This window comes from Pseudomonas syringae group sp. J248-6, assembly GCF_032586995.1.
In the GTDB taxonomy this organism is placed as follows: Bacteria; Pseudomonadota; Gammaproteobacteria; order Pseudomonadales; family Pseudomonadaceae; genus Aquipseudomonas; species Aquipseudomonas amygdali.
The window spans coordinates 1-188,147 of the sequence record NZ_JAWHOP010000012.1; the positions used below are offsets into that span (position 1 = coordinate 1).

Annotated in this window: 160 protein-coding genes, 2 tRNA genes, 6 pseudogenes and 1 riboswitch; of the genes and pseudogenes, 87 read left to right on the top strand and 81 right to left on the bottom strand. The window is 59.0% G+C overall.

The features are described from left to right. From RYC17_RS16345 to RYC17_RS16375, 7 genes are all read right to left on the bottom strand, one after another. Nucleotides 1-2,537 (bottom strand): filamentous hemagglutinin N-terminal domain-containing protein (locus tag RYC17_RS16345; protein WP_316903759.1); only part of this gene is annotated, 2,537 nt, incomplete at its 3' end. A 39-nt stretch (nucleotides 2,538-2,576) separates the two neighbouring features. After that, nucleotides 2,577-4,286 carry a ShlB/FhaC/HecB family hemolysin secretion/activation protein gene (locus RYC17_RS16350; RefSeq protein ID WP_316903761.1) on the bottom strand — a complete coding sequence of 570 codons (1,710 nt, stop codon included), beginning with the start codon at nucleotides 4,284-4,286 and terminating at the stop codon, nucleotides 2,577-2,579. Between the two features lie 698 nt (nucleotides 4,287-4,984). Beyond that, a complete protein-coding gene (locus tag RYC17_RS16355; RefSeq protein WP_316903763.1) occupies nucleotides 4,985-6,226 on the bottom strand; it encodes a M20/M25/M40 family metallo-hydrolase in 1,242 nt (413 codons plus the stop codon). A 73-nt stretch (nucleotides 6,227-6,299) separates the two neighbouring features. Beyond that, nucleotides 6,300-9,353: an efflux RND transporter permease subunit gene (locus RYC17_RS16360; RefSeq protein ID WP_316903764.1), complete on the bottom strand. Its 3,054-nt coding sequence runs from the start codon at nucleotides 9,351-9,353 to the stop codon at nucleotides 6,300-6,302. Then, entirely contained in the window at nucleotides 9,350-10,417 is a 1,068-nt protein-coding gene (locus tag RYC17_RS16365) for an efflux RND transporter periplasmic adaptor subunit (RefSeq protein ID WP_316903766.1), read from the bottom strand. The genes RYC17_RS16360 and RYC17_RS16365 overlap by 4 nt, the downstream gene beginning before the upstream one ends. 82 nt (nucleotides 10,418-10,499) lie before the next feature. Further along, nucleotides 10,500-11,351, bottom strand: coding sequence for a MipA/OmpV family protein (locus RYC17_RS16370; RefSeq protein WP_316903768.1), 852 nt, complete (start codon nucleotides 11,349-11,351; stop codon nucleotides 10,500-10,502). Nucleotides 11,352-11,370: 19 nt separating this feature from the next. Beyond that, nucleotides 11,371-12,843 carry an efflux transporter outer membrane subunit gene (locus RYC17_RS16375; RefSeq protein WP_316903770.1) on the bottom strand — a complete coding sequence of 491 codons (1,473 nt, stop codon included), beginning with the start codon at nucleotides 12,841-12,843 and terminating at the stop codon, nucleotides 11,371-11,373. Between the two features lie 98 nt (nucleotides 12,844-12,941). Here RYC17_RS16375 and RYC17_RS16380 point away from each other — a divergent pair, with 98 nt between their 5' ends. Together RYC17_RS16380 and RYC17_RS16385 are read left to right on the top strand one after the other, a co-directional pair. Further along, nucleotides 12,942-13,631, top strand: coding sequence for a response regulator (locus tag RYC17_RS16380; RefSeq protein ID WP_005780163.1), 690 nt, complete (start codon nucleotides 12,942-12,944; stop codon nucleotides 13,629-13,631). A gap of 5 nt (nucleotides 13,632-13,636) precedes the next feature. Further along, nucleotides 13,637-14,812, top strand: a complete 1,176-nt coding sequence (locus RYC17_RS16385; protein WP_316903772.1) for a sensor histidine kinase — start codon at nucleotides 13,637-13,639, stop codon at nucleotides 14,810-14,812. Between the two features lie 23 nt (nucleotides 14,813-14,835). Here RYC17_RS16385 and RYC17_RS16390 read toward each other — a convergent pair whose 3' ends face one another. Continuing rightward, the gene (locus tag RYC17_RS16390) at nucleotides 14,836-16,323 is read right to left on the bottom strand and encodes a SulP family inorganic anion transporter (RefSeq protein ID WP_058401863.1); all 1,488 of its coding nucleotides are present in this window, start codon (nucleotides 16,321-16,323) and stop codon (nucleotides 14,836-14,838) included. A gap of 427 nt (nucleotides 16,324-16,750) precedes the next feature. Here RYC17_RS16390 and mapR point away from each other — a divergent pair, with 427 nt between their 5' ends. From mapR to RYC17_RS16415, 5 genes and pseudogenes are all read left to right on the top strand, one after another. Continuing rightward, entirely contained in the window at nucleotides 16,751-18,160 is a 1,410-nt protein-coding gene (mapR, locus tag RYC17_RS16395; RefSeq protein ID WP_316903774.1) for a GntR family transcriptional regulator MpaR, read from the top strand. 541 nt (nucleotides 18,161-18,701) lie between these two features. Beyond that, nucleotides 18,702-19,697 carry an aldo/keto reductase gene (locus RYC17_RS16400; protein WP_316903776.1) on the top strand — a complete coding sequence of 332 codons (996 nt, stop codon included), beginning with the start codon at nucleotides 18,702-18,704 and terminating at the stop codon, nucleotides 19,695-19,697. A 65-nt stretch (nucleotides 19,698-19,762) separates the two neighbouring features. Further along, nucleotides 19,763-20,242 carry a cupin domain-containing protein gene (locus tag RYC17_RS16405; RefSeq protein ID WP_003372002.1) on the top strand — a complete coding sequence of 160 codons (480 nt, stop codon included), beginning with the start codon at nucleotides 19,763-19,765 and terminating at the stop codon, nucleotides 20,240-20,242. 125 nt (nucleotides 20,243-20,367) lie between these two features. Then, complete coding sequence (locus RYC17_RS16410) at nucleotides 20,368-21,030, top strand: carboxymuconolactone decarboxylase family protein (protein WP_316903779.1); 663 nt, start codon at nucleotides 20,368-20,370, stop codon at nucleotides 21,028-21,030. Nucleotides 21,031-21,032: 2 nt separating this feature from the next. Beyond that, nucleotides 21,033-21,719, top strand: a pseudogene (locus RYC17_RS16415) (alpha/beta hydrolase); the annotation flags it as partial. Nucleotides 21,720-21,856: 137 nt separating this feature from the next. Here RYC17_RS16415 and RYC17_RS16420 read toward each other — a convergent pair. From RYC17_RS16420 to RYC17_RS16430, 3 genes are read right to left on the bottom strand one after another with little or no spacing between them, the layout of a single operon-like run. Then, on the bottom strand, nucleotides 21,857-22,174 hold the full coding sequence (locus tag RYC17_RS16420; protein ID WP_316903781.1) for a YciI family protein: 318 nt from the start codon (nucleotides 22,172-22,174) through the stop codon (nucleotides 21,857-21,859). A 26-nt stretch (nucleotides 22,175-22,200) separates the two neighbouring features. After that, nucleotides 22,201-22,833, bottom strand: a complete 633-nt coding sequence (locus RYC17_RS16425) for an FMN-dependent NADH-azoreductase (RefSeq protein WP_003371994.1) — start codon at nucleotides 22,831-22,833, stop codon at nucleotides 22,201-22,203. A 55-nt stretch (nucleotides 22,834-22,888) separates the two neighbouring features. Further along, the gene (locus RYC17_RS16430) at nucleotides 22,889-23,734 is read right to left on the bottom strand and encodes an alpha/beta hydrolase (protein ID WP_122265413.1); all 846 of its coding nucleotides are present in this window, start codon (nucleotides 23,732-23,734) and stop codon (nucleotides 22,889-22,891) included. A gap of 122 nt (nucleotides 23,735-23,856) precedes the next feature. Between RYC17_RS16430 and RYC17_RS16435 the strand changes: the two genes are divergently transcribed. Continuing rightward, entirely contained in the window at nucleotides 23,857-24,897 is a 1,041-nt protein-coding gene (locus tag RYC17_RS16435) for a GlxA family transcriptional regulator (RefSeq protein ID WP_003435886.1), read from the top strand. Nucleotides 24,898-25,064: 167 nt separating this feature from the next. Here RYC17_RS16435 and RYC17_RS16440 read toward each other — a convergent pair. Then, nucleotides 25,065-25,140 (bottom strand) — tRNA-Asn (locus RYC17_RS16440). A gap of 512 nt (nucleotides 25,141-25,652) precedes the next feature. Here RYC17_RS16440 and RYC17_RS26975 point away from each other — a divergent pair. Together RYC17_RS26975 and RYC17_RS26980 are read left to right on the top strand one after the other, a co-directional pair. Beyond that, nucleotides 25,653-26,522 (top strand): annotated as a pseudogene (locus tag RYC17_RS26975) (cache and HAMP domain-containing protein); the annotation flags it as partial. Nucleotides 26,523-26,807: 285 nt separating this feature from the next. Next, nucleotides 26,808-27,383: pseudogene (locus tag RYC17_RS26980) on the top strand (methyl-accepting chemotaxis protein); the annotation flags it as partial. A gap of 40 nt (nucleotides 27,384-27,423) precedes the next feature. On the opposite strand, the gene RYC17_RS16450 reads toward RYC17_RS26980, so the two are convergent. Genes RYC17_RS16450 through RYC17_RS16470 form a run of 5 tightly spaced genes read right to left on the bottom strand, consistent with a single transcriptional unit; the run spans nucleotide 27,424 to nucleotide 33,967 of the window. Next, nucleotides 27,424-28,266, bottom strand: a complete 843-nt coding sequence (locus RYC17_RS16450; protein ID WP_316903783.1) for an energy transducer TonB — start codon at nucleotides 28,264-28,266, stop codon at nucleotides 27,424-27,426. Beyond that, nucleotides 28,263-28,709: a protein TolR gene (tolR, locus tag RYC17_RS16455; protein WP_057407804.1), complete on the bottom strand. Its 447-nt coding sequence runs from the start codon at nucleotides 28,707-28,709 to the stop codon at nucleotides 28,263-28,265. The genes RYC17_RS16450 and tolR overlap by 4 nt, the downstream gene beginning before the upstream one ends. Before the next feature lie 9 nt (nucleotides 28,710-28,718). Beyond that, a complete protein-coding gene (gene tolQ / locus RYC17_RS16460; protein ID WP_122258106.1) occupies nucleotides 28,719-29,429 on the bottom strand; it encodes a protein TolQ in 711 nt (236 codons plus the stop codon). A gap of 55 nt (nucleotides 29,430-29,484) precedes the next feature. After that, nucleotides 29,485-31,413, bottom strand: a complete 1,929-nt coding sequence (locus RYC17_RS16465; RefSeq protein WP_122281973.1) for a phytase — start codon at nucleotides 31,411-31,413, stop codon at nucleotides 29,485-29,487. A gap of 37 nt (nucleotides 31,414-31,450) precedes the next feature. Beyond that, on the bottom strand, nucleotides 31,451-33,967 hold the full coding sequence (locus tag RYC17_RS16470) for a TonB-dependent receptor (RefSeq protein ID WP_316903786.1): 2,517 nt from the start codon (nucleotides 33,965-33,967) through the stop codon (nucleotides 31,451-31,453). Between the two features lie 775 nt (nucleotides 33,968-34,742). On the opposite strand from RYC17_RS16470, the gene RYC17_RS16475 reads away from it, so the two are divergent. Together RYC17_RS16475 and RYC17_RS16480 are read left to right on the top strand one after the other, a co-directional pair. Continuing rightward, nucleotides 34,743-35,657 (top strand): GGDEF domain-containing protein, encoded by a 915-nt coding sequence (locus tag RYC17_RS16475; protein WP_054072615.1) that lies wholly within the window; start codon nucleotides 34,743-34,745, stop codon nucleotides 35,655-35,657. Between the two features lie 9 nt (nucleotides 35,658-35,666). Beyond that, nucleotides 35,667-36,704 (top strand): AraC family transcriptional regulator, encoded by a 1,038-nt coding sequence (locus tag RYC17_RS16480; RefSeq protein WP_122258108.1) that lies wholly within the window; start codon nucleotides 35,667-35,669, stop codon nucleotides 36,702-36,704. A gap of 7 nt (nucleotides 36,705-36,711) precedes the next feature. On the opposite strand, the gene RYC17_RS16485 is transcribed toward RYC17_RS16480, so the two are convergent. From RYC17_RS16485 to RYC17_RS16495, 3 genes are read right to left on the bottom strand one after another with little or no spacing between them, the layout of a single operon-like run. Next, nucleotides 36,712-37,386 carry a response regulator transcription factor gene (locus tag RYC17_RS16485; RefSeq protein WP_004665622.1) on the bottom strand — a complete coding sequence of 225 codons (675 nt, stop codon included), beginning with the start codon at nucleotides 37,384-37,386 and terminating at the stop codon, nucleotides 36,712-36,714. 19 nt (nucleotides 37,387-37,405) lie between these two features. After that, entirely contained in the window at nucleotides 37,406-38,275 is an 870-nt protein-coding gene (locus tag RYC17_RS16490) for a phosphatase PAP2 family protein (protein ID WP_193601385.1), read from the bottom strand. Further along, entirely contained in the window at nucleotides 38,275-38,970 is a 696-nt protein-coding gene (locus RYC17_RS16495; protein WP_316903789.1) for a histidine phosphatase family protein, read from the bottom strand. The genes RYC17_RS16490 and RYC17_RS16495 overlap by 1 nt, the downstream gene beginning before the upstream one ends. A gap of 520 nt (nucleotides 38,971-39,490) precedes the next feature. Here RYC17_RS16495 and RYC17_RS16500 point away from each other — a divergent pair. From RYC17_RS16500 to RYC17_RS16530, 7 genes are all read left to right on the top strand, one after another. Continuing rightward, on the top strand, nucleotides 39,491-40,645 hold the full coding sequence (locus RYC17_RS16500; protein ID WP_316903791.1) for a mandelate racemase family protein: 1,155 nt from the start codon (nucleotides 39,491-39,493) through the stop codon (nucleotides 40,643-40,645). 86 nt (nucleotides 40,646-40,731) lie between these two features. Further along, nucleotides 40,732-42,354, top strand: a complete 1,623-nt coding sequence (locus tag RYC17_RS16505) for an ABC transporter substrate-binding protein (protein WP_316903793.1) — start codon at nucleotides 40,732-40,734, stop codon at nucleotides 42,352-42,354. Nucleotides 42,355-42,394: 40 nt separating this feature from the next. Beyond that, nucleotides 42,395-43,432 carry an ABC transporter permease gene (locus tag RYC17_RS16510; RefSeq protein ID WP_058409261.1) on the top strand — a complete coding sequence of 346 codons (1,038 nt, stop codon included), beginning with the start codon at nucleotides 42,395-42,397 and terminating at the stop codon, nucleotides 43,430-43,432. Continuing rightward, entirely contained in the window at nucleotides 43,432-44,337 is a 906-nt protein-coding gene (locus tag RYC17_RS16515) for an ABC transporter permease (RefSeq protein ID WP_016981374.1), read from the top strand. Before RYC17_RS16510 ends, RYC17_RS16515 begins: the two co-directional genes overlap by 1 nt. Before the next feature lie 49 nt (nucleotides 44,338-44,386). Then, nucleotides 44,387-45,226, top strand: coding sequence for an ABC transporter ATP-binding protein (locus RYC17_RS16520; RefSeq protein WP_029240939.1), 840 nt, complete (start codon nucleotides 44,387-44,389; stop codon nucleotides 45,224-45,226). Between the two features lie 10 nt (nucleotides 45,227-45,236). Continuing rightward, nucleotides 45,237-46,001: an ABC transporter ATP-binding protein gene (locus RYC17_RS16525; RefSeq protein WP_005731967.1), complete on the top strand. Its 765-nt coding sequence runs from the start codon at nucleotides 45,237-45,239 to the stop codon at nucleotides 45,999-46,001. 135 nt (nucleotides 46,002-46,136) lie between these two features. Further along, the gene (locus RYC17_RS16530; RefSeq protein WP_057411655.1) at nucleotides 46,137-46,859 is read left to right on the top strand and encodes an oligogalacturonate-specific porin KdgM family protein; all 723 of its coding nucleotides are present in this window, start codon (nucleotides 46,137-46,139) and stop codon (nucleotides 46,857-46,859) included. 998 nt (nucleotides 46,860-47,857) lie between these two features. Here RYC17_RS16530 and RYC17_RS16535 read toward each other — a convergent pair. After that, nucleotides 47,858-48,592, bottom strand: a complete 735-nt coding sequence (locus RYC17_RS16535) for a FadR/GntR family transcriptional regulator (RefSeq protein WP_005755744.1) — start codon at nucleotides 48,590-48,592, stop codon at nucleotides 47,858-47,860. A 108-nt stretch (nucleotides 48,593-48,700) separates the two neighbouring features. On the opposite strand from RYC17_RS16535, the gene RYC17_RS16540 reads away from it, so the two are divergent. From RYC17_RS16540 to RYC17_RS16560, 5 genes are all read left to right on the top strand, one after another. After that, nucleotides 48,701-49,417 carry a FadR/GntR family transcriptional regulator gene (locus tag RYC17_RS16540; RefSeq protein ID WP_005731963.1) on the top strand — a complete coding sequence of 239 codons (717 nt, stop codon included), beginning with the start codon at nucleotides 48,701-48,703 and terminating at the stop codon, nucleotides 49,415-49,417. Between the two features lie 18 nt (nucleotides 49,418-49,435). Beyond that, nucleotides 49,436-49,636: riboswitch (cobalamin riboswitch) on the top strand. 129 nt (nucleotides 49,637-49,765) lie between these two features. Then, nucleotides 49,766-50,779, top strand: a complete 1,014-nt coding sequence (locus RYC17_RS16545; RefSeq protein WP_005731962.1) for an ABC transporter substrate-binding protein — start codon at nucleotides 49,766-49,768, stop codon at nucleotides 50,777-50,779. Then, nucleotides 50,776-51,798, top strand: coding sequence for a FecCD family ABC transporter permease (locus RYC17_RS16550; protein ID WP_016981376.1), 1,023 nt, complete (start codon nucleotides 50,776-50,778; stop codon nucleotides 51,796-51,798). The genes RYC17_RS16545 and RYC17_RS16550 overlap by 4 nt, the downstream gene beginning before the upstream one ends. Continuing rightward, a complete protein-coding gene (locus tag RYC17_RS16555; RefSeq protein WP_122258117.1) occupies nucleotides 51,795-52,586 on the top strand; it encodes an ABC transporter ATP-binding protein in 792 nt (263 codons plus the stop codon). The genes RYC17_RS16550 and RYC17_RS16555 overlap by 4 nt, the downstream gene beginning before the upstream one ends. Nucleotides 52,587-52,692: 106 nt before the next feature. After that, on the top strand, nucleotides 52,693-54,699 hold the full coding sequence (locus RYC17_RS16560; protein WP_316903796.1) for a U32 family peptidase: 2,007 nt from the start codon (nucleotides 52,693-52,695) through the stop codon (nucleotides 54,697-54,699). A 57-nt stretch (nucleotides 54,700-54,756) separates the two neighbouring features. Here RYC17_RS16560 and RYC17_RS16565 read toward each other — a convergent pair whose 3' ends face one another. Beyond that, nucleotides 54,757-55,251, bottom strand: coding sequence for a GNAT family N-acetyltransferase (locus RYC17_RS16565; protein WP_316888967.1), 495 nt, complete (start codon nucleotides 55,249-55,251; stop codon nucleotides 54,757-54,759). Between the two features lie 597 nt (nucleotides 55,252-55,848). Here RYC17_RS16565 and nirB point away from each other — a divergent pair. Then, on the top strand, nucleotides 55,849-58,410 hold the full coding sequence (gene nirB, locus RYC17_RS16570) for a nitrite reductase large subunit NirB (protein ID WP_122258980.1): 2,562 nt from the start codon (nucleotides 55,849-55,851) through the stop codon (nucleotides 58,408-58,410). Further along, nucleotides 58,410-58,796: a nitrite reductase small subunit NirD gene (gene nirD / locus RYC17_RS16575; protein ID WP_002553915.1), complete on the top strand. Its 387-nt coding sequence runs from the start codon at nucleotides 58,410-58,412 to the stop codon at nucleotides 58,794-58,796. The genes nirB and nirD overlap by 1 nt, the downstream gene beginning before the upstream one ends. Nucleotides 58,797-58,864: 68 nt before the next feature. On the opposite strand, the gene RYC17_RS16580 is transcribed toward nirD, so the two are convergent. Beyond that, the gene (locus RYC17_RS16580) at nucleotides 58,865-59,863 is read right to left on the bottom strand and encodes an alpha/beta fold hydrolase (RefSeq protein WP_122281980.1); all 999 of its coding nucleotides are present in this window, start codon (nucleotides 59,861-59,863) and stop codon (nucleotides 58,865-58,867) included. 254 nt (nucleotides 59,864-60,117) lie between these two features. Here RYC17_RS16580 and RYC17_RS16585 point away from each other — a divergent pair, with 254 nt between their 5' ends. Further along, the gene (locus tag RYC17_RS16585) at nucleotides 60,118-61,047 is read left to right on the top strand and encodes a LysR family transcriptional regulator (RefSeq protein WP_002553917.1); all 930 of its coding nucleotides are present in this window, start codon (nucleotides 60,118-60,120) and stop codon (nucleotides 61,045-61,047) included. Here RYC17_RS16585 and pstB read toward each other — a convergent pair whose 3' ends face one another. The 4 genes from pstB to pstS form a co-directional block, all read right to left on the bottom strand. Beyond that, a complete protein-coding gene (gene pstB / locus RYC17_RS16590; protein ID WP_002553918.1) occupies nucleotides 61,048-61,827 on the bottom strand; it encodes a phosphate ABC transporter ATP-binding protein PstB in 780 nt (259 codons plus the stop codon). It lies immediately after the preceding gene. Further along, entirely contained in the window at nucleotides 61,827-62,711 is an 885-nt protein-coding gene (gene pstA / locus RYC17_RS16595) for a phosphate ABC transporter permease PstA (protein ID WP_002553919.1), read from the bottom strand. The genes pstB and pstA overlap by 1 nt, the downstream gene beginning before the upstream one ends. After that, nucleotides 62,708-63,703, bottom strand: coding sequence for a phosphate ABC transporter permease subunit PstC (pstC, locus tag RYC17_RS16600; protein WP_003371940.1), 996 nt, complete (start codon nucleotides 63,701-63,703; stop codon nucleotides 62,708-62,710). Before pstC ends, pstA begins: the two co-directional genes overlap by 4 nt. 81 nt (nucleotides 63,704-63,784) lie before the next feature. Beyond that, nucleotides 63,785-64,804 (bottom strand): phosphate ABC transporter substrate-binding protein PstS, encoded by a 1,020-nt coding sequence (gene pstS, locus RYC17_RS16605; RefSeq protein ID WP_002553921.1) that lies wholly within the window; start codon nucleotides 64,802-64,804, stop codon nucleotides 63,785-63,787. Nucleotides 64,805-65,334: 530 nt separating this feature from the next. Between pstS and RYC17_RS16610 the strand changes: the two genes are divergently transcribed. Beyond that, on the top strand, nucleotides 65,335-65,619 hold the full coding sequence (locus RYC17_RS16610) for a hypothetical protein (protein ID WP_058407768.1): 285 nt from the start codon (nucleotides 65,335-65,337) through the stop codon (nucleotides 65,617-65,619). A gap of 98 nt (nucleotides 65,620-65,717) precedes the next feature. After that, nucleotides 65,718-66,020 (top strand): hypothetical protein, encoded by a 303-nt coding sequence (locus RYC17_RS16615; protein ID WP_316888971.1) that lies wholly within the window; start codon nucleotides 65,718-65,720, stop codon nucleotides 66,018-66,020. Here RYC17_RS16615 and RYC17_RS16620 read toward each other — a convergent pair. Beyond that, entirely contained in the window at nucleotides 65,996-67,699 is a 1,704-nt protein-coding gene (locus RYC17_RS16620) for a VRR-NUC domain-containing protein (RefSeq protein ID WP_058400442.1), read from the bottom strand. The genes RYC17_RS16615 and RYC17_RS16620 overlap by 25 nt on opposite strands. A 169-nt stretch (nucleotides 67,700-67,868) precedes the next feature. On the opposite strand from RYC17_RS16620, the gene RYC17_RS16625 reads away from it, so the two are divergent. Further along, the gene (locus RYC17_RS16625; protein WP_058400441.1) at nucleotides 67,869-68,384 is read left to right on the top strand and encodes a nucleoside 2-deoxyribosyltransferase; all 516 of its coding nucleotides are present in this window, start codon (nucleotides 67,869-67,871) and stop codon (nucleotides 68,382-68,384) included. A 14-nt stretch (nucleotides 68,385-68,398) separates the two neighbouring features. On the opposite strand, the gene RYC17_RS16630 is transcribed toward RYC17_RS16625, so the two are convergent. Continuing rightward, nucleotides 68,399-69,301 carry a LysR family transcriptional regulator gene (locus tag RYC17_RS16630; protein ID WP_058400440.1) on the bottom strand — a complete coding sequence of 301 codons (903 nt, stop codon included), beginning with the start codon at nucleotides 69,299-69,301 and terminating at the stop codon, nucleotides 68,399-68,401. Between the two features lie 106 nt (nucleotides 69,302-69,407). Here RYC17_RS16630 and RYC17_RS16635 point away from each other — a divergent pair, with 106 nt between their 5' ends. Further along, complete coding sequence (locus tag RYC17_RS16635) at nucleotides 69,408-70,496, top strand: AbrB family transcriptional regulator (RefSeq protein WP_058407772.1); 1,089 nt, start codon at nucleotides 69,408-69,410, stop codon at nucleotides 70,494-70,496. 23 nt (nucleotides 70,497-70,519) lie between these two features. On the opposite strand, the gene RYC17_RS16640 is transcribed toward RYC17_RS16635, so the two are convergent. The 5 genes and pseudogenes from RYC17_RS16640 to RYC17_RS16655 form a co-directional block, all read right to left on the bottom strand. After that, a complete protein-coding gene (locus RYC17_RS16640; protein ID WP_316903799.1) occupies nucleotides 70,520-71,764 on the bottom strand; it encodes an AGE family epimerase/isomerase in 1,245 nt (414 codons plus the stop codon). Between the two features lie 125 nt (nucleotides 71,765-71,889). Further along, entirely contained in the window at nucleotides 71,890-72,756 is an 867-nt protein-coding gene (locus RYC17_RS26985; protein ID WP_371321916.1) for a methyl-accepting chemotaxis protein, read from the bottom strand. Next, a pseudogene (locus RYC17_RS26990) lies at nucleotides 72,745-73,515 on the bottom strand (MCP four helix bundle domain-containing protein); the annotation flags it as partial. The pseudogene RYC17_RS26990 and the gene RYC17_RS26985, both read right to left, overlap by 12 nt. Nucleotides 73,516-73,696: 181 nt before the next feature. Then, complete coding sequence (locus tag RYC17_RS16650) at nucleotides 73,697-74,836, bottom strand: glycerate kinase (protein WP_316888979.1); 1,140 nt, start codon at nucleotides 74,834-74,836, stop codon at nucleotides 73,697-73,699. Nucleotides 74,837-74,947: 111 nt separating this feature from the next. Beyond that, the gene (locus tag RYC17_RS16655; RefSeq protein ID WP_316903800.1) at nucleotides 74,948-76,039 is read right to left on the bottom strand and encodes a sugar diacid recognition domain-containing protein; all 1,092 of its coding nucleotides are present in this window, start codon (nucleotides 76,037-76,039) and stop codon (nucleotides 74,948-74,950) included. Nucleotides 76,040-76,267: 228 nt separating this feature from the next. Here RYC17_RS16655 and RYC17_RS16660 point away from each other — a divergent pair, with 228 nt between their 5' ends. Then, nucleotides 76,268-77,359 carry an alpha/beta hydrolase gene (locus RYC17_RS16660; RefSeq protein WP_316903842.1) on the top strand — a complete coding sequence of 364 codons (1,092 nt, stop codon included), beginning with the start codon at nucleotides 76,268-76,270 and terminating at the stop codon, nucleotides 77,357-77,359. A gap of 13 nt (nucleotides 77,360-77,372) precedes the next feature. Here the strand turns inward: RYC17_RS16660 and RYC17_RS16665 are convergent, their stop codons facing one another. Then, on the bottom strand, nucleotides 77,373-78,086 hold the full coding sequence (locus RYC17_RS16665) for a FadR/GntR family transcriptional regulator (RefSeq protein ID WP_002553932.1): 714 nt from the start codon (nucleotides 78,084-78,086) through the stop codon (nucleotides 77,373-77,375). A 468-nt stretch (nucleotides 78,087-78,554) separates the two neighbouring features. Between RYC17_RS16665 and RYC17_RS16670 the strand changes: the two genes are divergently transcribed. The 5 genes from RYC17_RS16670 (at nucleotide 78,555) to RYC17_RS16690 (ending at nucleotide 84,635) form a co-directional block, all read left to right on the top strand. Beyond that, nucleotides 78,555-79,880, top strand: coding sequence for an MFS transporter (locus RYC17_RS16670; protein WP_054078645.1), 1,326 nt, complete (start codon nucleotides 78,555-78,557; stop codon nucleotides 79,878-79,880). 52 nt (nucleotides 79,881-79,932) lie between these two features. Continuing rightward, the gene (gudD, locus tag RYC17_RS16675; RefSeq protein WP_057402720.1) at nucleotides 79,933-81,285 is read left to right on the top strand and encodes a glucarate dehydratase; all 1,353 of its coding nucleotides are present in this window, start codon (nucleotides 79,933-79,935) and stop codon (nucleotides 81,283-81,285) included. 147 nt (nucleotides 81,286-81,432) lie between these two features. Then, a complete protein-coding gene (locus RYC17_RS16680; protein WP_004665647.1) occupies nucleotides 81,433-82,086 on the top strand; it encodes a DUF1345 domain-containing protein in 654 nt (217 codons plus the stop codon). A 40-nt stretch (nucleotides 82,087-82,126) separates the two neighbouring features. After that, complete coding sequence (locus RYC17_RS16685) at nucleotides 82,127-83,083, top strand: D-2-hydroxyacid dehydrogenase family protein (RefSeq protein ID WP_058400434.1); 957 nt, start codon at nucleotides 82,127-82,129, stop codon at nucleotides 83,081-83,083. Between the two features lie 301 nt (nucleotides 83,084-83,384). Then, complete coding sequence (locus RYC17_RS16690; RefSeq protein ID WP_316903803.1) at nucleotides 83,385-84,635, top strand: cellulase family glycosylhydrolase; 1,251 nt, start codon at nucleotides 83,385-83,387, stop codon at nucleotides 84,633-84,635. Nucleotides 84,636-84,738: 103 nt separating this feature from the next. Here the strand turns inward: RYC17_RS16690 and RYC17_RS16695 are convergent, their stop codons facing one another. Then, nucleotides 84,739-86,865, bottom strand: a complete 2,127-nt coding sequence (locus tag RYC17_RS16695) for a TonB-dependent siderophore receptor (protein WP_058400432.1) — start codon at nucleotides 86,863-86,865, stop codon at nucleotides 84,739-84,741. A gap of 192 nt (nucleotides 86,866-87,057) precedes the next feature. Between RYC17_RS16695 and pncA the strand changes: the two genes are divergently transcribed. The 7 genes and pseudogenes from pncA to RYC17_RS16730 all read left to right on the top strand — a co-directional run bounded on the left by pncA (nucleotide 87,058) and on the right by RYC17_RS16730 (nucleotide 96,623). Next, complete coding sequence (pncA, locus tag RYC17_RS16700) at nucleotides 87,058-87,702, top strand: bifunctional nicotinamidase/pyrazinamidase (protein WP_058407781.1); 645 nt, start codon at nucleotides 87,058-87,060, stop codon at nucleotides 87,700-87,702. A 140-nt stretch (nucleotides 87,703-87,842) separates the two neighbouring features. Next, complete coding sequence (locus RYC17_RS16705) at nucleotides 87,843-88,781, top strand: formate/nitrite transporter family protein (protein ID WP_122258970.1); 939 nt, start codon at nucleotides 87,843-87,845, stop codon at nucleotides 88,779-88,781. 86 nt (nucleotides 88,782-88,867) lie between these two features. Then, the gene (locus RYC17_RS16710; RefSeq protein WP_004661386.1) at nucleotides 88,868-89,551 is read left to right on the top strand and encodes a response regulator transcription factor; all 684 of its coding nucleotides are present in this window, start codon (nucleotides 88,868-88,870) and stop codon (nucleotides 89,549-89,551) included. Next, the gene (locus RYC17_RS16715; protein WP_058400429.1) at nucleotides 89,529-90,926 is read left to right on the top strand and encodes a sensor histidine kinase; all 1,398 of its coding nucleotides are present in this window, start codon (nucleotides 89,529-89,531) and stop codon (nucleotides 90,924-90,926) included. The genes RYC17_RS16710 and RYC17_RS16715 overlap by 23 nt, the downstream gene beginning before the upstream one ends. Before the next feature lie 432 nt (nucleotides 90,927-91,358). Further along, nucleotides 91,359-92,284: pseudogene (locus tag RYC17_RS16720) on the top strand (alpha/beta fold hydrolase). A gap of 98 nt (nucleotides 92,285-92,382) precedes the next feature. After that, nucleotides 92,383-93,588 carry an efflux RND transporter periplasmic adaptor subunit gene (locus RYC17_RS16725; protein WP_080394755.1) on the top strand — a complete coding sequence of 402 codons (1,206 nt, stop codon included), beginning with the start codon at nucleotides 92,383-92,385 and terminating at the stop codon, nucleotides 93,586-93,588. Beyond that, nucleotides 93,585-96,623: an efflux RND transporter permease subunit gene (locus tag RYC17_RS16730; RefSeq protein WP_058407783.1), complete on the top strand. Its 3,039-nt coding sequence runs from the start codon at nucleotides 93,585-93,587 to the stop codon at nucleotides 96,621-96,623. Before RYC17_RS16725 ends, RYC17_RS16730 begins: the two co-directional genes overlap by 4 nt. Nucleotides 96,624-96,627: 4 nt before the next feature. Here the strand turns inward: RYC17_RS16730 and RYC17_RS16735 are convergent, their stop codons facing one another. From RYC17_RS16735 to RYC17_RS16755, 5 genes are all read right to left on the bottom strand, one after another. Continuing rightward, complete coding sequence (locus RYC17_RS16735; protein ID WP_058407784.1) at nucleotides 96,628-97,470, bottom strand: amidohydrolase family protein; 843 nt, start codon at nucleotides 97,468-97,470, stop codon at nucleotides 96,628-96,630. 52 nt (nucleotides 97,471-97,522) lie between these two features. Further along, on the bottom strand, nucleotides 97,523-98,809 hold the full coding sequence (locus RYC17_RS16740; RefSeq protein WP_058400425.1) for an MFS transporter: 1,287 nt from the start codon (nucleotides 98,807-98,809) through the stop codon (nucleotides 97,523-97,525). 50 nt (nucleotides 98,810-98,859) lie between these two features. Continuing rightward, complete coding sequence (locus RYC17_RS16745; RefSeq protein WP_058400424.1) at nucleotides 98,860-99,591, bottom strand: GntR family transcriptional regulator; 732 nt, start codon at nucleotides 99,589-99,591, stop codon at nucleotides 98,860-98,862. A 142-nt stretch (nucleotides 99,592-99,733) separates the two neighbouring features. Continuing rightward, nucleotides 99,734-100,384 carry a hypothetical protein gene (locus tag RYC17_RS16750; RefSeq protein ID WP_058407785.1) on the bottom strand — a complete coding sequence of 217 codons (651 nt, stop codon included), beginning with the start codon at nucleotides 100,382-100,384 and terminating at the stop codon, nucleotides 99,734-99,736. Continuing rightward, nucleotides 100,371-101,729, bottom strand: coding sequence for an AAA family ATPase (locus RYC17_RS16755; protein WP_058407786.1), 1,359 nt, complete (start codon nucleotides 101,727-101,729; stop codon nucleotides 100,371-100,373). Before RYC17_RS16755 ends, RYC17_RS16750 begins: the two co-directional genes overlap by 14 nt. Nucleotides 101,730-101,976: 247 nt before the next feature. Here RYC17_RS16755 and RYC17_RS16760 point away from each other — a divergent pair, with 247 nt between their 5' ends. Both RYC17_RS16760 and RYC17_RS16765 read left to right on the top strand, forming a co-directional pair. Next, a complete protein-coding gene (locus RYC17_RS16760; RefSeq protein WP_316903807.1) occupies nucleotides 101,977-103,173 on the top strand; it encodes an MFS transporter in 1,197 nt (398 codons plus the stop codon). A 227-nt stretch (nucleotides 103,174-103,400) separates the two neighbouring features. Further along, entirely contained in the window at nucleotides 103,401-104,147 is a 747-nt protein-coding gene (locus tag RYC17_RS16765) for a hypothetical protein (RefSeq protein WP_003435958.1), read from the top strand. A gap of 44 nt (nucleotides 104,148-104,191) precedes the next feature. Here RYC17_RS16765 and RYC17_RS16770 read toward each other — a convergent pair whose 3' ends face one another. From RYC17_RS16770 to RYC17_RS16830, 13 genes are all read right to left on the bottom strand, one after another. After that, complete coding sequence (locus RYC17_RS16770) at nucleotides 104,192-104,914, bottom strand: alpha/beta hydrolase (RefSeq protein ID WP_316903809.1); 723 nt, start codon at nucleotides 104,912-104,914, stop codon at nucleotides 104,192-104,194. 74 nt (nucleotides 104,915-104,988) lie between these two features. Continuing rightward, nucleotides 104,989-107,316 carry a type II secretion system secretin GspD gene (gene gspD, locus RYC17_RS16775; protein ID WP_058407789.1) on the bottom strand — a complete coding sequence of 776 codons (2,328 nt, stop codon included), beginning with the start codon at nucleotides 107,314-107,316 and terminating at the stop codon, nucleotides 104,989-104,991. Then, nucleotides 107,316-107,846, bottom strand: a complete 531-nt coding sequence (locus tag RYC17_RS16780) for a type II secretion system protein N (protein WP_057402616.1) — start codon at nucleotides 107,844-107,846, stop codon at nucleotides 107,316-107,318. The genes gspD and RYC17_RS16780 overlap by 1 nt, the downstream gene beginning before the upstream one ends. Continuing rightward, nucleotides 107,843-108,454, bottom strand: coding sequence for a type II secretion system protein GspM (gene gspM / locus RYC17_RS16785; RefSeq protein WP_002553957.1), 612 nt, complete (start codon nucleotides 108,452-108,454; stop codon nucleotides 107,843-107,845). Before gspM ends, RYC17_RS16780 begins: the two co-directional genes overlap by 4 nt. Beyond that, nucleotides 108,429-109,526 (bottom strand): type II secretion system protein GspL, encoded by a 1,098-nt coding sequence (locus tag RYC17_RS16790; protein WP_058407790.1) that lies wholly within the window; start codon nucleotides 109,524-109,526, stop codon nucleotides 108,429-108,431. Before RYC17_RS16790 ends, gspM begins: the two co-directional genes overlap by 26 nt. Then, nucleotides 109,523-110,257, bottom strand: a complete 735-nt coding sequence (locus tag RYC17_RS16795; protein ID WP_058400418.1) for a general secretion pathway protein GspK — start codon at nucleotides 110,255-110,257, stop codon at nucleotides 109,523-109,525. The genes RYC17_RS16790 and RYC17_RS16795 overlap by 4 nt, the downstream gene beginning before the upstream one ends. Beyond that, on the bottom strand, nucleotides 110,254-110,886 hold the full coding sequence (locus tag RYC17_RS16800) for a prepilin-type N-terminal cleavage/methylation domain-containing protein (protein ID WP_002553960.1): 633 nt from the start codon (nucleotides 110,884-110,886) through the stop codon (nucleotides 110,254-110,256). The genes RYC17_RS16795 and RYC17_RS16800 overlap by 4 nt, the downstream gene beginning before the upstream one ends. Next, complete coding sequence (locus RYC17_RS16805; RefSeq protein WP_002553961.1) at nucleotides 110,883-111,254, bottom strand: type II secretion system protein; 372 nt, start codon at nucleotides 111,252-111,254, stop codon at nucleotides 110,883-110,885. Before RYC17_RS16805 ends, RYC17_RS16800 begins: the two co-directional genes overlap by 4 nt. Continuing rightward, the gene (locus RYC17_RS16810) at nucleotides 111,254-111,688 is read right to left on the bottom strand and encodes a prepilin-type N-terminal cleavage/methylation domain-containing protein (protein WP_002553962.1); all 435 of its coding nucleotides are present in this window, start codon (nucleotides 111,686-111,688) and stop codon (nucleotides 111,254-111,256) included. Before RYC17_RS16810 ends, RYC17_RS16805 begins: the two co-directional genes overlap by 1 nt. An 8-nt stretch (nucleotides 111,689-111,696) precedes the next feature. Continuing rightward, complete coding sequence (gene gspG, locus RYC17_RS16815; protein WP_002553963.1) at nucleotides 111,697-112,128, bottom strand: type II secretion system major pseudopilin GspG; 432 nt, start codon at nucleotides 112,126-112,128, stop codon at nucleotides 111,697-111,699. A 25-nt stretch (nucleotides 112,129-112,153) separates the two neighbouring features. Then, on the bottom strand, nucleotides 112,154-113,356 hold the full coding sequence (gene gspF / locus RYC17_RS16820) for a type II secretion system inner membrane protein GspF (RefSeq protein WP_058400417.1): 1,203 nt from the start codon (nucleotides 113,354-113,356) through the stop codon (nucleotides 112,154-112,156). Further along, entirely contained in the window at nucleotides 113,353-115,077 is a 1,725-nt protein-coding gene (gene gspE, locus RYC17_RS16825) for a type II secretion system ATPase GspE (RefSeq protein WP_316903812.1), read from the bottom strand. Before gspE ends, gspF begins: the two co-directional genes overlap by 4 nt. An 83-nt stretch (nucleotides 115,078-115,160) precedes the next feature. Beyond that, nucleotides 115,161-115,388, bottom strand: a complete 228-nt coding sequence (locus RYC17_RS16830; protein WP_058400416.1) for a hypothetical protein — start codon at nucleotides 115,386-115,388, stop codon at nucleotides 115,161-115,163. A gap of 497 nt (nucleotides 115,389-115,885) precedes the next feature. Here RYC17_RS16830 and RYC17_RS16835 point away from each other — a divergent pair, with 497 nt between their 5' ends. Next, nucleotides 115,886-118,627: a beta-glucosidase gene (locus tag RYC17_RS16835; protein ID WP_042931063.1), complete on the top strand. Its 2,742-nt coding sequence runs from the start codon at nucleotides 115,886-115,888 to the stop codon at nucleotides 118,625-118,627. 38 nt (nucleotides 118,628-118,665) lie between these two features. Here RYC17_RS16835 and RYC17_RS16840 read toward each other — a convergent pair whose 3' ends face one another. The 3 genes from RYC17_RS16840 to RYC17_RS16850 form a co-directional block, all read right to left on the bottom strand. Beyond that, the gene (locus RYC17_RS16840; protein ID WP_058407792.1) at nucleotides 118,666-119,310 is read right to left on the bottom strand and encodes a TetR/AcrR family transcriptional regulator; all 645 of its coding nucleotides are present in this window, start codon (nucleotides 119,308-119,310) and stop codon (nucleotides 118,666-118,668) included. Between the two features lie 84 nt (nucleotides 119,311-119,394). Beyond that, nucleotides 119,395-120,555, bottom strand: coding sequence for an MFS transporter (locus RYC17_RS16845; RefSeq protein ID WP_316903815.1), 1,161 nt, complete (start codon nucleotides 120,553-120,555; stop codon nucleotides 119,395-119,397). 5 nt (nucleotides 120,556-120,560) lie between these two features. Beyond that, nucleotides 120,561-121,100, bottom strand: a complete 540-nt coding sequence (locus RYC17_RS16850) for a GNAT family N-acetyltransferase (protein ID WP_122280619.1) — start codon at nucleotides 121,098-121,100, stop codon at nucleotides 120,561-120,563. A gap of 103 nt (nucleotides 121,101-121,203) precedes the next feature. Here RYC17_RS16850 and RYC17_RS16855 point away from each other — a divergent pair, with 103 nt between their 5' ends. The 3 genes from RYC17_RS16855 to solA all read left to right on the top strand — a co-directional run bounded on the left by RYC17_RS16855 (nucleotide 121,204) and on the right by solA (nucleotide 125,563). After that, nucleotides 121,204-122,100, top strand: a complete 897-nt coding sequence (locus RYC17_RS16855; protein WP_316903818.1) for a LysR family transcriptional regulator — start codon at nucleotides 121,204-121,206, stop codon at nucleotides 122,098-122,100. Between the two features lie 271 nt (nucleotides 122,101-122,371). Further along, nucleotides 122,372-123,955, top strand: coding sequence for an aldehyde dehydrogenase (NADP(+)) (locus RYC17_RS16860; protein WP_044317693.1), 1,584 nt, complete (start codon nucleotides 122,372-122,374; stop codon nucleotides 123,953-123,955). Between the two features lie 432 nt (nucleotides 123,956-124,387). Continuing rightward, nucleotides 124,388-125,563 (top strand): N-methyl-L-tryptophan oxidase, encoded by a 1,176-nt coding sequence (solA, locus tag RYC17_RS16865; protein WP_316903821.1) that lies wholly within the window; start codon nucleotides 124,388-124,390, stop codon nucleotides 125,561-125,563. Nucleotides 125,564-125,573: 10 nt separating this feature from the next. On the opposite strand, the gene RYC17_RS16870 is transcribed toward solA, so the two are convergent. From RYC17_RS16870 to RYC17_RS16895, 6 genes are all read right to left on the bottom strand, one after another. After that, complete coding sequence (locus tag RYC17_RS16870; RefSeq protein ID WP_316903822.1) at nucleotides 125,574-126,923, bottom strand: TolC family outer membrane protein; 1,350 nt, start codon at nucleotides 126,921-126,923, stop codon at nucleotides 125,574-125,576. Nucleotide 126,924: 1 nt separating this feature from the next. Beyond that, nucleotides 126,925-128,262 carry an HlyD family type I secretion periplasmic adaptor subunit gene (locus tag RYC17_RS16875; protein WP_122258956.1) on the bottom strand — a complete coding sequence of 446 codons (1,338 nt, stop codon included), beginning with the start codon at nucleotides 128,260-128,262 and terminating at the stop codon, nucleotides 126,925-126,927. Next, the gene (locus RYC17_RS16880; RefSeq protein WP_316903824.1) at nucleotides 128,259-130,055 is read right to left on the bottom strand and encodes a type I secretion system permease/ATPase; all 1,797 of its coding nucleotides are present in this window, start codon (nucleotides 130,053-130,055) and stop codon (nucleotides 128,259-128,261) included. Before RYC17_RS16880 ends, RYC17_RS16875 begins: the two co-directional genes overlap by 4 nt. Before the next feature lie 81 nt (nucleotides 130,056-130,136). Then, nucleotides 130,137-130,520: a protease inhibitor Inh/omp19 family protein gene (locus tag RYC17_RS16885; RefSeq protein WP_058407798.1), complete on the bottom strand. Its 384-nt coding sequence runs from the start codon at nucleotides 130,518-130,520 to the stop codon at nucleotides 130,137-130,139. A 56-nt stretch (nucleotides 130,521-130,576) separates the two neighbouring features. Continuing rightward, nucleotides 130,577-132,007, bottom strand: coding sequence for a serralysin family metalloprotease (locus RYC17_RS16890; RefSeq protein ID WP_058400408.1), 1,431 nt, complete (start codon nucleotides 132,005-132,007; stop codon nucleotides 130,577-130,579). Nucleotides 132,008-132,490: 483 nt separating this feature from the next. Continuing rightward, nucleotides 132,491-133,162: a Bax inhibitor-1/YccA family protein gene (locus RYC17_RS16895; protein WP_002553978.1), complete on the bottom strand. Its 672-nt coding sequence runs from the start codon at nucleotides 133,160-133,162 to the stop codon at nucleotides 132,491-132,493. A 122-nt stretch (nucleotides 133,163-133,284) separates the two neighbouring features. On the opposite strand from RYC17_RS16895, the gene RYC17_RS16900 reads away from it, so the two are divergent. Further along, a tRNA-Ser gene (locus RYC17_RS16900) sits at nucleotides 133,285-133,372 on the top strand. Between the two features lie 143 nt (nucleotides 133,373-133,515). Then, complete coding sequence (locus RYC17_RS16905; protein WP_004665681.1) at nucleotides 133,516-134,424, top strand: LysR family transcriptional regulator; 909 nt, start codon at nucleotides 133,516-133,518, stop codon at nucleotides 134,422-134,424. Here RYC17_RS16905 and RYC17_RS16910 read toward each other — a convergent pair. Beyond that, a complete protein-coding gene (locus RYC17_RS16910) occupies nucleotides 134,410-135,189 on the bottom strand; it encodes a substrate-binding domain-containing protein (protein ID WP_004665682.1) in 780 nt (259 codons plus the stop codon). The two genes, RYC17_RS16905 and RYC17_RS16910, sit on opposite strands and share 15 nt — an antisense overlap. Before the next feature lie 14 nt (nucleotides 135,190-135,203). Next, a complete protein-coding gene (locus RYC17_RS16915) occupies nucleotides 135,204-136,505 on the bottom strand; it encodes an MFS transporter (protein ID WP_044345597.1) in 1,302 nt (433 codons plus the stop codon). A 234-nt stretch (nucleotides 136,506-136,739) separates the two neighbouring features. Between RYC17_RS16915 and tusD the strand changes: the two genes are divergently transcribed. The 6 genes from tusD (at nucleotide 136,740) to RYC17_RS16945 (ending at nucleotide 140,232) form a co-directional block, all read left to right on the top strand. Beyond that, nucleotides 136,740-137,132: a sulfurtransferase complex subunit TusD gene (gene tusD, locus RYC17_RS16920; protein ID WP_002553985.1), complete on the top strand. Its 393-nt coding sequence runs from the start codon at nucleotides 136,740-136,742 to the stop codon at nucleotides 137,130-137,132. A 1-nt stretch (nucleotide 137,133) separates the two neighbouring features. Next, a complete protein-coding gene (gene tusC, locus RYC17_RS16925) occupies nucleotides 137,134-137,496 on the top strand; it encodes a sulfurtransferase complex subunit TusC (protein WP_058400405.1) in 363 nt (120 codons plus the stop codon). Beyond that, complete coding sequence (gene tusB, locus RYC17_RS16930) at nucleotides 137,496-137,795, top strand: sulfurtransferase complex subunit TusB (protein WP_122280617.1); 300 nt, start codon at nucleotides 137,496-137,498, stop codon at nucleotides 137,793-137,795. The genes tusC and tusB overlap by 1 nt, the downstream gene beginning before the upstream one ends. Beyond that, on the top strand, nucleotides 137,792-138,127 hold the full coding sequence (locus RYC17_RS16935) for a TusE/DsrC/DsvC family sulfur relay protein (RefSeq protein ID WP_054072424.1): 336 nt from the start codon (nucleotides 137,792-137,794) through the stop codon (nucleotides 138,125-138,127). The genes tusB and RYC17_RS16935 overlap by 4 nt, the downstream gene beginning before the upstream one ends. Beyond that, a complete protein-coding gene (locus RYC17_RS16940) occupies nucleotides 138,124-139,125 on the top strand; it encodes a glycosyl transferase family protein (RefSeq protein WP_122280616.1) in 1,002 nt (333 codons plus the stop codon). The genes RYC17_RS16935 and RYC17_RS16940 overlap by 4 nt, the downstream gene beginning before the upstream one ends. A gap of 108 nt (nucleotides 139,126-139,233) precedes the next feature. Beyond that, nucleotides 139,234-140,232, top strand: coding sequence for a glutathione S-transferase family protein (locus tag RYC17_RS16945; RefSeq protein WP_122280615.1), 999 nt, complete (start codon nucleotides 139,234-139,236; stop codon nucleotides 140,230-140,232). A 51-nt stretch (nucleotides 140,233-140,283) separates the two neighbouring features. Here RYC17_RS16945 and cysG read toward each other — a convergent pair whose 3' ends face one another. From cysG to ftsK, 6 genes are all read right to left on the bottom strand, one after another. Beyond that, nucleotides 140,284-141,678 (bottom strand): siroheme synthase CysG, encoded by a 1,395-nt coding sequence (gene cysG, locus RYC17_RS16950; protein WP_122280614.1) that lies wholly within the window; start codon nucleotides 141,676-141,678, stop codon nucleotides 140,284-140,286. Next, a complete protein-coding gene (serS, locus tag RYC17_RS16955) occupies nucleotides 141,679-142,959 on the bottom strand; it encodes a serine--tRNA ligase (RefSeq protein WP_122280613.1) in 1,281 nt (426 codons plus the stop codon). A gap of 16 nt (nucleotides 142,960-142,975) precedes the next feature. Continuing rightward, the gene (gene crcB, locus RYC17_RS16960; protein WP_003405077.1) at nucleotides 142,976-143,350 is read right to left on the bottom strand and encodes a fluoride efflux transporter CrcB; all 375 of its coding nucleotides are present in this window, start codon (nucleotides 143,348-143,350) and stop codon (nucleotides 142,976-142,978) included. Then, nucleotides 143,350-144,672 (bottom strand): replication-associated recombination protein A, encoded by a 1,323-nt coding sequence (locus RYC17_RS16965; RefSeq protein WP_058400399.1) that lies wholly within the window; start codon nucleotides 144,670-144,672, stop codon nucleotides 143,350-143,352. Before RYC17_RS16965 ends, crcB begins: the two co-directional genes overlap by 1 nt. Nucleotides 144,673-144,690: 18 nt before the next feature. Beyond that, nucleotides 144,691-145,314, bottom strand: a complete 624-nt coding sequence (gene lolA / locus RYC17_RS16970; RefSeq protein WP_002553995.1) for an outer membrane lipoprotein chaperone LolA — start codon at nucleotides 145,312-145,314, stop codon at nucleotides 144,691-144,693. A 76-nt stretch (nucleotides 145,315-145,390) separates the two neighbouring features. Next, nucleotides 145,391-147,796 carry a DNA translocase FtsK gene (gene ftsK / locus RYC17_RS16975; protein ID WP_002553996.1) on the bottom strand — a complete coding sequence of 802 codons (2,406 nt, stop codon included), beginning with the start codon at nucleotides 147,794-147,796 and terminating at the stop codon, nucleotides 145,391-145,393. A gap of 236 nt (nucleotides 147,797-148,032) precedes the next feature. Here ftsK and RYC17_RS16980 point away from each other — a divergent pair, with 236 nt between their 5' ends. From RYC17_RS16980 to infA, 4 genes are all read left to right on the top strand, one after another. Further along, nucleotides 148,033-148,260 carry a hypothetical protein gene (locus tag RYC17_RS16980; RefSeq protein ID WP_058400398.1) on the top strand — a complete coding sequence of 76 codons (228 nt, stop codon included), beginning with the start codon at nucleotides 148,033-148,035 and terminating at the stop codon, nucleotides 148,258-148,260. 4 nt (nucleotides 148,261-148,264) lie between these two features. Continuing rightward, a complete protein-coding gene (gene aat / locus RYC17_RS16985; RefSeq protein ID WP_058400397.1) occupies nucleotides 148,265-148,954 on the top strand; it encodes a leucyl/phenylalanyl-tRNA--protein transferase in 690 nt (229 codons plus the stop codon). Nucleotides 148,955-149,002: 48 nt separating this feature from the next. Further along, nucleotides 149,003-149,710: an arginyltransferase gene (locus RYC17_RS16990; protein WP_058400396.1), complete on the top strand. Its 708-nt coding sequence runs from the start codon at nucleotides 149,003-149,005 to the stop codon at nucleotides 149,708-149,710. A 101-nt stretch (nucleotides 149,711-149,811) separates the two neighbouring features. Continuing rightward, nucleotides 149,812-150,030: a translation initiation factor IF-1 gene (gene infA, locus RYC17_RS16995; RefSeq protein ID WP_002553999.1), complete on the top strand. Its 219-nt coding sequence runs from the start codon at nucleotides 149,812-149,814 to the stop codon at nucleotides 150,028-150,030. Between the two features lie 116 nt (nucleotides 150,031-150,146). Here the strand turns inward: infA and clpA are convergent, their stop codons facing one another. Both clpA and clpS read right to left on the bottom strand, forming a co-directional pair. Then, the gene (gene clpA, locus RYC17_RS17000) at nucleotides 150,147-152,420 is read right to left on the bottom strand and encodes an ATP-dependent Clp protease ATP-binding subunit ClpA (protein ID WP_004665689.1); all 2,274 of its coding nucleotides are present in this window, start codon (nucleotides 152,418-152,420) and stop codon (nucleotides 150,147-150,149) included. A 30-nt stretch (nucleotides 152,421-152,450) separates the two neighbouring features. Further along, nucleotides 152,451-152,813, bottom strand: coding sequence for an ATP-dependent Clp protease adapter ClpS (gene clpS, locus RYC17_RS17005; protein ID WP_002554001.1), 363 nt, complete (start codon nucleotides 152,811-152,813; stop codon nucleotides 152,451-152,453). Between the two features lie 219 nt (nucleotides 152,814-153,032). Here clpS and cspD point away from each other — a divergent pair, with 219 nt between their 5' ends. The 23 genes from cspD (at nucleotide 153,033) to nuoN (ending at nucleotide 179,631) form a co-directional block, all read left to right on the top strand. Next, nucleotides 153,033-153,311, top strand: coding sequence for a cold shock domain-containing protein CspD (gene cspD / locus RYC17_RS17010; protein ID WP_080394759.1), 279 nt, complete (start codon nucleotides 153,033-153,035; stop codon nucleotides 153,309-153,311). A 596-nt stretch (nucleotides 153,312-153,907) separates the two neighbouring features. Next, a complete protein-coding gene (locus RYC17_RS17015; protein ID WP_122258951.1) occupies nucleotides 153,908-156,139 on the top strand; it encodes an NADP-dependent isocitrate dehydrogenase in 2,232 nt (743 codons plus the stop codon). Nucleotides 156,140-156,281: 142 nt separating this feature from the next. Continuing rightward, complete coding sequence (locus RYC17_RS17020) at nucleotides 156,282-156,728, top strand: NUDIX hydrolase (RefSeq protein ID WP_002554004.1); 447 nt, start codon at nucleotides 156,282-156,284, stop codon at nucleotides 156,726-156,728. A 60-nt stretch (nucleotides 156,729-156,788) separates the two neighbouring features. Beyond that, nucleotides 156,789-157,919, top strand: coding sequence for a tRNA 2-thiouridine(34) synthase MnmA (mnmA, locus tag RYC17_RS17025; protein ID WP_017701972.1), 1,131 nt, complete (start codon nucleotides 156,789-156,791; stop codon nucleotides 157,917-157,919). After that, nucleotides 157,919-158,539, top strand: coding sequence for a high frequency lysogenization protein HflD (gene hflD / locus RYC17_RS17030; RefSeq protein WP_002554006.1), 621 nt, complete (start codon nucleotides 157,919-157,921; stop codon nucleotides 158,537-158,539). Before mnmA ends, hflD begins: the two co-directional genes overlap by 1 nt. 131 nt (nucleotides 158,540-158,670) lie before the next feature. Continuing rightward, nucleotides 158,671-160,041 carry an adenylosuccinate lyase gene (gene purB / locus RYC17_RS17035; RefSeq protein WP_316903834.1) on the top strand — a complete coding sequence of 457 codons (1,371 nt, stop codon included), beginning with the start codon at nucleotides 158,671-158,673 and terminating at the stop codon, nucleotides 160,039-160,041. Between the two features lie 60 nt (nucleotides 160,042-160,101). After that, the gene (locus RYC17_RS17040; protein ID WP_002554007.1) at nucleotides 160,102-161,268 is read left to right on the top strand and encodes a cupin domain-containing protein; all 1,167 of its coding nucleotides are present in this window, start codon (nucleotides 160,102-160,104) and stop codon (nucleotides 161,266-161,268) included. Beyond that, nucleotides 161,261-161,692 (top strand): GNAT family N-acetyltransferase, encoded by a 432-nt coding sequence (locus tag RYC17_RS17045; protein WP_122258949.1) that lies wholly within the window; start codon nucleotides 161,261-161,263, stop codon nucleotides 161,690-161,692. The genes RYC17_RS17040 and RYC17_RS17045 overlap by 8 nt, the downstream gene beginning before the upstream one ends. A gap of 177 nt (nucleotides 161,693-161,869) precedes the next feature. After that, nucleotides 161,870-162,613: a secretin N-terminal domain-containing protein gene (locus tag RYC17_RS17050; RefSeq protein WP_122258948.1), complete on the top strand. Its 744-nt coding sequence runs from the start codon at nucleotides 161,870-161,872 to the stop codon at nucleotides 162,611-162,613. Between the two features lie 277 nt (nucleotides 162,614-162,890). Then, a complete protein-coding gene (gene aceA / locus RYC17_RS17055) occupies nucleotides 162,891-164,216 on the top strand; it encodes an isocitrate lyase (RefSeq protein WP_005731868.1) in 1,326 nt (441 codons plus the stop codon). A 463-nt stretch (nucleotides 164,217-164,679) separates the two neighbouring features. Continuing rightward, the gene (locus RYC17_RS17060) at nucleotides 164,680-165,093 is read left to right on the top strand and encodes an NADH-quinone oxidoreductase subunit A (RefSeq protein WP_002554011.1); all 414 of its coding nucleotides are present in this window, start codon (nucleotides 164,680-164,682) and stop codon (nucleotides 165,091-165,093) included. A 10-nt stretch (nucleotides 165,094-165,103) separates the two neighbouring features. Next, nucleotides 165,104-165,778, top strand: coding sequence for a NuoB/complex I 20 kDa subunit family protein (locus RYC17_RS17065; protein WP_002554012.1), 675 nt, complete (start codon nucleotides 165,104-165,106; stop codon nucleotides 165,776-165,778). A 74-nt stretch (nucleotides 165,779-165,852) separates the two neighbouring features. Beyond that, nucleotides 165,853-167,634 carry an NADH-quinone oxidoreductase subunit C/D gene (nuoC, locus tag RYC17_RS17070; RefSeq protein ID WP_002554013.1) on the top strand — a complete coding sequence of 594 codons (1,782 nt, stop codon included), beginning with the start codon at nucleotides 165,853-165,855 and terminating at the stop codon, nucleotides 167,632-167,634. A 2-nt stretch (nucleotides 167,635-167,636) separates the two neighbouring features. Beyond that, complete coding sequence (gene nuoE, locus RYC17_RS17075) at nucleotides 167,637-168,134, top strand: NADH-quinone oxidoreductase subunit NuoE (protein WP_002554014.1); 498 nt, start codon at nucleotides 167,637-167,639, stop codon at nucleotides 168,132-168,134. Then, complete coding sequence (gene nuoF / locus RYC17_RS17080) at nucleotides 168,131-169,489, top strand: NADH-quinone oxidoreductase subunit NuoF (RefSeq protein ID WP_122258946.1); 1,359 nt, start codon at nucleotides 168,131-168,133, stop codon at nucleotides 169,487-169,489. The genes nuoE and nuoF overlap by 4 nt, the downstream gene beginning before the upstream one ends. Nucleotides 169,490-169,625: 136 nt before the next feature. Then, the gene (gene nuoG, locus RYC17_RS17085; protein ID WP_316903837.1) at nucleotides 169,626-172,343 is read left to right on the top strand and encodes an NADH-quinone oxidoreductase subunit NuoG; all 2,718 of its coding nucleotides are present in this window, start codon (nucleotides 169,626-169,628) and stop codon (nucleotides 172,341-172,343) included. Next, nucleotides 172,340-173,347, top strand: coding sequence for an NADH-quinone oxidoreductase subunit NuoH (gene nuoH, locus RYC17_RS17090; protein WP_003371726.1), 1,008 nt, complete (start codon nucleotides 172,340-172,342; stop codon nucleotides 173,345-173,347). The genes nuoG and nuoH overlap by 4 nt, the downstream gene beginning before the upstream one ends. A gap of 11 nt (nucleotides 173,348-173,358) precedes the next feature. Next, on the top strand, nucleotides 173,359-173,907 hold the full coding sequence (gene nuoI / locus RYC17_RS17095; protein WP_002554018.1) for an NADH-quinone oxidoreductase subunit NuoI: 549 nt from the start codon (nucleotides 173,359-173,361) through the stop codon (nucleotides 173,905-173,907). 10 nt (nucleotides 173,908-173,917) lie between these two features. Further along, the gene (gene nuoJ, locus RYC17_RS17100) at nucleotides 173,918-174,427 is read left to right on the top strand and encodes an NADH-quinone oxidoreductase subunit J (protein WP_122258944.1); all 510 of its coding nucleotides are present in this window, start codon (nucleotides 173,918-173,920) and stop codon (nucleotides 174,425-174,427) included. After that, on the top strand, nucleotides 174,424-174,732 hold the full coding sequence (gene nuoK, locus RYC17_RS17105) for an NADH-quinone oxidoreductase subunit NuoK (protein ID WP_002554020.1): 309 nt from the start codon (nucleotides 174,424-174,426) through the stop codon (nucleotides 174,730-174,732). Before nuoJ ends, nuoK begins: the two co-directional genes overlap by 4 nt. Further along, a complete protein-coding gene (nuoL, locus tag RYC17_RS17110; protein WP_122258943.1) occupies nucleotides 174,729-176,582 on the top strand; it encodes an NADH-quinone oxidoreductase subunit L in 1,854 nt (617 codons plus the stop codon). The genes nuoK and nuoL overlap by 4 nt, the downstream gene beginning before the upstream one ends. A gap of 39 nt (nucleotides 176,583-176,621) precedes the next feature. Continuing rightward, nucleotides 176,622-178,154: an NADH-quinone oxidoreductase subunit M gene (nuoM, locus tag RYC17_RS17115; protein WP_316903838.1), complete on the top strand. Its 1,533-nt coding sequence runs from the start codon at nucleotides 176,622-176,624 to the stop codon at nucleotides 178,152-178,154. Between the two features lie 7 nt (nucleotides 178,155-178,161). After that, nucleotides 178,162-179,631, top strand: a complete 1,470-nt coding sequence (gene nuoN / locus RYC17_RS17120) for an NADH-quinone oxidoreductase subunit NuoN (protein WP_002554023.1) — start codon at nucleotides 178,162-178,164, stop codon at nucleotides 179,629-179,631. A gap of 67 nt (nucleotides 179,632-179,698) precedes the next feature. On the opposite strand, the gene RYC17_RS17125 is transcribed toward nuoN, so the two are convergent. Continuing rightward, nucleotides 179,699-180,655 carry an AraC family transcriptional regulator gene (locus RYC17_RS17125; RefSeq protein ID WP_316903840.1) on the bottom strand — a complete coding sequence of 319 codons (957 nt, stop codon included), beginning with the start codon at nucleotides 180,653-180,655 and terminating at the stop codon, nucleotides 179,699-179,701. Nucleotides 180,656-180,771: 116 nt separating this feature from the next. Between RYC17_RS17125 and RYC17_RS17130 the strand changes: the two genes are divergently transcribed. Then, on the top strand, nucleotides 180,772-181,695 hold the full coding sequence (locus tag RYC17_RS17130) for an alpha/beta fold hydrolase (protein WP_057401720.1): 924 nt from the start codon (nucleotides 180,772-180,774) through the stop codon (nucleotides 181,693-181,695). Between the two features lie 103 nt (nucleotides 181,696-181,798). Here the strand turns inward: RYC17_RS17130 and RYC17_RS17135 are convergent, their stop codons facing one another. The 7 genes and pseudogenes from RYC17_RS17135 to RYC17_RS17160 all read right to left on the bottom strand — a co-directional run bounded on the left by RYC17_RS17135 (nucleotide 181,799) and on the right by RYC17_RS17160 (nucleotide 187,418). Further along, nucleotides 181,799-182,863 carry an AI-2E family transporter gene (locus tag RYC17_RS17135; RefSeq protein WP_004659453.1) on the bottom strand — a complete coding sequence of 355 codons (1,065 nt, stop codon included), beginning with the start codon at nucleotides 182,861-182,863 and terminating at the stop codon, nucleotides 181,799-181,801. Between the two features lie 149 nt (nucleotides 182,864-183,012). Further along, nucleotides 183,013-183,855, bottom strand: coding sequence for a methyl-accepting chemotaxis protein (locus RYC17_RS26995; protein WP_371217824.1), 843 nt, complete (start codon nucleotides 183,853-183,855; stop codon nucleotides 183,013-183,015). Between the two features lie 15 nt (nucleotides 183,856-183,870). Beyond that, nucleotides 183,871-184,692 (bottom strand): annotated as a pseudogene (locus RYC17_RS27000) (cache domain-containing protein); the annotation flags it as partial. Between the two features lie 125 nt (nucleotides 184,693-184,817). Then, on the bottom strand, nucleotides 184,818-186,137 hold the full coding sequence (locus RYC17_RS17145; RefSeq protein ID WP_058400388.1) for a sensor histidine kinase: 1,320 nt from the start codon (nucleotides 186,135-186,137) through the stop codon (nucleotides 184,818-184,820). Continuing rightward, nucleotides 186,134-186,802: a response regulator transcription factor gene (locus RYC17_RS17150; RefSeq protein ID WP_004659446.1), complete on the bottom strand. Its 669-nt coding sequence runs from the start codon at nucleotides 186,800-186,802 to the stop codon at nucleotides 186,134-186,136. The genes RYC17_RS17145 and RYC17_RS17150 overlap by 4 nt, the downstream gene beginning before the upstream one ends. Then, nucleotides 186,802-187,110, bottom strand: coding sequence for a PepSY domain-containing protein (locus RYC17_RS17155; RefSeq protein WP_002554027.1), 309 nt, complete (start codon nucleotides 187,108-187,110; stop codon nucleotides 186,802-186,804). The genes RYC17_RS17150 and RYC17_RS17155 overlap by 1 nt, the downstream gene beginning before the upstream one ends. Then, nucleotides 187,110-187,418, bottom strand: a complete 309-nt coding sequence (locus RYC17_RS17160; RefSeq protein WP_058400387.1) for a PepSY domain-containing protein — start codon at nucleotides 187,416-187,418, stop codon at nucleotides 187,110-187,112. Before RYC17_RS17160 ends, RYC17_RS17155 begins: the two co-directional genes overlap by 1 nt. 214 nt (nucleotides 187,419-187,632) lie before the next feature. Between RYC17_RS17160 and queD the strand changes: the two genes are divergently transcribed. After that, nucleotides 187,633-187,989 (top strand): 6-carboxytetrahydropterin synthase QueD, encoded by a 357-nt coding sequence (queD, locus tag RYC17_RS17165; RefSeq protein WP_003317991.1) that lies wholly within the window; start codon nucleotides 187,633-187,635, stop codon nucleotides 187,987-187,989. Nucleotides 187,990-188,147 lie beyond the last annotated feature (158 nt).

A 188,147-nucleotide genomic window follows, 5' to 3' on the forward strand; every position in this document is an offset into this window, starting at 1 on the left:
ACGGTTGCGGTCAGCTCTCCAAGGCTGGAGAGCTCCGCGTTGCGGTTGTCCAGCGTCGCGGCACTCAGCTCGACACCAGTGGCGGAAATCAGGCCGCGCAGGTTGGTCAGCAGCTGGTCGACACGCACGATCAAGGCTTTGTCGCTGATCACCGAACCTTCGGTGTTATCCAGCGTGGTCGCGGCCAGCGTGAAGCCATTGGCACTGGAGATTTCACCGCTCTGGTTGTTGACCACGCTCAGGTTTTTCAGCAGTAACTGGCCCGGCGCGTTGATCAGGCCGCCTTGGTTGGTCAGCAGGCCGTTGCTCAGGTCCAGGCTGACATCACCGTTGCCGTACAACCGGCCATCGTTGGTCTGATTCAGGCCGGTGACCACAGCGGTGAGCGCCATGGCGCTGGCAATGCGACCGGCATCGCTGTTGTTGACCAGCCCGGCATTCAGCTGGAGTGCGCCGGTACTGGTCAGGCGACCGTCCTGATGGTTATCGAAGGTACCGGTGGTGAGTGCCAGACCATTACCGGCAATACGCCCGCTCTGGCTGTTATCGAGACTGGCGCTGGTCAGCGTCAGGGTTGAATCGCTTAGGATCTGCCCGCCGCGGTTGACCACCGCACCGCTCGTGCTGACTGACGCCGTGCTGGCACTGGTCACGCTGCCGGTGTTATTGCTCAGGGACGCCGCACGCATATCCAGGGTGCCGTCGCTGCGCAGTGTGCCTTGGTCATTGTTCAACGCGCCGCTAACGGCCAGGTTCAGACTGTTTTTGCCGTAAACGCTGCCGGTGCCGATATTGGTCAGTTGCCCCAGGTTCAGCTGTACGCCCTGCTGCCCTGCCACCGAGCCGTTCTGGTTGTTCAGGTGGTCAGAGGTCAGTTGCAGCGCGCCGTTGGCCAGCAGACGGCCTTTTTCGCGGTTGTCGAACTGGCTGACGGTCGAGGTCAGGCTGCCGAGACTGGAGATTTCCGCGCTGCGGTTGTCCACGCTTGCCGCGTTGAGTAGCAGATCGCCATTGGCGCTGATAAGCCCCAGCTGGTTGAGCAACGGCCCGGAAATACGAGCGGACAAAGCGCTGCTGCTGAACAGCTTGCCTTGCTGGCTGTTGTCCAGCGAAGCGGCGGTGATGATCATCGTGCCATTGCTGCTGATCAGCCCGCTCTGGCTGTTGAGCACCTGAGACGCGTTGATATCGACAGTGCCGCCCTGGCTCAGAATTCGGCCTGACTGACGATTGTCGATGGCTGTGGCCACGATGCGTGTGCTCGACTGCCCGTTCAGTGTGGCACCCTGGTTGTTCAGGGTCTGGGTAATGGTGGCCTGCAAGGCGCGACTGGCGGTGATGCTGCCGCTGTTGGTCAACCCGTTGGCAGACAGCGTTACATCACCCGAACCATTGCGGCTGTTGTCGGCATTGACGCCCGCCTCGATCACCGCCGAGTTGTTGAGTTGTCCGCCTGCGGAAAGGCTCAGCGCATCGCGTGCGGCAACGTTCTGCCGGGTAGTGAGATCGCCCGCGGTACTCATGGTCAATGACGACCCCGCATAGACCGGGCCGTTGACTTCGGCACTGCTGGCCCTGGCCGTGACAGCGCCGCTTGCCGCGGTCTGCATCATGCTCAAATGGCCGTTGGCATCAATCTGGATATCGCCGCCACTGGCCGCCAGATCGCCAGCCAGCCTGACGCCCACACCCGCCTCGGTGCCCACCAGACGGATCGCGCCGGCATACATACCGCCCAGCGCCGAGCTGTCGACGGCCAGTTCCGGTTTGGCACTGCCGTCGTCAGGCAGGGCCGTGGGATTGAGGGTCTGCGCATCGACATCGTTACGACCGGCAATGATGTTGAGGCGCTTGGCGTGCAGCTCGGCATTGATCTTCGCGCTGCGGGTGATGATGTCGAACTGGTCGACGTTGTCTGCGTTCAGCCCCACACCGTCGATGGATATGCTGCCGCCCTGCACATTGAAACGCTGCAACTGCCCGTTGGCATCCAGCACCGGTTTACCGGTGGTCAGCGTGACCTGCGGGGTATTGATGAAACCGCAGCCGTTGCAACTGATGCCATACGGGTTGGCGACAATGACCCGCGCCGCCTGCCCGGCCACTTCCGTGTAGCCCCTGAGCTGGCTGGCGTTGGCCCCAACCACTTCGTTAAGAATGGTGGTAGCGGCCGTGCCGCGCAGGTTGGAGTTGCCAACGATAATTCCGCCCAGTTGAGTGCTCTGGGTCTGGTTCGTCGAGTTGTTGAGGATGACGCCCTGACTGTCGACGTTGTACTGCTGGAACTGGTTGTGCGACAGGCCGGTGGCATTGGGCGTGGCAATGTTGACGATGGGCACGCCATTACCGGCTTGGCTCAGGCTGGTATTCGGCCCACTGACCACGATGCCTTCGGCCTGAACCAGCAGCGGCTGCCAGAACAGGGCATTGGCCAGAATCAGCGCGAGGCCGCGTTTGGGCATTCCCCAAAAGGACTGGCGCTCGATCAGCAAGGCAGAAGGCTGGCGAGCAAGCAGAGCCAGTTGGTGAACGTCCATGTAAATGACCTCGGAACAGGTAGGTTGAATACGGTGTGGTTAGAGGAAAAAGTCCATACGGAAATAGATCGGCGCTTCGCGCTCGATCACATCGGGACGTTCCAGGGAATGAGCGAACGTCACTGAGGCAGCAACGTGCTGACCTCGGGTAAACAGCTCGAACGAGTTGCTCGACAAGCGACCATGCTGGTCGCCGTTGTAACGGTCGTTGCGGATCACGCCCTGGTCGTAACCGGCAGCAGCGCCATATTCGGCGAACACCGGGCGCAGCCAGTCCAGCGTGACCGGGCGGGTCAGGCGTACTTCATTGCGCCAGTAGCCACCGCTGTCGCCAGACAGAAACTCATCCTTGTAACCGCGCACCGACGACGACCCGCCCAGGCTGGTACGTTGCGAGCTGAACAACACATCTTCGCTGCGCTGCCCGGTGGCCAGGCTGGTGAAGCTCAGGTTCTCGCCCCACAGCTGAAAAGGGTGCAGGTAGCTAAGGGTGCCGGTGTATTTGCGATAACGCGCATCGGCCTGGCCCGGGCCAGGATCATGGCTACCCTGCGCATCCAGCGCGCCGATGCCCTGCTGCATGCCCAGGTCGATGTTGATGAACGCCGAACCGACCCGCCGACCGTGGTTGATGCCGAACTGCGCCTCGGTGATGCGGTTGCTGCTGAGCGCCAGTTTGCTGTCTTCTACATAATTGTTGGTGCGCAGGTAGGACAAACCGGCATTGAGCGAGGTCTTGCTCAGCGCGTCGCGGTACACGACCCGCTCGGCCTTGAACTGGTGGTTCTGGCTGTCGCCGTCCTGCTTGAAGTTGATGTTCGAGGCCTGGGCCACCGAGCGGTATTCGCTGGTGTTGTACAGATAGCTGAATGTCCACCAGCCCCAGGGCAAACTGTAGGCAAGCGAGGCATTGCGCGAGGCTTTCTGCCGGTCGCTGATCGCGTCGTGGCCGCCGCGCAGGCTGAACTGATCGGCCAGCCCCAGCGGATTGTCCCATTCAAGCCCGGCGTTCCATTGTTGCTCACCGGTGCTGCGTTGCCCCTCGTTGGTACGCGACAGGTTGGCTCGCCACGGTTTTTGCGGAGTGTTCTTGACCACCACATCGCTGCCGCCGACGACCTGGCCGGGGGTCAGTTCCATCTGCGCCTGGTTGGACGGCAGACGGTTGAGCTGATCGACCATCTGCTCGATTTCGCGCAGGTTGACCATCTCGCCCTCCTTGCCGGGAAAGGTCATGGCCAGCTCACGCGCCGACAGACCGCTGGCAGCATCGCCACGCAGATGCTCCAGCTTGCCTTCAATGACCAGCACTTGCAGGTCGCCTGTAGACAGGTCCTGTTGCGGCAGATAGGCGCGAGTCGTCACCAGGCCTTTTTCAAGGTAATGATCGGTGATGACTTTCAGCAACTCGTTGAGCTGGGCGACGCCAAGGCAATTGCCTTGATACGGCGCGATCAGCTCATCACGCTCGGCGGGCGACAGTGAATCAGCGCCCTTGAGCTCTATACGCTGAATGGTGAAGCAGCGGGTGTCAGCAGGCGCGCCTGGTACCGCGGGTGCAGCTTGTTTGCCCGGCAGGTCCTTGAGGTCTTCAAGACGACGGCGTTGCTCTTCGAGCAAGCGGTCCTGACGATCACGAATGAGGTCTTGTTCGCCTGGCAAACTGGTGGGAGGGCTGGCTGCAAGCAAGGGGAACGGCGCAATGGCGAGCATGAGCAGCAGGGCCACTCTGGGAGCATGAGGGTACACGGTGCGTCCTTGCAGTAGCATATTGATATCAAAAGGTGGGCAATATTAGAACGCCATCATCATGACGTCAAATATTTGTATCGACCCTGTATCCGATTTGTTGAACTTTTTTGAAGTTGATTTTGACAGTACCGACCTCTAGCCCACGTCAAAGGATCGTGTGCTTAGTCTTGACAGGGGACAGCCTATCTTTTCGACATGGTATTAAGGTCATAATTAAATATATACAGAAATACCAACCGGCCAGCGCGCGAAAACCGGCTCGCGCCAAGGCCGCGGACGCACTGATAAAATGGCCATGGTTTAAAGCAAATAGGTGAAAGCACGCTGACCCTCCAAGGCTCTGGAGCCGCAACGACAGCTTTTCTGTATCGCTAAGGTGTAAATAAAGAGGCTGCAGGTTATCGGTCAAATCCTGCAATGTGACGCATGAGTAAACACGGGGATGGGTCATGACAACTAGTTGTCGGCAAATACCCGACAATGAACCGCTATTCCAGCCGCCTCCCGTTGTATGCACTATCGGGGGCGCTGCAGTCTTGTATCTGTTTAAAAACGCGTTATGGACTCTAAAGCCTCCCGTGCCTTGCGCTCCTCGTTATACACAATCTAACTGCTTATTGTTCCAATGCGGAGCGCGAGGAACGAGAAGCGTGCGGAAAACACTTCTCATTACCTTGCGCGGGAGGCTTTTCGAATCACGGTTGCCCGGACAACTTCATGATCATCCGCGACAGCAGATAGATCCGTGGCGCCACACTGCCCACCTCGGCGTACTCTTCAGGCGTATGGATGTTGCCACCGACGATGCCGAAACCATCCAGCGTCGGCGTTCCTACGCTGGCAGACAAACTTGAGTCAGCCGCCCCGCCGCTGCCCTCGATGGTCAGGGTGCGCCCCAGTTCACCGTAGATGCCCTGTGCCATCGCGACCAAAGCATCGGACTGCGGGGTCTGCGGCATTGGCGGCAAGCCACGGACCAGACTGGTCTTGACCTCGGTGTCAGGCACCAGTTTGTTGGCCGACACCCTGACCAGGTCCTGCTCGACGCGGTCGAACTCTTCCGGCACGGCGGCACGCACATCGGCCTTGGCGCTGGCCTGATCAGGAATCACGTTGGTGCGGTCACCCGCCTTGAGCACGGTGAAGTTGACAGTGGTTTTCTTCTCCTCATCGCCCAGTTTGCCGAGTTGCAGGATCTGATGCGCAACCTCGGTGGCAGCGTTACGCCCCAGTTCCGGCGCAACGCCCGCGTGCGAGGCTTTGCCCTTGACTTCGACCAGTGCCGTCGCAGACCCCTTGCGCCACACCACCAGACCATCGGCAGGACGACCCGGCTCCAGGTTGAGCGTCACGTCATGCTCTTTCGCTGTTTTCTTGATCAGCTCGGTAGCGACGCCTGAACCGGTTTCTTCGCTGGCGTCGAGCAACACCGTGATCTGCGCGTAGTCGGTGAATTTCAGGTTGTGCAGAACCTTCAATGCGTAGATGGCCGCCACAATGCCGCCCTTGTCATCCATCACACCAGGGCCATAGGCACGACCATCCTTGATATGAAACGGACGCTCGGCCGCAGAGCCTTCCTTGAACACGGTGTCCATGTGTGCCATCAGCAGAATCTTCGCCTTGCCGGTGCCTTTCAGGGTAGCGACTACATGATTGCTGGCCTCGGGCGTATTCGGAACGAGCTCGATAGTGGCACCGAGCTTTTTCAGTTCCTCAATCGCGATGTCACTGACTTTGGTCAGGCCCGGTACATACCCGGAGCCTGAATCGATGTTCACCAGACGCTCCAGCAGCTGCAAGGCTTCGTCCTTGTATTGCTCGGCATCGGCCTGAATCGCCTTGTGCGGTTCGGCCATGGCCGCTGGTGCCAGAGCTGTCAACGCAAGTGCCAGGGCGAGATGAGCGGCCAGTGGCGAGCGGGAGAATGAGCGCATGTTGTTCCGTCCTTGTGTTCATTTCGTCGAGGTTTTCAGGACCATACCTTACACAAGCACCGGCCGTCATGAGTCAACTCGCGGTACGCCAGCGTTCGAACGTGTCAAACAGCAGCCCATACAGAATCGGGATCAAGCCCAGCGTCACCAGTGTGCCCAACGCCAGCCCGCCCATGATAGTGATTGCCATACCCTCCCAGAGCGGGCCGGCAAAAAGCATCAGTGGGACCAAGCCGATGATGCAGGTCAGTTTGGTCATCACGATCGGCCGCAAACGCTTGATCGCTGCGTTGACCACCGCCTCACGAACCGACAGCCCGTGCCCGCGCTCAACCTCGATGCGTTCGAGCAATAGCACCGCGTTGTTGACAATAATCCCGGCCAGCGACAGCAGCCCGAACGTCGCCATGAAGCCGAACGGGTATCCGGTGAGCACCAGCGCCAACGACACGCCGATGAGCACAAAGGGCACACTGGAGATGACGATCAGCAGCTTGCGAAACGAATTGAACTGCCACACGAACAACAACAGCATCGCCACCAGCGCGTGCGGCATGTATTGCAGAAGTGCCTGATTGGCTTCGGCCGAGTCCTCAATTTCACCACCCAGTTCGATGCGATACCCCGCTGGCATGTTGAGCGTCGCAATCTGTGGTGCCAGATGCTCAATGATCGAGGTGGCGGTCAACGACGGGTTGTGTCCGACCACAGTAATCGCACGCTCCAGGTTGCGGCGCTGAATGGTCGATGCCTCGGCCTGGGGCTCGACCGTCGCGATGGCGGACAACATCAGCGGCGCCGCCCCGGAAGCCGGGTAAATCAACGTACTGTCCAGATCATTGGCAGGCGTAATCGATGTGCCCTGCTCACGAGCCACAATCGCCACAGCCGTTTCACCATCCTGCAACGATGACACAGACAGCCCGGTGTTCCTCAGTTGCAGAGCTTGCGCGATGTCCTGAGTGGAAACACCGGCATGCAGCGCCTTGTACTGATCGACGACTACGTCATAACGCAGCAGCCGGGTACGCCAGTCATCATGTACGTCCAGGGTTCCGGGCAACGCCGACAAGGCTTGCTCGATTTTGCGGGCAATATTTCGCAGCACTTTTTCGTCAGGGCCAATGACCCGGTAGACCGCAATCCCGGCTTCGGTGGTGCCCATGGAAAACCGCTTGGGCTGCGCTTCGACTTCGGGGTGCTGAGTCAGGATGAAATGTCGGGTTCGCTCAATGACTGCATCGAGGTTGGCACCGTCACGCACGCTGACCGTGAAGTAGGCAATATTCGGCGCAGGCAGAGGCGGATTGAGACCCAGAACAATTCTCGGCCCGCCATTGGCGACATAGCCGATGCTGTGTTTGACGTCCTGATCGCTGCTCAGCCACTGACTGATATCGCGCACGGCCTGAGACGTGGCACGCGAGCTGCTGCCGGGCTCCAGCACCAGCGGAATCTGGAACTGCATGCGGTCGGACTTGGGCAGAAAGTCGTAGGGCACCTGGGTCAGCACAACGACCGCAACCGTCAGCAATCCCAGCATGCTGGTGATGAAGATCAAGGAGTGATTCAGCAGACTCTCGATGACTTTTCGATAGCCTCGATAGAACACCGATGCATACTCATCGGCGTTGTCAGTCGCACCTGAGACTGCCGGTGCCTTGGCGAAGTAAAAGCATAACAGGGGCGTCACGGTGATGCTGAGCAGCCACGAGCTGATCAGCGTGGTGGCGAGCACAATCGCCAGCGAACGCAGGTATTCGTTAGTGCTGGTCTGCCCCAGAAAGAACGGCGAAAACGCCAGCACAATGACCAGTGACGAAGTCAGCAAGGGGATCATCAACGTACGCCCGGCTTCCTCACAGGCCCGCCGTCGGTCCTCCCCGGCGTGCAGACGCCGCTCGATGTCCTCGGCGATGACAATGCCATTGTCCACCAGCAGCCCGAGGGCCAGGATGATCGCGGCAATCGACACCGTCTGCAGTTCTATCCCCAGCGAGCGCATGGCCAGCAATGTACTCAGGATGGTCAGGGGCACAATCACCCCGACCACCAGGCCGGTACGCCAGCCCAGAAACAGCATGACCACACACATCACGATAACGACCGTTTCGGCCATGACGTGATACATCTTGTTCATTTCGTGCTGAACCACGCTGGACTGAAACGTCACGATGTGCAGGGTAAAACCCGCTGGAAGTTGTTGTTCCAGCTCACCGAGCTTTTTGCGCAGAGCGGCACCGAACGTCTGGACATTGAGCCCGGGCTGCATCGAAACGGCCAGCACCACAGCATCCTGCCCTTGATAGATCGCTTCGGTTTCCGGCGGGTCGACAGGGCTCACCGATATTCGGGTCAGGTCATGCAACGCTACCATCTGCCCGCCGGGCAACTGCACGGGAAACTGACGAAGCTGATCCAGCGACAGCACCTCGCCGCTGACCGAGAGCGTGGTGCTCTGTTGCCCGATGACCGGGTTGCCTCCCGGCGCGATCAGGTTGCGGTTTTGCAATTGCTGGAGCAACTGCTGCGGCGAAAGTCCGGCTGCCGCCAGTGTCTGGTGATCGAAGTCGAGGTAGATTCGCTCGTCCTGCAGGCCATACAGCTCGACCTGATCGACACCCTTGAGCTCATAAAGCTGATTGCGCAGGCGTTTTATCGGCGCGCGCATCTCGCTCATGGTAAAACCCGGCGCCGTCAACGCAACGGAAGCCACTGCCACGCGACCGAAATCATCGTCCACAAAGGGCCCTTGGGTGCCGGCCGGGAAAACGCCGTTCGTTTCGCTTACCTTCGCCCGGAGTCGTTGCCACAGCAGCCCCAGGTCCTTGATGGAGTCATACGCCGTGACTTGCACAATCACCCGGCCTGGCTGGACCGTGGTGACAATGTTCTTGATCTCGGCCAGTTCACGGATCCGCTCTTCGAGTGGCCTGGCAAGCAGCTCTTCCGTCCGTTCGGTGGAGAGCCCGGCCAGGGACACGCTGACCAGTGCGTCGCGAACCGTCACCGAAGGTTCTTCCTGCGACGGAAACCCCAAAAAGGTCGCGACACCGGCGAGCAAAATCAGGAAGGCCGCAAACAGGGTCAGGCGGCTCGCGCTCATTGCGCGGTAGGTAAGACTCATTGCGTGCCCCCGGTCAAACGTGTGCCAGGCTGAAACAGAGTGACGGTCTCGCCGTCCTGCAGGAAAGCAGCGCCGGCAGTGACCACTCGCTCCCCGACAGCCAGGCCGCTGGCGATCAACGCCCGGCCATCTTTAACCGTACCCAGCGAAACAGAGCGGATGGCGACTGTTCCGCCTGGCTGGTAAACAAAGACCTCGGCGGCGTTGCTGCCGGTGCCCATCCACAACGCCTGGACCGGGACCGACAAGGGCTGTGTGCCGGTATCGGGATGCATCTGCACCAGCAGCGTGACGCCGCTGGGCAATCTACTGGCAGGCCGCAACACACGAAACACAGCCGTTCTGACCAGCCCGTCATCGGCACGGGGTGAGATGCCTTCAAGTGCCAGATCAAACCCTGAAGTGCCGTCTGCCGCGCTTGAGGCTCTGGCCAGGTCACCAGGTTTGAGCGTTTCGGCAAGCGCCAGCGGAACAGCAGCCACCACCTCCTGCCCGGCAGCGGATTCGATGTCCAGCACCACTTGCCCGACGGGCAACACGATGCGCGGCTGTGCATGCCGTGCGACTACTCGCCCGGCAAAGGGTGCGATCAAACGGGTGCGGTCCAGCTCGCGATGGGCCAGAGCCTGTTCGGCCTGGGCCCGGACCTGCTCGGCCTTGGCCTGTTCACTGGATGCCAGGGCTGACTCAACCACACTCTGGGCGACACTGCCTGCCGCGAGCAGACGCTTCTGACGCTGATAATTAAGCTCACGTTCAACCGCCTGCGCTCTGGCCAGGCGCAAGCTGGCCTGCGCCTCTTGCAGACGCAACTGCGCAGGCTGTCGGTCAATGCTGGCGAGCACCTGATCCTTTTCAACGGTATCGCCAATGTCGACCCGCAGTTCTGTCAGGGTGCCTGCCGATTCAAACGCCAGACTGGCGCGCTCCTGCTGCCGAACGGTGCCGATAAAGCGCACCGTGGTTCCCTCTCCTGCCCGTGCAGCTTCAACCTTGACGGCACGGATGGCCGAGACGCTGGCCGTATGCTTATCGCTGCACCCACTGACCATCAGGGCGATCATTACGATACTGCAAGCGTGTAAAACACATCGCTGTAGATCAGGAAACCCATCGGGATGTAATCGCATGGCAGGCTTCACCCCTTTAGAAGGCGTAGTTCAAGGCAATCAAACCGCTGCCTTCGGCATCGGTCTCGACCAGCGGGCTGCCACGGGTCTGATCGGTGTAGTGAGTCACCCCGACGCTTGCAACGGTTGACCAGTGGGCATCAAAGGTGTGCTGCCAGGCGAGCGCAGCCGAGTACGCGTAAATCCCGCTGTCTGCCGTGAACCTGGAAAAGCCGGTGCGCTGGCTCTGGATCGGGCTCACACCAAAGTAGGTCTGGTTGTAACGGCCGTCACCGGCATGCGCATCGATATCCAGCGTCACCGTATCGGTCTGGCTGTGGTAGGCGATGCCCTCAAAACCCAAGCGGTAACGATTGCCACGCTTTTCACCGGCCACACGCAGTTCGGCCTCGGCACTGGCCGACAACCACGGTGTGAGCTGTTGAGAGATCATGAAGTCGCCAACCGTTGCACCCTTGACGGTGCCCATCCCTATGAGCTCATTGGAACCAGGGCGGTTTGTACTGTTTTTCTCGGTACGGCCGAAATCGTAGTTGAGCGCTGCGCTGGCCCCGAACCCGGAATCCGACTGCCATTGCAGCCCCACTCCCCGCGCGGTATCCGCAAAAAAGATGCCGCGCTGGACGGTGAGCATCGGCAACACCTGACTGCGGTATTCATCGGCCCCCATGTAGCGCGGCAGCACGGCCATACTGAGGCCGAAATTGACGTTGAACCTGTCGCCGAGAATGGACTGGCTTTGCGTGGACGCGCTGTCCTGAGCAAAGGCCTGACCGACCAGTGTCATGGCCACTGAGGCGATCAACACGCCTAGCGCAGGCTTGAGCAGTGCAGGACGAACATGAGGACGAACGATTTCAGGACTCATGGTAATACTCCGGTTTCATTCAGGATTGAGGTGGGGTTGTCGGTTCTGCGCCGCGAAGCACTCGAAACAGGTCGATTCGGTTTTGCTGCAGCTCATCGAGTGACTTGCGACCGGCTGCATCGGCTTCGGCGATACGGATGGTGGAGCCCAGCAATGCCGTGCGTTCGGCAGCACCGGCATTGAGCTCGAAAGACAGGCGGCGCACTTTTTCCTGCACCAGCGCGACGCGCTCGATCTCGTTGCGAACATGGCCCAGGGCCTGCTGACGACGGGTCAGCACACCGGCCATTTCACGGAAGGCGTTCTGAACGGCTTTTTCATACTCGGCGACCGCGATCTGCTGGCGCACATGCGCCAGATCCAGGTTGGCCTGATTACGCCCGCCGTCGAACAACGGCAGGTTCAGTTGCGGTGAGAACAGCCAGGTACCGCTGCCATTGCTGAACAGCTTGCGCAGACTGTCGCTTTGCAGGCCTACGCTGGTACTGAGTTTTATGGACGGAAAGAATGCAGCACGGGCGGCTCCGATATTGGCGTTGCTGGCCTTGAGTGCTTCTTCGCGCTGACGAATATCAAAACGCTCAAGCAGACGCTGAGACGGCAGATTCGACAGCCAGGCCGGTGTCTCGACCAGCGCGGCGGTCAGCGCTGGCGTTTCCGGCGTGGTGGCTGGCAATACTGCCGAGTAGCCGGTGAGCAGCAGCAAAGCCTGGGAAGCGTTCGCGTGATCGCTTAGCGCATCCTGTACCTGCTGCTGTGCAGTCAAGGTTTCAAGGCGCTTCGCCATCAGATCGTCGAGTGAAATGGCACCCTGGCGCTGCTGCTCTTCGGCCGCCTTTACCAGCATCAGCCGGGCGTCATGAACGGTCTGCGCATCCTGCTGCACGGCGGCGGCAAGACGCTCGGCCAGCCAGGCGCGAGCCACTTCGGCAACCAGCGCACTGCGCGCCGCCTGCTGGCCATACGTGCTGGCCAGATAATCATGCCGCGCGGCCTCGGACAGGCTGCGCACGCGCCCAAAAAAATCCAGCTCAAAGTCCGAGACGCCCACCGATGCTATGGAAATGTCCTGACCATAACGCTCATCGGCAGCCGCATTATCGAAGTGCTGGCGGTTACGCTGGACGCCTGCGGCAATTGTCGGAAAACGATCGGCACGGGTTATGCCGCGCATCGCCCTGGCTTCGTCCACCCTCAGCAGCGCCACGCGAAAATCGCGATTGAACGTCAGGGCTGATTGCAACAGAGCCCGCAATTCACCCTTTGGCGACAGCTCGGCAGCCAGCGCTTCTTCGTCCGCAGTCAGCGCGATGGCAATGGACGCATCACCGGCCGGGACGACAGCAGACAACTGGTTTGCAGGAACCGGCAAGGCCGGGCGCTGATACTCGGGAATCAACGAGCAACCGGAAAAAACCAGGCTCAGCAGCATAGCCAGGCAACAGCATCCGAGGTTGCGGATACGCTTGGACAGCGGTGTACTCATCAGCATAGGATCTGTCCGCGACAGTGGGCTCTGGACGCAATCCTGAACGTCGACTTTCAATAAACCGTTCGTGAATTATCAAGATTTGATCAAGAGGCATTCTTGTGTCAGGAAAACGCATTCTGATCGTCGAAGACGATGCCGACAGCGCCAGCATTCTCGAGGCTTATCTGCGTCGTGACGGGTTCAGCGTAGGGCTGGCCGAAAACGGGCAGCGCGGTATCGATATGCATCGCCAGTGGAAACCCGACCTGATTCTGCTGGACGTCATGCTGCCGCTGGTCAGTGGTACGGACGTGCTGTCGGCGGTGCGCCGTTGCAGCGACACACCGGTGATCATGGTCACGGCCATGGGCGACGAACCGGAAAAGCTCGGTGCATTGCGCTACGGGGCTGACGATTACGTGGTCAAGCCCTACAACCCCAAGGAAGTAGTGGCCCGTGTGCACGCGGTGCTGCGCCGCTCCCAGCAGAACGCCAGTAACGACCGCCATTTGCGTTACCAGAACCTGCTGGTGGACCTGGATGCAGTCACCGCCATCATTGAAGGACACGACGGCACAGACACACTGCTCGACCTGACACCCACCGAGTTCAAGATCCTTTCGACCTTGCTGAAAACACCCTCCAAAGCCTTCACCCGCGAAGAATTGCTGGAAATCTGCCTGCCCGACAGCGAGGCGCTGGCCAGGGTTGTCGATGCGCACGTGCACAATCTGCGTCGCAAACTCGAAATTCACGGCGTGGATAATGTGCTGGTGACTGTCCGCTCTGTCGGCTATCGATTCAGGTGAGCCTCATGCGACGTTTCCTCAGACACCGGCAGAAACCTTTATGGCACTGGGTCGGCATGCGCATGAGCATGCTGGCCGTCGGCGCAGTCATCGTGATCGCGTTCTGCATGTGGCTGCACGTCACGGTGTCTGACTGGCTCACATTGCAGGCAATGCCAGTCGATGTGCGCACGGAGTTCGTGAGGTTGCAGGCCGAACCTGCCATGGACATGGTCAAGCTTCGCGAGCTGTTCTTTGAGTATTACCCGATCGAAAACCTGCTGCCGGGCATCGCCAACAAGGAGTGGTGGGTATTGGCAGCGCTGGTGATGATGGCCATCCCGATCATCATCTTTTTCGGCTTTCTGTTCTCCCGCCCGCTTTCCAGCCAGTTCTCTTCGATTGCCAAGGGCGCGCGTCAGGTCGCCCAGGGCGACTTCAAGACGCGCCTGCCCATGAGCGACAAAGACCCGGACGAGCTACAGGCGCTGGTCAGCGATTTCAACACCATGACTACCCAACTGGGCCGTTACGAACTGGAGGTCAGCGAGTCCAGCGCGATGATCGCCCATGAACTGCGCACGCCACTGAACGCGGCCATGGGGCGCATTCAGGGCATGATCGATGAAGTGTTCCCGCGCGATCTGGCACAACTGGAAATGGTCCACCGCCAGCTCAACCAGTTGAACAAACTGGTGAGCGATCTGCACCTTCTCTCACTGGCCAGCGCTGGCCAGTTGACTCTGGACAAGACGGTATTTTCCCTTGAGAAACTGGTGGCCGAACGCCTGAGCTGGTTTGCCGCACAGCTCGATGAAGCGGGCGTTGTCGTGACGATCGACATCCCCCAACGACTGACCGTCACCGCCGACCGTGACCGGATCGGCCAGGTGGTCAATATTCTCGTCGATAATGCGCTGCGCTACTCGGCGATGGGCGGTGAACTGCTGATTGTCGGCAGGGCCAGCGCACGGAGCATGGAACTGACCGTCTCGGACCGCGGGCCCGGCTTCGGCTCGGAAAACCTCGAGCAGGTGTTCGACCGTTTCTGGCGCGCCGAACGTTCGCGGGCGCGCTATTCGGGAGGAAGCGGCCTTGGCCTGTCCATCGCCCGGGCTATTTGCCTCGAGCATGACGGCACTATCGGGGTGCGCAACAGGCCTGGCGGCGGGTCGGTGATCCGCCTGGAAATCCCGGCCTGACCCTGCTGACCCGGACCTGCGGATCAATGCCCCATCAACGAATCGATAGCGTCCGGTTTGTCGTGCACGCCAAAGCGGTCCACCAGCGTGGCCGTCGCCCGGTTCATGCCGACAACGTCCACGCTGATACCCGCCCTCCTCAACTTGAGCACCACCTTGTCCAGCGCGGCAACCGCAGTGATGTCCCAGAAATGCGCCTCGCGCAGATCAATGGCGAGTGTTTCGACGTTTTCGCGCAGGTCGAAGGACGCCATGAAGCGCTCGGCAGAAGCGAAGAACACCTGACCGGTCACGTAATAAGTGCGGTGGCTATGCTCGGGGTCACGTTGCGAAGTGACGTCGAGATAACGGGCGATCTTGCTGGCAAAGAACATCGCGGCCAGCAGAGAACCCACCAGCACGCCGTAGGCGAGATTATGGGTGGCGACCACCACGATGACCGTCACGACCATCACAATATTGGTCGAGAGCGGGTACTGTTTAAGGTTGCGGATCGACTCCCAACTGAACGTACTGATCGACACCATGATCATCACCGCCACCAGTGCTGCCATCGGAATACGCGCCAGCCAGTCGCCCAGAAACAGCATCATGATCAACAGCAGCAAGCCCGCGCTGAGGGTCGAGAGTCGCGTTCTGCCCCCCGACTTCACGTTGATCATTGATTGGCCGATCATCGCGCAACCGGCCATGCCGCCGATCAGACCACTGGCGATATTGGCAATGCCCTGCCCTTTGCACTCACGATTCCTGTCGCTGGCGGTATCGGTCAGATCATCGACAATGGTTGCGGTCATCATCGACTCAAGCAGGCCCACCACCGCCAACGCCGCGGAATACGGCAGGATGATCCACAGCGTGTCGAGATTCAGTGCAACGTCCGGCCACATGAACACCGGCAGGCTGTCAGGCATTGCGCCCATGTCACCGACTGTTCGTACATCAAGGCCCATGTAAATGGACATTGCCGTAAGCAGCAGAATGCACACCAGCGGCGACGGCAGCAGTTTGCCCAGCAATGGCAGGCGCGGGAACAGATAGATAATCGCCAGGCCCGCCGCCGTCATCGCATAGACCGGCCAGGTCGCATGGGTCAGTTCTGGCAGTTGGGCCATAAAAATCAGAATCGCCAGCGCGTTCACAAAGCCGGTCACGACTGATCGTGAAACAAAGCGCATCAGTTCTCCGAGGCGCAAATACCCCGCAACAATCTGCAGCACGCCGCACAGTAAGGTGGCGGCCAGCAAATACTGAAGCCCGTGCTCTTTGACCAGATTCACCATCAGCAATGCCATCGCACCTGTAGCCGCAGAAATCATCGCCGGGCGCCCGCCCACGAACGCGATGACCACGCAGATACAGAACGACGCGTAAAGCCCGACTTTCGGGTCTACCCCGGTGATGATGGAGAACGCGATGGCCTCTGGAATCAGGGCCAATGCAACGACAAGCCCGGCCAATACATCGGCACGAACGTTGGAAAACCACGTAGCTTTGATTTTTTCGAGCATGGAAATACCTGTGACAGACGCAGCAAGACGCACGGCAGCGATTGCCGGACGAGCAGGAGCATCGGTTTTCGATTAAGTAGTCAGGGTGGGAGTGGCGGCGACCAAAAAACGGGCGCAGCAACGGGCGACTGCAGCAAGAAGGCAGTCAAGTGTTGCGAGGGGGGCGTAGCGCTAAGGCGGCGTAGGCAGCCAGTTGGAACGGGACACGTCTATTTCCTTCGATGGGTCGTAAGGCGCTGGCATCATAGACCTATCCGTTTGAGTGATTCAAGCGCAAGTCATCTCCCCGAACGACCTGAGTGACGGATGACGCAACACCCTGAAACACGTGAACAAGCCATCTGATTCTGTTTTTTACAGTTGTTGTGTCTCTGTTCGTTATGACCGGTTTCGCTCATGATGCAGCCTTGTTCATTCGATGCCGCTTATGAAACGTTACGAAAAATTCGCCGCCGACATCTCGGAAATGATTCGCAGCGGCGTCCTGCCCGCCGGGGAAAAAGTCCCGTCCATACGCGTCGCGAGTCGCACCTGGTCCGTCAGCCCGGCGACGGTCTTCAAGGCCTATTACCTGCTGGAAGACAAGGGACTGATTCAGGCCCGCGCACGCTCCGGGTATTACGTGCGCGAGCATGCCGCCAATGCACTGACCGAACCTGAACTGATCAGACACGCCAGCGAAGGCACCGAACTGGGTGTCAGCGACCTGATCTTTTCAGTGCTCGGCTCGCTCAAGGACCCGGACACCGTGCCATTTGGCTCGGCGTTTCCCAGCCCGCACCTGTATCCGTTGGCGAGCCTGGCAAAGTCGATGGCTTCAGCTGTGCGTGCGCTGACGCCTGCGGGCATCGTCAGCGACATGACCACCGGAAACCCCGAGCTGCGCCGACAGATCGCCCTGCGCTACATGATCAGCGGCGTGCGCTTGCCCGCTGACGAACTGGTCATCACCAATGGCGCCATGGAAGCCCTGAACCTGTGCCTGCAGTGCGTCACCGAGCCCGGCGACCTGGTCGCCATCGAAGCTCCGGCGTTCTATGCCTGCCTTCAAGTGCTGGAGCGTCTGAAGCTGAAAGCCGTCGAAATCCCCGTGCATCCGCGTGACGGGGTGGACCTCGATTCGCTGCAGGACAGCCTGACACGCCTGCCGATCAAAGCCTGCTGGTTCATGAGCAGCTTCCAGAATCCGCTGGGCGCGAGCATGACCCAGGCGAAAAAACTCAGGCTCTACAACCTGCTGGAACGGCAGCAGATCCCGCTGATCGAGGACGATGTGTACGCCGAACTGTATTACGGCGCCAATGCACCCCATCCGGTCAAAAGCCTGGATCGCAGCGGGCTGGTGATGCACTGCAGCTCGTTTTCCAAGACCCTGGCTCCCGGCTACCGTGTCGGCTGGGTGGCAGGCGGACGTTATACCGAACAGATCAATCGGCTGAAACTGATGACCACCATTTCACCCTCTGTCCCCGCCCAGGCAGCGATTGCCGACTACCTCAAACATGGCGGCTACGATCGCCACCTGCGCAAATTGCGCGACACCCTCGAACTGCAACAAGGCGCGATGCTGGCTGCTGCCGCTCGTTATTTCCCGGCAGCGACACGCGTCACACGCCCCGCTGGCGGGTACTTTCTGTGGTTCGAATTCCCCGAGCAAGTGGACTCGCTGCAGGTGTTCCAGATGGCCCTGGCCCAAGGTATCAGCCTGGCACCCGGCCCGATCTTCTCGGCCTCGCAGCGCTTCAAGAACTGCGCACGCCTGAACTACGGCACGCCCTGGGATGAACGCAGCGAGCAGGCCATGGCGATGCTTGGACGAATCATCGCGTCGTTCTGAAGTGTTTACGTTCGGCCCACGTACAACTGATCCGTATTTTTAAGCTGTTTCTGAATCTGTACCAGAATCTGCCTGCGCAGGATAATGGCCACGCATTAAAACGCGCAGGACAACCGTCATAGACCGGAACCTGCGACTCGTTACAGACAGATCGATCAGCAGGAGACGCTCATGGGCAAGCTCGGACTTTCATTGATAGGTTTTTTGTTGCTGGCGATAGCGGTGGGTTTGCTGGGGACTATTTCGCCGTATTGAGCATTGATTATCGCCGTGATACTCATCGCTCACGGTTATACACACGTCCTGATGACTATCGCGCCCATGCTGCGCATTGGCGCGATAGTCTGCTCCAGACTCGTTCAGCAGCCGATTAATTAGTTTTCCTCATATGCCCTTGCCGATTTACCCGTCTAGTATCTCAGCCTCCCCTCGCATAACTTCCTTTCGACCGATGTTGCTGCAGTGCAATCGTCACTGAGAACAGCCCATCCATGTTTTTTCGCCCGCGAGCTGTGCTGGTTCGCTCCACGGGAGGCACACGATGCAAAAACGCAATTTAGGCAACAGTTCTCTTCAGGTATCGGCGCTGGGGCTTGGCTGTATGAGCATGACCTCGGCCTATGGCCCGGCCGCCGACCGGCAGGCCATGATCAGCCTGATCCGCAGCGCGCACGAGCGTGGGGTCAACTTCTTTGATACCGCGGAAGCCTACGGCCCGTTCAGCAACGAAGAGCTACTGGGCGAAGCCTTGCAGCCGATTCGTGATCACGTGGTCGTCGCCACCAAATTCGGCTTCGATATCGACCTGATCAGCGGTGCCAGAGGCGCGGGCACGAACAGTCGCCCTGAGCATATTCGCGCCGTCGCCGAAGCGGCGTTGAAGCGTCTGCGCACTGACCGCATTGATCTTTTCTACCAGCACCGCGTCGACCCCGCCGTCCCCATCGAAGATGTCGCAGGCACCGTCAAAGACCTGATTGCCGAGGGCAAGGTCAAGCATTTTGGCCTGTCCGAGGCGAGTATCGATACCGTTCGCCGCGCCCATGCGGTGCAGCCGGTGACAGCTGTGCAGAGCGAATACTCGCTGTTCTGGCGTGGTCCCGAGCAGGACCTTCTGCCTGGGCTTGAAGCACTAGGGATCGGTTTCGTGCCATTCAGCCCACTGGGTTCGGGGTTCCTGACCGGAAAGATCGACGAGCACACGCAGTTCGATGCCTCGGACTTTCGCAGCGTCGTACCGCGCTTTTCCCAGGACGCACGCAAGGCCAACATGGCGCTGGTCGACGTCGTCAAGGCGGTTGCCCAGCGCAAGAACGCTACGCCTGCGCAAGTGGCGCTGGCCTGGCTGTTGGCCCAAAAGCCCTGGATCGTCCCGATACCCGGCACTACGAAACAACACCGTCTTGATGAAAACCTCGGGGCCGTCGAACTGGAACTGACTGCGGAGGACCTGCACATGATTCACGAGCAGACAGACCGCATCGCTCTGCTCGGTGATCGCCTGCCCGAAGCGGCGCTGAAGATGACCGGTCTGTGACCGCACATTGATCAAGGCTGCTGCCAATGCGCAGCAGCGTCCCTTCCCTGTCAGGAACTATTCCGATGAAAACCCTGATTGCCCTGCCTGTTGTCTTCTCGTTGGTCACCGGAGTGGCGCATGCCGAGCAGTCCGCGGACATCCGCATTACCCGTGGAGGCACGCAGCCTTCCATTCAAGGCAGCGCCGAAAACTTTACCGGCGCAGTGCGTGTTGACAGCCTTTTCAAGGCAGACAGTCCAGCCCGCATTGGCGGTGGCACCGTGACCTTCGAACCTGGCGCACGCACCGCCTGGCACACCCATCCGCTCGGGCAAACGCTCATCGTGGTTGCCGGTGTCGGCTATGTGCAAAAAGAAAGTGGGCCTCGTCAGGAAATACGTCCCGGGGACGTCGTCTGGATCCCACCGTCGGTACGCCACTGGCACGGAGCGACGGCCACCAACGGCATCACGCATATCGCGCTGGCAGAAGCTTTGGAAGGTAAAGCTGTTACATGGGCCGAAAAGGTCTCCGACGCAGAATACGAGGGCATGCGCCAATGACACCGTCGCTTTTCGGCTCAGTACTTCATCGCAGAGCCCGCCCACTGGCTGCTTTACTGGCAGCGTGCCTCGGGTTGGGAAATGTAACGGCCGCTGTCGCTCAGGAGCGTGCGACAGCGCCCGCCATGACAAAAACGACGCCACCGGCTGGCACGCTGTCTGGCAAGCAGCAAGCCATTCCATTGATCGCCGCGTTCATGGCGACCAGCGATATGCCAAAGCTTGACTCGGCGCTGAATCAGGGGCTCGACGCGGGCCTAACCATCAGTGAGGCCAAGGAGATTCTGGTTCAGCTCTACGCCTATGCCGGGTTTCCACGCAGCCTCAATGCGTTGGGCGAACTGATGAAAACGGTTGAGGCACGCAAACAGCGCGGTATTCAGGACGCAACCGGAAACGAACCCGGCCGGGCGATCCCCACAGGCGAGGCGTTGCGTGAGGCAGGAGTAGCCAATCAGACACGCATTTCCGGCGGCACCGTCAAAGGGCCTTTATTCGACTTCGCCCCTGTCATCAATCAGTTCCTGCAAACCCATCTGTTCGGCGACATCTTCGAGCGCGACAACCTCGACTGGCAAAGCCGCGAGCTGGCCACCGTCGGCGCCCTGGCAGCAACGCCGGGTGCCGAGCCGCAGTTGCGTTCCCATATGCTGGCAAGCATGAGGGTGGGTTTAAGCGCTGCACAGTTGCGCGAAGTGACCAACATACTTGCCGAACAGGCAGATGGAACCATCGCCAGACGCGCACGCGAGGCGCTGACACAAGCACTCGAAACGTCAAAGGACTGATCATGAACATGGCAAGAAACCTTCTGGCGCTTGCTATGGCGGGCATGCTGGCAGCCTGTGCGGTGAGTTCCAGCGAACCGGGCAATAACAGCGCGCCGCTGACGATCCAGAAACAAGGCAGCTTTACCGCCGGTGGCGAGATGATCACTGCACCGGGCACGTTCAACCCGCGCAAACCCATGCAGCCCGATGGCCAGACTTACCACGGGGACCATGCCTATGTGTTTTATCAAGTGCCGGTCAACGCACGAAAACTGCCAATCGTCATGTGGCACGGCGCAGGTCAGTTCTCCAGGACCTGGGAAACTACCGCTGATGGCCGTGAGGGTTTTCAGAATATATTTCTGCGGCGCCGGTTCGGCGTCTACCTGATCGATCAGCCGCGCCGCGGCGACGCCGGTCGCAGCATGGTCGAGGCAACACTCAAACCCACACCGGACGAGCAACTCTGGTTCAACCAGTTTCGCATCGGCCTGTGGCCCGAGTACTTCAATGGCGTGCAGGTTGCTCGTGATCCCGGCACACGCGAGCAGTTTTTCAGGGCCATGACGCCAAACACCGGGCCATTCGATATGAACGTCATCTCTGACGGGGTATCGGCAATATTCGACAAGATCGGCCCCGGCATTCTGTTCACTCACTCCCAGGCGGGCGGCCCGGGCTGGCTGACGGTCATCAAGAACGAAAAACCCGCCATAAAGGCGGGTTTTTTCTTGTTCAATGGCATTGCCTGGCAGCGTTGAAATACTGTCTGGCTCCACGAGCTGGACTTGAATAGAAGTATAGGCACCCAAAAATCACAAACGCTTATGCGAAAAACAACGCGCTAAACACGGTCTATGTACTTGGCTCCGCAGGCCCAATGGGCTGCGAAATCGGCAGAGCGCACTGCAGGATTACAACTCAGGATATCGAAAGTCGCCAACCGGTGAACATCGAACGGATCTTCGGCGACCATTCGTTGAATGTCCGCGATGTGTTCACCGTGCGCAAGGATGAAGCCCCCGTTCCCATCGGCGAGAGGGCCGGCAAACAGTACAGTTCCGGACTGTATATAGTTGACCAGCCACGCTTTGTGGGCGTCCAGATGAGCGTTGACTTCCTCAGCAGGACGAAGGTAAGTAAGTTTGATAGCAAATAGCATAAAATCAAGCCTCCAGACTGGGTGAGTTATTGAGCAGGGACTGACAACCCTGCAATGACAGCGGACATTGCAGCGGTTGCTTTTTCAACGCCCTGATCTCGTACTGGTTGGCCTCTGGAAACGCCCTCAGCGCGGATGAAGTGGACATCGCTAATTCCCAGAAAACCAAAAAATGCCCTGAGATAGCTTTCCTGGAAGTCCATTTTTTGCAGTGGTCCGTCCGCGTAGAATCCCCCACGAGCCGAGACCACGATGACGCGTTTGCCGCCGGACAAACCTACAGGGCCATGTTCTGTGTATTTAAAAGTTCGTCCGACCTGAGCGATCCTGTCCAGCCAGGCCTTTAGCTGGCTCGATACGCTGAAATTGTACATAGGAGCACCGATAACCAGCACATCGCTCGCCAGGAACTCCATAACCAGGATTTCTGACAGTTGATGCTCCTGCAGAATGGCCTCCGGAAAATCATTGATCCCGGTTTGCCGGAACCCTGCTGCAATAGGACCCGTGAGATGCTTCAACTCATCATCGACCAGGTCTCGGTACTTCACATGAGCCTCGCGGTGGCTGCCTTGAATGTGTGCAACAAGGGTCGAGGAAAGTGCACGGGTTATGGAGTTGCTGCCCATTATGCTTGAGTCAATATGCAGTATTTTCATGCTTGAGGCCCTTGAGATAAGTAATGGTTGTTGTCAAAAAAGCCGTGAACACTTTTCATCGTCCGGCTTCTCTGGCGGCGTGATCAATGAACTTGGCTACCGTATCGGGATGAGAAACTAGTGACAGATGGCTGGATCGAATTGATAAGGTCTGCGCTCCAATCTGTTTCGCGATAGCCCGCTGTACCGACGGTAAAAGCGCCTTGTCATCCGTTGTTTGCAAGTACCAGCTTGGCTTGTCGTGCCACGCCGCGTGCTGGATCTTCTCCGCGAAACAGGCTGCTGCGATAGGCTGTTGGACTGATGCAAGCAACTGCGCTTTTTTCATCGGCAAGTCCGCCGCCATGACGAGATGAAACTGCGCGGGATCGTCCAGCCAAAGCCAACCCTCCTCATCGGGTGTCAGGCCAGTCATAGGTGCATTCAGTCGCTGCAGGAGGCCCGCTGCTGATTCACCGCTGTCGGGCACCAGAGCGGAGAGATAGACCAGGCCCTTCACATTGGAGGCGTTACCGGCCTGTGTTATCACGGTGCCAGCCCATGAGTGCCCTACCAGGAGCACGTCGCCTTTTTGTCGGCGAAGCACGCGCTGCGTTGCCAAAACGTCATCTTGCAATGAGGTCATCGGGTTCTGCACTGCGGTGACGTAATAGCCCATGGCGGTCAGTTGCTTAATCACCGACGACCAGTTCGAGCCATCGGCAAATGCGCCATGTACCAGCACGATGTTGCGCACAGTGCCGTTAGGCAACGCAGCCATGGCCGGGCCACTGGAGAACAACAGCGATAAACCCAAGGCCAGGCCAAGCCGGCTCAGCCAGCTCAGCCAGCTCAGCCAGCTCAGTTGACTGGGACGTTTCTCTTCTTGACGCATGGAGTTCGTGTGGAGCGGCAGTTTCATGTCGGAGCGCCGTTGCAAATGACTGTGCACAGCTTAAGCAGGCCCAACTGGAACTGTTAGATAACAAATAGGCCACACTTCATGCAAAACTCGCCAACTTGATTGCCAAAGCAGGATTTGCCATGCGCATTGCGATTGTTGCTGTGGAAGGTAGCTTGATGTCCGCCATCACTGGGCTGGCTGATTTGTTCTGGATGACCAATCAGGCGCTGAAATCACCACCGCCCGGGTTGGCTTCGGAAATGAGGGCCAAGATCGATGTTGAATTTGAGACGATCATCGTCAGTTCGGATGGCAAGGCGCTGCGCGATCCTCAGGGCAGACTGATTCCCGTTGATGCAGACTTTTACACCGCGGGGTCTTTTGATGCAGTCCTCGTTACCGGCATGGCCTTGGGCCCGGATAAATTGCCGCCCACGTCCGACTCCCTCAAACGCGCGGCGGATTGGCTCAAAGTGAACCACCAACAAGGCGTACTGGTCTGTGGGGCGTGCGCGGGTACGTTTGTTCTGGGAGAGGCTGGGCTGCTCGACAACAGACGTTGCACCACTACCTGGTGGCTGCATCACGCTTTCAAAAAACGATTTCCAAAGGCTCAGCCCGTGTGGGGCGCTGCGGTGGAGCAGCAAGACGGCATCATTACCACTGGAGGGCCGTTGTCCTGGATTGATCTAGCCCTCTACGTGATCAGGTGCCTGGCCGGTGCCGATGTCGCCAGGTTGACCGCAGATATTTCTGTGACCGACAGCTTGCCACTGCCTCAACTGGTTTATGCACCCCGCGGTTTTATAAATAGTGCTGATCCGCTGCTTCTGGAAACCGAGCAAATCATTCGCCATGCCAGACCCGGGCTGACGGCTGAAGAGCTCGCCAAAATGTTGAATCTGAGCGAGCGGACAATGCATCGACGATTCAAGAAATTAACCAATGAGTCGCCTAAAGAGCTCATTACCCGAGTGAGGATAGAAACGGCTTGCGTCCTCCTCCAGACACCGGGAGCCAGCATTAAACAAGTGGCACTCAAGTGCGGCTACAACGAGGATACCTCGTTCCGACGGGCTTTCATTCAACTTACCGGGATGACGCCTGCGGATTACAAGCGCAGGTCTAAAGCGCAGTCCTCCGATGCGAGCGGATCAACGACGCGTTCGGTGCAGACGTAAGATTCATTTCTGGTACTGGAGGCGATTTAAAAACTACTCAAGGTGTTTTCTCAGCCAAGTCCATGAATTGTCGCGTTGCCAGCGCTCGGCGCCAAAACGAAAAAACCCGCCAGAAGGCGGGTTTTCGGTGTTTCAAAGATTTTTAAAGTCTTCTCTGAAACCTTGTCTGGCTCCACGACCTGGACTCGAACCAGGGACCCAGTGATTAACAGTCACTTGCTCTACCAACTGAGCTATCGCGGAATGAGCGCTATGTTACTGATTAGGAAAAGGAAGTCAAGCGAGGGGCTGAAAAATTTTCTGCGTGCGGCTTACGCGATATCGGTTGTTCCTGATGCACCCACGGGAGAGTACCTCTAGCGCCTTACGCGACACGGGACGCAGCTGATCGTACTGAAGTTGGCACTTCTGTCACATCAAGAAACATCTATCCCGGTCGACATCTGAGTCAGGTAATTCCTTTCCTACGGATCAGGTATAACAAAAAAATGGCCTCGCTCAAGACAGTACAAGCTCGCTACACCGCAACCTTCGTAGGATTCATGGCGCTGGTCATTGTTCTGACGGTTTATGGCATCGGTCAGTTCGTGTCCCCCAGGCTTACCGCCAACGATGAAAACATGCTGACCGCAAAGGCGGCAGACATCAGCAATGAGATCAAGACCGAGTTGGCCCGCGTACAGGCGCAGGCGCGGGTGATCACCGAGCTGGTGCCGCAGCTGTCCAGTGACGATATCGACCGCCTGCTGCCGTTCATGGTCAACCAGTACGGCGAAGCCAAGGTATTCGGCGGCGGGATCTGGCCTTTGCCGAACGTGCGCACGCCCGGTCGTGCCAAGCACAGCACCTTTTACCATCGCGATGCGTCGGGCAAGTTGATCGTCAACACCCATTGGAACTCGCCTGAGTCGCTCAACTATTTCGAACAGGGCTGGCACAAAGGCGGCTTGAACTCCCCTGCTGGCCAATGCGCCTGGGCGCCCGCCTATCAGGATGCCGCCAGCCCGGAACCGCGCACCAACTGCGCCATGGCCATTACCAAAGACGGACAGCCTTGGGGCGTGTCGACCATCGACGTGACGCTGGGCTTCTTCAACAAGCTGGTTGAAGCCAAAGAGCAGGAAGTCCATGGCCGGATCATGATCATCGAGGCCGATGGCAAGATTCTGTCCAACGTACCGGGCAGCAGCGACAAGATCGTGCTGCGCAATGTCTCCGAACTGGCGGCGCAATCACCGTTCATCAATGGCATCAAGTCGGCACTCGCCGTCAAAGGTACTGGCACCTCGCGTCTGACCTACCAGAACAGCGATGGCGAAGAATCAACGCTGTTTCTGATGCCGGTTGCTGGAACGCCTTGGCTGCTGGCCGTTTCGCAAAACACCGACCTGCTGAAAAGCCAGAGCGAAACCGTCCTCAAGACCCTGGCCTGGCTGCAGATCCCGATGGTTCTGGTGCTGCTGGTGCTGATGATCGTTGCGTTGCGCACGCTGATGAACCGTCTGGGCGTGCTCAAAACCAACATCGACACGCTGTCGGCCGGTGACGCCGATCTCACCCGGCGCATTGCCGTCAAAGGGCACGATGAAGTGGATCAAGTGGGTGAGTCGGTCAACAACTTCATTGCCTACCTGCAACGCATGATGCTCGACGTCAGCAGTTCCACCAGCGAGATTGCCAGCGGTATCGAACAACTTCGCAGTCAGGCGGGCGTTACCAATGCCATTCTGATCCGTCACGCCAACGAAACCGATCAGGCCGTTACTGCGATCACCGAGATGTCCTCCACCGCGGACGAAGTGGCCCGCAGCGCGGCGCAGACCGCAAGCTTCACGCAGTCGGCCAACGAGAACGCGCAGGTATCGAAAACCGTTGTTGCAGACGCTTCTGACAGCGTGAATGCACTGATCAGCGAGGTCGATTCGGCCACCAGCAAAGTGCAGTCGATGGAGCAGGACGCCAAGCGCATCAACGCGGTGCTGGCGGTGATTGGCGAAATCGCCGGGCAGACCAACCTGCTTGCGCTTAACGCCGCCATTGAAGCCGCGCGCGCCGGCGAACAGGGTCGTGGCTTCGCGGTCGTGGCCGATGAAGTGCGCGCCCTCGCCGCTCGCACCCAGGCCAGCACGTCGGAGATCAACGAAATGCTCGGCAGCCTGCAACAAGGCGTCAGCGCCGCAGTAGCCGCGATGGAAAAAACCCGTCAGAGCTGCCAGACCACGGCGGGCAAAACCACTGCCGTAACAAGCGGCCTGGATGACATGACTCGCTCGGTTCTGCAGATCAACGACCTGAGCACGCAAATCGCCACAGCGGCCGAGGAGCAAAGCGCGGTGTCCGAGGAAATCAGCCGTAACATCATTGCCGTTCGCCACATCGTCGAAGAACTGGTCGAAGGCGGCTCCAGCAACGAACGCAGCACCGCTGCCCTTTCCGAGTCCAACACTCGCCTGATTGCGCTGGTACGGCGCTTCAAGGTCAGTTAAAACCTCTGCGGGCCTGCCGCAGCATGCGTCAGGCCGCTGTCTATTTGATCCGGTAGTGGAAGGTATTCTTCACCCCGGACACGCTCACCGCCCTGCCCTCGACAACCCGTGGCTGATAACGAAAAGTTTGCGCTGCGGCCAGTGACGGACGGATAAACAGTGGATGGCACGCACCCTGCACTTGCGGGTTGACCACCGTGCCTTGCGGCGACACGTCGTAGACAACCGTGCAATCACCCTCGATGCCTTTTTCCAGCGCCCGTTCGGGATAGTCTGGAGCCTCCTTGCTGAGTGGCTGATACTGGCTGCTGTCAGCGGCGGCCTGCTGTTGTGCTGATTGCTGCGCCTGGCGGGCGCGCTCGGCAGACTGACGCGCCTGTTCGGCCTGACGTTGTTGCTCAACCTGCTGACGTTGCTGTTCGGCCAGACGCTGCTGTTCCTGGCGCTTTTGCTGCTCGGCTTCGTGCAGGCGCTGAGCACTCTGTTGCTGTTCGCGCACGCGCTTTTGCTCGTCAACGCGCTTGCGTGCCAACGCCGCCTGTTCGACCTGGCGCTGCGGCTCTGCCTGCGGTTTTGCAGCTTCCACCGGCTGGGTGATCGGCAGCGAGGCCGGTGCAGGTGGCGGCAGCTGAACAGGCTCGACAACCGGCGCAGCGGCGACTGGAACCTGCTTAGGCGCTGGCGGCAAAATCACTAATTGCGTGGTCAGGGTTCTGGTCTGTGCAGGCGTTGCTTCGTGCGGGCTCCAGCCGAACATAAGCCCGCCCAGCAGCGCGCCATGCAATGCCAGCGCGATGGCAGCGGCCAGGCCATTGCTGCGCAGCCAGGGCCCATTCACCCATTCGCGGCGCGGCATGTGGTAATCGAGGGCCAGGGTGTTCATTGCGGGGCCTCGGTCACCAAGCCCAACTGCGTTACACCACTGCGTTGCAGCGCCGCCATGGCGGCGACTACCCGGCCATAATCAGCCTTGTCATCAGCACGGATGAACACTTGCGTGTCCTTGCGCTCGGCAACCAGTCGGGCAATGCGCTCCTGCATGTCTTCAAGGCTCGCGGCCTGATCGGTCTGCGCCTGAGTATCGACCGTGTCGCCCAGGTTCCAGTAGTAGCCGCCCTGCGCCTTGACGGACAGGGTCACGATACGTTGCCGGGTATCGCTGGCGAGTGCTTCGCTGGCGACTTTGGGTAACTCGATTTTCACGCCTTGGGTCAGCATCGGTGCCGTGACCATGAAAATTACCAGCAGCACCAGCATCACGTCGATATAGGGCACGACATTCATTTCGGCTTTCGGGCCATGTTTGCGTTGCGGTTTGACCAGCATGACAAGTCCTCAGGCCGCAGCGGCCATGTTGCGGGTCAGGCCTTGCAAGGTGCGGTTCAGGCGCACCTGCAGTTCATTGCCGAAGCTGTAGTAGCGGGCCGTGAGCGTCTGGCCACGCGCGGCAAAGCGGTTGTAGGCGATAACGGCAGGAATGGCGGCGAACAGGCCGATGGCCGTGGCAATCAAGGCTTCGGCAATACCCGGCGCGACCGTCGACAGTGTGGCCTGCTGCACTTGAGACAGGCCGATGAAGGAATTCATGATCCCCCAGACCGTGCCGAACAGGCCGATATAGGGGCTGACCGAACCGACCGTGGCGAGAAACTGCAGGCCTTTTTCCAGTTGCAGCTCCTGCTCGCTGATCGCGACCTGCAATGCGCGTTCGACGCCTGACAGCACCACGTCAGGCTCGATGCCGGGACGTGGCTTGAGTTGCACGTACTCGGCATAACCGGCGTTGAAGACGCGCTCGATACCGTCAGCGCCCTCTTGAGCCGAACGGCTCTCGGCGTACAGCGGTGACAGCTCTGCCTCACCGCGAAAGCGCTGCTGAAACGCATCCAGTGTCCGCTCGTAATGGCCCAGCGCAAGACTGCGCTGAATGATCAGGTACCAGCTGACCAGCGAAGCGAGCAACAAAATCAGCATCACGGCCTTGACCAGCAGGCTGGCATCGCTGATCAGGCCCAAGATGGTCATGTGTTCGAGGGTGGCGTGCATCGTGGTAGTCCTCTGTAATGGAACGAATGATTAGCACCGCTTGATGACAAACGACTTACGGCAGCTTCAAGGTTTTCATCACCTCGGCCCACGGCACGAACTTGAAGTTCTGCGCCTGCTCGGGCATGCGTTTGCGCCCGTCCTGAACCACCAGCATGCCTTTGCTCCAGGGTCCGCCGAGGTTCATGGAGGTCACTTCGATGCCGTCGGTTTCCGAGGTACCGTCAATCCCCGCGTTCGCGTTGAGACCGACCCGAAAAGCGCCGCGCAGTGCGTAAGGCGGCTCGGCGTCGACCACCACGTAACTGTCGTTACCCTGACTGGAGATCACCAGATAGTCATGGTTGTCACTCTGATACAGCGCCAACCCCTCGACATCGGCATGCACCGCCTCGCCCACCTTGATCACACTGGAAAGCGTCGCAGGCTGATCGGCGCGCGCATCGACTTCCCAGACGCCAACGTCCTCTTCACCGAGAAACAAGCGCTGACGCTGGTCATCGGCCACGCAGCCTTCCGGCTGGGTGTCGACCTTGAAGCGGCGTACCAGCTCGCCTTTCGCCTTGCCATCGGACGCGCTGAGCCGATACTGGAGAAAGCTGCCGTCTTTACCGTTGGCGAAGGCGTACAGCTCGCCACTGGCAGGTTTGAACAGGCAGACGCCATAGATTTCCGCCAATGGCGTGGGGATCTCTCCCGCTTCACGAATGACGCCGCTGGCCCGGTCGATGCTGAACAGGCTCAGGCTGTTGTGATCCCGGTTACTGGCCACCGCCAGATCGACGCTTTTCTTGCCGAGCATGAAGCCTGGGCGTATGTCGACGTTGTTCAGGCGGCCTACCGGCAACTCCTGCAACTGCTTGCCACTCAGGTCATAAGCCAGCAGGCCCTGTTTTTTGTTGGTGCCCAGCACGCGGCTGAGCGCCGGATTTTTCGGGTGGACCCAAATGGCCGGGTCGTCGGCGGCATCACCCTGACGCCCGACCGGCTGGCTCTGACTCGCCGCCATGACAGTCGGCAACGGCTTGGCGACAGTCACCGGTTTGGGCGACCAGTTCAGTTCACCCTGATACAGGCGCTCGCCGTCATTGTCGTTAAGCAACACCTGCAAGCTGTTCTTGCCCTCACGCACAGAAAGCCCTTCCGGCTTTTTCAGGCTCATCAGCGACAGATCGGCCACCGGCGTCCAGTTCTCCAGCGATTCCTGCTGCTGATAGAGATGCAATGCCTTGCCTTTCGGGTCCAGCGCCAGCAAACCGCCCGGAACAATGGCCATTGCCCCCGCCGCCTGTTTCAACTCGCCAAACGGTTCGCGCAGGGCCACAGGCTGACGCGCGACGTCGGCCTCGGGGTGCGCCGGGTAGGCCCACCAACCAATGTTTTGTTCATTGACGAACAACTTGTGCGCAGCGTCGTCAACCTGACAAAACTCGGCTTTGGGTGGTAGCGGCAGGTTACGCACCAGGCGTGGCGCGTCGTTCAGTTGGTTATCTGCGCCAATCAGCCATTGTTCGCCCTTGCCCTCTTCGCCCACCAGAAACACAAACAGGTTGCTGGCGTCATCGCGGTAAAGGCACAGACCGGCCACTGAATAATCGCGTGCAGGCAGATAAACCGGCTTTGACCAGTGTGCTCCGGTCGGATCGAGCTGGGTCAGCATGGCCTGCTGGCGGGCATTATCCAGCGTTGCAATGAGCACACTCGAGCCTGTAGTACGGCTGTCGAGCCCTTGGAACGACCCCGGCATTTTCGCCAGCTCGCGGCCCTGCTCATCCAGCAGCAACAGCCCGGCCTTGACGCTCGCGGCCAGACGGCGGGTGCCGTCACTGCCCGGCAGAAAGGTTGCGGATTGAGCCTTGAACGATGCATTTTCGGCCCAGCGTGTCAGGTTCAGGTCCAGCGGCGGCGACGCGTGCGCAGCCCCGGCCGCAAGGCAAAGCAATAGCGCCAGGCACGCTGGCTTGGGTGATAACGAAATGATCATGAACGGTTGAATCCTTTGAATGAGCGCGTCAGGTCGATCAGAAGTGAGTGAAGGTCAGGCCGACTTTGTAGGTCGGGCCGTATTCTTCGTACTGGCCGTTGTAGGCTCGATGACCGCTGTAGACGAAATACGGCTGATCGGTGAGGTTCTGCGCCTCGAAGCTGACCTTGAGGTTCTTGGTCAGTGAATAGCGGGCGCTGAAATCGACGAAAGTCTGCGCATCCACGTACTGGTCGTGGTCCTTGTCGCCGATCGACGCCAACTCGTAGAGATAGGCCGATTTGTAGTTGGCGGACAGACGCAGACTCAGCTTGTCGTTCTCCCAGCCGAGCATGACGTTACCGACGGTTTTCGACTGGCTGGGCAAGTCGATGTCGCGCTTGCGGTTGGTGCCGGTGCTCTGGTCGAAACCGTTGATGCTCGCGTCGGAACGGCTCAACGTGGCGTTGGCGCCCAGCAGCAGACCGTTCCATGGCGATGGCAGCCAGTCGAGCTTTTGCGAATAGGCCAGTTCCAGGCCATAGAGCTTGGCCTTGTCGCCGTTGGCGTAGGTGTTGGCTTCGGAGAAGTTCGCCCACTGCCCGGTGCCCGCCAGGTCGGTGTTGTAGACGAAATTCTGGATGTCCTTGTAGAACACGAACGCCGACACCGTCCCCGCTCGGCCCATGAAGTGTTCGATGCCCAGGTCAAGGTTGCTCGACTCCAGCGGCTTCAGATTCGGGTTACCGAAAGAGGCTTCGCCATCGTCGATCACAAAGCCCGGCGCCAGTTGCCCGAACGTCGGGCGCACCACGGTTTTGGTCCAGGCGGCGCGCAACTGGGTGCTCTTGTCGATCTGATAACGGGCATGCAGACCTGGTAACCAGTGGTGATAGCGGCGGTTGGTGGTACTGGACTCGAACGCGCCATCGCGCACACCGGTGCCCTTGGCGTCCATTTCCGTGCCTTCGTAACGCAGGCCGGCGATGAAGCGCCACTTATCGACATCCAGGGTATTCATGAAATAACCGGCATTGATGTCTTCGTTGATCTTGAAGTCATTGGCGCGGCTTTCAGCCTCATCGTAGGCGTTATCAGCGTTCAGGCCGCCGATCAGGCCCTTGATCGCAGTGGGACTGATGCCGCTGCCGAAATTGCCCAGTCGATAGTCGATGGTGCCTTTCTGAAACTGTGTCAGGTTGAGTTGCTGGTCGCTGATACCCTGGTCATCGAAATCTTCGTATTTCCAGACTTCCAGATCGTTGCTTTTGTCGCGTCGGCTGACCTTGCCGCCAAACTTGAACTGCGAGGCATAGCCCTTGAAGTCGTAATCGCGGGCCAGGTCGAGGCGCACGTTCTTCTCGGTGTCTTTGGTGTACTGCTTTTCCCGGTCGACCTTGTCCAGGGTAAAGTTCGAATTGTCGTAAAACGAGGGATCGACGATGGGCCTTGGCTTGTCGCGGTCGTAGAAACCGGTGTCGGCAAAATCATCGTTGCCCACGAATGTGGCCCCGGCAATATGGCTAGGGCTGTCTTCACTGGACTCGCTGTAACCGGCCTGGCCGCTGAGCGTCCACAGGCCGACCATACGTTCGCCACCAAACACGTAGGACTGGATTTCTTGGGTTTCGGTGCGCGCCTTGAGCTTGCGCGTGCCTTCGGCATCGCCGGTCTGCCCTGCGCTCTGGGCATTGGCAAATTCGAAACCGTTGGTGGTGCGCACCTCATCATCCTTGAAACGGCTGTACAGGGTGCGCAGGTAGTATTTGCTGAGGTCATCGGGTTTGTAATCGAAGTTAAGACCACCCCCGGTGCGCTCGCGGCTGATGTCGTAGTCGCGTTGTTCAAACGATTGCAGTCGCGAGCCGTCCCAGTCTCCGCCGGTCTCGACGTTGTCGGAGCCGAAATCACGCTTCTGCCAGCTCAGTGCTGCCGCCACACCGAAGTTGTCGATGCCGTCGCCAAGGCTGAAACGATTGCTCGCCGCGCCGGAAAACTTGGGGCTGGTCTGGTGGGTGTTCTTGTCGTAGCTGGCTTCGCTGCTGCCGGTGTAGAACAGCCCTTTGTGGTCGAAGGCAGAGAGGCTTTCGACATCGACTGTACCGCCCAGCGAGTTGGCGTCCATGTCCGGGGTCAGGGTTTTGATCACTGACAGTGACTGCACCAGTTCGGCAGGCAGCACATCCAGCGCTACGGCGCGTCGGCCACTTTCCGGGGCGGGCACCAGCGTGCCGTTGATGGTCACGCTGTTGAGGTCGGGCGCCAATCCCCGAACAGTGACAAAGCGCCCCTCGCCCTGATCGCGCTCGACGCTGACGCCCGGCATGCGTTGCACTGCTTCGGCGACGTTCTGGTCCGGTAACTGTGCAACGCCGTCGGCATGCACCACGCTCTTGATACTGTCGGAGCTGCGTTGCTCCTTGAGCGCGTTGTCGATACTCGCCGCCTGCCCGACCACTTGCACATGCTCGGTGGTATCGGCTTCGGCCGCCTGCAAACGTTCGCTGGCAATGGCAAATGCCAGCGCGCTGAGTGTGAAGCCGACCAGTTGAGCCCTGCTGCGACGCCTGTGCATGTTAAGTCCTCCCCCATAATCCCGACAGGCCAGGCAAATGACCCGGCAACTGGAGGCGCAAGCTAGAGTCGCGCAGTGACGGTTCTGTGACAGGTAACGGGCGCAGGGGCTGAAAGCACGGGGTTTTAGGGCGACTGGGCAAGTAAATGAGCTGATTTGACTTTCAGGCGGGGCTGGGCGGAATCAAAAGCCGATGTGCATATGACTCTCGTTCCAACGCTCCGCGTTGGAATGCACTTCGTGACGCTCTGCGTCACACAGCGGTTCTGCGACATCAGGTGGATTGAGGTTCGACTCAGGTCACCTTTTCGCCCCTCGGCGAGTTACTTTGACGGGCCAAAGTAACCAAACCCCCTCGCTCCTGTTTCCGGCCCGACTTCGTCGGGTTCCTTCGCCCTGTCACTGATCCGGGGGTCGCCGCAACGTGCCATCCATGGCCCGGTGCGGCTAGCCTGGCGTCCTGCCAGGCTACCCCCGGATCAGCGCCAGGACTCAGCCGTCACTTACGTCGCAATCTGCGTCGCCAGTGCCACCGTGATCGACCTCCTGCAGACGCTGCATGCCATTGTGCTGCTCCGGAGACTTGTGACGCAAAGCGTCACGAACCGCATGCATTCGGCAGGCGAACCAGCCGGGGTGGCGGTCAGGCGCGTAGAAAAAACCTGCAACACACGTGAGCTGATTCGACCTTTCGCGGTCCGCGTTACCCGTCACCGAAGTGTCATGTACATCTGTTCTGCTGGCCGATAACCAGCAGCTCGGGAGCCGTCTTTTCATGTTCAGGATCATCCAACCCCATCGCTGGAAACTCGCTGCGCTGATGGTCGCCTCCAATCTGGGCCTGTTGGCCTTTCTGGCATTTGGCAACGTCAAGCAGGTCAGCGAATGGCAATGGCTCGACATCGTCGGCGAAGGCGGCTCTGCGCTGCTGTCGCTGGTCTGGCTGTTTCTGGTGTTCAAGAGCCGGCCGGCCGGTCGGGTCACCAATTACCTGTCGACGGGCCTGAGCTGTGTGTTCTTCTCGTGGTGGATCGACGCGCTGGACGAGTTCATTCGCCTGCCCAGCCAGATCCATTGGGGACACTGGCTGGAATCCGGACCGATGCCAATCGGCCTGATCCTGCTGACCCTCGGTATCTACCACTGGCATCGCGAGCAACTGGCGATCAGTGCGCAGATGGAAAAGCGCGAGCGTGGCTTTCGTGAGCATCGGCTGTACGACAAGCTCACCCCGCTGGGCAGTGCCGACTATTTGAAACGCCAACTGGTCGTCAGCCTGGAACAGAGCCTCTGCCAGCAGCAACCGTTGTCGCTGCTGGTAGTGGACGTGGATGACTTCAGCGCGATCAATAACGCATTCGGGCATGCCGAGGGCGATGAGGTTTTATCCGCGCTCAGCCATCTGCTGGTACTCAACCTGCGCCGCCAGGACCTGCTCTGCCGTCTGGCGGGCGACCGCTTTGTGGTGTTGTTGCCCAATACCGGAGAGAGTCAGGCGAAACTGCTGGCGCTGGAGCTGCAGCAGGCGGTTGCCAGCCTGGCGCACAAGACCCGGCAACAGGGTGAACGCATTCAACTGTCGGCCAGCGTGGCGGTGGTCATGGCCCTCAATGAAACGCCGGACAACCTGCTGCGTCGCCTCAACCTGTCGCTGGCCCGCGCCCGACGTCCCCTGACCCGTACTGCCTGAGCGACTGCCGTGACCCTCAAAAGTGACTGGTACGAAGCCGACAGCCGCTTCATCCCCGGCCATTACCAGCCGGCTACGCTGATTGATCTGGCCTTGTCGCGCGGGATCGACAGCCATCGCCTGCTCAAAGGAACCGGCCTGTTCTACGAAGACATCGTTGCGGGCAAGACGCGGCTCAGTGCGCAGCAATTCTTCGTTCTGATCGGTAACGCACAGCGCCAGATGGAGGCCGACGACACCAGTTTTCTGTTCGGCCAGCGACTGTTTCCCGGCCATTACGGCGCTGCAAGCCATGCGCTGCGTCATGCGCAAAACCTGCATCAGGCGCTGGAAATCCTCATCCACCAGCATGCGCTGCTCAGCCCGTTGCTGACGCCGCGCCTGGAGCTGGACGAGCATTTTGCCTACCTTTACTGGCTGGACAGTTGCGGCGCGGGCGAACAGCAACGCTTCCTGCTGGAGGCCGGTATGACTGCACTGGTGGCGATGAGTCAGCTGCTCAGCGGGGAACGCCTGCCGTGGGAGTGCAGTTTCTGTCACGAGGAACCGCGCTACATCGAACAATACTGGGTGCATCTGGGCGAGAACACGGCATTTGGCCGCCCGCTGGACATGATGCGCCTGCCCCGGCATTACCTCACCCGCGCATGGCCAGGCGCATCGCCCATCGCCGTGCAGGTCGCACAACAGGAGGCCGCCGGACAACTCGCTGCACTGGGTATGCCATTCAGCCTGCTGGACCGGTTACACCAGCACCTGCGTGACAACGTGCGCCAGGCTACCAGCCTGGAACAGGTTGCACATGCCTTCGCCATGAGCCCGGCTACGCTGAAGCGCAAGTTACACAAACACGGCACCAGTTTTCAGGCCCAGCACGACCTGGCGCGCAAGCATGTCGCGCTGTACCTGTATCAGATCAAGGGGCTGAGCAACGAGGCTGTGGCGGACTACCTGAACTTCAACGATCCGGCCAACTTCCGCCGCTCGTTCAAACGCTGGACCGGCAGTACACCGACCTTGATCCAGCGCCTGTTCAATTTCGACTGAACAGGCTTCAGCGCTGGACACACAACTTGTAACCCAGGCCATGAGCGGTATGCAGCAACGGCGTCTCGTGGTCGCCATCCAGCACCCGCCTGAGGATATGAATGTTGCTGCGCAGGCTACTGCTGTTCGGGGCATCACGCCCCCAAAGCACCTCTTCCAGCTCGGATCGCTTCACGATATGGGGACTTTTGCGCATCAGCAATTCCAACAGTTTCATGTTGGTCGGGTTGAGCTTCAAAGGCACACCGTTGCGGGTTATCTCAAGGGTATCCAGATCGAAGTGCAGGTCAGCGACCACCATTACCCGGTTATCCTTGCGCTGGCGTCGGCCCACCACCGCTTCGACCCGGGCGAGCACCTCGGACATCGCGAACGGCTTGGTGATGTAATCATCGGCACCCACCTTGAAGCCGGTAAGACGGTCATCCAGCTCATCCCGCGCACTGAGCATTACAATGGCGACTTCCGACTTCGAATACTGGCGCAGACTGCGGCAGATCTGATTGCCGTCAATGCCCGGCAACATGATGTCGAGAATGATCGCGTCGAAGCGCTTCGACGCCGCCAGGTGCAGCCCGCTCAGGCCGTCCAGCGCACCTTCTACCGCGTGCCCCCTGAGTTCGAAGAATTCCAGCAGGTTATCGTGAATGTCACGGTGGTCTTCAATAACCAGAATGTTCATTGCAGCGCCTTCTTGTTTTCTACCCGGCCGAGCGGGACCCTGTTGCCATTGAATCGGCAGGTTGAGTAAAAAATTCATCACGCCGACCGGAAACTGCGGCGTTACGAATTGGCTGTTGCAACCTGGATCGTCCATAAAAGCACAGTGCGACCAGCAGCGTGCTCAGCCACACCACGATACCCGCCCAGAACGTGTGCGACATAAAGTGCCAGCCTTGCAGCACCCGCGTAGTGCCGTAGATCATGCCGAGCACGAGAATGCCTGCCAGCAGGATCCTGGAATGCTGCCAGCAATAGCGCCGAGCCACGAAGTACAAGGCCAGCAGACTGAATGCGCTTGACGCATGACCGCCTGGCCAGCAACGCCCGGCACCGGCTTCATGCAGAAAATTGAAGTTTCGGAACCACTCGATGTGCGCCTCGCTGCCACCGTACAAGGTGGTTTCAACGGGGCAGTACACACTGGTGTGGCTTTTCAGGTAATGGATCATGCCGGTGCTTAGCGCAAAGGCAACGATCACGAAAAAAAAGTCCAACCGATGCCTGCGCGTAAAGCGCAGAAGCGCCTCTGTCCGGGAACCCGACAGGCGCCTCATGAAGCGCGAACCGGCCTTTTTTTCCAGTAAAGGCCAGATAAACGACAGCATTGCACCAATGATCGCCAACTCTCCGGTCCAGTCCGGGATGATTCGCGTCCACTTGTGCGTGATGGTCTCGAACAGGTGCATCTGCCCGATGGGAAATACGCCGGCTGCCGAATCAAAAAACAGGTCACTCAACTGTCGGTCAATACTGGTCAGGTCGAATGTCACGAAGACCAGTAGAGCGAAAAACACGGGCACACCCAGATTGACGGCGTAAAACCGCAGCCTGGGGCTGGAAGATGTCATCAATTGAATTGCTCGCTGTTGAGGTTTGCCCATTGCCCGGAAGTCAGCGAGCCGAGAATTTTCGGCCGGTGGGTACCATCCATCTGCACGAAAAATGCCTGAGCGTACTCACTTGAACGCTCGCCGCCGATCACGCCGATCTTGCGTTCGAACTGGTCGATACAGCCGCTATGCGTCACCAGCACCAGATTTTCGCCACTGACCTTGTGGTCTTCCACGACCTTCATGAAACCGCCGTCGCAGTCGTTGATCCAGTCCTGAGCGGCCACGGAATGGCCTGCCAGAAGTTGTGCAGTCTGTTGAGTGCGGGTCTTGGGGCTGGCGATCATGCGCACATGGTCCATGCCCATTTTCTGCAAACCGGCGCCCACGGCCAGTGCCGCATCCCGCCCGTTGGAGGTAATGCCGTCAGCATCGCTCATGCAAGGGTTGCTAGAGCGGTCGCAGCGTTCGGCGTGCCGAACCATCACCACCACATCACCTTGCCGCCAATGCTCGCGAAGACCGGAAACCTTCAGGTTGCTGCCAATGCCCAGATCCACCACATGCACGCTTGAGAACGCCGTATAAAACCAGGCGCAGATAGCCAGCAATACGACAGTCACCGTTATCGAGAAGATGTGCTGATGCACTTTGCGGCGCTGCTGAATGCCCGAATCGGCGAGCACATTCTTGTTTATTGTCGTGTCAGCCAAGTGACCACTCCTGCCATGAACCTATGTGTGGTGTTGACTCGGGAGGTACCCGATGTCTTCACCGCTCCCGTGCAGGCAAGATAGGTTCAGCATCGTGCTGACGCAGTGAAGAGGATGTGAAAAACATGTTGTGGCCCAGCGCCATGTTTTTTTACGAAAGCCCTGAAAACGGGGCTTTGCGGCTTTTCTGACTTGAACATGAAGATAATTTAAGCGTTTTGCGGAAAATTCAGCGCGCCGCCCTGCCCTGCACGGGGCGTTCCTGGCGCGACGGCAGGTTGCGTGCAGCACTTAATGCTATTCAGAGGCCAAAGGTATAACGACTTAAACGCTGTCATCCCGCGCAAATACCTCACGCCATTCATCGCGGCTCGCTCATAACCGCCTATAACGCCCATCAATACAGGAAATAGTCGTCATACGACTATTGACATCGTCCTACAAGGCTGCAAATAATCGCCCCAACGTTGTATGACGACATACTAATAACCTGATAACAACAATATCCATGAAGGTCCTCATGAAAATCACCTCGGTCAGTGTCGACGTTTTTTCCTTCCCTTCACGCCGCGCTGTAGACAGCGCAGGTCATGCCCATCCAGGCGAAGAAAAACCGGTCAGAATGGCCATGCTGCGTATCGCCTGCGACGAGGGCAGCGAAGGATTTTCCTTTGGCCCGCCCGAACTGATCCGCCCGCACATCATCGAGTCATTCGTGAAAAAGGTGCTGATCGGCCAGAACCCGATGAATCGTGAAAAAATCTGGCAGGAACTGGCCCACTGGCAACGCGGCAGCGCCAGCCAGTTCACCGACCGCGCGCTGGCACTGGTAGAGCAGGCGCTGTGGGACCTTGCCGGACGCGCCTTGAAACTGCCCGTGCACAAACTGTTGGGCGGCTATCGTGACAAGGTACTGGCCTACGGCTCGACCATGTGCGGTGACGACTTGCCCGGCGGCCTGTCCACCCCGGACGAATACGGTCAGTTTGCCGAAAAGCTGGTAAAGCGCGGCTACAAAGGCATCAAACTGCACACCTGGATGCCGCCGATCTCGTTCGCCCCCGACCCGCGCATGGATGTGCAAGCCTGCGCTGCGGTGCGGGAAGCGGTCGGCCCGGACATTGCTCTGATGCTCGACGGGTATCACTGGTACAGCCGCACCGACGCGCTATACATCGGGCGTGAACTGCAAAAGCTCGACTTCGCCTGGTTCGAAGAGCCGATGATGGAAGACTCTGCCGAATCCTATGCCTGGCTGGCGGCCAACCTGGACATTCCGGTGCTTGGCCCGGAAAGCATTGCCGGCAAGTACCACAGCCGCGCCAGCTGGGTAACCAACAAGGCCTGCGACATCCTCCGCGCTGGCGTGGCTGGCGTCGGCGGCATCTGGCCGTGCCTGAAAGTCGCGCATCTGGCCGAGTCGTTCGGCATGGACTGCGAAGTGCATGGCAACGGCGCTGCCAACCTCGCCGTGGTCGGCGCTATCAGCAACTGCCGCTGGTACGAACGCGGCCTGCTGCATCCGTTTCTTGAATACGACGATGTACCGGCCTACCTCAATACGCTGGTCGACCCAATGGACAGCGACGGTTTCGTGCACCTTTCCGGGCAGCCCGGACTGGGCGAAGACATCAACTTCAGCTATATCGAGACACACACCGAACAGCGTTACTGACTGGCAGCATTGCGAAGGGCACGCCGAGCGCCCTTCGCTCGACATCTCGACACAGCGTCTTATAAATATAAAAAAGGACTGCCCCCATGAAGCTCTGGCTCAAGCGCCTGCCCTGGCTGCTATGCCTCGCCCTGACGGCGACACTCGTGCACACCCCGCCCGCCCTGGCGCGCGGTGAAACACCGGTCGATCAACTGGTGGTCGGCATGAGCATGATCAACCTGCTGTCCCTGGACCCGGCAGGTGCCACCGGCCTTGAGGTGTCCGAGGTCAACGCCAATGTCTATGACATGCTGCTGGAACAGGACGCTGCCCGCCCCGACCAGTTGATTCCGGCACTGGCCGAGCGCTGGGAAATCAGCCCCGACCGCATGCGCCTGACCTTCCATCTCCGCCCGGGTGTGACGTTTCACTCCGGCAACCCGCTTACTGCCCAGGACGTTGCCTGGTCGCTGCAACGTGTGGTCACACTCAACAAGGCCTTGGCTTCCACCTGGAAAGCCTACGGTTACACCGCTGACAACGTCAGCAAACTGATGCGCGCCGAAGGACCATCGACCTTCGTGCTTGACCTGCCCAAAGCCACCGACCCCATGCTGGTGCTCAACACGCTGGCAACCTCGCCCAGCGCCTTCGTCATCGATAGGCTGACCGCGTTGCAGCATGCCAGGGGTGATGATCTGGGCGCCGCATGGCTGACCACCAACACAGCGGGCTCCGGCGCATTCAAGCTGGACATCTGGCGTGCCAACGACGTGATTCTGATGAGCCGCTTCGAGCAATACTGGCGCGGCCCGGCCAGACTGCGTCGGGTGATCATGCGCAACATGACCGAATCCCAGGCGCTGCGCCTGATGGTGGAGCGCGGAGACCTGGACGTGGCGCGCGGCATGGCGGCCACCGACATCAAGGCACTGACCCGCTCGAAAGACGTCAATGTGCAGACCATCCCGCGCGGCACCCTGTACTACGTCGCACTGAGCATGGAGCAGCCACTGTTTCAGGATATCCGGGTGCGCCAGGCGATTCGTGCGCTGATCGACTATCAAGGCATCAACTCCGTGGTCATGCCGCATTACGGAGTTATCAACCAGCGCCCGCTGCAACTGGGGCTGGCGGCCAGACTGGATGACCCGGGCTATGCGCTCAACGTCGCCGAGGCCAAGCGCCTGCTGGCCGAAGCCGGGCACCCGAATGGCTTCAAGATCACCATTCGCTCACTGACCGACTCGCCCTTCATCAACATCGCCACCAGCCTGCAATCGACCCTCGCCCAGGCAGGCATTCAGGCGTCGATCATTACCGGCACCGGTAACCAGATCTACGGCGCAATGCGCGACCGGCGCTTCGACATTCTGGTCGGGCGTGGCGGTGGCGGTGCCGAGCGCCATCCGCACTCCAGCCTGCGAGCGCTCATTTACAACCCGGACAACCGCGAAGAAGCCAGGTTGAGCAACTTTCAGGGCTGGCGCACCTCGTTCTACAACGCCGAGATCAACCAGTTGATCGAGCAGGCCGAACGCGAGCGTGACGCCAGCCGGCAACTGGCCGACTACCAGCGCATCCAGACCCTGTATGACCAGAAAGCCGGGCCGATCATGCCGATTTCGCAGATGACCGATGAAGTGGTCATTCACGCTGACGTCCGGGATTACCTGGGTCACAGCGCCGCGACCACGCGCCTGCGTGACGTCTACAAGCAACGCTGAACCCATGCGTTCAATCGCTCAAGCCAAGGCAGGAATAACCATGTCGAGTGCATCGATTTCAATTTGGAGCAGTCGGGTTGCCCACGGCACCCGTCGCAGCGGATCAGTGGCGGCGACCCTGTTCGGCCTGCTGTTGCTCACTTTCTTCATTGGCCGGGTCATGCCGCTGGACCCGGTGCTGGCCATCGTCGGCCCCGACGCAGATGCGGCCGCCTACGCTCAGGCGTATCAGGAACTGGGCCTGGACAAACCGCTGACCACCCAGTTCGTCATGTACCTCAGTGACCTGTTACATGGTGATCTGGGCAAAGCCCTGCTGACCGGCCACCCGGTGATAGACGATATCGTGCGGGTTTTCCCGGCCACGCTGGAGCTGGCCACCCTGGCAATCCTGTTCGGCGTGTTGCTGGGTTTGCCATTGGGGGTGTATGCAGCCACGCATCAGGGCCGCAGCGGCGACCATATTGCCCGGGTCATCACCCTGTTTGGCTATTCCACGCCGATCTTCTGGCTGGGCATGATGGCTTTTCTGGTGTTCTACGCCTGGCTGGGCTGGGCCGGAGGGGTCGGACGCATTGGCCTGGCTTATGACGGCCTGATCGAAACCCGCACCGGCCTGTTGCTGATCGATACCGCACTGTCCGGCGACTGGGAAGCCTTTCGCAGCGCACTGCGCCACATCCTCCTGCCTGCGGTAATCCTCAGTTTCAATTCGGTGGCGTATATCAGCCGCATGACCCGCAGCTTCATGCTCGAACAGCTTTCGCAGGAATACATCATCACCGCCCGGGTCAAGGGCCTGTCGCAGCGACGCATCGTCTGGGGCCACGCGTTCCGCAACATTCGCGTGCAACTGCTGACTATCGTCGCCCTCGCCTACGGCGGCCTGCTGGAGGGCGCGGTGCTCATAGAAACCGTGTTCGCCTGGCCCGGTTTTGGCCAGTACCTGACCAGCAGCCTGCTGCTGGGCGACATGAATGCCGTGATGGCCTGCGTTCTGCTGATCGGGTTGATCTTCGTGATCCTCAATCAGATCAGTGACGCCCTTTATAAAGTCTTCGACCCGAGAACCCGCTGATGACGACTTCCATTGCAAGCAGCGCCACGCCCATGGTTCAGGCGCCAACCTCCAGCCTCGCGGCACTGGCCGCCAGCAGTGCGCGCCTGATGCGTTTTCTGTTGCGCAACCCGATGACGCTGGCAGGGCTGATCGTCATCGGCACGCTGATGATCGTCGCGCTGTTCGCGCCGTGGATCGCCACTCACGACCCGCTGGCTCAGGACCTGTCGGCCGCGCTGCGCATGCCCGGTGCACAGAACTGGTTCGGCACCGATGAATATGGCCGCGACGTGTTCAGCCGACTCGTCTACGGCTCGCGCATCACGCTGTACATCGTGATGCTGGTGACGGTGATCGTCGGCCCGATCGGCCTGCTGATCGGCACTGTGTCCGGCTATTTCGGCGGCTGGGTCGACAGCCTGTTCATGCGCATCACCGACATCTTCATCTCGTTCCCCAGTCTGGTGCTGGCACTGGCCTTCATCGCCGCCCTGGGCCCTGGCCTGGAACACGCAGTGATCGCCATCGCCCTGACTGCGTGGCCACCGATCGCCCGCCTGGCGCGGGCCGAAACCCTGTCGTTGCGCAACGCCGATTTCGTTGTCGCGGTGAAGCTGCAAGGTGCCTCGGCAGTGCGGGTGATCGGCCGTCACATCATTCCGATGTGCCTGTCTTCGGTGATCATCCGCCTGACCATGAACATGGCCAGCATCATTCTTACCGCCGCCGCACTGGGCTTTCTCGGCCTCGGCGCACAGGCGCCGCTGCCGGAATGGGGCGCGATGATCTCCAGCGGCCGTCGTTACATGCTGGAAAGCTGGTGGCTGGTGGCCGCACCCGGCGCAACCATCATGCTGGTCAGTCTGGCGTTCAACCTGTTGGGCGATGGATTGCGCGATGTACTTGATCCACGCAGCGAATGACACGCATCGAACAATAATAAAAGGGGCTAACACCATGTCACACACAGCCATGCCACAGATAAAGCTTGCAGTAGAAGATTTACGCGTCGAGTTCAGTCATGCGGGCAAGGTCACGGCAGCCGTTCGCGACGTGTCATTCAGCCTTGGCCGGGAAAAGCTGGCGATTGTTGGCGAATCGGGATCGGGCAAGTCCACGGTCGGTCGCAGCCTGCTGCGTCTGCATCCGGCAACGGCCAGGGTCACGGCGAAAACCCTGCGTTTCGGCGATATCGATTTACTTGAATGCAGCGAAAAACAGATGCAAAGCATTCGCGGGCGGCGCATGTCGATGATCATGCAGGACCCGAAATACTCGCTGAACCCGGTGATCAAGGTAGGCGAACAGATCGCCGAGGCCTATCTGGCGCATCACAGGGTTTCGAAAAAGGAAGCCCGCGAACGCACGCTGGACATGCTCGCCAAGGTGCACATCCGCGAACCGGCGCGAGTCTACGAACTGTATCCCCATGAAGTTTCGGGCGGTATGGGCCAGCGGATCATGATCGCGATGATGGTGATCACCGACCCGCAAGTGATCATCGCCGACGAGCCGACTTCCGCACTGGATGTGTCGGTGCGCCGTCAGGTGCTCAACGTGCTGGAAGAGCTGGTCAGCGAGCGCGATCTGGGCCTGATCTTTATCAGCCACGACCTGAATATGGTCCGTCACTTCTGCGACCGGGTGCTGGTGATGTACGCCGGTCGGGTCGTGGAATCGCTGAACGCCAGCGAGCTGGATCAGGCGCGTCATCCCTACACGCAAGGCCTGTTGGCCGCCCTGCCCAGCCTGGATCACCCGCGTGCCAGCCTGCCGGTTCTGCAACGCGATCCCCTTTGGCTCACTCACTGAGAATGCTCCCATGGCAATGATCACAGTCGATTCACTGAACCTGAGCTTCGGCACTGGCCCAGCGCTGAATCAGGTGCTGCGTGACGTCAACCTGCAGGTCGAGCAAGGCCAGTCGTTCGGCCTGGTCGGCGAGTCCGGCTCGGGCAAGACCACCGTGCTGCGCTGCCTGGCAGGACAATATCATCACTGGAGCGGCGCACTGAGCGTGGCCGGCCAGACCGTACAGCGCAAGCTCGATGCCAGTCACTACCGCACCGTGCAGATGGTCTTTCAGGACCCCTATGCCTCACTGCATCCGCGCCACACCATCGACGCGGCACTCAAGGAGCCATTGAGCATCCACCGGATCGGTGACCGCGACCGTCGCGTCTGTGAAGTGCTGAACAAGGTCGGTCTCAACGAAAGCTTTCGTTTCCGTTACCCGCATCAGCTGTCCGGCGGCCAGCGCCAGCGGGTCGCTATTGCAAGAGCGCTGATTCTCGAACCACGTGTGCTGCTGCTCGACGAACCCACCTCGGCACTGGATGTTTCGGTGCAGGCCGAAATTCTCAACCTGCTGGCCGACTTGCGTCATCAGCAAGGCCTGACCTACCTCATGGTGACCCACGACCTCGGTGTAGTGGCGCACTTGTGTGACCGGGTCGCGGTCATGCAGCAAGGCCAGGTGCTGGAAACCCTCGACAGCAGCCAGTTGATCAACAACCAGGCTCGGCACGAGTATTCGCGACTGCTGATTCAGGCCAGCCGCGACATGGACCTGCGCCCGACGGGATGAGCCGCCGCCGGGCTCACGACCGCTGAACCCGTAACCCTGCTGACACTGTGATTCCCGGCCCTCTCGGCCAAGGGATCCGGCTGCCTGCGATTTGCCTCAACACACCCAAAACAGCCATCAAACAAGAATAAAAAAATGAAAAAATCACTCGCACTGATCTCTCTGACTGCTCTGTTCCCCGGCGCCTGGGCGCATGCCGACAGCGCGTACATCAACTACCGTCACCAATATGCAGAAAGCACGCGCATGCATGCCGACCGGGTCAAATTCGGCAGCCGGCTGGACAGCGGCTGGGGCTTCGAAGGTGAACTCAAATACAAGACCGCAGGCGACCGCCAGGACGTAGCGTTCGACAACACCGTCGGCAACGGCCACGAATTGACGGTCAGCTATCAATACCGGCTCGACGACAAATGGCTGCTGACGCCTTCGTTTGCACTGGAAAGCATCGAGAAATCGACGGCCTATAAAATGGGCCTGAAGCTGGGTTACAAAGTAAACGATCAGTTGAGCGTGTCAGGCCGCTATCGCTACGACTCGATCAAGCTGGACAGGGACAAGGTCAACCACGAAATGCCTGACAACCAGATGGACGATCAGTCGATCAATCGTTACGACGTCTGGGTCAACTACGCCAGCAAAGGCCCGTGGGCGTACGAGTATCAGTTCACCTACTTCGATGCCGACTACATTCGCTATGACAACGGCAAGACCGACTACGAACAGAACGCGGCCTTCAAATACAAATGGGACAAGCACTGGGTGCCGTTCTTTGAAGTCGGCGACATCAAGGTCGATTCCGAAGATGACAAGCGCCAACTGAGATTGCGCGTGGGCGTGCAGTACAACTTCCTGTAGCGCATCCCAATGGAGCACACCATCGTGCGACGCTCCGCGTCGCATGCATTGTCTGGCTTCTGATTATCGTGCCGACGCTCCGCGTCGCATGCCGTTCTGGACGCTCTGCGTCCTCTTTAGAGCATGCGGTGCGGCGCAGATTTGTGACGCGGAGCGTCACCCAAGGCATTCCTACGCTGGAGCGTAAGGAACGAGAGGTGTCTGGCAGAAACTCCGCAGATTATCGTGCCGACGCTCCGCGTCGACATGCAGCTCTGGACGCTCTGCGTCCTCTTTCGAGCATGCGGTGCGGCGCAGATTTGTGCCGCGGAGCGTCACCCAAGGCATCCCCACGCTGGAGCGTGAGGAACGATCGGTGTCTGGCAGAAACTCCGCAGATTATCGTGCGACGCTCCGCGTCGCATGCCGTTCTGGACGCTCTGCGTCCTCTTTAGAGCATGCGGTGCGGCGCAGATTTGTGCCGCGCAGCGTCACCCAAGGCATCCCCACGCTGGAGCGTGAGGAACGATAGGTGTCTGGCAGAAACTCCGCGGATTATCGTGCGACGCTCCGCGTCGCATGCCGTTCTGGACGCTCTGCGTCCTCTTTCGAGCATGTGCCGCGGCGCAGATTTGTGACGCGGAGCGTCACCCAAGGCATTCCTTCACTGGAGCGTAAGGAACGAGAATCTCACTATCGTGCGACGCTCCGCGTCGCATGCCGTTCTGGACGCTCTGCGTCCTCTTTCGAGCATGCGGTGCGACGCAGATTTGTGACGCGGAGCGTCACCCAAGGCATTCCTACGCTGGAGCGTAAGGAACGAGAGGTGTCTGGCAGAAACTCCGCAGATTATCGTGCGACGCTCCGCGTCGCATGCCGTTCTGGACGCTCTGCGTCCTCTTTAGAGCATGCGGTGCGGCGCAGATTTGTGCCGCAGAGCGTCACTCAAGGCATCACCACACTGGAGCATGAGGAACGATAGGTGTCTGGCAGAAACTCCGCGTCCGGTCCTGAATCGCTCAGTCGCTGTACAGCGCCTGAGTGCGACGCAGGCGCATGCGGCTGCCGTTGAGGTGCAGGTACATCGCCGAGCGCGCTGCGTCGACGTTGCCTTCGGCGATGGCGTTGTAGATTTGCCGGTGTTCGGTGTTGATTCCGGCCAGGTAGGCGTTGCGATCGCTCTGCCCTGTGTAGGCCGAGTTCATCCGCGTGCGGGGAATCAGCTTGGTGCCCAGATGTTTCATGATATCGATCAGGTACGCATTGCCTGACGCCTTGGCGATCTTGAGGTGAAATTGAAAATCGGCATTGATAGTGGTTCCGGATTTCTGCGGACCTTCGAGCAGCGCATCGAACGCCCGCTTGAGCTCAAGCAACGCCTCAGGGCTGCGTCGTTGCGCAGCCAGCCCTGCTGCCTCGACTTCCAGGCTCAAGCGAAACTCCAGCAGGTTCAGCACATCGGACAAGGTGGCGATGGTCGCAGGCCCTACCGAAAAACCTTCAGGCGGTGGCATGTCGAGAACAAAGGTGCCGACGCCATGCCGGGTTTCCACCAGCCCGGCGGCCTGCATCCGCGACAGCGCATCGCGCACCACCGTGCGGCTGACACCCTCGGCTTCCATGATGTGTATCTCGGAAGGCAGTTTCTCGCCGCGCACCAGCACACCGTCACGCATGCGCTGGGCGAAGCGGTCGACCAGGGTTTCTGCCAGGCGTCGATGGTTCTTTTGCGAGGAAAGCGCGTTGTCCGACATTGCAGCCTCAGTTCTGTCCGATACGCGAGTATAGGCTGCGATCCCCACACAAAACACGCCTTGAGTACGGTTATACTCAGCCACCCGACACGGACCCGATCACCCGCCATGGAACAACCTTCCACATCAAAAGGCCGTCGCTCCAGCCTGACTCAGCAACTGGTCGCCGAGTTTTCGCGCAGAATTCGCGAAGGCGAGATCCAGAGCGGTGAAAAGCTTCCTACCGAACAGGTGATCATCCGTGAAACGGGGGTCAGCCGCACCGTGGTTCGTGAAGCGATGTCGCGTCTGCAAGCCGAAGGTCTGGTCGAAACCCGGCATGGCATCGGCACCTTCGTGGTCGATGCCGCGCAGCCAGGGAATTTCCAGCAGGTTGAACCGCCAATCGGTACACCCGGAGACGCGGTATCCATCATCGAGCTGCGCCTGAGCATCGAGCCGGAATCTGCCGCGCTGGCGGCTCAACGCCGCACGCCCGAGCAACTGGATGCCATCCGTCAGGCACTCGATGAACTGCATCGCTGCGCGCGCCTGGGACACGACACCATGAAGGCCGACTTCGAGTTTCACCGGCAGATATCACTGTGCACCGCCAACAGCTTCTTTACCGACGTGATGAGCCAGCTCGGCAGCAGCATCCTGCCCCGCACCCGCAGCGGCTTCGGCAATATCACGTCGTTGCACGCAGAGGACGACCCAGGCATCCAGCAACGCGAACAGGAGACCATCTTCGACGCCATTGTCCATCAGGATCGGGATGCCGCCCGAGCCGCGATGCGCCTGCATCTGATCAACAGTCTGCTGCGCCTGCGCGCAAAGGATTAGCCACTAAAACGCTTATCGTTTACCATGCCGCCCGTCGGTTTCCGAGAGGAACTAACAGGGAATTCGCACGCTTTGTCTGCACAAGGCCAAAACGAAACTGCCCCCGCAACTGTAGGCATCGAGCCTGCTCCATGACTGCCACTGGATTCAGCTCCGGGAAGGCCGGAGCCCGGCGATGACATGCCAGTCAGGAGACCTGCCGACCTGCTTCAACCCACTAACCGGCGGGGTGTCCGGGAAGGACATCCGCACGCGGCGGCATTTTCCGTCGTGCCCGGTCATTTGCCGGGGATGTGTTTCCTGATGTGCATTGCGCCTTGGCACCTGCTCCAACGGAGACCGCATTTCATGTCGCTGCCCCGCCTTGCCGTACTTGCCGCCAGCCTGACGCTGTCCACCCTGACCCTCGCCGCCCCCACTCAGTATCCGCTGACGCTTGAAAACTGTGGTTCGACCCTGACGTTCGCGCATGCACCGACCAAGGCAGTGACCATTGGTCAGGCCGGCACTGAAATGCTCTACGAACTGGGCCTGGGCGACCGGCTGGTGGGCACGTCGCTGTGGTTCAACAACGTTTTGCCACGCTTCAAGGCGCAGAACGATAAGGTAGAACGTCTGGCCGACAACGACCCAAGCTTTGAAGCGGTGATTGGCAAACGTCCGGAACTGGTGGCGGTGCAGCTGGAGTGGATGGTCGGCAAACAGGGCGTGGTCGGCACACGCGAGCAGTTCCATGACCTGAAAATACCCACTTACATTCTGCCGTCCGATTGCGAAGGCAAAGATAATCTGGTCGGTGCCGACGGCACACGCCTGGAGCCGTTCCGCATCGAGACCATCTACAAGAGCATCGAGCAACTGGCGCAGATTTTCGATGTACAGGACCGCGGTGACACGCTGGTTGCCGACCTCAAGGCCCGCTTGAGCGCCGCGATTGCCAACGTCAAACAGAACAAGGCGAACGACGTCTCGGCGCTGTTCTGGTTTTCCAGTTCCGATCTCGCCAGCGACCCGTTCGTGGCAGGCCGCAAAGGCATCCCGGACTTCATGCTCAACAGCCTGGGCATGCGCAATATCGTCAAGTCCGACGAAGAATGGCCGACAGTGGGCTGGGAGACCATTGCCAAGGCCAATCCAAGCATTCTGGTGATTGCACGCATGGATCGCCGCCGCTTCCCGGCCGACGACTACCTGAAAAAGATCGAATTCCTCAAGAGCGACCCGGTGACGCGCAACATGGACGCAGTCAAGCATGACCGAATCGTGATCATCGACGCCGAAGGCATGCAGGCTGGTCTGCGCCTGTTTACCGGGTTCGAGGAACTGGCTGACGCCGCCAACCGTTTCAACGCTGCACAATGAGATTACAGGTAGCGCTGGGCCATGTGCTCTGGGTCTCGGCAGTGCTGGTGCTGGCGATCATGGTCGGCGCAGCAATTGGCGAAACCTCGATCAGCCTGAAGGTGGTTTTTCAGGTGCTGGCCAACAAACTCTGGGCTGCCGGCTATGTGCTCGACCCTATCGACGAAGGCATTGTCTGGAACTACCGGCTGACCCGCGCGATTGTCGCGGCAGCCTGCGGGGCCGGGCTGGCGATCTGTGGCGTGGTGTTGCAATCCTTGTTGCGCAACCCGCTGGCAGACCCGTATCTGCTGGGAATTTCCGCCGGGGCCTCGACCGGCGCGGTGCTGGTCGCCATTCTGGGCTTTGGTGCGGGGGCTATTTCGATGTCGGCAGGCGCTTTTGCCGGGGCCGTGGCGGCGTTTTCGCTGGTCGCCCTGCTGGCGCATTCGTCGCGAGGCACCACAGCAGCCGGACAGATAATTCTGGCCGGGATCGCCGGTTCACAGCTGTTCAATGCCCTGACCTCGTTTCTGATCACCAAATCCGCCAGCTCCGAACAGGCACGCGGCATCATGTTCTGGCTGCTGGGCAACCTCAGCGGCGTACGCTGGCACTCGGTATGGCTGGCAGTGCCGACGGTGCTGGTCGGTCTGCTGGTGTGCCTCTGGCACCGGCGAGCGCTGGACGCGTTCACCTTCGGCAGCGACTCGGCGGCGTCACTGGGGATTGCCGTGCGGCGCGTGCAGATCATCCTGATCGCGACCGCAGCCCTGGTCACCGCAGTGATGGTGTCAATCGTCGGCTCCATCGGTTTTGTCGGGCTGGTGATCCCGCACGCGGTGCGTATGCTGGTCGGTGTGCGCCATGCACGGCTGGTGCCGTTGAGTGCATTGAGCGGCGCACTGTTCCTGATCGCTGCCGACATCCTCTCGCGCACACTGATCAAGGGTCAGGCGCTGCCGATTGGCGTCATTACCGCGCTGATCGGCGCACCGGTCTTCGCTTTGATTCTTATCCGGGGCAATAGCACGCGATGAACGCCTTTCCTCATCTGGCCAACGCACCGGTGCTGGGCTGCACGGGGCTGGGTTATTCGGTGCGTGGCACTGCGCTGCTGCGCGACGTCGACTTGAGCATCGCAGCCGGCGAGACACTGGCCGTGGTCGGCCCTAACGGTTCAGGAAAATCCACCCTGCTGAAACTATTGGCCGGTATTCAGAAACCGGTCTGCGGTACGGTCAGACTGGGCGGGCAACCACTTGAGACAATGAGCCGCAGAGACGTAGCGCGCCTGCTGGCGGTGGTCGAACAACAAGCGGAAACCAGCGATGCCGTGACGGTTCTGGATGCCGTCGAGCTGGGCCGCACGCCCTGGCTGTCGGCACTCGAGCCGTGGAGTACCAACGATGACGCAATCGTTCGCCAGGCGTTGCAGGATGTGGACATGCTGCATATGCAGAAACGTGCCTGGCACACCCTGTCCGGTGGCGAGCGGCAGCGCGTGCACATCGCCAGGGCGCTGGCGCAACGACCCAGGATCCTTCTGCTGGACGAACCGACCAATCACCTGGATATCCAGCACCAACTGACCATTCTCGGTCTGGTCAGGGCTTTGCCGGTAACCACTGTGATAGCCCTGCACGATCTGAATCAGGCGCTGGATTGCGACCGCGTGGCGGTCATGGAGAAAGGCCGGCTGGTCGCACTGGGTGCGCCGGTCGAGGTGCTGACCCCGGAACGCCTGCTGAGCACCTTCGGCGTCGTGGCGCACTGGCTGACCGACCCTTTCGACGGCGCGAAAATCCTGCGTTTGCGCTCACACTGAAGAATCGCCGATGGTCAGCCGGTCGCCTGACGCACGCTTCAACAGGTGCGCCGCGCGGCCTGTAGCACTACAATGCGCGCTTTGCCCGCCGCAGGATCCCGTTGCCATGTCGTTACCCAAGCACCACCTGGAATTGCTCAGCCCTGCACGGGATGTAACCATTGCCCGTGAAGCCATCCTGCATGGCGCCGATGCGGTGTACATCGGCGGGCCGAGCTTTGGTGCGCGACACAACGCCTGCAACGAGGTCAGCGACATTGCCGAGCTGGTCAAATTCGCCCATCGCTATCACGCGCGGATCTTCACCACGATCAACACCATCCTGCATGACGACGAACTGGAACCAGCCCGCAAGCTGATTCACCAGCTCTACGACGCAGGCGTAGACGCCTTGATCGTGCAGGACCTCGGGGTGATGGAGATGGACATTCCGCCCATCGAGCTGCATGCCAGCACCCAGACCGACATCCGCACCCTGGGCCGGGCGAAGTTTCTCGATCAGGCCGGTTTCTCGCAACTGGTGCTGGCCCGCGAGCTGAACCTGCAGGAAATTCGTGACATCGCCCGTGAAACCGATGCTGCTATCGAGTTTTTCATTCATGGCGCGCTGTGCGTGGCGTTCTCCGGGCAGTGCAATATTTCCCATGCGCAAAACGGCCGCAGCGCCAACCGCGGCGATTGCTCGCAGGCTTGCCGTCTGCCCTACACGCTCAAGGATGATCAGGGCCGCGTCGTCGCCTTCGAAAAGCATCTGTTGTCGATGAAAGACAACAACCAGAGCGCCAACCTGCGCGATCTGGTGGACGCAGGCGTGCGCTCGTTCAAGATCGAAGGTCGCTACAAGGACGCAGGCTACGTCAAAAATATCACCGCTTATTACCGCCAGCGTCTGGACGAGATTCTCGAAGAGCGTCCGGACCTCGCACGCGCTTCCAGCGGCCGTACCGCGCACTTCTTCGTGCCAGACCCGGAAAAGACCTTTCATCGCGGCAGCACCGATTATTTCGTCAGTGACCGCAAGATCGACATCGGTGCGTTCGATACGCCGACGTTTACCGGTCTGGCAGTCGGCACCGTCGAAAAACTCGGCAAGCGTGACCTGATCGCCGTGACCCATGAGCCGCTGTCCAACGGTGACGGTCTCAACGTGCAGATCAAGCGTGAAGTGGTGGGCTTCCGTGCCAATATCGCCGAGCTCAAAGGCGAGTTCGAAGAAGACGGCCAGAAGCGCTGGCGCTACCGTGTAGAACCCAACGAGATGCCTGCGGCCCTTTCCCGTGTGCGCCCAAACCATCCGTTGAATCGCAACCTGGACCACAACTGGCAGCAGGCGCTGCTCAAGACCTCGGCCGAGCGCCGCATCGGCATTCAGTGGCAGGTTACCCTTCGTGAAGACCAACTGCGCCTGGAAGCCATCAGTGAAGAAGGTGTGAGCGTCGCGGTAAACCTTGACGGTCCGTTCGGCGCAGCCAACAAGCCCGAGCAGGCACTGGATCAGCTGCGCGATCTACTGACCCAGCTGGGCACCACGATCTACCATGCGCAGGACGTCAGGCTCGACGCGCCACAGGCATTCTTCGTGCCCAACTCGCAGCTCAAGACCCTGCGCCGCGATGCCATCGAGGCGCTGACCGAAGCGCGCATCAAGGTGCATCCGCGCGGTGGCCGCAAGGCCGAAACCACCCCGCCGCCGGTGTACCCGGAGTCGCATTTGTCGTTTCTGGCCAACGTCTACAACCAGAAGGCCCGCGATTTCTACCATCGCCACGGCGTACAGTTGATCGACGCGGCCTACGAGGCCCACGAAGAAACCGGTGAAGTGCCAGTGATGATCACCAAACACTGCCTGCGTTTCTCGTTCAACCTGTGCCCGAAACAGGCCAAAGGCGTGACGGGCGTGCGCACCAAGGTCGCGCCCATGCAACTGGTGCAGGGTGATGAAGTGCTGACCCTGAAATTCGATTGCAAACCTTGCGAAATGCACGTGATCGGCAAAATGAAAGGTCACATTCTCGACCTGCCGTTGCCCGGCAGCGCTGCGGCTAAATCGGTGGTCGGCCACATCACCCCGGAAGACCTGCTCAAGACTGCGCGTCAGCGTTCTCCGCACTGATCGATACAAGGGGGTTGGCGCCCTGCCAGCCCCCTTCCGTCTTCTGACAAAGCCCTCTTAAAGAACGCGCTCCATATGGGTCGTATTCCACACCGGGTCGTTTTCCACATCGGTCACGGCAAAACCCTGTTTCTCCCAGAAACGGATCGCGCCGGGCAGAAACGGATGAGTATGCAGGTACAAAACCTCTATGCCACCTGCCTCGGCATGGGCCCAGAGCGCCTGACATAAACGGCTGGCAAGCCCGTCGCCGCGAAACTCCGGCATTACGAACAGGCGCACGATCTCAACGGTTCTGCGCCCGCGATAATCGAGCTGCGGGAAACGATGATCGAACGGCAGGTAGCCCACAGCCGCAATGATCTGCCCTTCACTGCGGGCGATCAGAAACTTGCCGTCCTCCCCGTCCAGATACACCTGCTCGAAACCGGCCAGATCGGGCGGAACGGTGACGGTGTCGAGCAAGGGAAAGATTTCGGCACGCGCACGCATGACGAAATCGACGGTGTGCGGGATCTCGGAGGGGTGTACCTCAGTAATAGTGATGTTCATGAGCACGGACTTATTGGGGGAATTGCAGGGTGATACAAATGTTACGCCAGACTTGGGCTTTTGAACGCACGGCTTAACTATAGAGCAGGCGGCGCGGCGCAGAATTGTGACGCGGAGCGTCACGACAGGCATTCCCACAGAGCGTGAGGAAAGATATGTGCCTGGAGCGACTGGGGCGCCCAGAGGCAAAAACGCCGATTATCGTGAGCGGGCAATGCGGCGCACAGCTTTACAGCGCAACCCTTCGATGCGCACCAATGCAAGGCAGGAAAAATCATGCGCCAGACACCTCGTAAACGCTGCACAGCCTTGCGGGCATTGCCAATGCGCGTCTGAACCGCTGCAACCGCAAGCTGGCACAGCCCCTGCATAATGTTGGATAACCCCACCATGAATGTGGTCGGGCCGCCCCGGTTGATCGACGTTGATCGCCAGTCTCGCAGAGACCAGAGGGCCACATGGGTGCATCCGGCAACGTGGCTTGATGGCATCCCCGAACACCCAATAAGAGAACAGGCAAAGGCGCCTGGAACCGAAAGGTTCCGGGCGCTTTTTTTTTGCTTCAAAAAACCTGATTGGCCTCGGCCGGGACTTGCTATGAACACCACAGTCTTCCCCATGAACGATGTAAAAACCCTGATCGTCGTCGGTAATGGCATGGTCGGGCACCATTGCGTCGAGCAGTTGATCGCAGGCGGCGCACTGGAGCGTTATCGCATCCATGTATTTGGCGAAGAAGCACAGCGTGCCTACGACCGCGTGCATTTGTCCGAATACTTTACCGGCCGCGATGCCGAGTCGCTGGCCATGAGTGAAATGTCTGTCTACGAACAACCTGGCCTGACGCTGCACCTGGGCGTACCGGTGCTGGAGATTGATCGTGATCGTCATGAAATCATCACCGCCGAAGGCTGCTTCAGCTACGACAAGCTGATCCTGGCTACCGGCTCCTTCCCGTTCGTACCGCCGATCGAGGGCGCACAGGGCAACTCGCGGCTGGTCTATCGCACGCTTGAGGATCTGGACACCATTCGCTACGCCGCGTCGAAAGCTCGCCGTGGCGTGGTAGTCGGCGGTGGTCTGCTCGGGCTTGAAGCGGCCAATGCACTGAAATCGCTTGGTCTGGAAGCCCATGTTGTCGAGTTCGCCCCGCGCTTGATGCCGGTGCAACTGGACGAGCACGGCGGGGCTGCCTTGAAAGCGCGTATCGAAGCGCTGGGCGTTGGCGTACACCTGTCGCGCGCTACGCAATCGATCAGCGACGGCAAGCAATACCGCTATCGCATGAACTTCGCCAACGACGAATTTCTGGAAACCGATCTGATCGTGTTCTCTGCCGGTATCCGCCCGCAGGACGCGCTGGCTCGCCAGTGTGAACTGGAACTCGGCCCGCGTGGCGGTATTGCAATCGACGAGCACTGTCGCACCAGTGACGCCGATATCTATGCAATCGGCGAGTGCGCGGCCTGGAACGGCAGTGTATTTGGCCTGGTGGCACCCGGTTACCAAATGGCCCGTGGCGTCGCCGCACAGTTGTGCGAAAAGGACACTGAGCCGTTCTTCGGGGCCGACATGTCCACCAAGCTCAAGCTGTTGGGCGTGGATGTCGGCTCCATTGGTGATGCGCACGGTGCACTGGCCGGGGCCGTCAGTTATCGCTTCATTGACGAAGCCACCGCCAGCTATCGCCGGCTGGTGGTGTCGGCAGATGGCAAGCAAGTGCTCGGCGCGGTGCTGGTCGGCGACAACAGTTATTACGACACCCTGCTGCAATACGCCCAGAACGGCATCACCCTGCCCGCCGACCCGTCCAGCCTGATCCTGCCGCGTGGGGAAGGCGCGCCGACGCTGGGTGCCGATGCCCTGCCCGCCACCGCGACCATCTGTTCCTGCCATAACGTCAGCAAGGGCTCTATCTGTTCGGCAATCGACAATGGCTGCACCGACCTCGCCGGGGTCAAGGCCTGCACCAAAGCAGCCACCGGTTGTGGTGGCTGCACTGCGCTGCTCAAGCAGGTGTTCGAACATGAGTTGATGGCGCGCGGCGTGGCGGTCGACAAAAGCCTCTGCGAACACTTCGCCTATACCCGCCAGGAGTTGTACTCGATGGTTCGCGTCGAAGGCATCGAGACCTTTGACGAACTGCTGACTCGCCATGGCAAAGGCGCGCATGGCTGCGACATCTGCAAGCCTGCGGTCGGCTCGATTCTCGCTTCGTGCTGGAACCGCCCGATCACCGAACCTTCGCTGGTGCCACTGCAGGACACCAACGACACCTTCATGGCCAACATGCAGAAAAACGGCACCTACTCGGTGGTACCGCGTATTCCCGGTGGCGAAATCACCCCTGACGGCCTGATCGCGATTGGTGCCGTGGCCAAGAAGTACGACTTGTACACCAAGATCACCGGCGGCCAGCGCATCGACCTGTTCGGCGCGCAACTGCATGAACTGCCGGACATCTGGAGTGAGTTGATTGAGGCGGGGTTCGAGACCGGGCATGCCTACGGCAAATCGACCCGGACGGTGAAGTCCTGCGTCGGCAGTACCTGGTGCCGCTATGGCGTGCAGGACAGCGTCGCGATGGCACTGCGCATTGAGGACCGTTACAAGGGGCTGCGCTCACCGCACAAACTCAAGTTCGCCGTATCCGGCTGCACCCGCGAATGCGCCGAAGCGCAGAGCAAGGATGTGGGGGTGATTGCCACCGAGAACGGCTGGAACCTGTACCTGTGCGGCAACGGCGGCATGCGTCCGCGCCACGCCGAGCTGTTCGCCACCGACCTGGATGACGAAACCCTGATTCGCTACATCGACCGTTTCCTGATGCTCTACATCCGCACTGCCGACAAGCTGCAACGTACCTCGGTCTGGAGGGAATCACTCGAAGGCGGCCTCGACTACCTCAAGGCGGTGATTGTCGATGACAGCCTGGGGCTGGCCGCAGAGCTGGAGTCGCAGATGCAACTGGTGGTCGACCGCTATGAATGCGAATGGGCCAATGCCCTCAAGGACCCGGAGAAGCTCAAGCGCTTCCGCACCTTCGTCAACGACGGACGTGGCGACCCGGACGTGCATTTCGTCAAGGAGCGCGCCCAGCGTCGTCCGGCAAAACCCGAAGAGCTGGCCCTTATCCCGTTGTTCAAGGAGGTGGTGTAATGAATTCGTCCAACACCGTATTGGCGGGCGAAAACGCCCATTCTGCACTGCAACTGCACTGGCATGCCCTGTGCGGACGCAAGGACCTGGTGGCCAACTCCGGCGTGGTAGCGTGGCTGGACGGCGCGCAGGTAGCGCTGTTCTACCTGCCTGAAACCCCTGAGGGCGAACAGCTTTTTGCCATCGACAACCGCGACCCCAAGTCCGGTGCCAATGTGATCGGTCGCGGATTGATTGGCCATATTGCTGGCGAGCTGGTGATTGCCTCGCCGTTGTACAAGCAGCATTTTCGCCTGCACGACGGTAGTTGCATCGAGTACCCGGAGCAACGCCTGGAGGTCTGGCCGGTACGGCTTAACGGAGATCAGGTAGAGATTGCCGTCTAGCTGATAACAATAGGGCCAGACAACCTGGTCGCTGGCCGACCAGGCTGTTGCGTGGGATGAATGACGGACTATTGCAGCTCGGACACCAGCGCTTTATTGAAGCCCTGCGGATCTTCCATCTGCGGGGCATGCCCCTTGCCTTTGAACTCCACCAGTCTGGCACCAGGGATCATCTGCGCCACCTGCTTGCCCAATACCTTGTAATTGCCGATCTTCGCCTTGACCTCAGGCGGTGCAATGTCGCTGCCGATGGCGGTGGTATCGGCATCGCCGATCATCAACACGGTCGGCACCTGCAGCCTGGGAAACTCGTAGAACACCGGCTGGGTGAAAATCATGTCGTAGATCAGCGCCGAGTTCCAGGCAACAATCTTATGACCCGGCCCCTTGTTCAGGCCCGCCAGCATGTCGACCCACTTGTCGTACTCAGGCTTCCAGCGCCCGTCGTAGTAAGTCTTCTGCTCGTAGGCGCGAATGCCTTCGGCGGTGGTCTTCAGTTCGCGCTCATACCACTGATCGACGCTGCGGTAAGGCACGCCAAGAGCCTTCCAGTCTTCCAGACCGATCGGGTTGACCATCACCAGCTTCTCGGTCTGTTTCGGGTACATGAGCGCGTAACGCGTGGCCAGCATGCCGCCGGTGGAATGGCCGACCACCGACACCTTGTCGATACCCAGCTTTTCAAGCAGCGCATGGGTGTTCATCGACAACTGCTGGAAGCTGTATTGATAGTGCGCAGGTTTGGTCGAGGTGCAAAAACCGATCTGATCAGGCGCAACAACGCGATAGCCCGCAGCGCTCAGCCCCTTGATGGTGTCTTCCCAGGTCGCGGCGCAGAAGTTCTTGCCATGCATCAGCACCGCGGTGCGGCCATTGGCCTTGCCGGTGGGTGCGACATCCATGTAACCCATTTCCAGCGCCTGGCCCTGGGACTGAAAACTGAATTTCTGCAATGCGTGGGGGTAAGTGAAACCTTCCAGTTGCTGGCCGTAACCGGGCGTTTCAGCCAGTGCAGCGCCGGACAGCGTCAACGACATCAACATGCCGGCAATCTTTGCAGCCCGCATAAGGGGCACCTCCTGTAGCCTGTGGATAGGGGTCGAAATCTGCAGCCGCTTCCACGTTAAGCCGCAGACCTGCAAGTAGACCTTGTTTCCCGCTACAGATTCGCCCCTTTCCTGCCTGTAGAACCGTAAGCAGACGTTTCATCATGCCGGCCTGACTGCGGCAAAACGCTGGACGCCCCCCGCCACGCTTGCCTAGACTGAGCCGTCGGTTACAGGCCGTCATGGTCAGCCAGGTCTGATGCCAAGGAACAGCAATGAATCGAAATGAACTGCGCAAGGCCGACATCAACCTGATGGTGGTCTTCGAGACATTAATGCAGGAGCGTAACGTCACCCGGGCAGCCGAAAAGCTGTTTCTCGGCCAACCCACGATAAGCGCCGCACTGAATCGCTTGCGCAACCTGCTCAATGACCCGTTGTTCATCCGCGTCGGGCATCGTATGGAGCCGACCGCGCGTGCCCATGAAATTCTCAAGCACCTGACGCCAGCGCTGGATGCCATGTCTACCGCGCTGAGCCTGACCACCGATTTTGATCCTTCGGTCAGCAAGATGACGTTTCGCATCGGCCTGACCGACGACGTCGAATTCGGCCTGTTTCCCGCCATGCTCAAGGCCATCCGCGAGGAGGCGCCTGGCGTGGTGATCGTGGTCAAACACGTCGACTACCTGAATATCTCCGAAGTGCTGATGTCCGGCGACATCACCGTCGGCGTCTGCCTGACCCGTGAGCTGCCGGCCAATGCCAAACGCAAGACGCTGCGCAACGTGCAGCCACGGCTGGTGCGCGCCGACAAACCGCGCGGCCCGATGAGCATCGACGAATATTGTTCACGACCTCATGTGGTGGTGTCGCACGTGGCCAGCATCAGCAGCTTTGCCGATGAGTGGCTGACCGCACTGGGTCGCAAGCGTCAGGTCGTGTTGTCAGTGCCGCAGTTCGCCACCCTGCCCGCACTGATGGCTGGCACCGACATGATTTCGGGCCTGTCCGACTACGCGGCGAAGGCCATGAGCGCATTGGGTTTGCTGTATGACGAGCCGTTGCCCTTCCCCACGCCGGGGCTGGACCTGTCGATGACGTGGCTGAGTGTGATGGACAGCGACCCTGCCGAGCGTTGGCTGCGCAGCAGGATCGAGGAGTTCATGGGCGAGCGCCAGGAAGCGCCCGCCCTGGCCGGTTGATCAGCCGAAACGACCGGTAATGTAGTCTTCGGTCTGGGTCTTGGAAGGCTTGGTGAAGATGGTGTCGGTGTCGCCGTGCTCGATCAGTTCACCCATGAACATGAAAGCGGTGTAGTCGGAGCAACGCGCCGCCTGCTGCATGTTGTGGGTCACGATGATCACGGTGAACTGCTCCTTGAGTTCAGTGATCAGCTGTTCGATACGCCCGGTCGAAATCGGGTCAAGTGCCGAGGTCGGCTCGTCGAGCAGCAGGACCTGAGGACGCAGCGCGATGGTCCGGGCGATGCACAGACGCTGCTGCTGACCACCGGACAGACCGGTTGCGCTCTGCTTGAGCTTGTCCTTGACCTCATCCCACAACGCCGCGCCACGCAGTGCCTGCTCGACGCGATCTTCCATTTCCCGACGCGACAGCTTTTCGTGGTGCTTGATGGCATAGGAAATGTTGTCGTAGATCGACATCGGAAACGGCACCGGCTTCTGGAACACCATTCCCACATGACTGCGCAGGCGGTTCATCGAGTAGCCAGGCGCCAGGATGTTTTCGCCATTGAGCAGCACTTCGCCGCGCGCTTCCTGTTTCGGATACATCGCGTAAATACGGTTGAAAACGCGCAGCAGGGTCGATTTACCGCAACCCGACGGGCCGATGATCGCAGTGATGCGCTTCTCGGGGATGGTCATGTCGATGGACTTCAACGACTTCTGGTTGTTGTAGAAAAACTCCAGACCGCGCACTTGGATCTTGGTCTTTTCGTTGGCCAGGGAAAGGTTGTTCATCAGGACGCCCTATTGCGCAGAAGAATTAAGCGAGACAGCAGACTCAGTATCAGTACGAACAACGTCATGACCAGCGCACCGGCCCATGCCAGGGAGTGCCAATCATCGAACGGGCTCATGGCGTACTGGAAAACCACCACCGGAACACTGGCGATTGGTTTGAGCAGATCACTGCTCCAGAACTGGTTGCCGAAAGCGGTGAACAGCAGCGGCGCGGTTTCGCCGGTGATACGTGCCAATGCCAGCAATACGCCGGTAACCACACCCGCCTTGGCCGCACGCAGAACGATTTGCAGGGTCAGCTTCCATTGCGGCACACCCAACGCCAGCGCGGCTTCACGCATGGTCGAGGGTTGCAGTTGCATCATTTCGTCAGTGGTACGCACCACCACCGGGATGACCAGCAATGCCAGAGCCAGTGCACCGGCAATCGCCGAAAAGCCCACCTGATGGCCTGTCACTGCGTTGAGCGGCAGTACCACAACGGTATAAACGAACAGGCCGAGTACGATGGAAGGTGCCGAAAGCAGGATGTCGTTGATGAAGCGTACTGCGTTACCCAGCTTGGTGTAGCGGGCAAACTCGGCCAGCCAGATACCGGCCATCAAGCCGATTGGTGTACCGATCAACAGGCCTATGCCAGACATCAGCACGCTGCCGTAGAACGCGTTGGCCAGGCCACCCTCGGTGCCAGGTGGCGGGGTCATGCCGGTGAACAACTGCAGGTTGAGCGCGTCGATACCCTTGATGATGGTGGTCAGCAGAATCCACACCAGCCACAGCAGGCCGAAGGCAGTGGCACCACAGCTGAGCACCATCGCAATCTTGTTCTTGATGCTGCGAACCCGATACAGGCTCTCGCTGCCTGTCACATCCTTACTCATAACCCCTCCTTACGCGAAAGGCGCGACAGCATCAGACGTGCAAGGGCCAGCACGATGAAGGTGACCACAAACAACAGGAAGCCAAGGGCGATCAGTGCCGAACGGTGCAAGTCGGTATAGGCCTCGTTGAACTCGTTGGCGATCACCGACGCAATGGAACTGCTCGGCATCATCAGCGATGCAGAGAACTGATGGGCGTTGCCCAGTACAAAGGTTACCGCCATGGTTTCGCCGAGCGCGCGTCCCAACCCGAGGAACACACCACCGACCACTGCCGAACGGGTGTAAGGCAGCACGATGTCCCAGACCACTTCCCAGGTCGTGCCGCCCAGTGCGTAGGCCGACTCTTTGAGGGCCACGGGCACGGTACGGAAGACTTCCTGCATCACCGAGGTAATGAACGGCGTGATCATGATCGCCAGCACGATACCGGCGGTCAGCATGCCGATACCCAGCGGCGGGCCCTGAAACATCGGACCGATCAGCGGCAGTGCGCCGAGGTTTTCGGTGATCCAGGGTGACAGGTGTTCAGCCATGAACGGGCCAAAGACAAACAGCCCCCACATGCCGTAGATGATCGAAGGGATACCGGCCAACAGCTCGATGGCCGAGGCAATCGGCATGCGCAGCCAAGGCGGAGCCACTTCGGTCAGAAAGATTGCAATGCCGAAACTCACCGGTACGGCGATCAGCAAAGCCAGAAAAGAGGTAACCAGAGTGCCGTAGATCGGAACCAGTGCGCCGAACTTGCCGGCGTTCACGTCCCACTCGGTGCTGGTCAGAAAGCCAAACCCGAAAGTCTGGAATGCCAGACTGCCGCCCCACAGGGTCGACAAGGCAATACAACCCAGCAAAGCAAGCACCAGCATGGCTGCGGCTTGCAATGAACGCTTGAACCACAGGTCATGACGATGATCCCGTTTGGCGCGCTTCTCGCCCTCGGACTCACCAGCGGAGACGTTAGCGGACAGGTATTGGGTGTTTTCAGTCATGTTGAGGCCACTCGCAAGGAAAAGCCCCTGTCACCGAGCCGATATCGCGGCTGATGACAGGGGTGGTACGGGTTGAATCACTTACTTGGTGAATTCCGTTTTCCAGTAGCTTTCCACGCGTTCAACCAGCGATTTCGGCAATGCTACATATTCCAGTTTCTCGGCTTGTTTCTGGCCGTTTTCCAGGGACCATTTGAAGAAGTCGAAAGCGGCTGCGCTTTTCTCTTCGTTCTTGGCTTTCTTGTACATGATGATCCAGGTGGTCGCGGTGATCGGCCATGCAGCCTCACCCGGCGCGTTGGTCATGATCAGGTTGAAGTCTTTGGCGCTCGCCCAGTCGGCAGTGTCAGCAGCGGCAGCAAAAGCCTTGGCGTCTGGCTTGATGAATTTGCCGGCAGCGTTTTTCAACTGGGTGTAAGACAACTTGTTGGTCGTTGCGTAGGAGTACTCAACGTAACCGATCGAACCCTTGATCTGTTTCACGTAGGCAGAAACACCTTCGTTACCCTTGCCGCCCACACCGGCTGGCCATTGCACGGTCGAACCGAACTTCAGCTTCTCGTTCCACTCCGGGCTGACTTTGCTCAGGTAGTTGGTGAAGTTGTAAGTGGTACCCGAACCGTCCGAGCGGTGAACAACGGTGATCGCAGTATCAGGCAGCTTCACGCCCGAGTTCAGGGCAGTGATTGCCGGGTCGTTCCACTTCTTGATGTCGCCCATGAAGATCTTGGCGATAGTTGGGCCGTCCAGCTTCAGCTCGCCACTTTCAACGCCTTCGACGTTGACGATCGGCACGATACCGCCGATGACGCTTGGGAATTGACCCAGGCCGCCGGCCTGCAGGTCCTCAGCGGACATAGGGGCGTCGGATGCACCGAAGTCAACAGTCGCTGCCTTGATCTGGGCAATACCGCCGCCCGAACCGATGGACTGATAGTTGATACGGTTATCCTTGGTTTTGCTGTAGTCCTGGGACCACGCTGAAATAACCGGGTAGACGAAACTCGAACCAGCACCTGTGACATCAGTCGCATGGGCCACACCGCTGAGGCACAGCGAAGCGATCAGAAGCGACAAGCGTTTTTTAGTCAGCAGTATCACGGTAATACCTCAGTCCAGGAGATTGTGTGGTGGCCCAGTTAAGGAGGCCCGAGGCGGATTTAAAACCTGAAATGTTGCTGTTTCATGACAATCCAACGAATCGTGTCAGCGAAGGAACTTTTTTGTAGGCGATTTCCTACGCTGCCGACGTTGAAAAAACCCGTAGAGCCCAATGTTTACGGCGAAATCATGCCCCACAGCGCTAAATAGCTTTTTGCCACCTTTAGATAGATAGCCAAACGCCATCTGCGTTATAAAAATGTAAGAAAGTATGATTTTAAGAATCGTTGGGGATGACCGGACGGTCACGTTATAGCTAAATCAACTTAAAAATGTTCCATCAGCGCTCATCACATCTATGCAAACCAGCGAATGCAAAAGGTTTGAAACCGCCGACGCAAGGAGTCGGCATTGGTGGGAGCGTGTCGCAAGAAGCTACCGTTCGTCGGGTTCAACGGCACCTATGGCCACTGGCCAATGACCAATATACGTACGTTAAAGAACTACTTTAAAACAACGGAGTAAGCATCATGATCAAGACCAAACTGACTGCCCTCACCCTGGCAGGCCTGATGGCCGTCGCTTCGGGTGCAGCTTTTGCCGAATCGACGACCAGCTCTGAAACGCCGATCAACAAGAATGCGACCAAGCTGCCGGGCACTAACACCCAGCCGATGGACCGCACCTCTTCCGAAACTCCTGGCGCGCAAACAGACAGCAAAAAAGCGGCTGCCGAAAAGTCGATGAAACATGACAAGGGCGCGCATGGCACGCACGACAAGAGCAACGTTACTGAAAAAACCAAGACTCAGTAATCAAGCTTCTGACGCGGGCAGGACAACAGGCTCTGCTCGCGTGTCAGTGACAGCCCCGTAACACCGTTCTACCCCATTGCATTCACGGAGGTCGCAGCATGATCAGGAATAGATTGGGGGCATTAGGCCTTGCAGCACTGCTGGCGCTCTCGGGCGCAAGCGCATTCGCAGGCTCTACAGGCCCGACGAACCCGGTAGGCGACGGCCCGAAAGTGCCCGGCACCGGAGCGGAAAAGAATGTGGACGGAACCAGTCCCGGCGCGCCAGGCACAAGCCCAGGCACCAAAGGCATGGACCCGCAGCCCGGAAACAACGGCAGTGCGGCTGACAAGCCTCATGACTCGAAACAACCGCATGACGCCAATCATCAAGACAGTCAGGATGAACACAAAGCGCCTTGATGGCAGGCCAACTCTTCAATGACGTCGGCAGCATGTTCAGTCGCCCACTGCACATAACACACCTCCACCGGCATACCATGCTCGGCGCAGAAGTCCAGCCAGCGCAGTTGGTTGTCCTGGAGACGATCCCCTGGTCCCTTGACCTCTATCATTCGATAGCGCCGCTGCTCCGGGAAGAACTGGATCAGGTCCGGCATTCCGGTCCGGTTGGCTTTTACATCCTGCAACAGACGACGAAACCAGTGACGCAGGTGCTCAGCGGGCAGGCAATACAGTGCCTGCTCCAATAGCTGCGGCGTCAACGCAGCCCAGAATACGAAGGGTGACTGCAGGCCGAATTTGCTTTGAAAATGCTCGCGAATGGTCGCCAGATATTCACCTGACTCCAGTTGCATCAGGCAGGCATCGAACAATGCCACCCTGCGCTGATAGAAATCCGGGCTGTACAGGTCGCTGGGTGCACTGTGAAACGGGTGAAAGAATGCGCCCGGCAAGGGCGCGAAAATGGCCTTCCAGCACAGCAGACCAAACAGGGAATTGACCAGCGCATTCTCGACGTAATGCACTTCCCCACCCTGCTCTTGTTCAAGGTGCTGGCGTATCAGACGTTCGACACTCACCCCCGCCAATGACGCAACCTGCACGTCCAGCCGCGAGACGATACGCGCCGCGCGCCTGCGCTCGACCGTCAGGCCGAGCTTGCGTTGCAGTCGTGGCAACACGCGCGACAGATGCTGAACCTCGGCATCACTTTCCGGGGCACTCCGCGCCTGCTGCACAAGCGTCATGGCGGCTGCGTATTCGGCGTTGCGTTCCAGCACCCGGATCTGCCGCGAACGCGCGCCGGGGTAGCTGGACTGACGGTACACCGCCATCGCCAGAGGCCAGTCCTGCAGGCGCTCGGCCTGTTGCCCGATGCGAAACAGCAGTTTGGCGCGGCGCATATGCAACCATGCATTGCCGCACTGTATCGCGATGACCTGTTCGGCCAGCGCATGCAGATCGATGCAGGTTTCCAGCGCTTCTCGACAGGCATGCAATTGCAGGCAAACATCGATGTCGGCGCGCTGATTGATGACGCGCGACTGCACCGAAAACTCGACCTTTTCGTAGCGGTAGATGCCCAGATCAGCCAGCACGAACTCCGACCACTCCTGATACAGATTGCCGAAGTACAACAATCGCAGGCGGTCACAGAGCGGCATGATATTCAGGCCGAACACGGCGTCAGACAATGTCGGGTGCCATTGCTCAAGTGCCTGCGGCGCTTCATACAACGGCTGCAAGCGCTCCAGCCATGCCTGCTTGCGCTCTGGCCCCTTGACCGCATGGGCTTTGAAGCACTGGGTCAGCTCGTCCCGGCGCAGCAACTGGAACAGTTCGCTCAAACCCAGTGGCGGGCTGGTGACGACCCAACCTCGCTCCAGCAGCGGCTGCACCGCCTCATGGGGATCGCCGATCTCGACGTAACTCAGTTTGCTGGCCCGAAACAACACGCCCTTGCGCATCACCATGCGCACCAACAGGCCTTGGGCACACACGGGCACCTCGGCAAACTCGCTGATGAAGCGGCGCTCGGATGCGTCGAGCAGGTCGTCGTAGCGCCGGGCAATCCAGGCGAGGACCTGCCGGAAGTTTTCCAGGTAATAAAACGGATTGTCGAGAGGTGCAGTATTCAAGGCCAGCGTTCACATGACGAATGAGCAGACTGGGCAAGGATACTGGTTATCCGTACAGATTCCAGCGCAAACACCTGCCAAGCGCCGGTCGGCCGATCAATGGCATGTATCGCGGCCAGACAGTCGGCCTTAGAATCAGCCGGATAACATCTGTAGTCGAGAGCCGGATATGCAAGCGCCACTGATTTATCTCGCAGGCTTCGACGTGTTCCGGCCCGACGCCGTCGAGTACGGACGCTACCTCAAGGCATTGTGCTCGGCACACGGGCTTGAAGGTTTGTACCCCTTTGACAATGAAGTGACCCTCGGGCGCACGCCGCACGAAACTGCGCAGCAGATTTACTCGATGAATGTCGCGATGATTCACCGCTGCGCTGCCGTACTGGTCAACCTGAATGTGTTTCGCGGTCTGGAGCCGGATTCGGGCAGCGCATTTGAGGTCGGTTTGGCGGTGGCATTGAACAAGCCCGTTTGGGCGTACTTTGAGCCGGTGACCTCGTTGCGCGAACTGGTTCCTCATGATGAACACGGGTTTGATCGCGACGGCTTCATGGTTGAGGACTTCGACTTGCCCCGCAACCTGATGCTCGCCTGTAGCTGGGCGGGTACCAGCTCTACCGTGGAGCTGGGTGCCGAGGCACTGGCAAGGTACCTGAGTGGCTTAAAGGTCATGCCCGGCGAGTAGCTGAACGCACGCGCTCAACCCCACCCCAGAAAGTCCCCGCCGTTGTCACGCAGCATCTGCAACATGCCCTCTGCCGCTGGCGACAGGTAGCCGCCCTTGCGCAGGGTCACGCCGATGGTGCGTTTGAGAGTGGTCTGTTCCAGTGGCACTTCACGCAGGTGTTGCATGGTCTTGCCAAACTCCAGCGACTCGCGGGCGATGAAGCTCAGCAGGTTGCTTTGAGCAATCAAGCCCGGCAACAGGGAGATCGAGTTCGCCTCGATCTGCACTGTCGGCAGCGGCAGGCCGCTGGCAGCAAAGGTCGCGTCCAGCCACTTGCGTGATGAAACGCTGACCGGCGGCAGTACCCAGCGATACGCGCAGAGGTCACTCATCTTCAATGAGGTCTTGAAGATCGGGTGTTTTTTGCTGGCGACCACCACGGCTTCGTCCCTGAGTATGGCAAAGCTGGTGACGTCTTCGCTGTCGGGTGCCAGTGCGCAGATGATCATGTCCAGTTGCCCTGAACGCAGCGACTCACGCAACAGGTCATCCTGGCCTATCACCAGTTTGAAGGTGACATCCGGCGTACGCTGTAACAGGGCCGAGGTCAGTTTCGGCATCAGGTATTCCGCCATCGTCGCGGCGCAGCCGACGCGAATGTTGCCCACCATGCCACTGGCGAAATCCCGTACCTCCCGTTGGGTCTGGGCAATGCTCTGCTGCAGTTCCTTGCCGCGTGCCTGCAACAGCTCACCCACCGGGGTCAGCTTGATGCGTCGACCGTCACGCTGAAACAGCCGTGTTCCGAATGATTCCTCCAGCCGCTGAATGCTTTTTGTCAGCGCGGGCTGACTGCGATTGAGCTTTTCTGCGGCTCGCCCGAGGTGGCCCAGTTCGGCAATGGTTTCAAAATAAGTCAGATCGCGCAGGTCCATATCTATCAACCAAAGTTATCAATTCATGATTATTAGAAAATAGACTTGATCGGTTGCCAAGTCGATACTGTTTGCATGTGATCCACCCGATTCAAGGAGAACGTCCTTGTCACACGCTTCACGCTTTTCGCTTTCCACCCTTGCCCCGTTGACTCAATGGACGGGCCTGATCCTGATGGCCGGTGCTGCCGGCCAACTGCTCAAACTGTTCAACATGCCTGCTGCGATGTTCCTCGGCCCCATGCTGGTTGCTATCGGCTTTGGTGTGTCGGGCGCCACCATCCGCATGCCCAAGCGGGCGTTTCAGCTCGGCCAGGGAACCGTTGGTGTGCTGATTGCGCATGCCATGTCAGTCAGCGTATTGCTCACGGCGCTACAGTCCTGGCACGTCATGCTGCTGGCCACGATCCTGACCGTGGTGCTGAGCGCTGCGGTGGGTCTGGTACTGGTGCGCTTTGGCGGAATCCCGAGTAACACGGCTGCCTGGGGCACGTCGCCCGGCGCGGCTTCGGCGATGGTCGCCATGTCCGAGGATTACGGCGCAGACTCGCGAGTCGTTGCCACCATGCAATATGTGCGCGTGGTCTGCGTAGTCACCATCGGCGCGCTGGTCAGCCATTTCATCGGCGCACCGGATTCCGGCGCTGACCTGCACAGCACCGCAGCCGCCTTACCCGGTCTGAACCTGATCGATCTTGCCCTGAGCCTGGCAGTGATCGTAGCGGGCGTAGCATTGGGCTCGCGCTTGCCGGCGGGTGCCTTGCTGGTGCCGTTGATGCTGGGCGGCGCGCTGCAACTGAGCGGCGTCATGCAGATCAGCATTCCTGACTGGCTGCTGCCAATCGGCTATGGCGCTATCGGCTGTTATGTAGGGCTGCGTTTCGACCGGCCGACAGTGCAATACGTGTGGCGGCGGCTGCCGATGATGATTCTGGCCTCACTGCTGCTGATCGTACTGTGTGCCCTGTCGGCCTGGCTGATTGCAGCGATGATGGGCAAGGATTATCTCTCGGTGTACCTGGCAACCAGCCCGGGCGGCCTGGACACCATGGCCATTATTGCCATCGATACTCATGCCGATGTCGGCTTCGTGCTGGCCATGCAGACCCTGCGCCTGTTCGGCGTGATCCTGACCGGCAGCTTCCTGGCCCGGCAGATTATCCGCCTGAGCGACAAACGCATCCCTGCGCTCTGATTGCCGATGCCAGGCTCAGCCGTTCACTCATGCCCCGCCAGAGCACTGGTCAGGCTGGGTGCCAGCGGCAACACCGGCAACAGCGTCGCCTGATAGGCGTGATAAAGGTCCGGCTTGCCCGGCCAGATATCAGCACTGGGTTCGTTGCGCTGGTTCAGCTCATGGCGCCAGCTGCCATGCTCATGATCGATGAACAGGGTCTCGTTGAACTCCCAGAAGCAGCGATACCAGTCTTCATACTGTTGCTCGCCGGTACGTTGCAGCAACGCGGCGGCAGCAGCGGCCGCTTCGCAGTGGGTCCAGTGCAGACGATGACGGACCACTGGCTGGTTCTGCCAGTCGAGGGTGTAGATGATACCCGGCGCACCGTCGACATCCCAGCCGTAGCGGCAGGCATTGGCAAACAGCTGGCGGGCGTCATCCAGTAACCATTCCGGATTTGACCGCCCGGCGTGACGACGCGCGGCCTCCAGATGCAGCACCAGCCGTGCCCACTCGAAGGCATGCCCCGGCGTTGTGCCGAACGGCCGGAAGCCGTCGGCCGGGTTTTCGCGGTTGTAATCGGGCAGCGGTTGCCAGTTTTGTGTGAAGTGCTCGATGACCTGAAAATTGTTGGCCCCGGCATGTTGATGGATCACCCGTTCGACAATGCTCAGTGCCCGGTCGAGCCATTGAGCATCGCCAGTCACGTCGGCCAGCGCGAGGAAGGCTTCGGTGCTGTGCATGTTGCTGTTGGCGCCGCGATAGGCTTCTTCGTTGCTCCAGTCCTGCGCGAACGATTCACGCATGGCGCCTTCCTGCTCGCTCCAGAAACGGGTCTGGATGACCTGGATGGCGTCGGACAGCAACGCCTGCGCGCCAGGCCGCCCCGCCACCACGGCAGAACTGGCCGCCAGTGCGACGAAAGCATGCAGATACGCCTGTTTTTCGGTTCTGCCGCCGTCTTCGAGCGCAGCACTGAACCAGCCATCGTGTTCGGCATCGCGCAACGGGCCACGCAATGCGGCGATGCCATGATCGACCAGCGCGGCACAGCCGGGTATGCCTTGCGCATGGGCCATGGCAAAACAGTGGGTCATACGTGCGGTATTCATGGTTTCGGCCGTGGCACCGACCATCAGACGGCCGTAGTCATCAAGACTGCCAAAACCGTTGTCGAGCCGGGAAGCCTTGGCGAAAGTCAACAGACGGTTGCCTTCCAGTGCCAGCCATTGGTGATGGGCTGGCGAGCGCAGCCAACTGCTGAAGGTGTGATTATTATTATCCATGACGCGATGCCGCCCCCTTCGATAAGGTTGTGCCCAGACTGTACCGGAGGTCATTTCGACCGAGGGCATAATGCGCGCCCGGTCGATCGTCGGCAAGCAGACACAACCTGTATCAATGTAGGGTTTTACACCTTGAAGCGTGAGACCACCTGATTCAGGTCAGCGGCAAGACGCGACAATTCATGGCTCGAAGCACTGATCTGGTTGGCACCCTGAGTCGATTGCATGGACAGATCGCGAATGTTGACGATGTTGCGGTCGACTTCACGCGACACTTGCGCCTGTTCTTCCGCAGCGCTGGCGATCACCAGATTACGCTCGGATATCTGATTGATCGACGACGTGATTTCACTCAGCGACTCGCCCGCGCCCTTGGCCAGCGCCAAGGTCGAATCGGCCCGGTCGCGGCTGGTGTTCATCGAGTCGAGCGCCTGCGCTGAACCGCTGCGCATGGCATTGACCATCGAGTCGATTTCCAGCGTCGACTGCTGGGTGCGATGCGCCAATGCACGGACTTCATCCGCCACTACCGCGAAACCACGGCCCGACTCGCCCGCGCGCGCCGCCTCGATGGCCGCGTTGAGCGCCAGCAGGTTGGTCTGTTCGGCAATCGAGCGGATCACGTCCAGCACCTTGCCGATATCCTGAGACTGATTGGCGAGGTTTTGCACCAGTGTCGAGGTGGCCTGCACGTTGTCGGTCAGTGTCTGGATCGACTGCACCGTCTCGATCACCCGCGTCTGGCCTGCCAGTGCCGAGGTGCTGGACTGGGTGGAGGCGTCCGACGTGGACACGGCGTTACGCGCAACTTCCTCTACTGCCGAGGTCATTTCGTTGATCGCCGTGGCGGCCTGATCGATCTCTGCATTCTGCTGGTTCAATCCGCGATAGCTGTCCTCGGTGACCGAGTTGAGTTCGGTGGCCGCCGACGCCAGCTGGGTAGCTGAGCTGCCGATGTGGCGCATGGCTTCACGCAGATTGACCTGCATCATTGCCAAGGCACGCAGCAGTCGGGTGACTTCGTCTTCGCCGTCAACTTCGATGGTATGGGTCAGGTCGCCGCTGGCAACCTGCTCGGCAGCAGTCACGGCACGTTGCAACGGGCCCACGATGCTGCGCGTCAGCCAGAGCGCCAGACCGATGGTGCACAATGCAGCGAGAACGACAAAGACAATGACGATGTCACGCGATTTGTCATATTGGGCTTCGGCCGACTTGCCTTCGGCATCGACCTTGGTGACATAGAAATCAGCCAGATCATTGAGCTGTTTGCCGGAACCATCGACGATCTGTTTCATATCAACCAGCAGCAGCTTGTTCAGACCGGTGCTGTCGCCCTGCCCGGCGAGAACAAAAGAGCGATCCAGCGCGCTGCGGTATTGGCCCATGGTGACCATGAACTGGTCAGTCAGGGTCGTCTCTTCAGGGGTGTCGACGAACGTCTTGAGGATGCCCAGCTTCTTGTCCAGATCACCCAGACGTACGTCCAGCTGCCCGCGATAGGTCGGAATGCTCGCAGGGTCGGTGTCCAGCGCCATGCGCAAGGAGATGGTCCGGATACGCAGCATGATTTCCCGGATATCGTTGACCACTCGCATGCTGGGCAGCCAGTTGGTCTCTACCGCCACTTCGCTCTGGCGAATGGTCGACATCTGTGCCAGCGCGAACCAGCCAAGTAAAGCCACCAACAGGGAAATCAGGGTAAAACCCAGACCGGCACGACGAGCGATTGTGAGTGTGCGTAGATTCATGACCAGTGCTCTTTTGTATTTGGAGGGCAGTATCTGACGCGAAGTTGTCAGACAACCGAGAGCATATCGTCCCTGTCCGACAATTCTTTAGGATTGCCGGTGATCATTCAGGCTTTTTACTCGAAAGGCAGATCGACTACCCGGACCGGGCCTGTGCAAAGCGCTGTCCGGAGGGCTGCACTCAGCGTGCTGCCGCCATTTGCCAGAGCCGCGCCACGTCACGCGCGCGGTCATGCAGCAGGCGACTGGTATCGCGACAGGCCTGTTCAAGGCTCATCGGCCCGCTGACCAGCGCGAAGGCCGCGCCAATGCCGTGCGGGTAAAGCTGTTCGTAACCTTCGCCAAGCGTTCCAGCCAGCACGATCACTGGCACTTGTTGGCGCTGCGCGACTCGTGCGACGCCAAGCGGCGTCTTGCCGCGCAAGGTCTGCGCATCAAAACGGCCTTCGCCGGTAATGACCAGGTCGGCCCCGGTCAACGCCTGCTCCAGCCCGGTCAGCTCGGCAACCACCTCAACGCCAGCGCGAAACGAGGCATTCAGATACGCCTTGGCAGCAAAGCCCATTCCGCCTGCCGCACCGCTGCCAGGGCTGTTGCGCTGGTCCAGACCGAGGATCTGCGCCGAATGGTCGGCGAAACACCCAAGTGCGGCATCCAGCGCCACAACCTGCTCGGGCGATGCGCCTTTTTGCGGGCCGAAGATATGCGAGGCACCATTCGGTCCGCACAATGGATTATCGACGTCGGCGGCAATTTCGACGCACACGTCAGACAAGCGCGGATCGAAGCCGCTCAGGTCGATACGGGCCAGATCGGCAAGCGCGAGACCGCCCGGTGGCAAGGGCTGATCGTCGGCATCGAGAAAGCGTGCGCCCAATGCCGAGAGCATGCCGCTGCCGCCGTCGTTGGTTGCGCTGCCACCGATGGCCAGAATCACGCGACGGGCACCCGCATCCAGTGCCGCCGAGATCAACTGGCCCGTGCCTGCTGTGCTGGTCACACAGGCATCGCGCTGTGCCAGCGTCAGTAATTGCAAACCGCTGGCCATGGCCATTTCGATGATTGCCGTTCTGCTCTCGGCCAGCCAGCCCCAATGAGCCTGGACCGGATCGCCCAGCGGTCCGCTGACCCGGGCGCTCATCAGTTCACCATTGCAGGCTGCCAGCAACGCTTCGATGGTGCCCTCCCCGCCATCTGCCATCGGGCATTTGATCAGTTGGGCATGCGGCCAGACCTCGGCCAGACCACTGGCGATGGCGTCGGCAACGGCCTGTGCACTGAGGCTGTCCTTGAACGAGTCGGGGGCGATGACTATTTTCATTGTTGTTCTCCATATCCGATGCTCGCATGCTCTCATCCGCCACCGGGTTTTCCGCCTGCCCTTCGCACAATGATCGGCAACCGTTATCGGGCATTTGAACAAAAACCGTGTTCAGTCGTGACGAGTGATCATCTGCGCGCCCAGATACAGACGCAGCAGGTCATCGGTCTTGTAAGGATCGCAGCCGGTCAGCTCGCCGATCTTCTCCAGCCGGTAACGCAGGCTGTTGCGATGGATGCCCAGGGCTTCGGCGCAGGCCTGGCTTTCGCCACTGAACTCGAACCATTTGCACAGGGTGTCAAGCAGTTGCACGTGGTTATGCAAACGGCCAATCGGCTCGGCGACGTCTTCGGCCAGCCAGTCGTGGCGATAGCGCCAGAACAGCACCGGCAGACGGTACGCCTCAAGACGCAGCAAGCGCTGCCCCGGCCTTGCCTGACTGGCGTAATCGAGCAGATCCCGCGCCGCCGCACAGGCATGACGCAAGGCGGGCAAGTCAGCAGACTGGGCCACGGTTGCCATGCGCAGCACCGGCCAGCGGTGCTCATCGAACTGCTTGAGCAGCAGCGCATCGTCACGTTCCTTGCCCGTGGCGCGGCACCAGTACAGCAAGGTGGGCTCGCGCAGCACGCACCAGCTGTCGGCGTAACGCGTGCCAAGCCAGGTTGCCACCTGGCTGGCAACCTGCCCTTGCTTTTCAAACTGGATCAGTACCACCTGACGCGCCACATGCGGTTGCAAACCGAGCTGGCGTGCTTCATCCACAAGGCTATCGGGGCAATCCGGCAGCAGCAGGCGCGCCAGCAGGTCTTCGCTGCGCTGTGCCCGCCATTGCAGGTCAGCCTGCTGACGGCACTGTTCCATGAGCATCTCGGCAGTCATCTTGACCAGTTCGCCATATACCCGCACTTCGTCCGGCTCGCCGGTGATGCCGAGCACGCCGACCAATTGATGGTCAAGCATCAGCGGCAGATTGACCCCCGGCTTGACGCCACCGAGCTGCAACGCCGCCTGCGAATCAATTTCCACCACCTGCCGGTTGGCCAGCACCCGCTGCGCGCCCTCATGACGGGTACACAAGCGCTCGGGGTCGCCACTGCCGATGATGATACCCAGGTAGTCCATGACATTGACGTTGTAGGGCAGAATGGCCATGGCCCGGTCGACGATGTCCTGGGCCAGCGCCCGATCAAGGGCGAACATGAAAAGCTCCAGACGCGTGGCAAGGCTTGCAATGGTTAGGCATATGGATACATTTTGTTGAAGTTATAGAACGCCCGAGTGTGCCTGAAAGTGGTCACCGGCGCGACGTACATGGCAGAGTGCCCGCGTCGACCTTTTGAATTTCCACACACGTGCACAGGCCCCTTTTTGATCAAATCCCGACTCGCCAGTCTGCTCTCGCTATTGACCCTGCAAGCCTGCACCTCAATGGCGGAAAGCGAAGCACCGACGCAGCGTTTTGAAGACTACCGTCAACAAACCATTGAACTGATCCGCAAGCAACGCAACTTCCAGACCGCCGACCACGAGGCCGAACTGGGCTGGAACGCGCCGCGCCAATGGACCCCGACTGGAACGCCTAAAGGCGGCGTTCTGCTGGTGCACGGGCTGGGTGACTCAGCGTGGTCATTCAATGACGTGGCACAGAAGCTCGCCGCTCAGGGCTATCTGGTCAGGACCGTGCTGCTGCCAGGGCATGGTACCAAGCCCGAGGACATGCTCGATGTGCGTCTGGAGCAGTGGCAGCAGGTGGTGCGAGAGCAGACGCAACAGCTAAGCCGCGAGGTGCCGAACGTCTATCTGGGAGGCTTCTCAACCGGGGCCAATCTGGTGCTCGATTACGCCTATGACCACGAAGAAATTGCCGGGCTGGTGTTGTTCTCGCCGGCATTTCGTTCCAACAGCGGCTATGCCTGGCTGACCCCGTGGATCGGCTGGGCCAGGCCGTGGCTTGCCGCCCCCAACGACGGCCTGCGGCCGATGCAGACGCCGGTTCGTTACATGAACATGCCCACCAACGGTTTCGCCCAGTTCTATCGCAGCAGCGCGCTGGCTCAGGACCGCCTGCATCAACGTCGCTATGACAAGCCGGTGTTCATCGCCATCGCCGAGCACGACTCGGTACTCGACACTGATTACGTGCTGGATAATTTCAGCCAGCGCTTCAGTAACCCCGCCAGTCGCCTGATCTGGTACGGCGACCTGCCCGCCCGCGCTGCCAATACGCCGCGCGTCGAGGTGCGCAAGGACTACCTGCCGGAATACCGCATCAGCCGCTTTTCCCACATGGGCCTGCTTTTTTCAGCGGATAACCCGCTTTATGGCGTATCCGGTAGCCAGCGCATCTGCTGGAACGGCCAGAGCACACCGGACACCGCGAAATGCATGGCGGGCGAGCCGGTGTGGTATTCGGACTGGGGCTATACCGAACCTGGCAAGATCCACGCACGCCTGACCTTCAACCCGTATTTCGAGTGGCAAACCCAAGTGATGCTCGGCGTGCTGAATGCAACACAGTAAAACTCAAAGGCTCTTACTCCAGCGGCACCAGTCGCTCACGGCTGTTGCTCAGGTGCGTCCACATCGCCGCACGCGCTGCATCCGGGTCCTTGCGGCGAATGGCGCTGAGCAGTGCTTCGTGTTCCAGGTTGGCCAGATAGCCTTGATGCGCGAGGTTATTGCCCGCCCGCTCGCTTGACGCAATGCGGCTACGCGGAATGATAGCGCTGCCCAAGTGCTGCATGATCTCCATGAAATACGGGTTGCCGGTGGCTTCGGCGATGAGCATGTGAAAGCGTTTGTCGGCCTCCACACAACTGTCGTCATTGGCCAGCAGGTCCTGATAATCATCCAGTGCCTGACGCATGGCCGCCAGTTGCTCATCGGTGCGACGCACAGCGGCCAGCGCGACGGCCTGGGTTTCCAGGCCAATACGCAGTTCGATGATATCGCGCACCCGTGAAACGGTTTCAACCTTCAGACGCAGGCCGGTCTGGTCACTGCGCTCCAGCACAAACGTACCGATGCCGTGGTGGGTCACCACCAGCCCTGACGCCTGCAACTTGGAAATGGCCTCGCGCACGACAGTGCGGCTGACGCCGTGCTCACGAACGATCTGGTTTTCGGAAGGCAGCTTCTGACCGGGTGCGATTTTGCCCAGCAAAATACGCTGGCTCAGTTCGGTGACCAGATCGGTGGCCAGGCTGTGCTGACGACGTTTGGGCGCTGCGCTGACAGGCTCTTGCATGGCGAATGAATCCTGACTTGTCTGGTTGGGCTGCCGTATCACGGTCATAACAGCGCGAATGTGAGGTTGAGTGCGCAAAAAGGCCGGTGGCATCGGCCTGCGCAGTTGTCTTACTTGTATTACAAGCTATCTGCCACTGTCAAAGCTCTTGATTTGGCTCGAAGCGTTTTTTCAACAGCACAGCTTGAAAGAAACGGCCAGTGAGTAGACCAGACCCGACTCATAAAAAAGGCCAATACCCAGTAATCAATGGGTAAAACCATTAAATTAACACCGTCATACTGACGCGCCCTGCGCATGTACCTGCATCCAGAAAAACTTTCCCGATCGTCCAAATCATCAGCATCAGGGGATTGCACAAGCCTTTTTTACTTGTATGATGACCGACAATGCGAGGGACACACTTCGCACATACCCGCATAAAAACAACGAGTGGGAGATTCAACTGTGAGCACATCCAATTCCAGGATGGCCGACGGCACTGATTCGGTTCTGAGTTCAGCCGTATCGAAGGTCAAACGTCACGTCCTGCCGCTTTTCGTCATCATGTTTATCGTCAACTACATCGACCGGGTGAACATCGGCTTTGTGCGTTCGCACATGGAGCATGACCTGGGCATCGGTGCTGCTGCCTATGGCCTGGGTGCCGGACTGTTCTTCATCGGTTATGCCCTCTTCGAAGTCCCTTCCAACATCCTGCTGCAGAAAGTCGGCGCACGTATCTGGTTGACGCGGATCATGCTCACCTGGGGCATCGTTGCTGCCTGCATGGCCTTCATCCAGAACGAAACCCACTTCTACATCCTGCGTTTTCTGCTGGGTGTGGCCGAGGCAGGCTTCTTTCCAGGCGTGATCTACTACTTCACCCGCTGGTTGCCCGGGGTTGAGCGCGGCAAGGCAATTGCCATTTTCCTCAGCGGCTCGGCCATCGCTTCGCTGATTTCCGGACCGTTATCAGGCCTGCTGTTGCAGATCACCGGTTTCGGAATGAAAGGCTGGCAGTGGATGTATTTCATCGAAGGCATGTTCTCGGTGGGCCTGTGCTTCTTCGTCTGGTTCTGGCTGGACTCCAAACCGCACGACGCCAAATGGCTGACCCGCGAAGAACAGGACGCGCTGGTCAGCGCCATCGATGCCGAACAGGCTGCCCGCGAAGCGGCGACGCCAGTCAAAGCCTCCATCGGCAAGCTGCTCAAGGACAGCCAGATCATTCTGTTCTGCCTGATCTACTTCTTCATTCAGTTGACCATCTACGCAGCGACCTTCTGGCTACCGAGCATCATCCGCAAAATGGGCAGCCTGACTGACTTTGAAGTCGGCATGTTCAACTCCATTCCATGGCTGCTGTCGATCATCGGCATGTACGCTTTCGCCACGCTGTCCGCCAAGTGGAAGCGCCAGCAGGCGTGGGTAGCGATTGCGCTGCTGATTGCCGCTGCCGGGATGTTCATGTCCACCACTGGCAGCCCGATCTTTGCCTTCGTTGCCATCTGCTTTGCAGCACTGGGTTTCAAGTCGGCTTCGTCGCTGTTCTGGCCCATCCCGCAAGCGTATCTGGATGCACGTATCGCCGCAGCGGTCATTGCGCTGATCAACTCGGTGGGCAACCTGGGTGGCTTCGTGGCACCGACCACTTTCGGTTTGCTGGAAGAGCACACCGGCTCGATCCAGGGCGGGCTGTATGGCCTGACGGCCACATCGATCATTGCCGCAATCATCGTCTTCGCTGCGCGCAATACGCCCAAGCCAGGCGCGACGCCGGTAGCCGCCATCCATACCCCGGCCACGCATTGATGCAGGTTCGAAGCGACGCCATTACAGGCCATATTTTTTTACGGGATCAGCTATGAACATTCAACACGCCAACATCACCAGCAAGGCCCCTGTCATTACCGAGATGCAAGTAGTGCCAGTGGCTGGCCATGACGACATGCTGCTCAACCTCAGCGGCGCGCATGGCCCTTACTTCACCCGCAATATCGTGATACTCAAGGACAATGCCGGGCATGTCGGCGTCGGCGAAGTGCCGGGTGGCGAGTTGATCCGCCAGACGCTGGAAGACGCACGCTCGCTGGTGGTCGGCAGCAGCATCGGCACTTACCAGAAGATCCTCAATGAGGCACGCAAAGCCTTCGCCGATCGCGATTCGGGCGGCCGCGGCCTGCAGACCTTCGACCTGCGCATTGCCATTCACGCTGTCACCGCGCTGGAAGCCGCCCTGCTCGACCTGCTTGGTCAGCACCTGGGCGTACCGGTTGCTGCATTGCTGGGCGAAGGTCAGCAACGTGATCAGGTCGAGATGCTCGGCTACCTGTTTTATGTCGGCGACCAGCGCAAAACCGACCTGGCCTATCGTAGCGAGCCCGACGCCGATAATGACTGGTTCCGCATTCGTCATGAAGAAGCGCTGACTCCGCAGGCGGTGGTCCGTCTGGCTGAAGCTGCGCACCAGCGTTACGGCTTTCAGGACTTCAAGCTCAAGGGCGGCGTACTGAGCGGTGACGCAGAGATCGAAGCTGTCACGGCGCTGGCTGAGCGTTTTCCCGATGCGCGTATTACCCTTGACCCCAACGGAGCCTGGTCGCTCAAGGAAGCCATCCGCCTATGCCGCGATCAGCATCACGTGCTGGCGTATGCGGAGGACCCATGCGGCGCGGAAAACGGTTATTCCGGTCGTGAAGTGATGGCCGAGTTCCGCCGCGCCACCGGCCTGAAGACTGCCACCAACATGATCGCCACCGACTGGCGGGAAATGGGCCATGCCATTCAACTGCAATCGGTGGACATTCCACTGGCTGATCCGCACTTCTGGACCATGCAGGGCTCGGTACGTGTGGCGCAGATGTGCAACGAGTGGGGTCTGACCTGGGGCTCGCATTCCAACAACCATTTCGATATTTCTCTGGCGATGTTCACCCACGTTGCCGCTGCGGCACCGGGCAACATCACGGCGATTGATACCCACTGGATCTGGCAGGACGGCCAGCGCCTGACCAAGGCCCCGTTGCAGATTATCGGCGGCAAGGTCGATGTGCCCAAGCAGGCGGGGCTGGGCGTCGAGCTGGACATGGACCAGCTGGCCAAGGCTCACGAACTCTACAAAGGCATGGGCCTGGGCGCACGCAATGACGCAGTGGCCATGCAGTTTCTGATCCCGGACTGGAAATTCAACAACAAGCAGCCTTGCCTGGTGCGTTGAGCCAGCTTAAAAAACCACTCGCCGCCTGCTGACAATCTGGCTGGCACACGGCGCGCAACCCCCTTGCGCGCCGTTTTTTTCAAATCCGGCTTGGCATGCAAAATGGGCATGCTACTGTCTCGTAATCTCCTGTAACGACTAGACCGCATGCGCCATCTTGCCCGCACCCGCCCTCGCCTGACGCTCGCAGCTTTGGTTGGCCTCACCGCCGGCATTGCCTGGGCCTGGCTGATCCCCCACGCAACACTCACGCAGAGCCTGCTGACCGGCTGGGACACAGGCGTATGGCTGTATCTGATCCTTATTTTCGTTCGCACACTGCGCAGCAATGCTGACGATGTCCGCCGAGTCGCGATGATGGAAGACGAAAACGCGGGCGTCATTCTGGTAACGGTCTGCGTGGCGGCACTGGCGAGTCTGGCGGCCATCATCTTCGAAGTCGCGAGCAGCAAGGGCCTGTCCAGCGACGCCAAAATGCTCCATCACGCCTTTACCGGTCTTACCGTCATCGGTTCCTGGCTGATGATCGGAGTGATCTTCAGCCTGCATTACGCACGCATGTTCTATACCTGGAAAGGCAAGGAGCCCGCGCTGGCGTTTGTCGGCGGAGAAAAGCACCCCGACTACTGGGACTTTCTGTACTTTTCGTTCACCCTCAGCGTTGCGGTACAGACCTCCGATGTCGGCGTCGCGACCCGCGAAATGCGCAAGGTTGTGCTTGGTCAGTCGTTGATCTGCTTTGTGTTCAACACCGCGATTCTGGGCTTTTCGATTAATATCGCTGCCAGCCTGTTCAATTAGTGCTGGGTTTCATACAAACCCGTCAAGAGGCCTTCAGACAATGACCCCGTTGAAAATCGCAGTGCTCGATGATTGGCAAAACATAGCCAGCGATGTGGTGGACTGGTCGGTGCTCGACTCCGCGGGCGACATCAGCTTTCTGCACGACTTCCCGGCCGACACCGCAACCATGGTGCAACGCCTGCAAGGCTTCGACATCATTTGCCTGATGCGCGAGCGAACCCTGTTCGATGAGGCACTGCTCAGCCAACTGCCTGCGCTCAAATTGCTGGTCACAGGCGGCATGCGCAATGCGGCGATTGATATCCCTGCGGCCAAACGGCACGGCATTGTGGTGTGCGGAACAGAAAGCTATAAACACGCGGCACCGGAACTGACCTGGGCGCTGATCATGGGCATCACCCGCAATCTGGTGGCCGAGGCCAACTCTTTGCGCGCGGGCAACTGGCAGGTCGGGCTGGGCAGCGACCTGCACGGCAAAACCCTGGGCATTCTCGGGCTGGGCAGTATCGGCAAATGGATTGCCCGCTACGGTCAGGCGTTCGGCATGCAGGTCATTGCCTGGAGCCAGAATCTGACACCCGAAGCCGCTGCCGAATCGGGCGTCACGTACGTCAGCAAACAGCAACTGTTCGAACAGGCGGACGTGCTCTCGGTGCACCTGGTACTCAGCGACCGCAGCCGTGGCCTGGTGGATGCAGAGGCACTGAGCTGGATGAAACCGAGCGCCTACCTGATCAACTCGTCACGCGGCCCGATCATCGATCAGACTGCTCTGCTTGAAACGCTGCAACAGCGCAACATCGCAGGCGCCGCACTAGACGTGTTCGACATCGAACCGCTGCCCGCCGATCACCCGTTCCGCACGCTGGACAACGTGTTGGCAACACCGCATATCGGTTACGTCACCGAGAACAACTACCGAACCTTTTATGGGCAGATGATTGAAGATATTCAGGCCTGGCATGCGGGGTCGCCGATTCGGCTGCTTGGCTGACACGTTGTACTCCGTCAAAGCAGTAATCTGTCGGCTCGGTCACTCAGCCTTTTTGTTGCTCTAAAAACCCTGTTTGTGCGACCCTGCGCCGTTAACAGATAACGCTCGAAACAGGATTACGCCAGGAAGCCATATTTCAAGGAAGAACAGCAAAAGAAAAACGTTAATAAAAGCGTCATCTTAAGTTCCCCTCCTCGTTATATGAATACTGCAATCCACTAAGTTACAGCTGGCCTGGCGACTTATTCTTTTGTTTCGCAGGGTGCAGCCACTTGTCGCACGGGTCCTACAGAGACATTCGATGAATATTCGCTCAGACAGGTCATATGACCCCTTCATGGCCGCCAGGGAAAAGCCTGTAATGGCCGACCGAACCACGCGGGCCGTGGACGCTGGCGTTGCTGAGGCGAACCCTGAAAAACAGGCGAAACTCGACACCTATACGGCCTCCGACAACCGCTCCGCCGAGACACCGGAAGCGTCCCCTGTTTATACAAGAATGATGCTCAGCCGAAATACCCGGTCACTGGAGAGCGAAGATTCCTCGTCAGACACGGCTCTGCTTGCCAGTCAAAAAGCGCTTGTCAGCCAGAACGATACAAAGGCTGTTGGCAGCGAAGTGGCCGCGGTGAAGGACAGCACGGCCCTTTCGGACGCAGAAAAAAAAGCCAAGGAAGCAGAAAAGGCCGCTTCTTCAGAGGCAGCCAAAGCTGCCCAGAAAGTCGCGCGCGGGGGAGCCAACGTCAACCCTGATGACATCGCCACACCCGCTGCTGCCACGAAGATGATTCAGGACCTGAAAACGATTGGAGGCGGAACCTTACGCTTTCAGATGACGCATGATCAGATCAGCGACGCCAGGCAGATGGATAAGCTCAGGGCATTGCTTGGCGAAGGAGACAAACAGGGTGTGAAGGTTCAGTTCACCTTTCGCGACAATGCGAACCAGGGTGGCGGAAATGTGCTGACGGGAGAAAAGTTGAAGCAGGCCTCGGCCGACATCAGTAATGTGGTCAAAAAGTTTGGCAGTCGTACCAGTTTCGTCCTGGACACTTTCAATCAGGGCGGCAAAAGCGCCAGTCAGGACTGGGCTGACATGCAGACCACATTAATCAAAGCCGCGCGCAATTCCGGCTATAAAGGAACTATTGTTGTCGAGGACAGTAACTGGGGAGGCGGCCTGACTGCTGGCCCGCAAAGCGGCCTGGTCAAGTTTGCCGATCAATTAAAGGCCGCCAATGGCGAAGGCAACCCGGCCCTGGTTGGCAGCTTTCATGTGTATGCCAGGGAAAGCGAAGCCTCTTCCCGGCTTGCCAACCAGATCAAGGCACTGCGAGAGGCTGGCTATAAATTCCAGATTGGCGAAGTGGGTAACGCCAAATTTCTGATAGGAAACACCTTCCAGCAAAAGGACGAAGCCACCAAAGCCTTGAAAGATAATATGGCAGCTCTCAAAGCAGCCGGAGCGGACATTCTACCCGGCAAGGACCAGTTCCAGGATGGCAAACTTCGCCGCCGTGCCGGCTTTTCAAAGACAGATCAATTCCTGTGATTCAGTACGGCGTGTGATAAGGCTCCGGTATCCATGACACACGCTGCTGAACCTGACCCTCAAAGGGTCAGGCTTTGCACCTAGGAATCAGATACCTGCACCATCACAACGTATAAGCAATCCCCACCTGCACGGTCCGCGGTGCCCCCGGATACGCATAGACGTTGCCAAACGCGCCTTCCTCATACTCGGTATCGAAGACGTTCTTCAGGTCGAGGTTGAGCTTCACGTGCTCATTGACCTTGTAGTAGGCCAGCAGGTCGAACACGGTGTAGCTGTCCATCGAAAAGGCGACGTTGGCGGTGCGCCCGGCGCGCTGGTCGACATAACGACCGCCGCCGCCCAGACCCAAGCCGCGCAAGGCACCTTCCTGAAACTCGTAGACGTTGAGCAGGCTGAAGGTCTGCTCAGGGATGTTCATCAACCGTGTGCCGGAGCGCAGCGTGTTGTCCTTGGTTACTTCAGCGTCGACGTAAGCGTAGCTGCCCATCATCCGCCACTCGGGCGTCAGGTTGCCGACCACGTTGAGGTCCAGGCCACGGCTGCGCACTTCGCCTGCCGCGACACTGAATGTGGAATCAACCGGGTCGGTGGTCAGCACGTTACGCTTCTCGATCTGGTAGATCGCCGCATCAACACTCAACTGGCCGTCCAGCGCTTCCCACTTGGTGCCGATCTCGTACGACTTGCCCTCTTCCGGCTTGAAGCCGCCACCCAGCCGGCTGGCACCGCTGTTGGGCTTGAACGAACGTGCGGTGTTGGCGTAGACCGCGACGGTGTCGGTCAGGTCGTAGCTCAGGCCAACGCGCGGTGTGACGGCGTTATCGCTGGCGGTCCAGCTGCTGGTGCCAGGCAAGAAGGAATCGTAGTCATGTTCAAAACGCTCCAGACGCACGCCGCCCAATAACTTCAGGCGCTCGGTCAGCGCCACCTGATCCTGCACGAAGGCAGCCCAGGTCTTGAGGTTTTCCTTGTCATGGGTCGTGGTCCGGGTCAGTGCCGGTCGGGCCTGACCATAGACAGGGTTGAAGATGTCTATCGGGTAGGCGCCGACGGCACCGCTGGAACGCTGGATGATCGACTTGTAATCATAATCCTCATACTCGACCCCGGTCAGCAGCGTGTGATCGAAGCCACCGGCGGAAAAGTGCCCGGTCAGGTTCAACTGCACATCGCGGTCTGTCCATTCCAGCTTGCGATAGTTGAAGTTGCGCCCGAGGGTACGACCATCAGCCGCCAGGCCGTTGGCCTCGATGGCATCGCCTTGCAGGGAACCGTCGAGAAGCTGGACGCCACCGCCCAGCTTCCAGTCGGCATTTAGGTCATGGTCGAAGCGCAACTGTGCCATGTTGTTATCGTTATGCAGCTTGCCCACGCTCTTCTCGCCGAAGAACGTGTCGCGCGAGGCGGTGCTCGTCTGGTTGGCGTAACGCGTCAGGCCACGATCCAGCGGTGCATTGTTGCGCATGAAGTCGCCTTCGAAGGTAATGCGCGTGGCGTCGTTGACCTCCCAGCTCAAGACCGGAGCCACACCATAGCGCTCGGTCTCGACGTGATCACGAAAGGTATCGCCGCCTTCGCCCACGACGTTGAGGCGATAGGCGAAACGCCCTTCGTCATCCAGCGGACCGGACGCGTCCAGCGTGCCGCGCTTCATGCCCTGATCATTGAGCTGGCTGCCCAGCGTGACCTTGCGCTCGGCCAGTGGCTGCTTGGAGACCACGTTGAAAGTGCCGCCCGGATCGCCCCGGCCGTACAGCGTGGTGGCCGGACCGCGCAACACTTCAAGGCGCTCGATGGTGTTGGCATCCGGCATGTTCGGATAGCCGCGATTGATCGGGAAGCCGTTGCGATAGAACTCGCCGGTGGTAAAACCGCGCACCGTGAATGTAGTCAGCCCTTGACCGCCGAAGTTGTTGGCCCGCCCGACGCCGCCCGCGTAGTCCAGAGCGTCCTGCAAGCGCGTGGAGCCGATGTCTTCTACCGCGTCGCGGGTCACAACGCTGACGGACTGTGGCGTTTCATGCAGCGAGGTATCGGTGCGCGTGGCGCTGGCGGAGCGTGTGGCGCGATAGCCCTCGACCGGCCCTTGCGCCGTTTCAGCATTGGCAGCGCCCTGAATGTCGATATTCTGCAACTCTATGGAAGGTTGCCCGGCAGTAACCTGGTCAGCCCAGGCGGCTTGAGAGATCGCTTGAATGACGCAAAGTGAAACGAGAGTACGACGCATCGACGTGCAGCCCTTGGCAAGAAACCAGGCCTCTTGGGACCCGGCAGGATTTTTCGCGAATAGTACAGATTCGTATTAACGCCTGATACAAATTCGCAAAAATATCTTTTGCCTATGCTGCGCATCTCGCTTCGCAACCGTGGGGACAAACAGGCAAACTGGCGCTCATCGCACTTCACAAGAGAACCGACAATGCCTCTTTCCGACAAGCCTGCCGACCCGCGCTGTGCTTTGCTGGTGATCGACATGCAGTACGACTTCATGCCCGGCGGACAACTGGCGGTGGCTGACGGCGATGCGTTGCTGCCGTTGATCAATCGTCTGGGCGCGCGCTTTGCCCGAGTGATCATCACGCAGGACTGGCATCCTGCCGGGCATATTTCGTTTGCTTCAAGCCACGCTCAGCGCCTGCCATTCGAGAGCATCACCCTGCCCTACGGCCCGCAAACGCTATGGCCGGACCATTGCGTGCAAGGCAGCCACGGTGCGCAGTTGCACGCCGATCTTGACCTGCCTCACGCGCAACTGATCCTGCGCAAGGGCTGCAATGCGCATATCGACAGCTATTCGGCATTTCTGGAGGCAGACCGTACGACCAGCACAGGCCTGGCCGGGTATCTGAAAGAGCGCGGCATCGACACTGTATTCGTGGTCGGTCTGGCGCTGGATTTCTGCGTCGCCTGGTCTGCTCAGGATGCACGCAGTGCCGGTTTCAATACGTATGTCATCGAAGATGGCTGTCGCGCCATCGACATGAACGGCTCGCTGGAGAACGCCTGGAAGACCCTGCTGAGCATGGGTGTAGAACGCGTGCAAAGCGCCGATCTGCTGGGCTAGACAGGCGCATCCTGCAACCGGTGCAAACAATCGTTGATACGTCCCGCGGTTAGCGAACGACCGCGCGTGGCGCCTGTCTGAACCATCGGACCGGCAATGCCCGTGCCGGTCCATTTCATCACTGGCGCTGAGGATGTTGTATGGATCACGAAGTAGACGGCAAGACCCCCGGCCTGTCAGCCGAGGAAGAGCGCGAGATTGATGAAAACCAGCCGCCCCGCGCGGCGGTGCTGCACGAAACCATCCGTATTCAGGGCGATCACGAACTGGAGCGCAGTGTTGCCGCCCTGTGGTGGTCGGCACTCGCGGCCGGGCTGACCATGGGCCTGTCGTTGATGGCCATGGGGCTGTTCAAGTCGCGGCTGGAAGGCATACCCGGCAGTCACGTCATCAGCAGCCTTGGCTATTCGGCCGGATTTCTCGCGGTCATCCTGGCGCGCCAGCAATTGTTCACTGAAAACACTATTACCGCCGTGCTGCCGATCATGAGCAAGTTGAACCTGGCCAATATCGGTCGATTGTTCCGACTATGGGGTGTGGTACTGGCGGGCAACCTCGCTGGGACGCTGCTGGTGGCCTATGTCATGCTCAATCTGCCGATTTTCGACACCAGCACAGACAAGGCATTTCTGGAGATTGGCCACAAGGTCATGGAAAACGACGTCAGTCAGATGTTTTCCAAGGGCATCGTGTCCGGCTGGATGATCGCGACCATGGTCTGGATGATTGCGTCCATGGAAAATGCCAAGATCGCCATTATCATTCTGATCACCTACTTGATGGCGCTCGGAGACTTCACGCACATTGTCGTGGGCTCGGCCGAAGTGTCCTATCTGGTATTTGCCGGAGAACTGGGCTGGAAGGATTTCTGGTTTACCTTTGCCGCTCCTACATTGGCAGGCAATATCATTGGTGGCAGCTTTATCTTTGCCTTGATCAGCCACGCACAGATCCGCAGCGAAAAAGACACGACCGCCAAACTGGAACGCGATCGTCAGAACAAGGCAGAAAAAAGCCGCCGCGAAAAGCAGCAGCAAGAGCTCAAGGACGCGGATATCAGCATGCGGAATGACATATGATCCCTATCATTAAACTTTCTTTCAGGAAGCGCAGTGGCTTTTAAAGGCAGAATGAGTTTTTGAACGCACTTATTCAGGCAGGGACCATGACCCGAATTCTGGCAATCGAAGATGATGCCATCACAGCAAAGGAAATCGTGACCGAGCTCAGCAACCACGGACTGGAAGTGGACTGGGTGGACAACGGCCGTGACGGTCTTGCACGTGCAGTGAGCGGAGACTATGACTTGATTACTCTGGACCGCATGCTTCCGGAGATGGATGGTCTGACCATCGTCACCCACCTGCGCGCCCAGGGTATCTCCACGCCGATCTTGATGATCAGCGCCCTTTCCGACGTGGACGAGCGGGTGCGCGGGCTGCGCGCAGGCGGTGATGACTATCTGCCCAAACCGTTTGCTTCCGACGAAATGGCAGCACGTGTCGAAGTGCTCCTGCGCCGCAGCAACCCGGTCAGCGCGGGCAAGACCGTGCTGCAGGTCGCTGATCTGGAACTGAACCTGATCAGCCGCGAAGCCTGCCGTGGTGGTGAGCCGCTGACCCTGCTGCCCACCGAGTTCAAGCTGCTGGAATTCCTGATGCGCAACAGCGGCCAGATCATCACCCGCATGATGATTTTCCAGGAAGTCTGGGGCTATCACTTTGATCCGGGTACCAATTTGATCGACGTACACATTGGCCGTCTGCGCAAGAAGATAGACCAACCTGGCACCGCACAGCTGATCCAGACCGTGCGAGGTTCAGGTTATGTTATTGCCGAACCCGTCTAAGGGCTGGCGATCTTCAACAAGCCGATTACTGGCGCTATACAGTTCCTTGTTCGTCGCCTGGAGCGTGATGCTGCTGGGCGTTCTCTACTGGGAGGTCAACTCCTACCTGGATAACCTCGCCCGCCAGTCACTCACTCACCGCCAGCAGCTGTTTTCGCGCTTTGAAGGTCAGGCACTGGTTGACGCTCTGGCCACCAGCATGACCTTCGATACGCGCGCAGTGGACGCCTACGGCCTGTTCGACCGAAACTTTCGCCCCGTGGCAGGCCCTATCACCCGCGTGCCGAAAAACCTGCCCATCGACGGCCAGATCCATGTACTGAGCGACTGCATCGAATCGGATGACCCGGGCCTGCCGCAAGGCAGCTGTGATGCGATAGTCAACCGAACGTCCGACGGGCGCTGGCTGGTACTGGTGCGCGAGAATGGCTCGTTGCTTGCCGTCAGCACCCTGATCCTGCACGCCTTGCTGTGGGGCATCTCTCTGACCATTATTCCCGGGGTCGCCGGTTGGCATTTGCTGCGCCGCCGACCGTTGCGCCGCATACGCGCCATTCAGGCCAGCGCCGAATCAATCATCGCCGGCGACATGGCCGGTCGCCTGCCGGTCTCGAACAGGCGCGATGAGCTGGACATGCTGGCGGTGATCGTCAACGCCATGCTCGACCGTATCGAAAAGCTCATGAACGAGGTCAAGGGCGTCTGCGACAATATCGCCCATGACCTGCGCACGCCACTGACCCGGCTGCGCGCCCAGCTTTATCGCATTCAGCAGCAATCAGCGCACGATTCGCCCCACTCCACCCAGATTGCCCAGGTAATCAGTGAAGCAGACACGCTGATGGCGCGTTTTCGTGGGCTGCTGCGCATTTCGGAACTGGAAGACCGTCAGCGACGCTCAGCCTTCGTAGAACTAGAGCTGCAGCCACTGCTGCAGGAACTGCATGATTTCTACCTGCCGCTGGCCGAAGAAGACCAGATCACCCTGTTGCTGGACCTGCACGACACGTTACCCACACTGGTAGGCGACCGAGCCCTGCTGTTTGAAGCGCTGACCAACCTGCTGGGAAATGCAATCAAGTTCACCCCTTCCGGCGGGATTGTGAAAATCAGCGCCTACCCCTCCAGCGACGGCCTCACGCCATGCATCGAAGTACAGGACTCCGGGCCCGGCATCCCCGTCGCCGAGCGCGCAGCCGTCTTCCAGCGCTTCTATCGCAGCGAAACCGGCACTGAACAGAGCGGTTTCGGGCTCGGTCTCTCCGTAGTCGCCGCCATCGTCAATCTGCATGGTTTTACGCTGCAGATAGGCATCAGCGAATACGGCGGCGCAAGCTTGTTGCTGGAATGTCGCACCGTAAACACCCTCGCCTGAGATTCAGTCACAACCCCCTTCCGTAAAACGCTGCGCGCCTGCTTTTTGACGAGCTTGAAGCGTCTGCCTCAATGCTTCCAGAGCTTTCGATAGTTATCTGGCGCAGTCTGCCAAGCGCTAAATTGTAACAATATGTTTCAAAAAACGACACAGCTTCACCGTTTCAGCGCTCACAAGTTCCACTCAATAAATGCGCTTTTCTGGCTTTATATGACGGTTTTCCCCGAATAAATCACCCCATCGAGCAGATGGGAGTTCTTCGCCTCACAGGCAAAATGTGAACGAATAGACATTTTTATGACGTCAGCGTCTTGTCGCTGCGCTGGCACTGCGCTATCTATAACCGGGCAAACGAGGTACCTGCTGCACCGCTTGGCTGCACCCAAAATAATAACTCACCGGATTTCGCCACTAACAAGGCGAGGCTTTGACATGGCTGCCAGAGCAGAGAACGCTGTACTAATTAGTTGGATCAACATCGGCTGGGAGGCTGTTATGGGCGCACAATCAAAGATTTTAAGCGTAGGTCAGTACAAGGTTTACACCGAGACTTACTGGAAAGGCAGCGAGGCCAAGACCATCTTGCTGGTCAACGGTGCGTTATCGACCACCGGCTCTTTCGGGCAGACCGTCAAGTACCTGCAACCGCACTACAACCTTGTACTATTCGACCTGCCGTTTTCGGGGCAATCCCGAGCCCACAACCCGGACGACATGATTGTCAGCAAGGAAGATGAAGTAAATATCCTGCTGCAGTTGATCGACCTCTACCAGGTGAACCACCTGCTGTCGGTGTCCTGGGCGGTGTATCGGCGCTGCTGGCCCTTGCCGAATGCCCGCCATCCGTGGAAAAGGCGATCATCAGTTCGTTCTCGCCGGTCCTCAACGAGGCCATGCTCGACTACATCGACAACGCCCAGATCTACCTGGCCGCCCGCGAGAAGCGCAAGATCGGCTCACTGCTCAATGACACCGTGGGCAAGTACCTGCCGCGTCTGTTCAAACTCTATAACTACAAGCACCTGATCAGCCTTGCCGAACACGAATATCGCCAGATCGACTTTCACATTAGCCAGATTCGTAAACTAAGCGCCACTAACTATGTCGAGCGTTTCTCCTCGATCAAGATTCCGGTGCTGTTCATCAACGGTGAAAAAGATGAGTACACCACCGTTGAAGATGCGCGGATGTTTTCCAACTACATCGCCAAAAGCAGTTTCAACGTAGTTCCGGACACCGGGCATTTTCTGGACCTTGAGAGCAAGGCGGCGTGGCACCACTCGCAACGCACCGCACTGACTTTCCTGGGCACTGAAGCCACTCAACAGGTATGGCCAAGCGTCACCGCGATGGCCTGAAGCACGCTCGCCTGCGCCCGGGAAGCCGTTCAGCTTTTCCGGCGTGACGCAGTGATTCACCGGTGTTGGTTTCTTTGATCGGGCAGTGCTATTCGTTGATGACTTTTCCTTTTGCAACGCGTTTGCGTTGGTACTGCCGTGCTACCGGAAATGTCCGGCCATCGCACTTCATACCTGTTCAGCCCGGCCTGGTGCTGGGGTTCATTTCACTGCTCTCGCTCAGCGCTTGCTCCGCAGGAAAACCTGCGGAAAAGGCGCTGGTGCGAGTCGAGGTGCAGCCAGTTGCCTTGGTGGACGTCTCAAGCAGTGTGACGCTGACAGGCGATATCCAGGCGCGCAAGGTGACCGAGCAAGCGTTTCGCGTGTCGGGCAAGCTGATCAAACGCTATGTCGATGTCGGGGACCGCGTGCGTGCCGGGCAAGTGCTTGCCAGGCTGGACCCGCAAGAACAGAAGAACGAACTGGCGTCGGCCAATGCCGAAGTGGCCATACGACAGTCGCGTTTATACCTAGCCGAACAGAATTACCAGCGTCAGCAAGTGCTGCTGCCCAAGGGCTATACCAACCTCAGTGAATACCAGAAGGCACACTCCGGCCTTGCGAGTGCGCGTGCTGAATTGGCAGCGCTGCAAGCTCAACAGGCCAACGCACGTGATCAAGTCGGTTACACCGAACTGCTCGCAGTAGCCGATGGCGTCATCACTGCACGGCACGCCGAAGAAGGTCAGGTGGTCCAAGCCGCCGCGCCGGTGTTCAGTGTTGCTCACGATGGCGAACGCGAAGCGGTATTTTCCGTGTATGAATCGCTGCTGCGCTCCGATCAGACAGGCACCACGGTGATCATCAGCCCTATTGCTCAGCAGAGCATTCAGTTGACCGGCATCATCAGGGAAATCACGCCCATCGTTTCCGCCGCAAACGGCACGTTGCGAGTGCGCGTTGCGCTGCCGAAAGTCGCCGCTGCGCCTGCGCTCGGCTCAGTGGTCAGCGCCCGCCTGCAGGTTCGGTCGCAACGGGCGTTCGCCCTGCCCTGGTCAGCGCTGAGCCGCACCAAGGGTCAACCGGCAGTCTGGCAGGTGGACGCTCAGGCCAGGGTCAAGCTGACGCGGGTCAATGTGCTGCGCTATGAACAAGGTCAAGTGATCGTTTCAGAGGGGCTGTCCGAGGGCGATCGGGTGGTTTCCCGCGGGCTGCAGTTTCTCTATCCGGGGCAACAGGTCGAGGTGGCCGAAGTGATGACTGCCGGCGTCAACGGCATGCAGTCCGGACAGAAAGTACGCATGCAGCGAGAGGTCAGTTTGTGAGGGAACGCTTCAATCTGTCGGCCTGGGGGCTCAGGCATCGCACGCTGGTCTGGTACATGATGTTCGTTTCACTGCTGATGGGCAGTTGGTCGTTTCTGAATCTGGGCCGCGAGGAAGACCCTTCCTTTGCCATCAAGACCATGGTCATTCAGGCGCGTTGGCCGGGTGCGACGCTACCCGACACCTTGCAACAGGTTACCGACCGGCTGGAAAAGAAGCTCGAAGAAATCGACGCGCTGGATTACGTGAAAAGCTACACACTGGCCGGCGAATCGACGCTTTTTGTCTTTCTCAAAAGCGAGACCCGCAGCGCCGATATTCCGGCAGCGTGGTATCAGGTGCGCAAGAAGATCAGCGATGTACGCAGCGAATTGCCCAGCGGCATTCAGAGCCCTGCATTCAACGATGAGTTTGGTGACGTGTTCGGCAGTATCTATGCGTTCACCGCTGATGGACTGTCCTTTCGCCAGTTGCGCGATTACGTCGAACAGGTACGCGCCGACATCCGCAGCGTACCCAACCTGGGCAAGATCGAGCTGCTCGGCGCCCAGCGCGAAGTCATTTATCTGAATTTCTCGATCCGTAAGCTTGCGGCGCTGGGCATCGATCAGCGCCAGGTGCTGCAAAGCCTGCAAGCGCAAAACTCGGTAACGCCTGCTGGGGTGATTGAGGCAGGCCCGGAACGCATTGCGGTGCGCGCCAGCGGTCAGTTCAGCAGTGAAAAGGACCTTGAGGCCGTCAACCTGCGCTTCGGCGAGCGGTTCTTTCGCCTCAGCGATCTGGCGACCATCGAACGCCGCTACGCCGACCCGCCCTCCTCGCTGTTCCGTTTCAATGGCCAACCGGCCATCGGGCTTGCGGTGGCCATGAAACAAGGCGGCAACATTCAGGCATTCGGTACGCAGTTGCAGCAGCGCATCGACCAGCTGACCACCGAGCTGCCATTGGGCATCGGCGTGCATCTGGTGTCCAGCCAGGCCGACGTGGTTGAAAAAGCTATCGGCGGCTTCACCCATGCACTCTTTGAAGCGATCCTGATTGTGTTGGTCGTGAGCTTCATCAGCCTCGGCATTCGCGCAGGTCTGGTGGTGGCCTGTTCGATTCCGCTGGTGCTGGCGCTGGTCTTCGTGTTCATGGAGTACAGCGGCATCACCATGCAGCGCATCTCGTTGGGCGCGCTGATCATCGCCCTGGGCCTGTTGGTGGATGACGCAATGATTACCGTCGAAATGATGGTGACCCGCCTGGAAAGCGGCGATTCGTTACCGCAGGCCGCGACCTTTGCCTATACCTCGACCGCCTTCCCGATGCTGACCGGCACGCTGGTGACGGTTGCCGGTTTCGTGCCCATCGGCCTGAATTCCAGTTCAGCGGGCGAATATGTGTTCACCATGTTCGCGGTCATCGCCGTGGCCCTGCTGCTGTCCTGGCTGGTGGCGGTGCTGTTTGCGCCGCTGATTGGCGTGCACATTCTAAAGGCGTCGGCGCCGCATGCCGCGCCGGGGCGCTGGATGCGCGGCTTCAGCGGCCTGCTGGTCAAGACACTGGAGCACCGCTGGTGGGTAATCGGCATCACACTACTGATGTTCATCGCCTCGCTGTTTGCGGCCAGGCTGCTGCAGAACCAGTTCTTTCCGGACTCCGACCGCCCGGAAATCCTGGTGGATATCTATATGCCGCAAAACGGCTCCATCGAAGGCACACGCCAGACCATGGATCGCTTTGAAGCCACGCTCAAGGACGATCCCGATGTGTTGCGCTGGAGTTCCTATGTGGGCAAAGGTGCGGTGCGTTTCTACCTGCCGCTGGACCAGCAACTGAGCAATCCCTTTTATGGGCAGCTGGTGATCGTCAGCCAGGGCGGCGCAGCGCGTGATCGTCTGATCGAGCGTCTGCGCCAGCGCTTTCGTGACGATTATGTCGGGGTGGGCGGCTACGTCCAGCCACTGAACATGGGGCCGCCAGTGGGCTGGCCGGTGCAATACCGGGTAAGCGGCCCGGACATCGAACAGGTGCGCAGCCAGGCGATGGCACTGGCGGCCATCCTCGACGCCAACCCGAACATCGGCCAGGTCATCTATGACTGGAACGAGCCGGGCAAAGTACTGAAGATTGATATCGCGCAGGACAAGGTGCGTCAATTCGGCCTGTCTTCGGAAGACGTGGCGCAAATTCTCAACAGCATGGTCAGCGGAACGACCATCACGCAGGTGCGCGACAGTACCTACCTGATCGACCTGGTCGCGCGCGCAGAAAACGATGAGCGCAACTCGGTACAAAGCCTCGGCAACCTGCAGATCCCGACACCCAATGGTGCGAGCGTGCCGCTGCTGGCGTTCGCCACGCTCAGTTACGAGCAGGAACAGCCGCTGGTCTGGCGTCGCGACCGGCTGGCGACCATCACCCTGAAAGCCAGCGTGCTCGGAAAATTGCAACCGGCCGCGCTGGTCAGGCAATTGAAACCGGAAGTCGACGCCTTCAGCGCGCGCCTGCCACTGCGTTATTCGCTGGCTACTGGTGGCGCGGTCGAGGCCAGCGCCCGCTCGCAAGGGCCCATATTGAAGGTCGTGCCACTGATGTTGCTGCTGGTGGTGAGCTTTTTGATGATCCAGCTGCACAGTGTCAAAAAGCTTCTGCTAGTGGTCAGCGTGGTGCCGCTCGGGCTGATTGGCGTGGTCGCAGCGTTATTGATATCCGGCTATCCGCTGGGCTTCGTCGCGATTCTTGGTGTGCTGGCGCTGATCGGCATCATTATTCGCAACTCGGTGATTCTGGTCACACAGATCGACGAGTTCATCGCTGCCGGTGAGAGTGCCTGGACATCGGTGGTCAAGGCCACCGAACATCGCTGCCGGCCGATTCTGCTGACCGCAGCAGCTGCAAGCCTGGGCATGATCCCGATTGCCCGCGAGGTGTTCTGGGGCCCGATGGCGATCGCCATGATCGGCGGTATCGCCATTGCCACCTTGCTGACATTGTTTTTTCTGCCTGCGCTGTATGTGGTCAGCTACAGGATCAGGCCGCCTGCGGCTTAGCGGGTCAGATTTCGATTGGCAGAAAATCAAACAACGCCTGAGGAGCCTCGACCAGCAACATGTTTTTGAGCGGTTCCGGACATTCAAGCGCCCGGAACTGCTCGACCACACTGGCGTAACTGACTTCTTGTTCATGCTGGGTGTGTGGCCAGTCGCTGCCCCATACCAACCGGCGCGGACCAAAGCTTTGCAGCAGCAGCGGCAATGCAGCGTGGGCAAACGCCGCATTCTGCTCGGCACTGCCGCCCAGTCGATAAATTGCCGAGACTTTCATCCACAGCTGCCCGCTCAGGCCCAATTCCAGCAATGCCTGGAACGCCGGGTCATCAATACCAAGGCGCGCATCGGGTCGACCAAAATGGTCGATCACAATCTTGCAACCGAATGGTAGCAACTGCCGGATCAGCCCCGGCAAGTCGGCAACCTCACGGTGCAGTTCAATATGCCAGCCAAGGGTCCAGACGTTCTTGAACAACGACTTCCATTCAGGTGCCGTGAAGTCAGGCAACGCCCTGCCGATGAGGTTCAGGCGAATACCGACAATGCCCAGCCCGGCCATACGCTGCAAGGCGCCACGGCTGATATCGGTATCAACCACCGCCACACCGCGCAACCGATCAGGGGCCTGTGCCAGAGCGTCGAACAGAAACCGGTTATCGGTGCCCAGAAAACTGGGCTGCACCAGTACGCCATGACTCAAACCATGTTCGTGCAGGTGGGCCAGATACGCTTGCACAGTGGCATCGTAGTCCGGGCTGTAACGTCGTCCTGACGTCAGACTCAAATCCTTGCTGAAGACATGAGCATGGGCATCAATGCCCAGGATTGGCGTGGTGGGGTCGGTCATGAGTTCATCTGTAAGTCAACGCGGTGCTGTAACACCGCGGGTGAAAGGATATTCAAGCCTGCTGCGCCGCGCCCTTATCCAGCGGGTCTGCAGCAACCGGCGTGGCCTCAAGATTGCGCCCACGGGTTTCCGGCAGGCAGAAAGCAGCCACCATCGCCACGCCATAGGCAATACCGGCATCAATGCCGATGGCAGTGCCCAGCGACATCGATTCGCTCATATGGCCCACCAGAAACGGGAACACCGCCGACAATACGCGCCCGAAGTTGTAGCAGAAGCCAACCCCTGCCCCACGTACGTCTGCCGGGTACAACTCGTTGAAAAACGAACCCAGGCTGGCCGGAATGCCAGCGGCGAAGAACCCCAGCGGAAAGCCGAGAAACAGCATTTGCGTGTTGCTCAACGGCAGCATCAGATAGCACTGCACCGTGACCACGCAGCACAGCGCGAACAGCATGATGTTCTTGCGTCGGCCAATGCGGTCGATCAACAGACCGCTGCATACGCAACCGCACCAGAATGCAACGATAATGACCGCCAGATAGCCGCCGGAGCTGAGCACTGACAGGTTGCGTTCGGTCTTCAGAAAGGTGGGCAGCCACGTCATGACCGCGTGATAACCGCCGTGCGCACCAAGGCCCAGCAAGCCGCCGAGCAAGGTGACGCGCAATAATTCGGGGCGAAAGATTCCGGCCATCGACTTGAAGAAATTGCCCTTCGGCGCAGCGTTTTTCTGCATGCGCTGGAAGCTGTCCGGCTCCTCGACGTTGCGGCGCACCCAGATAATCATCAGTGCTGGCAGCAGGCCGACGAAAAACATTACCCGCCAGGCAATATCCTCCGGCACAAACGAATAGATCAGGGTAAACAACACCACCGCCAGCCCCCAGCCGACAGCCCAGGCGCTTTGCACCGTTGCCATGACCTTGCCGCGGTAACGCGACTGGATGGTCTCGGCCATCAACACCGCGCCCGCCGCCCACTCACCGCCGATGCCAAAGCCCTGCAGCGCCTTGATGATCAGCAACTGATTGAAGCCGGTCACGAAGGCAGACAGAAAGGTAAAGAAGGAAAACCACAGGATCATCCATTGCAACGTGCGAACCCGGCCATAACGGTCGGACAACGTTCCGCCGACCCAGCCACCCAGTGCCGACGTCACCAGCGTCACGGCGCTGATCAGCCCTGCGTCGCCTTTGGTCAGGGCAAAGGCGGCAATCAAGGCTGGAATGGCCAGTCCGAACATCTGCACTTCCAGAGCGTCCAGCGACCAGCCGCCGAAACAGGCCCAGAAGGTCTTGCGCTCCTTGGGAGTGACTTCGCGATACCAGTTGAACATGGCTTCCTATCCTTATGAGCGTTGAATGAGTCGGGGTGATTGCAGTGCGATCAGCGAATTTCCACGCTGTAGCGGAAATGGCTGGCGTGCCCTCGTGAACGTCGCCACTCCAAAGGTTCACCGGCGTAATTGCGCGCCAGTCGTTCGATGACCACTACCGGGCTGCCGACCGAAACCTGCAGCAACCGACCGTACACATCGTTGACCGCTTCAGCCGTCAGGCTCTCTTGCGCATAAGCCACAACCTGACCGCAGGCCTCCTCATAGATCGGATAAAGCAACGGCCCCTGGGTATCGAGGTCCAGATCCAGCAAAGCCTGGAAGCGCATCCGAGGCAGCCAGATTTCTTCAGCCAGCACCGGCTGACCATCCAGCAAGCGCAGTCGGATCATCCGAATGACCGGCGCACCGGACACCAGGCCCAGTGCCTGGCTGACCGATGAAGGCGCTGCCACAGGCTCTATCGATAAAATTCGGCTTTCCGGTACACGGCGCTCACCCGCTTCGGTCTGAAAACGGAAAAAACGGAACAGCGACGACTGAAACCGGGCACGCCGAATAAACGTGCCACGCCCCTGCTGGCGCTCCAGAACATTGTCGCTGACCAACAGATCAATGGCCTTGCGCACGGTGCCGGTAGACAGGCAATACTCAGCGGACAGCGCCGCTTCAGTAGGAATGGCTTCGCCCGGACGCCAACGATTATTGGCAATCTGTTCGGCCAGACTGTCGCGCAGGCGTTGATAAAGCGGAAGGCGTTCGTCGCTGGAGAGCTTGTTCATTGTTGTAGTTATCCAGTCATATATATGAATATTTGAGCGGATTATTGGCACGTCGCCGTTGGGCGTCAAGGGCCGATAGTCAGGACGTCAGATCGGGGATATGAATTCAAAAGGTTTCTTGATGGTGCGGAAATAGCCTTGGTCAACGCTGACGAGCGCGTTGGATGCCGATAATTACATTCACCAAAACCGGAGAAAAGGGCTGAAGAAACTGCTGGGCATCTACCTCAAGCAGGTCATTTTTTAACAGATTGAGAACATCATCTTCCTCAATAAACAGCTCAGCAGGGTCAATGCTGCAAGAAAACAGCAGTGCATCAATCATCTGCTTGCGCTCTCCCACAAGACCCCGGTTCGACTCATGGGTATCGCCTAAATTGAGCACGTTGATACTTGCGCACGCCCGAGGCGTGGTGCCTGCCACCAGACCCGAAAGCTCAAACTGCAGCTCTTTTTCACATTCGATCATCAGCGGCGTAAGCGGCAAAAACTGACGGCCATGAGCCTTGTCACACCGCTTGGCGTTAGTGCAGCTCGCGACAATATTGCCGAAATCCAGAGTGCGACGCGGTGCTAGATGCTGCGCTTCAACATGTTCATTGCAGGCACTGCCTTTCTCGGCAGTGATCCTGCAGCAGCAATAGGCGCACAAACCATGCTGTTCAGTGACACAGGCGTAGCGAATGGCATCCTTGATATCTTCATGCCCCACCAGGTCGGCGTATTTCTTTCCCTTGTTCGCGCGCTTCCATTTTTCCAGCACCGCGAGACTTCCCTTTTCAATCTTTCTCACGGCGCACTTCCAGCTTGCGAATCAGCAGCGAAGCTTTCGCCAGTTCGATGTGATTTGCAGGTAACTCGTCAGCCAACCCTGTGTAGAGAGTACGAGCTTCATCGAGCTCTCCTCTCATCAAAAAGTGCTGCAGTTTATCCAGAGCTGTTTGAATCTCCTCATTTCGAATATCAGTGTCCATGACACTCGACAGCACCTGATTGGCATCAAGACCATAAAGACTGTCCTGCTCACGTAACTCGCCATCGTCCATGACGTACACCAGCACATCCTTGCTGTCGCTGATGACCAACGGCGAATGCGTGGTCAAGAGGAACTGGCAATTGGGGAACGTTGTAGTGAGTTGGGCGATGAGACTGCGTTGCCATTTGGGGTGCAGGTGCAAATCAACTTCGTCGATCAGGACGATGCCATTGCCGTGTAACGGGTTTTCCAGCGCCGGGTTCATCATGGCTAGGCGTCTGGCGATGTCGCCGACGAGCGCCATCATCGATTTTTCGCCCTGGGACAGCTGGGATACGTTTAGCGTCTTACCGTCTTTATCAATAGCCATGTGCAAGCGCGGCTTACGCTTGACGCGCAGTTTTGTGAAGCCTGGCATGAACGCCTCAACCGCAGTTCTGACCGCAGTCAGCTGGCGGTCACGTGAAGAGGCATGCTCCCTGGTCAGCACTTTCCAGAGTTCTGTATCAATCAAGATCTTTTGAGACAGCTCATTCAGCAACTCTGTCGAGATACCCGTTTCATTCTCGCTGTCTTCGCGCTCCCGAAACCACTCGAAAAAGCGGCGAAAATCCACGCCACGCCCCAAGGCGTTGTCGTAGCCGTCGAGTTGATCAAAGGTATGTCTGGCGTGGACTTTGAGCGGTATCTCAATGACAGAGCGCTCGACGGGGTAGAAAGCCAGAAGAGGAAGAGACGTATCACTTTTTTCAGTCAACTTTGAGCGATAGCCATCAGCAAGTCTGTTGAGCTCGCTTAATACTGTGGATGAGGTGGCGTTTCGGCCTTTCCGAGTAGCGGTTATTCCCCATTCAGTTTCAAGTGGATTGATCTCGTCATCCGAAATCAACACATCCTCTATCCGAATGGTAATCGAGGATGTAGCGGCACCGTTCTGAACCATACCCTCATCGATACGACTGCCAGCACCTTTCGGCGTCCTGACTCTCGCTACCAGCCAGCTCAACGATGTAGCGACAGACTTGAGCAGCGTAGTCTTCCCCGCTCCATTATTGCCAACCAGCACGGTCACCTTCGACGCATGTCTTTCGGTAGGCGCCAGAGCGACTTCAAGATCGCTGAAACGCCCCACATTAACGAGCCTGAAGCTTTTGATTTCCATGAAGGTCCCTGAGGGGATTGATCCAGAACACAATGACGGTCGGCATTATGGCACTCCTGCACGCTCCGTGAAGACCTCGCCATAAAACGACTTACATCAAATCATCATTCCCGGAAATATCCTGTATCAACTCGCCGCACCTACTTAATCCGCGACAAAACCGTTAGCCTGCTTGCCATCAGTCAAAAACCCGCCTGACAGATGCGCCTCGCGTGTCTGCCAGGTTTACGCTCAAGCGAGAATCTTCATGCCCAACTCGTCCCACGCGGCGCACAAAGCCGTGAGCATGACCCCGGCCATGGTCATGCTGTTTGCCTTCTGCTGCGGCGCGATTGTCGCCAACATCTACTATGCGCAGCCGATCATCGAGCTGATTGCCCCGGACATCGGGCTGTCGAGTACGGCCGCCAGTCTGATCGTTTCGTTAACGCAGATCGGTTATGCGCTGGGCTTGTTCTTTCTGGTGCCACTGGGGGATCTGCTGGAGAACCGCAGGCTGATGCTGATCACCACTGCGGTTGCGGTGCTCAGCCTGCTGAGCGCTGCGTTTGCCGAGCAGCCGAATCTGTTTCTGCTGGTGTCGCTGCTGGTGGGTTTCAGTTCGGTGTCGGTGCAGATGCTGATCCCGCTGGCGGCGCACCTGGCGCCGGAGGAATCCCGCGGCCGGGTGGTGGGCGGAATCATGGGCGGGCTGTTGCTGGGGATTTTGCTGGCGCGGCCGATTGCCAGTCTGGTGGCTGACCATTTCGGCTGGCGCGCAGTGTTCGGGGCGGCGGCCGTGGTGATGATCGGCATCAGTGTGGTACTCGCCACCACCATGCCCAAACGCGTTCCGGATCATCGTGCATCCTACGGCCAGTTGCTGTTCTCGCTCTGGACGCTCTTGCGCACCCAGCCGGTGCTGCGCCAGCGGGCCTTTTATCAAGCGTGCATGTTCGCAACGTTCAGCCTGTTCTGGACCGCCGTGCCCCTTGAGCTGTCACGCAATCACGGGCTGTCGCAGACCCAGATCGCGATCTTTGCCCTGATCGGCGCAATTGGTGCGATTGCGGCCCCCATCAGCGGCCGTCTGGCAGACGCCGGTTACACCCGCATCGCGTCCTTGGGCGCACTTCTGTTCGGTGCACTGAGCTTTCTTCCGGGTCTTATTCATCCTGCCTACAGCGTGATAGGCCTGGCGGTAACAGGCGTGGTGCTGGATTTCTGCGTGCAGACCAGCATGGTGTTGGGCCAGCGCACCGTCTATGCACTGGATGCCGCGAGCCGCAGCCGGCTCAACGCGCTGTACATGACCAGCATTTTCATTGGCGGCGCGATTGGCTCGGCGGTGGCCAGTCCGTTGTTTGATCATGGCGGCTGGACCTGGGTGATGATCGCAGGCACGGTGCTGCCATTGACTGCCTTGCTGGCGCTGCTCAGGGATCGATCCAGGCAGAATGCGTAAACGCTGCACTTTGTAACTGATTTGCAGGATAATGCCGCGGCGATGGCATGGCCCATCGCCCTTCTGGCTCTCTCTCGCACCTCAAGGCTCGCGTATCCGGCACCTCTGGATCTGCGCGATTGAACACGGATTGTACAGACGCCTCATCCCAAGGCCCCCACCCGACGATACCGCTGCTCAAGCGTATCGGTATGCATTCCCGCAACCCGAACAAGGCAAAAACAGCAATGGACGCAGCACCACGAACAAGCAAGATTTCCGCGATTCTGGTCAAAATATCGGCAGGCATAGTCTGGATGATCGGGGTCATCTGGAGCATCTTCACCTACCTGTTTCCGGACCCGACCATTCTTGGCCTCAGTGTCGACTTCATCAACTGGAAGACACTGATCATCATTGTCAGCACAGTCATGCTGTTCAGCGGGCTGGGTATCGCCATCCTCGCCAGAAAGCTCCCCTCGTTACTGAAGCTTGGCGTGTGGATGGCGCTGTCACTGTTTCTCTGCGCGGTGTTCTTCAAGTTGGGCGGCGAATACGCAAAGCCTTCGGTGGAGTTCGCCCGCAGTCAGAAACTGTTTACCGAGAATGACAACGCCAATATGTTCGGCAAGCGGTCCGAGACCGTCGACAATCTGAGTATTGAGCTGCTCGACTGTGATCAGAATGGTCAGTCGCCTACCTGCACGCTCGAGCTGATCAATAAAAGCGCCGATCGCGACTTTCGCTTTCTGAACCCTGTCAGCCTGTTTGAAGAAACCGGTGGCGCGCTGGGCCTGACACAAATGCATGTTGGCGATGCGAAGTATGATCGCTGGGACAGCTTCCAGCTGATCCGTAACGTGCCAACCAGAGTCACATTGATATTTGAGGCGACCAAGGGTCGACTGAAGAAATCACCCGCCTTGAAACTGACCTTTCGCGACCGCGAGAGCAAGGAAAACGTGCTCAAGTTCAAAGAGGTCAAGGTCAACTAGGTAACCGAGGATCTCGCGTCGCCCCCCTCGGACGACGCACGTATTCACTGACGCTTTGACTGCTTCAACCAAGCCGCCAGGTCAATGACCTCGGCTTCGTTGATGCTATGCCCCAGCCCTTCATACCCATGAAATTGCGGTGTCAGGCCGAGCGACTTCAGCGTGGCTTCGGCTTGCGGGCCGCTGGCGTAGGGCACCTGGCGATCCTGTACCCCGTGACCGATGAAGACGTTCAGGCGCTTGAGGTCATCAGAGGCTTTGACCTCGGACTGCACCACCGGCAACAACCGCCCGCTCAACGCCGCAATCCCCCCCACCAGCTTCGGCTGACGCAGGGCGACTTCGTAGCTCATCATCGCGCCCTGACTGAACCCGACCAGAAACACCTTGCCCGGCTGCGTGTGGAACTTGCCGGTGGCCTGGGTGATGAATGCGCTCAGTTGCTTGCCGCTGCTCTTGAGGTCTTCAGTCACGCCATCGTAGTCAGACACGCCCGGTTTCTGGGTGAACCACTTGTAACTGTCAGCGCGCAACTCCATTGGAGCCTGCACCGACAGGTAGTTGTAATCGGCCGGAAGATTTTCCTTGAGCCCGAACAAGTCCGCCGCGTTACTGCCGTAGCCATGAATGAAGATCACCAGCGGCCGGTTCGGGGTTTCGACGTTGGCCTGTGCCAGGTAATCCAGCGGCAGATCAGTGTGCAGGGTGTCCTGCGCCTGCGCCATGCCAGCAATGGCAAACAGCATGGCAGCGAAAAATTTCAGCATCGGTTCATGACCTCTGTTTGACGCTGCCGACAAGCAGCGTCGTGAGTGGGCGTGGAGACAAAACCAACAATGCCTCAGTTCTGCATGCTGGTCCGCGAGACCTCTGGCTTGAGCAACTGCATCTGCTGACGGTAATCATCCGTCACCTGACGTGCCTGGCTGCTGCTGGTGATGACCCGCGGCGTGATCAGCACGATCAGCTCGGTACGGCCCTTGGATTTGGTGGTATTGCCGAACAACCATCTCAAGCCCGGGATGCGGCCCAGGTAAGGTACGGCGCTGACCGTCTCGGCATTATCCTGCTTGATCAAACCGCCCAGCAGCACGGTCTGACCGCTCTGCGCGGCCACCTGCGTGGCGACCGAGCGCGTGGAAATACGCGGATTGCCGTTGGCGTCAGTGGTGCCGCTAGTGGTGTCGGCACTGCTGACCTGCTGCTGAATGTCCATGTACACCAGCCCGCCCGGATTGATGCGCGGCACGACGTCGAGAATCACACCGGTCTGCACGTATTCGACGCTGCTCAATGTGGTGTTGGTGGAGGTGTTGGTGTTGATCGACGTCTGGCTGATCGGGATGTTGTCGCCGACCTGAATCTGCGCCTGCTGGTTATTCATCACCACCAGCGACGGTGCCGACAGGACCTGGGTGCGGCCATTGGTTTCCAGCGCACGTAAGGCGACCTGCAGGTTGTTGCTGACGAAGGAATAGAAGAACGCGTCAGTAGAAGCCAGCGCAGCCCCGCCAGTACCAATCGCACCCTGGCTGCCCGCAGTGTTGGTCACGTTGCCGGTTGTGCCCGAATTCCCCGCGAGGCGTCCCAGATACCACTGCACGCCCATGTCCAGCTCACCCGTTAGCGAGACTTCCAGAATGCGCGTCTCGATTTGTACTTGCAGCGGCGGGTTGTCGAGGCGCTTGATCGCCGACTCGATTTCCTTCCACTGCGCAGGACGGGTGCGCACCAGCAACTGGTTGCTGCTCTTCTGCGCAGTGATACGCGTGCTGGCGTCCAGAGACTTGCTGTTGCCGTTCGCTCCTCCACCCTCCTGGCTGGCCGAATCCGATTCACTGCTGCTCTGATCGTCGCCCTCGGATTCGCTGTCGCCACTGTTCTGGCTGTTGTTCATGCCCTGGCTGTTACCAAAGCCGCCGCCATTACTCATGCCACCGCCGTTGCTGCCCAGCCCGTTGGAACTGCTCATGCCGCCGACACCGCTACCGCCATTGGAGTTGAGCGATGACAAAGTGGTAGTGCGCAGCCCCGGCGCAACCTTGGCTGCCGAATCTTCCTTGATGGCACCCGACCCGTAGATCTGCCGCAGGTATTTGGCCAGATCGGTGGCTTTCATGTTGCGCACGTCGTACACGTACATCTGCGGCTCGTTACCGCCGCCTTCATCGATGGTATGAATCCACTCGCCGACTTCGCGCAGGTATTCCGGCTGTGACGAAATCGCCACCACCGAGTTGGTCCGCTCGATCGGCAGGAAACGCACCATGCCCGCCAGCGGCATGCCGCTCTCCGGGCCGAACATTTTCTGCAACTCGGGCATCAGCTCGCCGACCGAGGCACGTTGCAGGCCGAATACGCCGACCGACATGCCTTTGAGCCAGTCCACATCAAAGGTGTCGATGGTGTCCTGATAGTTGGCCAGTTCTTCGGGCGTACCCGCCAGGCTCAGTACATTGCGCGCCGGATCAACCAGCAGGAATGCGTTTTCCCGAGCGAACGGCTTGAGCAGCTTCTGCATTTCGCTCGCAGAGATGTAGCGCAACGGAAACAGCCGCGCCGACATGCCCGGCGACGGTTGCGCCACCGGCATTTCCGGCACCAGCTTGCCGGCCACGGCCTGGTTCGAGGGCAGGATTACATAGCGATTGCCCTGCTTGATCATCGCGTTGTCGGTCCAGGACAGCAACGTTTCGAGAATCGATAACGCTTGCTGCTTGTTGACCGGCTTGGAGGTCGAGAAGCTGACATCGCCCTTCACACCCTGGGCAATGCTGTAATTCTCGTGCAGCAGATCGCCCATGATGCTGTTGATCACCGCCTGAATCGGCTGATTGGTGAAATTGAAGACGATGTCACCGGTTTCGGCCGGACGCGCCGCCGGAGCAGCAGCGGGCTGGCGGATGAAACGCTGGTTGCCTCTGATGATCTGGCGCTGCGGCGAGCTCGCCGGTTGCTGTGAAGGTGGCTCGACTGGCGGTCGTTCGCTGCGCGGGTCTACCGGCGGGCGTTGTGAACCGGTTCCCTGGAGCGCTTCCTGCAGCATGCCATTGTCGGGATCGAGAGTGTCGGGCTTTGACGCGCAGCCGCCTAGGGCGACGGCGGTAGCCAGGCAAAGCAAAGGTGTGCGCAAGGTAGCGATGGCAGGAACTCCAGAAAAGGTACCCATCACAGGGTGGAATCGTTGGTTAAGGTAATCGGCGGTGTACTCGACGGCGGCGGCAGACGCAACGCGGGCAGGCGCAGCATTTGCGTGCGGCCATCGAGTTGAAAGGTAGCCTGGGTAGGCTCCAGGCGGTCCAGCGTCCAGCCGTTGGGCAGGCGATCGCCCTGACGGATCTTCAACGCCGGACCGCTGGCTTGTTTAATCAGTGCGACACGTAGCGAGCCGTCCATGATCACCCCGGTCAGGGTCAGGCCGGCCAGGCTGGTGGCCTGCGCGTCGGCTTTGCGAACAGCGACATCCGGGCTGCGGTCAGGACTGAACAGCGGGGTTTTCCAGGTATTGGCCAGGCTGTCCAGTGTCGCCGACGGCGCATTTTGGGTCTGCGCCTTCTGATCGATCGGGTTGCGCGGTGCCTGCTCCGGCAGCCAGTCGGGCGAGTGCGCAGCGCCGCTGAAAATCAGGGCGATCAGCCCCGCCAGCAGCGCGGCCAGAGCCAATAGCGACCACTCCAGCGGGCGTAAGGAACCGATCATTGCTCACCCTCCCCGGCGCTGGCCGGTTGCAGGTAGCCACGCACCAGCAGGTGCACCACCAGTTTGCCGGCGGCACCGCTGGCCGGAGCATTGGCATCGCGACGCATACTCATCTCGTCAATGAACAGAAACGGGCGCTGGTACTCCAGCGCATGCAGGATGGCCGTCAGCGGTTCGATGGCGCAGTTCAGGGTCAGGCTGACCTTGACCTGCCGATACGGCTCGGCGCTGTCCTGCTCTGGCGTGATCGGCATGCGCTGGGTCAACTCGCAGCCGCCGCCGGTGCTGGCCTGGCTGCTGATCAGGTCGGCAATGCGCTGCATCAGATCCGCCGCCACAGCACTCGGGTCTTCGCCCGGCAACAGACTGGTGCTGCTGGCCGGGTCACTACGGGCCTGTTCCAATTGCTCACGCAATGAGTCGCCCTGCTGCAAAAGGCCGGCGTAACGCTGCTGTTGTTCGCGCAACTGGTCGGTCTGCTCGCTGATATCGCGCAAGGGTCCGGCGAACCAACTGTCGATCAACAGCCAGTAAGCCAGGCATAGCACCAGGGCAAGAATCATCAGGGCCGCGCCCCGCCGCTCACGGCTTGTCAGTGGACGGCGCATCGGCGTTCTCCTGATGCTGGTTCTGGTGCAAATGCGCACGCAGTGAATACTGATCCTTGCCGGTCTTGGTGTCGGGCTGGATCACGCCCTGAAACTGCGCGTTGTCCAGACTGTGACAATCCTTGACGCGGCCAATCAGGGCACTGGCCTTGGCGCTTTGCCCGGAAAACGCGACTTCGGCGCTGTCACTGATTTCCAGATGCTCGATCCAGGTGTCCGAAGGCAGGCAAGCGGTCAATTCGCTGAGCAGCGCCGACAGCGGCGGTTGCGCAGCCTTGCGACGGATCAGGTAATTGGCTGCGCCCAGCGTGTTGGTCAATTGCTGGCGCAGCTGTTGAATCTCACCCACCTGGGCCTTCTGCGCCTGGACGCTGGCCTGCATGTCATCGAGCAGGCTCTGCCGGTCATTCAGCCACAGCAGCATGGCGCTCAGCAGCAAACCGGCACACAGCCAGAGCAGCCAGCGCTGCAAACGATGACCAGAGTGCGATTGCTGCGGGCGCAGTGGCATCGGCAACAGGTCGATGCCCATGCGCTGCCCGGCAGTACCCATGTCGGCAGTTCCCATGTCAGTGACGACATCTACCGCATCGGGACGCAAACCGCGCTCGGCGCACTCGCTGAGTATCGCGTCCAGCCGCTCGCGCAATATCGCCACCAGTGTGACCTGCACAAAACTCGCGCTGCGACTGTCCTGACGGGCCACAAAATACAACTGGCCAGCGTCGAACGGGGTGAAGCGGTCCAGCTCGTAACCGACGACGGTGGACAGATTACGCGCTGCGGCAGCTGGCAGTTGCAAGGGCTGCACCAGCACCGCCGACGCCGGTAGCAACAACACACGTCGTGCCTGAGGCGAGGCATCGGGCAGCGGCTCGACCAGCGGCCAGACGTGCGCCTGCTCCAGGGTCTCGCGGCCCAGACAGCGACGCACACGCGGCGGCAGGCAGGCGCGAAGCTCCGCGACCCACCATTGCCAACCGTGTTGCGCCGGACTGCCACGCCACTGCCGGGCGACCTGTTCGCGTAACGCGTAGACAGGCGCCAGACGTGCAGAAACTGATGAATTCATTCTTGCCAACGCAACACCCTGTAGGGCTGTGCGCCTCCCTCCGATGGGCTCAATAAAACAGTGGTTTGTAACAGGGCAGTCACACCGCCCGGTCTTTCTGCGCGGCTGTCGATGGCCAGCACTTCACCTGGATCGGCCCCGACCGCGCTTTGGTTCGGCAGGTTCAAGGCCCGTCGCAGCAACGCCGAAGCGAATGCCGGGTCGGGCCGATCCAGGCCGCTCCATAATGTTATTTCCGGCAAGAGCCGGGCATACAACGCCTGACTCATGCCCGGCAGCTGGCGTACTTCCTCAACCACCCGCAACGGTGACTGACCGCCGTTGCGCTGCTCTTCCAGCACCTGGGCAATACCGCTGGCCTGATTTTTAGCCGCACCGCAAGCCTGCAATAGCCGCGATATATCCGCCACCGGCGCGCTGTTGAGGTCCAGCTTGCCGCGCTCGCTCCTGATGCTGACGAGCAACTGCGTATCATCCATCCGCAACGACACCAGACGCCCATCGGCAATCCAGCGTTTGCGCTGCGCAGGATCAAGCAAACCCTGCACAGCCATATTCATGCCAGCTTCGGCGGCCATCAGTGCCTGAGTGTTCTGGCGCAACCAGAGTGCCTGCCGGCTTTCCAGTTGCACCCACCCGGCCAGCCCGCCAAGCAGCAGGCTCAACAGCGCGAGCACCCAAAGCACCACCAGCAGCGCAACACCACGCTGCTGTCGACTGACTATATTCATTCGCCGCCCGCCCCACCGGACAGGTCCAGACGCAAAGCGACTACTTCGGGGACCCACTTCACCGCCCCGCTGGTCTTCAGGTCGATCCTTACAGCACCGGGCAAACGATTCGGCCAGGGCCATTCGGCCATCCAGCCTGTCGGCTTGCCCTTGGGGGTCAGCCCCCGATAACTGAACGTCAGTGACTCGACGTTTTGCAACAACACCTGAGGCTCACCCCACGGTTTCAGGGCAATGCCATTTGCACCAGACTGGACCTGAGCAAAAGACACTTGCAAAGACCGATGGCCTTGCGGCCCCCCAAGTTCCAGGCTGTGCACCTGTATGCCACCGCCCAGCTCACCGGGCAACGTGGCCACAAAGCGCAACTGCTGCGCCGAGCCTTCAAAAAAACCGCTGTTGACGTCGTCTTCGGCAGACGTATCCAGCGGCAGGGCCTGACCGATCGAGCTACGCAAAAACGCCTGCGCGGCGCGGACTTCGTCCAGGTTCACGGTATAACGTTCAGCCTTGAGCACCGCACGGTTGGCACCCAGCAGCGCCCCCGCAACCAACACCAGCAACACGCCCAACAGACTGATCACCAACAGTACTTCCAGCAGCGTGAAACCACGCTGGGTGCGGGTCATGATCCAGCCCCGCTGACAGCGCCGCGCAGTTTAAGCGTACTGAACTGCGCCTTGCGCTGGTGCTCGCTGAGCATCAGGTCGAGGCGAAACATCCGCGCCTCACCATTGGCACCCGACAGTTGACGGATATCCAGGGTCCAGTCGATACCTGCTAGCGTTCCCTGACGCGTACCGTTTTCCAGCGGGCCGGCACTTTCCTGATCCATAATCGTGCGTGCTGCATGGCTGATCCGGTCACTGCGCGACACCTGTTGCAGGGAGCGGGCGCTCTGCCCGAACGCAACCAGCAGAACGCCGCTGCACACTGCCATAACGGTCAATGCAGCAAGCATCTCCAGCAGGGTGAACCCCGACTGCGATGTTTTCATTAAAGCGACCGTACCTGAACGCTACCGGTCAGCCAGCCAATATCAATACGCCAGCGCCGGTCGCCGTCGGCGACAACCACGTTGCCGCCACTGGAACCGCCATCCGGGTAGAACTCCACGGACGAGCCGAGATCCGAAGCGGTCTGCATGGTCACATGCAGATTTTCAGGCCAGTGCACCTCACGCTTGCCGGGTGCCTTGAACGTCGCCTTGCGCAGATTGAACTCAGTGCGTGCAGGCTGACCGGTGACAATCGCGCGCACTCTGGTTGCCCTGAGCGCCTCGACCATGTCGCCGACCGCGCGTCGCTCACTGGCGGTACTCAAACCCTGTTGCAGACCGAAACCCACCAGACCGACGGCAATGCTCATCAACACCAGCACTACCAGCATTTCCATGAGGGTAAAACCCCGGCTTGCGACAGGCGTTCTCATGCCGAACGTTACTCCCAGTTACCCAGGTCGGCGCTGTACCCTTCGCCGCCCGGCTGACCGTCCTGGCCGTAGAAAATCAGGTCGAAGCTGCCGTGCTGGCCCGGGAAGCGGTAGCCGAACGCGTGGCCGAACGGGTCTTTAAGGTCCGAAGGCTTGGCGTAAGGGCCGTTCCAGTTCGAGGCGTTACCCGGTCTCTCGGTCAATTGCTGCAAGGTCTTGGGTGGCGAACCGACGTCCAGCGCATAGCTTTCGATCTTCATGCCCAGGCTGGCCAACTGAGCCTTGCCTGCGCCGTATTTGCCCTTGTCGACGTTGCCGCCTACCTGGCGCACGACGATGGTCGCAACAATGCCCAGCAAGACGATAACCGCGAGCATTTCCAGCAAAGTGAAACCGCCCTGTCGGCGTGCGGGTTTGAAGCGTGTGCGGCTAAAAGTCATCGGAGTGGTTTCCTCTTTCATGGATTCAGATATTGCTGGTCAGGCTCATCAGCGGCAGCATGATGGCCAGCATGATCACCGCGACCATGCCCGCCATCACCACGGTCAGCGCGGGGACCAGCGCCGCCAGCATGCGGTCGATACCCCGCTTGGCTTCGACGTCGAACACATCGGCGACCTTCATCAGCATGGTGTCCAGTTCGCCAGCCTGTTCGCCGACCTCGATCATTTGCAGCGCCAGATCCGGCAGCAGCGGTTGCGCGCCGAACGCACTGGCCAGCGTGCCGCCGCCCTTGACCGACTCGGCCGCCTGCTCCACCTGCGCTTGCAAGGCGCGATTGGTGCATACCTGGCGAGCGATCACCAGCGCCTGTAACAACGCCACTCCATTGGTCAACAGCGTGCCAAGCGTTCGAGTCAGACGCGCTGCCTCGATGCGTTGCAGCAAGGGACCGATCACCCGAATGCCAAGTATGCGACGGTCGCGGCGTTCACGGCGCTGTGGGTCGCGCATGCGAATGGCCATGCCCCAGATCAGCGCGATCAGGCCCGCCAGAACAGCCAGGCCGTAGTTGCTCAAAAATTGTCCGAGGTTGAGAATGACCTCGGTGATCAACGGAATCGGCACGCCGAGATCCTTGAAGATCGGTACGAATTGCGGCACTACATAAGCCAGCAAAAGGGCCAGCGAGCCCAGTACGCCGACCACCAGAAAGGCCGGATAGATCAGCGCGTTGACGACCTCGCCACGCAGCAGTTGGCTACGTTCCAGATAATCACTCAGTTGACGCAGCGTGCTTTCCAGCGCGCCCCCCGCTTCGCCGGCGCGAACCATGCTTATATAAAGCGGCGAAAACTGTGTGCCCTCTTCTTCCAGCGCAACGGACAATGGCTTACCGGCCTTGACCTGTTCGCGGATGCGCTCGATCAACGCCTTGGTCTGCGGTTGTCCAGGCTGTTTGAGCAGAATTCCAAGAGATCGTTCCAACGGCTGCCCGGCACCGAGCAACGTTGCGAGCTGCTGCGTGAAACTGACCAGCGCTGCGCCATTGAGCAAGCCGCTGCCCAGCGCGCGGCGCAAACCGCCCATACCGGCCGCGTCAATCTGCAAGACCATCAGACCACGCTTTTGTAGCGCGGCGATTGCAGCATCCTGGTCGCGGGCTTCCAGCGTGCCGTTCTGCGGCGCACCTTGAGCATCCAGCGCGCGGTACTTGAACAAACTCATGTGCCTTCACCTCGGGTGACGCGCAGCACTTCTTCCAGCGAAGTCACCCCGGCCACGGCCTGGCGCAGCCCCTCTTCATGCAGCGTGCGCAACCCACCGCGCCGGGCAGCTTCTTCCAGAGTCGACGCATCGGCTTGGCGCATCAACAGACTGCGCAGTTCTTCGTTCATAACCAGCAACTCGGTGATTGCACTGCGCCCCCGGTAACCGCCGCCAGGGGCATCGGCACGCGGGCGATACAGGCGAATCGGGCGTTCGTCAGTGAAGCGCTCCAGCCCGTGCTCGGCAATCAACTCCGGCGGCGCATCGAAGGCTTCCCGGGTTGCCGGATCAAGACGGCGGACCAGACGCTGGGCCAGAATACCGTTGACCGTCGAGGCGATCAGGTAGCTTTCGACGCCCATGTCCAGCAGACGGGTAATACTCGCCGCCGCACTGTTGGTGTGCAGTGTCGAGAGCACCAGGTGACCGGTCAACGAGGACTGAATGGCGATACGGCAGGTTTCCAGGTCACGCATCTCACCGATCATGATGACATCCGGGTCCTGACGCACAATGGAGCGCAGCGCCCCGGCGAAGTCCAGGCCAATGGATGGCTTGACCTGAATCTGATTGATGCCTTCGAGCTGATACTCGACCGGGTCTTCGACGGTGATGATCTTGCGCTCGGCGGTATTGAGCCGTGACAGCGCAGTATAAAGAGTGGTGGTCTTGCCGGAGCCGGTCGGTCCGGTGACCAGCAGAATGCCGTGTGGACGCTCGAGCACGTCGAGAAATTCATCCAGCCGTTCGCCATCGAAACCCAGGCTGGGGAAATCGAAATTGATGGTCTGCCGGTCCAGCAAACGCATGACCACCGATTCGCCGAAGCTGGTGGGCACCGTAGACACCCGCAGGTCCAGCTCCTTGCCCTGGATGCGCAGCATGATCCGGCCATCCTGCGGCAGACGACGCTCGGCGATGTCCAGCCGCGCCATGATCTTCACCCGGGAAATAACCGCCGCCGAAGAACTGGACGGTGGCGCTTCGGCTTCATGCAGTACGCCGTCGATGCGGTAGCGCACCTTTAACTGGCTCTCGAACGGCTCGATATGAATGTCCGACGCACGCTGTTCGACCGCGCGTTGCAGAATCAGGTTGACCAGACGAATGACCGGCGCTTCGGAGGCCAGATCCTTGAGGTGCTCGATGTCTTCCAGCGAGCCGCCCTCCTCATCGAGGTTCTCGATCAGGGTGCCCATCGCCGAGCGGCCTTGTCCGTAATAACGCTCAATAAGGGTTTCGACTTCATTGCGCGGCCCGATGGACAGCCGCACCGGCACTTCGCAGGCATAAGCGATGGCCTGGAACGGGTACAGCGTACCGGGGTTGGCGCTGAGCACTTGCAGCCCTTGATCGCTCCAGCCTACGGGCACGACTTGATAGTGGCGCATGAAGCGCTCGGTCAAAGGCGGCAAAGGATCGAGCAGCGGCGGCACAGCGTCAGCGAGTAATAGCGGCGCCTGCAACAGTGCAGCCCATGCGCGGGCCAGTTCAAATTCGGAAACCAGACCCAGACGAGTCAACAACCCGAGCAGCTCGGTGCCTTCAGACTCCTGCTGCAAACGTTGCGCCCGCTCCAGATCGGCCATTTTCAGACCCGCGTGCTCGGTCAGCCAGGCGCAAACCTGCGCGGCATCCGGAATGAGGAGACGGGAAACATCGACGGGAACTGGCGGCATGGATGAGGGCATTTTGCTACTTCGGAGGGACATGTTACAGCACTCTCCGACTGGAAAGTGCTGTGCTCAAAGGCTTCAAACGATCAGTTTGACTGCTTTTGAGTGGTTGCGTTCTGCGGGCGACCACCTTTTGTCGTTTCGGCCTTCTGGTTTTGCGCCTTCTGCGCTGCCTTGGCGTCCTGGGTCTGGGTCATAACGGTCTCGTCGCTGGCACCGGAAGTCGCGTCTGCGTCTGTCGCGTCGTCAGCAAAGACCGCACCACTCAGGGCAAGACCCAACACCAAACCGGCACTCATCATGGAAAACTTCATCGTATTAACTCCTCGAAAAACAAAAAGAGCCCCGCAAAAAAAAGCGGGGCAGTTGTAGAAACCGGGCAAGAACTAGCGCACAGCAAACGTCGCAACTTGCGAGCTGTCTTTTTTCGTCCTGAAAAACCTTAAACCCATCGACCAGTAGGTTTAACAAGAGTTCCTCATTTGTAAAGAAAAAATACGAAATCGAAGAAAAATACGCTTTTATTTGACATTTATGCCTTGTTTTAGACTTAATTGTACCGTTTTGTAGATTCAAAACGCCACTACGTGATGTCACTTTAGTGGCGCACCACAAGTAAAAAAATAAACGCCAAACAAAACTAATACGGCAACTAAGGAGTCCTAACTCGCGCCCTGACAACAGGGAATAAACGCGACGACGGGAAACTGTTGCCGAAAGAAAAAGTTGGCGGAAAGCGGTAAATAAGAACGCAGTGATCCTGCGCACGTGCGCAGGCAGACAGTTATTTGAAACGCAGTTGGAGAGCAATATGAACAAGCGAAAGATGATAGGCGCGCACTCGGCGCTGGCCTTGCTGGCATTGGCAGTATCCCAGGTGCACGCCGCTGACCCTACCGTGCAACAAGGGCGTGAAGATCGCGCCGAAAAAGCCGCACAGAAAACCCTGGCCAAAATGACCATGGAAGAAAAGCTGGCCTACATCGGCGGCACCGGCGGCTGGGACGTCAAGCCGCTGACCAACTACGGCATTCCGCAGATCCACGGCGCTGACGGCGGTGTCGGCGTGCGCTACACCAGCGAAGGCAACGATCAGGGTGTTGTTTACCCGTCCGGTCCTAACCTGGCCGCCACCTTCAACCCACGTCGTGCCATCGACCTCGGCCGCGCGCTGGGTTATGACACTGCCGTCGGCGGCTACCAGTTCATCACTGGTCCCGGCGTCAATTTGTATCGCATGCCGTACGGCGGCCGTGCGTTCGAATACCTCTCCGGTGAAGACCCGTTCCTCGGCGCCAGCCTGGCACCAGGCGTCATCAACGGTATCCAGTCTCGTGGTGTATGGGCCAACGCCAAGCACTACGCGGCCAACGATCAGGAAAGCAACCGCTTCAATCTGAACCAGACAATGCCAGAGCGCGTTCTGCGCGAAATGTCGCTGCCTGCGTTCGAATCGTCGTCGAAAAACGGCAATGTGGCGATGATGATGTGTGCCTTCCAGAAGGTGAACGGTGATTTCGCCTGCGAAAGCGACCACCTGATCGCCCAGATCCTGAAGAAGGAATGGGGCTTCAAAGGCTTCGTACAGAGCGACTACAACGCTGTCGTTCACGGTTTTAACGCTGCCCGCGCCGGTACCGATCTGGACATGATGGGCTACCAGATGAACAGCTCCGTGCTGAAGCCGCATCTGGACGCCGGCGACCTGAGCGCTGCGACCATCGACGACAAGGTCCGCCGCATCCTCAAGCAGATCTACCTGTACAAGTTCGACAGCAAGACGCCGCTGACCACGCACAACATGAACAGCTCGACCAGCAACAAGGTTGCTCTGAACGCTGCGCGTGAAGGTATCGTCCTGCTGAAAAACCAGGACAATCTGCTGCCGCTGGACAAGCAGAAAGTCAAGAAAATCGCCGTAGTCGGCACCCTGGCCAAGTACTCGCCACCGACCGGTTTCGGCAGCGCCAACGTTATGGCCAGCCATTACGTCAGCGAATTGAGCGGCCTGCAACAAATCGCGCCTAACGCCAAGGTCGACTTCATCGAAGGCCTGTCGCTGGACCCAAGCACCAGTGCCTGGACCACCACCGACGCAACGGGCAATGAAGTTCAGGGCATGAAGGTCGAGTACTTCAGCAACACCAACTGGTCTGGTGATGCAGCGGTCACCCGCACCGAGAAGCATGTTGACCTGGACTGGGCCAACGACAAAAACCTGCCGTTCGAAAGCAACACGTCGACGTCCGATCCGTACACCAGCAAAGGTTCGACTGCTGGCGAACTGAACGGCGATACATCGTCGACATCGATTCGCTACACCGGCAAGGTCACCCCGACCCAGAGCGGCGAGCAGGTGTTCAAGGTGCGTGCCGACGGCGCCGTGCGTCTGTGGGTCAACGGCAAGAAAATCATCGACAACGGTGACGGCAAGCCGCTTCCGGGCAACAGCATTCCGCCAACCATTCCAGAGTTCGCCAAGATCAATCTGGAAGCAGGCAAGTCTTACGACGTGAAGCTCGAGTACTCGCGTCGTGCCGGCTACCTGTCGACCATGGGCGGCCTGGTAGGTGTGCAGTTGAGCTCCGCTTCGCTGAACGCTCCTCAGGACCTGTCCGGTTATGACGCCGTCGTGGTTGCCGTGGGTAACAGCAACGAATACGAAGGTGAAGGTTTCGACCACAGCTTCGATCTGCCTGAGTTCCAGAACGAGCTGATCCAGAACATCGCCAAGGTCAACCCCAATACCGTGGTGACCATGTATGGCGGTACGGGTCTGAAGATGAGCGACTGGATCGAACAGGTTCCAGCAGCGCTGCACGCTTTCTACCCAGGTCAGAACGGTGGTCAGGCCCTGGCCGAGATCCTGTTCGGCAAGGTCAACCCGTCGGGCAAGTTGCCGATCAGTATCGAACGCAACATCGAAGACAACCCGGCTTACGCTTCCTTCCCGAAATTCGACAATCAGAACACTCTGACCGAAATGGATTACAAGGATGACCTGCTGCTGGGTTATCGCGGATACGAGAAGAAAGGCATCAAGCCGCTCTACCCGTTCGGCTACGGTCTGTCGTACACCACGTTCGGCTACAGCAACATCAAGGTCACGCCAGGTGTCGCGGTCGGCAATACGCCGATCAAGGTGTCCTTCGACCTGAGCAACACCGGCAAGGTCGGTGGTTCGGAAGTCGCTCAGCTGTACGTTGGCCAGCAGAACCCGAAAGTCGAGCGTCCGATCAAGGAACTCAAAGGCTACAAGAAGGTGTTCCTCAAGCCGGGTGAAAGCAAGCGTGTGACCATCGAGTTGAATGACCGCTCGCTGGCCTACTTTGACGAGAAGAGCAAGCAGTGGGTGGTCGATGCCGACACCTTCAACATCTCGCTCGGTTCGTCGTCGCAGGACATCCGCCTGAACGCCAAGCTGGTCAACTCGTTCCGTCAGGAACTGTCGACCACCACCAGCAACCCGCTGCCACGCTCCGCTCTGAACTCGGTTCTGGTCGAGAAACCACCGGTCAAGACCGGTGGTGTATTCAAGCAGACCGTCGAGTAAGCGTTAGCTGACTGAAGGGTAAACGGACAAATAAAGGCTCAGGGACGAGCCCTTACCGCTGCATCGACCTGCGCAATGTAGGTATCGAAACACTCGACCAGGTCCACCTGATCGGGAAAGCGTAACCACTGAATCTGCAAGCCATCCATCATCGCCAGAATCTGCCGGATGATCTTGTCCAGATCCACATCCGCACGCACTTCCCCGCGCTCCACCAAACCTGCAAACTGTCCCATCAAGTTCGCGTGAATACGCTCGTAGCGCGTCTGGAACCATTCAAAGGCAGGCTGGTTTTCCAGCAGACTTTCCGCATTGAGAATCGAAAAGGCACGCACCACGCCGGGCGCTGTGGCGTTGGAACGGTTGATAGCGCGCAGGCCGCCGAGCAGGCCGGTCAACGTGTTGTCTGTGCGCACCTCGGCAGCAATGCGGCTATTGACCTCATCGCGGCGGTCCAGCACGCCCATCAATAGCGAGATCTTGCTGGGAAAATGGTGCAGCAGCCCGGCGACGGAAATACCGACGATGGCCGCTACCTTAGCCACCGAAGCGCCGGTATAGCCCTCAAGGGAAAACACTTGCAAGGCCGCATCAAGCAGCTCTTTGCGGCGTTTTTCACCCTTTGGCGCGCGCCTGTGTCGGGTGACTGCCGTGCCCGTTTCCGTGGGGTCATGCAGAGTCATATCAGGCTCCTTCTTGAACAGCCGCGTACCCTAACCATTCAGGCGACTACTGGCAACGCTATTGAAGCGGATTGTTGGACAATTTCATTTTTCGCAGCCATTCAGATTCAACACAATTGCCACTGCAATCAACACCAGGCTGATCGCCAGCGACAACCACAGCAGACCGCTGTCGCCCTGCCCTTCGCGCACCCACGCAAAAAACCACGGAGCGCCAGCTGACAGCAGAAAGGCAGGAGCCAGCAATCGGCCCTGCAGGTGTACGTAATGCGAATGTGCAAACAGCTCAAAGGGTAGATTCGCCCTCAGCAATGTGGCCAGCCCGTTCATCGCGCCATAACCGAACAGGAACATGCAGGCCAGCAGGGTATGGCCCTGACTGAGCAGCCCCAGGGTGAAACACAGCACCATTCCGCCAGCGACCCAGACATTCAGGCGCAGTGCAGGCATCGACTGCGCCAGCAAAGCCTGCGCCAGACGCGCGCAGGTCTGACCGATGCCCCACAGCGCTGCCAGCACGACCGGCACACCCAAACCAGCCAGCAACGCGGGTAAATGGGCAGACAGACCGGCTGACAGGAACGCGATCAGGGACATGCTCAGGGCGTAGCCGAACTGAGGTATCCAGGGCGTGGTGTCAGCGGGCGCAGGCACGGCCGGCACGGCGTTCAAGACCGGCAACCGGGAGTCCGGCAGGCCGCTGACCAATAACCCGCTGAGCAATGCCAGGCAGCCGTAGACAGCAACCGCACTACGCCAGCCCAACGCATTCAACAAGCCGTGGCCCAGCGGCCAGAATACCGCCGAAGCCAGCCCGCCCAACAAGGTAATCTGCACCATCAGCGCCCGCGAGCGTGCACCGAACAGCGCTGCCAGGGCAGCAAACAGCGCGTCGTAAAGTGACAAACGCATGCCGACGCCCAGCACTGCCCAGCCAAGAAACCACAACTGCGGGGTATTGCACACGGCCAGCACGCAGCAGCCAAGCGCGTTGAGCCCGGCCCCGTATTGCAACACCTGCCGTGCACCGAGACGCTGGAGCAAACGCGCACTGAAGATTGAAACCAGGCCCATGACCAGCAGCGCAACTGACAGCCCGGAAAAAACCTGCTGGCCGCTCCAGCCCAGATCATCGGCAATCGCATTGCCGAAAGCCCCCGGCAGATAAAACGTCACCCCCCAAGTGATCAGTTGCGCGAGCCCCAGTTTGACTACCGCCAGCCTGGACAGATCAGCGCGGTCCACGTCAGTCAGGCCCGCTCGGAAGGTGCACTGCCCGAGCCGTCGCCGAGCATGCGCTGCATCAGCACGGTGTCCACCCAGCGACCGTGCTTGAAGCCGACTGACTCGAATACCCCGACACGGCGAAAACCCAGGCGCTCGTGCAGACGTAACGACGCAATATTCTCGCTGTTACCGATCACCGCGACCATCTGCCGCCAGCCGCCCTGCTCGCAGCGCTTTACCAGCTCGCCAAGCAATGCCAGACCGATACCCCGACCGCCCATACCGTCCCTTATGTAGACCGAGTCTTCTGCGGTAAAACGGTAGGCCGGACGCGGACGATAGGGTGTGGCGTAGCCATAGCCGACCACCTCCCCGGCGAGCTCGGCCACCAGATATGGCAGGCCGTTGTTGAGTACCTGCGCACGGCGCTGCAGCAGCTCGGCGAGACTCGGCGGATCGAGTTCGAAACTGGAAATGCCATGCAGCACATGGTCGGCATAAATCGCCTGTACGGCAGGCATGTCTTGATCACACGCATCACGCAGGATAAAGGTCGGGGTCATATGGGGCTCTGGGCAAATGTCGTTGGATGAGCGCAATCATGCCGCTCACCACACCGTTAAAAAAGCTATGATTTATCATTCACAGCATAAGAAATACTTTGCCATGCGCCGACTCAACCTGAATCACTTGCACACCTTCTCGCTGGTCATAGCGCACGGCAGCTTCTCCGCAGCGGCCGAGCGACTGCACCTGACCCAGCCTGCGGTAAGCCTGCAAGTTCGGCAGCTGGAAGACCAGTTGAACCTGAAATTGATCGAGCGCGTAGGCAAGCGGCTCAAGCCCACCTCGGCAGGCACTACGCTGCTGGAGCATATTGCGCGCATTGATGCGGTGGTCGAGGATGCCCTGCTGGAGTTGTCCAGTCACGCCAGCGGCGTTGCCGGGCAGGTTGCGATCGGCACTGGCGCAACCGCCTGCATTCATCTGCTGCCGCCCATGCTGCAGGCCTTGCGCCGCCGCTTTGCACAACTGGATGTGCGGGTCAGCACTGGCAACACGGACGGCATTCTCAAGGCGGTGGAGGAAAACCGTCTGGACCTCGCGCTGGTGACGCTGCCCGCCTCGGGTCGCAGCCTGCATATCACCCCGCTGCTTGAGGATGAGTTCGTGGCGATCTTCGCCAGCAGCCAGCAGTCGATTGCCGCTGAAATGACTCCGGAGCACCTCAGCGAACTACCCCTGGTGGTCTTCGAAGCAGGCAGCAGTACCCGGCTGCTGATCAATGAATGGTTCCTGCAGGCCGGAATCCGGGTAAAGCCGGTCATGGAACTGGGCAGCATCGAGGCCATCAAGGAAATGGTCGCGGCGGGCCTGGGCTACAGTATCGTTCCGCGCATGGCGGTTGCTGCGGCCCATCATCGCCGCGGCTTGCAGGTGCTGCCGCTGGTGCCAGGGTTGAGCCGCACACTGGGAATTGCGTTGCGCCAGGACAAACCGGTCAGCAAGGCATTGCGCCAGGTGCTGGATGCGCTGCACAAACTCAACGCTACACCCCCTTAAAAGTCACAAAGGCGCGCCACGATAGAAGCCTGATTGCGCCCATGCATTATAAAGAGCAGCAACGCTTGACCTGACAAATCAGGGCGACAGTTGCATCAGCAGCGAATCAAGTTGTACGATGACTGCCCACTGGTTTTAGAAAAATGATTGCTGGCCTGCTTTTACACGCCACATCACTGACAATCTGTAAAGCAACTCGGCAACCCATAAGGAGCGCCGGTCCGGATACCTTCCATACCGACCTCCAACCTCAAAACAACAGGAGATACCGATGCCTAACATTCTCGGCCAGAACTTCATCGCTGGCGGCCGCAGCGCTCTGGGTCAAAGCCTGCAAAAAAGTCTGGATGCCACAACAGGCGAAGAACTGCCTTACAGCTTTCATCAGGCTACCGACGGTGAAATCGACGCTGCCGCCCTCGCTGCCAAGGCTGCCTTTCCAGAATTCCGTCAACTGAGCCCGGCCCGCCGCGCCGATTTCCTCGACGCCATTGCCGATGAACTGGATCAGCTGGGTGATGATTTCGTCGCCATTGTCTGCCAGGAAACTGCCCTGCCCCAGGCACGTATTCAGGGTGAACGCGGTCGTACCAGCGGCCAGATGCGCCTGTTTGCCAAGGTTCTGCGTCGCGGTGATTTCGTCGGTGCACGCATTGACCTGGCCCTGCCGGATCGCAAGCCGCTGCCACGCGTCGACCTGCGCCAGTATCGCATCGGTGTGGGCCCGGTTGCCGTGTTCGGCGCGAGCAACTTCCCGCTGGCGTTTTCCACTGCTGGCGGCGACACCGCTGCGGCACTGGCTGCCGGTTGCCCGGTGGTGTTCAAGGCACACAGTGGCCACATGGCGACTGCCGATCTGGTGGCCAGCGCTATCATCCGCGCCGCCGAACGCACCCAAATGCCGAAAGGCGTATTCAACATGATCTTCGGCAACGGCGTTGGTGAAGGTCTGGTCAAACACCCGGCCATCCAGGCCGTTGGTTTCACCGGCTCGCTGAACGGCGGCAACGCTCTTTGCAAAATGGCCGCCGAGCGTCCACAGCCGATTCCGGTGTTTGCCGAGATGTCCAGCATCAACCCGGTAGTGTTGCTACCAGGTGCCCTGCAGGCACGCGGCGAAACCGTGGCCAAAGAGCTCGCCGGATCGGTGGTGATGGGTGCCGGTCAGTTCTGCACCAACCCTGGTGTGGTCATCGGCCTGCGCTCCCCGGCGTTTTCGACGTTCGTCGAACAACTGACCGAACAGATGGGCAGTCAGGCACCGCAGACCATGCTCAACGCAGGCGGTCTGCGCAGCTACAGCAAAGGCGTCGAGCATTTGTTGTCGCATCCGGGCGTGACGCATCTGGCTGGCAAGCCGCAGGAAGGCAAACAGGCGCAGGCTCAGTTGTTCAAGGCTGACGTCAGTCTGCTGTTGAACGGCGACCAGTTGTTGCAGGAAGAAGTCTTCGGCCCGACCACGCTGATAATCGAGGTCGCTGACGATGCGCAGTTGAAAGACGCGCTGCAAGCCTTGCGTGGCCAGTTGACCGCGACTGTGATCGGCGAACCTGCAGACCTGAGCCAATACAATTGGCTGCAACCGATACTGGAAGAGAAAGTCGGCCGTATTCTGTTCAACGGCTACCCGACCGGTGTTGAGGTCTGTGAAGCCATGGTGCATGGCGGCCCGTACCCGGCAACCTCGGATGCACGTGGCACGTCGGTTGGCACTCTGGCCATCGACCGCTTCCTGCGCCCGGTCTGCTATCAGAACCTGGCCGACAGCCAGTTGCCGCCTGCATTGCAGAATGCCAACCCGCTGGGTCTGCGTCGTCTGGTCAACGGTGAATGGAGCGATCAGCCTCTCGTGTAACGACCATCGCTTGACTCGTAAACAAAGCAGCGCGACCTGATGAAGGTCGCGCTTTTTTTTGAAAAATATTTCTTTTTTGTGCTTTAAATCGCTTATAGCGGACCTGTTTTCCAGCCTGGTGGCAGCACCATGGAAGTGCAAAACATGAGCTGTTCATAAAATAACCACACAGCTGTAAGCCACGTGTAACAAGGGTTTCAAAAAGTTACCCACAGACATACCCACGATTTCCGTGGACAACTTTTCATCAATTTCGGACCTTAAAAACCCTGAGCAGCGCAAGCGTAAATTTTTACAGGTTCCCCACACCCTCATGCGTGATGGCACTGGTAATGGCCATTAGTGCTTAGTGACATAACTTTATGCACGTTTGGCGGTTGATTCGGCAGTCTGTCCGGCGTGAAATAAGAGATTTATCGAGGCATTCCGATTATGCAGCAGCGTTGTGAAGTGGCCGTGCTCGGTCTGGGTGCCATGGGTGCAGCCACTCTCTATCAACTGGCGAAGGCCGGAGTCGATGTGATTGGCGTCGATCGCTACGCCCCTCCGCACACCCAGGGCTCCAGCCACGGCGATACGCGCATCACACGGCTGTCGGTTGGTGAAGGCCCGCAGTACCTGCCGCTGGTACGCAGTTCGCACAGCATCTGGCGCGAACTCGAGGCGCTGAGCGGCGAGTCACTGTTTGAGCAGTGCGGAGTGCTGGTGATGACCTCCAGCCCTGCGTACGATCCTGAAGACAGTAACGACTTCACCCACCAGACCATCGCTTTGGCCCGCACCTATGGCGTGAAGCACGAAGTATTGTCGGCGGCGGCCATTCGCGAGCGCTTTCCCCAATTCACCCCTGTTCGGGATACCGCCATTGGCTACTTTGAACCCGAAGGCGGATTTGTCCGCCCGGAGCGCTGCATCGCGGTACAGCTGCGGCTGGCGAGGCAACACGGCGCAAGGTTGCTGACCCATGAGACGGTCACGCACTTACAGGCGCAGGGTGATCAGGTGCGCATTACCACCGACAAGGGCTCGATCATAGCTGACAAGGTCGTGGTCAGTGCAGGCATGTGGTCAGCCGAATTGCTCGGCGCTCCGTTCCGCGATCTGCTGCGGGTGTGTCGGCAAAAGCTGTTCTGGTTCGAGTTGCAGGAGAATGCCGCTTTTGCACCTGTTTCGCCGAGCTTCATTCTGACTCACGGGCCCGGAGAGGATGGCGTCAACTATGGCTTCCCGCCCCTGCCCGGTGAAAACAGTATGAAGGTCGCCACCGAGCAATACATTGAAGCATCCGCTGCCGACCAGCTGGATCGCACTGTTACGGCAAGGGAGGAGCAGGAAATGTTCCAGACCCAGGTGCAGGGCAAGATTGCGGGACTGACGCCGAACGTGGTCAAGTCTTCGGTCTGCGCCTACACCGTCACGCCGGACTGCCACTTCATCATTGATGAACACCCCCATCTGAAGAACGTGACAGTGGTTTCGGCCTGCTCCGGCCACGGCTTCAAACACTCAGCCGGGCTCGGGCTGGCCCTTGCGCAACGCTGTATTCACGGCACCAGCGATGTAGACCTTTCAGCCTTCTCGCTGGCGCGTTTCACCGCGCAGAACTGACCAACGACACTCAGCGCGCCACAACGAAGGCCTCGTCAATACGCGCCAGATCGGTGTCGTGCAACGTACCGGCGTAGTAATGCAGTTTGATCCAAGCCATCAAGTAATCGTAACGGGCTTTCGCCAGATCGCGACGGGTGCTGTAAAGCTGCTGTTCGGCGTTGAGTGCGTCCAGGCTGATGCGCTCGCCGCCGAGAATGCTCTGACGTGTCGACTCGACCAGTGCCTGCGCCGAGACCAGTGCTTTCTGATAAGCGCGCAACTTGCTCACCCCTGACGCACAGGCGTTGAACTGGCGACGCAGCTCGATCAGGGTTTCGCGGGTCTTGCCCTCCAGCTCGTATTCCGCCTGCTCGCGCTTGCTGTTGGCCTGACGCACCGAGGCGCTGGTGCCGCCTCCGGCGTACAGCGGCAGACTGAGCTCGATACCTATCGTGTTGGTGTCGTAACGCTGATTGTAGGTGTTGCCGCTGTCCGATTCGTTCTGGCGGATACTCGCATAGGCATTCACCGTCGGCAGATGCCCTGCGCGGTTGCGCTCCACCTCGTATCGCGCCACTTCCAGCGACTGACGTTGCGAGGCCAGGATCGGGCTGTTGGCCATGGCCAGCGCATGCCACTCGGTAAAGCTGGAAGGTGCCAGCACCAGCGCCTGAAAGCTGTCCCTCAACGGCTCCAGCTGCGCAACATCGATACTCGGCTCGCCAAGCAACGCGGCCAGCTCGCGCAAGGCCGCATCCTGCTCATCGCTGGCTTCTATCTGCTCGGCAATCGCCAGCTCGTTGCGCGATTCCGCTTCAAGAATGTCGGTGCGGGTACCTTCGCCTTGCTGGAACATTTGCCGGTTCTGGGCAAACTGGCGTTCGAACGCCTGCTGTTTGGCGCGGGCTATATTGATCTGGTCCTGCGCGAACAGTGCCTGGGTATAAAGGGTCAGAACCCGCACCAGCAATTCCTGACTCTTGCTGCGAAAAGTCTCGTCGGCAAACAACGCCTGAGCCAGGCCTTTGCGGTAATTGGCATAGGCTTCGTAATCGATCAGCGGCTGCTGAATCGTCAGGCTTGAACCAAAGCTGTTGTAGTGGCGATGGTCCGTGGTGTCTTCACGGCCGCCTTTAAGGGTGGCCTTGGAGTCGTTGCGCCCTTTGTTGTAGCTGTATGAAACACGCGGCAACAAGCCTGCACGACCAATCACCCGGTTTTCCAGGCCCGCATCGCGCTCCTTGAGCGCTCCCAGGTAAGTCGGGTCGTTGCGAAGCGCCAGCTCATAGACCTGAAACGGGCCCATCGCATGACTCAATGAAGCAGTGCCCAGCAGGATGGCCGTCAGTAAAGCGGCTTTCAGGGGATGACGAGACATCCTATTCCTCCGTCAACGCGGAGCCGGCACGGTCCAGCAAAGGTTTGAACAGATAATTGAGCAGCGAGCGTTCGCCCGTGCGCACAAACATTTCAGCGGGCATGCCCGGCTTGATCACCAGCCCGTTGAGTTTTTCCAGTGCTGCATCGCCCACCGAAGTGCGCAGCACGTAATAGGGCTGGCCGGTTTTCTCATCCTGCATCTGGTCGGCGGAAATCAGGTTTACCTCACCGGAAACCCGCGGCGTGCGACTTTGATTGAACGCAGTGAAGAGGATATCGACCGGCAAATGGCTGGCGACCTTGTCGATCAACTGCACCGGCAGACGCCCTTCGACTTCAAGCCGTGTGCCCTGCGGTACGATTTCCAGCAGGGTTTCACCGGCACGCACCACTGCGCCTTCAGTGTGCACGCCCAGGTTGACGGCGATGCCATCAGCAGGGGCAAGAATTGCACTGTGCTGCAGACTGAAACCTGCCGAAGCCAGTTGTTGCTCAAGGGTAAGCGCCTTGACCTGGGCATCGGCCCACTGGCTGCGCACTTCTTTCTGATACTCCTCGCGCTGCTGCTGAAGACGCAACCGCGACTCGACGATCCCCTGCTCTATCCGCCCGGTTTCGCCTGCGTTCTGCGCCAGGCTCTGCTGCACTTGAGAAAGCTGGCGTTGAAACTCCAGCAGACGGTTGCCCGGAATGAAACCGTTCTGCGCCAAGGGTTCCAGGTTACTCAGTTGCTTGCGTAGCGAGTCAGCCTGAGCCAGCAGGTCCGATCGAGCGCGGCGCATACCGGCGAGTTGCAGCCCGGCACCTTCGATACTCGCCTGCAAACCGGATTGCTCTCGAGCCAGCGCCTGTCGCCGACTGCTGAACAGCTGGCGCTGGCCCTCAAGCACGAGCGCCAGACGCGGGTCGGGGTTCTGCCCCTGCCCGGCGGCAATCAGTTCTGCGGGAAAGTGCACCTCATCCAGGTTGTCGCGCTCGCTCTGCCAGCGAGCCAGGCTGGCCCAGGCCATTCGATACTGGGCACGCAGCGATTGCACGTCGGCCTCGACCTGAGTCTGATCAAGACGAAACAACGGCTCGCCCTCCTTCACGGACTGGCCTTCGCTGACGAGAATCTTGCTGACCACGCCGCCATCCAGCGACTGCACGGCCTTGCGCTTGCCCGACACCACGACGGTGCCTTGCACGGCAATGCCCTGATCCAGCGGGGCGAGACTGGCCCACAGAAAGAAGCTGCCCGCCCCTGCCAGCATGAGAATCCAGCCAGCACGAACGAAGAACTGCACGCCGCGCTCCTTGCCCGGCACGGTGTAATGAGTGTCGATAGGGCTGCTCATACGTCGGACTGCCTGTTCTGCGTGCCGTACTGACGGCTCATGGAAAGCCCGACAGGTGCAGGGCGAGATTGCGATTGAGGGTGCGCTTGCGGTGCTTGCCCGGGCGATGCCTGTCCGGACAAGGCCTGCAACACCTGAGCCGTGGTGCCGAATGCCTGCATGCGACCTTCGCTCAGCACCAGCAGACGATCGGTCTGGTTCAACGACTGAGTGCGGTGGGTGACGAGCACGACGGTGCAGCCGCGGGTCTTGAGTTCAGCAATCGCCTGGGTCAAGGCCGCTTCGCCTGCGGCGTCCAGATTGGAATTGGGCTCATCAAGCACCACCAGCCGCGGATCGCCATACAGCGCTCGGGCCAACGCGACGCGCTGTTTCTGACCGCCTGACAAGCCAGCGCCATCATCGCCCAGCCGCGTGTCGTAGCCCTGCGGCAGACGCAGAATCAATTCGTGTACGCCCGCCAGTTGCGCGGCAGCAACCACAGCGCTCGCGTCGGCCTCGCTAAAACGCGCGATGTTTTCTGCCACGGTGCCACCGAACAGCTCGATGTCCTGCGGCAGATAACCGATATAGGGGCCCAGCGCCTCGCGATCCCAGCGATGCATGTCGGCACCGTCCAGGCGTACCGTACCGCCCAGCACAGGCCAGACACCGACCAGCACGCGCGCCAGAGTCGATTTGCCGGAACCGGATGCTCCCAGCACGCCGAGCACTTCACCGGCTTGCAACTGAAAGCTCACTTGCTGAATCGTCGGCGACGTTTTTCCCGGAGGCGCAGCGCTGACCTGTTCCGCGCTGATCTGACCGCGCGGTGCTGGCAGTGGCATGCGCGGCGCGGGCTCGGCGTAGGTCTTGAGTAACTGGTCCAGACGCCCGTAAGCCAGGCGTGCAGAACTCCATTGCTTCCAGACTGCGATCAGTTGATCGATGGGGCTGAGAACCCTTCCCATGAGGATCGAACCGGCGATCATCATGCCTGCGGTCATTTCTCCGTTTATCACCAGCAGTGCGCCCAGGCCCAGCACCAGCGACTGCAGGCAAAGGCGCAGGGCCTTGCTGATCGAACTGATCACCGCTCCAGTGTCACTGGCACGGTTTTGCAAGGCCAGAAAGCGCCCATGCACATGGAACCAGCGACGCCGCAACACTTCGAGCATGCCCATCGCCTGGATCGCCTCGGCCTGTTGCAGGTGTCGGGTCGCCAATTGCGCAGACTGCTGCGAGTACCCGCTGGCCTCGGCCAACGGTTTGCGGGTCAGCCATTCGTTGAGGCAGGCCAGTCCGACCAGCAACACCGTCCCCACGCTGGCCAGCACGCCAAGCCAAGGGTCGAAAAGGAAGATCACCGCCAGGTAGATGGGAAACCACGGGGCGTCGAAGAACGCGAACAACGCCGGCCCGGTGAGGAACTGGCGGATAAAGGTCAGGTCACCCAGCGCCTGTCCAGCCTGACGCTGTCCAGCGTGCAGGTTGCTCTCGAACGCGGCCTGATAGACGCGCAGATTGAAACGCCTCTCCAGCTCGCTGCCGATGCGGATCACCACAAAGCTGCGGACCATCTCCAGCAGGCCGATAAACGCAAAGAACCCGCCCACCATCAGCGTCAGCATGGCCAGGGTAGTCTGGTTCTGCGACGTCAGTACACGGTCATAGACTTGCAACATGTAAATCGATGGGGCGAGCATCAACACGTTGATCAGCGCGGTAAAACAACCGACACCAATCAACGCGCTCTTGTAGTCAGCCAGCGCTTTATAAAGCGGCGGCCGGGCGCTTTGGGGCAACGCATTCATGGTTGTTCCTTGATGGTCTTGCTGGTGACGGAGTGACATCCCTGGGTTTTAACAAACAACTCGCGCAGGTCCATGAAACGCTTAATCGGCGAGCCGTCCAAGTACCAGCACTTCACCGCCGGGCAGACGCGCCTGATAGATCTGCTCACCCATGTTATTGAGGTGAATCAGGCGATTGCCTTCCTTGTCGGTGAATGCCAGGCCATCCGGAGTCGGAAACCAGCCAGTGGGTGCTTCGTGCAACCACTTTACTGCACAGGCGAGATCGCCCGTCAGTTTCGGTACATCCGTGTTGAGGTGCAGCTCACAGGCTTCGTCCGTGTTTCCCTGAAGCGAAAGTCGCCACTTGCCGCTGAGTTCAGCTGGGTCGGGCAGTTTCAAACTCATGGCCATACTTGCTCCAGAAATACCCACCAGCAGCGCAACAGCCACTGGCACGATTCGAACAACGTGATTGATCTTCATGATGGGGTACTTTCCAGATCATGGACGACAGCAGGGTCGTCCATGATTGTTACAGATTAAACCACGATATCAGTAGCCAACGCTTGACCAACAGTGCCCACGAGGAAGTCCCCCACACCCTGACCTGTGAAGTCGATCGCCAGGCTACCCAGATTGCTGCTCTGGTTGTAGCTGAGGATCGCTTCGCCGACATGGCCGCTGAACGCGTTGACGAACTGCAGCGCGCTCAGCGTGGAAATGGCCGATACATCGATTTTGTCCTGACCGCTGACAAAGTCACGAATCGTATCCTGCGCTGCACGGTTCGAATCGGAACTGGCACCAAACACAAAAATGTCTGCACCAGCACCACCGGTCAGGCTGTCGGCACCGCCACCGCCGTAGATGATGTCGTTGCCGGCACCACCTTTGAGGTCGTTGGCAGCGGCATTGCCGATCAACAGGTCGTTGCCCGAACCGCCCACCGCGTTTTCAACCACCACGCCTTTGGCAATTGAAACGTTACCCACCATGCCACCCACGTCCGAGAACGAGGCCGCATTGAGGTTGATCTTCTGGTTCTGGGTGAAACCCGAGAAGTCGAGGGTATCCTTGCCCCCACCGTCCCACACCGAGAACACCACCTTGGAGGAGGCAGAAGTGGCGCTGTAGAAATCACGCCCGGCGGTGGAGTTGAAACCGTAGACCGTATCACCGGCACGGGTGCTCATATTCGCGCCATAGAGCTGTTGAACAGCCGCAATATCGTCCAGCAACGGTGCCGAGGAGTACGCCGCAACGCCGCCCTTGACGAAGTTCTGGTCGGTGTTGGACTCACTCCAGTAACTCATGACGCTGTAGCCACGCGTGTCTTCTGCGTAGCTGGCATCCTTGTAGGTCGGGTTGCCTTCGCCAGCGTTGTAGTCGCCAGGGTGAGACAGGCCCAGGGTGTGGCCAATTTCATGGGTCAGGGTCTGACGACCGTAATTGCCATTGTCCGGGGTGGTGTTGACCTTGTAGCTGTTATCGACAAGGTACCAGGACTGACCGTCGGTACGGCTGTTGCCGCTGGGCAGATAGGCAAAAGCCGCTCCGCCAGCACTGCCGTTACTGTAGTTGCCAAAGGTCATGTGCCCGTCGCCGCCGGAAGCCGCCTGGGTAAAGCTGACTTTGGCAACGTCTGCCCAGGATTGCATCGACAATACGGCCTGTGCTTTCTGCTGTGCGTTGAACGCACTGAAAGTCCCCAGCGAATTGTCGAACCCGGCAGGTTTGGCGGTCAGGAAGGTGTACGTGAGGTTGATGGTGCCGTTCCCATCGCGATCAGTCCACGCAGCGTCGTCGCGAAGGATGTAATCGGCGGCCTGATCGACCGAGTACGAAGGCTTGCCATTGATCGTGAGGTTACCGCCACGGTCGTACTGGTGAGCGAACGTATTGATCTGGTCGAAAGAGGTGCTGGTAGCAGCAGAGAGTTGAATTGCAGCATTTTCTTTGACTTTCGTCATGACACTTCCTTGTTTGCTGATTAACAGGTTAGGTGCGGCTGGACTCCCCCCTGTAGCGAGAGAGTCCAGTCACTCGCCTTGTGTTGCTGTTGCGTAACGCTTTGATGCGTAACAAAGCTGACACATTTAGAAATCTTGTGTCCAGCTCTCTTCAGTGATGTCAATTGGCCCAAACGGGGAAGTGCCTACAGGCCTTGGGGAATCGTCCGATATTATTTTTTGTGATGATCAAAAGCTGATAAGTGCTTGAGCAGACGAGGACAATCTTGATAAAGATGACTGATCGGTCAGGTGTCCTACGATGCGTAATTTGACTGGACCGACAGTCTCTGGCCAATCCGGCTTGCCCTTCCCAGGCTTCCGGAAAGGCATATCGCCATCACCTGAGATCCTGACACTTCTCAAATCCCGGAAATGCAAAAGCCCCGAAAGATCGGGGCTTTTGTTTGAAGTGCAACGGCCTGAGTAGTCAGGCCGAAGTCATCAGTCGTCGCGGCTCATGATGCCGAAAATCTGCAGCAGGCTGATAAACAGGTTGTAGATCGATACATACAGGCTGACCGTCGCCATGATGTAGTTGCGTTCACCACCCTGAATGATCGCGCTGGTCTGGAACAGAATGCAGACCGACGAGAACAGCACGAAGCCTGCGCTGATCGCCAGTTGCAAACCGCTGATCTGGAAGAACATGCTGGCCACTACCGCACCAAGCAGAACGAAGAAGCCTGCGGTGATGAAGCCACCCAGGAAGCTCATGTCCTTGCGGGTGATCAACACGTAAGCCGACAGACCGCCGAAAACCAGTGCGGTCATCGCGAAAGCAGAGCTAACCACTTCAGCGCCACCGGCCATACCCAGATAACGGTTGAGGATCGGGCCAAGCAGGAAACCCATGAAACCTGTCAAGGCGAAGGTCGAAACCAGACCCCAGACCGAATCACGCAATTTGTTGGTCAGGAAAAACAGACCATAGAAGCCGATCAGTACCACGAAAATGTTCGGGTAGCCGACGCGCATCTGCTGAGCGACAAATGCCATGACACCGCTGAAAGCCAGCGTCAGAGCGAGAAGACCGTAAGTGTTGCGCAGGACACGACTAACCTCTAGCTGGTCGGCCTGCATGCCGGTTTTAAGGCTGTAATCCTGTTCGCGCATGGCGAAACTCCTTCCTGTTGAAATGTTGAGTTGCAAAGATCATAACAGAGGCGCTGCAACTGGCTAGTCACAGAGTTTGACAGCTTGTTTCATTCCGGTATTATGGCGCCCGCAACGATAGTGGAGGTATGGCCGAGTGGTTTAAGGCAGCAGTCTTGAAAACTGCCGACTGTAACAGGTCCTAGAGTTCGAATCTCTATGCCTCCGCCATATTTGGTAGCGCAAAGCCCTGATTATTCAGGGCTTTGTCGTTTCTGGCCTTTATGAAAATCCCCCCTCTCCTCCCCCCTGCCAGCGGGCCCGCGCAACCTGATATATTCATGCGCACCCCGTATCAATAGACCGATGTTCGAATGCCCATCAATTTCGATCTAAACGACCTCCAGGCATTTCGTGCCGTGGTCGAGAATGGCAGCTTCCGCAAGGCCGCTGAAACCGTACAGATCACCCAGCCTGCACTCAGCCGCCGTATAGAAAAGCTTGAGTCTGCGCTGAACGTGAAGCTGTTCGAACGGACCACCCGCAGGGTCAGCCTTACCACGGTGGGCCGTGCATTTCTGCCTCAGGTCGAGCGAATACTGGATGACCTCGACATCGCATTGATGACCATCGATGGCGTCGGTTCCACCCGGATGGGTAGCGTCACCATTGCTTGCGTGCCGTCAGCCGCCTACTACTTCATGCCGCAGGTCATCAGCGAGTTTCATAAGCTGTTTCCAAAAATCAGAATCCGGGTCATGGATGCCAGCGCCAACGAGGTCAACAGCGCAGTTGCCCTTGGCGAGGCAGATTTCGGGGTGAGTTTCAGCGGCAATCTGGCACCGGAGGTCGACTTCGAATTGCTTCTGCAGGAACGCTATGTGATGGCCTGCCGCCGGGATCACCCGCTTGCGACCTGCGCCAGCGTGAGCTGGGAGGAAATGTACCGCCACGACTACATCGCTCTGGACATAACGTCAGGTAACCGTCTGGTACTGGATCAGGCACTGGCGCTCTCGCGCCCGAACAAGGAGAGTATCTGCGAAACGCGGCATGTCACCACCATGATCGGCCTTGTGGAGGCCGGCCTCGGCGTGGCGGCGGTGCCCTCGATCGCCATGCCGATGACCGCTCACCCGTTTCTGGTGAGCGTGCCATTGGTTGCACCTGAAGTGGTTCGCAACGTAGGGCTGATAAAACGTCGCGGGAGGACATTGACGCCTGCAGCCCTTGAACTGGAACGACTGGTCAGGAAGATGCCGCTACGTTCAGCGGGGAACTGAATCCAGCCCGGTGGACTGCACGGTGGCCTGCGCTTTTGGAGACGCCAGGTAATCGAGCAATGCCTTCGCCTGCTTCGGGTGCTCGGCATTGACCGGAATGCCAGCGGCGTAGCGGGTAACCGACTGAACGTCTTCCGGAATCTTCGCCACGAATGTCACGCCGGGAACCGGCAACAGTTCGGCCACCTGTTGAAAGCCCACTTCGTAGTCGCCCTTGGCAACCACGGAAGCAACCGGGATGCGCTCGATCATCTTGCCCTTCGGCGCGAGTTCCTTCTCGATACCGAGCTTTTTGAAAAGCTCTTTTTCGATGTACACACCACTGGCGCTGTCGGAGTAAGCAACCGACTTCGCCTTGAGCAGCGTGTCTTTCAACTCGCTGTCGGTACCGATTGCAGGCTTGGCCGCCCCCTCCTTCACCACCATCCCGATCCGCGAATCGGCCAGCTCGACCCGCGATGCCGGGTCTACCTTGCCTTGCTTGATCAGATCATCCAGCGCATAGCCGACCATGATCACCACATCGGCATGCTCGCCACGAGCCAGGCGGTTTGGAATGGCCTCGGGGGCCTTGCCCATCGACGGGCCAAGGATGGTGTCCAGTGTATCCCCGGAAGACGTCGCGTATTGCGGCCCCAGCAGTTTATATGCAGCAGTAAAGCCGCCTGATGTCATGACCTTGAGCTCTTCAGCCTGAGCGGCAACGCTGACTGCCATACAGCCCAGAAAAAGCACCGCCAATTGATGTTTATGCAACAGTTTCATAGTTTTTTCCTTTATTAAACAGCCAGTTGCGGGCGAACCGAAAGGTGCCGGTAGAGCACCAGGGTCGCGCCAAGCGCGCAAGCTGCAGCGAACGTCATCCAGTAAGCAGGTGCAGCCTTGTCACCGGTCAGATGGATCAACCAGGTCGAGATTGCCGGGGTGAAACCGCCGAAAACTGCTGTCGCCAAGCTATAGGCCAGAGAAAAACCGGCCACCCGCACCTCAACCGGCATGATTTCAGTCAGCGCCGGAATCATCGCGCCGTTATACAAACCGTAGAGAAACGAGAACCACAACAGCACTTCCAGCATATGAGCAAAGCTTGGCGCCTGAGCGAGAAAGGACAGCGCCGGATAAGCGCTGATGATGGTCAGCAGGGTCATCGCTACCAGCAGCGGCTTGCGTCCGAAACGGTCGCTCAACATGCCGCCGACCGGCAGCCAGATAAAGTTGGAGACACCGACCAGCAACGTCACCAGCAGCGCATCGGAGGTACTCAGATTTAGTACGGTTTTGCCGAATGTCGGTGCATAAATGGTGATCAGGTAAAACGTGGTGGTAGTCATCGCCACCATCAGCATGCCGGCAATCACCACGCGCCAGTTTTGCAGCAGCGTCGCGAACACCTGTCGCATGGTCGGACGGTGAGCGCGCGTGGCGAACTCTTCGGTTTCCTGCAGGCTGCGGCGTAGCAGGAAAATGAACGGGATGATCAGGCAACCGATGGCGAACGGAATTCTCCAGCCCCAGTCGGCGACAGCAGCAGGTGTCATCCATTGGTTCAAGCCGTAACCCAGCGCAGCGGCGACAACAATTGCCACCTGCTGGCTGCCTGACTGCCAACTGGTGTAGAAGCCCTTGCGGCCGGGTGTCGCCATCTCTGCCAGATACACCGACACGCCGCCCAATTCCGCGCCTGCGGAAAAGCCTTGCAGCAAGCGACCGACCAGCACCAATGCCGGTGCCCACAAGCCGATGCTCGCGTAACCGGGCACCAGGACAATCAACAGCGTGCCACTGGCCATGATCGACAGAGTCACGATCAAGCCTTTGCGCCGGCCCACGTCATCGATGTAAGCGCCCAGAATAACGGCACCCAACGGGCGCATCAGGAAGCCCGCACCGAAGACCGCGAAGGTCATCATCAGCGAAGCAAACTCACTGCTGGCCGGGAAAAAGGCGGAGGCGATCTGGGTGGCGTAAAAGCCAAACAGGAAGAAGTCGAATTGCTCGAGGAAGTTGCCTGAAGTGACGCGAAATACTGCTCCGGCCTTCGACCGGGTGTTGCCTGTTCCTGATGGGGATGAGCTGTGCATCAGTGTTCTCCAGCGATCTTATTAGAGTGTTGTAAGCGCTTATGGGGAAGGAGTCTGCCGGACACACTTTGAAACGATAAGTGCTATGTTTTCATCGATTGATGCCCGATGAACATCAATCGACACTCAGGCGGTTGCGCCCTGACCCAGCGCTTGCAGGACGAACCGCGCCAAACTCACACGTCGGCCCTTGAATTCTTTATCATTGCGGATGTTTTGTTGGCAGAGCCGATCATGAAATTCGCCATCTCACTTTTTTCCGCCGCCCATGCGCCCTCCTCGCGAAGAGCCTTGCTGTTCGCCAAAGCCGTACTCGCAGGCGGACATGAGATCGTCCGGTTGTTTTTTTATCAAGACGGCGTACACAGCGCGTCGGCCAATGTCGTGACGCCTCAGGATGAGCAGGATATGGCCCTGCAATGGCGTGACTTCATCGCCGAACACCACCTGGATGGCGTGGTATGCATCGCCGCCGCGCTGCGTCGTGGCGTGCTTGATGCCCAAGAGGCCGAGCGTTATCAGCGGCCAGCGGCGAATCTGCGGGAGCCTTGGGAATTGTCCGGGCTGGGGCAGTTGCACGATGCCGTGCAATCGGCTGATCGTTTGATCTGCTTTGGAGGGCCGTGACATGCCCAGATCATTATTGGTAGTCAGCCGTCAGTCGCCGTGGTCCGGCCCCGGTGCCCGTGAAGCACTGGACATCGTGCTGGCGGGTGGTGCATTCGATCTGTCGGTCGGCCTGCTGTTTCTGGATGACGGGGTTTTCCAGTTGTCGCCGCAGCAACTGCCCGGTGCCCTGCAACAGAAAGACCTGACCGCAAACCTCAAGGCCCTGTCGATGTTCGGCGTTGAAGACCTTTATGCCTGCGGACAAAGCCTGACCGAGCGCGGCATCCCTGCCAGCGCATTGAGCGAAGAAATCAGTCAGTTGTACACACGCTCCGAATTGTCGGCACTTTTTGACCGCTACGACGAGGTGATTACGATCTGATGGCTACTTTGCACGTTCTCTCCCATTCGCCTTTTGCCGACACCCGACTGGACAGCTGCCTGCGCCTGCTGGGCCGTGACGACGGTGTATTGCTCTGTGGCGACGCTACTTATGCACTGACACCGTCATGCGCACCATTGGAATCCCTGCAGCCCCTGGTCGATTCATTGCAGTTGTTTGTACTTGATGAAGACATCAAGGCACGCAATCTGCCACTGCCCGTCGGAGTAAAAAGCATCGACTACCCTGCCTTCGTGGAACTGTCCTTACGCTTCGACAAGGTCAATACCTGGCTATGAAACAGTTGACGATTGACGGGCACAGCATCGAACTGGACAAGGATGGTTTTCTGCAGGACCTCAACGACTGGTCGCTTGACGTCGCCCACGCCCTGTCCGCTGAGGAAGGTATCGCCCTGAGTGCCGAGCACATTGAAATCCTCCAGTTGCTGCGGGATTTCTACGCCGAGTTTCAGCTTTCGCCGGCCACCCGACCGCTGATCAAATACACCGCACTGAAGCTGGGTACGGAAAAAGGCAACAGCATGCACCTCAACCGCCTGTTCAACGGCACTCCCGCCAAACTCGCCGCCAAGCTGGCGGGCCTGCCTAAACCGACCAATTGCATATGAACGATTACGCCGCGCTTGTTACCGAAACACCTGAAGAACATCCCTTTGCGACATTTGTGCGCATTCTGGGCAAAGGCAAACGCGGTGCGCGCAACCTGACGCGCGAAGAAGCGCGAGAGGCCATGGGCATGTTGCTCGATGAAAAAGTCGAGGACACCCAGCTCGGGGCTTTTCTGATGCTGCTGCGCCATAAGGAAGAAAGCCCTGAGGAACTGGCGGGGTTTACCGAAGCGGTGCGCGAACGCCTGAATGCGCCGGCGATTCAGGTCGATATCGACTGGCCGACCTACGCAGGGAAAAAGCGTCATCTGCCGTGGTACTTGCTGGCGGCCAAATGTCTGGCGCAAAACGGCGTGAAGATCCTCCTGCACGGCGGTGGTGCCCATACTGCGGGACGCCTGTACACCGAACAATTGCTCGGCCTGCTGAGTATTCCCCTGTGCCGCAACTGGTCAGCAGTCGAAACCTCGCTTGAGCAAGGCAATATAGCGTTCATTCCGCTTGCAGACTGGGCACCGCAGCTGCAACGCATGATTGATCTGCGCAACACCCTGGGCCTGCGCTCCCCCATTCATTCTCTGGCACGCATTCTCAACCCGCTTCAGGCCCGTTGCGGCCTGCAAAGCATCTTTCATCCGGGCTATCAGAGCGTGCATCGCGACGCCAGCAGCCTGCTGGGCGACAACGCCATTGTGGTCAAGGGCGATGGCGGCGAAATCGAGATCAACCCGGACACCATCAGCCATTTGTACGGCACCACTGGCGGTCAGCCCTGGGACGAGGAGTGGCCAGCGCTCTCGCCGCGCCGTCACGTAAAACCGGCGACACTCGACCCGCAGCAACTGTTGGCCTTGTGGCGCGGGGAAATCGAAGACAGCTACCCGCAACTGGCGTTGATATCGACCATCGCGCTTGCCCTGCGCGGCCTGGGTGTCGCTCGCGACGAAGCGTTCGAGCAAGCCCGAGTGTTCTGGGATCGCCGCGACAAGAGCCTTTGACCTATCGGCTGTGACGATCACCAGCCCCCATAATCTTGCGCGTTTTAGGTCGAACCGATGCGCCCTGGCTGACCTCCAAGCTCTATAACCTGGAAATGGGAGTCAGACATGGGCCTTCTGGTCGAGGGACACTGGCAAGACCAGTGGTACGAAAGCAGCAAAGATGGCGCCTTTCAGCGCGAAAATGCGCAACAACGCAACTGGGTCACAGCCGACGGACAAGCGGGGCCATCTGGTGAGGGCGGTTTTGCTGCACAGGCCGGCCGCTACCACTTGTATGTCTCACTGGCATGCCCGTGGGCACACCGCACACTGATCGTACGCAAGCTCAAGGGACTGGAAAACCTGATCGGCGTTTCCGTGGTCAGTTGGCTGATGCTGGAAAATGGCTGGACTTTCGATAAGCAGAAAGGCTCCAGCGGCGATGCGCTGGATGACTTCCAGTTCTTTCACCAACGCTATACCGCCGATGACCCTCGTTATACCGGCCGCGTGACGGTTCCGGTGCTGTGGGACAAACAGCAGCAATGCATCGTCAGCAACGAGTCTGCGGAAATCATCCGTATGTTCAATGGCGCATTCGACGAACTGACCGGCAACACGCTGGACTTTTATCCGCAAGCCTTGCGGGCGAGCATCGACGAGCTCAACGAGCAGATTTATCCGAACGTCAACAACGGTGTCTACAGGGCCGGGTTCGCCACCTCACAGGGGGCGTACGAAGAGGCGTTCAATGATGTGTTCGCCGAACTGGACGTGCTGGAAAACCTGCTGGGCGAAAAGCGCTACCTGACGGGAAAACACCTGACCGAAGCCGACATACGCCTGTTCACCACCATCGTGCGCTTCGATGCGGTGTATTACAGCCACTTCAAGTGCAACCTGCGGCGCATCGCGGATTACCCGAACCTTAGCAATTGGCTACGTGAGTTGTACCAATGGCCAGGTATCGCGGAGACGGTGAACTTCGAGCACATCAAGGGCCACTACTACGCGAGCCATCGCACCATCAACCCGACCGGCATCATACCCAAGGGTCCAGCGCTTGATCTGCAGGCAGGTCACGACCGGGAGCGGCTGTCCGGTGAGGGTGTCTGGAGCAATTGACAAATTGGCGAAAAAGGATGGATAGCCCGAACGGGCTATCCGCCATCGACTTCAGACAGTCGCCTGTGCCCCTTCGAACCACGCCAGTTTTTCACGCAACTTGACCACTTCGCCGATGATTACCAGCGTCGGTGCATGCACCTCATGCTCGGCGACCAGTTGCGGCAGATTGGCCAGAGTGCCGGTAAATACACGCTGATTGACCGTCGTGCCCTGCTGAACCAGCGCAGCAGGCGTGTCTGCAGAGCGACCATGCCTGATCAGCTCTTCACAGATGACCGGCAAACCGATCAGCCCCATGTAAAACACCAGCGTCTGAGCAGGCGCAACCAGGTCGGACCAGGGCAGGTCTGTGGTGCCGTTTTTCAAGTGACCGGTAATGAAACGCACAGACTGTGCGTGATCACGGTGCGTCAGCGGTATACCGGCATACGCCGCACAACCACTGGCGGCGGTAATACCTGGAACCACTTGAAATGGAATGCCATGCGCAGCCAGCTCTTCGATTTCCTCGCCGCCACGGCCGAAGATAAACGGATCGCCGCCCTTGAGGCGCACCACTCGCTTGCCTTGCTTGGCCAGTGCAACCAGTTGCTGGTTGATCTGTTCCTGCGGAACAGCGTGCTCTGCACGGCGTTTACCGACATAGATACGCTCGGCATCGCGACGGCACAGGTCAAGAATAGTCGGCGCGACAAGGCGGTCATACAGCACCACATCCGCTTGCTGCATCAGGCGCAAGGCCCGGAAAGTCAGCAAGTCAGGATCACCGGGGCCAGCACCGACCAGATACACCTCGCCGGTCTCCGGCGGCGGCTCGCCAGCGATCTTGGCGATCAGCAGACGCTCGGCCTCGGCCCCCTGCCCGGCCAGTTGGCGATCAGCAATGGCACCCTGAAAAACATCTTCCCAGAACGCTCGGCGTTGCTGCACATTCGGAAACAGCCCTTTGACCTGATTGCGAAAGCGCGCAGCAAGCCCGGCGAGCTGCCCGTAGGTAGAGGGAATCCAGGTTTCCAGCTTGGCACGGATCAAACGTGCCAGCACCGGCGCATCGCCGCCACTGGACACAGCGATCACCAATGGCGAGCGGTCGACAATGGCCGGAAAGATAACCGTACACAACGCCGGGGCGTCCACCACATTGACCGGAACGCAGCGCAGCCGGGCGTCATGGGAAACCTGGGCGTTGAGCGGCTCGTCATCCGTCGCGGCAATAATCAGCACACAACCATCAAGATCGCTTTCGCTGTAGCCGCGCAGGATCATCTCACCGCCGCTCTGGACGACCAGCTCACTCAGTTGGGCCTCGATTTCTGGCGCAACCACGCGCAGCACTGCGCCAGCGTCGGCAATCAGGCGTGATTTGCGCAAGGCAATTTCACCACCGCCGACCACCAGCACCCGGCTGCCACGCAGGTTATGGAACAGCGGCAGAAATTCCATTTAACCGATGACCTCAAGGCCGCCCATGTAAGGCTTGAGCACCTCGGGCACGCGAATCGACCCGTCCGCTTGCTGGTAGTTTTCCAGCACCGCCACCAATGTACGACCCACCGCCAGCCCCGACCCGTTGAGGGTGTGGACCAGTTCCGGCTTGCCAGTTTCCGGATTGCGCCAGCGGGCCTGCATGCGGCGCGCCTGGAAATCACCGCAGTTGGAGCACGAAGAGATTTCGCGATACTTGTCCTGGCTCGGAATCCACACTTCCAGGTCGTAGGTCTTCACGGCACTGAAACCCATGTCGCCGGTGCACAGCGCCAGCGTACGGTATGGCAGTTCCAGCAATTGCAAAACGCGCTCGGCATTGCCGGTCAGCGATTCAAGCGCAGCCATGGAGTCTTCAGGCGCAACGATCTGAACCATCTCGACCTTGTCGAACTGGTGCTGGCGGATCATGCCACGCGTGTCACGACCCGACGCACCCGCTTCGCTACGGAAGCAAGGGGTATGGGCAACAAACTTGAGAGGCAGCTGTTTGGCATCGAGAATTTCACCCGACACGATATTGGTCAGCGACACTTCCGCGGTCGGAATCAGGTACAGATCGGCTTCGCCTTCGCGGGTGATCTTGAACAGGTCTTCCTCGAACTTGGGCAACTGGCCTGTACCCTGCAACGCAGGTGCCTGCACCAGGTAAGGCGTGTAGGTCTCTTCGTAGCCGTGTTCGTTGACGTGCAGATTGATCATGAACTGCGCCAGCGCACGGTGCAGGCGCGCGATTGGGCCACGCAGCAACGCAAAACGCGCACCGGACAGCTTGGCAGCGGTCTCGAAGTCCAGCCAGCCGAACTTCTCGCCCAGAGCAACGTGATCCTTGACCTCGAAATCGAAGGAAGTCGGCGTACCCCAGCGACGCACTTCGACGTTGCCTTCTTCGTCAGCACCGACCGGCACCGATTCGTGAGGCAGGTTCGGAATGCTCAGCACCAGCGCATCCAGCTCGGCCTGAATGCCATCCAGCTCGACCTTGCCTTCGCTCAGCTCGTTGCCCATGCGCTCGACATCAGCCATCAACGGCGCGATGTCTTCGCCACGCTGTTTGGCCTGACCGATGGATTTGGAACGTGCATTGCGCTCGGCCTGCAGCTGTTCGGTGCGGGTCTGCACCACCTTGCGCTGGGCTTCCAGCGATTCAATGCGCGCCACATCCAGTGTGAAGCCACGGGAAGCCAGGCGATCCGCTACGTCCTGAAGTTGAGTACGTAACAGTTTGGAATCGAGCATATCGTTCTCTCGTCTATCAAAGTCTGGTCAGGGACAGGCCAACCCAGGTTGCGAGCAGCCCGCCGAATACGCTGATACCGGCATAACCAAGGGCCAGCGGTACTTGCCCGCTTTCCAGCAGGCGCAGCGTATCCAGTGAAAAGGATGAAAAGGTCGTCAGACCGCCTACAAAGCCGACAATCAAGCCGGCACGAATTTCGATGGGCACTTCCGGGCGCAGCAGAAACAAGCCATACAGTACGCCGATTATCAGGCACCCTACGATGTTGACCGCAAGCGTCGCCGCGTAAAAATAACGTGGCCAGTTGGCGCTTACCCAGGTACCAGTCGCAAAGCGCAATAATGTACCAGCGATCCCGGCAATCGACACCGCAAGAATGGTCTGAATCATCACTTTCTCCGTTGGCGGGGACTGGCATCGTCCAATGCGCTCAGATGCCTGAGCTTTTCACCGATCTTGAGTTCCAGACCGCGAGGTACAGGCTGGTAATACTGCCGTGGCTCCAGCTCGTCCGGAAAGTAGTCTTCGCCAGCCGCATAGGCTTCAGGCTCGTCATGGGCATAACGGTATTCTTCGCCATAACCGAGCTGCTTCATCAGCTTGGTCGGCGCATTGCGCAAGTGCAGCGGCACCTCCAGCGAGCCATGCTCGCCAGCTTCGCGCATTGCTGCCTTGAAGGCCATGTAGACCGCGTTGCTTTTTGGCGCACAGGCCAGATAGACGATGGCCTGTGCCACCGCCAGTTCGCCCTCGGGGCTGCCCAGACGCTCCTGAACGTCCCAGGCCGACATGCACAGCGGCAAGGCGCGCGGATCTGCATTGCCGATATCTTCACTGGCCATGCGCACCACGCGACGCGCCAGATACAGCGGATCGCAGCCGCCGTCGATCATCCGGGCAAACCAGTACAGGGCTGCGTCGGGGTCGGACCCACGTATTGACTTGTGCAAGGCCGATATCTGGTCATAGAACGCCTCACCGCCCTTGTCGAAGCGGCGTCGGCTGTCACCGAGCAGGCTCTGCAGCAGCTCGACATCGATCTCGCTGCCGTCTTCGGCAAGATCGGAGGCGTTTTCGAGCAGATTGAGCATGCGCCGACCATCGCCATCAGCGGCGGCCATGAGAATCGTGAAACCTTCATCGCTCAGGGTCAGTTGGCGCTTGCCCAGCCCGCGCTCTTCGGTCAGGGCACGATTGACCAGTTTGCGCAGCGCTGCCTCGTCCAGGCTTTTGAGCACATAGACACGGGCCCGGGACAACAAGGCATTATTGAGTTCGAACGAAGGATTTTCGGTAGTGGCGCCGATAAAAATCAGCGTGCCATCTTCGACATAAGGCAGGAACGCATCCTGTTGCGACTTGTTGAAGCGGTGCACTTCGTCGACGAACAGAATCGTGCGTTTGCCATATTGCCCGGCCTGCTGCCTGGCGACTTCCACTGCCTGACGGATTTCCTTGACCCCCGCCAGAACGGCGGAAACAGTCTCGAAATGCGCGTCCGAAACCTTGGCCAGCAGCCTCGCCAGGGTGGTCTTGCCCACACCGGGCGGCCCCCAGAAAATCATCGAATGCAGCGCGCCCTGCTCCAGCGCCTCACGCAGAGGCTTGCCGTGGGCAAGCACGTGTTCCTGACCGACGTATTCATCCAGATTGGTAGCACGCAAACGTGCAGCCAGGGGCTGAGCTATCGGTTCGCGGCTGAACAGATCCATGATCAGGAATTAACCCTTTTACTCTTGAATGACATCAGCACCCTTGGGAATCTGGAACTGAAACTTGCTGGCCGCAACAGGCTCGTTGGCCTTGACGCCGGTGAACAGGATATTGGTGCGCTGGCCCACGCTGTCGATCAGTTGCATGTCGTTGATGATGCCGTTACGAAACGACAAACGCAGGCTGTCGAACAGGGTGTCCTTGGTCTTGGGCTTGAGCACGAAGTCGATCACGCCACCTGCCTCTTTCGCCGTGATATCGAAGCTTTCGCTGATCTTCGACACGTCACCGGACAGCAGCAACGCTGGGGTCTGGGTCAAGCGCTGATCGAGTTTCTTGATGGTGACCTGCTCCAGATCAGGGTCCCACAACGACACTTTCTTGCCGTCGGAAACCATCAACTGCTCCTGTGGCGCATCGGTGTGCCAGTTGAACAGGCCTGGACGCTGCAACGTCATTTCGCCCGTAGTCTCTTGCAATTGCGTGCCGCCACCGTCCAGCGTCAATTGCGAGAAGCGTGCGGTCAAGGTCTGGGATTTCTCCAGCAACTGGGTCAGGCGAGCCACGTCCTTGCTGTCGGCATGGGCGGACATCACGGAGAAGGTCAGTGCGGTGGCCAACAGCATGCGGATAAGACGCATGGGATTCCTCTTTGAAGTCGATGATGATGCGGCAGCGTGCCTGGCACGCTGCCGCCGCAGTTCGGGGTGATAAAAATCAGTCGCGCACCGGTCCTGGAGCCAGAACTTCACGCGAGCCGTTGGTATTCATGGAGGTCACGACGCCAGCCATTTCCATTGCTTCGATCATGCGCGCTGCGCGGTTGTAGCCGATCTTCAGCTTGCGCTGCACGGCGGAAATCGATGCACGACGGCTTTCGAGTACAAACTTGACCGCCTCATCGTAAAGCGCGTCGCTTTCGCTGTCTTCACTGCCTTCGCCGCCACCGCCATCAAAGCCGCTGCCGGGCTCTTCCACACCGGCGAGAATATCGTCGTTGTAGTCAGGCGAACCACGCAGTTTCCAGGCCTCTACCACGCGATGCACTTCCTCGTCGGAAACAAACGCGCCGTGTACGCGAATCGGCAGGCTGGTGCCCGGCGGCATGTACAGCATGTCGCCGTGGCCCAACAGTTGTTCGGCACCGCCCTGATCGATGATGGTCCGGGAATCGATCTTGCTCGACACCTGAAACGCCATGCGCGTCGGGATGTTGGCCTTGATCAGACCGGTAATCACATCCACCGAAGGACGCTGTGTCGCGAGGATCAGGTGGATACCTGCCGCACGAGCCTTCTGGGCGATACGGGCGATCAGCTCTTCGACCTTTTTGCCGACGATCATCATCATGTCGGCGAATTCGTCCACCACCACCACGATGGTTGGCAGCTTGCTCAGCAACGGCGCTTCGTCATGAATGCTTTCCCGCTTGTACAGCGGATCGGCAAGTGGCTCCCCGGCGTCCTGCGCATCCTTGACCTTCTGGTTGAAGCCCGAAAGGTTACGCACACCCATTTTCGCCATCAGCTTGTAACGGCGTTCCATCTCGGCAACGCTCCAGCGCAAGGCGTTGGCAGCGTCCTTCATGTCGGTAACGACCGGACACAACAGGTGCGGAATGCCCTCGTAGATGGACAGCTCAAGCATCTTCGGATCGATCATGATCAGCTTGGCGTCTTCCGGGCCGGACTTGAACAGGATCGACAGAATCATGGCGTTCACACCAACCGACTTACCAGAACCGGTCGTACCGGCCACCAGCAAGTGGGGCATCTTGGCCAGGTCGGTAATCACCGGCTTGCCGCCGATGTCGTGGCCCAGCGCCAGGGTGACAGGCGACTTGGCATTATCGTATTCAGGGGTCGACAGCACCTCGGAGAAGCGCACGATCTGGCGGTCTTCGTTGGGGATCTCGATACCGACAGTGGTCTTGCCCGGTATCACCTCAACCACACGCACGCTGGTAACCGCCAGTGAGCGGGCAAGGTCCTTGGCGAGGTTGGCAATGCGACTGACCTTGACGCCAGCGGCAGGCTGAATCTCGTAACGGGTAATGACCGGACCGGGATGGATGGAGTCAACCGAGACCTCGACACCAAATTCCTTGAGCTTGATTTCCAGCAGATGACCGACCGCCGCCAAGGACTCTGGCGAGTAGTTGAGCTGCTTCTTTTCTGCCGGATCAAGGATGGAGATGGGCGGCAAGGTGCCTTCGACTGCGCTGTCAACGAACAGCGGGGCCTGTTTTTCCTTCATGACCCGCTTGCTCGGTTCTGCAGGCTTTGAAGGGGCTGGCGCAATAACCGCAGGCACGTGTTTTTCGCGCTCGGTCATGTGTTTGCTCAGCGATACTTCGCGCTCCATCAGGCGCTCTTTGGCCTTGGCCTGCTCGCGACGGTCAGGTGCAACGGGCGCGACCACATCGTTGACGCGCATGTCGACCTCACGCAACTGCGCAACCATCTGCTTGCGCTCGGCACGGGCGGTCCACCAGCGGTTCGCCGCCCCCTGGAACAATTCGAACAGGTCAAGTGTGATCTTGCCGGTGACGTCCATGACCTTGAACCACGACAGGTCGGTAAACACTGTCAGACCGAATAGAAACAGGGCGATGAACAGCAAGGTGCTGCCCTGGATGTTCAGGGCTTTCTTGGCCAGATCGCCGAGCACTTCGCCCAACACACCGCCCGCCGAGCCTGGGAAGCCGGCCGAGAAGTGGAAATGAATGTGCGCCAGCGCCGCGCCCGCCAGTATCAGGAATACCAGCCCGATCAGACGCCAGGAGAAGAGCCAGCCGCTCCACTGCCAGGGTTCGTGACGATGACGAAACACCTGCCAGGCCTTGATTGCCAGCAGCAGCGGGAAGATATAGGCGAAATAGCCCAGGATCATGAACAGGATGTCGGCACAGAAGGCACCGGCACGCCCCGCAGCGTTCTGCACCTGCGCGGCGTTACTGCTGGTGTGGCTCCAGCCGGGATCACTCTGATCGTAGGTCAACAATGCCATTATCAGGTACAGGCACAGGGCGCCAAAGGCGATCAGGGCCCCTTCCTTGAGCCGGTAGTGCAATTGCTGCCGCCAAAGCGGAACAGCGCTGGGTGCTGGGGTGGATTTCTTCAAAACGCTTTAATTCCTGCGCTGTAGCGCGAACATCTCGTTGATTGACCAGAAACGGCTGTCGGACGGCGCTGAATGCTCCCGCATGAACAGGGATAGCAGACACCGGGAAGCCCGTTCGACAGACGTTTGAATGATAACGCCCAAAGCAGGCATTGTACGGCTTTACAGGCGCTTGGGTCTGTACGAAAACACGTCAGACCGACTTCAGACAGTTCCGCAATGCGGGACATGCTTTCATGTTCGCTGATGATGTTCAATTTGAGCATGCATTCCGTTTTGTGACAAAGGCTTATGACGTGTTTCTATCAACCGCCCACAACTTCAAGGGCTGCACCATCATCGCCGCGCCCTTGCCCTACCGTATGTGCCAGGTACGCGCCATAATGACAACCGCTTGTGACCACGCCTGCCGCACAGAGTTGCACTTACTGGCCGGTGCGCCCTCCCCTTCCGCAAAGTTGTGATGCCATGCTGACCTGGTTGAACCGCAATAGCCTGGATTTCCCGCCACTGGAAAAAGCCCTCCGCGAGCCTAACGGCTTGCTCGCCGCCGGTGGAGACCTGTCGGCCGATCGTCTGATCAATGCCTACCGGCACGGCTGCTTTCCATGGTTTCAGGACGGCCAGCCGATTCTCTGGTGGTCTCCCGATCCGCGTACCGTGCTGTTTCCCGAAGAGCTGCATGTTTCGCGCAGCCTCGGCAAAATGTTGCGCCAGTCTCGCTATCGAGTGACCTTCGATCAAGATTTCGCGAGCGTGATCAAGGCCTGCGCCGCGCCCCGCAGTTATGCCAATGAAACCTGGATTACCGGCTCGATGCAGGATGCCTATCTCGAGCTGCACCGACGCGGTCATGCGCACAGCGTCGAAGTCTGGGATCAGGATGAGCTGGTCGGCGGGCTGTATGGCCTGGCAATGGGCCAGTTGTTCTTCGGAGAGTCAATGTTCAGTCGTGCAGACAACGCTTCCAAAGTCGGATTCGCCACACTGGTGCAGCACCTGACTGACTGGGGTTTTGTATTGATCGATTGCCAGATGCCGACCCAACACCTTCACAGCTTCGGCGCACGCTCGATTCCCCGGCAGACTTTTGCCGACTATCTGTCTCGCCACCTTGATCAACCGACCGGTGCTGACTGGTCATCTAGGCGAGTTTGACAGGCTGGCATACACTCATGGGTAGGGATTTACCATTAGGCGACGACCATGACAGAGCTGGCGAGGCTGAAGTTTTATGCCACTCAACCGCACACCTGCAGTTACCTGCCTGAAGAGCAGGCGACTACCCTGTTTCTGGACCCCAGCCAGCCAATGGATGTGCAGGTCTACGCCGACCTGTCGGACATGGGCTTTCGCCGTAGCGGCGATCACCTTTACCGCCCCCACTGCCAGAACTGCAGCGCTTGCGTGCCCGCGCGCATTCCTGTGAACCTTTTCGCACCCGACAGGCAGCAAAAACGCATATTGAAACGTAATGCCGATATTCAGGTGCAAAGCGCCAGACCGGCCTTCACCGAGGAATATTTCGATCTTTATCAGCGCTACATAGAACAACGGCACGCTGACGGCGACATGTTTCCACCCAGCCGCGAACAGTTTTCGACATTTCTGGTTCGCGACCTGCCCTTTTCGCGTTTTTACGAATTCCGCGTCGATCAACGCCTGCTGGCGGTCGCGGTCACCGACCTTTTGCCCAACGGCCTTTCTGCGGTCTACACGTTCTACGAACCTGATGAAGAGCGCCGCAGTCTGGGCCGTTACGCGATTTTATGGCAGATCGCCGAAGCCGCCAGACTTCAACTGCAGGCGGTGTACCTGGGTTACTGGATCAAAAACTGCAAAAAGATGAATTACAAGACCCAATATCGGCCCATTGAGCTACTTACCAATCAAAGATGGGTCACTCTGTATTGAACCCCTTGGCTTAAACTGGTTTTTTCGGGCACAATGCACGCCGCTTTTGCCTGGCGCCACTTGCACCGGGCCACTCATTTGTATACCGAGGGCTTTACTGCATGTCGAAAGAAGACAGCTTCGAAATGGAAGGCACTGTCGTCGACACCCTGCCCAACACCATGTTCCGCGTGGAGTTGGAAAACGGGCACGTCGTAACCGCGCATATCTCCGGCAAGATGCGCAAGAATTACATCCGTATTCTGACCGGTGACAAAGTGCGTGTAGAACTGACGCCCTATGACCTGAGCAAAGGGCGCATCACCTACCGCGCTCGTTAAACAGGCATTGACGAAAACGCCCGGCATAAGCCGGGCGTTTTTGTTTGCCTGTTTCGTACAACCAGGTACCTCGGCCTGCCCCGCATCCATTCACGATGCGGAGCGAGGCTTCGGCGTCAGGCCATTTCTGCTGTGGTTTCGAAGTCGAAGGTAATCTCGCCATCCTTGATATCGATGTGAACCACACCGCCGTGTTCTGACAATTCGCCGAACAGGATCTCTTCGGCCAGCGGCCGCTTGATCTTGTCCTGAATCAGGCGAGCCATCGGTCTGGCACCCATCGCCGCATCGTAACCACCCTGCGCCAGCCAGCTTCTCGCCGCCTCGGACACTTCGAGCAGTACGCGCTTGTCTTCCAGCTGGGCCTGAAGCTCGGTAAGGAACTTGTCGACCACGCTCTTGATGACTTCGTGGCTGAGACGGCCAAACTGAATGATGGTGTCCAGACGGTTGCGGAACTCCGGCGTGAAGCTCTTCTTGATCACTTCCATCGCGTCAGACGAGTGGTCCTGATGGGTGAAACCGATCGAAGCACGCGCGGCGGACTCGGCCCCGGCATTGGTGGTCATGATCACGATCACGTTGCGGAAATCTGCCTTGCGCCCGTTGTTGTCGGTCAGCGTACCGTGGTCCATCACCTGCAAAAGCAGGTTGAAGACTTCCGGGTGAGCCTTTTCGATTTCATCGAGCAGCAGCACGCAATGCGGTTGACGAGTGATGGCTTCAGTCAACAGACCGCCCTGATCGAAACCGACGTAGCCCGGAGGCGCGCCGATCAGACGGGAAACGGTGTGCCGTTCCATGTACTCGGACATGTCGAAACGAATCAGCTCGACACCCAACGCCTTGGCCAACTGGCGAGCGGCTTCGGTCTTGCCGACACCGGTAGGGCCTGCGAACAGGAACGAACCGACCGGCTTGTCAGGCGACTTGAGGCCTGCACGCGAAAGCTTGATCGCCGTGGACAACGAGTCGATGGCTGCATCCTGACCAAACACGGTGAGCTTCAGATCGCGCTCCAGGTTACGCAGCAGCTCCTTGTCCGAACTGTTGACATGTTTTGGCGGAATACGCGCGATCTTGGCGACGATGTCTTCGACCTGAGGCACATCGATACGCTTGACGCGCTGCTCGACAGGCTGCAGACGCTGGTATGCACCGGCTTCATCAATGACATCGATAGCCTTGTCGGGCATATGGCGATCATTGATGTAGCGCGACGCAAGCTCAGCGGCGGCACGTAGCGCTTCGTCACTGTATTCGATGCTGTGATGCTGCTCGAAACGGCTTTTCAGGCCACGAAGGATGCCGATAGTGTCTTCGACCGAAGGCTCGGACACATCGACTTTCTGGAAGCGACGCGCCAAGGCGCGGTCTTTTTCGAAAATCCCGCGAAACTCCTGAAAGGTCGTAGAGCCGATGCAACGGATCTCGCCAGACGACAGCAACGGTTTTAGCAGGTTGGAGGCATCCATCACCCCGCCTGATGCCGCACCAGCACCAATGATGGTGTGGATCTCGTCAATGAACAGAATCGCCTGAGGACGCTTGCGCAGCTCATTGAGCAACGCTTTGAAACGCTTCTCGAAATCGCCGCGGTATTTGGTCCCGGCCAACAGGGCACCCAGATCAAGCGAGTAGACAACGCTGCTGGCGAGCAAATCAGGGACCTGATTGTCCACGATACGCTTGGCCAGGCCTTCGGCAATAGCCGTTTTACCAACCCCAGCCTCACCAACCAGCAACGGGTTGTTCTTGCGACGACGAGCCAGAATCTGAGCTACGCGCTCGACTTCGCTTTCGCGACCGACCAGCGGATCGATGCGCCCCTGGCGCGCCAATTCGTTCAGATTGCTGGCATAGGCATCCAGAGGATTGCCTGAGGAAGATGCTTCACCGCCCTCGTCGTCCTGCATATCCTGTTCACCTTCAGAAGAGTGTTCGCCATGCCCCGGAACCTTGGAGATACCGTGGGCGATATAGTTGACGACATCAATCCGGGCCACGCTCTGCTGCTTGAGCAGAAACACGGCCTGGCTTTCCTGCTCACTGAAAATTGCAACCAGCACGTTGGCGCCGGTTACTTCGCGCTTGCCGGAGCTCTGCACGTGGAAAACTGCCCGTTGCAGCACGCGCTGAAACCCGAGAGTCGGTTGTGTCTCGCGATCCTCGTCGTGGACGGGGATCAGCGGAGTGGTGGAGTCGATGAACTCCTGCAGATCATGCTTGAGTTTATCGAGGTTTGCGCCGCAGGCACGCAGAACAGTGGCTGCAGCCTCATTATCCAATAGAGCCAGCAGGAGGTGCTCGACCGTCATGAACTCATGACGCTTCGAACGTGCCTCCTTGAAGGCAAGATTGAGGGTGACTTCGAGCTCACGGTTTAACATAGCTTCACCTCATACCCAAGTGGTCGGCGTTTAACCGTCCTTCTCGATCTCACAGAGTAGCGGATGCTGGCTCTCCCTGGCGTATTGATTGACCTGCATTGCCTTGGTCTCGGCGATGTCGCGGGTAAACAATCCGCAGACTGCCCGTCCCTCTGTATGGACGGCCAGCATGACTTTGGTGGCCAGCTCACGATTCAGGTTAAAAAACACCTCGAGCACTTCTACGACGAAATCCATCGGGGTGTAGTCATCGTTGAATAAAACCACCTTGTACATCGGTGGCGCCTGCAGGGTCGGCTTGGCGTCCTGCACCGCGATGCCTGCCGCGTCGTCCTCGTGCGACTGCGGACTGTCCTGATTGAATGTTAGTCGAATCTTGCTAAATGCATGCATGGAAAGAAATGTTCGTTTGAGGGCGGATTGAGCTGTCAGTCGCAGTCTGGACGCTTTTCAAACAGACCGCCACATGACCTTGACTATCAGCTAAACGGTGTTACAAACAATAGAGCCCACATTGGGTAAAAAGGGTCCGCGCAGTCAACCAAAATTTTTGGGGAGGCGGATTGAAGTGGATGATACTCCTGACGGAGTCCTTTGCAGAGGGATATGGCGATGCTTAGCGGAAAAGTCAAGTGGTTCAACAATGCAAAAGGTTATGGATTCATAATCGAAGACGGCAAGCCGGATGACGACTTGTTCGCCCATTTTTCGACCATCCAGATGGAAGGTTACAAGACCCTCAAAGCCGGCCAGCCGGTCAGTTTTGAAATCATTCAGGGGCCAAAAGGGCTGCATGCCGTGAATATCGCGTCATTGCTGGCTAAACCAGGTGAGCCTGTGAAGGAAACCCATGCTGCGTCTGAGCATGAACCTGAACATGCACACGCTTGAAATGCTCCATGGAAACAGCCTGACAGCTGACCAATGGCCTTTCGAGCCAGCTAACTGAATAATCAGAAACACGCAATGAGCCTGTGCCGGACCTTGAGAAACCGCAGCTTTGGTAACTTGAACCGATGCGACTCCACAGGGTATCGAATTAGCGGTTATTGCACCGCGGATGCCCCTACTGCAATGCCGGGCGAGCTGCAAACGTCAATCCATGACAGAGCCACCAGCGCCCCACTCCTCCGCCAGATCCCGCCTCTTGACGCCTGATTGACACCTCGTAGACATCCCGGTCGTTCGACCAACGGCGGATGTTCATTATTCGATAGCACGCATAGCATTAATGCCTCGCGCCAATGGTTTGATATACTCGCGCCGTGACCGAAGAGTCATAAAGGCTGACCCGTCTGAAATCAGACCCTCAACCTTCCTATGCGTCGGGTCGCTACCTGGCCTGACAGCTTGACGCTCGACTGATGCACCCAACATCACCGCGAATGAACCTCGACCTGGGCCCATGGCCGAACCGTGGGCAAGAGTGCATACCCTGCGCGTATCGAGATTTTGTGCATGCTCAGCAAAACAGAGAGTTAATACGAATGTCCAACCGCTCGAAGATCATCTACACCTTCACCGACGAAGCTCCGGCCCTCGCCACCTATTCGCTGCTGCCTATTATCGAAGCTTTCACAGCCTCCTCCGATATCGACGTGGAAACGCGCGACATCTCCCTGGCGGGCCGTGTTCTTTCAAGCTTCCCGGAGTCGCTTGGCGCCGATCAACAAGTGCCGGATCATCTCGCCGAGCTGGGCAAACTGGCCACTACGCCAGAAGCCAACATCATCAAGCTGCCTAACATCAGCGCCTCGGTCCCTCAATTGAAGGCGACCATCAAGGAGCTTCAGGATCAGGGCTACAAGATTCCCGACTACCCTGAAAACCCTGCCACTGACGCGGAAAAAGAAACCCGCGCACGTTACGACAAGACCAAGGGCAGCGCCGTGAACCCGGTGCTGCGCGAAGGCAACTCCGATCGTCGCGCACCGTTGTCGGTCAAGAACTACGCTCGCAAGCACCCACACAAGATGGGCGCCTGGTCTGCCGACTCCAAGGCCCACGTTGCGCACATGAGCAACGGCGACTTCTACGGCAGCGAAAAAGCAGCCCAGATCGCAGCCGACAACACCGTTAAAATCGAACTGATCGCTCAGGACGGCACTACCACCGTTCTGAAGGAAAAAACCGCCGTCAAGGCTGGCGAAGTCGTTGACTGCTCGGTAATGAGCGCCAAAGCTCTGCGCAGCTTCATTGCCGCCGAGATTGAAGACGCCCGCAAGCAAGGCGTTCTGTTCTCGGTGCATCTGAAAGCCACCATGATGAAGATCTCCGACCCGATCATGTTCGGCCAGATCGTTGATGAGTTCTACAAGGATGCATTGACCAAGCACGCTGACACGCTGAAGCAGATCGGCTTCAGCCTGAACAACGGCATCGGTGACCTGTACGAGCGCATCACCAGCCTGCCTGCTGAAAAACAGGCCGAAATCAAGGCTGACATCGAAGCGGTCTACGCCACTCGCCCACAACTGGCGATGGTCAACTCCGACAAGGGCATCACCAACCTGCACGTGCCGAGCGACGTAATTGTCGACGCATCGATGCCAGCGATGATCCGTGACTCCGGCAAGATGTGGGGCACAGATGGTCAACTGCACGATGCCAAGGCAGTGATCCCGGATCGCTGCTACGCCACCATCTATCAAGCGGTCATCGAAGACTGCAAGAAAAATGGCGCATTCGACCCGACCACTATGGGCAGCGTACCGAACGTTGGCCTGATGGCTCAAAAAGCCGAAGAATATGGCTCCCACGACAAGACTTTCCACATCCAGACGAACGGCGTGGTTCGTGTAACCGACAGCCAGGGCAACCTGCTGATGGAACAGAACGTCGAAGCGGGCGATATCTGGCGCATGTGTCAGGCCAAGGACGCGCCGATCCAGGATTGGGTAAAACTGGCCGTCAACCGCGCTCGCGCCAGCAACACACCGGCTATCTTCTGGCTGGATTCGTCTCGCGCCCATGACAGCGTGATGATCGAGAAAGTCCGCAAGTACCTGGGCGACCACGACACGTCGGGCCTGGATATCCAGATCCTGTCACCTGTCGACGCGATGAAGCTGACCCTGGAACGCACTCGCGCCGGCAAAGACACGATCTCGGTAACGGGCAACGTGCTTCGCGATTACCTGACCGACCTGTTCCCGATTATGGAACTGGGCACAAGTGCGAAAATGCTGTCGATCGTTCCGCTGATGAACGGCGGCGGTCTGTTCGAAACCGGCGCTGGCGGTTCGGCTCCCAAGCATGTGCAGCAGTTTGTTGAAGAAAACTTCCTGCGCTGGGATTCGCTGGGCGAGTTTCTGGCTCTGGCGGCGTCCCTGGAACACTTGGGCAATGCCTACAACAACCCGAAAGCGCTGGTTCTGTCCAAGACCCTCGACCAGGCCACTGGCGAGTTCCTGGACCGCAACAAGTCGCCTTCGCGCAAGGTCGGCGGCATCGACAACCGCGGCAGCCATTTCTACCTGACCCTGTTCTGGGCTCAGGCACTGGCTGCTCAAAACGACGATGCAGACCTCAAGGCACAGTTCACGCCTTTGGCCAAAACCCTGACTGACAACGAAGAAAAAATCGTTGCCGAGCTGAACGCTGTTCAGGGCAAGCCGGTGGAAATTGGCGGCTACTACTTCCCTAACCCGGAAGTCACCAGCAAGGCCATGCGCCCAAGCACCACGCTCAACGCAGCTATCGATGCGTTGAAAGCGTAAGCGGCATGAGACCGGTGCGACGCATTACTGCGTCGCCCAGCCAAAAGCCCCGGCCCGCGTGTCGGGGCTTTTGCATTAAGGCCAAAGACAGACCGGCAGCCCACGTACTGAACATTCTTATCTGGCAGCAGAGGATCAATCCATGACCTGGCAAGCCCACGTTACCGTCGCCACCATCGTCGAAGATCAGGGACGCTTCCTGTTCGTCGAAGAAATGAAAGGCGGACGCGCCGTACTCAACCAACCCGCCGGGCACCTCGACCCGAACGAGAGCCTGCAACGTGCGGCAGTGCGGGAGACTCTTGAAGAAACCGGCTGGGATGTCGAACTGACCAGCGTGGTGGGCATTTACCTGTACACCGCGCCGAGCAACGGCGTGACCTACCAGCGGATATGTTTCGCCGCCAAGGCCATACGCCATAACCCTGAATATCAGCTGGACGAAGGCATCGTTGGCGCCGTCTGGCTGACTCGCGACGAACTGCTGGCCCAACAGGAACGCTGGCGCAGCGAGCTGGTACTGCGCTGCCTGGACGATTACCTCAATGCCGAACATTTCAGTCTCGACCTGCTGCGCGACAAGGCGTGAGACTCGACGCCCTCAGCCTGATAGAATCGCGTCCTTTTACAGGTCAGCCGTTGAATCCCCATGCGTGATCCAGCCCCCTCGAACTCAGAAATGAAGCGCGTCATAGTCGGCATGTCCGGCGGCGTGGACTCTTCCGTTTCCGCCGTACTGCTCATGGAGCAGGGTTATCAGGTGGAAGGCTTGTTCATGAAGAACTGGGAAGAAGACGACGGAACGGAATATTGCACCGCCCGCGAAGACCTGGCAGATGCCCAGGCCGTGTGTGACAAGATCGGCATCAAGCTGCACACGGCCAACTTCGCCGCCGAGTACTGGGACAATGTCTTCGAACATTTCCTTGAAGAGTACAAGGCCGGGCGCACCCCCAACCCGGACATCCTCTGCAACCGGGAAATCAAGTTCAAGGCGTTTCTCGACTATGCGCTGATGCTGGGTGCCGACCTCATCGCCACTGGTCACTACGTGCGCCGTCGCGATATCGATGGCCGCACCGAACTGCTCAAGGGCCTGGACCCGAACAAGGATCAGAGCTACTTCCTGCATGCCGTCGGTGGCGAACAGATCGCCCGGACGCTGTTTCCAGTGGGTGAGCTGGAAAAACCGGAAGTACGTGCCATTGCTGAAAAACACGGCTTGGCGACGGCCAAAAAGAAGGACTCCACCGGAATCTGCTTCATTGGCGAGCGCCGTTTCACCGACTTCCTGCGTCAGTACCTGCCCGCCCAGCCTGGAGAGATCAAGACCACCGAAGGCGAAGTCATCGGTCGCCACAGCGGCCTGATGTATCACACCATCGGCCAGCGCCAGGGCCTTGGGATCGGCGGTCTCAAGGACGCCAGCGATGATCCGTGGTACGTGCTGGTCAAGGATCTGGACAACAACGAACTGATTGTCGGCCAAGGCAACGACCACCCGTGGCTGTTTTCCCGCGCACTGGTGTCTTCGGAAATCTACTGGGTCAACCCGATTGATCTGAGCAGCCCGCGCAAACTCACGGCGAAAGTCCGTTACCGCCAGAGCGACCAGCCATGCACACTGGAAAAGACCGCCGACGGCTACCGAGCCACATTCGATGATCCACAACGGGCTGTCACACCCGGACAGTCCGTGGTGTTCTACGATGGCGAAATATGTCTGGGCGGCGGTGTGATCGAAATCGCCGAACCCTGGACCAGCAAGGACAAGCGTTGATGACCCCGATTCAGGAACAACTGATCGCTCTGGGTGGCGTATTTCAGGCCGCGGTACTGGTCGACCGGATCGCCAAGACCGGACAGGTCAGCGAAGCGGCGCTGAGCTGCATGCTCGGCAGCCTGCTGGTGGTTGACCCGAAGGATACGCTGGACGTCTACGGCGGCGATGACCTCAACCTGCACGAAGGCTATCGCGCCATGGCCAGCGCTCTTGAACGCGACCCTGCGACACTGCAGCGCGAACCGCTGCGTTACGCCCTGTCGATGCTCGGCCTGGAGCGACAGCTGGCCAAGCGCGACGACCTGCTCGAAATCATCGGCAGGCGCATCCCGGTGATTCAATCGCAGGTCGAACACTTCGGCATCGCTCACGAAAACGTGATCGCTGCGACCGGTGCCCTTTACGAAGATACCCTGAGCACCTTGCGCCAACGCATTCAGGTCCAGGGTGACATGCGCAACCTGCAGCAACCGAACAACGCATCAAAGATTCGCGCCATCCTGCTGGCAGGCATTCGCTCCGCGCGCCTGTGGCGACAAGTTGGCGGTCATCGCTGGCAACTTGTGTTCAGCCGTCGCAAGCTATTGAAAGAACTCTACCCATTGCTGCACGGCTGATCCGCCACGCACCAATGACCTTCACCACCACAGGCACGGCGCTGTCTACGCTGGTCGGCGGGCTCCGGTCCGAGTGACTTTTCATGTATGATATGCGCCCTTTTCGTTGCCCGACTGTCCGAGAGCATCCCATGCAGCTTTCTTCGCTCACTGCGGTTTCCCCTGTTGATGGCCGCTACGCCGGCAAAACCCAGGCCTTGCGCCCTATTTTCAGCGAATACGGCCTGATCCGTTTCCGTGTGATGGTTGAAGTTCGCTGGCTCCAGCGCCTCGCGGCTCACCCGCAAATTACCGAAGTCCCGGCTTTCTCCGCGCAAGCCAATGCCATTCTCAACACATTGGCTGAAGACTTTTCGGTGGAGCACGCCGAGCGCGTCAAGGAAATCGAGCGCACCACCAACCACGACGTCAAGGCTGTGGAATACCTGCTCAAGGAACAGGCTGCAAAACTGCCTGAGCTGGACAAGGTCAGCGAGTTCATCCACTTTGCCTGCACCAGCGAAGACATCAACAACCTGTCTCACGCACTGATGCTGCGTGAAGGCCGTGACACTGTAATGCTGCCGCTGATGCGCCAGATTGCCGATGCTATCCGTGAACTGGCGATCCGCTTCGCCGACGTGCCGATGCTCTCGCGTACCCACGGTCAGCCAGCGTCCCCGACCACGCTGGGCAAGGAATTGGCCAACGTGGTTTACCGTCTGGAACGCCAGATCGACCAGATCGCCGCAGTGCCCTTGCTGGGCAAGATCAACGGTGCGGTCGGCAACTACAATGCCCACCTCTCCGCCTATGCCGATATCGACTGGGAAGCCAACGCACGCGCGTTCATCGAAGACGAGCTGGGGCTGGGCTTCAACCCGTACACCACGCAAATCGAACCGCATGACTACATCGCCGAGCTGTTTGATGCGATTGCGCGTTTCAACACTATCCTGATCGACTTCGACCGCGATATCTGGGGCTATATATCCCTGGGCTACTTCAAGCAGCGCACTATTGCTGGCGAAATCGGCTCGTCGACCATGCCACACAAGGTCAACCCGATCGACTTCGAAAACTCCGAAGGCAATCTGGGCATCGCCAACGCGCTGTTCCAGCATCTGGCGAGCAAATTGCCTGTCTCTCGCTGGCAGCGTGACCTGACCGACTCCACCGTACTGCGCAACCTGGGCGTCGGCTTTGCCCATAGCGTTATTGCTTACGAAGCCAGCCTCAAAGGCATCAGCAAGCTGGAACTGAACGAGCAACGCATCGCTGCCGACCTGGACGCGTGCTGGGAAGTTCTGGCAGAGCCGATTCAGACCGTCATGCGCCGTTACAACATCGAAAACCCGTACGAAAAACTGAAAGAACTGACACGCGGCAAGGGCATCGGCCCGGAAGCGCTGCAGACTTTCATCGACGGTCTGGACATGCCTGCCGAAGCAAAGGCCGAGCTGAAGAAGCTCACGCCAGCCAACTACATCGGTAACGCAGCGGCTCAGGCCAAGCGCATCTGACACGCAAAAAAATTGCACACGCCCGGCTGTGCCGGGCGTTTTCATTTCAAGGGCTTACACATGAATCCTGATATTCCTCTGCAACTTCTGGGCGGCATCAGTGCACGCGTTTTTCTGCGTGACTACTGGCAGAAAAAACCGCTGCTGATTCGCCAGGCTCTGCCGGACTTTCAAAGCCCGATCGATGCGGACGAGCTGGCTGGCCTTGCTCTAGAGGAAGAAGTCGAGTCCCGCCTGGTCCTCGAACACGGCGAGCGTCCCTGGGAGCTGCGTCGCGGTCCCTTTGCGGAGGATGAATTCAGCAAGCTGCCCGAGCGCGACTGGACCCTGCTGGTGCAGGCCGTGGACCAGTTCGTTCCGGAAGTCAGTGAACTGCTGGAAAACTTCCGCTTCCTGCCAAGCTGGCGCATTGACGATGTAATGATCAGCTACGCCGCCCCAGGTGGCAGCGTCGGCCCGCATTTCGATAACTATGACGTGTTCCTGCTTCAGGGCCACGGCAAGCGTCACTGGCAGATCGGCCAAATGTGCGATGCAGAAAGCCCGCTGCTGCAGCATGCCGACCTGCGCATCCTTGCCGAATTCGAAAAAACCGAAGAGTGGACGCTGGAACCGGGCGACATGCTTTACCTGCCGCCACGTCTGGCTCACTGCGGCGTTGCCGTCGACGACTGCCTGACCTACTCGGTCGGTTTCCGCGCGCCAAGCGCTGCCGAGGTCCTGACTCATTTCACCGATTTCCTCAGCCAGTTCATCCCGGATGAAGAGCGCTACACCGACGCTGACGCGCAACCGGTCAGCGATCCGCATCAGATCCAGCACGATGCGCTGGACCGACTCAAAGCGCTGCTGACCGAACACATGAGTGACGAGCGCCTGCTGCTGACCTGGTTCGGCCAGTTCATGACCGAACCGCGCTACCCTGAACTGGTGACCGGCCCGGAACTGGAGGAAGACGACTTGCTCGACAGTCTCGAGCAGGGCGCGGTGCTGATTCGCAACCCGAGTGCAAGACTGGCCTGGTCTGAAGTCGACGACGATCTGCTACTGTTTGCCAGTGGTCAGAGCCGCCTGTTGCCGGGCAGTCTGCGCGAATTGCTTAAACTGATCTGTGCTGCCGACGCATTGCACAGTGAAAACCTCGGCCAATGGTTGGCCGATGACGATGGACGCAATCTGCTTTGCGAACTCGTAAAACAAGGAAGTCTGGGATTTGCCGATGAATAAAGTCACCGTAGCTGTCGCACAATGGCAGAAAAACAACGCCGACATCCGGCGCATACGCGATTCGGTATTCATCGCCGAGCAATCGGTGCCACCGGAGCTGGAGTGGGACGCTGAAGATGCGACTGCCGTGCATTTTCTCGCCTATGAAGGGGAATACGCAGTAGGCACCGCTCGCCTGCTGCCCGACGGTGAAATCGGTCGGCTGTCGGTTCTCAAGGACTGGCGCGGCATGAAAGTCGGTGAAGCGTTACTCGGTGCGGTGATCCACGAGGCCGAACAACGTGGACTGGAGCCGCTGAAGCTCAGCGCTCAAGTGCAGGCCGTCGAGTTTTACCAGCGCTTCGGGTTTGCCGTGGTCAGTGACGAGTTTCTCGAAGCCGGTTTACCGCACGTCGAGATGCGCCGCGAGACACCTGAAGCCTGATTATGTAGGCGCGTTTCAAAGCACTACATGATGATCGCCCTGCCCTTTTTCGCTAGACACTTTTCAGGTCGAGACGAAAAATGCCAGGGCGTTTTTGTGGCGGCCCATTCAGCTTGCCCGACTATAGCCGATACACTGGCAAACTCATGCTTTACGCGCTTATCGCGGAGAATGATCATGCCAGTCCGTAACCTGCTTAACGTGGTAATCACCTCAGTGCTGATCGCATTCAGCACTCAGGCCCTTTCAGCGACCGAAGTCGTTCCGCTCAATTACCGCACCAGTGCCGATCTGCTACCCGTAGCTAAATCCTTTCTAGGTACCGAAGGCTCCGTCAGCGCTTATGGCAATCAACTGATTGTCAATGCAGAGTCGCGCAAGATAGAAGAGCTTCGCAGCCTTATCGCGCAACTCGATACCGCGCCTAAACGCCTGCTAATCAGCGTCGACACCAGCGAAAACGCGGCGCGCAACAGCAGTGGCTCACGCGTCATAGAATACGGCACCACCAGCCGTGAGGGCGGCGTGCAGCAAGTGCAGACCAGCGAAGGTACGCCAGCACTTATCCAGATCGGCCAGAGCGTTCCGCTGACCTCCTCGTCCACGGACTCCTATGGCTACTCCCAAAGCAATACTGAATATCGCAATGTAACCCAGGGCTTTTACGTCACTGCCAGTGTGACCGGCGATACCGTTCACCTGAGCATCAGCACCAACCATGACCGCATGAGTCAGGAGCGCGCTGACGCCATAAAAGTGCAAAGTACCGATAGCCAGGTCAGCGGCCGGCTCGGAGAATGGATCACGCTGGCGAGCAATAGCGATCAATCGGTTGCCGATCAGCGTGGCCTTGCACAACGCTATTCAACCCAGGGTCGCGACGACATGATTTTGCGCGTAAAGGTCGAAACCCTCGAGTAGCCTGCGCTGGCGCGAAACCCAGCACCTACGGGCCTTTTAGTGACTCACCAGTCTGATTACGCAATCATGTAGTGAGACTGAAAAAGCACTACAAATTGTTTGACGACCCCGATACCCCGAGGCATGATTGCCTCGCTCCCGCTGATCGGAGGCTGCGCAAAAAGCCTTTGACTGTCGCTCTCCAAGCAGCGAGCAGCCATCTACAGTGCCTTCGATAAACGAGGCGTTTTGGCGGAGCAGGACTTCTAATCAAGACCTACTTCTCGGGGTTTACAAAATGGCACTGACACGCGAACAACAAATAGCCGCTCTCGAAAAAGACTGGGCCGAAAATCCGCGCTGGAAAAACGTGACCCGTACTTACTCCGCAGCCGATGTGGTCCGCTTGCGTGGCTCGGTTCAACCCGAACACACCTTTGCACGGCTGGGCGCTGACAAACTGTGGAATTTGGTGACCCAAGGCGCCAGGCCGTCTTTCCGGCCAGACAAGGACTTCGTCAACTGCATGGGCGCTCTGACCGGCGGTCAGGCCGTGCAGCAGGTCAAGGCCGGTATTCAGGCCATCTACCTTTCCGGCTGGCAGGTTGCTGCCGATAACAACTCTGCCGAATCGATGTACCCGGATCAGTCGCTGTACCCAGTCGACTCGGTGCCAACCGTGGTCAAGCGCATCAACAATTCGTTCCGCCGTGCCGATCAGATCCAGTGGAAAGCCGGCAAGGCTCCGGGTGACGAAGGTTATATCGACTATTTCGCGCCCATCGTGGCCGACGCAGAGGCCGGATTCGGCGGCGTGCTCAATGCGTACGAACTGATGAAAAGCATGATCGAGGCGGGGGCCGCCGGGGTGCATTTTGAAGATCAGTTGGCATCGGTGAAGAAATGCGGCCACATGGGCGGCAAAGTGCTGGTCCCGACTCAGGAAGCGGTTCAAAAACTGGTTGCTGCGCGCCTGGCCGCCGACGTGGCCGGTGTGCCGACGATCATTCTGGCCCGTACCGACGCCAACGCTGCCGACCTGCTGACTTCCGATTGCGACCCCTATGACAAGCCGTTCGTGACCGGCGAACGGACTCATGAGGGGTTCTACAAAGTACGTGCAGGTCTGGATCAGGCAATCTCACGCGGCCTCGCCTACGCGCCTTATGCCGACTTGATCTGGTGTGAAACCGCCAAGCCGGATCTGGACGAGGCACGCCGCTTCGCCGAAGCAATCAAGAAGGAGTACCCGGACCAGTTGCTTTCCTACAACTGCTCGCCGTCCTTCAACTGGAAGAAAAACCTCGACGACGCAACCATCGCCAAGTTTCAGCGCGAGCTTTCGGCAATGGGCTACAAGCACCAGTTCATCACCCTGGCAGGCATTCACAACATGTGGCACAGCATGTTCAACCTGGCGCACGACTACGCCCGCAACGACATGACTGCCTACGTGAAGCTACAGGAACAGGAATTCGCCGATGCTGCCAAGGGCTATACCTTCGTGGCCCACCAGCAGGAAGTGGGCACGGGGTATTTCGATGACATGACCACCGTGATTCAGGGCGGCGTATCGTCGGTAACCGCACTGACCGGCTCGACGGAAGAAGAGCAATTTCACTGAGACACCGCGCAACGCGTTGAAAACACAGACCGTCCGTAAGGGCGGTCTGTGTTTTGTATCAGATAGTGCCTGTATTGATTTCGGACAATGTGCAGCTCACGAACAGATGCTACAAAAACCGCACTTTATAAGCGGTGTCCTTCATAACTATGCTCCGAGTATCCTTTGGCGAACTATGCAGGTCCATTTAAATGATATTAATTATCATTCAAATTGCCTTTCGTTCCTTTTCGTCATCGAGAAACATAATTAGCCAAAACCTTGCTGACGCCCGGCTGGCATGCCTTACAGCCCTCATGAAGGACGGCAGGCGATTAATTTCGTAAATAAATTTCATGTAGAAAATTTACTTGCCAACTGTTTGCACATAAAATCAATCCGTTGACCGCACTGCGACATTTCGTCACTGCCTCGACTCTTTATCAAGCACAGAGACCTTTGCTCTCTAACAAGGACTGACAGCATGCCCGAATCGACAGGTCTGATTGCCCATAACTGGGGCTTCGCCATTTTCCTTTTGGGTGTTGTCGGCCTCTGCGCCTTCATGCTCGGCCTCTCCAGCCTGCTCGGAAGCAAGGCCTGGGGCCGCAGCAAGAACGAACCTTTCGAATCCGGCATGCTGCCTACCGGCAGTGCGCGTCTGCGTCTCTCCGCAAAATTCTATCTGGTCGCGATGCTCTTCGTGATCTTTGACATTGAAGCCCTCTTTCTCTTTGCCTGGTCTGTGTCCGTCCGCGAAAGCGGCTGGACCGGATTCGTCGAAGCTCTCGTTTTCATAGCAATTCTGTTGGCAGGTCTTGTCTACCTATGGCGGGTTGGCGCTCTTGACTGGGCTCCTGAAGGTCGCCGTAATCGGCAAGCGAAGCTGAAACAATGAGGCTTTGGCGATGCAATATAATCTCACAAGGATCGACCCGGACGCTCCTAACGAGCAGTACCCCATCGGCAAACGGGAAACCGTTTCCGATCCGTTAGAAGATCAAGTCCACAAAAACATCTACATGGGCAAGCTGGAAGACGTGCTGAATGGTGCGGTCAACTGGGGACGTAAAAACTCCCTGTGGCCCTACAATTTCGGCTTGTCGTGCTGCTATGTGGAAATGACCACCGCCTTCACGGCCCCTCACGATATCGCGCGCTTCGGTGCGGAAGTTATCCGGGCGTCGCCACGACAGGCGGATTTCATGGTCATTGCCGGTACCTGCTTCATCAAGATGGCACCGATCATCCAGCGTCTCTACGAGCAAATGCTCGAACCCAAGTGGGTCATTTCCATGGGTTCATGTGCCAACTCCGGTGGCATGTACGACATCTACTCAGTGGTCCAGGGGGTGGACAAATTCCTTCCCGTGGATGTCTACGTGCCCGGCTGCCCGCCCCGCCCCGAAGCATTTCTGCAAGGCTTGATGCTGTTGCAGGAATCCATCGGCAAGGAGCGTCGCCCTCTTTCCTGGGTCGTTGGCGATCAAGGCGTATACCGCGCCGAGATGCCTTCGCAAAAGGAACAGCGCCGCGAACAGCGTATTCAGGTAACCAACCTGCGCAGCCCCGACGAAGTCTGATACAGCCCGTTCTTCTTATAAAAAAGACAGGAACCGGGGTTGATTCTGTACGTTGACCGAAGTGATTGAGACCTATGACTGCAGACAACGCTCTGTACATCCCGCCTTACAAGGCTGACGACCAAGACGTCGTCGTTGAACTGAACAACCGTTTTGGTGCCGAGGCGTTCACTGCCCAGCCGACCCGTACCGGCATGCCGGTCCTGTGGGTCGAGCGCGCCCGGCTGTTTGAAATTCTGACGTTCCTGCGCAACGTGCCCAAGCCCTACTCCATGCTCTATGACCTGCATGGCGTGGACGAGCGTCTGCGCACCAACCGTCGCGGCCTGCCCGGTGCAGACTTCACCGTGTTCTATCACCTGCTGTCGATCGAGCGAAACAGCGACGTGATGATCAAGGTAGCGCTGTCCGAAAGCGACCTGAGTGTGCCCACCATTACCAGTATCTGGCCCAACGCCAACTGGTATGAGCGCGAAGTCTGGGACATGTTCGGCATCGACTTTCCGGGACACCCGCATCTAAGCCGCATCATGATGCCGCCAACCTGGGAAGGTCACCCGCTGCGCAAGGACTTCCCTGCCCGCGCGACGGAGTTTGACCCCTACAGCCTGACCCTCGCCAAACAGCAACTGGAAGAGGAAGCTGCACGTTTCCGTCCGGAAGACTGGGGCATGAAACGTTCTGGCGCGAACGAGGACTACATGTTCCTCAACCTCGGGCCGAACCACCCTTCCGCTCACGGTGCGTTCCGTATCATTCTGCAGCTGGATGGCGAAGAAATCGTCGACTGCGTTCCGGACATCGGCTACCACCACCGTGGTGCAGAAAAGATGGCCGAGCGCCAGTCCTGGCACAGCTTCATCCCGTACACCGACCGCATCGATTATCTCGGCGGGGTGATGAACAACCTGCCTTACGTACTCTCTGTCGAAAAACTGGCAGGCATCAAGGTACCGGAAAAGGTCGACGTCATCCGCATCATGATGGCCGAGTTCTTCCGTATCACCAGCCACCTGTTGTTCCTGGGTACCTACATCCAGGACGTGGGTGCCATGACGCCGGTGTTCTTCACGTTCACCGACCGCCAGAAAGCCTACACCGTGATCGAAGCCATTACCGGTTTCCGTCTGCATCCGGCCTGGTATCGTATCGGCGGGGTCGCCCACGACCTGCCTCGTGGCTGGGAAAAACTGGTCAAGGACTTCGTCGACTGGTTGCCCAAGCGCCTTGACGAATACACCAAGGCTGCCCTGCAGAACAGTATCCTCAAGGGTCGTACCGTGGGCGTTGCCGCCTACAACACCAAAGAGGCCCTGGAATGGGGCGTCACCGGTGCAGGCCTGCGCTCCACGGGCTGCGATTTCGACTTGCGCAAGGCACGCCCTTACTCCGGCTACGAGAACTTCGAGTTTGAAGTACCGCTGGCCGCGAACGGCGATGCCTACGACCGCTGCATGGTCCGCGTAGAAGAGATGCGCCAGAGCATCAAGATCATCGATCAGTGCATGCGCAACATGCCGGAAGGCCCGTACAAAGCGGATCATCCGCTGACCACGCCGCCACCGAAAGAGCGCACCCTGCAGCACATCGAAACCCTGATCACGCACTTCCTGCAGGTTTCGTGGGGCCCGGTCATGCCGGCCAACGAGTCCTTCCAGATGATCGAAGCGACCAAGGGTATCAACAGCTATTACCTGACGAGCGACGGCGGCACCATGAGCTACCGTACCCGGATCCGCACCCCGAGTTACCCGCACCTGCAGCAGATCCCTTCGGTGATCAAAGGCAGCATGGTCGCGGACTTGATCGCGTACCTGGGTAGTATCGATTTCGTTATGGCCGACGTGGACCGCTAAGCATGAATAGCCCGCTAATCCAGACTGACCGTTTCGCCCTGAGCGAAACCGAGCGCTCGGCCATCGAGCACGAGATGCATCACTACGAAGACCCGCGCGCGGCGTCCATCGAGGCCCTGAAGATCGTTCAGAAAGAGCGTGGCTGGGTGCCAGATGGCGCCATCTACGCAATCGGCGATTTACTGGGCATCCCCGCCAGCGACGTCGAAGGTGTTGCCACCTTTTACAGCCAGATCTTCCGCCAGCCGGTCGGACGCCACATAATTCGCGTCTGCAACAGCATGGTGTGCTTCATCGGCGGCCACGAAAACGTGGTCGACGAGATCAAGAGCTCACTGGGCATCGGCCTGGGTCAGACCACCGCTGACGGTCGCTTCACCTTGCTGCCGGTCTGCTGCCTCGGCAACTGTGACAAGGCGCCGGCCGTGATGGTCGACGACGACACTTTCGGCGATGTACAGCCTGCTGGCGTTGCCAAGATGCTGGAGGGTTACCTATGACCATCACTTCCTTCGGCCCTGCCAATCGCATTGCGCGCACGGCAGAAACCCATCCGCTGACCTGGCGTCTGCGCGACGACGGCGAGCCGGTCTGGCTCGACGAGTATCAGGCCAAAGACGGTTATGCAGCAGCGCGCAAGGCGCTGACGCAACAGTCGCCTGACGATATCGTCCAGTCGGTCAAGGACTCGGGCCTCAAGGGCCGCGGTGGCGCAGGCTTCCCCACCGGTGTGAAATGGGGCCTGATGCCCAAAGACGAATCCATGAACATCCGCTACCTGCTGTGCAACGCGGACGAGATGGAGCCCAACACCTGGAAAGACCGCATGCTGATGGAGCAACTGCCCCATCTGCTGGTCGAGGGCATGCTGATCAGTGCCCGCGCGCTGAAAGCCTATCGCGGCTATATCTTCCTGCGCGGCGAATACGTCACTGCGGCCAAGCACCTCAATCGCGCAGTGGCGGAAGCCAAGGCCGCCGGTTTGCTGGGCAAGAACATTCTCGGCACCGGGTTCGACTTCGAACTGTTCGTGCACACCGGTGCCGGTCGCTACATTTGCGGTGAAGAAACCGCACTGATCAACTCGCTGGAAGGCCGCCGCGCCAACCCGCGCTCCAAGCCGCCCTTCCCTGCTGCCGTAGGCGTCTGGGGCAAGCCGACCTGCGTAAACAACGTCGAAACCCTGTGCAACGTCCCCGCCATCGTCAACAACGGCAACGACTGGTACAAGTCGCTGGCCCGCGAAGGCAGTGAGGACCACGGCACCAAACTGATGGGTTTCTCCGGCAAGGTCAAAAACCCCGGTTTGTGGGAACTGCCCTTCGGCGTACAGGCTCGCGAACTTTTCGAAGACTACGCCGGCGGCATGCGTGATGGCTTCAAGCTCAAGTGCTGGCAACCCGGTGGCGCCGGTACCGGATTCCTGCTCCCGGAGCATCTGGACGCCCAGATGTACGCAGGCGGTATTGCCAAGGTCGGCACCCGGATGGGCACCGGTCTGGCGATGGCCGTCGACGATTCGATCAACATGGTCTCGCTGCTGCGCAACATGGAAGAGTTCTTCGCTCAGGAGTCCTGCGGTTTCTGCACCCCATGCCGCGACGGTTTGCCATGGAGCGTGAAAATGCTTCGCGCCATCGAGAAGGGTCAGGGGCAGCCGGGGGATATCGAAACCCTGCTGGGTCTGGTCAATTTCCTCGGCCCAGGCAAGACCTTCTGCGCTCATGCACCGGGCGCTGTTGAACCGCTGGGCAGCGCGATCAAGTATTTCCGTTCGGAGTTCGAAGCCGGTATTGCGCCGGCCAGCGCAACCACGCTCGTCCCGGGCAAAAGTCCGACCGTGGTCGGCGCATAACAAGACACAACGGCCGGCGGCTGTTCGGGCTGCCGTCCTCGTACCTGCTGACGCCCTCCGGGCTGAACGATACGGGTACTACCGAGATTCCATTAGCCACGCCCGCTGACAACGGGCCAACGAAGACCTTTGAACCATGGCTACTATTCACGTAGACGGCAAAGCGCTCGAAGTCGATGGTGCAGACAACCTGTTACAGGCATGTCTGTCGCTGGGCCTCGATATCCCTTATTTCTGCTGGCACCCTGCCCTTGGCAGCGTTGGCGCCTGTCGCCAGTGCGCGGTCAAGCAGTACACGGACGAGAACGACACACGCGGTCGTATCGTCATGTCCTGCATGACGCCAGCCACCGACAACACCTGGATCTCCATCGAAGACGATGAGTCCAAGGCCTTCCGGGCCAGTGTCGTCGAATGGCTGATGACCAACCACCCGCATGACTGCCCGGTCTGCGAGGAAGGTGGTCACTGCCACCTGCAGGACATGACGGTGATGACCGGCCACAACGAGCGCCGTTATCGCTTCACCAAGCGTACCCACCAGAATCAGGAGCTGGGGCCGTTCATCGCGCATGAGATGAACCGCTGCATCGCCTGTTATCGGTGCGTACGCTTCTATAAAGACTACGCAGGCGGCACTGACCTGGGCGTTTACGGCGCTCACGACAATGTTTACTTCGGTCGCGTTGAAGACGGCACGCTGGAAAGCGAGTTCTCCGGCAACCTCACCGAGGTCTGTCCGACCGGTGTGTTCACCGACAAAACCCACTCCGAGCGCTACAACCGCAAGTGGGACATGCAGTTCTCGCCAAGCATCTGCCACGGTTGCTCCAGCGGCTGCAACATCAGCCCGGGTGAGCGTTACGGTGAATTGCGCCGTATCGAAAACCGCTACAACGGTTCGGTCAACCAGTACTTTCTCTGCGACCGCGGCCGTTTCGGCTATGGCTACGTCAACCGCACAGACCGTCCACGTCAGCCGCTGCTCGCTGAAGGCCAGGTCAAACTGAGCCTTGACCAAGCACTGGACAAGGCGGCGGATCTGCTGCGCGGCCGTAACATCGTTGGTATCGGCTCTCCTCGCGCCAGCCTTGAAAGCAACTACGCACTGCGTGAGCTGGTGGGCGCCGAGCATTTCTACAGCGGTATCGAAGCCGGTGAGCTGGAGCGTATCAGGCTGATCCTCAAGGTCCTGAACGACAGTCCGCTGCCGATCCCGACCCTGCGTGACATCGAAGATCACGATGCCATTTTCGTGCTCGGCGAAGACCTGACCCAGACAGCTGCACGTATGGCTCTGGGCCTGCGTCAGGCCGTCAAGGGCAAGGCTGAAGACATGGCTGCGGCGATGAAAGTCCAGCCGTGGCTCGACGCTGCCGTGAAGAACATTGGCCAGCACGAACTTAACCCGCTGTTCATTGCCAGCCTCGCCGAGACCCGTCTCGACGATGTCGCAGAAGAATGCGTGCACGCTGCACCTGACGACCTGGCTCGCATCGGTTTCGCCGTTGCCCATGCACTGGACGCCAGCGCCCCGGCCGTAGAAGGTCTGGACAGCGAGGCGCTGGAACTGGCGCAACGTATTGCCGATGCCCTGCTCGCGGCCAAACGTCCGCTGATCATTTCCGGTAGCTCGCTGGGCTCGACAGCGCTGATCGAGGCGGCGGCAAACATTGCCAAGGCCTTGAAGCTGCGTGACAAGCAAGGCTCTATCAGCCTGATCGTGCCGGAAGCCAACAGCATGGGTCTGGCGATGTTTGGTGGCGATTCTGTCGATGCCGCCCTGCAAGCAGTGATTTCCGGTCAGGCCGACGCCATCGTGGTACTGGAAAACGATCTGTATCGCCGTGTAGACGCCAAAATCGTCGACGCTGCGCTGAGCGCGGCCAAAGTCGTGATCGTCGCCGACCACCAGAAAACCCCGACCAGTGATCGTGCGCATCTGGTCATGCCAGCTGCCAGCTTCGCGGAAGGCGACGGCACGCTGGTCAGCCAGGAAGGCCGCGCCCAGCGCTTCTTCCAGGTGTTCGATCCGACCTACCTGGATGCCAGCATTCTGGTTCACGAAGGCTGGCGCTGGCTGCATGCCCTGCGCGCCACCTTGTTGAACAAGCCGGTCGACTGGACGCAACTCGATCACGTCACCGAAGCCTGCGCCAGCAGCACCCCGCAACTGGCGGGTATCGTCAACGCTGCGCCGTCTGCCTCGTTCCGGATCAAGGGCCTTAAACTGGCTCGTGAACCACTGCGCTACAGTGGTCGCACGGCGATGCGCGCCAACATCAGCGTGCATGAGCCGCGCACCTCGCAAGACATCGATACAGCGTTCTCCTTCTCCATGGAAGGTTATTCAGGTTCCGCCGAACCTCGTCAGCAAGTGCCGTTCGCCTGGTCTCCGGGTTGGAACTCGCCGCAGGCCTGGAACAAATTCCAGGACGAAGTCGGCGGTCACTTGCGCGCCGGCGACCCGGGCACTCGCCTGATCGAAAGCCAGGGCGATGGTCTGTCGTGGTTCTCCAGCGTGCCACGTGCGTTCTCTCCAGAGCGCGGCACCTGGCAGGTCGTGCCGTTCTTCCACCTGTTTGGCAGCGACGAAACCTCGTCTCTGGCCGCGCCGGTTCAGGAACGCATCCCGCAGGCCTATGTCGCAGTGGCCAAGTCCGAAGCCGATCGTCTCGGCGTCAACGACGGTGCCCTGCTCTCCTTGAGCATCGGCGGTGAAACGCTGACCTTGCCGTTGCGCATCAGCGAAGAACTGGGCGCGGGCCTTGTGGCATTGCCGGCAGGACTGCCTGGCATTCCGCCAGCACTCTTCGGCAAATCCGTTGACGGTCTGCAGGAGGCAGCGCAATGACCTGGTTTACCCCTGATGTGATCGACGCAATCATTGCAGTGGTCAAGGCCATCGTGGTGTTGCTGGCGGTCGTGGTTTGTGGTGCCCTGCTGAGCTTCATCGAACGTCGTCTGCTGGGCTGGTGGCAGGACCGTTATGGTCCGAACCGTGTGGGTCCGTTCGGCATGTTCCAGATCGCAGCCGACATGCTGAAGATGTTCTTCAAGGAAGACTGGACCCCACCGTTCGCCGACAAGGTGATCTTCACCCTGGCGCCGGTGGTTGCCATGAGTGCCCTGCTGATCGCCTTTGCGGTCATCCCGATCACCCCGACCTGGGGCGTCGCGGATCTGAACATCGGTCTGTTGTTCTTCTTCGCCATGGCCGGTCTGTCCGTGTATGCGGTGCTGTTCGCCGGCTGGTCGAGCAACAACAAGTTCGCCCTGCTGGGCAGCCTGCGTGCTTCGGCACAAACCGTGTCCTACGAAGTGTTCATGGGCCTTGCGCTGATGGGCATCGTGGTTCAGGTCGGCTCGTTCAATATGCGCGACATTGTTGAATATCAGGCGCAGAACCTGTGGTTCATCATTCCGCAGTTCTTCGGCTTCTGTACGTTCTTCATCGCTGGCGTCGCGGTCACTCACCGCCACCCGTTCGACCAACCGGAAGCCGAGCAGGAACTGGCTGACGGCTACCACATTGAATATGCCGGCATGAAATGGGGCATGTTCTTCGTGGGCGAATACATCGGGATCATCTTGATCTCGGCGCTGCTGGTGACGCTGTTCTTCGGTGGCTGGCACGGCCCGTTCGACATTCTGCCATCGCTGGCATTCTTCTGGTTCGCCTTGAAAACCGCGTTTTTCATCATGCTGTTCATCCTGCTGCGCGCCTCCATCCCGCGCCCGCGTTATGACCAGGTCATGGATTTCAGCTGGAAGTTCTGTCTGCCGCTGACCCTGATCAATTTGCTGGTGACTGCTGCGATTGTGTTGTTGAACACACCGGCAGGCTCGGTTCAGTGAGGATTTGACCCATGTTCAAATATATTGGTGACATCGTTAAGGGTACAGGTACCCAGTTGCGCAGCCTGGTCATGGTCTTCGGCCACGGCTTCCGCAAACGCGACACCCTGCAATACCCCGAAGAGCAGGTATATCTGCCGCCCCGCTACCGTGGCCGTATCGTTCTGACCCGCGACCCTGACGGCGAAGAGCGCTGCGTAGCCTGCAACCTGTGTGCAGTGGCATGCCCGGTCGGCTGTATTTCGCTGCAGAAGGCCGAGACAGAAGACGGACGCTGGTACCCGGACTTTTTCCGCATCAACTTCTCGCGCTGCATTTTCTGCGGCCTGTGTGAAGAAGCGTGTCCGACTACCGCAATCCAGCTTACGCCGGACTTCGAGATGGCCGACTTCAAGCGTCAGGATCTGGTGTACGAGAAGGAAGATCTGCTGATCTCCGGTCCCGGCAAGAACCCTGACTACAACTTCTATCGCGTTGCCGGTATGGCCATCGGCGGCAAGCCCAAGGGCTCCGCACAGAATGAAGCCGAGCCGATCAACGTCAAGAGCTTGCTGCCTTAAGGAAGTAAAGATGGAATTCGCTTTCTACTTCGCATCCGGTATCGCTGTTGTGTCCACCCTGCGGGTGATCACCAACACGAATCCGGTGCATGCCCTGCTCTACCTGATCATCTCGCTGATCGCTGTGGCCATGACTTTTTTCAGCCTCGGTGCGCCGTTTGCCGGTGTGCTGGAAGTCATTGCCTATGCGGGCGCGATCATGGTCCTGTTCGTGTTTGTGGTGATGATGCTGAACCTCGGCCCAGCCTCGGTTCAGCAGGAACGTGCATGGTTCAAACCCGGCATCTGGATTGGTCCGGTTATTCTCGGCACGCTGTTGCTGGCCGAGTTGCTGTACGTACTGTTCGCCAATCAGACTGGCGCTGCAATCGGTCACACCACAGTCGACGCCAAGGCGGTCGGCATCAGCCTGTTCGGGCCTTATCTGCTGGTGGTGGAACTTGCCTCGATGCTGCTGCTTGCTGCAGCCGTCACGGCATTCCATCTGGGCCGCAACGAGGCCAAGGAGCCAAGCCAATGAATGCTATCCCTCTTGAGCACGGTCTGGCGGTCGCCGGGGTCCTGTTCTGCCTGGGTCTGGTCGGCCTGATGGTGCGCCGTAACATTCTCTTCGTGTTGATGAGCCTGGAAATAATGATGAACGCCTCTGCACTGGCGTTCGTAGTGGCCGGCAGTCGTTGGGCGCAACCGGATGGGCAGGTCATGTTCATCCTGGTGATCAGCCTTGCGGCAGCCGAGGCCAGTATCGGCCTGGCGATACTGATGCAACTGTATCGCCGCTTCCACACTCTCGATATCGATGCTGCCAGCGAGATGCGCGGATGAATCTTCTCTTTCTGACTTTCGTATTTCCCCTCATCGGTTTTCTGCTGCTGTCGTTCTCTCGTGGGCGCATATCGGAAAACCTTGCGGCGCTCATTGGCGTCGGCTCTATCGGCCTTTCAGCCATCGTCACGGCCTGGGTCATCTGGCAATTCAATGTCGCACCGCCGGAAGGTGGTCACTACACCCAGGTGCTGTGGCGCTGGATGGACGTTGATGGCTTCCAGCCCAACTTCGCGCTGTATCTGGACGGTCTGTCCGTCACGATGCTGGGCGTCGTGGTTGGCGTCGGCTTCCTGATCCACCTGTTTGCGTCCTGGTACATGCGCGGTGAAGCGGGCTACTCGCGCTTCTTCTCCTACACCAATCTGTTCATTGCCAGCATGCTGTTCCTGATCCTGGGCGACAACCTGCTGTTCATCTACTTCGGTTGGGAAGGCGTGGGCCTGTGCAGCTACCTGTTGATCGGTTTCTATTACAGCAACCGCAATAACGGAAATGCAGCGCTCAAAGCGTTCATCGTCACCCGTATCGGTGACGTATTCATGGCCATCGGCCTGTTCATCCTGTTCCAGCAATTGGGCACGCTCAATGTGCAGGAACTGCTGGTCCGGGCGCCGGAACACTTCAAGGTCGGCGATTTCTGGATCGTTCTGGCAACCTTGATGCTGCTGGGTGGTGCGGTCGGTAAATCTGCCCAACTGCCACTGCAGACTTGGTTGGCTGACGCGATGGCCGGTCCTACTCCGGTTTCGGCGCTGATCCACGCAGCGACCATGGTTACCGCGGGCGTCTACCTGATCGCGCGTACTCATGGCCTGTTCGCACTGGCACCGGACATACTGCATCTGGTCGGCATTGTAGGCGGCGTCACGCTGGTTCTGGCGGGTTTCGCCGCACTGGTGCAGACCGACATCAAGCGTATCCTCGCCTACTCGACCATGAGCCAGATCGGTTACATGTTCCTGGCACTGGGTGTTGGCGCCTGGGAAGGCGCGATCTTCCACCTGATGACCCACGCCTTCTTCAAAGCGCTGCTGTTCCTTGCTTCCGGCGCGGTGATCGTTGCCTGCCACCACGAGCAGAACATCTTCAAGATGGGCGGCCTGTGGAAGAAACTGCCATTGGCCTACGCCAGCTTCATCGTCGGCGGTGCAGCACTGGCTGCCCTGCCGCTGTTGACGGCAGGCTTCTACTCCAAGGACGAAATTCTCTGGGAAGCATTCGCCAGCGGTAACAATGGCCTGTTGTATGCCGGTCTGGTTGGCGCGTTCATGACGTCGCTGTACACCTTCCGTCTGATCTTCATCGCGTTCCACGGTGAAGCCAAGACCGAAGCACACGCAGGTCACGGTATTGCTCACTGGTTGCCGCTGTCGGTACTGATCGTGCTGTCGACGTTCATTGGCGCGCTGATCACCCCGCCACTGGCAGGTGTTCTACCGCAGAGCGTTGGCCACGCCGGTGGCGAAGCCAAACACAGCCTGGAAATCGCCTCTGGCGCCATCGCCCTGGCCGGTATCCTGCTGGCAGCGCTGCTGTTTCTCGGCAAGCGCCGCCTGGCAACGGCAATCGCCAACAGTGGTCCGGGCCGCTTCCTGTCGGCCTGGTGGTTCGCTGCCTGGGGCTTCGACTGGATCTACGACAAGCTGTTCGTCAAACCTTATCTGGCGATCAGTCATGTGCTGCGTAGCGATCCGTTCGACCGCACCATCGGCTTGATCCCACGTCTGGTCAAAGGCGGTCATAACACTATGAGCCGTACCGAGACCGGCCAGCTGCGTTGGTATGCTGCCTCGATCGCCGTGGGTGCCGTTCTGGTACTTGGTGCCGTCGTTCTGGTTGCGGTCTGACATGAACCTTGCGAATTTGCGAAAGGAATTGAGCCCGTCATGATTCTGCCTTGGCTAATCCTGATCCCCTTTATCGGCGGCCTGCTGTGCTGGCTGGGTGAGCGCTTCGGCTCTACCCTGCCGCGCTGGATCGCGCTGCTGACAATGACCCTCGAACTGGTTCTCGGCCTCTGGCTGTGGGCTAGCGGCAATTTCGGCTACGCGCCGGTGCCTGGCGCCGACCCGACCTGGACCCTGGAATTCCACCACCCGTGGATCACTCGCTTCGGCATCGACGTGCATCTGGCACTCGATGGTCTGTCGCTGCTGATGATCCTGCTGACCGGCCTTCTGGGTGTGCTGTCGGTGCTGTGCTCGTGGAAGGAAATCCAGCGCAAGGTCGGTTTCTTCCACCTTAACCTGATGTGGATCCTGGGCGGTGTCGTCGGCGTGTTCCTGGCCATCGACCTGTTCATGTTCTTCTTCTTCTGGGAAATGATGCTGGTGCCGATGTATTTCCTCATCGCGCTCTGGGGTCACAGTTCTTCGGATGGGAAGAAAACCCGTATCTACGCAGCCACCAAGTTCTTCATCTTCACTCAGGCCAGCGGCCTGATCATGCTGGTGGCGATCTTGGGGCTGGTGCTGGTGCACTTCAATCAGACAGGCGTGATCACCTTTGCCTACGCTGACCTGCTGAAGACCAAACTGGCACCGGGTACCGAATACATCCTGATGCTGGGCTTCTTCATTGCCTTTGCCGTGAAGCTGCCGGTGGTGCCGTTGCACTCCTGGCTGCCGGATGCGCATGCCCAGGCACCGACTGCCGGTTCGGTCGACCTGGCAGGTATCCTGCTGAAGACCGCTGCCTACGGCCTGTTGCGCTTTGCCCTGCCACTGTTCCCCAACGCATCGGCCGAGTTCGCACCCATTGCAATGACGCTGGGGCTGGTCGGTATTTTCTACGGTGCATTCCTCGCGTTTGCCCAGACCGATATCAAGCGCCTGATTGCGTTCTCCAGCGTTTCGCACATGGGCTTTGTACTGATCGGTATCTACTCCGGCAGCCAGCAAGCGCTGCAAGGCGTACTGATCCAGATGATTGCCCACGGCCTGTCGGCTGCGGCACTGTTCATTCTCAGTGGTCAGCTGTACGAGCGCCTGCATACTCGTGACATGCGCGAGATGGGCGGCCTGTGGTCGCGTATCGCCTACATCCCGGCCATCAGCCTGTTCTTTGCTGCCGCCTCTCTGGGTCTGCCGGGCACCGGCAACTTCGTCGGCGAGTTCCTGATTCTGCTGGGCAGCTTCGCCAGCTCACCATGGATCACGGCGATCGCCACCTCCGGTCTTGTATTTGGTTCTGTCTACTCGCTGATCATGATCCACCGCGCCTACTTCGGCCCGTCGAAGTCCGACGAGGTTCTGAAGGGCATGGACGGACGTGAAATGATCATGGTGCTGGGCCTTGCGGTGTTGCTGGTCGTGCTCGGGGTTTTCCCGCAGCCGTTCCTCGACACATCGGCAGCGACCATGCACGGCGTGCAGCAATGGCTAGGCACTGCCTTCACTCAACTCGCTTCGGCCCGGTAAGAGCGCTATGGACCTGACGATTCAACACTTTATTGCGCTTGCGCCACTGCTGATCACCAGCCTCACCGTTGTAGTGGTGATGCTGGCGATCGCATGGCGCCGCAATCACTCGCAAACGTTCCTGCTTTCAGTAGCAGGTCTCAACCTGGCCCTGCTGTCGATCTATCCGGCACTGAAAGTTGCCCCACTGGTCGTGACACCACTGCTACACATCGATAACTTTGCCTGCCTGTACATGGCAATCATCCTTGCCTCTACCCTGGCCTGTGTGACCATGGCACACGCCTATCTGGGTGACGGCAAGGCAGGTTATCCAGGCAATCGTGAAGAGCTTTATCTGCTGATCCTGCTGGCAGCGGCCGGTGGGCTGGTGCTGGTCAGCGCTCAACACCTGGCCGGGCTGTTCATTGGTCTGGAGCTGCTCTCGGTGCCGGTCTACGGTCTGGTGGCGTATGCCTTCTTCAACAAGCGTTCGCTGGAAGGCGGCATCAAGTACATGGTGCTATCGGCTGCAGGTTCAGCGTTCCTGCTCTTCGGCATGGCGCTGCTGTACGCAGAAGCTGGCTCGCTGAGCTTCGAAGGTATTGGCAAAGCCATTGCCGCGACAGGGATGCCAAGCCCGATTGCCAGCCTGGGTCTGGGTATGATGGTTGTAGGGCTTGCATTCAAACTGTCGCTGGTACCTTTCCACCTGTGGACCCCGGACGTTTACGAAGGCGCTCCTGCGCCGGTAGCGGCCTTCCTGGCTACGGCCAGCAAGGTGGCAGTGTTTGCCGTGCTGGTGCGTCTGTTCCAGATTTCACCGGCAGCCAGCAGTGGCGTCCTGCATGACGTGCTGGCAGTCATCGCCGTAGCGTCGATCCTGGTCGGCAACCTGCTTGCGCTGACTCAGACCAACCTCAAGCGTCTGCTGGGCTACTCCTCCATCGCCCACTTCGGTTACCTGATGATTGCGCTGGTGGCCAGCAAAGGCATGGCGGTCGAGGCGATTGGTGTCTATCTGGCAACTTACGTGCTGACCTCGCTGGGCAGCTTCGGCGTGATCACCATGATGTCTTCGCCTTACAGCGGACGTGATGCCGATGCGATGTTCGAATACCGCGGGCTGTTCTGGCGTCGTCCGTACCTGACGGCAGTCATGACCCTGATGATGCTCTCGCTGGCAGGTATCCCGCTTACCGCAGGCTTCATCGGCAAGTTCTACATCATTGCCACCGGTGTCGAGTCGCAACTGTGGTGGCTTATCGGAGCACTGGTGATCGGTAGCGCCATTGGCGTGTTCTATTACCTGAGAGTGATGGTCACCATGTATCTGGTCGACAACAAGCTTCCACGCCACGACGCAGCGATCAACTGGGCGCAGCGCACTGGCGGCGTAATGTTGCTGGCCGTCGCGATCCTGACCTTCGTGCTGGGCGTGTACCCGCAACCGCTGCTCGATCTGGTGGTCAATGCCGGTCTGCACGTAGCAGGCTGATCATCTGCAAACAAAAAACCCTGCTATCGAGCAGGGTTTTTTTTGCCTTCGGAAACGGCTGAAATGGTTACCCGTCGACGCTTTTCGCGGCCCGCACAGCGCCTGGCGATATGCCCACCGTTCTTTTGAATGCGCGACTGAAGGCCGCCAATGAACCGTACCCCAGCTGATTGGCAACGGTCTCCACCGAATGCTGCTCGCGGCTCAGGCTGTGCAATGCCAGGCGCATTCTCAGCTCCGTCAGGTACTGCAATGGCGGCTTACCCGTTGCTTCGAGAAAGCGCTGTGCGAACACTGATCGAGAATGCCGGGCCTCATGGGCAAGCGTAGCTACCGTCCAGCGTCTGCCTGGATGCTGGTGCATCATAACGATGGCTCGACTCAGCCGAGGGTCTTGCAAAGCACCGAGCCAGCCCGTGGCATTCCCACAGCCGCCTGCAACCCAGCCACGCACCAGCAGCGCGGCCACGACTTCAGCAAGACGTGCCAGAATGCCTGCGTGCCCAGCCTGTAGCATCAAGGCTTCACGCTCCATTGCCTCGAGCATGGGCCGCAGCTCGGGACACGTCTCCAGCAGAGTGCTGACCTGCATAACATCCGGCATGGCGGCAACAAGCGGCTGCATGCCGCCCAGCTCCAACTCCATGCAACAGCTAAAGATAATCGCCTGATCAACAGCTGCGCCCTCCCCGGCATCTGCCCGATCTTGAACGCCATCGCTGATGCCGGTAGACGGATCAAACCGCTGTACATCGCTTGCAGACGTGCTTTCGATCGTCAACATAGCGTGGTGCCCACCGCGCGGAATAAGAACCGCGTCTCCGGTATCGAGTTTGTATAGAACGTTCTCAGCGCTGCGTAGCCAGACAGGCCCACGTCCGACGAAATGAAACTGTGCTCGTCCGATTGCGTTAGTGAAGCCAACACCCAGAGGCGGCACAACTTCCAGCCTGCGGAATTGAACGCCGAAAAGACGCATACCGAGCAGTAGCTCGCTGATGGGGTCATTTGACGGGGCTTGCATGGAGGCCACTTCGAGTTCAGGACGATCAATCAATTCATCAGGATCTTACGTCATAGACCGTCCTACGTCATCGACCTACAGTGCGCCCATCACTTCTGCCGCGTGGAAATAGCCTCATGAATCACATTCGCTTCGTTCACCTGCTGCGCAATACCTTGCTTGCTGCGCTGCTGGCCGGACTATCGTCACTGGCCCTGGCAGTAGACAAACACTACACCGTCACAGCCCCTGACGGCGTCGAACTCGCTGTGCAGGAATCAGGCGATCCGAACGGGCAAGCCCTGATTTTCATTCACGGTTTGCTGGGCAGCCGCCTCAATTGGGAAAAGCAGATCGTTAGTCCGCAGCTGCAGCGTTATCGAATGATTACCTATGACCTGCGCGGTCACGGGCTTTCCGACAAGCCCGCTAATACCGAGGCGTACCGTAACGGGCGCCGTTACGCGGACGATCTGGCAGCGGTACTTGAAGCCACGAACAGCAAGCGTCCAGTATTGGTCGGCTGGTCATTGGGGGGCGTGGTCATGTCTAACTACCTCGCCGCCTATGGTGACGCGAAGATCGGCGGCGTTGTGTATGTTGATGGTGTCATTGAGCTTAATGCTGCTCTGATTACAGCCCATCCTCATGTATATGCCGGCCTGAGTTCAGAGGACCTGAAGACACACCTTGATGCAGTACGCACTTTTCTCGGACTGTGCTTCCACACACAGCCAGATGCACCGACTTTCGAACGGCTTTTGTCGAATGCTGCGATGGCATCGTGGACGATGACCCGTGCCACGCCTGCAATGACTGTCGATGTGGCCAAAGGCTTGCCCAAAGCAAAGGTGCCGGTATTGATGCTGTATGGTGCCAAGGATGAGCTGGTCAACGTTCAGCCCAGCATCGCACGCGCCCGGCAACTCAATGCGCGGATTCTATCGAAGGTGTACGAAAACTCAGGTCACGCGCCATTTCTGGAAGAAGCATTGCGCTTCAATACCGATCTGGCAGCCTTCATGGAGTCGGCTGTCATTGCCGCAAGGGGCTCTGAATGAAGTCTGTTCCAGGCCTGTTACATAAATGAATAACCCGCGCATCCCCCTGCCTGATAACGACAGGGGCATTCGCGGGTCTGTATCGGCCACGCGTAACGGTATGTCAGCCTGGCAGCCTGACGGGCTTCTTGGCACCGCTGAACAAACCCCAGCTGGAGATGAACAGTGCGGCCACCAGAGGTCCTATGACAAAGCCGTTCAGACCAAAGACCGACATACCGCCCAGCGTTGAAATCAGGATCAGGTAGTCCGGCATTTTCGTGTCCTTGCCCACCAGGATCGGACGCAGCACGTTATCCACCAGACCGATCACGAAAACACCGAACAACCCCAGCACCACACCTTGCCAGATCATGCCGCTGAGCAGGAAGTAGACAGCCACCGGAGCCCAGACAATCCCCGCCCCCACAGCGGGCAACAGCGACAGGAAGGCCATGATCACTGCCCACAGCAACGCACTCGGGATGTCCAGCGCCCAGAAGATAAAACCGCCCAGCGCACCTTGCGTTACCGCGACCACCACGTTGCCCTTGACCGTGGCACGTACCACTCGAGTGAACTTGAGTTGCAGACGACGCTTCTGCTGTTCGCCCAATGGAAAGGCCGTACGTATCTTGCGTACCAGCTCCTGCCCATCTCGCAGGAAGAAGTACAGCAGGTACAGCATGATGAACACACTCACCACGAAATCGAAGGTGCCTTGGCCAAAACTGAACGCTTGAGTCGCCAGATACTGACTGCCCTGCATTGCCCCTTTGGTGATCTTGTCGCGTAATCCTTCAAGGTCGCCCATGCCCAGACGGTCGAGCAGTGCCTGAATCGAGTGCGGCAGCAGATCCTTGAACTCGGCGAGATAACCGGCAATATCCAGCTGCCCGGTCTCGACATTCTTGTACAGCGTGGTGCCCTCCTGAACCAGCAAGGCGCTGATGACGATCACTGGCAGAATCGCAATCACCAGACAGATTGTCAGGGTGCACAGGGAGGTAAGATTGCGTGACCAGTTGAACTTGATCTGCAACCTGCGCTGCACAGGCGCAAAGATGATTCCGAGAATGACCGCCCAGAATACTGCGCCGTAAAACGGTAGCAAAATCCATATGAAGGCAATGGTGACCAGCACCAATAGCATAATGAGGGTTTTGTATTGCAACGTGGTTTCGTTCATGTCCTGTCCATGTCAGTAGACCGCGCCTCGCGCCCGGTCTAGAGCTTAGTCAGCACTTGAACGTACGAGTGCCATCTTCTACGAAGGCAATATGACCGCGGTGGCAGGCGCAGGCTGTTGCGGACGTCAGCGCCCCTGCCACGCAGGCATCAGACACGGAACTGACCGACCAGACTGTCAAGGCGCGAGCCCAGTTCGGCAAGGCTGCGTGAGGTCTGTGCGCTTTGCCGGGTTTCATCGGCGACGCTTTCAACTGCACCTGCAATCTGGTGAACGCTGCGATTGATTTCTTCGGCAACCGCCGTCTGCTCTTCCGCTGCGCTGGCGATTTGCGCGTTCATCGAGTTGATCGTCGCAATCAACTCACCGATGGTCACCAGCGATGTGCCTGCTTCGTTGGCTTGCGCAGAGGTCCCGTCGCCAGCTTCGCTGGAACGGCGCATTGCCGTGACGGCCTCCTGAGTGCCCTGCTGCAGACGGTCGATCATCCCTTGAATTTCCTGCGTGCTTTGCTGGGTCCGGCTGGCCAACGCCCGGACCTCGTCGGCAACCACGGCAAAACCGCGCCCTGCTTCCCCTGCCCTCGCGGCCTCGATGGCGGCATTGAGTGCGAGCAGGTTGGTTTGTTCGGCGATAGAGCGAATAACACCCAGTACGCTGACGATCGAAGAAACGTCCTTTTGCAGAACATCCAGTGACGAGCCACTTTTGCGGATGTCGTCTACCAATGCATGAATCTGTCTGATACTGCCATCCACAACGCGCTTGGCGGCGCGCCCTTGTTCGTCGGTCTGCTGAGCAGCCACGGAAGCACCCTGCGCGCTCTTGGCAACCTCTTGAGCCGCAGCCGACATCTGATTGATTGCGGTCGCCACTTGATCTGTTTCGTGGCGCTGACGGTCCATGGCGGTTTCCGAGCGCTGTGCCTGGGATGACACTTCTCCGACCAGGCCATTGAGTTGCCCGGTCATTTCGCTGACCTGACGAACCATACCGTGGATCTTGTCGACAAACCGGTTGAACGAACCAGCCAGATCACCAAGCTCGTCATTACTGGTAATGGCCAGACGCCGAGTCAGATCGCCTTCACCCGCGGCGATGTCATCCAGGTTGTTTTTCATCAAACCGAGCGGACGTAGCAGAGTGCCGGCCATCAATATCCCGATGACGCCAATGATGACCAGCACCAGGACGGTGATACCCAAAATGCTGTACAGCATTTCCTTCAGACGTGCTTCGACGTTCTGCCTGACTTCAGCAACTTTAGCGTCAATGCCGTCGATATTGACGGCAGAACCGATGATCAGATCCCACTTCGGCAGATAATCCGTGTAGCCGATCTTGGGCACAGGTTCAGTCTTGCCAGGCAGGGCCGAGGAGTACATCACATAGTGAGTGCCCGCCTTGCCGACCGCCACCAGTTCGCGGTTGATGTAGACCCCGTTAGCATCGCGGGCGTCATTGAAACTCTTGCCGACGCCATCAGGACTGTTGCTACGGAATATACGGATTACCTGAGAGTCATAGCCAAAGATATAACCATCCTTGCCATAACTGATGGAGGAAAGCAGCTTGATCGCATTAGCGCGCGCAGTTTCATCACCCGGCGCTGCAGCCTCGTAAAGCGGCTTGATGGCCGTCATGGCGATCGCAACGTAGTTCTGCAACGTTGCCTTGGCTTCAGAGAGCAGACGCTCTCGCGTATCACTGACCTCGCGCTCTGCCTGCCGGTGCAGCATGAACACCGTGGTGGCACTGATCACCAGCGCAAATATCAGAACCGGCAGGACTGCCAGCGACAGAACCTTGGCTTTCAGACTGAGACGCATAGGAGTGGCCTTATGGTTATTTTTATGAGTCAGAGATACCTATCAGGCTATCGGCGGTATCCGACGGACATTAAGACCCAGCTTATTTTTTTGTATGAAGACTCTGAAAGTTACAGGCTGACAACTTATGGAGCGGTGCGCTCGGGAAGATCAATGCGTACGCGAAGGCCCCCAGCGGGGCTCTCCTGCAATTGCAGTTGGCCGCCCCAGGCCTCGACGATATCGCGCACAATCCCCAGGCCAAGGCCATGACCGGTAATCTGCTCGTCAAGGCGAGCGCCACGGCTGAACACCTCTGCGCGCTGCGACTCCGGAATACCGGGCCCGTCATCGTCCACCAGCAGGCTGAAGCCCTGAGCCTGACTGAGAATGCTCAGACGCACTTCGCTGTCGGCCCACTTGCAGGCGTTGTCCAGAAGGTTGCCCAGCAGTTCGAGGATATCCTCCCGGTCCCACGGCAGATGCATGCCTGCTTCAACATCGTTGACCAAATGAAGGTGGGCACCATGAATCATGCCCAACGTGGAAAACAGCCCGGGCAGTTCGGCATCACAGTCGAAACGGGCTCCCGGCAGCGCGTCCCCGGAAAGACGGGCCCGATTGAGTTCACGCTCCAGACGCAGACGGATATTTTCCAATTGCTCCTGCAACGTCTTGCGCAGTGCCGGGTTGCCGTCCAGCTGTCCACTGAGGGCCAGGCTGAGCAATACCGCAAGCGGTGTCTTCAAGGCATGCCCCAGATTGCCCAATGCATTGCGTGAGCGTTTCAGGCTGTCTTCAGTATGTGCAAGCAGATGGTTGATCTGAGCCACAAGGGGCTCAAGCTCGAGGGGCACCTGATTGTCCAGTTGCGAACGCTGACCCTGTTGAAGCTGGAAGATCTGCTCGCGAACGGTTTCCAGAGGCCGAAGCGCCCTGCGCACTGTGATGCGCTGCAAAACCAGCACCAGGATCAGCGCTGCGAGCCCGAGCCCGAGCCCGATCTGCTGCATGAGACGAAAGCTCGCCCTGACCGGCGTGTAATCCTGGGCGACGGTAATTGAAATCTGCTTGCCGAACTTTCGGTATTCGCTGGTCAGCATCAACAGCGACTGCCCGGTCTTGCCAAGTTCAAGGTTAGCGTGCAACCCCACCCCAGGCTGCGGCAGCTCAAAATCCCACAAAGAACGGGAACGCCAGTGGCCCTGCGGCAAGTCCATGCGGAAATAGTGGCCGGACAGCGGGCGCTGATAAGCACCCGACAAGCGATGGTCATCCAGTTGCAGCCCGGCAGGACCTCGGACCAGCGCCACCAGCAGGTTCTCGCTCTCGTTGCGTAAGCCCGACTCCAGATAGCGCTGCAGGCCCACTTCAAACAACCAGAGACTGGTCTGCGCCATCACCAGGCCGACAACGACCATGACGGCGATAAGACCCAGGCTCAGACGCCGTTGTATGGATTTCAACCTCCGGCTCCGCCGTATAGGTAGCCTTGGCCACGGCGGGTCTCGACCACTGCGCGGCCCAGTTTGCGCCTCAGGTGATTGACATGGACCTCGATGACATTGGAGTCACGCTCGTTTTCGCCATCGTACAAGTGCTCAGAGAGATGGCTTTTGGAGAGAATCTGTCCAGGGTGGAGCATGAAATAGCGCAGCAGACGAAACTCTGCAGACGTGAGCTGGATATCAACGCCATCCCGGCTGACACTCTGGCGACCTTCATCCAGATTAAGGCCGGCAGACTCCAGGGTTGGCTGGTTGGCAAGCCCGTGAGAACGCCTCAACAGGGCCTGAATACGCAACTGCAGTTCTTCAGGATGAAAAGGTTTGGTCAGGTAATCATCGGCCCCCGCCTTCAAGCCTTCTATACGCTCTGACCACGAACCTCGTGCCGTCAGAATCAGTACCGGGGTAGCCAGGCCCTTGCCACGCCATTGCTGGAGAACCTCAAGCCCGGGCATGCCGGGCAACCCCAGATCCAGAACAATGAGGTCGTAGGGCTCGGTTGCGCCTTGATAAACTGCGTCACGACCGTCAGCCAGCCAGTCGACCGCATAACCTTGCCGCCCCAGCGCAGCGAGTAACTCATCTGCGAGGGGAACATGGTCTTCAACCAGGAGCAGGCGCATCAGTCATCATCCTCGTCTTTCAGCAATCGGCTATCGCGCGCATCGAACTTGAGCTCACGGACAACACCCTGTGGGGTCAGCAACTCGAATTCATACACGTACATGTTATTTTTTTCCTCAAGCTCAGCCTCCAGCAAGCGAGCGCCGGGATGAAGACCCAGCGCGCGCTCGATAAACTGTTCGAGAGGCAGTATCACCCCACGCTGCCGCAGACTGAGCGCTTCATCCTGATTCAGATCCCTGGCATAGACAAAAGAGCAGGTCAGACTCAAACCAAGGATGACACAGAGACGCTTGTCGACATTCATTAGTTATCCTGATGATTCCTGTAGACCTGGCCCGTAGCGGCGTCTATTTCGAGAACCCACTCAACATCGTGCTTGTCACGCAGCTCGACATTGTAAACGTACCTGCCGTATATATTCTTGAACTGTGTATCAAGAATACTGGCACCAGGGTGCTTGCTGAGGGCGTTTGCATCGAGTTTTTCAGCCGACTGGAGAGTGCCCGCGTTACTGAGGCGCAATACCTCCTGCGGGTCGACACCACGCGCCTGGATGACACATGAAGTCAGAACACATGTCAGGGCCGCCAGCAGGGTTGTCAGCGTTTTCATTGTTGGAGGTGTCCATAGCGGTCGATGCTTCTATGGCGTTTACCTTACCCCGTACAACTTAACTCAAACTGAATATATCTGGCCGAGTGCCATCAATCGCACCTGAAAGAATCGTCACACACAAGCCCTGCATGGAGTTTCAGGCCATTGCTGTTAAACTCGTCGATTGCATTTATCGCGTCTGCGATCGCCATTTTTCCGGGGCCAATACACAGTGGAAATCTTCAAAGAGTTTACCTTCGAGTCAGCACACCGCCTCCCTCACGTACCAGAGGGTCACAAGTGTGGACGTCTGCACGGCCATTCGTTTCGTGTCGGCATTCATCTGGCTGGCAAGGTTGATCCTCACACAGGCTGGATCCGCGACTTTTCGGAAATCAAGGCTATTTTCAAACCGCTGTACGAACGCCTTGATCATAATTACCTGAATGACATCCCCGGCCTTGAGAATCCAACCAGCGAAAACCTGGCGAAATGGATTTGGAATGAGCTGAAGCCCCTTCTGCCGGAGCTGTCCGCCGTTCGTATTCACGAGACCTGCACCAGCGGGTGCGAATACCGCGGGGATTGATTCTCCCGGAAAATAAAAAACCACCTCGACCAGGTGGTTTTTTTGTATCTGCACGGTACGAAAAAGACTTTAACGTGCCCCAAAAACAAAAACCCTCAACGCGTAAGCGATGAGGGTTTCTGGAATTTAATCTTGACGATGACCTACTCTCACATGGG

Excerpts from the sequence above, each read along its gene's own strand:
- RYC17_RS16490 (WP_193601385.1), bottom strand. The coding sequence starts at position 38,275 with ATGACATCTTCCAGCCCCAGGCTGCGGTTTTACGCCGTCAATCTGGGT.
- RYC17_RS16755 (WP_058407786.1), bottom strand. The coding sequence starts at position 101,729 with ATGGAAATCAAAAGCTTCAGGCTCGTTAATGTGGGGCGTTTCAGCGAT.
- RYC17_RS16465 (WP_122281973.1), bottom strand. The coding sequence starts at position 31,413 with ATGATCATTTCGTTATCACCCAAGCCAGCGTGCCTGGCGCTATTGCTT.
- tusD (WP_002553985.1), top strand. The coding sequence starts at position 136,740 with ATGAAATTCGCCATCTCACTTTTTTCCGCCGCCCATGCGCCCTCCTCG.
- RYC17_RS17160 (WP_058400387.1), bottom strand. The coding sequence starts at position 187,418 with ATGAAAACGCTGACAACCCTGCTGGCGGCCCTGACATGTGTTCTGACT.
- gspM (WP_002553957.1), bottom strand. The coding sequence starts at position 108,454 with ATGCGCCGTCCACTGACAAGCCGTGAGCGGCGGGGCGCGGCCCTGATG.
- RYC17_RS16840 (WP_058407792.1), bottom strand. The coding sequence starts at position 119,310 with ATGACTCTGCATGACCCCACGGAAACGGGCACGGCAGTCACCCGACAC.
- serS (WP_122280613.1), bottom strand. The coding sequence starts at position 142,959 with ATGCTCGATTCCAAACTGTTACGTACTCAACTTCAGGACGTAGCGGAT.
- RYC17_RS16885 (WP_058407798.1), bottom strand. The coding sequence starts at position 130,520 with ATGAAGATCAATCACGTTGTTCGAATCGTGCCAGTGGCTGTTGCGCTG.
- RYC17_RS17060 (WP_002554011.1), top strand. The coding sequence starts at position 164,680 with ATGCCCGAATCGACAGGTCTGATTGCCCATAACTGGGGCTTCGCCATT.
- RYC17_RS16405 (WP_003372002.1), top strand. The coding sequence starts at position 19,763 with ATGAAAACCCTGATTGCCCTGCCTGTTGTCTTCTCGTTGGTCACCGGA.
- aat (WP_058400397.1), top strand. The coding sequence starts at position 148,265 with ATGCTGACCTGGTTGAACCGCAATAGCCTGGATTTCCCGCCACTGGAA.
- nuoM (WP_316903838.1), top strand. The coding sequence starts at position 176,622 with ATGATTCTGCCTTGGCTAATCCTGATCCCCTTTATCGGCGGCCTGCTG.
- RYC17_RS16685 (WP_058400434.1), top strand. The coding sequence starts at position 82,127 with ATGACCCCGTTGAAAATCGCAGTGCTCGATGATTGGCAAAACATAGCC.
- RYC17_RS16385 (WP_316903772.1), top strand. The coding sequence starts at position 13,637 with ATGCGACGTTTCCTCAGACACCGGCAGAAACCTTTATGGCACTGGGTC.
- RYC17_RS16800 (WP_002553960.1), bottom strand. The coding sequence starts at position 110,886 with ATGACCCGCACCCAGCGTGGTTTCACGCTGCTGGAAGTACTGTTGGTG.
- RYC17_RS16670 (WP_054078645.1), top strand. The coding sequence starts at position 78,555 with ATGGCCGACGGCACTGATTCGGTTCTGAGTTCAGCCGTATCGAAGGTC.
- RYC17_RS17155 (WP_002554027.1), bottom strand. The coding sequence starts at position 187,110 with ATGAATGTCGACAAGCGTCTCTGTGTCATCCTTGGTTTGAGTCTGACC.
- RYC17_RS16390 (WP_058401863.1), bottom strand. The coding sequence starts at position 16,323 with ATGCTCGAAAAAATCAAAGCTACGTGGTTTTCCAACGTTCGTGCCGAT.
- RYC17_RS16640 (WP_316903799.1), bottom strand. The coding sequence starts at position 71,764 with ATGGATAATAATAATCACACCTTCAGCAGTTGGCTGCGCTCGCCAGCC.
- clpS (WP_002554001.1), bottom strand. The coding sequence starts at position 152,813 with ATGCATGCATTTAGCAAGATTCGACTAACATTCAATCAGGACAGTCCG.
- RYC17_RS16795 (WP_058400418.1), bottom strand. The coding sequence starts at position 110,257 with ATGAATATAGTCAGTCGACAGCAGCGTGGTGTTGCGCTGCTGGTGGTG.
- RYC17_RS16790 (WP_058407790.1), bottom strand. The coding sequence starts at position 109,526 with ATGAATTCATCAGTTTCTGCACGTCTGGCGCCTGTCTACGCGTTACGC.
- nuoK (WP_002554020.1), top strand. The coding sequence starts at position 174,424 with ATGAATGCTATCCCTCTTGAGCACGGTCTGGCGGTCGCCGGGGTCCTG.
- RYC17_RS16655 (WP_316903800.1), bottom strand. The coding sequence starts at position 76,039 with ATGTTCGCCCTTGATCGGGCGCTGGCCCAGGACATCGTCGACCGGGCC.
- RYC17_RS16945 (WP_122280615.1), top strand. The coding sequence starts at position 139,234 with ATGGGCCTTCTGGTCGAGGGACACTGGCAAGACCAGTGGTACGAAAGC.
- nirD (WP_002553915.1), top strand. The coding sequence starts at position 58,410 with ATGAATTCGTCCAACACCGTATTGGCGGGCGAAAACGCCCATTCTGCA.
- clpA (WP_004665689.1), bottom strand. The coding sequence starts at position 152,420 with ATGTTAAACCGTGAGCTCGAAGTCACCCTCAATCTTGCCTTCAAGGAG.
- RYC17_RS16850 (WP_122280619.1), bottom strand. The coding sequence starts at position 121,100 with ATGACCCCGACCTTTATCCTGCGTGATGCGTGTGATCAAGACATGCCT.
- RYC17_RS16905 (WP_004665681.1), top strand. The coding sequence starts at position 133,516 with ATGCCCATCAATTTCGATCTAAACGACCTCCAGGCATTTCGTGCCGTG.
- cysG (WP_122280614.1), bottom strand. The coding sequence starts at position 141,678 with ATGGAATTTCTGCCGCTGTTCCATAACCTGCGTGGCAGCCGGGTGCTG.
- RYC17_RS16420 (WP_316903781.1), bottom strand. The coding sequence starts at position 22,174 with ATGCTATTTGCTATCAAACTTACTTACCTTCGTCCTGCTGAGGAAGTC.
- gspF (WP_058400417.1), bottom strand. The coding sequence starts at position 113,356 with ATGAGTTTGTTCAAGTACCGCGCGCTGGATGCTCAAGGTGCGCCGCAG.
- RYC17_RS16695 (WP_058400432.1), bottom strand. The coding sequence starts at position 86,865 with ATGCGTCGTACTCTCGTTTCACTTTGCGTCATTCAAGCGATCTCTCAA.
- nuoN (WP_002554023.1), top strand. The coding sequence starts at position 178,162 with ATGGACCTGACGATTCAACACTTTATTGCGCTTGCGCCACTGCTGATC.
- RYC17_RS16525 (WP_005731967.1), top strand. The coding sequence starts at position 45,237 with ATGGCAATGATCACAGTCGATTCACTGAACCTGAGCTTCGGCACTGGC.
- RYC17_RS16355 (WP_316903763.1), bottom strand. The coding sequence starts at position 6,226 with ATGCGCTCATTCTCCCGCTCGCCACTGGCCGCTCATCTCGCCCTGGCA.
- RYC17_RS16990 (WP_058400396.1), top strand. The coding sequence starts at position 149,003 with ATGACAGAGCTGGCGAGGCTGAAGTTTTATGCCACTCAACCGCACACC.
- nuoC (WP_002554013.1), top strand. The coding sequence starts at position 165,853 with ATGACTGCAGACAACGCTCTGTACATCCCGCCTTACAAGGCTGACGAC.
- cspD (WP_080394759.1), top strand. The coding sequence starts at position 153,033 with ATGCTTAGCGGAAAAGTCAAGTGGTTCAACAATGCAAAAGGTTATGGA.
- RYC17_RS17050 (WP_122258948.1), top strand. The coding sequence starts at position 161,870 with ATGCCAGTCCGTAACCTGCTTAACGTGGTAATCACCTCAGTGCTGATC.
- RYC17_RS16410 (WP_316903779.1), top strand. The coding sequence starts at position 20,368 with ATGACAAAAACGACGCCACCGGCTGGCACGCTGTCTGGCAAGCAGCAA.
- RYC17_RS16805 (WP_002553961.1), bottom strand. The coding sequence starts at position 111,254 with ATGAAAACATCGCAGTCGGGGTTCACCCTGCTGGAGATGCTTGCTGCA.
- RYC17_RS16780 (WP_057402616.1), bottom strand. The coding sequence starts at position 107,846 with ATGATCGGTTCCTTACGCCCGCTGGAGTGGTCGCTATTGGCTCTGGCC.
- RYC17_RS17125 (WP_316903840.1), bottom strand. The coding sequence starts at position 180,655 with ATGCAAGCCCCGTCAAATGACCCCATCAGCGAGCTACTGCTCGGTATG.
- infA (WP_002553999.1), top strand. The coding sequence starts at position 149,812 with ATGTCGAAAGAAGACAGCTTCGAAATGGAAGGCACTGTCGTCGACACC.
- RYC17_RS16365 (WP_316903766.1), bottom strand. The coding sequence starts at position 10,417 with ATGATCGCCCTGATGGTCAGTGGGTGCAGCGATAAGCATACGGCCAGC.
- RYC17_RS17135 (WP_004659453.1), bottom strand. The coding sequence starts at position 182,863 with ATGAACGAAACCACGTTGCAATACAAAACCCTCATTATGCTATTGGTG.
- gudD (WP_057402720.1), top strand. The coding sequence starts at position 79,933 with ATGAACATTCAACACGCCAACATCACCAGCAAGGCCCCTGTCATTACC.
- RYC17_RS16725 (WP_080394755.1), top strand. The coding sequence starts at position 92,383 with ATGACTTTTCCTTTTGCAACGCGTTTGCGTTGGTACTGCCGTGCTACC.
- mapR (WP_316903774.1), top strand. The coding sequence starts at position 16,751 with ATGAAACGTTACGAAAAATTCGCCGCCGACATCTCGGAAATGATTCGC.
- RYC17_RS16630 (WP_058400440.1), bottom strand. The coding sequence starts at position 69,301 with ATGGACCTGCGCGATCTGACTTATTTTGAAACCATTGCCGAACTGGGC.
- RYC17_RS17040 (WP_002554007.1), top strand. The coding sequence starts at position 160,102 with ATGAATCCTGATATTCCTCTGCAACTTCTGGGCGGCATCAGTGCACGC.
- RYC17_RS16810 (WP_002553962.1), bottom strand. The coding sequence starts at position 111,688 with ATGAGAACGCCTGTCGCAAGCCGGGGTTTTACCCTCATGGAAATGCTG.
- RYC17_RS16830 (WP_058400416.1), bottom strand. The coding sequence starts at position 115,388 with ATGAAGTTTTCCATGATGAGTGCCGGTTTGGTGTTGGGTCTTGCCCTG.
- RYC17_RS16360 (WP_316903764.1), bottom strand. The coding sequence starts at position 9,353 with ATGAGTCTTACCTACCGCGCAATGAGCGCGAGCCGCCTGACCCTGTTT.
- nuoL (WP_122258943.1), top strand. The coding sequence starts at position 174,729 with ATGAATCTTCTCTTTCTGACTTTCGTATTTCCCCTCATCGGTTTTCTG.
- RYC17_RS16475 (WP_054072615.1), top strand. The coding sequence starts at position 34,743 with ATGTTCAGGATCATCCAACCCCATCGCTGGAAACTCGCTGCGCTGATG.
- RYC17_RS16400 (WP_316903776.1), top strand. The coding sequence starts at position 18,702 with ATGCAAAAACGCAATTTAGGCAACAGTTCTCTTCAGGTATCGGCGCTG.
- RYC17_RS16860 (WP_044317693.1), top strand. The coding sequence starts at position 122,372 with ATGCCTAACATTCTCGGCCAGAACTTCATCGCTGGCGGCCGCAGCGCT.
- RYC17_RS16550 (WP_016981376.1), top strand. The coding sequence starts at position 50,776 with ATGAGATTACAGGTAGCGCTGGGCCATGTGCTCTGGGTCTCGGCAGTG.
- aceA (WP_005731868.1), top strand. The coding sequence starts at position 162,891 with ATGGCACTGACACGCGAACAACAAATAGCCGCTCTCGAAAAAGACTGG.
- RYC17_RS16540 (WP_005731963.1), top strand. The coding sequence starts at position 48,701 with ATGGAACAACCTTCCACATCAAAAGGCCGTCGCTCCAGCCTGACTCAG.
- RYC17_RS17015 (WP_122258951.1), top strand. The coding sequence starts at position 153,908 with ATGTCCAACCGCTCGAAGATCATCTACACCTTCACCGACGAAGCTCCG.
- RYC17_RS16855 (WP_316903818.1), top strand. The coding sequence starts at position 121,204 with ATGCGCCGACTCAACCTGAATCACTTGCACACCTTCTCGCTGGTCATA.
- RYC17_RS16470 (WP_316903786.1), bottom strand. The coding sequence starts at position 33,967 with ATGCACAGGCGTCGCAGCAGGGCTCAACTGGTCGGCTTCACACTCAGC.
- nuoH (WP_003371726.1), top strand. The coding sequence starts at position 172,340 with ATGACCTGGTTTACCCCTGATGTGATCGACGCAATCATTGCAGTGGTC.
- RYC17_RS16615 (WP_316888971.1), top strand. The coding sequence starts at position 65,718 with ATGATCAGGAATAGATTGGGGGCATTAGGCCTTGCAGCACTGCTGGCG.
- gspE (WP_316903812.1), bottom strand. The coding sequence starts at position 115,077 with ATGCCGCCAGTTCCCGTCGATGTTTCCCGTCTCCTCATTCCGGATGCC.
- RYC17_RS16545 (WP_005731962.1), top strand. The coding sequence starts at position 49,766 with ATGTCGCTGCCCCGCCTTGCCGTACTTGCCGCCAGCCTGACGCTGTCC.
- RYC17_RS17150 (WP_004659446.1), bottom strand. The coding sequence starts at position 186,802 with ATGCGCCTGCTCCTGGTTGAAGACCATGTTCCCCTCGCAGATGAGTTA.
- RYC17_RS16625 (WP_058400441.1), top strand. The coding sequence starts at position 67,869 with ATGCAAGCGCCACTGATTTATCTCGCAGGCTTCGACGTGTTCCGGCCC.
- RYC17_RS17045 (WP_122258949.1), top strand. The coding sequence starts at position 161,261 with ATGAATAAAGTCACCGTAGCTGTCGCACAATGGCAGAAAAACAACGCC.
- RYC17_RS16585 (WP_002553917.1), top strand. The coding sequence starts at position 60,118 with ATGAATCGAAATGAACTGCGCAAGGCCGACATCAACCTGATGGTGGTC.
- crcB (WP_003405077.1), bottom strand. The coding sequence starts at position 143,350 with ATGATTCAGACCATTCTTGCGGTGTCGATTGCCGGGATCGCTGGTACA.
- nuoG (WP_316903837.1), top strand. The coding sequence starts at position 169,626 with ATGGCTACTATTCACGTAGACGGCAAAGCGCTCGAAGTCGATGGTGCA.
- RYC17_RS16505 (WP_316903793.1), top strand. The coding sequence starts at position 40,732 with ATGAAGCTCTGGCTCAAGCGCCTGCCCTGGCTGCTATGCCTCGCCCTG.
- RYC17_RS16430 (WP_122265413.1), bottom strand. The coding sequence starts at position 23,734 with ATGAAACTGCCGCTCCACACGAACTCCATGCGTCAAGAAGAGAAACGT.
- mnmA (WP_017701972.1), top strand. The coding sequence starts at position 156,789 with ATGCGTGATCCAGCCCCCTCGAACTCAGAAATGAAGCGCGTCATAGTC.
- RYC17_RS16580 (WP_122281980.1), bottom strand. The coding sequence starts at position 59,863 with ATGCGGGCTGCAAAGATTGCCGGCATGTTGATGTCGTTGACGCTGTCC.
- RYC17_RS16690 (WP_316903803.1), top strand. The coding sequence starts at position 83,385 with ATGAATATTCGCTCAGACAGGTCATATGACCCCTTCATGGCCGCCAGG.
- RYC17_RS16375 (WP_316903770.1), bottom strand. The coding sequence starts at position 12,843 with ATGCTGATGAGTACACCGCTGTCCAAGCGTATCCGCAACCTCGGATGC.
- RYC17_RS16760 (WP_316903807.1), top strand. The coding sequence starts at position 101,977 with ATGCCCAACTCGTCCCACGCGGCGCACAAAGCCGTGAGCATGACCCCG.
- RYC17_RS16915 (WP_044345597.1), bottom strand. The coding sequence starts at position 136,505 with ATGCACAGCTCATCCCCATCAGGAACAGGCAACACCCGGTCGAAGGCC.
- nuoJ (WP_122258944.1), top strand. The coding sequence starts at position 173,918 with ATGGAATTCGCTTTCTACTTCGCATCCGGTATCGCTGTTGTGTCCACC.
- RYC17_RS16770 (WP_316903809.1), bottom strand. The coding sequence starts at position 104,914 with ATGCTGAAATTTTTCGCTGCCATGCTGTTTGCCATTGCTGGCATGGCG.
- RYC17_RS17020 (WP_002554004.1), top strand. The coding sequence starts at position 156,282 with ATGACCTGGCAAGCCCACGTTACCGTCGCCACCATCGTCGAAGATCAG.
- RYC17_RS26995 (WP_371217824.1), bottom strand. The coding sequence starts at position 183,855 with ATGGTTCGTCAGGTCAGCGAAATGACCGGGCAACTCAATGGCCTGGTC.
- RYC17_RS16940 (WP_122280616.1), top strand. The coding sequence starts at position 138,124 with ATGAACGATTACGCCGCGCTTGTTACCGAAACACCTGAAGAACATCCC.
- RYC17_RS16650 (WP_316888979.1), bottom strand. The coding sequence starts at position 74,836 with ATGAAAATAGTCATCGCCCCCGACTCGTTCAAGGACAGCCTCAGTGCA.
- RYC17_RS17130 (WP_057401720.1), top strand. The coding sequence starts at position 180,772 with ATGAATCACATTCGCTTCGTTCACCTGCTGCGCAATACCTTGCTTGCT.
- RYC17_RS16450 (WP_316903783.1), bottom strand. The coding sequence starts at position 28,266 with ATGAACACCCTGGCCCTCGATTACCACATGCCGCGCCGCGAATGGGTG.
- purB (WP_316903834.1), top strand. The coding sequence starts at position 158,671 with ATGCAGCTTTCTTCGCTCACTGCGGTTTCCCCTGTTGATGGCCGCTAC.
- gspD (WP_058407789.1), bottom strand. The coding sequence starts at position 107,316 with ATGGGTACCTTTTCTGGAGTTCCTGCCATCGCTACCTTGCGCACACCT.
- pstB (WP_002553918.1), bottom strand. The coding sequence starts at position 61,827 with ATGAACAACCTTTCCCTGGCCAACGAAAAGACCAAGATCCAAGTGCGC.
- nuoE (WP_002554014.1), top strand. The coding sequence starts at position 167,637 with ATGAATAGCCCGCTAATCCAGACTGACCGTTTCGCCCTGAGCGAAACC.
- RYC17_RS16835 (WP_042931063.1), top strand. The coding sequence starts at position 115,886 with ATGAACAAGCGAAAGATGATAGGCGCGCACTCGGCGCTGGCCTTGCTG.
- nuoF (WP_122258946.1), top strand. The coding sequence starts at position 168,131 with ATGACCATCACTTCCTTCGGCCCTGCCAATCGCATTGCGCGCACGGCA.
- RYC17_RS16660 (WP_316903842.1), top strand. The coding sequence starts at position 76,268 with ATGGCGGAAAGCGAAGCACCGACGCAGCGTTTTGAAGACTACCGTCAA.
- tolQ (WP_122258106.1), bottom strand. The coding sequence starts at position 29,429 with ATGCACGCCACCCTCGAACACATGACCATCTTGGGCCTGATCAGCGAT.
- nirB (WP_122258980.1), top strand. The coding sequence starts at position 55,849 with ATGAACACCACAGTCTTCCCCATGAACGATGTAAAAACCCTGATCGTC.
- RYC17_RS16710 (WP_004661386.1), top strand. The coding sequence starts at position 88,868 with ATGACCCGAATTCTGGCAATCGAAGATGATGCCATCACAGCAAAGGAA.
- RYC17_RS16870 (WP_316903822.1), bottom strand. The coding sequence starts at position 126,923 with ATGTCTCGTCATCCCCTGAAAGCCGCTTTACTGACGGCCATCCTGCTG.
- RYC17_RS16935 (WP_054072424.1), top strand. The coding sequence starts at position 137,792 with ATGAAACAGTTGACGATTGACGGGCACAGCATCGAACTGGACAAGGAT.
- lolA (WP_002553995.1), bottom strand. The coding sequence starts at position 145,314 with ATGCGTCTTATCCGCATGCTGTTGGCCACCGCACTGACCTTCTCCGTG.
- RYC17_RS16610 (WP_058407768.1), top strand. The coding sequence starts at position 65,335 with ATGATCAAGACCAAACTGACTGCCCTCACCCTGGCAGGCCTGATGGCC.
- RYC17_RS16560 (WP_316903796.1), top strand. The coding sequence starts at position 52,693 with ATGTCGTTACCCAAGCACCACCTGGAATTGCTCAGCCCTGCACGGGAT.
- RYC17_RS16510 (WP_058409261.1), top strand. The coding sequence starts at position 42,395 with ATGTCGAGTGCATCGATTTCAATTTGGAGCAGTCGGGTTGCCCACGGC.
- RYC17_RS16515 (WP_016981374.1), top strand. The coding sequence starts at position 43,432 with ATGACGACTTCCATTGCAAGCAGCGCCACGCCCATGGTTCAGGCGCCA.
- solA (WP_316903821.1), top strand. The coding sequence starts at position 124,388 with ATGCAGCAGCGTTGTGAAGTGGCCGTGCTCGGTCTGGGTGCCATGGGT.
- hflD (WP_002554006.1), top strand. The coding sequence starts at position 157,919 with ATGACCCCGATTCAGGAACAACTGATCGCTCTGGGTGGCGTATTTCAG.
- RYC17_RS16880 (WP_316903824.1), bottom strand. The coding sequence starts at position 130,055 with ATGAATGCGTTGCCCCAAAGCGCCCGGCCGCCGCTTTATAAAGCGCTG.
- RYC17_RS16535 (WP_005755744.1), bottom strand. The coding sequence starts at position 48,592 with ATGTCGGACAACGCGCTTTCCTCGCAAAAGAACCATCGACGCCTGGCA.
- RYC17_RS16765 (WP_003435958.1), top strand. The coding sequence starts at position 103,401 with ATGGACGCAGCACCACGAACAAGCAAGATTTCCGCGATTCTGGTCAAA.
- RYC17_RS16745 (WP_058400424.1), bottom strand. The coding sequence starts at position 99,591 with ATGAACAAGCTCTCCAGCGACGAACGCCTTCCGCTTTATCAACGCCTG.
- RYC17_RS26985 (WP_371321916.1), bottom strand. The coding sequence starts at position 72,756 with ATGATGCAGGTCAATCTGCGTGAAGCCATGCGCCACATCGGCAGCTCA.
- nuoI (WP_002554018.1), top strand. The coding sequence starts at position 173,359 with ATGTTCAAATATATTGGTGACATCGTTAAGGGTACAGGTACCCAGTTG.
- RYC17_RS16740 (WP_058400425.1), bottom strand. The coding sequence starts at position 98,809 with ATGTTCAACTGGTATCGCGAAGTCACTCCCAAGGAGCGCAAGACCTTC.
- RYC17_RS16895 (WP_002553978.1), bottom strand. The coding sequence starts at position 133,162 with ATGCGCGAACAGGATTACAGCCTTAAAACCGGCATGCAGGCCGACCAG.
- RYC17_RS17065 (WP_002554012.1), top strand. The coding sequence starts at position 165,104 with ATGCAATATAATCTCACAAGGATCGACCCGGACGCTCCTAACGAGCAG.
- tusC (WP_058400405.1), top strand. The coding sequence starts at position 137,134 with ATGCCCAGATCATTATTGGTAGTCAGCCGTCAGTCGCCGTGGTCCGGC.
- gspG (WP_002553963.1), bottom strand. The coding sequence starts at position 112,128 with ATGACTTTTAGCCGCACACGCTTCAAACCCGCACGCCGACAGGGCGGT.
- RYC17_RS16890 (WP_058400408.1), bottom strand. The coding sequence starts at position 132,007 with ATGACGAAAGTCAAAGAAAATGCTGCAATTCAACTCTCTGCTGCTACC.
- RYC17_RS16435 (WP_003435886.1), top strand. The coding sequence starts at position 23,857 with ATGCGCATTGCGATTGTTGCTGTGGAAGGTAGCTTGATGTCCGCCATC.
- RYC17_RS16910 (WP_004665682.1), bottom strand. The coding sequence starts at position 135,189 with ATGAAACTGTTGCATAAACATCAATTGGCGGTGCTTTTTCTGGGCTGT.
- RYC17_RS16520 (WP_029240939.1), top strand. The coding sequence starts at position 44,387 with ATGCCACAGATAAAGCTTGCAGTAGAAGATTTACGCGTCGAGTTCAGT.
- RYC17_RS16485 (WP_004665622.1), bottom strand. The coding sequence starts at position 37,386 with ATGAACATTCTGGTTATTGAAGACCACCGTGACATTCACGATAACCTG.
- RYC17_RS16555 (WP_122258117.1), top strand. The coding sequence starts at position 51,795 with ATGAACGCCTTTCCTCATCTGGCCAACGCACCGGTGCTGGGCTGCACG.
- pstC (WP_003371940.1), bottom strand. The coding sequence starts at position 63,703 with ATGACTGAAAACACCCAATACCTGTCCGCTAACGTCTCCGCTGGTGAG.
- RYC17_RS16530 (WP_057411655.1), top strand. The coding sequence starts at position 46,137 with ATGAAAAAATCACTCGCACTGATCTCTCTGACTGCTCTGTTCCCCGGC.
- RYC17_RS16665 (WP_002553932.1), bottom strand. The coding sequence starts at position 78,086 with ATGCAAGAGCCTGTCAGCGCAGCGCCCAAACGTCGTCAGCACAGCCTG.
- tusB (WP_122280617.1), top strand. The coding sequence starts at position 137,496 with ATGGCTACTTTGCACGTTCTCTCCCATTCGCCTTTTGCCGACACCCGA.
- RYC17_RS16980 (WP_058400398.1), top strand. The coding sequence starts at position 148,033 with ATGTTCGCTGATGATGTTCAATTTGAGCATGCATTCCGTTTTGTGACA.
- RYC17_RS16965 (WP_058400399.1), bottom strand. The coding sequence starts at position 144,672 with ATGGATCTGTTCAGCCGCGAACCGATAGCTCAGCCCCTGGCTGCACGT.
- RYC17_RS16680 (WP_004665647.1), top strand. The coding sequence starts at position 81,433 with ATGCGCCATCTTGCCCGCACCCGCCCTCGCCTGACGCTCGCAGCTTTG.
- RYC17_RS16735 (WP_058407784.1), bottom strand. The coding sequence starts at position 97,470 with ATGACCGACCCCACCACGCCAATCCTGGGCATTGATGCCCATGCTCAT.
- pstA (WP_002553919.1), bottom strand. The coding sequence starts at position 62,711 with ATGAGTAAGGATGTGACAGGCAGCGAGAGCCTGTATCGGGTTCGCAGC.
- RYC17_RS16500 (WP_316903791.1), top strand. The coding sequence starts at position 39,491 with ATGAAAATCACCTCGGTCAGTGTCGACGTTTTTTCCTTCCCTTCACGC.
- RYC17_RS16705 (WP_122258970.1), top strand. The coding sequence starts at position 87,843 with ATGGATCACGAAGTAGACGGCAAGACCCCCGGCCTGTCAGCCGAGGAA.
- RYC17_RS16565 (WP_316888967.1), bottom strand. The coding sequence starts at position 55,251 with ATGAACATCACTATTACTGAGGTACACCCCTCCGAGATCCCGCACACC.
- RYC17_RS16875 (WP_122258956.1), bottom strand. The coding sequence starts at position 128,262 with ATGAGCAGCCCTATCGACACTCATTACACCGTGCCGGGCAAGGAGCGC.
- RYC17_RS16715 (WP_058400429.1), top strand. The coding sequence starts at position 89,529 with ATGTTATTGCCGAACCCGTCTAAGGGCTGGCGATCTTCAACAAGCCGA.
- tolR (WP_057407804.1), bottom strand. The coding sequence starts at position 28,709 with ATGCTGGTCAAACCGCAACGCAAACATGGCCCGAAAGCCGAAATGAAT.
- RYC17_RS16425 (WP_003371994.1), bottom strand. The coding sequence starts at position 22,833 with ATGAAAATACTGCATATTGACTCAAGCATAATGGGCAGCAACTCCATA.
- pncA (WP_058407781.1), top strand. The coding sequence starts at position 87,058 with ATGCCTCTTTCCGACAAGCCTGCCGACCCGCGCTGTGCTTTGCTGGTG.
- RYC17_RS16370 (WP_316903768.1), bottom strand. The coding sequence starts at position 11,351 with ATGAGTCCTGAAATCGTTCGTCCTCATGTTCGTCCTGCACTGCTCAAG.